Annotated in this window: 200 protein-coding genes, 3 tRNA genes and 5 pseudogenes; 81 read left to right on the plus strand and 127 right to left on the minus strand. The window is 72.7% G+C overall.

Annotated elements, in window-relative coordinates; translation table 11 throughout:
- A pseudogene (locus tag AC07FY_RS16690) lies at positions 1-1,177 on the minus strand (SUKH-4 family immunity protein); the annotation flags it as partial.
- A gap of 7 nt (positions 1,178-1,184) precedes the next feature.
- Positions 1,185-2,192, minus strand: a complete 1,008-nt coding sequence (locus tag AC07FY_RS16695; protein WP_479006564.1) for an SMI1/KNR4 family protein — start codon at positions 2,190-2,192, stop codon at positions 1,185-1,187.
- A gap of 446 nt (positions 2,193-2,638) precedes the next feature.
- On the opposite strand from AC07FY_RS16695, the gene AC07FY_RS16700 reads away from it, so the two are divergent.
- Positions 2,639-3,178, plus strand: a complete 540-nt coding sequence (locus tag AC07FY_RS16700; protein WP_479007073.1) for a YwqJ-related putative deaminase — start codon at positions 2,639-2,641, stop codon at positions 3,176-3,178.
- 2 nt (positions 3,179-3,180) lie between these two features.
- The gene (locus tag AC07FY_RS16705; protein ID WP_479006567.1) at positions 3,181-3,690 is read left to right on the plus strand and encodes an SUKH-3 domain-containing protein; all 510 of its coding nucleotides are present in this window, start codon (positions 3,181-3,183) and stop codon (positions 3,688-3,690) included.
- 169 nt (positions 3,691-3,859) lie between these two features.
- Here AC07FY_RS16705 and AC07FY_RS16710 read toward each other — a convergent pair whose 3' ends face one another.
- A complete protein-coding gene (locus AC07FY_RS16710; RefSeq protein ID WP_479006570.1) occupies positions 3,860-5,152 on the minus strand; it encodes a sensor histidine kinase in 1,293 nt (430 codons plus the stop codon).
- 131 nt (positions 5,153-5,283) lie between these two features.
- Here AC07FY_RS16710 and AC07FY_RS16715 point away from each other — a divergent pair, with 131 nt between their 5' ends.
- The 7 genes from AC07FY_RS16715 (at position 5,284) to AC07FY_RS16745 (ending at position 11,304) form a co-directional block, all read left to right on the plus strand.
- Positions 5,284-6,177 (plus strand): hypothetical protein, encoded by an 894-nt coding sequence (locus tag AC07FY_RS16715; protein WP_479006573.1) that lies wholly within the window; start codon positions 5,284-5,286, stop codon positions 6,175-6,177.
- Between the two features lie 15 nt (positions 6,178-6,192).
- A tRNA-Gln gene (locus tag AC07FY_RS16720) sits at positions 6,193-6,272 on the plus strand.
- 105 nt (positions 6,273-6,377) lie between these two features.
- On the plus strand, positions 6,378-7,823 hold the full coding sequence (gene glmU, locus AC07FY_RS16725) for a bifunctional UDP-N-acetylglucosamine diphosphorylase/glucosamine-1-phosphate N-acetyltransferase GlmU (RefSeq protein ID WP_479006576.1): 1,446 nt from the start codon (positions 6,378-6,380) through the stop codon (positions 7,821-7,823).
- Between the two features lie 134 nt (positions 7,824-7,957).
- A complete protein-coding gene (locus tag AC07FY_RS16730; protein WP_030716976.1) occupies positions 7,958-8,935 on the plus strand; it encodes a ribose-phosphate diphosphokinase in 978 nt (325 codons plus the stop codon).
- A 180-nt stretch (positions 8,936-9,115) separates the two neighbouring features.
- Positions 9,116-9,700, plus strand: coding sequence for a 50S ribosomal protein L25/general stress protein Ctc (locus AC07FY_RS16735; protein ID WP_479006579.1), 585 nt, complete (start codon positions 9,116-9,118; stop codon positions 9,698-9,700).
- A gap of 90 nt (positions 9,701-9,790) precedes the next feature.
- The gene (pth, locus tag AC07FY_RS16740) at positions 9,791-10,381 is read left to right on the plus strand and encodes an aminoacyl-tRNA hydrolase (RefSeq protein WP_479006582.1); all 591 of its coding nucleotides are present in this window, start codon (positions 9,791-9,793) and stop codon (positions 10,379-10,381) included.
- A gap of 209 nt (positions 10,382-10,590) precedes the next feature.
- Positions 10,591-11,304 (plus strand): LPXTG cell wall anchor domain-containing protein, encoded by a 714-nt coding sequence (locus AC07FY_RS16745; protein WP_479006585.1) that lies wholly within the window; start codon positions 10,591-10,593, stop codon positions 11,302-11,304.
- Between the two features lie 98 nt (positions 11,305-11,402).
- Here AC07FY_RS16745 and ppc read toward each other — a convergent pair whose 3' ends face one another.
- A complete protein-coding gene (gene ppc / locus AC07FY_RS16750; RefSeq protein WP_479006588.1) occupies positions 11,403-14,174 on the minus strand; it encodes a phosphoenolpyruvate carboxylase in 2,772 nt (923 codons plus the stop codon).
- 325 nt (positions 14,175-14,499) lie between these two features.
- Here ppc and AC07FY_RS16755 point away from each other — a divergent pair, with 325 nt between their 5' ends.
- Together AC07FY_RS16755 and AC07FY_RS16760 are read left to right on the plus strand one after the other, a co-directional pair.
- Positions 14,500-15,480, plus strand: a complete 981-nt coding sequence (locus AC07FY_RS16755) for an acyl-CoA desaturase (protein ID WP_479006591.1) — start codon at positions 14,500-14,502, stop codon at positions 15,478-15,480.
- Positions 15,477-16,151, plus strand: coding sequence for a TetR family transcriptional regulator (locus AC07FY_RS16760; protein WP_386186608.1), 675 nt, complete (start codon positions 15,477-15,479; stop codon positions 16,149-16,151). Before AC07FY_RS16755 ends, AC07FY_RS16760 begins: the two co-directional genes overlap by 4 nt.
- Positions 16,152-16,255: 104 nt before the next feature.
- Here the strand turns inward: AC07FY_RS16760 and AC07FY_RS16765 are convergent, their stop codons facing one another.
- Entirely contained in the window at positions 16,256-17,113 is an 858-nt protein-coding gene (locus AC07FY_RS16765; protein ID WP_479006594.1) for a trans-aconitate 2-methyltransferase, read from the minus strand.
- A gap of 161 nt (positions 17,114-17,274) precedes the next feature.
- Here AC07FY_RS16765 and AC07FY_RS16770 point away from each other — a divergent pair, with 161 nt between their 5' ends.
- Positions 17,275-17,772, plus strand: coding sequence for a MarR family winged helix-turn-helix transcriptional regulator (locus AC07FY_RS16770; protein ID WP_362398085.1), 498 nt, complete (start codon positions 17,275-17,277; stop codon positions 17,770-17,772).
- Here AC07FY_RS16770 and AC07FY_RS16775 read toward each other — a convergent pair.
- From AC07FY_RS16775 to rsmI, 12 genes are all read right to left on the minus strand, one after another.
- The gene (locus tag AC07FY_RS16775; protein WP_479006597.1) at positions 17,731-18,501 is read right to left on the minus strand and encodes a response regulator transcription factor; all 771 of its coding nucleotides are present in this window, start codon (positions 18,499-18,501) and stop codon (positions 17,731-17,733) included. The two genes, AC07FY_RS16770 and AC07FY_RS16775, sit on opposite strands and share 42 nt — an antisense overlap.
- 529 nt (positions 18,502-19,030) lie before the next feature.
- Positions 19,031-19,990, minus strand: coding sequence for a UDP-glucose 4-epimerase GalE (gene galE, locus AC07FY_RS16780; RefSeq protein WP_479007077.1), 960 nt, complete (start codon positions 19,988-19,990; stop codon positions 19,031-19,033).
- Between the two features lie 75 nt (positions 19,991-20,065).
- Positions 20,066-20,755 (minus strand): response regulator transcription factor, encoded by a 690-nt coding sequence (locus AC07FY_RS16785; RefSeq protein WP_479007080.1) that lies wholly within the window; start codon positions 20,753-20,755, stop codon positions 20,066-20,068.
- 124 nt (positions 20,756-20,879) lie between these two features.
- Complete coding sequence (locus tag AC07FY_RS16790) at positions 20,880-22,583, minus strand: outer membrane protein assembly factor BamB family protein (RefSeq protein WP_479006600.1); 1,704 nt, start codon at positions 22,581-22,583, stop codon at positions 20,880-20,882.
- A gap of 41 nt (positions 22,584-22,624) precedes the next feature.
- Positions 22,625-24,283 (minus strand): outer membrane protein assembly factor BamB family protein, encoded by a 1,659-nt coding sequence (locus tag AC07FY_RS16795; RefSeq protein ID WP_479006603.1) that lies wholly within the window; start codon positions 24,281-24,283, stop codon positions 22,625-22,627.
- Between the two features lie 154 nt (positions 24,284-24,437).
- Positions 24,438-26,246: an ABC-F family ATP-binding cassette domain-containing protein gene (locus AC07FY_RS16800; protein ID WP_479006606.1), complete on the minus strand. Its 1,809-nt coding sequence runs from the start codon at positions 26,244-26,246 to the stop codon at positions 24,438-24,440.
- An 89-nt stretch (positions 26,247-26,335) separates the two neighbouring features.
- On the minus strand, positions 26,336-27,232 hold the full coding sequence (locus AC07FY_RS16805; RefSeq protein WP_479006609.1) for a 4-(cytidine 5'-diphospho)-2-C-methyl-D-erythritol kinase: 897 nt from the start codon (positions 27,230-27,232) through the stop codon (positions 26,336-26,338).
- Complete coding sequence (gene rsmA / locus AC07FY_RS16810; RefSeq protein ID WP_479006612.1) at positions 27,229-28,131, minus strand: 16S rRNA (adenine(1518)-N(6)/adenine(1519)-N(6))-dimethyltransferase RsmA; 903 nt, start codon at positions 28,129-28,131, stop codon at positions 27,229-27,231. The genes AC07FY_RS16805 and rsmA overlap by 4 nt, the downstream gene beginning before the upstream one ends.
- Positions 28,128-29,729 (minus strand): ubiquitin-like domain-containing protein, encoded by a 1,602-nt coding sequence (locus AC07FY_RS16815; protein ID WP_479006615.1) that lies wholly within the window; start codon positions 29,727-29,729, stop codon positions 28,128-28,130. The genes rsmA and AC07FY_RS16815 overlap by 4 nt, the downstream gene beginning before the upstream one ends.
- Before the next feature lie 130 nt (positions 29,730-29,859).
- Entirely contained in the window at positions 29,860-30,756 is an 897-nt protein-coding gene (locus AC07FY_RS16820) for a TatD family hydrolase (RefSeq protein WP_479006618.1), read from the minus strand.
- A gap of 9 nt (positions 30,757-30,765) precedes the next feature.
- Positions 30,766-31,329 (minus strand): hypothetical protein, encoded by a 564-nt coding sequence (locus AC07FY_RS16825; protein ID WP_479006621.1) that lies wholly within the window; start codon positions 31,327-31,329, stop codon positions 30,766-30,768.
- Positions 31,330-31,468: 139 nt separating this feature from the next.
- Entirely contained in the window at positions 31,469-32,386 is a 918-nt protein-coding gene (rsmI, locus tag AC07FY_RS16830; protein ID WP_479006624.1) for a 16S rRNA (cytidine(1402)-2'-O)-methyltransferase, read from the minus strand.
- Between the two features lie 124 nt (positions 32,387-32,510).
- On the opposite strand from rsmI, the gene AC07FY_RS16835 reads away from it, so the two are divergent.
- On the plus strand, positions 32,511-34,283 hold the full coding sequence (locus AC07FY_RS16835; protein ID WP_479006627.1) for a dolichyl-phosphate-mannose--protein mannosyltransferase: 1,773 nt from the start codon (positions 32,511-32,513) through the stop codon (positions 34,281-34,283).
- Between the two features lie 45 nt (positions 34,284-34,328).
- On the opposite strand, the gene AC07FY_RS16840 is transcribed toward AC07FY_RS16835, so the two are convergent.
- A complete protein-coding gene (locus AC07FY_RS16840) occupies positions 34,329-34,709 on the minus strand; it encodes a hypothetical protein (protein ID WP_479006630.1) in 381 nt (126 codons plus the stop codon).
- 140 nt (positions 34,710-34,849) lie between these two features.
- On the opposite strand from AC07FY_RS16840, the gene AC07FY_RS16845 reads away from it, so the two are divergent.
- The gene (locus AC07FY_RS16845) at positions 34,850-36,499 is read left to right on the plus strand and encodes a penicillin-binding transpeptidase domain-containing protein (RefSeq protein ID WP_479006633.1); all 1,650 of its coding nucleotides are present in this window, start codon (positions 34,850-34,852) and stop codon (positions 36,497-36,499) included.
- Between the two features lie 130 nt (positions 36,500-36,629).
- Positions 36,630-37,112 (plus strand): YbaK/EbsC family protein, encoded by a 483-nt coding sequence (locus AC07FY_RS16850; RefSeq protein ID WP_479006636.1) that lies wholly within the window; start codon positions 36,630-36,632, stop codon positions 37,110-37,112.
- Positions 37,113-37,132: 20 nt separating this feature from the next.
- On the opposite strand, the gene AC07FY_RS16855 is transcribed toward AC07FY_RS16850, so the two are convergent.
- From AC07FY_RS16855 to AC07FY_RS16870, 4 genes are read right to left on the minus strand one after another with little or no spacing between them, the layout of a single operon-like run.
- A complete protein-coding gene (locus AC07FY_RS16855) occupies positions 37,133-38,311 on the minus strand; it encodes a serine hydrolase domain-containing protein (protein ID WP_479007083.1) in 1,179 nt (392 codons plus the stop codon).
- A gap of 22 nt (positions 38,312-38,333) precedes the next feature.
- Positions 38,334-39,122 (minus strand): energy-coupling factor ABC transporter ATP-binding protein, encoded by a 789-nt coding sequence (locus AC07FY_RS16860; protein ID WP_479006638.1) that lies wholly within the window; start codon positions 39,120-39,122, stop codon positions 38,334-38,336.
- A complete protein-coding gene (gene cbiQ / locus AC07FY_RS16865; protein ID WP_479006641.1) occupies positions 39,110-39,871 on the minus strand; it encodes a cobalt ECF transporter T component CbiQ in 762 nt (253 codons plus the stop codon). The genes AC07FY_RS16860 and cbiQ overlap by 13 nt, the downstream gene beginning before the upstream one ends.
- 1 nt (position 39,872) lies before the next feature.
- Complete coding sequence (locus AC07FY_RS16870; RefSeq protein ID WP_479006643.1) at positions 39,873-40,922, minus strand: energy-coupling factor ABC transporter permease; 1,050 nt, start codon at positions 40,920-40,922, stop codon at positions 39,873-39,875.
- Positions 40,923-41,087: 165 nt separating this feature from the next.
- Here AC07FY_RS16870 and AC07FY_RS16875 point away from each other — a divergent pair, with 165 nt between their 5' ends.
- Positions 41,088-41,543 (plus strand): SsgA family sporulation/cell division regulator, encoded by a 456-nt coding sequence (locus AC07FY_RS16875; protein ID WP_479006646.1) that lies wholly within the window; start codon positions 41,088-41,090, stop codon positions 41,541-41,543.
- 141 nt (positions 41,544-41,684) lie between these two features.
- On the opposite strand, the gene AC07FY_RS16880 is transcribed toward AC07FY_RS16875, so the two are convergent.
- Entirely contained in the window at positions 41,685-43,895 is a 2,211-nt protein-coding gene (locus AC07FY_RS16880) for an MMPL family transporter (protein WP_479006649.1), read from the minus strand.
- 126 nt (positions 43,896-44,021) lie between these two features.
- A complete protein-coding gene (locus tag AC07FY_RS16885; protein ID WP_384230164.1) occupies positions 44,022-44,612 on the minus strand; it encodes a TetR/AcrR family transcriptional regulator in 591 nt (196 codons plus the stop codon).
- Positions 44,613-44,780: 168 nt separating this feature from the next.
- Between AC07FY_RS16885 and AC07FY_RS16890 the strand changes: the two genes are divergently transcribed.
- Positions 44,781-48,071 carry a S41 family peptidase gene (locus tag AC07FY_RS16890; protein ID WP_479006653.1) on the plus strand — a complete coding sequence of 1,097 codons (3,291 nt, stop codon included), beginning with the start codon at positions 44,781-44,783 and terminating at the stop codon, positions 48,069-48,071.
- 159 nt (positions 48,072-48,230) lie between these two features.
- Here the strand turns inward: AC07FY_RS16890 and AC07FY_RS16895 are convergent, their stop codons facing one another.
- From AC07FY_RS16895 to AC07FY_RS16910, 4 genes are all read right to left on the minus strand, one after another.
- On the minus strand, positions 48,231-48,494 hold the full coding sequence (locus AC07FY_RS16895; RefSeq protein ID WP_479006656.1) for a hypothetical protein: 264 nt from the start codon (positions 48,492-48,494) through the stop codon (positions 48,231-48,233).
- 77 nt (positions 48,495-48,571) lie between these two features.
- A complete protein-coding gene (locus AC07FY_RS16900) occupies positions 48,572-49,456 on the minus strand; it encodes an SDR family oxidoreductase (protein ID WP_479006658.1) in 885 nt (294 codons plus the stop codon).
- Positions 49,453-50,373: an alpha/beta fold hydrolase gene (locus AC07FY_RS16905; protein WP_479006661.1), complete on the minus strand. Its 921-nt coding sequence runs from the start codon at positions 50,371-50,373 to the stop codon at positions 49,453-49,455. The genes AC07FY_RS16900 and AC07FY_RS16905 overlap by 4 nt, the downstream gene beginning before the upstream one ends.
- Positions 50,370-51,983, minus strand: coding sequence for a flavin-containing monooxygenase (locus AC07FY_RS16910; protein WP_479007086.1), 1,614 nt, complete (start codon positions 51,981-51,983; stop codon positions 50,370-50,372). Before AC07FY_RS16910 ends, AC07FY_RS16905 begins: the two co-directional genes overlap by 4 nt.
- Positions 51,984-52,136: 153 nt before the next feature.
- Between AC07FY_RS16910 and AC07FY_RS16915 the strand changes: the two genes are divergently transcribed.
- On the plus strand, positions 52,137-52,889 hold the full coding sequence (locus AC07FY_RS16915; protein WP_479006664.1) for a MerR family transcriptional regulator: 753 nt from the start codon (positions 52,137-52,139) through the stop codon (positions 52,887-52,889).
- Here AC07FY_RS16915 and AC07FY_RS16920 read toward each other — a convergent pair.
- On the minus strand, positions 52,871-53,674 hold the full coding sequence (locus tag AC07FY_RS16920) for an exodeoxyribonuclease III (RefSeq protein ID WP_479006667.1): 804 nt from the start codon (positions 53,672-53,674) through the stop codon (positions 52,871-52,873). The genes AC07FY_RS16915 and AC07FY_RS16920 overlap by 19 nt on opposite strands.
- A 38-nt stretch (positions 53,675-53,712) precedes the next feature.
- Between AC07FY_RS16920 and AC07FY_RS16925 the strand changes: the two genes are divergently transcribed.
- Positions 53,713-54,216 (plus strand): GNAT family N-acetyltransferase, encoded by a 504-nt coding sequence (locus AC07FY_RS16925; protein ID WP_479006670.1) that lies wholly within the window; start codon positions 53,713-53,715, stop codon positions 54,214-54,216.
- A gap of 15 nt (positions 54,217-54,231) precedes the next feature.
- Here the strand turns inward: AC07FY_RS16925 and AC07FY_RS16930 are convergent, their stop codons facing one another.
- The 8 genes from AC07FY_RS16930 to galU form a co-directional block, all read right to left on the minus strand.
- Positions 54,232-55,443 carry a CoA transferase gene (locus AC07FY_RS16930; protein ID WP_479006673.1) on the minus strand — a complete coding sequence of 404 codons (1,212 nt, stop codon included), beginning with the start codon at positions 55,441-55,443 and terminating at the stop codon, positions 54,232-54,234.
- Between the two features lie 361 nt (positions 55,444-55,804).
- A tRNA-Ala gene (locus AC07FY_RS16935) sits at positions 55,805-55,878 on the minus strand.
- Between the two features lie 76 nt (positions 55,879-55,954).
- Positions 55,955-56,989 carry a divisome protein SepX/GlpR gene (sepX, locus tag AC07FY_RS16940; protein ID WP_479006676.1) on the minus strand — a complete coding sequence of 345 codons (1,035 nt, stop codon included), beginning with the start codon at positions 56,987-56,989 and terminating at the stop codon, positions 55,955-55,957.
- 159 nt (positions 56,990-57,148) lie between these two features.
- On the minus strand, positions 57,149-57,781 hold the full coding sequence (locus tag AC07FY_RS16945; RefSeq protein ID WP_479007088.1) for a GNAT family N-acetyltransferase: 633 nt from the start codon (positions 57,779-57,781) through the stop codon (positions 57,149-57,151).
- Positions 57,778-58,293 carry a MogA/MoaB family molybdenum cofactor biosynthesis protein gene (locus AC07FY_RS16950; protein ID WP_479007091.1) on the minus strand — a complete coding sequence of 172 codons (516 nt, stop codon included), beginning with the start codon at positions 58,291-58,293 and terminating at the stop codon, positions 57,778-57,780. Before AC07FY_RS16950 ends, AC07FY_RS16945 begins: the two co-directional genes overlap by 4 nt.
- A gap of 110 nt (positions 58,294-58,403) precedes the next feature.
- Positions 58,404-58,883: a cyclic pyranopterin monophosphate synthase MoaC gene (moaC, locus tag AC07FY_RS16955; RefSeq protein ID WP_479006679.1), complete on the minus strand. Its 480-nt coding sequence runs from the start codon at positions 58,881-58,883 to the stop codon at positions 58,404-58,406.
- Positions 58,884-58,958: 75 nt separating this feature from the next.
- Entirely contained in the window at positions 58,959-60,296 is a 1,338-nt protein-coding gene (gene glp, locus AC07FY_RS16960; RefSeq protein ID WP_479006682.1) for a molybdotransferase-like divisome protein Glp, read from the minus strand.
- A gap of 4 nt (positions 60,297-60,300) precedes the next feature.
- Complete coding sequence (gene galU / locus AC07FY_RS16965) at positions 60,301-61,203, minus strand: UTP--glucose-1-phosphate uridylyltransferase GalU (protein WP_479006685.1); 903 nt, start codon at positions 61,201-61,203, stop codon at positions 60,301-60,303.
- Between the two features lie 95 nt (positions 61,204-61,298).
- On the opposite strand from galU, the gene AC07FY_RS16970 reads away from it, so the two are divergent.
- Positions 61,299-61,910 (plus strand): 5-formyltetrahydrofolate cyclo-ligase, encoded by a 612-nt coding sequence (locus AC07FY_RS16970; RefSeq protein WP_479006688.1) that lies wholly within the window; start codon positions 61,299-61,301, stop codon positions 61,908-61,910.
- A gap of 10 nt (positions 61,911-61,920) precedes the next feature.
- On the opposite strand, the gene AC07FY_RS16975 is transcribed toward AC07FY_RS16970, so the two are convergent.
- Positions 61,921-64,749, minus strand: coding sequence for a penicillin acylase family protein (locus AC07FY_RS16975; RefSeq protein ID WP_479006691.1), 2,829 nt, complete (start codon positions 64,747-64,749; stop codon positions 61,921-61,923).
- 284 nt (positions 64,750-65,033) lie between these two features.
- Between AC07FY_RS16975 and AC07FY_RS16980 the strand changes: the two genes are divergently transcribed.
- The 6 genes from AC07FY_RS16980 (at position 65,034) to mscL (ending at position 71,041) form a co-directional block, all read left to right on the plus strand.
- Complete coding sequence (locus tag AC07FY_RS16980) at positions 65,034-66,506, plus strand: potassium/proton antiporter (RefSeq protein WP_479007094.1); 1,473 nt, start codon at positions 65,034-65,036, stop codon at positions 66,504-66,506.
- Between the two features lie 393 nt (positions 66,507-66,899).
- Positions 66,900-68,252 (plus strand): MFS transporter, encoded by a 1,353-nt coding sequence (locus AC07FY_RS16985; protein ID WP_479006694.1) that lies wholly within the window; start codon positions 66,900-66,902, stop codon positions 68,250-68,252.
- Between the two features lie 67 nt (positions 68,253-68,319).
- Positions 68,320-68,628, plus strand: coding sequence for an FmdB family zinc ribbon protein (locus AC07FY_RS16990; RefSeq protein WP_479006697.1), 309 nt, complete (start codon positions 68,320-68,322; stop codon positions 68,626-68,628).
- A gap of 157 nt (positions 68,629-68,785) precedes the next feature.
- Positions 68,786-69,619 carry an S-methyl-5'-thioadenosine phosphorylase gene (locus AC07FY_RS16995; RefSeq protein WP_479006700.1) on the plus strand — a complete coding sequence of 278 codons (834 nt, stop codon included), beginning with the start codon at positions 68,786-68,788 and terminating at the stop codon, positions 69,617-69,619.
- 159 nt (positions 69,620-69,778) lie between these two features.
- Positions 69,779-70,417: a hypothetical protein gene (locus tag AC07FY_RS17000; protein WP_479007097.1), complete on the plus strand. Its 639-nt coding sequence runs from the start codon at positions 69,779-69,781 to the stop codon at positions 70,415-70,417.
- Positions 70,418-70,522: 105 nt separating this feature from the next.
- Positions 70,523-71,041 carry a large conductance mechanosensitive channel protein MscL gene (gene mscL / locus AC07FY_RS17005; protein WP_479006703.1) on the plus strand — a complete coding sequence of 173 codons (519 nt, stop codon included), beginning with the start codon at positions 70,523-70,525 and terminating at the stop codon, positions 71,039-71,041.
- A 40-nt stretch (positions 71,042-71,081) separates the two neighbouring features.
- Here the strand turns inward: mscL and AC07FY_RS17010 are convergent, their stop codons facing one another.
- Together AC07FY_RS17010 and AC07FY_RS17015 are read right to left on the minus strand one after the other, a co-directional pair.
- Positions 71,082-71,324, minus strand: a complete 243-nt coding sequence (locus tag AC07FY_RS17010; RefSeq protein ID WP_479006706.1) for a hypothetical protein — start codon at positions 71,322-71,324, stop codon at positions 71,082-71,084.
- A 37-nt stretch (positions 71,325-71,361) separates the two neighbouring features.
- Entirely contained in the window at positions 71,362-72,360 is a 999-nt protein-coding gene (locus tag AC07FY_RS17015; RefSeq protein WP_479006709.1) for an MFS transporter, read from the minus strand.
- Between AC07FY_RS17015 and AC07FY_RS17020 the strand changes: the two genes are divergently transcribed.
- Positions 72,350-73,498, plus strand: coding sequence for a low temperature requirement protein A (locus AC07FY_RS17020; protein WP_479006712.1), 1,149 nt, complete (start codon positions 72,350-72,352; stop codon positions 73,496-73,498). The genes AC07FY_RS17015 and AC07FY_RS17020 overlap by 11 nt on opposite strands.
- 138 nt (positions 73,499-73,636) lie before the next feature.
- Positions 73,637-74,884, plus strand: a complete 1,248-nt coding sequence (locus AC07FY_RS17025; RefSeq protein WP_479006715.1) for a cytochrome P450 — start codon at positions 73,637-73,639, stop codon at positions 74,882-74,884.
- 142 nt (positions 74,885-75,026) lie between these two features.
- On the opposite strand, the gene AC07FY_RS17030 is transcribed toward AC07FY_RS17025, so the two are convergent.
- Positions 75,027-75,521, minus strand: coding sequence for a DUF5949 family protein (locus AC07FY_RS17030; protein ID WP_384223545.1), 495 nt, complete (start codon positions 75,519-75,521; stop codon positions 75,027-75,029).
- Positions 75,522-75,803: 282 nt separating this feature from the next.
- Between AC07FY_RS17030 and AC07FY_RS17035 the strand changes: the two genes are divergently transcribed.
- Positions 75,804-76,250, plus strand: a complete 447-nt coding sequence (locus tag AC07FY_RS17035) for a DUF6299 family protein (protein WP_479006718.1) — start codon at positions 75,804-75,806, stop codon at positions 76,248-76,250.
- An 85-nt stretch (positions 76,251-76,335) separates the two neighbouring features.
- Here the strand turns inward: AC07FY_RS17035 and AC07FY_RS17040 are convergent, their stop codons facing one another.
- The 4 genes from AC07FY_RS17040 to AC07FY_RS17055 form a co-directional block, all read right to left on the minus strand.
- Positions 76,336-76,503, minus strand: a complete 168-nt coding sequence (locus AC07FY_RS17040) for a hypothetical protein (RefSeq protein WP_479006721.1) — start codon at positions 76,501-76,503, stop codon at positions 76,336-76,338.
- A 71-nt stretch (positions 76,504-76,574) separates the two neighbouring features.
- A complete protein-coding gene (locus AC07FY_RS17045) occupies positions 76,575-78,662 on the minus strand; it encodes a SpoIIE family protein phosphatase (protein WP_479006724.1) in 2,088 nt (695 codons plus the stop codon).
- A gap of 14 nt (positions 78,663-78,676) precedes the next feature.
- A complete protein-coding gene (locus AC07FY_RS17050; RefSeq protein ID WP_479006727.1) occupies positions 78,677-79,057 on the minus strand; it encodes a hypothetical protein in 381 nt (126 codons plus the stop codon).
- Between the two features lie 296 nt (positions 79,058-79,353).
- Positions 79,354-80,784 (minus strand): carboxylate--amine ligase, encoded by a 1,431-nt coding sequence (locus AC07FY_RS17055; protein ID WP_479006730.1) that lies wholly within the window; start codon positions 80,782-80,784, stop codon positions 79,354-79,356.
- Between the two features lie 150 nt (positions 80,785-80,934).
- On the opposite strand from AC07FY_RS17055, the gene AC07FY_RS17060 reads away from it, so the two are divergent.
- Entirely contained in the window at positions 80,935-82,617 is a 1,683-nt protein-coding gene (locus AC07FY_RS17060; RefSeq protein WP_479006732.1) for a glycoside hydrolase family 26 protein, read from the plus strand.
- 5 nt (positions 82,618-82,622) lie between these two features.
- Here AC07FY_RS17060 and AC07FY_RS17065 read toward each other — a convergent pair whose 3' ends face one another.
- The 8 genes from AC07FY_RS17065 to AC07FY_RS17100 form a co-directional block, all read right to left on the minus strand.
- On the minus strand, positions 82,623-83,765 hold the full coding sequence (locus tag AC07FY_RS17065) for a GNAT family N-acetyltransferase (RefSeq protein ID WP_479006735.1): 1,143 nt from the start codon (positions 83,763-83,765) through the stop codon (positions 82,623-82,625).
- Positions 83,762-84,541, minus strand: a complete 780-nt coding sequence (locus tag AC07FY_RS17070; RefSeq protein WP_479006738.1) for a YveK family protein — start codon at positions 84,539-84,541, stop codon at positions 83,762-83,764. Before AC07FY_RS17070 ends, AC07FY_RS17065 begins: the two co-directional genes overlap by 4 nt.
- 59 nt (positions 84,542-84,600) lie before the next feature.
- Positions 84,601-85,824 carry a glycosyltransferase gene (locus AC07FY_RS17075; RefSeq protein ID WP_479006741.1) on the minus strand — a complete coding sequence of 408 codons (1,224 nt, stop codon included), beginning with the start codon at positions 85,822-85,824 and terminating at the stop codon, positions 84,601-84,603.
- Positions 85,821-86,597: a polysaccharide deacetylase family protein gene (locus AC07FY_RS17080; protein WP_479006744.1), complete on the minus strand. Its 777-nt coding sequence runs from the start codon at positions 86,595-86,597 to the stop codon at positions 85,821-85,823. Before AC07FY_RS17080 ends, AC07FY_RS17075 begins: the two co-directional genes overlap by 4 nt.
- Positions 86,587-88,320: a murein biosynthesis integral membrane protein MurJ gene (murJ, locus tag AC07FY_RS17085; protein ID WP_479007100.1), complete on the minus strand. Its 1,734-nt coding sequence runs from the start codon at positions 88,318-88,320 to the stop codon at positions 86,587-86,589. The genes AC07FY_RS17080 and murJ overlap by 11 nt, the downstream gene beginning before the upstream one ends.
- 368 nt (positions 88,321-88,688) lie before the next feature.
- Positions 88,689-90,050 (minus strand): O-antigen ligase family protein, encoded by a 1,362-nt coding sequence (locus AC07FY_RS17090; RefSeq protein ID WP_479006747.1) that lies wholly within the window; start codon positions 90,048-90,050, stop codon positions 88,689-88,691.
- Entirely contained in the window at positions 90,050-91,591 is a 1,542-nt protein-coding gene (locus AC07FY_RS17095) for an exopolysaccharide biosynthesis polyprenyl glycosylphosphotransferase (RefSeq protein WP_479006750.1), read from the minus strand. Before AC07FY_RS17095 ends, AC07FY_RS17090 begins: the two co-directional genes overlap by 1 nt.
- Entirely contained in the window at positions 91,588-92,775 is a 1,188-nt protein-coding gene (locus AC07FY_RS17100) for a glycosyltransferase (RefSeq protein WP_479006753.1), read from the minus strand. The genes AC07FY_RS17095 and AC07FY_RS17100 overlap by 4 nt, the downstream gene beginning before the upstream one ends.
- 579 nt (positions 92,776-93,354) lie before the next feature.
- Here AC07FY_RS17100 and AC07FY_RS17105 point away from each other — a divergent pair.
- The 3 genes from AC07FY_RS17105 (at position 93,355) to AC07FY_RS17115 (ending at position 95,711) form a co-directional block, all read left to right on the plus strand.
- Complete coding sequence (locus tag AC07FY_RS17105) at positions 93,355-93,765, plus strand: rodlin (protein WP_479006756.1); 411 nt, start codon at positions 93,355-93,357, stop codon at positions 93,763-93,765.
- Between the two features lie 388 nt (positions 93,766-94,153).
- Positions 94,154-95,191, plus strand: coding sequence for a chaplin (locus tag AC07FY_RS17110; protein WP_479006758.1), 1,038 nt, complete (start codon positions 94,154-94,156; stop codon positions 95,189-95,191).
- Positions 95,192-95,366: 175 nt separating this feature from the next.
- Complete coding sequence (locus AC07FY_RS17115; protein WP_479006761.1) at positions 95,367-95,711, plus strand: hypothetical protein; 345 nt, start codon at positions 95,367-95,369, stop codon at positions 95,709-95,711.
- 68 nt (positions 95,712-95,779) lie between these two features.
- On the opposite strand, the gene AC07FY_RS17120 is transcribed toward AC07FY_RS17115, so the two are convergent.
- Both AC07FY_RS17120 and AC07FY_RS17125 read right to left on the minus strand, forming a co-directional pair.
- A complete protein-coding gene (locus AC07FY_RS17120; protein WP_479006764.1) occupies positions 95,780-96,019 on the minus strand; it encodes a chaplin in 240 nt (79 codons plus the stop codon).
- Between the two features lie 142 nt (positions 96,020-96,161).
- Positions 96,162-96,575, minus strand: coding sequence for a hypothetical protein (locus AC07FY_RS17125; RefSeq protein WP_479006767.1), 414 nt, complete (start codon positions 96,573-96,575; stop codon positions 96,162-96,164).
- Between the two features lie 268 nt (positions 96,576-96,843).
- Between AC07FY_RS17125 and AC07FY_RS17130 the strand changes: the two genes are divergently transcribed.
- Positions 96,844-97,254: a rodlin gene (locus AC07FY_RS17130; RefSeq protein WP_479006769.1), complete on the plus strand. Its 411-nt coding sequence runs from the start codon at positions 96,844-96,846 to the stop codon at positions 97,252-97,254.
- An 86-nt stretch (positions 97,255-97,340) separates the two neighbouring features.
- Here the strand turns inward: AC07FY_RS17130 and AC07FY_RS17135 are convergent, their stop codons facing one another.
- On the minus strand, positions 97,341-97,991 hold the full coding sequence (locus AC07FY_RS17135; RefSeq protein WP_479006772.1) for a vitamin K epoxide reductase family protein: 651 nt from the start codon (positions 97,989-97,991) through the stop codon (positions 97,341-97,343).
- 183 nt (positions 97,992-98,174) lie between these two features.
- On the opposite strand from AC07FY_RS17135, the gene AC07FY_RS17140 reads away from it, so the two are divergent.
- Positions 98,175-98,939, plus strand: a complete 765-nt coding sequence (locus AC07FY_RS17140; protein WP_479006775.1) for a DUF6227 family protein — start codon at positions 98,175-98,177, stop codon at positions 98,937-98,939.
- A 106-nt stretch (positions 98,940-99,045) separates the two neighbouring features.
- Here the strand turns inward: AC07FY_RS17140 and AC07FY_RS17145 are convergent, their stop codons facing one another.
- The 4 genes from AC07FY_RS17145 to AC07FY_RS17160 form a co-directional block, all read right to left on the minus strand.
- Positions 99,046-101,169, minus strand: a complete 2,124-nt coding sequence (locus AC07FY_RS17145) for a PTS fructose transporter subunit IIABC (RefSeq protein WP_479006777.1) — start codon at positions 101,167-101,169, stop codon at positions 99,046-99,048.
- Positions 101,170-101,189: 20 nt separating this feature from the next.
- Positions 101,190-102,140: a 1-phosphofructokinase gene (pfkB, locus tag AC07FY_RS17150; protein WP_479006779.1), complete on the minus strand. Its 951-nt coding sequence runs from the start codon at positions 102,138-102,140 to the stop codon at positions 101,190-101,192.
- A complete protein-coding gene (locus AC07FY_RS17155; RefSeq protein WP_479006781.1) occupies positions 102,137-102,898 on the minus strand; it encodes a DeoR/GlpR family DNA-binding transcription regulator in 762 nt (253 codons plus the stop codon). The genes pfkB and AC07FY_RS17155 overlap by 4 nt, the downstream gene beginning before the upstream one ends.
- Before the next feature lie 157 nt (positions 102,899-103,055).
- Positions 103,056-104,630 (minus strand): MFS transporter, encoded by a 1,575-nt coding sequence (locus AC07FY_RS17160; RefSeq protein ID WP_479006784.1) that lies wholly within the window; start codon positions 104,628-104,630, stop codon positions 103,056-103,058.
- A 61-nt stretch (positions 104,631-104,691) separates the two neighbouring features.
- On the opposite strand from AC07FY_RS17160, the gene AC07FY_RS17165 reads away from it, so the two are divergent.
- Positions 104,692-105,756 (plus strand): helix-turn-helix transcriptional regulator, encoded by a 1,065-nt coding sequence (locus tag AC07FY_RS17165; protein WP_479006787.1) that lies wholly within the window; start codon positions 104,692-104,694, stop codon positions 105,754-105,756.
- A gap of 177 nt (positions 105,757-105,933) precedes the next feature.
- Here the strand turns inward: AC07FY_RS17165 and AC07FY_RS17170 are convergent, their stop codons facing one another.
- The 4 genes from AC07FY_RS17170 to AC07FY_RS17185 all read right to left on the minus strand — a co-directional run bounded on the left by AC07FY_RS17170 (position 105,934) and on the right by AC07FY_RS17185 (position 110,644).
- Entirely contained in the window at positions 105,934-106,911 is a 978-nt protein-coding gene (locus tag AC07FY_RS17170; protein WP_479006790.1) for a sigma-70 family RNA polymerase sigma factor, read from the minus strand.
- A gap of 343 nt (positions 106,912-107,254) precedes the next feature.
- Positions 107,255-108,046, minus strand: a complete 792-nt coding sequence (locus AC07FY_RS17175) for a dioxygenase family protein (protein ID WP_479006793.1) — start codon at positions 108,044-108,046, stop codon at positions 107,255-107,257.
- Between the two features lie 213 nt (positions 108,047-108,259).
- Complete coding sequence (locus AC07FY_RS17180; RefSeq protein ID WP_479006796.1) at positions 108,260-109,804, minus strand: MFS transporter; 1,545 nt, start codon at positions 109,802-109,804, stop codon at positions 108,260-108,262.
- A gap of 75 nt (positions 109,805-109,879) precedes the next feature.
- Positions 109,880-110,644, minus strand: coding sequence for a TetR/AcrR family transcriptional regulator (locus AC07FY_RS17185; protein ID WP_479006799.1), 765 nt, complete (start codon positions 110,642-110,644; stop codon positions 109,880-109,882).
- Between the two features lie 246 nt (positions 110,645-110,890).
- Between AC07FY_RS17185 and AC07FY_RS17190 the strand changes: the two genes are divergently transcribed.
- The 3 genes from AC07FY_RS17190 to AC07FY_RS17200 all read left to right on the plus strand — a co-directional run bounded on the left by AC07FY_RS17190 (position 110,891) and on the right by AC07FY_RS17200 (position 112,819).
- Positions 110,891-112,168 carry a M6 family metalloprotease domain-containing protein gene (locus tag AC07FY_RS17190; protein ID WP_479006802.1) on the plus strand — a complete coding sequence of 426 codons (1,278 nt, stop codon included), beginning with the start codon at positions 110,891-110,893 and terminating at the stop codon, positions 112,166-112,168.
- 46 nt (positions 112,169-112,214) lie between these two features.
- Positions 112,215-112,610 (plus strand): TOBE domain-containing protein, encoded by a 396-nt coding sequence (locus tag AC07FY_RS17195; protein ID WP_479006804.1) that lies wholly within the window; start codon positions 112,215-112,217, stop codon positions 112,608-112,610.
- A 136-nt stretch (positions 112,611-112,746) separates the two neighbouring features.
- A tRNA-Arg gene (locus AC07FY_RS17200) sits at positions 112,747-112,819 on the plus strand.
- Between the two features lie 41 nt (positions 112,820-112,860).
- Here the strand turns inward: AC07FY_RS17200 and AC07FY_RS17205 are convergent.
- From AC07FY_RS17205 to AC07FY_RS17220, 4 genes are all read right to left on the minus strand, one after another.
- The gene (locus AC07FY_RS17205) at positions 112,861-114,165 is read right to left on the minus strand and encodes an ATP-binding protein (RefSeq protein ID WP_479006807.1); all 1,305 of its coding nucleotides are present in this window, start codon (positions 114,163-114,165) and stop codon (positions 112,861-112,863) included.
- A 217-nt stretch (positions 114,166-114,382) separates the two neighbouring features.
- Positions 114,383-114,583: a hypothetical protein gene (locus AC07FY_RS17210; protein WP_479006810.1), complete on the minus strand. Its 201-nt coding sequence runs from the start codon at positions 114,581-114,583 to the stop codon at positions 114,383-114,385.
- A gap of 96 nt (positions 114,584-114,679) precedes the next feature.
- Positions 114,680-116,572, minus strand: a complete 1,893-nt coding sequence (locus tag AC07FY_RS17215; RefSeq protein ID WP_479006812.1) for an MFS transporter — start codon at positions 116,570-116,572, stop codon at positions 114,680-114,682.
- A 163-nt stretch (positions 116,573-116,735) separates the two neighbouring features.
- Complete coding sequence (locus AC07FY_RS17220) at positions 116,736-119,324, minus strand: D-alanyl-D-alanine carboxypeptidase family protein (RefSeq protein ID WP_479007103.1); 2,589 nt, start codon at positions 119,322-119,324, stop codon at positions 116,736-116,738.
- A 172-nt stretch (positions 119,325-119,496) separates the two neighbouring features.
- Between AC07FY_RS17220 and AC07FY_RS17225 the strand changes: the two genes are divergently transcribed.
- The 3 genes from AC07FY_RS17225 to AC07FY_RS17235 all read left to right on the plus strand — a co-directional run bounded on the left by AC07FY_RS17225 (position 119,497) and on the right by AC07FY_RS17235 (position 121,817).
- Positions 119,497-120,234, plus strand: coding sequence for a GOLPH3/VPS74 family protein (locus tag AC07FY_RS17225; protein WP_479006815.1), 738 nt, complete (start codon positions 119,497-119,499; stop codon positions 120,232-120,234).
- A gap of 271 nt (positions 120,235-120,505) precedes the next feature.
- Positions 120,506-121,399, plus strand: coding sequence for a helix-turn-helix domain-containing protein (locus tag AC07FY_RS17230; protein ID WP_479006818.1), 894 nt, complete (start codon positions 120,506-120,508; stop codon positions 121,397-121,399).
- Positions 121,400-121,607: 208 nt separating this feature from the next.
- The gene (locus AC07FY_RS17235) at positions 121,608-121,817 is read left to right on the plus strand and encodes a DUF397 domain-containing protein (protein ID WP_446593084.1); all 210 of its coding nucleotides are present in this window, start codon (positions 121,608-121,610) and stop codon (positions 121,815-121,817) included.
- Between the two features lie 167 nt (positions 121,818-121,984).
- On the opposite strand, the gene AC07FY_RS17240 is transcribed toward AC07FY_RS17235, so the two are convergent.
- Complete coding sequence (locus AC07FY_RS17240) at positions 121,985-122,830, minus strand: hypothetical protein (protein WP_479006821.1); 846 nt, start codon at positions 122,828-122,830, stop codon at positions 121,985-121,987.
- Between the two features lie 262 nt (positions 122,831-123,092).
- On the opposite strand from AC07FY_RS17240, the gene AC07FY_RS17245 reads away from it, so the two are divergent.
- Positions 123,093-124,235: an aminotransferase-like domain-containing protein gene (locus AC07FY_RS17245; RefSeq protein ID WP_479007106.1), complete on the plus strand. Its 1,143-nt coding sequence runs from the start codon at positions 123,093-123,095 to the stop codon at positions 124,233-124,235.
- A 54-nt stretch (positions 124,236-124,289) separates the two neighbouring features.
- On the opposite strand, the gene AC07FY_RS17250 is transcribed toward AC07FY_RS17245, so the two are convergent.
- The gene (locus tag AC07FY_RS17250; protein ID WP_479006824.1) at positions 124,290-125,669 is read right to left on the minus strand and encodes a serine hydrolase domain-containing protein; all 1,380 of its coding nucleotides are present in this window, start codon (positions 125,667-125,669) and stop codon (positions 124,290-124,292) included.
- 279 nt (positions 125,670-125,948) lie between these two features.
- Here AC07FY_RS17250 and AC07FY_RS17255 point away from each other — a divergent pair, with 279 nt between their 5' ends.
- The 9 genes from AC07FY_RS17255 to AC07FY_RS17295 all read left to right on the plus strand — a co-directional run bounded on the left by AC07FY_RS17255 (position 125,949) and on the right by AC07FY_RS17295 (position 135,665).
- Positions 125,949-126,731 (plus strand): SDR family oxidoreductase, encoded by a 783-nt coding sequence (locus AC07FY_RS17255; protein ID WP_479006827.1) that lies wholly within the window; start codon positions 125,949-125,951, stop codon positions 126,729-126,731.
- A 51-nt stretch (positions 126,732-126,782) separates the two neighbouring features.
- Positions 126,783-129,374 carry a bifunctional FO biosynthesis protein CofGH gene (locus AC07FY_RS17260; RefSeq protein ID WP_479006830.1) on the plus strand — a complete coding sequence of 864 codons (2,592 nt, stop codon included), beginning with the start codon at positions 126,783-126,785 and terminating at the stop codon, positions 129,372-129,374.
- Positions 129,375-129,781: 407 nt separating this feature from the next.
- Complete coding sequence (locus AC07FY_RS17265) at positions 129,782-130,858, plus strand: ADP-ribosylglycohydrolase family protein (protein WP_479007109.1); 1,077 nt, start codon at positions 129,782-129,784, stop codon at positions 130,856-130,858.
- Positions 130,859-130,959: 101 nt separating this feature from the next.
- Positions 130,960-131,820, plus strand: coding sequence for a TIGR03619 family F420-dependent LLM class oxidoreductase (locus tag AC07FY_RS17270; protein WP_479006833.1), 861 nt, complete (start codon positions 130,960-130,962; stop codon positions 131,818-131,820).
- Positions 131,821-131,884: 64 nt separating this feature from the next.
- Positions 131,885-132,166, plus strand: coding sequence for a type II toxin-antitoxin system Phd/YefM family antitoxin (locus tag AC07FY_RS17275; RefSeq protein WP_479006836.1), 282 nt, complete (start codon positions 131,885-131,887; stop codon positions 132,164-132,166).
- 3 nt (positions 132,167-132,169) lie between these two features.
- Positions 132,170-132,448 carry a type II toxin-antitoxin system RelE family toxin gene (locus AC07FY_RS17280; RefSeq protein WP_479006838.1) on the plus strand — a complete coding sequence of 93 codons (279 nt, stop codon included), beginning with the start codon at positions 132,170-132,172 and terminating at the stop codon, positions 132,446-132,448.
- Positions 132,449-132,592: 144 nt separating this feature from the next.
- Entirely contained in the window at positions 132,593-133,027 is a 435-nt protein-coding gene (locus tag AC07FY_RS17285; RefSeq protein ID WP_479006841.1) for a hypothetical protein, read from the plus strand.
- Positions 133,028-133,065: 38 nt separating this feature from the next.
- Positions 133,066-135,135: a hypothetical protein gene (locus AC07FY_RS17290; protein ID WP_479006844.1), complete on the plus strand. Its 2,070-nt coding sequence runs from the start codon at positions 133,066-133,068 to the stop codon at positions 135,133-135,135.
- Positions 135,132-135,665, plus strand: coding sequence for a hypothetical protein (locus AC07FY_RS17295; protein ID WP_479006847.1), 534 nt, complete (start codon positions 135,132-135,134; stop codon positions 135,663-135,665). Before AC07FY_RS17290 ends, AC07FY_RS17295 begins: the two co-directional genes overlap by 4 nt.
- Here AC07FY_RS17295 and AC07FY_RS17300 read toward each other — a convergent pair.
- The gene (locus AC07FY_RS17300) at positions 135,652-136,095 is read right to left on the minus strand and encodes an ATP-binding protein (RefSeq protein ID WP_479006849.1); all 444 of its coding nucleotides are present in this window, start codon (positions 136,093-136,095) and stop codon (positions 135,652-135,654) included. The genes AC07FY_RS17295 and AC07FY_RS17300 overlap by 14 nt on opposite strands.
- Positions 136,096-136,222: 127 nt before the next feature.
- Here AC07FY_RS17300 and AC07FY_RS17305 point away from each other — a divergent pair, with 127 nt between their 5' ends.
- Together AC07FY_RS17305 and AC07FY_RS17310 are read left to right on the plus strand one after the other, a co-directional pair.
- A complete protein-coding gene (locus tag AC07FY_RS17305) occupies positions 136,223-137,059 on the plus strand; it encodes a helix-turn-helix domain-containing protein (protein WP_479006850.1) in 837 nt (278 codons plus the stop codon).
- Positions 137,056-137,304 (plus strand): DUF397 domain-containing protein, encoded by a 249-nt coding sequence (locus tag AC07FY_RS17310; protein WP_479006852.1) that lies wholly within the window; start codon positions 137,056-137,058, stop codon positions 137,302-137,304. The genes AC07FY_RS17305 and AC07FY_RS17310 overlap by 4 nt, the downstream gene beginning before the upstream one ends.
- A 1-nt stretch (position 137,305) precedes the next feature.
- On the opposite strand, the gene AC07FY_RS17315 is transcribed toward AC07FY_RS17310, so the two are convergent.
- The gene (locus tag AC07FY_RS17315; protein WP_479006855.1) at positions 137,306-137,908 is read right to left on the minus strand and encodes a flavodoxin family protein; all 603 of its coding nucleotides are present in this window, start codon (positions 137,906-137,908) and stop codon (positions 137,306-137,308) included.
- A 97-nt stretch (positions 137,909-138,005) separates the two neighbouring features.
- Here AC07FY_RS17315 and AC07FY_RS17320 point away from each other — a divergent pair, with 97 nt between their 5' ends.
- Positions 138,006-138,407: a VOC family protein gene (locus tag AC07FY_RS17320; protein ID WP_479006857.1), complete on the plus strand. Its 402-nt coding sequence runs from the start codon at positions 138,006-138,008 to the stop codon at positions 138,405-138,407.
- Here AC07FY_RS17320 and AC07FY_RS17325 read toward each other — a convergent pair.
- The 4 genes and pseudogenes from AC07FY_RS17325 to AC07FY_RS17340 form a co-directional block, all read right to left on the minus strand.
- Positions 138,371-138,667, minus strand: a complete 297-nt coding sequence (locus AC07FY_RS17325) for a bestrophin-like domain (RefSeq protein ID WP_479007112.1) — start codon at positions 138,665-138,667, stop codon at positions 138,371-138,373. The two genes, AC07FY_RS17320 and AC07FY_RS17325, sit on opposite strands and share 37 nt — an antisense overlap.
- 69 nt (positions 138,668-138,736) lie before the next feature.
- Positions 138,737-138,841: pseudogene (locus AC07FY_RS17330) on the minus strand (bestrophin-like domain); the annotation flags it as partial.
- Between the two features lie 218 nt (positions 138,842-139,059).
- Entirely contained in the window at positions 139,060-139,338 is a 279-nt protein-coding gene (locus AC07FY_RS17335) for a hypothetical protein (protein ID WP_479006859.1), read from the minus strand.
- Between the two features lie 175 nt (positions 139,339-139,513).
- On the minus strand, positions 139,514-141,079 hold the full coding sequence (locus AC07FY_RS17340; protein WP_479006862.1) for an APC family permease: 1,566 nt from the start codon (positions 141,077-141,079) through the stop codon (positions 139,514-139,516).
- A 318-nt stretch (positions 141,080-141,397) separates the two neighbouring features.
- Here AC07FY_RS17340 and AC07FY_RS17345 point away from each other — a divergent pair, with 318 nt between their 5' ends.
- Positions 141,398-142,513, plus strand: coding sequence for a DNA alkylation repair protein (locus AC07FY_RS17345; protein ID WP_479006865.1), 1,116 nt, complete (start codon positions 141,398-141,400; stop codon positions 142,511-142,513).
- On the opposite strand, the gene AC07FY_RS17350 is transcribed toward AC07FY_RS17345, so the two are convergent.
- The 6 genes from AC07FY_RS17350 to AC07FY_RS17375 form a co-directional block, all read right to left on the minus strand.
- A complete protein-coding gene (locus AC07FY_RS17350; protein ID WP_479006867.1) occupies positions 142,510-143,991 on the minus strand; it encodes an aldehyde dehydrogenase family protein in 1,482 nt (493 codons plus the stop codon). The two genes, AC07FY_RS17345 and AC07FY_RS17350, sit on opposite strands and share 4 nt — an antisense overlap.
- Entirely contained in the window at positions 143,988-145,727 is a 1,740-nt protein-coding gene (locus AC07FY_RS17355) for an N-acyl-D-amino-acid deacylase family protein (protein WP_479006870.1), read from the minus strand. Before AC07FY_RS17355 ends, AC07FY_RS17350 begins: the two co-directional genes overlap by 4 nt.
- A 186-nt stretch (positions 145,728-145,913) precedes the next feature.
- On the minus strand, positions 145,914-147,035 hold the full coding sequence (locus AC07FY_RS17360; protein WP_479006872.1) for an LLM class flavin-dependent oxidoreductase: 1,122 nt from the start codon (positions 147,033-147,035) through the stop codon (positions 145,914-145,916).
- 120 nt (positions 147,036-147,155) lie between these two features.
- Positions 147,156-147,941 (minus strand): SDR family NAD(P)-dependent oxidoreductase, encoded by a 786-nt coding sequence (locus AC07FY_RS17365; RefSeq protein ID WP_479006875.1) that lies wholly within the window; start codon positions 147,939-147,941, stop codon positions 147,156-147,158.
- An 8-nt stretch (positions 147,942-147,949) separates the two neighbouring features.
- Positions 147,950-148,894, minus strand: a complete 945-nt coding sequence (locus tag AC07FY_RS17370) for a TIGR03619 family F420-dependent LLM class oxidoreductase (protein ID WP_479006878.1) — start codon at positions 148,892-148,894, stop codon at positions 147,950-147,952.
- Between the two features lie 475 nt (positions 148,895-149,369).
- A complete protein-coding gene (locus AC07FY_RS17375; protein WP_479006880.1) occupies positions 149,370-150,245 on the minus strand; it encodes a L,D-transpeptidase family protein in 876 nt (291 codons plus the stop codon).
- Between the two features lie 423 nt (positions 150,246-150,668).
- Between AC07FY_RS17375 and AC07FY_RS17380 the strand changes: the two genes are divergently transcribed.
- Positions 150,669-151,109: an NUDIX hydrolase gene (locus AC07FY_RS17380; RefSeq protein WP_479006882.1), complete on the plus strand. Its 441-nt coding sequence runs from the start codon at positions 150,669-150,671 to the stop codon at positions 151,107-151,109.
- Between the two features lie 66 nt (positions 151,110-151,175).
- On the opposite strand, the gene AC07FY_RS17385 is transcribed toward AC07FY_RS17380, so the two are convergent.
- The 5 genes and pseudogenes from AC07FY_RS17385 to AC07FY_RS17405 form a co-directional block, all read right to left on the minus strand.
- Positions 151,176-152,027, minus strand: coding sequence for a trypsin-like serine peptidase (locus AC07FY_RS17385; RefSeq protein ID WP_479006885.1), 852 nt, complete (start codon positions 152,025-152,027; stop codon positions 151,176-151,178).
- 74 nt (positions 152,028-152,101) lie between these two features.
- Positions 152,102-152,731, minus strand: a complete 630-nt coding sequence (locus AC07FY_RS17390) for a hypothetical protein (RefSeq protein WP_479006888.1) — start codon at positions 152,729-152,731, stop codon at positions 152,102-152,104.
- A 50-nt stretch (positions 152,732-152,781) separates the two neighbouring features.
- Positions 152,782-154,158: an alpha/beta hydrolase gene (locus tag AC07FY_RS17395; RefSeq protein ID WP_479006890.1), complete on the minus strand. Its 1,377-nt coding sequence runs from the start codon at positions 154,156-154,158 to the stop codon at positions 152,782-152,784.
- A 383-nt stretch (positions 154,159-154,541) separates the two neighbouring features.
- Complete coding sequence (locus AC07FY_RS17400; RefSeq protein WP_479006893.1) at positions 154,542-156,428, minus strand: AMP-dependent synthetase/ligase; 1,887 nt, start codon at positions 156,426-156,428, stop codon at positions 154,542-154,544.
- Between the two features lie 165 nt (positions 156,429-156,593).
- Positions 156,594-156,967: pseudogene (locus AC07FY_RS17405) on the minus strand (ATP-binding protein); the annotation flags it as partial.
- A 42-nt stretch (positions 156,968-157,009) separates the two neighbouring features.
- On the opposite strand from AC07FY_RS17405, the pseudogene AC07FY_RS17410 reads away from it, so the two are divergent.
- Together AC07FY_RS17410 and AC07FY_RS17415 are read left to right on the plus strand one after the other, a co-directional pair.
- A pseudogene (locus AC07FY_RS17410) lies at positions 157,010-157,132 on the plus strand (transcriptional regulator); the annotation flags it as partial.
- Positions 157,129-157,311, plus strand: coding sequence for a DUF397 domain-containing protein (locus AC07FY_RS17415; RefSeq protein ID WP_479006895.1), 183 nt, complete (start codon positions 157,129-157,131; stop codon positions 157,309-157,311). The pseudogene AC07FY_RS17410 and the gene AC07FY_RS17415, both read left to right, overlap by 4 nt.
- A 74-nt stretch (positions 157,312-157,385) precedes the next feature.
- On the opposite strand, the gene AC07FY_RS17420 is transcribed toward AC07FY_RS17415, so the two are convergent.
- The 5 genes from AC07FY_RS17420 to AC07FY_RS17440 form a co-directional block, all read right to left on the minus strand.
- Entirely contained in the window at positions 157,386-158,723 is a 1,338-nt protein-coding gene (locus tag AC07FY_RS17420) for a dicarboxylate/amino acid:cation symporter (protein ID WP_479006898.1), read from the minus strand.
- 444 nt (positions 158,724-159,167) lie between these two features.
- A complete protein-coding gene (locus AC07FY_RS17425; protein WP_479006901.1) occupies positions 159,168-159,473 on the minus strand; it encodes a DUF4229 domain-containing protein in 306 nt (101 codons plus the stop codon).
- 260 nt (positions 159,474-159,733) lie between these two features.
- The gene (locus AC07FY_RS17430) at positions 159,734-160,258 is read right to left on the minus strand and encodes an N-acetyltransferase family protein (RefSeq protein ID WP_479006904.1); all 525 of its coding nucleotides are present in this window, start codon (positions 160,256-160,258) and stop codon (positions 159,734-159,736) included.
- A gap of 106 nt (positions 160,259-160,364) precedes the next feature.
- Positions 160,365-161,528, minus strand: coding sequence for an aminofutalosine synthase MqnE (gene mqnE, locus AC07FY_RS17435; protein WP_479006907.1), 1,164 nt, complete (start codon positions 161,526-161,528; stop codon positions 160,365-160,367).
- 52 nt (positions 161,529-161,580) lie between these two features.
- Positions 161,581-162,036 (minus strand): Lrp/AsnC family transcriptional regulator, encoded by a 456-nt coding sequence (locus AC07FY_RS17440; RefSeq protein WP_479006910.1) that lies wholly within the window; start codon positions 162,034-162,036, stop codon positions 161,581-161,583.
- Between the two features lie 121 nt (positions 162,037-162,157).
- On the opposite strand from AC07FY_RS17440, the gene AC07FY_RS17445 reads away from it, so the two are divergent.
- Positions 162,158-162,292: a hypothetical protein gene (locus AC07FY_RS17445; protein WP_479006913.1), complete on the plus strand. Its 135-nt coding sequence runs from the start codon at positions 162,158-162,160 to the stop codon at positions 162,290-162,292.
- Here the strand turns inward: AC07FY_RS17445 and AC07FY_RS17450 are convergent.
- The 4 genes from AC07FY_RS17450 to AC07FY_RS17465 all read right to left on the minus strand — a co-directional run bounded on the left by AC07FY_RS17450 (position 162,289) and on the right by AC07FY_RS17465 (position 165,963).
- Entirely contained in the window at positions 162,289-162,972 is a 684-nt protein-coding gene (locus tag AC07FY_RS17450; RefSeq protein WP_479006916.1) for a UbiX family flavin prenyltransferase, read from the minus strand. The genes AC07FY_RS17445 and AC07FY_RS17450 overlap by 4 nt on opposite strands.
- A 143-nt stretch (positions 162,973-163,115) precedes the next feature.
- On the minus strand, positions 163,116-164,039 hold the full coding sequence (gene mqnP / locus AC07FY_RS17455) for a menaquinone biosynthesis prenyltransferase MqnP (RefSeq protein ID WP_479006918.1): 924 nt from the start codon (positions 164,037-164,039) through the stop codon (positions 163,116-163,118).
- Complete coding sequence (locus AC07FY_RS17460) at positions 164,036-164,509, minus strand: hypothetical protein (RefSeq protein ID WP_479006921.1); 474 nt, start codon at positions 164,507-164,509, stop codon at positions 164,036-164,038. Before AC07FY_RS17460 ends, mqnP begins: the two co-directional genes overlap by 4 nt.
- Complete coding sequence (locus AC07FY_RS17465; protein WP_479006924.1) at positions 164,506-165,963, minus strand: menaquinone biosynthesis decarboxylase; 1,458 nt, start codon at positions 165,961-165,963, stop codon at positions 164,506-164,508. The genes AC07FY_RS17460 and AC07FY_RS17465 overlap by 4 nt, the downstream gene beginning before the upstream one ends.
- Positions 165,964-166,054: 91 nt before the next feature.
- On the opposite strand from AC07FY_RS17465, the gene AC07FY_RS17470 reads away from it, so the two are divergent.
- Positions 166,055-166,381 (plus strand): PLD nuclease N-terminal domain-containing protein, encoded by a 327-nt coding sequence (locus AC07FY_RS17470; protein WP_479006927.1) that lies wholly within the window; start codon positions 166,055-166,057, stop codon positions 166,379-166,381.
- Positions 166,382-166,391: 10 nt separating this feature from the next.
- Here the strand turns inward: AC07FY_RS17470 and AC07FY_RS17475 are convergent, their stop codons facing one another.
- The 8 genes and pseudogenes from AC07FY_RS17475 to hemL all read right to left on the minus strand — a co-directional run bounded on the left by AC07FY_RS17475 (position 166,392) and on the right by hemL (position 174,591).
- Positions 166,392-166,907 (minus strand): SRPBCC domain-containing protein, encoded by a 516-nt coding sequence (locus AC07FY_RS17475; RefSeq protein ID WP_479006930.1) that lies wholly within the window; start codon positions 166,905-166,907, stop codon positions 166,392-166,394.
- 25 nt (positions 166,908-166,932) lie between these two features.
- The gene (gene ccsB / locus AC07FY_RS17480; protein WP_479006933.1) at positions 166,933-168,012 is read right to left on the minus strand and encodes a c-type cytochrome biogenesis protein CcsB; all 1,080 of its coding nucleotides are present in this window, start codon (positions 168,010-168,012) and stop codon (positions 166,933-166,935) included.
- A complete protein-coding gene (gene resB, locus AC07FY_RS17485) occupies positions 168,009-169,703 on the minus strand; it encodes a cytochrome c biogenesis protein ResB (protein ID WP_479006935.1) in 1,695 nt (564 codons plus the stop codon). The genes ccsB and resB overlap by 4 nt, the downstream gene beginning before the upstream one ends.
- 13 nt (positions 169,704-169,716) lie before the next feature.
- Positions 169,717-170,490, minus strand: coding sequence for a cytochrome c biogenesis CcdA family protein (locus AC07FY_RS17490; protein ID WP_479006938.1), 774 nt, complete (start codon positions 170,488-170,490; stop codon positions 169,717-169,719).
- A gap of 4 nt (positions 170,491-170,494) precedes the next feature.
- On the minus strand, positions 170,495-171,127 hold the full coding sequence (locus AC07FY_RS17495) for a TlpA family protein disulfide reductase (protein WP_479006940.1): 633 nt from the start codon (positions 171,125-171,127) through the stop codon (positions 170,495-170,497).
- A gap of 67 nt (positions 171,128-171,194) precedes the next feature.
- A pseudogene (locus AC07FY_RS17500) lies at positions 171,195-172,408 on the minus strand (polysaccharide deacetylase family protein).
- A gap of 183 nt (positions 172,409-172,591) precedes the next feature.
- Positions 172,592-173,272 carry a histidine phosphatase family protein gene (locus AC07FY_RS17505; protein WP_479006943.1) on the minus strand — a complete coding sequence of 227 codons (681 nt, stop codon included), beginning with the start codon at positions 173,270-173,272 and terminating at the stop codon, positions 172,592-172,594.
- Entirely contained in the window at positions 173,269-174,591 is a 1,323-nt protein-coding gene (gene hemL / locus AC07FY_RS17510; RefSeq protein WP_479006945.1) for a glutamate-1-semialdehyde 2,1-aminomutase, read from the minus strand. The genes AC07FY_RS17505 and hemL overlap by 4 nt, the downstream gene beginning before the upstream one ends.
- 133 nt (positions 174,592-174,724) lie before the next feature.
- Between hemL and AC07FY_RS17515 the strand changes: the two genes are divergently transcribed.
- From AC07FY_RS17515 to AC07FY_RS17530, 4 genes are all read left to right on the plus strand, one after another.
- Positions 174,725-175,333, plus strand: coding sequence for a hypothetical protein (locus AC07FY_RS17515; RefSeq protein ID WP_479006948.1), 609 nt, complete (start codon positions 174,725-174,727; stop codon positions 175,331-175,333).
- An 80-nt stretch (positions 175,334-175,413) separates the two neighbouring features.
- Positions 175,414-175,953, plus strand: coding sequence for a GNAT family N-acetyltransferase (locus AC07FY_RS17520; RefSeq protein ID WP_479006950.1), 540 nt, complete (start codon positions 175,414-175,416; stop codon positions 175,951-175,953).
- Between the two features lie 59 nt (positions 175,954-176,012).
- On the plus strand, positions 176,013-176,756 hold the full coding sequence (locus tag AC07FY_RS17525) for a Mut7-C RNAse domain-containing protein (protein WP_479006953.1): 744 nt from the start codon (positions 176,013-176,015) through the stop codon (positions 176,754-176,756).
- Between the two features lie 57 nt (positions 176,757-176,813).
- Entirely contained in the window at positions 176,814-178,559 is a 1,746-nt protein-coding gene (locus AC07FY_RS17530) for an FAD-dependent oxidoreductase (RefSeq protein ID WP_479006955.1), read from the plus strand.
- On the opposite strand, the gene AC07FY_RS17535 is transcribed toward AC07FY_RS17530, so the two are convergent.
- Positions 178,547-179,068, minus strand: a complete 522-nt coding sequence (locus tag AC07FY_RS17535) for a hypothetical protein (protein ID WP_479006958.1) — start codon at positions 179,066-179,068, stop codon at positions 178,547-178,549. The two genes, AC07FY_RS17530 and AC07FY_RS17535, sit on opposite strands and share 13 nt — an antisense overlap.
- A gap of 126 nt (positions 179,069-179,194) precedes the next feature.
- Between AC07FY_RS17535 and AC07FY_RS17540 the strand changes: the two genes are divergently transcribed.
- From AC07FY_RS17540 to AC07FY_RS17550, 3 genes are all read left to right on the plus strand, one after another.
- Positions 179,195-179,530 carry a YnfA family protein gene (locus tag AC07FY_RS17540; RefSeq protein WP_479006961.1) on the plus strand — a complete coding sequence of 112 codons (336 nt, stop codon included), beginning with the start codon at positions 179,195-179,197 and terminating at the stop codon, positions 179,528-179,530.
- A 54-nt stretch (positions 179,531-179,584) separates the two neighbouring features.
- Positions 179,585-180,355, plus strand: a complete 771-nt coding sequence (locus tag AC07FY_RS17545) for an SDR family NAD(P)-dependent oxidoreductase (protein ID WP_479006964.1) — start codon at positions 179,585-179,587, stop codon at positions 180,353-180,355.
- A 196-nt stretch (positions 180,356-180,551) separates the two neighbouring features.
- Positions 180,552-181,217: a hypothetical protein gene (locus AC07FY_RS17550; RefSeq protein WP_479006967.1), complete on the plus strand. Its 666-nt coding sequence runs from the start codon at positions 180,552-180,554 to the stop codon at positions 181,215-181,217.
- A gap of 76 nt (positions 181,218-181,293) precedes the next feature.
- Here the strand turns inward: AC07FY_RS17550 and AC07FY_RS17555 are convergent, their stop codons facing one another.
- Positions 181,294-182,487 carry an RtcB family protein gene (locus AC07FY_RS17555; RefSeq protein ID WP_479006970.1) on the minus strand — a complete coding sequence of 398 codons (1,194 nt, stop codon included), beginning with the start codon at positions 182,485-182,487 and terminating at the stop codon, positions 181,294-181,296.
- A gap of 192 nt (positions 182,488-182,679) precedes the next feature.
- Between AC07FY_RS17555 and AC07FY_RS17560 the strand changes: the two genes are divergently transcribed.
- The 3 genes from AC07FY_RS17560 to AC07FY_RS17570 all read left to right on the plus strand — a co-directional run bounded on the left by AC07FY_RS17560 (position 182,680) and on the right by AC07FY_RS17570 (position 185,939).
- On the plus strand, positions 182,680-183,522 hold the full coding sequence (locus AC07FY_RS17560; protein WP_479006972.1) for a DUF3558 domain-containing protein: 843 nt from the start codon (positions 182,680-182,682) through the stop codon (positions 183,520-183,522).
- Between the two features lie 125 nt (positions 183,523-183,647).
- The gene (locus AC07FY_RS17565) at positions 183,648-184,409 is read left to right on the plus strand and encodes a DUF3558 family protein (protein ID WP_479006975.1); all 762 of its coding nucleotides are present in this window, start codon (positions 183,648-183,650) and stop codon (positions 184,407-184,409) included.
- A 114-nt stretch (positions 184,410-184,523) separates the two neighbouring features.
- The gene (locus tag AC07FY_RS17570; protein ID WP_479006978.1) at positions 184,524-185,939 is read left to right on the plus strand and encodes a DUF2637 domain-containing protein; all 1,416 of its coding nucleotides are present in this window, start codon (positions 184,524-184,526) and stop codon (positions 185,937-185,939) included.
- Positions 185,940-186,020: 81 nt separating this feature from the next.
- Here AC07FY_RS17570 and lysS read toward each other — a convergent pair whose 3' ends face one another.
- Complete coding sequence (lysS, locus tag AC07FY_RS17575; protein ID WP_479006980.1) at positions 186,021-187,760, minus strand: lysine--tRNA ligase; 1,740 nt, start codon at positions 187,758-187,760, stop codon at positions 186,021-186,023.
- Between the two features lie 219 nt (positions 187,761-187,979).
- On the opposite strand from lysS, the gene argS reads away from it, so the two are divergent.
- Entirely contained in the window at positions 187,980-189,740 is a 1,761-nt protein-coding gene (gene argS, locus AC07FY_RS17580; RefSeq protein WP_479006982.1) for an arginine--tRNA ligase, read from the plus strand.
- A gap of 61 nt (positions 189,741-189,801) precedes the next feature.
- On the opposite strand, the gene AC07FY_RS17585 is transcribed toward argS, so the two are convergent.
- A complete protein-coding gene (locus AC07FY_RS17585; protein WP_479006985.1) occupies positions 189,802-190,311 on the minus strand; it encodes a hypothetical protein in 510 nt (169 codons plus the stop codon).
- A gap of 2 nt (positions 190,312-190,313) precedes the next feature.
- Positions 190,314-191,150 carry a Crystal protein ET79 gene (locus AC07FY_RS17590; RefSeq protein WP_479006988.1) on the minus strand — a complete coding sequence of 279 codons (837 nt, stop codon included), beginning with the start codon at positions 191,148-191,150 and terminating at the stop codon, positions 190,314-190,316.
- Positions 191,151-191,381: 231 nt separating this feature from the next.
- Here AC07FY_RS17590 and AC07FY_RS17595 point away from each other — a divergent pair, with 231 nt between their 5' ends.
- Positions 191,382-194,150 carry an AfsR/SARP family transcriptional regulator gene (locus AC07FY_RS17595; protein ID WP_479006990.1) on the plus strand — a complete coding sequence of 923 codons (2,769 nt, stop codon included), beginning with the start codon at positions 191,382-191,384 and terminating at the stop codon, positions 194,148-194,150.
- A 30-nt stretch (positions 194,151-194,180) separates the two neighbouring features.
- On the opposite strand, the gene AC07FY_RS17600 is transcribed toward AC07FY_RS17595, so the two are convergent.
- Positions 194,181-194,702 (minus strand): hypothetical protein, encoded by a 522-nt coding sequence (locus AC07FY_RS17600; protein ID WP_479006993.1) that lies wholly within the window; start codon positions 194,700-194,702, stop codon positions 194,181-194,183.
- A 187-nt stretch (positions 194,703-194,889) separates the two neighbouring features.
- Here AC07FY_RS17600 and AC07FY_RS17605 point away from each other — a divergent pair, with 187 nt between their 5' ends.
- Positions 194,890-195,687 (plus strand): VOC family protein, encoded by a 798-nt coding sequence (locus tag AC07FY_RS17605; RefSeq protein ID WP_479007114.1) that lies wholly within the window; start codon positions 194,890-194,892, stop codon positions 195,685-195,687.
- A gap of 12 nt (positions 195,688-195,699) precedes the next feature.
- Here the strand turns inward: AC07FY_RS17605 and AC07FY_RS17610 are convergent, their stop codons facing one another.
- Complete coding sequence (locus tag AC07FY_RS17610) at positions 195,700-196,059, minus strand: ATP-binding protein (protein ID WP_479007117.1); 360 nt, start codon at positions 196,057-196,059, stop codon at positions 195,700-195,702.
- 177 nt (positions 196,060-196,236) lie between these two features.
- On the opposite strand from AC07FY_RS17610, the gene AC07FY_RS17615 reads away from it, so the two are divergent.
- A complete protein-coding gene (locus AC07FY_RS17615) occupies positions 196,237-197,022 on the plus strand; it encodes a helix-turn-helix domain-containing protein (RefSeq protein WP_479006996.1) in 786 nt (261 codons plus the stop codon).
- Positions 197,019-197,204 (plus strand): DUF397 domain-containing protein, encoded by a 186-nt coding sequence (locus AC07FY_RS17620; RefSeq protein WP_479006999.1) that lies wholly within the window; start codon positions 197,019-197,021, stop codon positions 197,202-197,204. The genes AC07FY_RS17615 and AC07FY_RS17620 overlap by 4 nt, the downstream gene beginning before the upstream one ends.
- Here AC07FY_RS17620 and AC07FY_RS17625 read toward each other — a convergent pair.
- Complete coding sequence (locus AC07FY_RS17625) at positions 197,176-197,958, minus strand: TetR/AcrR family transcriptional regulator (RefSeq protein ID WP_479007002.1); 783 nt, start codon at positions 197,956-197,958, stop codon at positions 197,176-197,178. The two genes, AC07FY_RS17620 and AC07FY_RS17625, sit on opposite strands and share 29 nt — an antisense overlap.
- Before the next feature lie 100 nt (positions 197,959-198,058).
- Here AC07FY_RS17625 and AC07FY_RS17630 point away from each other — a divergent pair, with 100 nt between their 5' ends.
- Both AC07FY_RS17630 and AC07FY_RS17635 read left to right on the plus strand, forming a co-directional pair.
- Positions 198,059-198,985 carry an ATP-binding cassette domain-containing protein gene (locus AC07FY_RS17630; RefSeq protein WP_479007005.1) on the plus strand — a complete coding sequence of 309 codons (927 nt, stop codon included), beginning with the start codon at positions 198,059-198,061 and terminating at the stop codon, positions 198,983-198,985.
- The gene (locus AC07FY_RS17635) at positions 198,982-199,728 is read left to right on the plus strand and encodes an ABC transporter permease (RefSeq protein ID WP_479007009.1); all 747 of its coding nucleotides are present in this window, start codon (positions 198,982-198,984) and stop codon (positions 199,726-199,728) included. The genes AC07FY_RS17630 and AC07FY_RS17635 overlap by 4 nt, the downstream gene beginning before the upstream one ends.
- Before the next feature lie 59 nt (positions 199,729-199,787).
- Here AC07FY_RS17635 and AC07FY_RS17640 read toward each other — a convergent pair whose 3' ends face one another.
- The 7 genes from AC07FY_RS17640 to AC07FY_RS17670 all read right to left on the minus strand — a co-directional run bounded on the left by AC07FY_RS17640 (position 199,788) and on the right by AC07FY_RS17670 (position 207,132).
- Positions 199,788-200,060: a DUF1876 domain-containing protein gene (locus AC07FY_RS17640; protein WP_479007012.1), complete on the minus strand. Its 273-nt coding sequence runs from the start codon at positions 200,058-200,060 to the stop codon at positions 199,788-199,790.
- A gap of 76 nt (positions 200,061-200,136) precedes the next feature.
- Positions 200,137-201,135 (minus strand): porphobilinogen synthase, encoded by a 999-nt coding sequence (gene hemB, locus AC07FY_RS17645; RefSeq protein WP_479007015.1) that lies wholly within the window; start codon positions 201,133-201,135, stop codon positions 200,137-200,139.
- A 223-nt stretch (positions 201,136-201,358) separates the two neighbouring features.
- Positions 201,359-203,026 (minus strand): bifunctional uroporphyrinogen-III C-methyltransferase/uroporphyrinogen-III synthase, encoded by a 1,668-nt coding sequence (locus AC07FY_RS17650; protein WP_479007018.1) that lies wholly within the window; start codon positions 203,024-203,026, stop codon positions 201,359-201,361.
- Positions 203,023-204,027, minus strand: a complete 1,005-nt coding sequence (gene hemC / locus AC07FY_RS17655) for a hydroxymethylbilane synthase (RefSeq protein ID WP_479007021.1) — start codon at positions 204,025-204,027, stop codon at positions 203,023-203,025. The genes AC07FY_RS17650 and hemC overlap by 4 nt, the downstream gene beginning before the upstream one ends.
- Positions 204,024-205,751 carry a glutamyl-tRNA reductase gene (locus AC07FY_RS17660; RefSeq protein WP_479007024.1) on the minus strand — a complete coding sequence of 576 codons (1,728 nt, stop codon included), beginning with the start codon at positions 205,749-205,751 and terminating at the stop codon, positions 204,024-204,026. Before AC07FY_RS17660 ends, hemC begins: the two co-directional genes overlap by 4 nt.
- Positions 205,748-206,557: a redox-sensing transcriptional repressor Rex gene (locus tag AC07FY_RS17665; protein ID WP_384228990.1), complete on the minus strand. Its 810-nt coding sequence runs from the start codon at positions 206,555-206,557 to the stop codon at positions 205,748-205,750. Before AC07FY_RS17665 ends, AC07FY_RS17660 begins: the two co-directional genes overlap by 4 nt.
- Before the next feature lie 296 nt (positions 206,558-206,853).
- Complete coding sequence (locus AC07FY_RS17670) at positions 206,854-207,132, minus strand: glutaredoxin family protein (RefSeq protein ID WP_479007028.1); 279 nt, start codon at positions 207,130-207,132, stop codon at positions 206,854-206,856.
- An 80-nt stretch (positions 207,133-207,212) separates the two neighbouring features.
- Between AC07FY_RS17670 and AC07FY_RS17675 the strand changes: the two genes are divergently transcribed.
- From AC07FY_RS17675 to AC07FY_RS17685, 3 genes are all read left to right on the plus strand, one after another.
- Positions 207,213-208,178, plus strand: coding sequence for an HAD family hydrolase (locus tag AC07FY_RS17675; protein ID WP_479007031.1), 966 nt, complete (start codon positions 207,213-207,215; stop codon positions 208,176-208,178).
- 361 nt (positions 208,179-208,539) lie between these two features.
- Positions 208,540-209,355, plus strand: coding sequence for an ECF subfamily RNA polymerase sigma factor, BldN family (locus AC07FY_RS17680; protein ID WP_479007034.1), 816 nt, complete (start codon positions 208,540-208,542; stop codon positions 209,353-209,355).
- A 236-nt stretch (positions 209,356-209,591) separates the two neighbouring features.
- Positions 209,592-210,803, plus strand: coding sequence for a DUF5667 domain-containing protein (locus tag AC07FY_RS17685; RefSeq protein WP_479007037.1), 1,212 nt, complete (start codon positions 209,592-209,594; stop codon positions 210,801-210,803).
- 55 nt (positions 210,804-210,858) lie between these two features.
- On the opposite strand, the gene AC07FY_RS17690 is transcribed toward AC07FY_RS17685, so the two are convergent.
- The 8 genes from AC07FY_RS17690 to AC07FY_RS17725 form a co-directional block, all read right to left on the minus strand.
- Complete coding sequence (locus tag AC07FY_RS17690; protein WP_479007040.1) at positions 210,859-211,875, minus strand: lysophospholipid acyltransferase family protein; 1,017 nt, start codon at positions 211,873-211,875, stop codon at positions 210,859-210,861.
- Complete coding sequence (locus AC07FY_RS17695) at positions 211,875-212,951, minus strand: NAD-dependent epimerase/dehydratase family protein (RefSeq protein ID WP_479007043.1); 1,077 nt, start codon at positions 212,949-212,951, stop codon at positions 211,875-211,877. The genes AC07FY_RS17690 and AC07FY_RS17695 overlap by 1 nt, the downstream gene beginning before the upstream one ends.
- Positions 212,952-213,046: 95 nt before the next feature.
- Complete coding sequence (locus tag AC07FY_RS17700; protein ID WP_003948845.1) at positions 213,047-213,145, minus strand: 30S ribosomal protein bS22; 99 nt, start codon at positions 213,143-213,145, stop codon at positions 213,047-213,049.
- A 121-nt stretch (positions 213,146-213,266) separates the two neighbouring features.
- The gene (locus AC07FY_RS17705) at positions 213,267-213,476 is read right to left on the minus strand and encodes a helix-turn-helix domain-containing protein (protein WP_008738568.1); all 210 of its coding nucleotides are present in this window, start codon (positions 213,474-213,476) and stop codon (positions 213,267-213,269) included.
- Between the two features lie 114 nt (positions 213,477-213,590).
- A complete protein-coding gene (locus AC07FY_RS17710; protein WP_479007046.1) occupies positions 213,591-214,421 on the minus strand; it encodes a phosphatase in 831 nt (276 codons plus the stop codon).
- Positions 214,422-214,499: 78 nt separating this feature from the next.
- Positions 214,500-215,669 (minus strand): acetoin utilization protein AcuC, encoded by a 1,170-nt coding sequence (locus AC07FY_RS17715; protein WP_479007048.1) that lies wholly within the window; start codon positions 215,667-215,669, stop codon positions 214,500-214,502.
- On the minus strand, positions 215,620-216,843 hold the full coding sequence (locus AC07FY_RS17720) for an MFS transporter (protein ID WP_479007051.1): 1,224 nt from the start codon (positions 216,841-216,843) through the stop codon (positions 215,620-215,622). The genes AC07FY_RS17715 and AC07FY_RS17720 overlap by 50 nt, the downstream gene beginning before the upstream one ends.
- Before the next feature lie 43 nt (positions 216,844-216,886).
- Positions 216,887-217,540, minus strand: coding sequence for an HAD family hydrolase (locus AC07FY_RS17725; protein WP_479007054.1), 654 nt, complete (start codon positions 217,538-217,540; stop codon positions 216,887-216,889).
- Positions 217,541-217,718 lie beyond the last annotated feature (178 nt).

Raw genomic sequence — 217,718 nt, forward strand, 5'->3', positions numbered from 1 at the left:
GCGGACCGGGAGGAGCCGGCGGCTGCCCCGTCACCGCAGGACCCGCCAACATCGTCGCCGCATGATCCAACCCACGCCCCAACGACCCCGGAGCACCCGGCGGACCGGGCGGGCCGGGAGGCTGCGGCACGCCAGCACCGGGCGCGCCCGGCGGACCGGGAGGAGCCGGCGGCTGCCCCGTCACCGCAGGACCCGCCAACATCGTCGCCGCATGATCCAACCCACGCCCCAACGACCCCGGAGCACTCGGCGGACCGGGCGGCGCGGGCTGCTCCTGCGGGGCCGACGGACGGTCCGCGCCCGGCGCGGGCTCGACGGGCCGGGAGACCCGGGCCTTGCTCGTGGGCGCGTCCGCGAGGGAGCCCGCGTCCGGCGACAGCGCCGGTACGACCGCGGTCCTCGGCAGCCGACTGCCGCCCGGCATCAGCGTCGTCTTGGCCTCGGGGGCCACCGCGGGCGGCGGCCCCTCCTCCAGGTCCGAGCCCGACAGCGGCGGGGCGAACACGGTCGCGGGCAGCGGTACGGAGACGTCGTCCGCACCGGGGTTCACATCCGTCCCGGCCCACGGCGTCGACCCGGCCGGCACCCCGTCGTTGGCGGTCGGCTCGTACGGGACCTCTCCACCGCGACGGAGCGGCGCCGCCTCGTCCGCCCCCGCGGAAGCGGAGGCGAAGGCGGGAGCGGAGGCGGAGGCGGAGGCGGAGCCGGCGGCGTCCACCGGCTCCGGCACGAACTCGGCGGGAGCCGGGGCCGCAGCGCGATCCGCGGCAGGAGCGGCCGGAGCCGAGGCCCCGGCCGGAGGGATGCCCGCCCGGTCCGCCGCCTCCTGCAGCCACTCCGGCGGACTCAACATGAACGACGTCTGCTCGGAGTCGATCCGAGGCGGCGGAACCGACGCCTCCGCAGCCGGCGCGGCAGCGGCCCCGTACTCCTCCTCGTACCGGCGGATCACCTCACCCACCGGCAGCCCCGGCCACAGCGTCACCTCGCCGCTGTCCCGCGCGATGACCAACCGCTGCCGGCCGCCACCCGAGACCGGGCCCGCCGCACGGTCCTCGGCCCACACCACGAACCCCAGACCGAACTCCCGTACCCGCACCTCCCGGTGCTGGTACGCCGGCACGTCACCGTTGATCCACTCCTCGGCGCGCTCCTGCGCCTGCGCGAAGGTCACCACCGCGCCATCACCCCTCATCCGAACCGGCACGGGGACCGGGCCCCGCCACGGGAACCGAGCGTGCGAATCCGCCGTCCACCATCAGACCGGCCACCGTCTCCAGTTCCGGCGGGTTCCCCGCCAACCGCTCCAGAAAGGCATCGAAATCACCACCGCACGGCAGCAACAGCCGCTCCACGCGCTCCTGCACGGACCAGCCGTCCCGGTCGCGCGCGTCGTCGTACGGGGAGAACCACACCGAACCGAGGCCCTCGCCCTTCACCTTCAGGGCCAGCAGCCCGCCCTGCACGAAGGCCACGCACAGGTAGTCCTTCGTCAGGTGGTCGCGCAGGCACTTGTTGACGTACACCAGGTCGTTGACCGCCGCCTCCTCACGCACCGTGAAGAACGGCTGGTCCACCAGCAGGCCGAGCTCCACGTCCAGCCCCGCGCCCACCGGCGCGCAGCCGCCCGCGGCCTTGAGGAACGAGCGGTACGCCTCCGGCAGCCGGTAGCCGAGGTCCTCCTCGACCCCCTCCACCTGCTCCTCCGAGACCGACACCACCGACTTCGGCAGCCCCAGGTGCGCCGGGCGGACCTCCTGCAGCGGCCGCGTCCCGCGCTTGTCGTGGTCCACCGGCGCCGTCGCCAGCCCCGCGTGGTGCCGCAGCAGCGCCTTCACCTCGACCGGCACCAGCTCCATGCGGCGCGAACCCGCGACGTGGTGCCAGGTCCAGCCGTGCGGGGTCGCCACGGGACCGACCGTGTCCCACAGCTCGTGCCCCGAGGCCCGCATCGCCGCGTTCGCCGAGACGTAGTCCGTCAGCCGCAGCTCGTCCACGCCGAAGCCCTCCGGCGGCTCGGCGATCTCCACCGCCGCGCGCGCGTACACGGAGAAGTCCGGATGCCCGTCGCCGTCCATCCGCACGCCGTGGGGATGCCGAGCGGCCCGGACCGGGTCCGGGAAATGCACGACCTGCCCCGAATAAGCGGCGTTGGGTGGCGCGGCCTGCTGCCCGAGCCGACCTGTCGTCATGGCGGTAGCCCCCTGCTGGATCTGGCTGGTTCACCACAGCCTATGCGCTGGGGCAAGGGGCTCGGCCGCCCGCGACCCGCACGCCCGGCAGCCGGCCGGGAACATCCGAATTGATACGAATATTCGACCCCGCTTCCGCAGGACAGGTGACGTTTGACAGGCTGTCCCCGCAGCACGGGGGCGTGCGCGACAGCGGCCACCACCGCCGCCACGGGAGGGAAAGCACGACCATGCACCACACGGCGACACGCACCACACCGGGCAACTCCACCCCGGCCGGCACGGGCCCGACCACCCCGGCCCTCCCGCTGGGACCAGCCGGCCCGGCCATCCCGGCCATCCCGGCAGGAACCGCAGGACCGGCCGGTCTGGCCATCCCGGTCCTCCCGGCAGGACCGGCCGGCCCGGGCATTCCTGCAGGAACGGGCATCCCGGCGGCACCGGCCATCCCGGCAGGACCGGCACCCTCCGCCCCACCGGGCACCGCCCTCGAACCGGGCGGCCCCGCGGGCGACCCCCGCCTGCGCTGGAGCAGCACCGACGGCCGCCCCGCCGTGCCCGTCCTGCGCTTCCGCCGCGACGGCATCCTGCCCACCATCGCCGCCGCCCTCTCCGTACGCGGCGAAACCCTCACCGGCACCGCCGGCAAGGCCGACCAGCCGCCTCCGCTCCACCCCCTCGTACAGGACTTCTTCGACACCCTCACCAGCGGCCAGCGCGAACGCTTCACCGGCCGCTGCCCCGAAGCGATCCTGCTCTCCCGCCACCTGACCGCCGTGGAAGGCGCCCGCTCCCGGCGCGCCTCCCGCAAGCCCCTCTCCCCGAGCGAAGCCCGCCGCTCCCTCAAACACGCGAAGATCACCGCCCGCCGCATCCGCGAGGACGGCGACCCCCTCCACGGGAGCTACGCACCCCCCTGCCGCTCCTGCGAGGCACTCCTCACCCACTTCGGCGTACGCTCCGTCGACCTCACCCCTGCCGAGTAGCCATGACCACCGCCTCAGCCTCCTACGACCGCTCCTCGGCCACCCGCTTCCCCCACGCCGTGGACACCGCCCTGCGCACCGCCGGCTGGGAACCCGGCCGCTGGGACATCAAGCAGGCCGAGTACTGGGCCGACGCACTGCGCGACCACACCACCCCCGCCGGACACCAGCACACCGTCTTCCCCGCCGCCGTCGAAGCCTGGGCCGAATTCGGCGGCCTCACCGTCGGCGCCCCCGGACCCGGCCGGCAGATAGCGCCCGTCACCCTCCGGATCGACCCGCTGACCGGTCTCCACCTGGCCCGCACCTTCGCCGACCTCGGCCGCGCCCTCTCCACCCAGATCTGCCCGCTCGGCACCGAAGCCGACGCGGGCTCCCACCTCGCCCTCGACCGCGAAGGCCGCGTCTACGCCATCGACCACACCGGCGACTGGTACCTCGGCGCCGGCATCGACGAGGCCCTCACCCTCCTGCTCACCGGCCTCCAGCCCACCCGCCTGACCACCGCCTGACCGCCCGGCGGACGAGGCACCGACCGGACGCCGGCAACCCGCCCCCGACCGGCCGACGGACCCGCCACCGACCCGCCGCCGGCAACCCGCCCCGACCGCCCGACGGGCGCGCCCCCCAACCGGCCGACGGGCGCGCCACCAGCCGGACGCCGGGTACCCGCCACCCCCGCTACCGCGCCGGAAGCACCGCCGACACCCGGAACCCGCCCTCGTCCGTCGGCCCCGACACGAACACCCCGCCCAGCCCCAGCACCCGCTCCCGCATCCCGACCAACCCGTTCCCCCCGCTCGGCAGACCCGGCTCGGCCGCCTTCCCGTCACACGGCCCGTTCTCCACCTGCATCGCCACCTCCCGCTCCCGATGCGCCAGCCGCACGGTCACCCGCGCCCCCGGAGCATGCTTGTGACAGTTGGTCAGCGCCTCCTGCACCACCCGGAACGCCGTCTGCTCCACATCCGCCGCATACACCGCCCCCTCCCCGTGCACCACCATCTCCACGACCATCCCGGCCGCCCGCGACTGCCCGACCAGCGCCTCCAGCTCGCCCAGCGACGGCCCGTCCTCGAAACTCCCCGCCAGCGCCACGGACACCGGCCGCGCCTGCGGCACCCGCGACACCTGCGGCACCAGCGGCACCTGAGGCGCCCGCCGCACCGGCTGGCCGGCCGCCCGCAGCACCCCCAGCATCTCCCGCAACTCCGTCAGCGCCTGCCGCCCCATGTCCCCCACCAGCGCGGCGTTCTTCGCCGCCCGCACCGGATCCTTCGCGGCAATCGCCTCCAACGCCGCCGCGTGCACCACCATCAACGACACCCGGTGCGCCACCACATCGTGCATCTCCCGCGCGATCCGGGTCCGCTCCTCCGTACGGGCCCATTCGGCCCGCTCCTCGGCCCGGTCCGCCAGCAGCGTCAGCTCCCGCTCCAGCGAGTCCGCCCGCTCCTGCAGGCTCTCCATCAGCCGCCGCCGGGCCCCCACGTACAGCCCGAACAGCACCGGCGGCACGGTCAGCGCCACCGCCACGAACCCGGACAGCGCGACCACCAGCAGCGGGTCGGCCTCGACATCGCCCCTGGTCCGCAGATACATCACCACGAAGGTCGCGGCCAGCGTCAGCGAGGCCAGGATGCCGATGATCCGCCGGGGCACCGCGGAGGAGGCCAGCGTGTACAGGCCCACCACCCCCAGCAGGAACCCCATCGCGGCCGGCGCCACCGCGATCCCCACCAGCACCACCGCGACCGGCCACCGCCGCCGCAGCACGAGCGTGGCCCCCACCAGCAACCCGAACAGCACGCCGACCGCCGTCGGCACCCCCGCCTCCCCCGCGAAGGTCACGCCCTCCCACGCGCACTCGACGGCGGACACCCCGCCGAGCACCACGTCCACCACGACATCCCGCCGCCGCACCCACCACACAGGCGGCCCAGCGCGGCCTTCCGCATCCCCCGTACTGGTCATGGCGCCCAGCCTACGCAGCGGCCCCAGCACACGGTCGAACGAAAATCCCGAGAACCGCCGGTAATCGCACATACGACGGAAACGTCCGCGCACCGAGACCTGAATCCCGCATTCCGGACGACATTGACCCCATGACCGACATCCGACGTCGCCCCGGCGACGGCACCGGCGGCCTCCGCACGGGCACCGCGACCTTCGACTCCCTCCGCGAGCAGGCGGTGGCCCTGCGCCGGGAGGGCCTCAGCCGCCGGGACATCCGCGCCCGCCTGGCCGTCCACAACAACGACCTCCTCAACCGCCTGCTGGAGGGCGAGCCGCCACCCGCGTGGACGAAGCGGCCCCGAGCGAAGGACGACCTCCGCGCCCGCGCCCGCGAACTCCGCCTCCAGGGCCTGACCTACGACCAGATCCAACTCGAGCTGGGCTGCTCGAAGAGCTCGATCTCCCTCTGGGTCCGCGACCTCCCGAAGCCGGAGCGGCGGCGCAGCACGGAGGAGGCCTCAGAGATGGCCCGTCGAGGCTGGGAGAGGACGCTGGAGAGGCGCGAGGAAGAGCGGCAGCAGACCAAGCAGAAGGCCGCCGAGGAACTGGGCGCCATGAGCGAACGTGAGCTGTTCCTCGTCGGCGTCGGGCTCTACTGGGCCGAGGGGTCGAAGAGCAAGTCGTACTCCCTGCGCGAGCGGGTGGTCTTCGTCAACAGCGACCCCGACATGATCTGCGTCTTCCGCGCATGGCTCGGCATCTTGGGCGTAGAGCCCGAACGCATCCGCTATCGGGTCATGATCCACGAATCCGCGGACATCGAAGGTGCCGAACAACACTGGGCCGACCTGGTCGAAGTGGACCGATCCCAACTCCAGCGAACCACGCTCAAGAAGCACAACCCGACCACTGTGCGTAAGAACGTGGGAGCCGACTATCACGGCTGCCTCGTCGTACTTGTCCACCAAAGCGCCGACCTCTACCGCCGAATCGAAGGGTGGTGGTCGCAGATGACAGTGGAGGCACGGCGCTTGACCGCGTAGGCTAACGCTTGGCAATCCCGGGTTGCTCTGTCGGCAGGGGCGACCAGACTTTGAATCTGGGTACGACGCAGGTTCGACTCCTGCCCCGGGAGCCAACGGGTTCGGGTCCTGACCTCCAAGGTCGGGACCCGACCTCGTTTCGGCTGCGGGCCGCCCCGGTATCCTTCACGGGTCCACCCCCGAAGCCGAAGGGCATCCCCGTGAGCGCCAACCGCCCGGCAGCCGTCGTCGTACTCGCAGCGGGTGAAGGCACCCGCATGAAGTCGGCCACTCCCAAGGTCCTGCACGAGATCTGCGGGCGCTCGCTCGTCGGTCACGTCGTCGCCGCCTCCCGCGAGCTGGACCCCGCCCACCTCGTCGTCGTCGTCGGGCACGCCCGCGAGCAGGTCACCGCCCACCTGGCCGGGATCGACGCCGGTGTGCGCACGGCCGTCCAGCACGAGCAGAACGGCACCGGGCACGCCGTCCGGATGGCCCTCGGCGAGCTCGGCGGGGTCGTCGACGGCACCGTGATCGTCGTGTGCGGCGACACCCCCCTGCTCACCGGCGACACCCTCCGGCAGCTCGCGGCGACCCACGAGGCCGACGGCAACGCCGTCACCGTGCTCACCGCCGAGGTGCCGGACTCCACCGGCTACGGCCGGATCGTGCGCGACGCCGGCGGCGCCGTCACGGCCATCGTGGAGCACAAGGACGCCACCGACTCCCAGCGCGCCATCCGCGAGATCAACTCGGGCGTCTTCGCCTTCGACGGCGCCCTGCTCGCCGACGCCCTCGGCAAGCTGCGCACGGACAACAGCCAGGGCGAGGAGTACCTCACCGACGTGCTGGGGATCCTGCGCGAGGCGGGCCACCGGGTGGGTGCGGCGGTCGGTTCGGACCACCGCCAGATCCTGGGCATCAACAACCGGGTGCAGCTGGCCGAGGCCCGTGCCCTGCTGAACGGGCGGCTGCTGGAGCAGGCCATGCTCGCGGGCGTCACGGTGGTCGACCCGGCCGGCACCTTCGTGGACGTCACGGTCACTTTCGGCCAGGACGCCGTGATCCACCCGGGGACGCAGCTGCTGGGCGCCACGCACGTCGCGGAGGGGGCCGAGGTCGGTCCGAACACCCGCCTCACGGACACCCGGGTGGGCCGGGAGGCCCGCGTGGACAACACGGTGGCCGACGGCGCGGTGATCGGTGACGCGGCCTCGGTCGGTCCGTTCGCGTACCTGCGTCCCGGCACGGTCCTCGGGGCGAAGGCCAAGGCGGGGACGTACGTCGAGATGAAGAACGCGACGATCGGCGAGGGCACGAAGGTGCCGCACCTGTCGTACGTGGGCGACGCGACGATCGGCGAGTACACGAACATCGGCGCGGCGAGCGTCTTCGTGAACTACGACGGTGAGCACAAGCACCACACGACCGTCGGCTCGCATTGCAAGACGGGCTCGGACAACATGTTTGTGGCGCCGGTCACCATCGGGGACGGTGCCTACACGGCCGCCGGTTCGGTGATCACGAAGGACGTGCCGGCGGGTGCGCTGGCCGTGGCCCGCGGCCAGCAGCGGAATATCGAGGGCTGGGTGGCCCGCAAGCGTCCGGGGAGCGCTGCCGCGACGGCGGCCCAGTCGGCGGTCCAGGTGGACTCCGGCGGCCGTTGAGGTGAACTGACCGGAAACGGGTGCGCTCTCGACGGCGTACCGTGATAGGTGCACGCAATTCGGCTGGCTCACCGTGTGCGGGACGGACGCGCACGGGGGCGAGCAGCTTTCAACACGTCTGAGGAGACAGTGCTGTGACCGGGATCAAGACGACCGGCGAGAAGAAGCTGATGCTCTTCTCCGGCCGCGCCCACCCCGAGCTGGCCGAGGAGGTCGCGCACCAGCTGGGAGTCGGCCTCGTGCCGACCAAGGCTTTCGACTTCGCGAACGGTGAGATCTACGTCCGCTTCCAGGAGTCGGCTCGTGGCGCGGACTGCTTCCTGATCCAGAGCCACACGGCTCCGATCAATAAGTGGATCATGGAGCAGTTGATCATGATCGACGCGCTGAAGCGCGCGTCGGCACGCTCCATCACCGTGATCGTCCCGTCGTACGGGTACGCCCGTCAGGACAAGAAGCACAAGGGCCGCGAGCCGATCTCGGCCCGTCTGGTCGCGGATCTGCTGAAGACGGCGGGCGCCGACCGCATTCTGACGGTGGACCTGCACACGGACCAGATCCAGGGCTTCTTCGACGGCCCGGTGGACCACCTGTCGGCGCTGAACGTGCTGGCGGACTACGTGGGCGCCAAGGTGGACCGCACGAAGCTGACGATCGTCTCCCCGGACGCCGGCCGGGTGCGGGTGGCCGACCGCTGGTGCGACCGTCTGGACGCGCCGCTGGCCATCGTGCACAAGCGCCGTGACAAGGACGTCGCCAACCAGGTGACCGTCCACGAGGTCGTGGGTGAGGTCAAGGGCCGCGTGTGCGTCCTGGTCGACGACATGATCGACACGGGCGGCACCATCTGCGCGGCGGCCGACGCGCTGTTCGCGCACGGGGCGGAGGACGTGATCGTGACGGCGACGCACGGCATCCTGTCGGGGCCGGCCGCGGACCGTCTGAAGAACTCGAAGGTGAGCGAGTTCGTGTTCACCAACACGCTGCCGGATCCCTCGGACCTGGAGCTCGACAAGATCACGGTGCTGTCGATCGCCCCGATGATCGCGCGCGCCGTCCGCGAGGTCTTCGAGGACGGTTCGGTGACGAGCCTCTTCGAGGAGCAGCAGTAACCGCTCGCCGGTAGATCCTTTTGGTGCGGCCTCCCCTGCCCGGGTACACTCCACGAGTTGCTCGGCGAGGGAGGCCGTACCCGTTGCGGTACGGATGCTCCGTTATCGACGCGCTCTTCGTAGCAGGCCGTTCCGGCCGGGTGACCGTCGTCCATTTCCGTCACCCCACGAGGAGTGAGCATGTCCGAGGTCAAGCTTTCCGCCAAGATCCGTGACACCTTCGGCAAGGGCTCTGCCCGTCAGGCCCGTCGCGACGCCCTGACCCCCGCCGTCATCTACGGCCACGGCACGGACCCGAAGCACGTCAACGTCGACGCGCACGCCCTGCAGCTGGCGCTGCGCACCCCGAACGTCCTGATCTCCCTGGAGCTGGACGGCTCCGCCACCGAGCTGGTCATCCCGAAGGCCGTGCAGAAGCACCCGCTGAAGCGCTCGATCTCGCACGTCGACTTCCTGATCGTCAAGAAGGGCGAGAAGGTCACCGTCGACGTCGCGATCGTCACCGAGGGCGAGCTGGCCGCCGGCGGCAACATGCTGGAGACCCTGCAGAACACGATCTCCGTCGAGGCCGAGGCCACGCACATCCCGACCGAGGTCACCGTCTCCATCGCGGGTCTCGAGGCCGGCGCGACCATCCACGCCAAGGACCTGGTCCTGCCGAAGGGCACCACCCTGGCCGTCGACGGTGACATCGCCGTCCTGCAGGTCGTCTCCCCGCAGGCCGAGGAGCCGGCCGCCGACGCCGCCGAGGACACCGAGGCCTGAGCCTCGTTCCGTCCCCTCAGCAGTTGCTGACCGACCGCCGTCCGGCTCCACTGGAGCGGGACGGCGGTCGTCTCGTTGAAGGAGCTTGTGATGTCGGACGATGCGGCGCCCTGGTTGATCGTCGGTCTGGGCAACCCGGGACCGGAGTACGCGGGCAACCGCCACAACATCGGGTTCATGGTGGCGGACCTGCTGGCGGACCGGATCCGGGGGAAGTTCAAGGCGCACAAGGCGCGGGCGCAGGTGGTGGAGGGCCGCATCGGTTCGCCCGGTCCGGCGAACCGGCGGGTGGTGCTGGCGAAGCCGATGACGTTCATGAACCTGTCCGGCGGTCCGGTGACGGCGTTGCGCGACTTCTACAAGGTGCCGCTGGAGCGGGTGGTGGCGGTCCATGACGAGCTGGACATCGACTATCCGACGCTGCGTCTGAAGCTGGGCGGCGGGGACAACGGCCACAACGGGCTGAAGTCGATGACGAAGGCGATGGGTGCGGATTACCACCGGGTGCGGTGCGGCATCGGCCGTCCGCCGGGCCGGATGCAGGTCGCGGACTTCGTGCTGAAGGACTTCTCCTCGACGGAGCGCAAGGAGTTGGAGTGGTTCGTGGACCGGGCCGCGGACGCGGTGGAGTGCCTGGTCCAGGAGGGTCTGGAGCGCGCGCAGTCGGCGTACAACTCCTGATCGGCCGGCGGCGGCGTCCTGCGGGGCGCCGCCGTGCGGGGATCGTTATGTGGGACAAAACGGTGGCTTCGCTCCCAACGCCCCGCGAACGGTGACGAGTACCCCTTGACCGCGGTGGCTCCGGGTCAGGAAGCTGGGCGCCGCCCCCCACGGCGCTCCCTCCTCTTCAGTGTCAGAGGTACTCCATGCACGTTCCCAGGATCCGCCGGGTGGCTCTCGCCGCCGCCGCGTCCTCGTTCCTCCTCGCCGCCGGTACGGCTCCCGCGTCCGCGGCCGACTCGTACACCGTTCCGCTGCACCAGCCCGTTCCGATCACGGCGGGTTCGTTCGGGAAGCCGGAGCCCGCGTGCGCCGACATACCGGCGACGCAGGACGGCTGGCACTTCATCGCGCCGGGCAGCCCGAACGAGATCTCGTTCGTGAAGCTGACGGTCACGTTCGAACCGGGCGGCCAGCAGGTCGTCACGGACTTCGGCCCGCCGAACGACAACCACGCCTACGTGGCCTCCGCGCCCGGTGCGAAGCTGACCTCGGCCGTCGCCGAGGTGAAGGGCGGCCGGTTGGAGTGGTTCAACCTGTCGCACACCTGCCCGGCGACCGCGACGCCGAGCACGTCGGCCAGTGCGTCGGCTTCCGTGTCGGCCACGCCGTCCCGGACGCCGTCGAGGAGTGCCTCGGGCACCCCGTCGGCGACGCCTTCCTCCTCCGCATCCACCTCCGCCTCCGCGTCGGTGACGCCGGGCCAGAGTTCCGGTGGCGGTCCGTCCGGTACGCCGAGCGCCTCGCAGAGCTCTGCCGCGCCGGTTCCCGGCGGTGACCTGGCGAAGACCGGCTCGGACCTGCCGGTGGCCCTGGTCTCGGCGCTGGCCGTGGCCCTGGTGGCCGCGGGTGGCGTCCTGGTGATGCGCCGCCGAGCGCGCTAGCTCCTGCGTGCGGCCGAGGTGAGGCCGAAGCCCCCGCGACGAATGCGTCGCGGGGGCTTCTTTTCGTGCCGGTGGGCCGGTGGCCTGGCGGTGGGCGGTCAGCCGGTGTTGCGCAGGCCCGCGGCCACGCCGTTGACGGTGAGCAGCAGGGCGCGGGCGAGCAGCGGGTCGGCTTCCTCCCCGCGGGCGGCGGCGGCGCGCTGGCGGGCGAGGAGGGAGACCTGGAGGTAGGAGATGGGGTCCAGGTAGGCGTCGCGGATGGCGAAGGTCTGCTGGAGCACGGGGTGGGAGTCCAGGAGCCGCTCGCCGCCGGTGATGCGCAGGACTTCGCGGACCGTCAGCTCGTGTTCGGCTTCGATGCGGGTGAAGACGTGCTTGAGGTGGTCGGGTACGAGGGTGTCGACGTAGTGGCGGGCGATCCGCAGGTCGGTCTTGGCCAGGGTCATCTCGACGTTGGACAGGAAGTTGCGGAAGAAGTGCCAGCGTTCGCCCATCTCGGTCAGGACGTCTTCCCGGCCGGCTTCGCGCAGGGCCTTGAGGCCGGAGCCGACGCCGTACCAGCCGGGGACGATCTGGCGGGACTGGGTCCAGCCGAAGACCCACGGGATGGCGCGCAGGCCGTCGAGTCCGGCTCCGGAGTCGGGGCGGCGCGAGGGCCGGGAGCCGAGGTGGAGGTCGGCGAGCTGGTCGACGGGGGTGGCGGCGAAGAAGTAGGCGGGGAGGTCGGGGTCCTCGACGAGGGCGCGGTAGGCGCTGTGGGCGGCGTCGGAGACGGTGTCCATGGCCGCGTCCCAGCGGGCGAGGGCTTCGTCGGACTGGCGGGGCGCGGTGTGCAGGGCGGAGGCCTGCAGGGTCGCGGCGACGGTCAGTTCGAGGTTCTCGCGGGCGAGTGAGGGGACGAGGTACTTGTCGGAGATGACCTCGCCCTGTTCGGTGACCTTGATCTCGCCCTCGAGGGTGCCCCAGGGCTGGGCGAGGATGGCGTCGTGGGAGGGGCCACCGCCGCGGCCGACGGTGCCGCCGCGGCCGTGGAAGAGGCGCAGGCGTACGCCGTAGCGGTGGGCCACGTCGCGCAGTCGGCGCTGGGCGCGGTGGATCTCCCACTGGGAGGTGGTGATGCCGCCGAACTTGGAGGAGTCGGAGTAGCCGAGCATGACCTCCTGGACGTCGCCGCGCAGGGAGACCAGGCGCCGGTAGGAGGGGTCGGCGAGCATCTGGTCGAGGATGACGTCGGCGGCGCGCAGTTCGTCGGTGGTCTCCAGGAGCGGGACGATGCCGATCTTGGCCCAGCCGCTGTGCAGGTCGATGAGTCCGGCTTCGCGGGCGAGGACGGCCGCGGCGAAGACGTCGTCGGCGCCCTGGCACATGGAGATGATGTAGGACTCGATGACTTCGGGGCCGAACTTCTCGAAGGCGTCCTTGATGGCGAAGAACACCCCGAGCGTCTTGCGTCCGGCGGCGTCGAGGGGGGCCGGGGTCGGCGCCAGGGGGCGGCGCGAGCGGAGTTCCTTGGCGAGCAGCTTGCCGCGGTAGTCGCGGGGCATGTCGGCGTAGCGCCAGGATTCCTCGCCGAGCCGGTCGAACAGCTGGCCGAGGGCGTGGTGGTGGGCGTCGGCGTGTTCGCGTACGTCCATCGTGGCGAGCTGGAGGCCGAAGGCGGCCAGGGTGCGGATGGTGCGGTCCATACGGCCGTCGGCGAAGAGGGCGCCGCGGTGTTCGCGCAGGGAGGTCTGGATCAGGGTGAGGTCGGTGAGCAGCTCGGCGGTGCCGAGGTAGTCGCGGCCTTCTTCGTGCGGGGTGCCCTTGGCGAGGCGCTCGCGGGTGTTGAGGAGCTTCTGCCGGATGCAGGTGGCCTTCAGGCGGTAGGGCTCCTCGGCGTTCAGCCGCTTGTAGCGGGGGCTGATCTCGGGGAGGCGTTCCAGGTCGGCCTGGAGGGAGCCGAGGAGTTCCTCGGTGGCGCCGGTGTAGCGGATGGAGTTGGAGAGCAGGCCGCGCAGGAAGTCGATGAGTTCGAGTGCGTCGGTGATGCCGTGCTCGTGCTGGAGGATCAGGACGTCGCGGGTGACGTCGGGGGTGACGTTGGGGTTGCCGTCGCGGTCGCCGCCGATCCAGGTGCCGAAGGTCAGGGGGCGGGTTCCGGCGGGCAGCTCGACGCCGACGCGCTGGAGTTCGGCGGCGAGGTCCTCGAGGACGTCGCCGACGGCGCCGGCGTGCAGTTCGTCGAGGTAGTAGATGGCGTTGCGGGCCTCGTCGGCGGGCTCGGGGCGCACGACGCGCAGTTCGTCGGTCTGCCAGACGAGGTCGATGTTCTCGGCGAGGCGCAGGTCGTGGCGGCGGCGGTCGCCCGCCCCGGTGACGGGCTCCTCCAGCAGGGCCGCGATGCGGCGCAGCTTGTTCAGGACGCTGCGGCGGGCGGCTTCGGTGGGGTGTGCGGTGAAGACGGGTCGGACGTTGAGGTTCTTGACCGTCTGGCGCAGGTGCTCGGGGTCGGCGTCCTTGAGCATGTCGGCGGTGCGGGCGAGGAGCCCGCCTTCGGCGGCGCGGTGGGCGCGCAGTTCCTTGCCTCGGTGGACCTGCTCGGTGACGTTGGCGAGGTGGAAGTAGGTGGAGAAGGCGCGCACCAGCTTGGCGGCGGTCTCCAGGTCGGTGTCCCCGAGCAGGGCGGCGGCGGCTTCGCCGTCGGTGCGCGTCAGTGCGCGCACGCGTTCGACGAGGTCGAGGAGGTGCCGGCCTTCCTGGCGTACGAGGGTCTCGCCGAGCAGGTCACCGAGGCGGCGGATGTCCGCGCGCAGCTCTGCGTTGGCGGTGGCGGCCGGGGAGAGGGGGGCGGCCGGCTGGGTGGCCAGGGGGGCCTGGTCAGCACTGCTCACAGGTGCGGCTCCTTGCAGTGTTCGAGCGCTACTGGGCGGTGGGCTCCCGACCGCGCACGGCGATGCCGGTCCTGATGCGCAGCTCGGGCTGCCCGTGCGGACCGCGCTGTCCGACGACAACAGGATAGGTGTCCGAGGCGCGTGCCTGGGCAGATGTCTCATCAGGCGGCCGGTGAACGGTCCGGTTCGCCCGCGTGACGGTCCCCGGCCGCGCTCCTGTTGCCGGGGGTCCCGGTTTTGCCATACTTACGATTCCGTAGGTTACGGGTCCGTAGGTCCGTAGCCAGGGAGCTTGCCGACACCTCTCACCCCCCAGGGGACCCCCATGGCCACCAGTCCCGATCTGATCGAGGGCGGCGACGCGCCCTCCGACACTTCCGAGCCGTCCGCGACACTGGGCGGCGAGAACAAGCGGTCCATCGAGCAGATCGCCCTTCTGCTGTTCATCACCGTTCCCTTCGTGGCGCTGCTCGCGGCGGTGCCGCTGGTCTGGGGCTGGGGGGTGAGCTGGCTGGACCTGGGCCTGATGGTGTTCATGTACTTCCTGGCCTGCCACGGGATCACCATCGGCTTCCACCGCTACTTCACGCACGGTTCCTTCAAGGCGAAGCGGCCGCTGCGGATCGTCCTCGCCGTGATGGGTTCGATGGCGGTGGAGGGTCCGCTGGTGCGCTGGGTGGCGGACCACCGCAAGCACCACAAGTATTCGGACCACGAGGGCGACCCGCATTCGCCGTGGCGGTTCGGCGAGACGGTGCCGGCCCTGATGAAGGGCCTGTGGTGGGCGCACATCGGCTGGCTCTTCGACGAGGAGCAGACCGATCAGCAGAAGTACGCTCCCGACCTGATCAAGGATCCGGCGATCCGGCGGATCTCGCGCGCCTTCCTGTTCTGGACGGTCGTCTCGCTGGCGATCCCGCCGGTGGTGGGCGGTCTGGTCACGATGTCGTGGTGGGGTGCGTTCACGGCGTTCTTCTGGGGTTCGCTGGTGCGCGTCGCGCTGCTGCACCACGTCACCTGGTCGATCAACTCGATCTGCCACGCGGTGGGCAAGCGCCCCTTCAAGTCGCGTGACCGCTCGGGCAACGTCTGGTGGCTGGCGGTGCTGTCCTGCGGGGAGTCCTGGCACAACCTGCACCACGCGGACCCGACGTCGGCCCGGCACGGGGTGCTGCGCGGCCAGGTCGACTCCAGCGCGCGGTTGATCCGCTGGTTCGAGCAGCTGGGCTGGGCCACGGACGTGCGCTGGCCCTCGGCCGACCGCATCGAAGCCCGGCGCAGGGAAACCCGCCCGAACCCGGCATGATGGGAGGCGTGGCGATCGACGGCGGTAATTCCAGCAGCGACAAGCCCCGGCGTGGCCGCCGGGTGCGGATGACGGGCGCGGAGCGGCGCCAGCAACTGCTGGACATCGGCCGGACCCTGTTCGCCGAGAAGGGCTTCGAGGGCACGTCGGTGGAGGAGATCGCGGCGAAGGCCGGGGTGTCCAAGCCGGTGGTGTACGAGCACTTCGGGGGCAAGGAGGGCTTGTACGCGGTCGTCGTGGACCGGGAGATGCGCCAGCTGCTGGACGGGGTGACGGGCGCGCTGACGGCCGGGCATCCGCGGGAGCTGCTGGAGCAGGCGGCGTTCGCCCTGCTGGACTACATCGAGTCCTACACGGACGGTTTCCGGATCCTGGTGCGGGATTCCCCGGTCGCCCAGTCCACCGGCACGTTCGCCTCGCTGATCAGTGACATCGCCACGCAGGTCGAGGACATCCTGGGGCTGGAGTTCAAGGCGCGCGGCTTCGATCCGAAGCTGGCCCCGCTCTACGCGCAGGCGCTGGTCGGGATGGTGGCGCTGACCGGCCAGTGGTGGCTGGACGTACGCCGTCCGAAGAAGGCGGAGGTGGCCGCGCACCTGGTGAACCTGGCCTGGCACGGGCTGGACGGCCTGGAGTCGAAGCCGCAGCTGGTGGGCCGCCGCAAGAGCTGAGGCCGCGTGCGGCGCGACGGCGCCCCGCCACCGGGTGGATCCGGTGGCGGGGCGCCGTCGTGCGGTTCGGGGCGGGGGGTGTCAGTCCGCCGAAGGGGGCACGCTCACGCCTCCTTGCGGGCGACGGCGAAGATCCTGCGGAAGGGGAAGACGGTGCCGCGCGGGCCGGGCGGGTAGGCCTCGCGCAGCTGGTCGCGGTATTCGGTGAGGAAGGCGTCCACGGCCTCGCGGTCGTCGCCCAGGGCGGTCAGGACGGGCCGCAGGGCGGTGCCCTTGACCCAGTCGAGCACCGGGTCCGGTCCGTGGAGCAGCTGGTGGTAGGTGGTGTTCCAGACCTCCACGGCGCAGCCGAGTTCGGTCAACCGGGCGAGGTATTCGGCGGGTTCGAGCAAGTGGATGTAGCGTGCACCGTGTCCGGCGAGCCGGCCCCGCCAGCGCGGGGCGTCGCAGAGTTCGGCGAGCAGGGCGTGGCTGGGGGCGGTGAAGTTGGCGGGGATCTGGAAGGCGAACGTGCCGCCGGGGCGCAAGCCGTTGACCCAGGCGCCGAAGGAGCCGGGGTGGCTGGGGACCCACTGCAGGGCGGCGTTGGAGACGATCAGGTCGTAGGGCTCCTCGGGCAGCCAGGTGCCGATGTCCGCGGGGCGGAATTCGAGGCGGCCGCCGCCGGCGGTGGGGCCGGCGTGCTCCTCGGTGGCGCGGTGGAGCATGTCGGTCGAGAGGTCGAAGCCGGTGATGCGGGCCTCGGGCCACCGGTCGGCGAGCATCGCGGTGACGTTGCCGGGGCCACAGCCGAGGTCGGCGATGCGGGCGGGGCGGGTGGGGAGTTCGGGTATGCGGGCAAGCAGGTCCAGGAAGGGGCGTGTGCGGTGGCCGGCATGCTTGAGGTACTGCTGGGGATCCCAGGTGGGTCCGGTGGGTGCGGTGGCCGTGGGGATCGCGGCCTGTGCGGTATCGGAATACATGTTCGAGCCTCCCTGCTGGCGGGGCGGTCGGAAGCGGAATCAGTTCCGGCCCCCTCCATGCCCCGCGGTCGCCGCATTTATATCTCGCCATCAAGATACTTGATATCAAGATGCATGGCATGAAGAGACTTCACATCGACAGACCCCTTACACTGATCGGCATGGAGGACGAGGTCGACCGACTGGTGGCGGCATGGCGGCGGGAGCGCCCTGACCTCGACGTGGAACCGCTCGAGGTGCTCAGCCGCGTCAGCAGGCTCGCCCGGCACCTCGACCGCGCCCGACGGCTCGCCTTCTCCGAGCACGGTCTGGAGCCGTGGGAGTTCGACGTCCTCACCTCCCTGCGCCGCGCCGGAGCGCCCTACCAGCTCTCGCCCGGCCAACTGCTGACCCAAACCCTGGTCACCTCCGGGACCATGACCAACCGGATCGACCGGCTGGCCAAGAAGGGCCTCGTGGAGCGGCTGCCCGACCCCAGCGACCGCCGGGGGGTCCTGGTGCGCCTGACGCCCGAGGGCCGCGACCGCGCCGACCAGGCCCTCGCCGGCCTGCTGGCCCAGGAGCGGGCGATCCTGGCCCAGCTCTCGCGCAACCAGCGCGGCGATCTCGCCGCGCTGCTACGCCAGTTGACCGCTCCGTTCGACAACATCCCCGGCTAGGTCGGCCGGCCGCACCCCGGCCCGCCGCGCCAGCGCCACCGCCGCGAGCGTGGAGTGCACCCCGAGCTTGCCCAGCACGTTCTGCATGTGCGTGCGGACGGTGTGCGGGGACAGGAACAGCCGCGCCGCCACGTCCTTGCGGCCCAGCCCCGCCACCATGCACCGCAGCACCTCGTGCTCGCGCGGGGTGAGCGACTCGACGAGCCGTTCGCTGTCCGTACGGTGCTTGCGGGCGGCGGTGAGCTCCCGGAGCACTCCGGTCAGCAGCGCGGGCGGCAGGTGCGTCTCCTCCCGCAGGACCCCCCGGATCACGGCCAGCAGCCGCGACAGCGAGCAGTCCTTCGCCACCCAGCCGGTGGCCCCCGCCTGCAGGGCGAGGGCCGCCCTGCGGGCGTCGTCCCGCTCGGCCAGTACGACGGTGCGCACCCCCGGGTGGGACACCCGTACGCCCGCGACCAGCGCGATCCCGTCCGAGGCGGGCGGTGGCCCGGAGGTGGAGCCCGGCTCCCGCCGGCCGGGGACGGTCCCGGCGACGGTGCCGAGGTCGGCGTCGACCAGCATGGCGTCGAAGCGGCGGCCCTCGGCCGCCGCCCGTTCGAGGCAGCGCAGCGCGGCGGGGCCGCTGCCCGCTGCGGAGACCTCCACGTCGGGCTCGGCCGCGAGCGCGGCGGCGAGCGATTCGGCGAAGATACGGTGGTCGTCGACCACGAGAACCCGGATACGAACCACAAAACCCCCAAGGGTCGGGGAACGGACGGCGGCGGGTACGGCGCCCGGAGCGGGTGGTCCGCAAGGCGCCGCGGCCGCCGCCGTGACACCTCTGCACTACCCCGGACCGGACGCCGTACCCGACGTGTCTCGACCCCTGAAACGACACCGGCCCCCACCGGCACCACGCATCAGCGTAGGGCGCGGCACGGCCGGCGGTTGGCCGAATAGCGGAAGTTTTCCCGGGGATTTTCCGGCGGTGCCGTCCTGAACGGCCTTCCGCGTGGCCTGATTTCGTCTGCCCGAAGATCCGGGCGAAGGCCGCCCGGGCGGGGTGTGCCACGGGCAGATGCGCGGGAGGCATTTCACCCGGCGTGTGCACGCCGAGCGCCCGCGCACAGCGCCCGCGCGCAGCGCGCCCCTTGTGTGCTCGCGCCCCCGGCGCAGCGAGCCCCCACGTGCGCGCGCCCCCCGCACCGGGACGGGTGCGGGGGGCGCGCGGGGAAGGCGTGTGCGGCGGGCGTGTGGCGTTTCAGCGGGGACGCACGGTTCAGGAGGCGCGCGTCCGCGCGAAGTCCCACGCGTCCTTGATGATGCCGGTGAGGTCCGAGCGGCTCGGGGTCCAGCCCAGCCGCTCGTGGGCCGTCCGGGCCGAGGCGACCAGCGTCGCCGGATCGCCCGCCCGGCGCGGGGCGAGGACTTCGGGGATCTCCCGCCCGGTCACCTTGCGGACCGTCTCGACGACCTCGCGGACCGAGAAACCGCTGCCGTTGCCCAGGTTGCAGATCAGGTGCTCGCCGTCGGCGGCCGCCTCCAGCGCGGCCAGGTGGGCCTCGGCCAGGTCCGCGACGTGGATGTAGTCGCGCACGCAGGTGCCGTCCGGGGTCGGGTAGTCCTCGCCGAACACCGAGATCGACTCGCGTTCGCCGAGCGCCACCTGCAGGACCAGCGGGATCAGGTGGGTCTCGGGGCTGTGCCGCTCGCCGAAGCGCCCGTAGGCGCCCGCCACGTTGAAGTAGCGCAGGGACACCGCGGCCAGGCCGTGCGCCACGCACTCCCCCGCGATCATGTGGTCGACGGCCAGCTTCGAGGCCCCGTACGGATTGGTCGGCGCGGTCACCGAGGTCTCCGTGAGCAGGCCCTCCGCGGGCTCCCCGTAGGTCGCGGCGGTGGAGGAGAAGACCAGCTTGCGCACGCCCGCCCCGCGCATCGCGGCCAGCAGGGCGAGGGTGCCGCCGACGTTGTTCTCCCAGTACTTGCCCGGGTTCACCACGGACTCGCCGACCTGCGAGGAGGCCGCGAAGTGGAGCACCGCGTCGAAGGAGGGGTCAAGGTACCGTGCGGCGTCCTGGATGCGGCCCTCGATGAAGGCGGCGCCCTCGGGCACCCCCTCGCGGAAGCCGGTGCTGAGGTCGTCGAGGACGGTGACCTCGTGGCCCGCCTCCAGCAGATGGGCCGCGACCACGCTGCCGACGTATCCGGCGCCGCCGGTCACCAGGTATTTGTGCATCGCCGTCTTGCTCACTCGCCTACTGCCTCTCGCGGGGGAGCACACGCGGCTGCGCGCGCGTGCTGGGTCGTGCCGTCAAACTACCGTCTGGCCGGACCCGCCCGGCGCCGCCCGGTCGAGCAGGCCGGTGCGCGCAGCCAGCGCGGCCGCCTCCAGCCGCGAGCCGACGCCCAGCTTCATCAGCACCCGCTGCACGTGCGTGCGGGCCGTGCTCGGCGCGATGGCCATGCCCGCGGCGATCAGCCGGGTGTCCTCGCCCTCCGCGACGCGCACCAGCACCTCGACCTCGCGCGGGGTCAGCAGCCGCAGCAGCCGGCTGCCCTCGTCGTCGGGCTGGGCGGCGGGGTCGAGCAGCTCCGCGAACGCACCCTGCAGCAACTGCGGGGCGATGGCGACCTCACCGGCCCGGGCCTTGGCCAGCGCCCGCTCCACGCCCTCGATCCGCTCGTCGTGGCGGACGTACCCCGAGGCGCCGGCGGCGAAGGCGGCCGCGATCCCGCGCGGACTGGGCACCGGCCCGAGCACCACCACGGCGATCTGCGGACGCTCCCGCTTGATCCGGACGACGGGTTCGAACACCCCGGGCTCGGCGGGGACCGCGGTGCCCAGCAGGCAGACCTCCGGGGCCCGGCCGATGACCAGCTCGGCGGCGCCCGCGGCCGGTGCGGCCGCGGCGAGCACCCGGTGACCGCGCAGTTTCAGGGCCGAGGCGAGCGCCTCGGCCAGCAGGCGGTGCTCGTCGACCACCACGACCCGTACGCCCATCGCGCAACCCACCCCCGACCCTTCTGACCCGGCAAGCTACACGCTTGTTCGACGGTGCGCGGGGCTAACCGCGCAGAAGCCCCCGGAAGGCGGACCTCGCGGGGGCTTCGTGGACGCGGACCGGTCAGCTCGCGGTGAACGAGGTGAAGATGTACTCCGGGTCCGAGGTGCTGGAGTACGGCTTCTTCACCGTCGTCCGGGCGAGGAACAGCTTGCCGTTGTGGTAGCGGTACTCGTGGTGGTCGGGCGAGTAGGCCGTCTCGATGCGCTGGGTCGTCTTGTCCGACGGGTTCTCCATCAGGACGGTCTCCTTCATCGTCTTGCCGTCGATGCTGACGACCTGGCCGCCCTTGTCGTAGGGGGGCTCCTTGTAGGCGATGATGTTCGACCCGTCCATGCGCAGCGGGAAGAGCTTGTAGCGCTCGCCCGCGGCGGCGGCCTCGTTGGTCTGCTTGCCGGTCTCCAGGTCGAAGGAGAGCAGCTCGTTGGTCTTGGCGTAGGGGTCCTGGCCCTGGTGCTCGTAGGAGGGCAGGTAGAGCTTGCCGTTGCCGACGACGAAGCCGAAGCACCGCTCGACCTCGGTCTTGCACTCGCCGCCGTAGTTGCCGGAGGACAGCGAGATGCGCGCCTTCAGCTGGCCCGCCGGGTCGACGACGAAGAGGTCGCTGACGCCGCTGGCGTTCTTGGCGGTCTTGCCGACGTCGGCGGCGACGATCAGGGGCTTGGTGGAGACGATGCTGGCGTAGTCGATGCCCGCGGAGAGCTTGTAGGAGGACTGCGGGGCGCCGGTCGCCGGGTCGAGGACCTGGGCGTACAGCGTGGGGGTGGAGCTCTGGCCGCACTTGCGGATGACCGCGAGGGCCTCGCCGCCCGCGTAGCCGGCGTCGCGGCAGCCTTCGCCGTCCGTCTTGGGCAGCCACAGCGACTTGCCGTCGGTGAGGTTCCAGGCGGCGCCGCCCGAGGAGCCGCCCGCGGCGACCGTCTGGCCGCTGAGGGTGACCTCGTAGTAGGAGACGGGCTTGTCGCCGCCGGTGGTGGCCTTGGCGTTGCCGGTCCACAGCAGCTTGCCGGCCTCCAGGTCGATCACGCCGACCTCGGTGCACGGCGGGTACTTGGCCTCCGGCGTGGGCTTGGCGGGCCGGAAGAGCACGGCCGACTTCTTGTCGGTGACGTGCGGGGTGGCGCCGCACAGTTCACCGGGGAGCGGCACCTCCCACTTCTTGCCGCCGTCGACGAGGTTGTAGCCGACGATCTTGTATACGTCGGACTTCACGTAGGTGGTGTCGGTCAGCCAGGAGCCCGGGACCTGGACCATCTCCTCCGGCGCGGGGCTCGGCTGGTTGAGCAGCACCTTCGACTTGACGTTCGCGGGCACCTTCTCGGTGCCGCCGGCGCCGGGCTGGGACTTGTCGTCGCCCGGCTTGGCAGGGCCGCTGTCGGCGACGTCGCCGGTTCCCTCGCCGTCACCGGAGACGTACCAGAAGCCGCCGCCGACGATGAGGACGATGGCCAGCAGGGCCGCGCCGACGATCATCAGCTGGGTGCGCACGTCGTTGCCGCCGCCGCCCGCGCCGCCGGCCGGGGGCTGGGCGGAGTGCATGGGCGTGGTGGGCGGCCCGAAGGGCGGGGGCGTACCCGGCTGCTGCGGGTGGCCGTAGCCCTGGGGCGGCTGCTGCGGGTAGCCGTACGACGGCTGCGTCGGCGGCTGCTGCGGTGCGGGCGGCTGCTGCGGGGGCGCGGACGGCAGGGGCGGCTGCGTGGGCGGCGGGTCCTGCGGCGCTCCGAAGCCGCCGGACGGCGGCTGGCTGGGGGGCGGCGGGGTACTCATGGGTTGCTACTGCCTCTCGCTGGGCGGCTCGGGGTACGCGTTCACTTGCCGAAGACCATCAGGAGCTTCTCGTCCTTGCCCTGGGCGAGCAGACGGATGGTGGAGATGAAGAACCGCCCGTCCACGTAGTCGACCTCGGGGGCGTAGAAGGTGCTCTCCACCTCCGCGGCCGGGCCGGACGGGTTGCGCAGCACCGCGGTGGGTGTGCCTCCGGCGGCCGGGATCGTGAGGATCTCGCCGCCCTTGTCGCTCTCCGCCACTCGGTAGGCGACCAGTTGGCCGCCGGCCGCCTTCAGCGGGACGATGGTGCGCTTGTCGCCGGCCGGGACGCGCCACTTGGCCTTGCCGGTGGCCAGGTCGAAGGCGACGATCTCGTTGGCGGTGCCGAGGCCGGGGGTCGTGGGCAGGTAGAGCGTGCCGGCGTCGACGACGGCGGTGGCGCAGCCCTGCAGGGAGTCGTCGTGGTTCATCCCGCACTGGGTCGAGAAGTTTCCCTCGCCGGTGACGGTGGCGCGCTGCTTGCCGTCGGGGCCGAGGACCACGATGGAGCGCTCCTTGGTGTCCCGCTTGCCGACGTCGAGGACGATCGGGTCGAGGGAGTAGACCCGGTTGACCCGCCAGCCCTTGGGGAGCCGGTAGGACCAGGTGCTCTTGCCGGTGACCGGGTCGGCGTCCTGGACCTCGACGGTGCTGTCGGCGTCGTGGCAGGTGGCGATGCCGATCACCTTGCCGCTGCCGGCGGGGTAGGCGCCGGGCATGCAGCCCTCGGCCGGGCTGGCGAAGAGCTTGTCGCCGGTGCCGGCCTTGAAGGCGGTGGCGCGGGTGAGGCGGCTGACGGTGACGATGTCCCCGGTGATGGCCAGACTCGGATCGACGAAGAGGTCGAACGCGCCTTCCTTGGGCACCGCTTTGGACCAGCCCTCCTTGCCCGCCTTGAGGTCGATCTGCCGCATCTGGTTGCAGTCGGCGGTGTCGGACTCACCGTCGCGGTGCAGGACGACCGTCTTGCCGTCGGCGGTGGTCTGGCGCGTGACGGCGCAGACCCGGGCGGGCAGGGTGAGCGTCCACTTCTGCTTGCCGTCGGTGACGGAGTAGCCGGTCACGGACTTGTCGACGGTCTTGATGACGGTGTCGCCCACCACCCACTGGCCCTCGGCGCTCACGCCGGCGCCGGGACCGTCGATCTTGCTGGTCTTGAGCCAGAGGACCTTGTCCTCTCCCTGCTTGCGGCCGGCGTTGAGGTCGGCCTCGGCGCCGCTGCCGTTGCCGCTGCCGTCCCCCTTGTCGACGGACGGGGAGCCGGAGGGCTTGGCGTCGGGGGTGGTCGGCCCCTGCGCGACGGGCGGCGCGGGGTCCTTGTCGTCGCCCCGGAAGAAGGCGAGGTACGTGCCGGCGCCCAGGACGAGGACGCCCGCGACCGCCGCGGCGATCAGCACGGTCGTCTTCTTCTTCGGCGAAGGCGACATCGGCGACGGCGGCGGTGTGCCGGGGGCGCCCATCGGCATCGCGGGAGCGCCCGGGGGCGGCGGCGGGTAGCCGTAGCCGGGGGCGATCGGCTGCTGGGGCGCGGTCGGCGGCTGCTGGGCGTACGGGTTCGCGCCCTGCGGGGGTTGGCCGTAACCCGACGGTGGCGGGCCGGGCAGGTGACCGTAACCGGAAGGCGTCTGCGGCTGGTTCGGCGGCTGGGGCGGCTCGGTCATCAGCGCGTACCTTCGAAGTCAGAGGTCGGGGAGGATGACCTTTCTATCACTCACGCAGGGCGTGCGCCGGGCCGGTGCGCCCCCTGTTCCCAAGGGCGGACCGGCTCGTGACGGCGTCGTTATCCGGCCGGGCGGCGGCGCGGACCAGCAGCGGCTACGCCTCCTCGGCCAGCTCCAGCCAGCGCATCTCCAACTCGTCCCGCTCGGTGAGCAGTTCCCGCAGCTCGGCGTCGAGCTTGGCCACCTTGTCGTAGTCGGTGGAGTTCTCGGCGATCCGCGCGTGCAGGTTGCTCTCCCGGTCGGAGAGCTTGTTCAGCTGCCGCTCGATCTTCTGGAGCTCCTTCTTCGCGGCGCGGGAGTCCCCGGAGGAGGTGGTGGACTTCGCGCCCGCCGCGGCGGCCGGGGCCGGCGCCGGGGCGGCCGCCTCGATCATCCGCTGACGGCGTTCGAGGTACTCGTCCAGCCCGCGCGGCAGCATCCGCAGGCTCGCGTCGCCGAGCAGCGCCATCACCGTGTCGGTGGTGCGCTCGATGAAGAACCGGTCGTGGGAGATGACGATCATCGAACCGGGCCAGCTGTCGAGGAGGTCCTCGAGCTGGGTCAGGGTCTCGATGTCCAGGTCGTTGGTGGGCTCGTCGAGGAAGAGGACGTTGGGCTCGTCCATCAGCAGGCGCAGGATCTGCAGCCGGCGGCGCTCGCCGCCGGAGAGGTCGCCGACCGGCGTCCACTGCTTCTCCTTGGTGAAGCCGAACTGCTCGCAGAGCTGGCCCGCCGTCATCTCGCGGCCCTTGCCGAGGTCGACGCGGTCGCGGACGCGCTGGACGGCTTCCAGGACGCGCAGCGACGGGTCGAGTTCGCCGACCTCCTGGGAGAGGTAGGCCAGCTTGACGGTCTTGCCGACCGTCACCTTGCCCGCGGCGGGCTGGGTTTCACCCTGGGTCCGGGCGGCGTCGGCGAGGGCGCGCAGCAGGGAGGTCTTGCCGGCGCCGTTGACCCCGACGAGGCCGATGCGGTCCCCGGGGCCCAGGTGCCAGGTGAGGTGCTTGAGGAGGGTCTTGGGGCCGGCCTGGACCGTCACGTCCTCCAGCTCGAACACGGTCTTGCCGAGGCGGGCGTTGGCGAAGCGCATCAGCTCGGAGCGGTCGCGCGGGGGCGGCACGTCGGCGATGAGCTCGTTGGCGGCCTCGATGCGGTAGCGGGGCTTGGAGGTGCGGGCGGGGGCGCCGCGGCGCAGCCAGGCCAGCTCCTTGCGCATCAGGTTCTGCCGCTTCTGCTCCTCGGTGGCGGCGATGCGTTCGCGCTCGGCGCGGGCGAAGACGTAGTCGCTGTAGCCGCCCTCGTACTCGTGCACGTCACCGCGCTGGACGTCCCACATGCGGGTGCAGACCTGGTCCAGGAACCACCGGTCGTGGGTGACGCAGACCAGGGCCGAGCGGCGTTCCTGGAGGTGGCGGGCCAGCCAGGAGATGCCCTCCACGTCGAGGTGGTTGGTGGGCTCGTCGAGGACGAGGAGGTCCTGGTCGGCGATGAGCAGCTGGGCGAGCGCGATGCGGCGGCGCTCGCCGCCGGAGAGCGGGCCGATGACGGTGTCGAGGCCCTGACCGAAGCCGGGCAGGTCGAGCCCGCCGAACAGGCCGGTCAGGACGTCGCGGATCTTGGCGTTGCCGGCCCACTCGTGGTCGGCCATGTCCCGGATGATCTCGTGCCGGATGGTGGCCGCCGGGTCCAGGGAGTCGTGCTGGGTGAGCACCCCCATGCGCAGGCCGCCGGACTGGGTGACCCGGCCGGCGTCGGGTTCCTCCAGCTTGGCGAGCATCCGGATGAGGGTGGTCTTGCCGTCGCCGTTGCGGCCGACGACACCGATCCGGTCTCCCTCGGACACGCCGAGGGAGATGCCGTCGAGCAGGGTACGTGTGCCGTACACCTTGCTGACTGCCTCGACATTGACCAGATTGACGGCCATCAGACGCGCTCCAGGGAAAGGGTGTGGATCAGCCCGGTCAGCCTAACCCTCCGGGCCGGGGCGGGCCGCGCCACGAGGCGGCGGCGCTTTCAGGTCCGCAGGACCGTGGCGCCCGGCGCGGGGCCGGCGGCGGTCCGGGTGGTGCGGCAGGTACCGGAGGCTTCCAGGGCGGCCGCGACCTTCCCGGCGGACTCCGCGTCCCGGCACAGGAAGGCCGTCGTGGGGCCGGAGCCCGAGACCAGCGCGGCCAGCGCGCCGCCGTCGGTGCCCGCCGCGAGGGTGTCGGCGAGCCGCGGCCGCAGCGAGAGGGCCGCCGGCTGGAGGTCGTTGGCCAGCGTGCCCGCCAGCGCCTCCGCGTCCCCCGAGGCGAGGGCCGCCAGGAGCGCCGGTGAGGCCTCGGGCGCGGGGATCCGGCTGCCGGCCGTGAGGCGGTCGAACTCACGGAACACCGCCGGGGTGGACAGCCCGCCGTCGGCCACCGCGAACACCCAGTGGAACGTGCCCGCTGCGACCGGGGTCAGCAGCTCACCGCGGCCGGTGCCGAGCGCGGCCCCGCCGAGCAGGCTGAAGGGGACGTCGCTGCCGAGCTCCGCGCACAGGTCGAGGAGTTCGGCGTGCGGGGTGTCCAGGCCCCACAGGGTGTCGCAGGCCAGCAGGGCCGCCGCGCCGTCGGCGCTGCCGCCCGCCATGCCGCCCGCCACCGGGATGTTCTTCTCGATGTGCAGGTGGACCGCGGGGGCGATGCCGGCGCGGGCCGCCAGGGCCTCGGCGGCGCGCGCCGCGAGGTTCGTGCGGTCCAGGGGCACCTGGTCGGCGTCCGGCCCCGTGCAGGTCACGCTCAGCGCGTCGGCGGCCGTCGCCGTGACCTCGTCGAACAGCGAGACGGCGAGGAAGACGTTCGCGAGGTCGTGGAAGCCGTCGGGGCGGGCCGCGCCCACCGCCAGCTGGACGTTGACCTTCGCGGGGGCCCGTACGGTCACGCTCACAGCGCCGGCCTCCGCGCCTCGGGCTTGTGCTCGGCGATCGCGGCGAACTCCTCGACCGTCAGCGCCTCTCCGCGCGCCTGCGGCGAGACCCCGGCGGCGACCAGCGCGGCCTCGGCCTCCGCCGGCGAGCCGGCCCAGCCGGCCAGCGCCGCGCGCAGCGTCTTGCGGCGCTGGGCGAAGGCGGCGTCCACCACCGCGAAGACCTCCGCCTTCGAGGCGGTCGTCTTGATCGGCTCCGCCCTCCGTACCAGCGAGACGAGCCCGGAGTCGACGTTCGGCGCCGGCCAGAAGACCTTGCGGCCGATGGCGCCGGCGCGCTTGACGTGCGCGTACCAGTTGGCCTTGACGGAGGGCACCCCGTAGACCTTGCTGCCCGGTTCGGCGGCGAGCCGGTCGGCGACCTCGGCCTGCACCATCACCAGGGTCCGCTCGATGGTCGGGAACCGGTCGAGCATGGTCAGCAGCACGGGCACGGCCACGTTGTACGGGAGATTGGCCACGAGCGCGGTCGGCGCCGGGCCGGGCAGCTCCGTCACCAGCATCGCGTCGGAGTGGACCAGCGCGAAGCGGTCCTTGCGCCCGGGCATCCGGGCCTCGATGGTGGCGGGCAGCGCCGCCGCCAGGATGTCGTCGATCTCGACGGCCGTCACCCGGTCGGCGGCCTCCAGCAGCGCGAGCGTCAGCGAGCCCAGTCCGGGGCCGACCTCGACGACCACGTCGTCCGGCCGCACCTCGGCGGTGCGCACGATCCGGCGCACCGTGTTGGCGTCGATGACGAAGTTCTGACCCTTCTGCTTGGTCGGGCGCACACCGAGTGCGGCCGCCAGCTCCCGGACGTCGGCCGGCCCGAGGAGGGCGTCGGAAGGGGTGTCGTTGGGCTGCTGCTCTGCGGTGCTCACCCGCTAAGCCTACGGCCGCAGTGCGGCCACGGACTCGCCCCCCGCTGCACGTAGAGCTTCTTGGCCCGGTAGGTCTGCTCCGCGGCCGGGGCGTCCTGCGGGCGGCCGCTGCCGCCGAGGCCCTGCCAGGTCCGTACGTCGAACTGATAGAGGCCGCCGTACGTCCCCGAGGGGTCGGTGGCCGAGGGACGGCCGCCCGACTCGCACTGGGCGAGGGCCGCCCAGTTCAGGCCGTCGGCGCCGGAGACGGAGGCGGGCAGCGGCTTCGTGCCGACCCTGACGCGCTGGGTGACGGGCTCGCGGACGGTCTCGTCGGCGATGCGGCGGGGCTTCTGGCGGACCCCGTTGACGGTGCGCAGGCTGTAGGTGACCCGGCGGGCTCCGGGCCGGCCGGCCCGTTCGACGACCTCGGTGCCGGTGAAGAGGGTGGCGTCCTCGACCCGCTCGGTGCCGTACGGGATGCGCTCCTCGCGGACCTCGCGAGTGCCGGAGATGCGCAGCACGGTGATGGTCTGGCCGTCGCGCGGGAAGGCGGTGGGCGGCACGGAGGTGGTGTCCTGGCCGCCCAGGGCGATGCCGGCCTGGTCGAGGGCCTCCTGGACACTGGCTGCGTTGGTGCGGATGGTGCGTTCGCGGCCGTCGGCCATGAAGGTGACGCTGCGTTCGGTGCGGACGCTGAGGGCGAGTCCGGCGCGCGGCACGGGGGCCGTGCGGGGCAAGGAGAGGAAGGCGCCCTCGGCGCGGATGCCGAACTGGCGCAGCGCGCCCTCGACGGTGCGGGCCGTGGTCCACACCTGGCTCTGCCGGCCGTCGACGGTGAGGCGCAGGGGTCGGCCGTAGCGGACGAGGACCTGTTCGCCGTCGTCGAGGCGGGCGCCGGGGGCGGGGGACACCAGGTCGTGCGGTCCGACGTCGAGGCCCTCGGAGGCCAGCAGTTCGTCGACGTCGTCGGCGAAGGTGTGCAGGGTGCGCGGGACGCCGTCGACGGTGAGCCGTACCGCCTTGTCGGCGGCGACGAAGGCGCTGGTGCCCCCGGCGAGGAAGGCGACGACCAGGGCCTGCGGCACCATCCGGCGCCAAGGGGCCGGCGGGGGGCCGGCCAGGGGTGCCGGGGGTCCGGCGGGGGCACCGCGGCGGCGTCTGCCGGTGCCGGGCCCGGGCGCCCTCCCCGGCGCGGGCGCGGACTCCGGCTCGGACCCCGGCGCGGGCACGGGCACGGGCCACGGCGCCGGCGCGGGCCCGGGCAGCAGGGCGGCGGGGGCCCGGCGCCGACCGGGACCGGGGCCGACCGCCACCGCGAGCTCGGCCGCGTCGGCCGCCCCGGCGGCGAACCCGTGGCCGGCGTGGCCCGGCAGCGTGGCGGCCACGGTCGGCGCCTCGGGGTCGACCCATCCGGCCGACTGCCCGCCCTGGCGGGCCCGGCGGCGACCGGCCCGGCGCGGGCCGGGGAATCCCGGATCGGCGCCCGGATCCGGCGCACCCGGATCGCCGTACGCACCCGGATTCCCGTACGCGCCCGCATCCCGGTACGCACCCGGAACCCCGTACGCACCCGGAACCGGACCGCCACGGCGGTGACTGCCCTGCGTATCGCTCACGACGCTCGCTCCACTGCTGTTCCGGCACCCGCTGGTTCGGGCACGGCACCTTAGCGGAGGACTCGTCACGCACCAAAGCCGTGCGGTCACACAGCGTGTCGACTGACGGGGCGGTCCGGCGGTCCGGCGGTCAGTAGGCGAACGCGCGGGCGGTGTTGGCGGCCAGCGCCGCGGCCATCGCGTCCTCGTGGATGCCGCGGACCGCGGCCATCGCGCGGACGGTCAGCGGAAGGAGGTACGGGGCGTTGGGCCGCCCGCGGTAGGGCGCCGGGGTGAGGTAGGGGGCGTCGGTCTCCACGAGCACGAGCTCCAGCGGGGCCACGGCCAGCGCCTCGCGCAGCGGGGCCGCGTTCTTGAAGGTGACCGTTCCGGCGAAGGACATGTAGTAGCCGGCGGCGGCGCACTCCCGCGCCATGTCGGCGTCCCCCGAGAAGCAGTGGAAGACGGTGCGCTCCGGAGCGCCCTCCTCCCGCAGGACGCGCAGCACGTCGGCGTGCGCGTCGCGGTCGTGGATGACGAGGGCCTTGCCCCGGCGCTTGGCGATCTCGATGTGGGCGCGGAAGGAACGCTCCTGCGCGGCCATCCCCTCCGGCCCGGTCCGGAAGTGGTCCAGCCCGGTCTCGCCGACCGCCTTGACGTGGTCGAGGGCGGCCAGGGCCTCGATCTCGGCCAGCGCCTCGTCGAGCGCGGCCTCGCCGCCGCCCGGCCGGGCTCCCTGCCGCGACCAGCCGTCAGGGTCGCCGTGGACGATCCGGGGCGCCTCGTTCGGGTGCAGGGCCACGGCCGCGTGGACGTTGTCGTACGCGGCGGCCGTCTCGGCGGCCCAGCGGGAGCCCTTCACGTCGCAGCCCACCTGCACGACCGCGACCACACCCACCGAGGCGGCCTTCGCGAGGCCCTCCTCGACGGTGCCGGACTGCATGTCGAGGTGGGTGTGCGAGTCCGCCACCGCCACCCGGAGCGGTTCGGGCAGCGGTGGAGGCGCGTCCTTGGAGGCCCTGGAGGCCGGGGCCGGCGAAGTGCTCATGGGCCGATCCTATGACCGGCGGAAGATCCCCAGCAGACGGGACAGCGGGCCCGGGTCCTTCTCGGACGGGTCGACGGCGACGGGCCCCGGGGCGTCGTGCGGACGGGCCGCTCCGCGCCGCCCGGCCTGGTGGCGGCCGGTCTCGTGCCGGCCGGTCTTCTCCCGCCCGGGCCGGTGCTGCCCCGCCTTGCCCTGCTTCGGCGGCCGGGGCAGGTCCGCGCCCGCCGGGACGGGCCCGGCGATGCCGGGGGCGACGGGGTGGTGGTAGAGCCGGTCGAGCGTGCTGAGCACCGAGGAGACCTGTCCCGCGCGCATGATCCGGACCACGTGCCCGCCGCAGTTGTGGCAGGTCGGGTCGGACAGCGGGGAGGGCACCCGCTCGCCGTCGGCCTTGTACACGATGAACGGCTCGCCCCTGCCGTCCACGTGGTGCTCTATGGCGTAGGTCTGCTCCCAGCCGTACCCGCACCTCATGCACGCGAAGGAGTAAGCCTCCCGCACGGTCTGCACGGCAGGGCCGACGGGCGCGCCGGGCGCTGTCACGGGTACCGGGGTCTCAGCGATCTCACTCATGCCAGCTCCTCTTGTTCCACTGGTGCCATGGCCAGTGGACGCCTCAACGGGCGGGAGCGCATCAGGCCCTGTCCAGTGTTGGACGGCATTTGGGCGACTCATGCCCAAAGCCCCCGGTGCGCGGTCTGGGCTTTGCCTTTCAGGTTAGCCCTTTACCGACTGCGGACACCTTTTGTGCCGCGTTCTTTGCCGCGACCACCGCGTCGAACACCTCGCGCTTGGGTACTCCGGCCTCGGCGGCGACCGCCGCGATGGCCTCCTTGCGCCGCTCCCCCGCCTCCTCACGCACCCGCACCCTGCGCACCAGTTCCTCGTCGTCCACATCGCCCGGGGCCTGGGCGGGGGCGCCCTCCACCACGACGGTGATCTCCCCGCGGACGCCCTCGGCGGCCCAGGCCGCCAGCTCGCCGAGCCCGCCGCGCTTGACCTCCTCGTACGTTTTGGTCAGCTCGCGGCACACGGCGGCGCGGCGCTCGGCGCCGAACACCTCGGCCATGGCCGCCAGGGTGTCGTCGAGCCGGTGCGGGGCCTCGAAGTAGACGAGCGTGCGGCGTTCGGCCGCCACCTCGCGGAGCCGGCCGAGGCGCTCGCCCGCCTTGCGCGGCAGGAAGCCCTCGAAGCAGAACCGGTCCACCGGCAGCCCCGACATGGCCAGTGCGGTGAGCACCGCGGACGGCCCGGGAACCGCGGTGACCTTGATGTCCTTCTCGACGGCGGCGGCCACCAGCCGGTAACCGGGATCGGACACCGAGGGCATCCCGGCGTCGGTCACGAGCAGCACGCGCGCCCCGCCGGACAGGGCCTCGACCAGCTCCGGGGTGCGCGCGGACTCGTTGCCCTCGAAGTAGGACAGGACCCGCCCGGTGGTGTGCACGCCGAGGCCCTGGGTGAGCCGGCGCAGCCGCCGGGTGTCCTCGGCCGCGATCACGTCGGCCCGCTCCAGCTCGGTCGCGAGCCGCGGCGGGGCGTCCGCGAGGTCGCCGATGGGGGTGCCGGCGAGCACGAGGACTCCGGCCGGGGAGGTGGGCTCGCTACCGCGGGGCTGGTCAGTCGTCACCAGCCCATCCTCTCAGCCCGGCTCCGTCCCCTCGCGCGGACGCCCCCTCGCGCGGACCGCCCCGGCCCCGCGCCCGGACCCCCGGTGCTGGGGTTCCCACAGATCCGTTCCCTACCATGACCCGGTGACCAAGACCGCGACGCCGCCGCCCAGCCCCGCGGGGGCCCCGCCCGTCCCGCCGGCGGGACGCGCAGACGAGCCGCCCACCTGGCTGCGCCGCCTGCGCGCCTTCGGCTACCTGCCGCGGGGCGGCGCCGGTGCGGGCCGCGACGACGTGCGCACCCGCCTGGTGCCCCCGTACGCCCAGCCGTCCCCGCAGCTGTGGATGACCTTCGGGCTGCCGCCGAAGGTGTGGGGGACCTGGCAACGGGTCCTGGCGTGGGCGGGGCCGCTGCTGGTGGCGCTCGTCGCCGGTGTGCTGCGGTTCGTGCACCTGGGCAGCCCGAAGGCGGTGATATTCGACGAGACCTACTACGCCAAGGACGCCTGGGCCACGATCAAGCAGGGCTACGAGGCGAGCTGGCCCAAGGACATCGACAAGTCGATCCTCGCCGACCCCGGCTCGGTCCCCCTCCCGCCGGACCCGGGCTACGTGGTGCACCCGCCCGTCGGCAAGTGGGTCATCGGGCTCGGCGAGTGGATGTGGGGCCTCACCCCCTTCGGCTGGCGGTTCATGACCGCCGTGCTCGGCACCCTCTCGGTGCTGATGCTGTGCCGGATCGGGCGGCGGCTGTTCCGCTCGACCTTCCTGGGGTGCCTGGCGGGGGCGCTGCTCGCGGTGGACGGCCTGCACCTGGTGATGAGCCGCACCGCGCTGCTCGACCTGGTGCTGATGTTCTTCGTGCTCGCCTCCTTCGGATCCCTGCTCATCGACCGGGACCGGACCCGGGCCCGGCTCGCGGACGCGCTCCCGGTGGACGACGAGGGCAGGACCCGGCCCGATGCGAAGACCGCCGAGACGCTGCGGCTGGGCTGGCGCCCGTACCGGATCCTGGCCGGCGTCTGCCTGGGCCTGGCCGCCGGCACGAAGTGGAACGGCTTCGTCGTCCTGGCCTTCTTCGGCATCCTGACCGTCCTGTGGGACGCCGCCGCACGGCGCACGGCGGGCGCGGGCGCCCCGTACACGGCGATGCTGCGCCGCGACGCGCTGCCCGCGTTCGTCTCGACGGTCCCCGTCGCGGTGGTGACGTACGTGGCGTCCTGGTCCGGCTGGATCTTCAGCCCGGACAACGGCAAGGGCGGATACCTGCGCGACTGGGCCGCGAAGAACGACCAGGACAGCGCGCTGTCGTTCCTGCCGGAGTGGCTGCGCAGCCTGTGGCACTACGAGACCGAGGTGTACTCGTTCCACGTCGGCCTGACCTCGGGGCACACCTACGAGTCGAACCCGTGGAGCTGGCTGGTCCTCGGCCGGCCCGTCTCGTACTTCTACGAGTCCCCGGAACCCGGCACCGACGGGTGCCCGGCGACGGCGGCCGGCAAGTGCGCCCGCGAGGTGCTGGCGCTGGGCACCCCGCTGCTGTGGTGGGCGGGCTGCTTCGCGCTGCTGTACGTGCTGTGGCGGTGGTTCTTCCGCCGCGACTGGCGGGCGGGTGCGGTCGCGTGCGCCCTGGGCGCGGGCCTGCTGCCCTGGTTCAACTACCAGGAGCGCACCATCTTCTTCTTCTACGCGGTGGTGTTCGTCCCGTACCTGTGCCTGGCGGTGGCGATGATGATCGGCGCCCTCCTGGGCCCGGCCGGCTCGACGGAACGCCGCCGGACGCTGGGCGCGGTCGGCGCGGGCGTCCTGGTCCTGCTGATCGTGTGGAACTTCATCTACTTCTGGCCCATCTACACGGGCGAGGCCCTGCCGATGGACTCCTGGCGGGCCCGGATGTGGCTGGACACCTGGGTCTAGCTCCGCCCGGGCGAGGCCGGCCGGTCGCGCGTCAGGTGTCGCGCGTCATGTGTCGTCGGCCAGCAGGTGCAGGATCCGGTCGGGGGTCCAGTGGCCGGCCGCGCCCGGGCACCCGGCGAGGTAGTCGGCGACGGACCGGCCGGTCCACGCGCCGGACTCCAGCAGGCCCGCCGCCAGGTGCCGCACGTACGCGGCGGACGGTGCGACCCAGTCCGCCTCGCGCAGGCGCCAGGGCGCGGTGAACGTCAGGACGGGGACGCCCTCCAGGGCGCCGGCGCAGACCAGCGTCTCGTAGCGGCCCGGACCCCGCTCGTCCCGGCCCGAACGCAGGACCTCGGCGAGGTCGAGGTCGAGGCCGGGCCCCGGCTCGCGGTACATCTCCTGGGCCGGGTGGACGGGGTTCATCGGGCGATCCAACCGGCTCACTGCCTTTCTCCGCTCCTTTTCGGCCATCGATGTTCCGGTCCGGTAACAAGAGCGAACGGGTTCGGCAACGCAGCGTAAGGTCTGCACCGAAGGTTCTTTGAACGTGTTCAGAGAACGGGGTTCCGGGGGAGGAGCGACAAGTGAACGGGGTAGCGAAGGGCGCCGTCATCGGCGGGGTGTTCCTCGCCCTGCTCGGCGGCACCGGCTACGGGGTGTACGCCCTGGTCGGGGACGCGGGCGACGACGGCAGGAGCAAGGACGCGGCCACGAACGGGACGGGCGTCCGGTCGGAGAAGGGCAGCGGCCCCGTCACCGAGAAGGAGGCCGCGGCGACCGCGAAGGCCTTCCTGGCCGCCTGGGCCGCCGGGGACGACCGCGGGGCGGCCGATCTGACCAACAACGCGCAGGCCGCGCAGACCGCCGTCGCCGACTACCGGTCCAAGGCGTACGTGTCCAAGGCGGTGATCACTCCGGGCACGCCGAACGGCACCACCGTGCCGTTCAAGGTCGAGGCGGAGGTCAGTTACGAGGGCACGACCAAGCCCCTCGCCTACGACTCCCAGCTGACCGTGGTGCGCGGCCTGACCAGCGGGAAGCCGCTGGTCGACTGGCAGCCTTCGGTGATCCACCCGGATGTGAAGAAGGACGAGAGGATGCGCGCGGGCACTCCCGCCAGCCCGCCGGTCAAGGCCGTGGACCGCAACGGCGAGGAGCTGACCGCCGAGAAGTTCCCCTCGCTGCGACCGGTCCTCGCCGAGTTGCGCGAGGCGTACGGGGCCAAGGCGGGCGGCGCGTCGGGCGTCGAGGTCTGGATCGAGCCGGCGGAGCAGAACGCGCCGAAGCGGACCCTGCTCACCCTGGTCGAGGGCAAGCCGAGCGTCCTGAAGACCTACCTGGACGCGAAGGTCCAGGCGGCGGCCGAGCAGGCGGTCGCCAGGTTCCCCGAATCCTCGGTCGTCGCGATCAAGCCCAGCAGCGGGCACATCCTCGCCGTCGCCAACCACCGCGCGGACGGCTACAACGCGGCGATGACCGGCAACCGGGCGCCCGGCTCGACGATGAAGATCGTGACGGGGGCGATGCTGCTGGACCGCGGCCTGGTGGCGGCCGACAAGCCGGCGGAGTGCCCGAAGGAGGTGTCCTGGGGCGGCCGGCCGTTCCACAACCTCAAGAACTTCGAGCTGCCGGCCGGCACCAGCTTCGCGACCTCCTTCGCCCGTTCCTGCAACACGGCCTTCATCAAGCAGATCAAGCCCGTGGACGACGACTCCGCGCTGCCGAAGGAGGCCGCGGAGGTCTTCGGCATCGGGCTGGACTGGAAGACGGGCGTGAAGTCCACCGACGGCAAGGTCCCCGCGGCGACGGGCGCGGCGGCGGCCGCCGAGTACATCGGGCAGGGCCAGATCACCATGAACCCGCTCAACGTCGCCTCGATCACGGCGACCGCCCGCACGGGCGTGTTCCGCCAGCCGCTCCTGGTCTCCCCGGAGCTCGACGGCCGCACGATCGCGACGGCGCAGCGGCGCATGAAGCCCTCGGTGCAGCAGCAGCTGGTCTCGATGATGAAGCTGACGGCGACGAGCGGCACCGGCCGCGAGGCGATGTCCTCGGTCACCGGCTCGGACAAGGGCGCGAAGACCGGCTCCGCGGAGGTCGACGGCGCGGGCAGCCCCGACAGCTGGTTCACCGGCTTCAGCGGGGACGTGGCGGCGGCGGCCATGGTCGAGGCCGGCGGCCACGGCGGCGACGCGGCGGGCCCGATCGTCGCAACGGTCCTGAACGCCCGCTGACGCCCCGGCGGACGGCCCCGGGCCTCGGGCCTCGGCTGCCTGTCGCGGCACCAGGCCGCGCGCCGGAGGGATCCTTCCCCGGGGTGAAACCGCCTCGCGTCCGGTCCCCCGGCGGCGCTAGCGTCCTTCCATGACGACCACCTCCACGCACCCCCGGTTCGCCGAGGCCCTCGCCGGGCTCGGGCTCGAGCTCGGCGTTCGGGCGTTTCCCGAAGGGACCCGTACCGCGGCCGACGCGGCCGCCGCGATCGGCTGCGAGCTCGGCCAGATCGTGAAGTCGCTGATCTTCGCCGCGGACGGGGTCCCGGTGCTGGTCCTGATGGACGGGGCCTCGCGGGTGGACGTGGAGGCGGTGCGCCGGGAGCTCGGCGCGCGGAAGGTCACCCGGGCGGATGCCGCACTGGTGCGCGAGGCGACGGGTTACGCCATCGGGGGCGTCCCGCCGTTCGGGCACCGCACCCGCACCCGGGTCCTCGCCGACCGGCGGCTGCTCGGCCACGATGTGGTCTGGGCCGCCGCCGGCACCCCGAACACCGTCTTCCCGATGGATCCGGAGCAACTCGTCGAACACGCCGGGGCCACCCTCGCCGACGTACGGGAAGCCGCAGGCTGACCGCAGGGCCGCGGGCCGCCTCAGGCGGTGAGCGCCGTCCGCAGGGCCCGTACCAGAGCCTGGGCGCGGGGGTCGGCCGTGACCGACTTGGCGTGGGCGTTGGTGACGTAGCCGAAGCCGATGCCCGCCTCCGGGTCCGCGAAGGCCAGCGAGCCGCCGCGGCCCGGGTGGCCGAAGGAGGTCGGCGAGAGCAGCGGCGAGGCCGGGCCGTGCAGCATGTAGCCGGGGCCGAAGCGGGTGTTCACCACCAGGACGCGGTCCGGGCCCGCCGAGAGCTCCTTGCCGGCCAGGGCGGTCGTGGCCGGGGTGAAGATCCGCGCGCCGTCCTCCACCACGTCGGTGGTCGCCGCGTAGAAGCGGGCCAGCGCGCGGGCCGTGCCGATGCCGTTCGAGGCGGGCAGCTCGGCCGCCCGGTAGGCGGGATCGTTCTCGTCGGGCAGCGGGTCGATGGCCGCGAAGGCGCGGCGGGTCAGGGAGTTTGGGTCGGCGTACGCCTCGGAAACGTTCCTCCTCGGCCGGGTCTTGAGCATGCCCGCGCTCTCCGGCGGATCGACCGGCGCCACCCGCCCCACCCGGTGGACCTCGCTCTCCGGCAGGCCGATCCAGAACTCCAGGCCCAGCGGCTCCGCGATCTCCTCGGCGAGGAGGCCGCCGACCGTGCGCCCGGTCGCCCGCAGCACCAGCTCCGACAGCAGCCAGCTGTAGGTCTGCGCGTGGTAGCCGTGCCCGGTGCCGGGCTCCCAGAACGGCCGCTGCTCCGCGAGCGCCAGCGGGCCGGAGATCCCGTCCGCCGCCTCGGCCGCGCTCAGCCCGCGGTCCAGCGCCGGCAGCCCCGCGCGGTGCGCGAGCAGGTCGCGGACGAGGGTCCGGTCCTTGCCGGCCGCCTTGAACTCCGGCCAGTACGCGCCCACCGGCGCGTCCAGGTCCAGCAGCCCCCGCTGGTGCAGCAGTAGCGGTACCGCGGCGGCGACCCCCTTGGTGGCGGAGCGGACGATCTGCGCGGTGTCCGCGGTCCACGGGGGCCGGGGCCCGCTGCCGTCCGCGTCCTTGGTGCCGCCCCACAGGTCGACGACCTTGCGGCCGTCCCGGTACACGGCGACGGCCGCGCCCCGGTCCCCGAGCACCTCGAAGTTGCGTACGAACGCGTCCCTGACGGGCTCGAAGCCCTCCGTCACCACACCCTGGATGTCCACGGGCAGTGCAACAACCCGGGACCGGTGCTTATGCCACCGATACCGAACGCGGGTCGAAGCCGAACGGCAGCTCCAGGCGGTGGGCCCGCATCAGGTCCTCGTCGCACAGCAGGTCCTGGGTCCGGCCGTCGGCGGCGATCACGCCCTCGCTGAGGATCACCGCGCGCGGACACAGCTCCAGCGCGTACGGCAGGTCGTGCGTCACCATCAGCACCGTCACGTCGAGCGAGCGCAGGATGTCCGCCAGCTCGCGGCGCGAGGCCGGATCCAGGTTGGAGGAGGGCTCGTCGAGGACGAGGATCTCGGGCCGCATGGCCAGGACGGTCGCCATCGCCACCCGCCGGCGCTGCCCGAAGGACAGGTGGTGCGGGGGCCGGTCGGCGAAGGCGGCCATGCCGACCTGCTCCAGCGCGTCCCGCACCCGCTCCTCCAGCTCGGCGCCGCGCATCCCGGCGGCGGCCGGGCCGAAGGCCACGTCCTCCCGGACGGTCGGCATGAAGAGCTGGTCGTCGGGGTCCTGGAAGACGATGCCGACGCGGCGCCGCACCTCGGCGAGGGTGCGCTTGCCCACCGGCGTCCCGGCGACGCGCACCGAGCCGACCCCGCCGGCCAGGATGCCGTTGAGGTGCAGGACGAGGGTGGTCTTGCCGGCGCCGTTCGGCCCGAGCAGGGCCACCCGCTCGCCGGATCCGACGGTCAGGTCGACCCCGAAGAGGGCCTGGTGGCCGTCGGGGTAGGCGTAGGCGAGGCCGGCCACCTCCAGGGAGGGCACGGCGGAGGACGACGGGGCGGGGCGGGGAGCGGTCACAGGTTCCATCCCATCAGACAGACGGCGAGGGCCGTCACGGGGAGGACGGCCGCGTAAGCCCACTGCGCGCGGGTGGCCACCGCCTCGTCGATCATCGGCATCGAGCCGGTGTAGCCCCGGCTGACCATCGCCAGGTAGACCCGCTCGCCGCGCTCGTAGGAGCGGATGAACAGCGCGCCGGCCGTCTTGGCCAGCACGCCCCAGTGCCGGATCCCGCGCGCCTCGAAGCCGCGCGAGCGCCGGGCGATGGACATCCGCCGCAGTTCGCCGGTGATCACGTCGCCGTACCGGATCATGAAGGAGGCGATCTGGACCAGCAGCGGTGGCAGCCTCAGCCGCTGGAGGCCGAGCAGCAGCGCCCGCAGCTCGGTCGTCGAGGCGAGGAGGACGGACGCGGCCACGCCGAGGGTGCCCTTGGCGAGCACGTTCCAGGCGCCCCAGAGTCCGGAGACGCTGAGCGACAGGCCGAGGACCTCGACCCGCTCCCCCTCGGCCACGAAGGGCATCAGCACCGCGAAGGCCACGAAGGGGACCTCGATCAGCAGCCGCCGCAGCAGGAAGCCGGCCGGCACCCGGGCGACGGCGGCGACGCCCGCGAGCAGGACGGCATAGGCCCCGAAGGCCCACACCGCCTCGCGCGGGGTCGAGACCACGACCACCACGAAGGCGAAGGTCGCCGCGAGCTTGCAGTGCGGCGGCAGGGCGTGCACCGGCGAGTGGCCGGCGCGGTAGAGCCGGTGGGCGTGGCCCGCGCCCATGTCAGCCCGCCGAGACCCGGGCGGCGGCCGGGCGCTCGTCGTTGCGGCGGCGGCGGACGGCCCAAAAGACGCCGGTGCCGACCGCGACGGTGGCCCCGACCCCGAGGGCCCCCGCGAGGCCGCCGGACAGGCGGGCGTCGGCGACGTCCTTGACGGAGTAGTCGGCGAGCGGGGAGCCGGCGGCCGCGTGCTCCCGGGCGGCGGCGTCGATGCCCTGGTCGGCGGCCACCTTCTCCAGGCCGTCGGGGCTGGCGGAGGCGTAGAAGGAGACGAACCCGGCGAGGACCAGGGCGGTGACCAGACCGGTGGCCCACACCTTCCGGGTGGAGCGGGCAGCGGCCGGGGCGGGAGCGGCGGCCGGGGCGTCGACCAGCTCGCCCCCGACGCGCAGCTTCAGCGGGGCGGCCAGTCCGCGCGCACCGTGCACCAGGTCGGGCCGTACGGCGATCACGGCGCCCACGGTGGCCGCGGTGATCGCGGCCTCGCCGATGCCGATGAGCACGTGCACGCCGACCATCGCGGTGAGCACCTTGCCGAGCGGGACGTCGGTGGTGCCCCCGGCGGCGTAGAGCGCGGTGAAGGCGGCGGCCGCGCCGGGCACCGAGATCAGGGCACCGGCGAAGGCGGCCGCGGTCACGGAGCGGCGGGTGGCGGGCAGCACCGCGAGGAGCCCGCGGAAGACGGCGTAGGAGAGGACGACGGTGACGACGCCCATGACGGTGATGTTGACGCCGAGGGCGGTCAGGCCGCCGTCGGCGAAGAGGATGCCCTGCATGAGCAGGACGACGGACACGCAGAGCACACCCGTGTAGGGGCCGACGAGTATCGCGGCGAGCGCCCCGCCGAGCAGGTGTCCGCTGGTGCCCGCGGCGACGGGGAAGTTGAGCATCTGCACGGCGAAGATGAATGCGGCGACCAGGCCGGCCAGGGGCGCGGTGCGCTCGTCGAGCTCGCGGCGGGCGCCGCGGAGGCTGACGGCGACGGCGGCGACGGCCGCCACTCCGGCGGCCACCGAGACGGGTGCGTTGATGAATCCGTCGGGCACATGCATGGAGTAGCTCCGCTTCTCACACAGTCTGGAACCGTTCAAGAATAGTGCTCAGTTGCAAACGATTGGCAAGAGCGTCCACATCCCGAAAGGGATCCGTGCGGATTCACGGCGATGTGCGAGGCTTGGGATAAACGGACGCATATGTTCCGAATAGAGGAGTCTGTCGTGCCTGCCTCCGCCGAGAATTTCCCCGCCGGCGCTTCGGCGACCGGCGCCGCGACGGCCACCGCGACGGCGACGGCCACCACGACCGCGACGGCCACCCCGGCTGCCGACGCCGTCGAGGAGCGCGTCACCGCGCGGGTGATCAGCGACGACCCGCTCTACCGGAAGGTCCCCGCGGCCCTGCGCTTCGCCGCGTCCGAACCGCTCGCCGTACGGATCGTGTTCCCCGCCGACCTCTCCCCCGAGGGCACCGACAACGAGTGGGTCTTCCCCCGCGCCCTCCTCGAGGCGGGCCTGCAGGCCCCGACCGGGACCGGGGACGTCCGCATCTGGCCCTGCGGCCGCGTCCAGGCGGTGGTGGAGTTCCACTCCCCCGAGGGGGTCGCCGTGGTCCAGTTCGACATCGCCGCCCTGCGCCGCTTCCTGCGCCGTACGTACGCCTCCGTCACCCGGTAGGGGCAGCGCCCGACCCGTCCGGCGCAACCGGCCCCTCCGGACGCCGCTCGACGACGGCACGACGCACCCCGGCCCCGTACCGCCTGGCGATCAGGCGGTACGGGGCCGGAGTGCGCGCCGTACGGGACGGCGGGAGGACGGTCAGGCGTTGACGAGCTCGCGGTCCTTGTCCGGGCCCTCCGAGGAGCCGGCGAGGTGCTTGCGCAGGCTCTCGCCCTCCACGTCGACGTTCGGCAGCAGCCGGTCCAGCCAGCGCGGCAGCCACCAGGCCTTGTGCCCGAGCAGGGCGAGCACCGCCGGGACGATGGCCATCCGGACCACGAAGGCGTCGAAGAAGACGGCGACGGCCAGGCCGAAGCCGATCATTTTGACCATCTGCTCACTGGCCCCGATGAAGCCCGCGAACACCGCGATCATGATGACGGCGGCGGCCACGACGACGCGGGCGCTGTACTGGAAGCCGGTCACGACGGCCTGGCCCGGGCGCTCGCCGTGCACGTACGCCTCGCGCATCCGGGTGACGAGGAAGACCTCGTAGTCCATGGCCAGACCGAAGACGACGCCCACCATGAAGATCGGCATCATCGACATGATCGGGCCGGTCTGCTCCACCCCGAAGACCGAGCCGAGCCAGCCCCACTGGAAGACCGCGACGACCGCGCCGAGGGCGGCGACGACCGAGAGCAGGAAGCCGAGGGCCGCCTTGAGCGGGACCAGGATGGAGCGGAACACCAGCATCAGCAGCAGGAAGGCGAGGCCGACCACCAGCGCCAGGTAGGGCAGCAGCGCGTCGTTCATCTTCTGCGAGAAGTCGATGTTCATCGCGGTGGCGCCGGTGACCATCACGTCGTCCCCGCTGCCCTCGCGGATCTCGTGGACCAGGTCCTCGGTCTGCGTGGAGGACGGGCGGTCCTTCGGGACGACGGTGATCATCGAGGCGTCGCCGGCCTCGTTCGCCTGGGGCGGGACGACCGCGGCCACGCCCTCCAGGCCCTTGATCCGCTCGGCGGTGGAGTCGGCGAGCGCCTTGTCACCGTCCACGACCACCAGCAGCGGGCCGTTGAAGCCAGGGCCGAAGCCGGCGGAGAGCAGGTCGTACGCCTTGCGCTGGGTGGTGGAGACCGGCTGGGCGCCGTCGTCCGGCAGGCCCATCTCCAGCTTGCTCGCCGGCACGGCGATGACGCCGAGGCCGATCACACCGGCCAGCAGGACCATGACGGGGCGGCGCAGGACGAAGCGCGCCCAGCGGGTGCCTCCGTTGGGCTTCTTCTCAGCGGGCGCCGAACCGTCCTTGACCTCGGTCTTGCCCTTGCCGAACAGCCTGCTCTTCTCGCCCGCCGGCAGGACCTTGCGGCCCGCGAAGCCGAGGATGGCCGGGACGAGCGTGAGGGCGACCAGCACCGCGATGACCACGGTTCCGGCGGCCGCGAAGCCCATCTTGGTGAGCATCGGGATGTTGACGACGGCCAGGCCCACCAGGGCGATGACCACGGTCAGACCGGCGAAGACGACGGCGGAGCCGGCGGTTCCGGCGGCCCGGCCGGCGGCCTCGTCGCGCTCGCGGCCCTCGGCGAGCTCCGCGCGGTAGCGGGAGACGATGAAGAGGGCGTAGTCGATGCCGACCGCGAGGCCGATCATCGTGGCGAGGGTGGCGGTGGTGTTGCCGAGGTCCAGCACGTTGGCGAGCGCGGTGATGGAGGAGACGCCGATGCCCACGCCGATGATCGCCGTCAGCAGCGGCAGACCGGCGGCGATCAGCGAACCGAACGTGATCACCAGGACGATCGCGGCGACCAGGATGCCGATGATCTCACCGGAGCCGGTCTCGGGGGCCGCCATCAGCGCGTCGCCGCCGATCTCGACGGTCAGGCCCCGGGCCTGGGCGTCCTTGCCGGACTCCGTCAGCGCCTCGCGGGCCGCGTCGGTCAGCTCCATGCCGCTGACCTTGTACTTGGCGCTGATGTAGGCGGTGGAGCCGTCCTGGCTCACGGCCTGGCTCTGGTACGGGTCGGCGACCGAGGAGATCTGGTCCTTGCCGGGACCGGACTTGAGGTCCTCGACGATCTTCTCGACCTGGGCCTTGGGCTCCGGGTCGGTGACCTTGGCGCCGGCCGGGGCCTTGACGACGATCCGGGCGGTGGCGCCGTCGGCGGCCGCCCCGGGGAACTTCCGGTCCAGCACGTCGAAGGCCCGCTGGGCCTCCGTGCCGGGTATGGAGAAGGAGCCTGAGGTGGGCGCGGAGGCCGATGCGGCGCCGAAACCGGCGGCGAACAGCAGCGCGACCCAGATGAGGGCGACAAGGCCGCGGCGCCGGAAGGCGCCCCGGCCGAGGCGGTAGAGGAAGGTGGCCACGTCGGTGGTTCTCCCGTTCGAGTCGTGGGATGGATCCGGTGCGGATCAGGGCATGGGGAGCCGGCCCGACGACGAGAGCGGCGTGTCAGGAACAGCGGGCGGTGCGCGGGGACGGGTGAGCGGGGTTCAGACGCCGAGGGCGGGGAAGACCACGGCATCAATGAAGTGGCCGAGGAAGTTCCGGTCCACCGGGCGGTCCTCGATCAGGGGGAGCGCGATGAACGCCCCGATGAGCATGTGCGGTACGAAGTCCAGCGCCGGGCAGTCCGGGCGGATCTCGCCCCGGTCCACCGCACGCTGGAGCATCGCCTGCAGGCCGTTGATCTCGGGATCGACCAGCAGGTCCCGCAGGGCCTTGTGCAGCTCCGGGCTCTCGTGCACGGCATGGGCCAGGCCCCGCATCAGCGCGGTGTCCTTGGCCATCTGCGCGTCGTCGGAGCATTCGACCATGCGCGCGAAGTCCGCGCGCAGGCTGCCCGTGTCGATCTCCCGCAGCGAGACGGGCTGCGTACATCGCAGGGCCTTGGCGACCAGCTCCGGCTTGCTCCCCCACTGGCGGTAGAGGGTGGCCTTGCTGGACTTGGTGCGGGCGGCGACCGCGTCCATGGTCAGCGCCTCGTACCCCACTTCGCGGAGCAGGTCCAGGACCGCTCCGTGGAGTTCGGCTTCCCGCTCGGGGGTGATCCGGCTGCGCCGGGCCGCCATCGCCTCGGTCATCTCCGTGCCTCCCGCCCGAACGGCCTCTTATCGAAACGAACGCGTTCCGTACCCTTCAGACGATACCCCGCCCCCCATCGAAACGAAACCGTTCCGTTTCGCTTCGGGGAGTGGCATGGATCACCTGTACGAGTTGCCGGGCCCCTCCTGCGCGGAAAGCATTGGGGGGTGAGTCACGACGTCGCGTACCTCCGCTTCCCGCACCTGCACGACGACCTGCTGTGCTTCGCCACCGAGGACGATCTTTGGCTGGCACCCTTGGTTCCCCCTGGAGCTCCGGTGGGCCGCGCCTGGCGGGTCACCGTCGACCGGACCCGGGTCAGCCACCCCCGCTTCTCCCCCGACGGCCGGCACCTCGCCTTCACCACCTGGCGCAGCCTCGACCCGGAGATCCACCTCGCCCCCGTCGAGGGCGGCCCCGCCCGCCAGCTCAGCTACTGGGGCTCCACCGACACCCGGGTCTGCGGCTGGGACCCGGACGGCAACGTCCTCGCGGTCTCCTCGCACGGCCAGCCGTTCTCGCACTTCGCCTGGGCGCACAAGGTGCCCACCGACGGCAGCCCCGGCCGGCGCCTCCCCTGGGGGCCGTGCTCCGACATCCAGGTCGCCGACATCGACGGAGAGCACCGCACCCTGCTGCTGACCGGCAAACCGCCGCACGAGCCCGCCGCCTGGAAGCGCTACCGCGGCGGCGCCACCGGCCGGTTGTGGCTGCACGGCAAGCAGCTGCTGGAGGACGTCGAGGGCCACCTCGACTCCCCGATGTTCGTCGGCGGCCGCGTCGCGTTCCTCTCCGACCACGAAGGCGTCGGCAACCTCTACTCCTGCCTGCCCGACGGCACCGACCTGCGCCGGCACACCGACCACGAGGAGTTCTACGCCCGGCACGCCTCCACCGACGGCACCCGGATCGTGTACCAGTGCGCCGGGGAGATCTGGCTCGTCGAGTCCCTGGCCCCGGACGCCCTGCCGCGCCGGCTCGACGTGCGGCTCGGCGGGCCGCGCGCGGGCCGCCGTCCGTACCAGGTGCCGGCCGCCCACCACGTCGACTCGCTGTCCGTGGACGCCACCGGCCGGGCCAGTGCGGTCGTCGTGCGCGGCAGCCTGTACTGGCTGACCCACCGCGACGGCCCGGCCCGGACCATCGCCGACACCCCGGGCGTACGGGTGCGGCTGCCCGAGATGCTCGGCAGCGGCGGGCAGGTCGCCTACGTGACCGACGCCGAGGGTGAGGACGCCGTCGAGATCGCCTACCTGCCGCGGGCCTCCGGGGAGCGCGAACCGCGCCGGCTGGCCTCGGGCAAGCTGGGACGGGTGACCGAACTGCTGTCGGACCCGGACGGGGAGCGGCTCGCCGTCGCCTCCAACGACGGGCGGCTGCTCCTGCTCACCGTGTCCGAGGAAGCGGACGCCGCCGCGGACACGGAGGAGTCCGGCGGCGAGGTCACGGAGCTCATCCGGTCCGACAACGGGCCCGTCACCGACCTGGCGTTCTCTCCCGACGGGTCCTGGCTGACCTGGTCCCACCCCGGCATCGGGCGGTCCCTGCGGCAGATCAAGATGGCCCGGATCTCCGGTCCGGGCGCCCGGACCGTCGTGGACGTCACCAACGGCCGCTTCGAGGACGAGAATCCGGTCTTCACCCGGGACGGCCGCTATCTGGCCTTCCTCTCGTGGCGCGGCTTCGACCCGGTGTACGACGTGCACACCGGCGACCTGTCCTTCCCGCTGGGCTGCCGCCCGTACCTGGTGCCGCTCTCCTCGGCGACCCCCTCCCCCTTCGCCCTGTCCGCCGAGGGCCGCCCGGCGGCGGGCGGCCTCGACCCCGGCGAGGGGGAGCCGGACAGCGGCGACGGCACGGTGACCGTGGAGGTGGAGGGCCTGGAGAGCAGGGTCACCCCGTTCCCGGTGACCGCCTCCAAGTACTCGGCGCTGTATCCGGTGCACGGCGGCGGGCTGGTGTGGCTGCGCTGGCCGATCTCCGGCGCGCTCGGCGAGACCTTCGCCAACCCGGCCGACATCAGCGGCAAGCCGACGCTGGAGCATTTCGACCTCACCAAGGCCCGCAAGACCGAACTGGCCTCGGGGCTGGACTGGTTCGCGGTCAGCGGCGACGGCACCCGGCTCGTGGTCAACGACGACGGCGACCTGCGGGCCGTCCCGGCGACCGAGTCGGGTGACAGCGACTCCACCGTCTACCTGGACCTGCGGCGCATCCTGCACGAGGTCGACCCGGCCGCCGAATGGCGCCAGGCGTTCGAAGAGGCGGGCCGGCTCATCAGCGCCTACTTCTGGGAGCCGAAGATGTGCGGCATCGACTGGGACGGGGTGCTGCGCCAGTACCGCCCCCTGGTCGAACGGGTCGCCTCGCCGGACGAGTTCGCCGACCTGCTGCGCGAAGTGCTCGGCGAACTCGGCACCTCCCACGCGTACGTGGCCTCCTCCCGCCGCAACGAGGGCCCCCCGCACTACCAGCGGGCGATCGGGCTGCTCGGCGCCAATCTCGTCCCGCGGGACGGGGCCTGGGTGGTCAGCCGGATCCTGCCGGGCGAGTCCTCCGACTCCAAGGCCCGCTCCCCGCTGGCCGGCACCGGCATCCGGGAGGGCGCCGTGCTCACCCATGTGGACGGCCGCCCGGTCGACCCGGTGACCGGTCCCTACCCGCTGCTGTCCGGGGCCGGCGGCACCACCGTGGAGCTCACCTTCCAGTCGGCGGAGGGCGAGGGCCGCGCCCGGAGGGTGGCCGTCGTCCCGCTGATCGACGAACGGCCGCTGCGCTACCAGGACTGGGTGTCCAAGCGGCGTACCGTGGTCCGCGAGCTGAGCGGCGGCCGGTGCGGCTACCTGCACATCCCCGACATGGGCGGCTCGGGCTGGGCCCAGTTCAACCGCGACCTGCGGATGGAGATGTCCCGGCCCGCGCTGATCGTGGACGTACGCGGCAACGCGGGCGGGCACATCAGCGAGCTGGTGGTGGAGAAGCTGACCCGGTCCATCCTCGGCTGGGACCTCACCCGGGGCGCCCAGCCCGTCAGTTACGCCTCCAACGCGCCGCGCGGCCCGATCGTGGCGCTCGCCGACGAGGCGACCTCCTCGGACGGGGACATGATCACCGCGGCCTTCAAACTGCTCGGGCTGGGCCCGGTGGTGGGCCAGCGCACCTGGGGCGGGGTGGTCGGCATGACCGGCCGGCACACCCTGGGCGACGGCACGGTGATCACGGTGCCGATGAACGCCGCCTGGTTCCCGGAGTACGGCTGGTCGGTGGAGAACCACGGGGTCGAGCCCGACCTCGCGGTCCTGCGCACCCCGCTCGACTGGGCGGAGGGGCGGCACGCGCAGCTGGACGACGCCGTGCACCTGGCCCTGGAACTCCTGGAGCAGGACCCGGCAGCGGTGCCCCCCGGCTACACGGACGTGCCGGACCTGCGGCGCCCGAAGCTGCCGCCGAGGCCCTAACGGACCCCCGGGGCCGTAGCGGAGAGGCCCCGGGATCACGGAGGACAACCGGCCCCCGGGGCCAGGCGGAGGGCTCCCGGGGCCAAGCCCGCAAGGCCGGCGCGGGGCATGCGGAAGGGGCGCGACCACCAGGTCGCGCCCCTTCCGTCCCGACAACCGTCAGGCGTCCCAGTTCTCCTCGGACCCCTCACGGGTCCGGGTGGCCTCGCGGGTCCGGGCGGCCTCGCGGGTCCGGTCGGCCTCGCGGGTCCGGTCGGCCTCGCGGGTCCGGTCGGCTTGCGGCCGCTCGCCGGCTGCCGGGGACTTCTTCTCCCTCAGCTGCCGGGAGCGCTCGGACGCCTGGTCCTGTGCGCCCTTCGCGGCCTGCGAGGCCCGGCCCTTGAGTTCCTGTGCCTTCTCGGTGAACTGGTCCTTGATGCCCATGCTTCTTTCCCTCCAAGAGGGGTGTCGGTTGGTTGGCTCGACCAGCCTGGCACGGGCCGACGAAAGCCGCATTTCGATCAGTTACTCTGCGTGCGCTCCCGCTCGTCCGCGGCCCCGCCGGCCCCGACGAGCCCCTTGGAGACACCGGCCAACCGCGGCTCGAACCGCCTCATCTCGCGCTGCCCGACCGCCGCGATGACGCCCGGCAGGTAGCCGCGCATCCCCTGCATGCCCCGCAGCCACCCCTGCGCGTACACGTGCGCCGAGCGCCGCTCTATGCCCGCGACGATCCGGTCGACGGCCGGGCCCAGCGGGTACGTGCGGTTCGAGGGCCACGGCAGCCGCCGGCGCAGCTCCCGCATGACCTCGTCCTGATCGGCCCCGCGCACCATGTCGGTGTCGGTCCACGACAGGTAGCCGACGCCGACCTTGACGCCCTTGTAGCCGACCTCGGCGCGCAGGCAGTGGGCGAATGCCTCGACTCCGGACTTGGAGGCGCAGTAGGCGGTCATCATCGGCGCCGGGGTGATCGCGGCGAGCGAGGCGATCTGGAGGAAGTAGCCGCGGCTCTCGGTCAGCACCGGCAGGAAGGCCCGGGCGGTGACGGCCCCGCCGATCAGGTTGACCTCGATCACCCGCCGCCAGGCGGCGGGGTCGGAGTCGGCGAACGGCCCGCCGGAGGCGACGCCCGCGTTGGCCACGACGATGTCGACCTTGCCGAAGCGCTGCTTGACCTCCTGCGCGACGTGGGCCATGGCCTCGTGGTCGGTGACGTCGGCGTACCAGTGGTCGCTGTCGCTGTGCAGCCGCTCGGACACCTCCTTGAGGGCGTCCGGCTCCAGGCCGACGAGGGCGACCTTCGCGCCGCGCGCGGAGAGTTTGCGGGCCAGCAGCTCGCCGACTCCACGGGCGGCGCCGGTGACGACGGCGACCTGGCCTTCCAGACTCCTGCGAGCGCTCACAGCGACTTCTCCTTCTCGTCGAGATACAGCGAGGTCAGCTCGCGCAGCGCGGTGCTGACGGCCTCCGGGGCCTCGATCGGGGTCATGTGCCCCATGCCGGTGAGCTCGGTGAGGCCCACGCAGTTCGGCAGTTCGGCCGCCAGGCGGCGGGCGTGCGCGACGGGCGTGAGCCGGTCCTCCGTACCGCAGACGACGGCGGCGGGCACGGTGAGCCGGGCCACGTCGGCGTCGAGGTCCAGCGCGGCGAGCACCTCGGACCAGGCGTGCCGGACCCGCGTGGGGCAGGCGTGCACGATACGGGCGCAGGCCTCGACCTTGTCGGGCGCGGAACCGGGGCCCATCGTCGCGTACTTGAGGATCTTCCGGGCGAGCGGTGTGACCGGGCCGAGCGGCGCACGGGCGCCGAGGACCGCGCCGGTCAGCAGGGTGCGCGCCCGTCCGGCGCGCAGCGGCAGGACCCGCGCCTCGGCGACCAGCCGGCCGCTGCCGGTGCTGCACAGCAGCGCGGCCGCGGCGTGTTCGGCGAACTCCGGCCGGGCGGCGGCCGCCATGATCGTCATGCTGCCCATGGAGTGCCCCGCGACGACCGCCCGCTCGCCGGGGGCGAGGACGGCCTTGAGCACGGCGACCAGGTCGTCGGCGAGGGCGGTGGTGCTGTGGATCCGGGCCGCGGGGCTGCGGCCGTGGCCGCGCTGGTCGTAGGCGATGATGCGGTGGTCGCCGGCGAGTTCGCGGATCTGCGCGGCCCAGAACGCGGTCGAGCAGGTCCATCCGTGCGCCAGCACCACGGTCGGCGCGCCTTCCTGGCCGTGCACCTCGACGTGCAGTCGGGCCCCGTCGGCGGATTCGGCGACGAGCTCGCGCCGCGCGGCCGGTGGCGCGTAGCGCCCGGCGGTGACGTGCGTCAGCCGGCTCACGCGGCACCCGCCGATCCGGCCGATCCGGCCCCGCCGGCGTTCGAGGCGCGGGGGTCCGGGGGCAGCGCCCCCGGCAACGGCGCCGCACCGGCGGCCCCGGAGCCCCCGCGGGAGCGCCCGGCCGGGACCGCCTCCCGCTCGCGGATCCGTACGACTTCGTACTCCGCCAGATCGACGCTCCGCGTCTCCCGGCGGAACTCGCCCGTCGTGCCCGGCCACACGGTGGTGTTGCGCCCCTGCGCGTCGAGGTACCAGCTGGTGCAGCCGCCGGTGTTCCACACCGTCCGCTCCATCCGGGCCTGCACCTGCCGGTTCCACCGGTGCACCGCGGAGGGCCGGGCGGCCAGCGCCACCCTGCCGCCCAGCACGTCCAGCTGACGCAGGTAGTCGGCCATGTAGGCGAGCTGCGACTCGATCATCAGGATCATCGAGCTGTTCCCCAGCCCGGTGTTGGGACCGATGATCGTCATCCAGTTGGGGAAGCCCGCCGCGGTCGCCCCGCGCAGGGACTGCATCCCGTCCTTCCACTCCTCCGCGAGGGTCCGGCCCTCCGCGCCCACCACCCGGTCGGCGATCGGCATGTCCGTGACGTGGAAGCCGGTGCCGAAGACGATCACGTCCGCCTCGGTCTCCGTCCCGTCGGCGGCGACCAGCACCGAGCCGCGGATCTCCTTGAGCCCGGAGGCGACCACGTCCACGTGGGGCTGCGCCAGCGCCGGGTAGTACTCGCTGGACAGCAGGATGCGCTTGCAGCCGATCCGGTAGGAGGGCGTGAGCGTGGCGCGCAGCGCCGGGTCCTTGATCGCACGCGCCATGTGCGCCTTGGCGAGCGATTCGATGAGCCCGAGCTGGTTCGGCCGCTTGGTGAAGGCACTGACCTGGAGTTCGCGGATGCCCCACAGCAGTCCGCGGCGGGCCGCCCGGGTGAAGGGCAGCTGGCGGTGCAGCCAGCGCTCCACGGCGGTGATGGCCCGGTCGGTGCGCGGCAGCACCCAGGGCGGGGTCCGCTGGAAGAGGGTCAGCCGCTCGACCTCGGGCGCGATGGCCGGCACGATCTGGATGGCGGAGGCGCCCGTACCGATCACGGCGACGCGCTGGCCGGCGAGGTCGTGGTCGTGGTCCCAGCGCGCGGAGTGGAACACCTTGCCCGGGAACCCGGCGAGCCCGGGCACCTCCGGCATCTTCGGGTCGGACAGCGGCCCCGTCGCCGAGACCACGACGTCGGCGGTGAGCGTGCCGGCCGAGGTCTCGATCTCCCAGCGCAGCTCGTCCGCGTCCCAGCGCATCAGCAGGACTTCGTGGCCGAGCCGGATGTGCCGGCGCAGCCCGAAGGTGTCGGCGACGTGCTCCAGGTACGCGCGGATGGCCGGCTGCCCGGAGAAGGTGCGCGGCCAGTCCGGGTTGGGAGCGAAGGAGAAGGAGTACAGGTGCGAGGGGACGTCGCACGCGCACCCCGGGTAGCTGTTGTCGCGCCAGGTCCCGCCGACCGAGTCGGCGCGCTCCAGTACGACGAAGTCAGTGATCCCCTCGCGCCGCAGCCGCACGGCCGCGCCGAGCCCGCCGAATCCGGACCCGATCACCGCCACGCGTACGTGTTCGCGTTTCGTGATGTCGCCGCCGCCCAAGCCGCCCATGCCCGCCGCCTTCCCCATCCGCAACACTGCCAGCAATCACTGGCACAATCGGGAGAGTAGAGCAGGCCCGTACTCATGGGTAGGGGGCCGGCCCGGAAAGTTACCGCCAGTACGCCATAGGCTTCGGGCGTGGTGGACAGGGAAGCGGGGACGGCAGTGCGCGAATACCGTACGGAGGAACTGGCCGAGGCGGCCGGCATCCCGGTCCGCACCCTGCGTTTCTACCGCGAGCGCAGACTGCTCCCGCCGCCGCGCCGCGAGGGCCGCATCGCCTGGTACGACGACCACCACCTGGCCCGGCTGCGCACCATCGCCGCCCTGCTGGAGCGCGGCCACACCCTGGGCGGCATCGCGGAGCTGACGGCCGCCTTCGAGAACGGCCGCGACGTCGGCCAGCTCGGCGAACTGCTCGGCATGGGCTGGTCGGAGGAGACCCCCGTACGGCTGACGCCCGAGGCGCTGGCCGACTACTTCGAGGGCGAGGTCACTCCCGAGAACCTGGCGGCCTCGCTGGACCTCGGCTACCTCGCCACCGACGGCGACGAGATCGTGCACGTCAGCCGCCGCCTGCTGGACGTCTCCTCGGCCCTGGTGCGCGAGGGGGTGCCGCTGTCCGCCGTCCTGGAGACGGGCCGGCGCGTCCGCGAGCACGCGGACGCGATGGCCGCCCTGTTCACCGAACTGATCTCGGCCCACCTCACGCCGGACGCCCTGCCGCGCATGCGCCCGCTGGCCAAGAGCGTCGTGGAGGCCGAGCTGACGATGGCGATGGACCGGCTGCTGGCGTCGGGGGCCGGTCCCGGTTCGACCTCGGGCCCCGCTCCGGCTCCGGACTCCGCTTCCGATTCCGCTTCTGCTTCCGGTCACGCACCCAGCTCGTAGACGACCGTCACCGGGGCGTGGTCGGACCACCGCTCCGGATGCGTCTCGGCCCGCTCCACGAACGCCTTCACGGCCCTCGCCGCCAGGCCCGGGGTGGCGACCTGGAGGTCGATCCGCCAGCCGGCGTCGTTGTCGAAGGCCCGCCCGCGGTAGGACCACCAGGAGTACGGGCCCTCGGTGTCCGGATGCAGCCGGCGCACCACGTCCACGTACCCGGCGCCGTCGTACACCGTGCCGAGCCACTCGCGCTCCTCGGGCAGGAAGCCGGCGTTCTTCCGGTTCGTCTTCCAGTTCTTGAGGTCGGCCTCGCGGTGGCAGATGTTCCAGTCCCCGCAGACCACGACCTCGCGCCCCTCCGCGGCGGCCCGGGTCCGCAGCGCCGTGAGGTAGGCGTGGAACTCCGTCATGAAACGGTACTTCTCCTCCTGCCGCTCCGTCCCGGCCTCACCGGAGGGCAGGTAGAGGCTGGCGACGGTCACGCCCGGCAGGTCCACCTCGAGGTAGCGCCCGCTGGTGTCGAATTCGTCACTCCCGAACCCGATCCGCACCCCCTCGGGGGCGCGCCGCGTGTAGACCGCGACCCCGGCCCGGCCCTTGGCCGCGGCCGGCGCGAACACGGTGTGCCAGCCCTCGGGACTGCGCACCTCCTGCGGGATCTGCCCTTCCTCGGCCCGCACCTCCTGCAGGCAGACGACGTCGGCGTCGGATCCCTCGAGCCACGCCCCGAAGCCCTTCTTGGCGGCGGCGCGGATCCCATTCACATTCACGGAGGTCACGGTGAGCATCCCCGCACCCTAGCCGCACGGTTCCGTACGATGTTCGGATGTCTCACGGGATCCAGCTCCAGCACGTGCCCTACGACCACCCGGACGCGGTCAAACTCAACGACGAGGTCCAGCTGGAGTACCGGGTCCGGTACAACGACGGCGAAGGTGACGCCACCTATCTCGACCCCGCCATGTTCGCGCCGCCGCGGGGCCTCTACCTGCTGGCGTACGACGCCCTGGGCGCGCCGGTCGCCAGCGGCGGGTGGCGCAGCCAGGATCGCAACGCCGAGGGCTACGCGGACGGCGACGCCGAGCTCAAGCGCATGTACGTCATACCCCGGGCCCGCGGGCTGGGCCTCGCACGCCGGATCCTGGCCGCCCTGGAGGACGACGCCCGAGCGGCGGGCCGCACCCGGATGGTCCTGGAGACGGGCGACCAGCAGCCGGAGGCCATCGCCCTGTACCTGTCCTCGGGCTACTCCATGGCCCCCAAGTTCGGCCACTACCGCTTCCACGACTCCAGCCGCTGCATGGCGAAGCCGCTGCGCCTCCCCGCCTGAGGGCTGGTCCGAGCCCTACCGCGGCAGCCAGGCGGCCCGGTCCGTGCCCCAGACCGACGGCCCCGCCGCCCACTCCCCGAGCGGACTGGCGGCGTGCCGCAGCGGCCCGTAGCCGGAATCCGACATCCGCAGCCACGCCTCCGCCGCAGCCCCCGGCCCCGGCCCCGGCCCCGGCCCGCCGAACCGGTCCGCCGGATCCCCGGGCGCGGCCGCGAGGGCGCCGGATCCGGCAGCCGGGTCACCGCACCCGCCGGCCGGAGCGTCCGACGCGTCCGCCGGGACCTCCCGGACCAGCCACGAGGCCGTACCCGCCAGGGAGAACCGCAGCGCCCGCCCGCCCCCCTGCGCCAGCGCCCGCAGCACCCCGGCGGCCATCAGGTAGCCCGTTCCGTGGTCCAGCGCCTGCGCCGGCAGCGCCCCCGGCACGCCGTCCGGACCGGCCAGCCGGGCGGCGATCCCGTACCCCGCCTGCACCAGCGAGTCGAAGCCCCGCCGCCCGGCCCACGGCCCCTGCCGGCCCCACGCGCACAGCTGCGCCACGACCAGGCCCGGCCTGCGCTCCAGCAGGTCCGCCGCGCCGAGCCCGTACCGCTCCAGCGCGCCCGGCCGGTAGCCGGTCACCACCACGTCCGCATCGGCCAACAGTCCCTCGAACACCGCCCGGTCCGCCGCGGCCGCCAGGTCCAGCAGCGCCGACCGCTTGCCGAAGCCGGTGTCCGCGTAGGTGTCGGCCGCCTCCGGCAGCCCCGGCGCGTCGATGCGGAGCACGTCCGCCCCCAGCACCCCGAGCGTGCGCGTCGCGACCGGCCCCGCGATCACCCGGGTCAGGTCCAGCACCCGCACCCCGGCCGCGGGCAGCCCGGCGGGCGCGGGCCCGAGGGTCCGCCCCGGCGCCCCGGAGACCCGTACGACCTCCACGAGCGGCTGCGGTTCCCCATACTCCCCGGCCACCGCGACCGCGAGCCCGCCCTCCCGGTACACCGCCTCCTGCACCTCGACGGCCTCCCGGCCCGCCACCGCGGCCCGCAACGCCTCGGGCGTCGCGGACGGCAGCCGCAACGCCCGCACCAGCGCGGCCTCGTGATGCGCATAGTTGGCATGCGTGCGCAGCCACCCGTCGGCGGCCCGCCAGAACCCGGACAGCGGCGCGAAGTTCACCGGCTCCCGCCCCCGCACCCGCACCTGCCGCTCACTGACGAACGCCGCGGCGACGGCCCCCTCGTCCACGACGACCGGCTCCCCGCCCGCGCCCCGGCCCCGCACGCCCCCCAACTCGGCGCCGGCCAACGCACACACCCCGACGGAAGCCCGCGCCAGCTCCCGCACCGGCAACGGCCCGCCCCCGAGCCCCGAACTCCCCCGGTACCGCACCCGCCCGGCACCCCCCGCGGCCCCACCCAACGCCGCCCACGCCTGCACCGTCGCACCATCCGCCCCACCCAGGATCACCATGGGCCCACTCAACCCACGCACCCCTCACCGGACAAGCCCGCGCGCACACCCCGCAAAACGCCGAGATCCCGCCCAGCCTTTCGGCTGAACGGGATCTCGTGACGATTTCCGAGAGCTACTCGGAAACTGTCGTCTGTGGACCTGTGGGGATTTGAACCCCAGACCCCCTCGATGCGAACGAGGTGCGCTACCAGACTGCGCCACAGGCCCTTGCGACGTGTGAAACATTAGCATCCCCGCGCGGGTGCTCCAAAACGCGTATCCGCGAGGGTCCGCGCAGGTCCGGTCACTCGTTCGCGGCGCGCGGGCGGTCCTCGCCCTCGTACTGGTCGAACAGTGGCGTGCGCCCCCCGTCGCGGCCGCGCGGGCGCGGGGTGGTCGGGGGCTTGGCCTCGGTTTTGGGGGCCGGGACCGCGGGCTGGGCCCGCAGGCGGGGCTCCGTCGGCTCGGCCGTGCTGGAGCGGGCCGGGCTCCAGGCGTCCGGGGTCGCGGGGCCGGTGGCGCGCGGGGCGACGGGGGCCGTCACGTACGTGGGCAGCGGGACGGGGACGGGCTCCCAGCTGTCACCGCGGGCCGGGCCGCGCTCGCGCTCGCGCTGCTGGTCCACCCACTCGGCGTGGTCGGTCTGCTCGACCAGGGCGCGCCGGCCCGCCTCCTGCGGGGAGACCGGTGGCGCCGGCTCCGGCTCGACTCCCGCACCTGCCTCCGGCTCACGGCGGCGCGAGCGGCTCTCCCGCAGCTGGCGGGCGGCCGCCTCGGCGCGCCGCCGGTCCATCGTGAACTCGTAGCGCCGGCGCTCCTGCACCCGCAGGTGCACGATGTACGCGCTCAGCAGCAGGGCGGGCACGGCCGGGGCCCACAGGAAGCGCAGACCGCCGACCGCGGCGACGACCGCGCCGAGGGTGAAGACGAGGAAGAGCAGCGCGGTGGTGCGCCGACGGCGGGCGAGGACCTGCAGGCGCTGCTCGCGCCGGGCCCGCTCCACCCGCTGCTCCCGCTCGGCGGCGGCCGGTCTCGACTCCGCCCTGGTCGGGGGCAGGCCGACGGCCCGGGCGTCGCCGTCCACGGATTGCACCGTTTCCGTCGCGGCGTCCGGGTCCGCGTGGGGCTGGGGCTCCGCCTGCTCGTCACCGCGCTCACGCAGTCCCTTGGCGTAACGGCGCTCCATTCCCGCCCGGCCGGAAAGCAGCCGAATGGCAGTGGAGAAGCGTTCCGTCGGACGGGCTTCGTTCAGCTCGTCCTGCCTCCGGAGCCACATGGGCACCAAGTAGGCGGCCCAGGCCCCGACAATGACTGCGTAGATGAGGCCGCTGCTGCTCACACCTCACACCGTAGAGGGGTGCGGGCGGGGGGATCGGCCAATTGGGCCGGTGTGTCGCACGATCTCGCTGATATCACGGACTTTTTTTGTGACTCTTCGGATCAGGTTATGGGCGAATCGGTTCCGCGAGGCTCTTAATTCGAACGGATATTCGTTTCTTCATTTCGGCGGCGGGGACTGCGCGTGCCGCGCCCGGTGCCAGCGCCGCAGCAGCCCCTCCGGCACCTCCTCGGCCGTGACCGCGTAGACGAGGTGGTCGCGCCAGGCGCCGTCGATGTGCAGGTAGCGCGGCCGCAGCCCCTCCTCGCGCAGGCCGAGCTTCTCCACCACCCGGCGGCTCGGGCCGTTCTCGGGGCGGATGCACACCTCGATCCGGTGCAACCCGACCTGGCGGAAGCAGTGGTCCACCGCGAGGGCGACCGCCGTCGGCATCACGCCGCGGCCCGCGACCTCGCGGTCCACCCAGTAACCGACGTGGCCCGCGCACATCGAGCCCCAGGTGATCCCGGCGACCGTCAGTTGCCCGACGAGCCGGCCCTGGTACTCGATGACGAACGGCAGCATGCGGCCCGCGTTCGCCTCCGCCCGCAGGTGGCGCACCATCTGACGGTACGTCGGCCGCTGGATCACCGGGCCCCACGGGGCCGGCGGCGGAATGGTGGCCTCCCACGGCCGGAGCCACTCGCGGTTGCGCCGGTTGACCTCGCGCCACGCCTTCTGGTCCCGCAGCTTTATCGGCCGGAGGGTGACATCGCCGTCCGTCAGGACGACCGGCCAGGAGGGGCCGTTCAGCTCGTGCTCCCGGAGGGCTCCGCGGGTCTGGGGTGGTCACCGCCGCGGAGCTGGTCCACGGCGTGCGGCAGGATGCGCGCGAGCACGGCGAGGCCGTCGCGCACCCCGCCCGTGGAACCGGGCAGGTTGACGATCAGCGTGCGTCCGGCCACGCCCGCCAGGCCCCGGGACAGGGCCGCGGTCGGCACCTTCGCCAGCCCTTCGGCACGGATGGCCTGCCCGATGCCCGGGATCTCGTAGTCGAGCACCCGCGCGGTGGCGTCCGGGGTGCGGTCGGTCGGGGAGATGCCGGTCCCGCCGGTGGTCAGGATGACGTCGTAGCCGGCGGCCACGCCCTCGCGCAGCGCCTGCTCGACGGGATCGCCGTCGGGGACGACCCGGGGGCCCTCCACCGCGAAGCCGAGCCCCCGCAGCGCCTCGGCCAGCAGCGGGCCGCCCTTGTCGGCGTACACGCCCTGCGAGGCCCGGTTGGAGGCCGTGACCACCAGCGCCCTGCCAATGGCGGCGGGCACGGCCTCGGCCGGTGCCGGTGCCGGCGACGAAGCGGAAGCGGAAGCGGAGGCGCTGGGGCTGTCGCCATCGCTGTGGCTGTGGCTGTGCACCTCGCCGCCGCGCGGGGCGTTCACGAGCGCGTCCAGTCGCCGGACTTGCCGCCGGTCTTCTCCTCCACCCGCACGTCCGTGATGACCGCGCCCTTGTCCACGGCCTTCACCATGTCGATCACGGTGAGCCCGGCGATCGCGACAGCCGTCAGGGCCTCCATCTCGACGCCCGTGCGGTCGGTCGTCTTCACGGTGGCGAGGATCTCGACGGCGTCGTCGGCGACCGACAGGTCGACCTTCACCCCGGAGACGGCCAGCGGGTGGCAGAGCGGGATCAGGTCGGGGGTCCTCTTCGCGCCCATGATCCCGGCGATCCGCGCGGTGGCGAGGGCGTCGCCCTTGGGCACGCCCTCCCCGCGCAGCAGCTCGATCACCCGGGGCGAGACGCGCACCCGCCCGCTGGCACGGGCCGTGCGGGTGGTGACGTCCTTCTCCGAGACGTCGACCATCCGGGCCGCGCCGGCCTCGTCGATGTGGGTGAGCCTGCTCTCGGTACTCATCGCTGCGCCGCTCCGCTCTGGGCCCCTGCACGGGGCCTGTGTGGTGCGACACACGCTACCCGCACCGGCCGGACTTCAGCCGAGCAGGACCACTTCCAGCTCGCTGCCGGGCTCCACCGAGGTGACGTCCTCCGGTACGACGATCAGCGAGTCGGCGTGCGCCAGCGCGGCGATGAGGTGCGAACCGGAACCCCCGACGGGGCTGACCGTCCCGCCCCGCTCGTCGTACGTGCCGCGCAGGAACTGGCGGCGGCCGGCCGGGGAACCGAGCGCCTTGTCCGCCTCGAGCACCGCCCGTACCGTCGGCCGGCTCACCTCGGATTCCGGCAGACCCATCAGGGTGCGGATCGCGGGGCGCACGAACAGCTCGAAGGAGACGTACGAGGACACCGGATTGCCGGGCAGTGCCAGCAGCGGGGTGTGGTCCGGGCCGATGGTGCCGAAGCCCTGCGGCTTGCCGGGCTGCATGGCCAGCTTGCGGAAGTCGATGCTGCCGCCGCTGACGTCGTCCTCGCCGCCCGCGACCGAGGTCAGTGCCTCCTTGACCACGTCGTACGCGCCGACGCTGACCCCGCCGGTGGTGACCAGCAGGTCGGCCCGGATCAGCTGGTCCTCGATGGTGGCGCGCAGGGTGTCGACGTCGTCCGCGACGGCCCCGACACGGTAGGCGATGGCCCCGGCGTCCCGCGCGGCCGCGGCCAGCGCGAAGCTGTTGGAGTCGTAGATCGTCCCGGAGGTCAGCGCCTCGCCCGGCTGGACCAGCTCGCTGCCGGTGGACAGCACCACCACGCGCGGGCGCGGCCGTACCCGTACGGTGCCCCGCCCGATCGCGGCCAGCAGGGCGATCTGCGGAGGGCCGAGGACGGTCCCGGCCGTCAGGGCGAGGTCCCCGGCCTGTACGTCGCTGCCGCGCGAGCGGACGTGTGCCCGCGCCCCGGCCGGGCGGTGCACCCGCACCTCGCCGCCCGCGCCCTCGGGGGCGGCGCTGGCCGGGGCCATCCCGGAGGCCGCGCCCCCGCCCGTGCCGCCGTCGGTCCACTCGACCGGGACGACGGCTTCCGCGCCGGGGGGCAGCGGGGCGCCGGTCATGATGCGGGCGGCCTCGCCGGGGCCCACGGTGGGCAGCTCACCGCTGCCCGCCGCGACGTCCCCGACGACCGTCAGCACCGCGGGGAACTCCTCGCTCGCGCCCTGGACGTCGGCCGTACGGACGGCGTAGCCGTCCATGGAGCTGTTGTCGAAGGGCGGGAGGGCGACGGGCACGGTGACGTCCTCGACCAGGACACAGCCCTGGGCGTCCAGCAGCTGGAGCTCGATCGGCTCCAGCGGCCGGACGGTGGCGAGGACGTCCGCGAGGTGCTCGTCCACGGACCACAGACGGTGGCCGGTGTCCTGCGGTGCGGAACTGCTCAAGGCCTTACATCTCCTCCGTGACGTAACGGTGAAGCCAGGTGCGGAACTCCGGGCCGAGGTCCTCGCGCTCGCAGGCGAGGCGGACGATGGCCCGCAGGTAGTCGCCGCGGTCGCCGGTGTCGTAGCGGCGGCCGCGGAAGACGACTCCGTGCACCGGACCGCCGATGGTCTCGTCGGCGGCCAGCTTCTGCAGGGCGTCGGTGAGCTGGATCTCCCCACCGCGGCCCGGCTCGGTCTCCCGCAGTATGTCGAAGATCGCGGGGTTGAGGACGTACCGTCCGATCACCGCGTAGTTGCTGGGGGCGTCCGCCGGGTCGGGCTTCTCGACGAGGCCGGTGATCCGGACCACGTCCTCCTCCTCGGTGGCCTCGACGGCGGCGCAGCCGTAGAGGTGCACGCTGGCCGGGTCCACCTCCATGAGGGCGATGACGGTGCCGCCGGTGCGGCCGTGGATCTCGGCCATCTGGCGCAGCAGCGGGTCGCGCGGGTCGATGAGGTCGTCACCGAGCAGGACGGCGAAGGGTTCGCGGCCGACGTGCGGCTCGGCGCACAGCACGGCGTGGCCCAGGCCCCGGGGGTCGCCCTGGCGGACGTAGTGCATGGTGGCCAGGTCGCTGGACTCCTGGACCTTCTTCAGCCGGTCGTCGTCGCCCTTGGCGATGAGGGCCGACTCCAACTCGTAGTTGCGGTCGAAGTGGTCTTCCAGAGCGCGCTTGTTACGCCCAGTGATCATCAGTACGTCGTCGAGCCCGGCCGCCACGGCCTCCTCGACCACGTACTGGATGGCCGGCTTGTCCACGACGGGGAGCATTTCCTTCGGGGTCGCCTTGGTCGCCGGAAGGAAGCGAGTGCCGAGGCCCGCGGCCGGAATCACGGCCTTTTTGATCACGGGGTGCAACATAGTCATGCCCCGAACGATAGTGGGTCCCGTCGAACGCTCGGCCAGATCGCAGTAGGTAGGTCCGCTTATGTGCCGTTTTCCCGAAGTTATTTGAATCCGCCGTGACAGAGAATCCCGATCCCGCCTCCGTCAAGGCACGACTGCGCGGGGAACTCCTCGCCGCCCGCCGCGCCTTGTCCCCCGACGCCTGCCGCGCGGCGGCCGACGCCCTCGCCGTCACCGCCCTCGGACTGCCCGAACTGGCCGGTGCGCACACGGTGGCGGCCTACGTCTCCGTCGGCACCGAGCCCGGCACCCGGGCCCTGCTCGACGCCCTGCGCGCGGCCGGCAAGCGGGTGCTGCTCCCCCTGCTGCTGCCCGACAACGACTTGGACTGGGCGGCGTACGAGGGCCCGCGGAGCCTCGCCGAGGCCGCGCACCCGGGGAAGATGCGGCTGCTGGAGCCCACGGGCCCGGCGCTCGGGTCGGACGCGGTGGCCGCGGCCGACGCGGTGCTGCTGCCCGGGCTCGCGGTGGACGGCCGCGGGATGCGGCTGGGGCGCGGCGGGGGCTCCTACGACCGGGTCCTGGAGCGGCTGGAGCGCGCCGGAGCCGATCCGGCGCTGGTGGTGCTCCTCTACGACGACGAGGTGGTCGCGCGGGTCCCGGAGGAACCGCACGACCACCCCGTGCGCGCGGTGGCCACCCCGTCCGGGGTCCTCCGCTTCGGCTGAGGCCCTGCCCCTAGGGCTTCAGGGTCAGGATGTCGACCGTCGCCTTGTCCACGGCGTCCTTGTTGAAGGGCCAGTCCAGCAGTTCGCCCTTGGCCCACATCGTCGTCTGGTCGGTGTAGTGCGTGTGGTAGGCGTGCCCGGAGGCGCCCGTCAGGTTGATCCAGCGCGACTTGTCGAGGTCGTTGAGGTTGACGACCATCCGCATCGACGGCACCCAGGTGACCCCGTAGCCGCTGGAGGCGTTCCAGCCGGTGGCGTTGACGGTGGCCTCGCCGCCGCCCAGGTTCCACGGGCCGCGGTTGAGGAGCCACCGCAGGAAGCCGGGGCCCTCGATGCCGATGGTCTGGTTCTTCAGCGTGAGCTGGTGCAGCCGGCCCCAGCTCCAGGTGGACTGGTCCTTGCCGAGCTTGGCGGTCAGCTCCCAGCGGGCGTCTTCCATGGCCCGGGCGAACAGCTCGTCACGGGTGGTGGTCGCGGGCTGGGCGAAGCCCTTGCCGGGGGCGCTCCACCACGGCGACTTCTCGTCCTTGACCAGGCGGCGCACCACCTCGAACCAGCGGTCGCCGCCGTCCGGCTGCGCCGAGTCGGGGCCGCGGGTCCCGCATTCGCGGACCACCTCGGCGAGTTCGTCGGCCGGGCCGCTGCTGTCGGCACGCACGTTCATGCAGCTGCCCTCGACCCGCAGCTCCTTGGGCATCTTGTCGCCGAAGGCCAGCTTGAGGATGTTGCGCCAGACCGCGTTGAAGTAGGCGGCGGCGGCCGAGTCGTTCTCCTGGGTGTAGTTCCAGCCCTCCAGGAGCTTCTGCGCGGAGCGGACGTTCGGGTCGGAGACCTCGATCTTGGCCAGCATCGGGGTCAGCAGCGCGGCGATCTCGCTGCTGTTGTCCACCTGCATGGCGCGCATGTCGTCGGTGGAGATCTTGCCGCTGTCCTTGATCTTCGCGTCGATCAGGTCGTTGATCCGCTGGCTGCGGGCGCCGTAGCCCCAGTCGGTGGTGAGCAGGTACGGGTACTTGCCCGCGCCGGTGCCGCTCTCCACGACCGCCTGGTTGGCGGTGACGATGTAGCCGCGCGAGGGGTTGTACTCGAAGGGCAGCTCGTTCTGCGGGATGGACTCGACGCTGCCGTCCTTGCCGGTCTTCCAGGCGTACTTGGAGTCCCAGCCCGGTGCGGGCATCCGGCCGTCGCCGGCGCCGCGCACCGGGATGCGGCCCGGGGCCTGGTAGCCGATGTTTCCGGACTGGCCCTTGCCGTCGGCGTAGATCAGGTTCTGGGAGGGCACCTCGAAGTCGGCGGCGGCCTTGCGGAACTCGTTGAAGTCCTTGGCCTTGTTCAGCTTGAAGACCGCGTCCATCGACTTGCCCGGCTCCAGGGCGGTCCAGCGCAGGGCGACGGCGTAGCCGTTGCCGCGGTCGGGCGCGGAACTGGCGACGGGGGCGCGGGAGCCGACCGTGCCGAGCTCGTCGCTGCGGTCGGAGACGAGCGGGCCGTTGTTGGTGATGCGGACGGTCATCTTCTTGCTGGCGCCGCCCGCGACCTTGATCACTTCGTCGCGGGTGGTGAAGGGGAGGACCCTGTTGTCGTAGACGTAGCCCTCGGGCTTGACCTGCTCCAGGTAGAGGTCGGTGACGTCCGCCCCCAGGTTGGTCATGCCCCACGCGATGTCGGCGTTGTGCCCGATGACCACGCCGGGCATGCCGGAGAAGGTGTAGCCGGACACGTCGTACTGGCACTGCGCGGAGGTCGTGCGGCAGTGCAGGCCCATCTGGTACCAGACCGAGGGCAGCTGCGGGGACAGGTGCGGGTCGTTCGCCAGCAGCGGCTTGCCGGTGGTCGTGTACTTGCCCGCGATCACCCAGGAGTTCGATCCGATGCCGCTGCCGTTGGGGCCGAGGATCGCGGGGATCTCGTCCAGGGTGTCGGCCAGGGACGCCAGCTGGGTACGCAGGCCCACGGTCGCGCCCTGGGCGGTGGCGTTGTCGGCGAGTCCGGTGCCGGTGGAGGCGGATGCCTGGGAGCCGGCGGCGGCGGAGCCGCCCGAGCCGGAGCCGGGGCCCGCGGCGGCGGAGCCGGAGCCCTGGGGTGTGTACTTGCCGCCCTCGACCTTGCCGCCGTCGACGATCGGCTTGTTCCGGTCGAAGGGGTAGGGCGGGTAGAGCTCGTCGATCTGCGCCTGGGTGAGCTTGCTCGACATCAGGGCGCGGTCGATCTCGTCCTGCATGTTGCCGCGCAGGTCCCAGGCCATCGCCTTGAGCCAGGCCACCGAGTCCACCGGCGACCACTGCTCGGGCCGGTAGTCGCCGCTGAGCCCGAGGGCGGCGTGCTCGACGGAGAGGTCCTTGCCGGACTTCCCCTTCAGGTACGCGTTGACCCCGTCGGCGTAGGACTGGAGGTTCTTCTTCGTCTCGTCCGAGAGCTTCTTGTCGTACTCGGCCTGCGCGACCTGGCGCCAGCCCAGCGTGCGCAGGAAGGCGTCGGTCTCGACCTGGCCGGCGCCGAACATCTCCGAGAGCCGCCCGGAGGTCATGTGGCGGCGTACGTCCATCTCCCAGAACCGGTCCTGCGCGTGGACGAAGCCCTGCGCGCGGAAGAGGTCGTCGTCGCTGTCGGCGTAGAGCTGGGGGATGCCGTGGGCATCGCGCTTGACCTCGACGGTCCCGGTGAGCCCGGGGACCTTCAGCGAGCCGGTCGTCTGGGGGAACGAGGCGCGCACGCCGTCCACACCCCAGTACGCCCCGTAGCCGAGGCCCGCGAAGAGCGCCAGGACCAGCACGAGCACGATCAGACGGGCACGTCGTCCCTTCTTCTTGACGGAAGGAGCGGTTTCGTTGGCGGGCATCGCTGTCCTTAGAGGGGCAGGGTGGTCCTGGGTGCTGGGAGCAACCATAGGCGCAGGACCGTACTCGTTGATCCGTCAGGGGTGGAGCTGGGAAGGACAGGGACGGACGGGCGTTTCACAATGTGGCTAGCGCGTAAAGGGAACGTCAAAGATTAGGTAAGGTAACGAAGTACTCACCGAACCTGCCACCGGAGGAACGGTCCACCGGATCCTTCGCGCGTTTGAGGAAGGGTCGCCCGCTGACTGTCCACACGCTCAATGAGCTTCTGCTGGTCTGCTCGCTCGTGCTGCTCGTCGCCGTCGCGGCGGTACGCATCTCCTCACGCAGCGGCCTCCCCAGCCTGCTCATCTACCTCGGCATAGGCATCGCGATTGGCCAGGACGGCATCGGCAACGTCGTATTCGACAACGCCGAGCTGACCCAGGTCATCGGTTATGCCGCGCTCGTCGTGATCCTCGCCGAGGGTGGTCTGGGCACCAAGTGGAAAGACATCAAACCGGCCCTGCCGGCAGCGATCATGCTGTCGCTCGTGGGCGTGGCGGTCAGCGTGGGCATCACGGCCGCGGGGGCGCACTACCTGGTCGGCCTGGAATGGCGCCAGGCCCTGCTGATTGGCGCGGTCGTCTCCTCGACCGACGCGGCGGCCGTCTTCTCGGTCTTGCGCAAGGTCCCGCTGCCTTCCCGGATCACGGGCGTCCTCGAGGCGGAGTCCGGCTTCAACGACGCACCCGTCGTCATCCTGGTCGTGGCCTTCTCCACCCTCGGCCCGATCGACGACTGGTACGTCCTGCTCGGCACGATCGCCCTGGAGCTCGCCATCGGCGCCGCGATCGGCCTGAGCGTGGGCTTCCTCGGCTCGTACGGACTGCGGCACATCGCGCTGCCCGCCTCCGGTCTCTACCCCATCGCCGTGATGGCCATCGCCGTGGCGGCGTACGCGGCCGGCGCGATGGCCCACGGCTCCGGCTTCCTCGCCGTGTACCTGGCGGCGATGGTGCTCGGCAACGCCAAGCTTCCGCACTGGCCGGCCACCCGCGGGTTCGCGGACGGACTCGGCTGGATCGCCCAGATCGGCATGTTCGTCCTGCTCGGCCTGCTGGTGACCCCGCACGAGCTGGTGCACGACTTCTGGCCCGCCGTGATCATCGGTCTGGTGCTGACGATGGTGGCGCGACCCCTGGAGGTCTTCGTCAGCCTGCTGCCCTTCCGCATCCCCTGGCGGGAGCAGGCCCTGATGTCCTGGGCGGGCCTGCGCGGGGCGGTGCCCATCATCCTGGCGACCATCCCGATGGTGTCCGGCATCGAGGGCAGCGACCGCGTCTTCAACATCGTCTTCGTGCTGGTCGTCGTCTACACGCTGGTGCAGGGGCCGACCCTGCCGTGGCTGGCGCGCACGCTGAAGCTGGGTTCCACCGACGAGAACGCCTCCGACCTCGGCATCGAATCGGCCCCGCTGGAGAAGCTGCGCGGGCACCTGCTGTCCTTCGCGATCCCGGCGGCCTCGCGGATGCACGGCGTGGAGGTGAGCGAGCTGCGGCTGCCGCCGGGTGCCTCGGTCACCCTGGTGGTCCGCGAGGGCAAGAGCTTCGTACCGCTGCCGTCGACCGTGCTGCGGCGCGGGGACGAGCTGCTGGTCGTGGCCACGGACCAGGTGCGGGACGCGGCTGAGCTGCGGCTGCGCGCGGTGGCCCGCGGCGGCAAGCTGGCCGGCTGGCTGGGGACGGGCCCGCACGGGCCCGCGGGCTCGCGCGGGTGAGGCGTACGGATCGAGTCCCGCTTTAGAGCGACGCTCTAATTCGGCCGATTTCCGTGATATATGCCCCAGTTTTACCTGGTTTAGAACCGTTGGAAACGGCAAAGCTTCCGTTAATCGCAGGTGAAGGCATACCTTGTCGCCGCAATCACAGGGCGTGGTAGGGCGTTTCCCTGTACGATGAAGGCACAACAGATCGAACCAACTCTGCCTGACGCAGAGCTGGCGCGACCGCAAAGCGGCCGTGGCTCCCCTCGCAGTGGGTGCCCAGGTATCACTCGGTTCTGCGCAAGAGGACAGCTCTCGGGGCTCCCACATGTACGGGTGCGGTCGCTCACAAGGCGACGCACCGTCCGCAGACGGGGACGCTCTACCAGGCAGCGGAAAGGCAAGGCCGTGACATCCGCGGTCACGACCGGAACATCCGCACCGTCCACCACGTCCGCCCGCCCCGGCTACGGGCAGCTCCTGCGCACCCCCGGTGCCCTGGGCTTCGTACTCCCCGGCTTCGCCGCCCGGCTCCCCTTCGGGATGCTCACCGTCAGCATCCTCCTGCTCGTCCAGCACACCACCGGCTCCTACGGCAGCGCCGGCATCGTGACCGCCGTGACCGGCGTGTCCATGGCCGTCTTCGCCCCGCTGATGGGCAAGTACACCGACCGGTTCGGCCAGAGCGCCGTCCTGGTCCCGGCCGCCCTGACGCACACCGCCTCGGTGGGCGCCCTCGCGGCCCTCGCACTCCTGGGCGCCCCGCTGTGGGCGCTGGTGCTGGCCGCCGTCCCGGCCGGCGCCTCCGTGCCGCAGGCCGGCCCGATGGTCCGGGCCCGCTGGGCCGCCAAGCTCGAAGGCTCCCCGCTGCTGCCCACCGCGGCCGCGTTCGAGTCGGTCACCGACGAGTTCACCTTCGTCGTCGGCCCGGTCCTCGCGACCTTCCTGTGCACCCAGGTCCACCCTTCGGCCGGCCTGATCACCGAGGCCACCCTGACGCTCGTCGGCGGGCTCGTTTTCGCCGCGCGGCGCGCCACGCAGCCCAAGCCGACCGGCCGGCCGGCCCACGGTGAGAAGCACGCCTCCGCCCTGTCCTTCCCGGGCCTGCGCGTCCTGATCGTCGCCTTCCTCGGGATCGGCGCCGTTTTCGGCGGCATGCAGGTCTCGCTCGCCGCGTTCTCCAACGAGATCGGCAACCCGGGCGCCAACGGCCTGCTCTACGGCGTCTTCGCCGCGGGCAACATGGTCGCCGGCATCGCCATGGGCGCCATCGCCTGGAAGATCGGCCCCCGCCGCCGCCTGATCCTGGGCTACGTCGGCCTCACCGCCGCCGCCTCGGTCCTGTGGGCCGCGAACTCGGTGATCCTGCTCGGCGCGGTCGGCCTGGTCGTCGGCCTGTGCATCGCACCGGCGCTGATCACCGGTTACACGATGATCGAGCAGCTGATCCCGGCCGCGTCGCGCACCGAGGCCTTCACCTGGCTGACCGGAGCGGTCGCCTTCGGGCAGGCCGTCGCCGTGACCCTGGCCGGCCGCCTGACCGACGCCCACGGATCCGCGTACGGCTTCCTGGTGCCGATGGCCGCCACCGCGCTGGCCCTGGTCACCCTGCTGGCCCTGCGTGCCAAGCTGGCGCCCGCAGCCCCGAGCCGGATCGTGAACTCCTCGGCTCCGGCGCCCGCGCCGGCCCCCTCGCGGGACTCCCGTAACCGGGTGAACGAGCGTGGGATGGGTCACCGCGTGCCGGTGACGGTGGACTGATCGGCCGGAATACGTCACCATGGAGCGTCGTTAGCACTCATTGAGTGAGAGTGCCAGGAGGAAATTCGTGCCGACCTACCAGTACCAGTGCACCGAGTGCGGTGAGGGCCTTGAGGCCGTGCAGAAGTTCACCGATGACGCGCTGACCGTGTGCCCGAACTGCGACGGACGCCTCAAGAAGGTGTTCTCCGCGGTCGGCATCGTCTTCAAGGGTTCCGGTTTCTACCGGAACGACAGCCGAGGCGCTTCGTCGAGCAGCACCCCTGCCACCAAGCCCGCGTCGGCCTCGTCGACGTCCACGGCCGCCGCAGCTCCCGCCGCCTCGTCCTCCTCGACGTCGTCGGGCACGGGCAGCAGCTCCACCTCGGCTGCCTGACCGCGTCCGCGTCTGCCTGACCAGCGCGCGTCCCCTTGATCCGGGACGCGTCTGCTCGCTCCGCGCGTCCGACTGACCCGCGCGTGCGTCCACACGTCGAAGGCCCCGCCGCCCACCGGGCAGTGGGGCCTTTTCCGTGCCCGGCTAGGGTGGCGGCATGGTGAACGCAGAGATCGGTGTCATCGGCGGTTCGGGGTTCTACTCCTTCCTGGAGGAGGTCACCGAGATCCGGGTGGAGACCCCGTACGGGCCTGCGAGCGACTCCCTGTACGTGGGTGAGCTGGCCGGCCGGCAGGTGGCCTTCCTCCCCCGGCACGGGCGCAGCCACACGGTCCCGCCGCACAGGATCAACTACCGGGCGAACCTGTGGGCGCTGCGGTCGGTCGGCGTCCGCCAGGTGCTGGGACCGTGCGCGGTCGGGGGTCTGCGGGCCGAGTTCGGTCCGGGCACCCTGCTCGTTCCCGACCAGCTGGTCGACCGTACGAAGTCCCGGGCACAGACCTTCTTCGACGGGGAGCCGCTGCCGGACGGCAGTGTGCCGAACGTCGTGCACACCACCTTCGCGGACCCGTACTGCCCGGTGGGGCGGTCCGTCGCCCTCGCGGCGGCCCGGGGGCGCGCCTGGGAGCCGGTGGACGGCGGCACCATGGTCGTCATCGAGGGGCCGAGGTTCTCCACCCGCGCCGAGTCGCGCTGGCATGCGGCGGCGGGCTGGTCGGTGGTCGGCATGACGGGCCACCCGGAGGCCGTGCTAGCCCGGGAGCTGGGGCTCTGCTACACGTCGTTGGCCCTGGTGACGGACCTGGACGCGGGCGCGGAGACCGGTGAGGGCGTCTCCCACACGGAGGTCCTGCGGGTGTTCGGCGAGAACGTCGGCCGACTGCGCGAGGTCCTCTTCGACGCGGTCGCGGCGCTGCCGGCGACGGAGAGCCGCGACTGCCTGTGCACGCACGCCCACGACGGCTGGGACCTGGGGATCGAGCTGCCGTAGCCGCTGCGCGCGGGGCGCGGTCGGACACGTTCGGGTGATGGGGTTGTCCACAGGCTGGGGACCGTCCACAGGGCGGAGCGGGATCCGGCGGGAGGCCGGATCGTGGGCTGTGTCCGGACGCCGGGTCCGGGCATGGTGACTCGACTGGTGGTGGCCCTCATGTCCCGTACGTCCGCACGGCCTTCGGCGCTCTCGGCGGCACGCTCTTCGGCACTTTCCCCGACGCCTTCCCCGGCGCCTTCCCCGGCGCCTTCCGCTGCCGTTCCGGCGGTGGTCGCGGCGCCCCCGTGCTCCTCTCCGTACCCTCCGGCGCGGCCCGTCCCCCTGTTCCCTCCGTTGCGGGTGGGGCGGGGCGGTGACCGGCTGCGCGGGCTGCTGCGGCGCAGGCGGCGGGCCGTCGCGGCCGGGCTGGCCGTCGCGGCGGCGGCGCTGGCCGTCGGGGGGACGGAAGCGCAGGCCTCGCGAGGGGAAGCGCCCCTCGAGCCACGGGCCTCCCGGACAGCCGCTCCGCCCGCGCCGGAACGGCTGGTGTCCGCCCCGGTGCGCATCGCCGACGCGGCGACGGTGCGGCTGTTGCGGCCCGGCGACCGGGTCGACGTGGTCGCCGCGGAGCGCGCCGGGCCGCCGCGGGTGGTGGCCGCGGGGGCGCGGGTCGCCGAGGTCCCCGCTGCGGAGGGGGAAGCGGACGCGGGGGTGGTGGACGCAGGCGCGCTGGTCGTCCTGTCCGTGCCCCGGGACACCGCGCGGGCCCTCGTGGGGGCGGGCGCGACCGCCCGGCTGGCGGTGACGCTGTGTTGATTCGCAGGGGGGGCCGGTCAAGTCACCCCGAGGCCGGGAGCGATTGGACACGTCACGGTCGGACTGCCGTATTTTTCGGAACCGTTGACTCCGTGTTCGGCAGATATGAAGAAAGGCTCAGTGGTGAGCGAGAAGAAGAAGGAGAGCGTCCTGGCGGGCTTCAAGGCCTTCCTGATGCGCGGCAACGTGGTCGACCTCGCGGTCGCCGTGGTCATCGGCGCGGCGTTCACGAACATCGTGAACGCCATCGTCAAGGGGATCATCAGTCCGCTGGTGGGAGCCATCGGGACGAAGAACCTCGACGTCTACAAGTCGTGCCTGAAGGCTCCCTGCGGCGTCGACGCGGGCGGTCAGCCCACCGGCGTGGAGATCCTCTGGGGCTCGGTGCTCAACGCCGCGCTCACCTTCCTGATCACCGCGGCCGTCGTGTACTTCCTCATGGTCCTGCCGATGGCGAAGTACCTCGCCAAGGTGGAGGCGCGCCGCAAGGCCAAGGAGGGCGTCAAGGAGACCATGGAGATCACGGAGCTGGAGGTCCTGAAGGAGATCCGGGACGCCCTGGTCGCGCAGCGGGGGACCAACGGGGGCGCGCCTGGAACACCAGGCTCGCGGGACGCCTTCTAGGCGCCCGGTCCGCCGGGGCCTCCGGGGCGGCTGCAGCGGCTCAGATGTGGTGCGGGGGCTTCTCGTCGAGGAAGCGGGCCAGGTCGGCCGCGCCGCCGCCGGCGGAAGGCTGCTCGCCCCAGCCCCGGTCGGTGTCGTCCGAGGACTGCTGGTCCAGCGGGTCGTCGAAGACCAGCCGGGGCTTGGCAGCCGGCTTGGACGCGGGCTTCGAAGCGGGCCTCGGCTCCGATGTCGGCGGCGCGGCGGGGCCGCTGTGCGGGTCGGGGGCGGCGGGGGTGCTCATGCCTCCAGGGTACGGCCGCCCTCGTCACCGTCCCCGCTCAGCTCGGGGCTTCGGCGCCCTGGCGGGCGTAGAACCACCAGCACACAGCGAGGCAGGGGGCGTAGAAGCCGATGAACAGCCACATCGCGTGCGTGAGCGGCATGGCGGCGAACATCGCCGGGATGAAGAAGAAACCGTAGGCGGCGATGGCGGAGGAGAAGCCGGTCACGGCGCCCGCCTCCATCTCGGACTGCTTCAGCGCGGCCCCCTGCGCCTCCGGCCCCTTGCCCGCCGCTTCCCGCATGTGCTGGTCCCGGAAGATCACCGGGATCTGGCGGAAGGTCGAGCCGTTGCCCAGGCCGGAGAAGGCGAAGGCCGCCATGAAGCCGAGGAAGAACGCCCAGAAGTGGCCCTGGTCGCCGCCGTGCGGAAACGCGAAGATCACCACGACCAGCGAGGCCGCCATGCCGACGAAGGACAGCAGGGTGACCCTGGCACCGCCCATCTTGTCGGAGAGCCACCCGCCGGCCCAGCGCATGAGCGCGCCGATGAAGGGGCCGAGCCAGGCATAGGTGGTGGCCTGGTAGCCCTGCGCCTCGAAGTTGTTTTTGATCAGCAGGGGCAGGCCCGCGGCGAAGCCGATGAACGACCCGAACGTGCCGACGTAGAGCCAGGTCATCAGCCAGTTGTGCTTGCGCTTGAAGATGATCTTCTGCTGGCTGAAGGGTGCGGCGGCGACCTTGAGGTCGTTCATCAGGAACCAGGCGAGCAGCGCCATGACGACCAGCAGCGGCACCCACAGGAAGGCGCCGTTCTGCAGCCAGATGTCGGTGTCCGCCTTGGCGTCGTGCTGGGGGCCGCCCGCGGGAGCACCGAGGACGGCGGCGGTCACCACCAGCGGGGCGACCAGCTGGACGACGCTGACGCCGACCCGCCCGCGCCCGGGCCGCGCCGGTGGAGCAGTGCGCGACCGCTCGGGGCACCCGCATGCCGAGGGCCGCGCGTCCGGCCTGCCGGAGCCGCGCGCGTCTGGTCTGCTGGCGGGTATGGCGTACACCCCCATGACCGCGCGCAGCCGCAACGAGCACCACCGCGCGGCGACTCCGCTGGAGCTGTTCTTCGACCTCTGCTTCGTCGTCGCCGTCGCCCAGGCCGGCGCCCGGCTGGTGCACGCGCTGGCGGAGGGCCATCCCGGTAGCGGGGTGATCGGCTACTTCTTCGTCTTCTTCGGGGTGTGGTGGGCGTGGATGAACTTCACGTGGTTCGCCTCGGCCTACGACGTCGACGACGTGCCGTACCGGATCGCGACGCTCGTCCAGATCACGGGCGTCCTCGTCTACGCGGCGGGCGTGAGCCGGGCGTTCGACGGGAACGACTGGACGGTGGCCGTCGTCGGCTACGTCATCATGCGCGTCGCGCTGACGGCCCAGTGGCTGCGGGCCGCCGCCGGGGAGAGCGGCACGGCCCGGACGACCGCCCTCACCTACGCGGCGGGCCTGGTGGTCTGCCAGGCGGGCTGGGTGGGCCTGCTGTTCGCACCGGCCGACTCCAGGCGCTGGCTGTTCCTGGTGCTGGTCGCCGCCGAACTGCTGGTCCCCGTGATCGCGGAACGCGGTCACCAGACGCCGTGGCACGCCCACCACATCGTCGAGCGGTACGGCCTGTTCACCATCATCGTGCTCGGCGAGACGATCGCGGCGAGCACGGTGGCGGTGAAGTCGGCGCTCGACGAGCAGGAGGCACTCGGCCAACTGCTGCCCATCGCGGGCGGCGGGCTGCTGATCGTCTTCGCCGCCTGGTGGATCTACTTCGCGGTGCCGATGCACCAGCACCTGACCTCCAACCGGGAGGCCATTCCGTGGGGTTACGGCCACCTGCTGGTCTTCGCCTCCGGTGCGGCGATCGGGGCGGGCATCGAGGTCGCCGTCGAACACGCGGTGGGCAAGGCGCACATCTCGCAGGTCGCCGCGAACGCGGCCGTTACCGTGCCGGCGGCGGCCTTCCTGCTGATGGTGTGGCTCCTGCACTCCCGGCACTTCAAGCGGGGCCTCGCGCAGCAGCTCGCCCTGCCGGTGTCGGCCGCCGCCGTCCTGGCCTGCACCTGGGCCGGTACGTACGCGGTGCTGTACGCGGGGCTGGTCGCGGCCGCGACGGTCGCCTTCGGCGTGACCCTCGATGCGCGCCGCCACCGCTGAGCCGCGTGCCCGCTGAACCGCGTGCCCCCCTGAGCCGCGCGGCGCCACCGGGCGCCGCCGCGCCGCCGCGCCGGGACCGTCCGCGAGCGGTGGCGGGCCCGGCCGTCACCCCCGTGCCCCCGCAGCCGTTTCCAGACCATGACACTCCCCGCACCGCGCCCGGGCCGGACCCCCGGCTCGGAACTGGCCGAGCCAGGGTTCTGGCAGGCTCCCCCCGCCCACCGCCTGGCGGTGTTCGCCCGGCTCCGGGCGCAGGAATCCCCCGTGTTCGTCCCCGAAGGGACCGGGCACTGGGCCCTCGTCCGCCACGCCCACGTGCAGGAGGCCAGCCGCCTGTCCAAGGTCTTCGCCAGTGCCCCCGGGGTGACGACCCCCGAACCGGCCCGCTGGGTCCGCGCCCTGTTCGGGGACTCCATGGTCAACCTGGACGGCCCCGACCACGCCCAGCTGCGCAGAATCGTGCAACGGGCCTTCACGCCCCGCCTGCTGGCCGCCGCCGAGGAGGACATCCACGCGGTCGCCGCCCGCATCGTGGACGACGTACTCGCCGAGGAACCCGACGAGTTCGTCTCGGCCGTGGCCTCCCGCCTGCCCCTGGAGGTCATCTGCAACATGATGGGCATCCCGGAGCGCTACCGCCGAGAGATCGCCGACCGGGTCAACCACGCCTCCGAGAACATCGGCGTCGAGCGCGGTCTCGGCGCGCGGCTGCGGATGCCCGGGCGCGGCCTGCGCGCGCTCGCCCGGATGCAGCGCATGGTGGCCGGCATCGGCCGCGAGCGCCGGCGCAACCCCGCCGACGACCTCATCTCGGCGCTGGTGTGCGCGAACGTGGACGGTCAGGCCCTCGGCGCCCGCCAGCTCGGTGCCTTCTTCTCGCTCCTGATGGTCGCCGGGGTGGAGACCACCCGCAACGCGATCACGCACGGGCTGACCCTGCTGACCGACCACCCGGACCAGCGCGAGCTGCTGTGCGCGGACTTCGAGACGCACGCCGACGGCGCGGTGGACGAGATGATCCGCCACTCGACGCCGATCATCCAGTTCCGCCGGACCGTGGTCGCCGAACACACCATGGGCGGGCACGCGTTCCGCCCGGGCGACAAGGTGGTCCTCTACTACGCCTCCGCCAACCGCGACGAGGCGGTCTTCCCGGACCCCGACGCCTTCGACATCACCCGCTCGCCCAATCCGCACCTCGGGTTCGGCGGCGGGGGACCGCACTTCTGCCTGGGCGCGCACCTGGCCCGGGTGGAGATGAAGGCGCTCTTCCGTGAACTGCTCACCCGGCCGGTCGGCCTGCGCGCGGTGGGGCTGCCGGATCTGGCCGGGTCGAACTTCGACAACCGGGTCCGCTCGCTCAAGTTCGCCTTCGACCGCCCCTGAGTCCGGGGCCCGCCGGACCGGAACCGGCCACCGGGCATGCTGGGAGCCCGGCGGCCGGAGCACCCTGGGGCGCCACGGCCCGGGGTGCGGCTGCTTTCCCGCAGGCGGACACCGTGCGACTGGCGCGGCAGGCGCCGTGCGGTTACTTCTGCAGGCGCCGCACGGTCAGGACGCAGTGCGCGCTGCCGGTGAGCACCGCCTCGTCGCCCGCGAACGCCTGGAGCGTCGGCGCGTCGACCGGCCGGCCGGGTACCGCCTCCGGCCAGGCGCGGGTCGCGAACAGGAAGTAGGCCTGGCCGCTCTCGTTCGCCGCCGCGACCCACTCGTCGGGGGCGGTGCACTGCGCGTTCATCCCCGGCAGGGTGAGCGCGATCTGGTTGCCCTCCAGCAGGATCTGCACGGGGAAGGCCGCCGGGTTGCGGGTGCCGTCCATGACGACGTCGCCGATCGGCAGGCCGATCTCCTCCAGCAGCCCGCGGGCCGCCGCCTCGCCCGCCTCCCGGCCACCCGGGCCGTCCCCGAGGGTGTAGGCGAGGAGGTACGGGATGTCGTGCGCCTCGGAGGGGTCGCCGATCCAGGCGAGCACCGAAAGGGTGCCGAGCTGGGACCGGTCGATTTCGGCTTGAGTAGAAGTCATGCGCCGCACCCTAGTGGTCTGCCGACCGCCCCTTTCACGGCCTGTCACCCGGGCGGGCTATGAGGCCCGGAATCCTCTCCGGAATGCGTCCGGGTGTTCGCATCCAGTCGACAGAGCCGCTTCTCCGGGCGTTTTCCGGAATATCGAAAATTCGTGCCCCGGGCGGGAATGCGCGGACACCGACACGAGGACGCCCGGCCGGGGGTGTACGGCGTTTCGCCCCCGCTGCCAGCACAATGCGTTCCGGCGGAATCCCGCCACCCCATCCACCCGGAGGAATTCATGCGCATGCACGGAGGCCGTACGGCCCTTGCCGCACTGTCGGCATTGGCCGCCACGGCGGTGTTCACCGCCCCCGCCGAGGCGACTTCTTTCGACCAGGGAATTTCGGTGCGGCCCTACGGTCACGTCTCGAAGGACGGCACCGTCACCCTTTCCGGCACCTACCACTGCACGAACCCTTCACCCGTGGGGGCGAAGCTGCAGATCGCGGCGGCCGTCGTCCAGGACGGCACGCGGCTCGCCTTCGGCGGCGGGGAGGCGCGGTGTGACGGACAGGAGCACGAGTGGGAGGCCACCGGCTCGCTGAAGTTCACCCCGGACGTCCACCCCGGCCCGGCGCGCGCCGAGGCCCGGCTCAACGAGATCCACTTCGCGGGCCTGATGCCGCGCTCCATCGACACGGTCGCGGAGGACCGCCAGGACCTCCTCCTGGTCGCCCGGCCCTGAAGCCCCCCCTGCGACGCCCGCACCGGCAACGGCTGGCCCGGGACGGGCCGCCGCGACCCGAGGCGTACGCGGCCGGTAGCCGCCGCTACCGGCACTCGGGCACGACGTCCGTCATCGACATGAAGGCCACCGACTGGCACCCGGGGTCCGCGTGCGGCCGCCCCGTCGTCCACTCCACAACCCTCGGCACCCCCGCAGCCAGCAGGAGCACGGCCAGGATGCCCGTCACGGCGCTCCGGTTCAGCCTGCGCACAGCACGTTCCGTTCCATACCGCGCATCATCGCTCCGGCCCGGATCGCCCACAACTCGGGGTGACCCATCGGTCACCCCGCGCTCCGGGAGCTGCCCGCCGCGTCGAACTCGCACCACACCGCCTTGCCGTCCCCCCGGGACTCCACGCCCCAGTGCACGGCGAGCGCGTCGACCAGGAGCAGCCCGCGCCCGGTGGTGGCCGCCTCGCCCGGAGTGCGCCGGCGCGGCCACACGCTGGAGCGGTCCTTGACCCACAGCCGGATCCGCCGGACCGGCTCGGGCAGCACCTCCATCGTCAGCACCGCTCCGCCGTCGGTGTGCAGCAGGGCGTTGACCAGCAGTTCGCCGGCCGCCAGTTCCACGTCGTCGGCGAGGTCCGGCATGCCCCAGTCGCGCAGCGCCTGGCGCAGGGCGTAGCGGGCCTCCGACAGGCCCTCGGGGTCGGCCTGGTGGACGTACTGGTGGATGCGCGGGGCCCGGTGGGTGCCCGGGTCGGGCTCCCGGCGCAGTACCAGCAGGGCCACGTCGTCGCCGGAGCCCCAGCGCTCCCAGAGCCGGTCGGAGAGGTGGTCGGCGAGCGCGCCCGCCTCCTGCGGGCCGCTGCCGACCGCGTGGGCCAGGGCCTCCATGCCCCGGGTGATGTCGGTGCCCGGCTCCTCCACCAGGCCGTCCGTGCACAGCACGAGCGTCTCCCCGGGGACCAGGTCGAGGCGGGTCTCGGGGAACTCCTCCTGGGCGAAGGCGGAGGCCAGCCCGAGCGGCAGGCCGCCCCGGACGTTGGGCCAGCCCGTGCGGCCGTCCGTGTGCCGGATCAGCGGGCCGAGGTGGCCCGCGCGCACGGCCCGTACGCCACCCGTCTCCAGGTCCACCTGGGCGTACATGCAGGTCGCGAAGCGCTCGGTGTCCAGTTCGGCGAGGAAGCGCGATGCGCGCGCCAGCACGGTGGACGGCGGATGGCCCTCGCCCGCGTACGCCCGCAGCGCGATCCGCAGCTGGCCCATGATGGCCGCAGCGTGTGTGTCGTGGCCCTGGACGTCGCCCACCACGATGCCGACCCGGTCGCGGGGCAGCGCGATCACGTCGTACCAGTCCCCGCCGACCTCCCGCCCGCTCCAGGCGGCGTGATAGCGGACCGCGATCTCGGCGCCGTTGATCTCCGGGATGCGGCGCGGCAGCATGGCGGCCTGCAGTCCCGTGGCGAACTCCCGCTCCTGGTCGAACAGCAGTGCCCGCTGGAGGGACTGGGCCACGATGCCCGCGAGGCCCAGGCACAGGTTGCGCTCCTCGGGGCTGAACTCGGTGCGCCGCCGGTAGAAGAGGACCAGCCCGCCGATGGCCTTGGCCTGGGCGATCAGCGGCAGGTAGGCGGCCGCGTCGTACCGGATCCGGCCGAGGTAGTCGCTGAGCAGCGGGAACTCCTCACCGAGCGCGGTGAGCGAAGTGACGAAACGTGCCTGCCTGCTGAGCACCGCCTGCGACAGCGGCAGCGCGCCGTCCAGCCGGGTGAACCGCCGCTCGCTGAGGATCTCCAGCGACTCGCCGCTCAGCGCGATGATCTTCATGGTGCCGCCCTCGACCAGCCCCAGGGCCAGCCCGTCCGCGCCGAGCCGTTCCAGCGCGCCCGCCCCGGTCAGCGCGGCCGTGACGTCTTCGACGGTCACCGCCCGGGACAGGGCCTCCGTGGTCCGCTGGACGATCGTCGTCTGCTGGGCGCGTGCCGTCTCCAGTCTGCGCAGCATCGTCGCCTGGGCGAGTTCGGCCGTCGCGTCCCGGACGATTCCCACGATCCGCCGGGGCCGCCCTTCCGCGTCCCGCAGCACCCGGCCCTGGGTGTGCGTCCACTGGTCGCGGCCGTCGCGTCGCTGCACCGTGAAGTAGGCCCCGTACGACTCGGCGCCGCCCTCCAGAGCACCCCGCACCGTCTCGGCCAGCCGGGCGCCGTCCTCCGGCGGGACCCGCAGCCCGAGCGCCTCCGGCGTGCCGTCGAACCGGGCCGGGTCGAGGTCGAAGACGGCCGTCCCGGCCTCGTCCAGGGCCATGGATCCGGTGGTCAGGTCCCACTCGAAACTGCCCATGCCGTTCAGCGCCAGCCGCTCCCCCGGCCCGGTCTCCGGAGACAGCCGGGTCTGCTCGGGACGGTCGCGCTCCGCCGCTGCCACGAGACACACACCACCTAACGGCCGGGCCAGCACGGCTGGGAGATGAGCCGCTCCCACTCCTCGTCAGGATGCCCCGGAAGGGTGCGCCCGGCCTCCCGCCAGCGGTCGACCAGGGAGAGGTAGATCGGGGGCTGGACGGCGGGGGGCGTTCTGCCATAGGCGCCGTGCTCATACGCATCACGGTCATACGGCCCTCGGTCGTACCCGTTCCGGTCGTACGGCCCGCGGTCGTACCCGTTCCGGTCGTACGGGCCGCGGTCGTACGCGTTCCGGTCGTACCCGTTCCGGTCGTACGCGTTCCGGTCGTACCCGTCGGACCGGCCCGCCGCGGGCTGTTCGGTACGACTGCCCGGGATCCGTACCCAGCCACGGCCCTGTGCTCGCTCCGCGCTCATCGCGGACCCCTCTCACCGCGCGTTGACTGCGATGGCACCGCAGATACGTCTAGGGATGCCCGGCCTCGGCCCGGAAACACCGGGCCCCGCCGGCGGAGCCCGGCAGCGGGCCCCGTGCGCCGAGCCGTGTGCGGACTCCTCGCACCAGTCTCCCCGCCGGGTGGCCCGCACCGCGCACGAATCGCGTGGAAGGGCCGAATGAGGGAGCCCGCGCAGCCGGGGCGCCCCCGCTCGAAGGTTCCCGCCCCGGCTCAGCTCAGCGCAGCTGACTCACGGCCGTCGCCGCCCTGTCGGGCTCACCGGGCCACCAGTTCGTCGGGCGCCGCCGGTGCCTCCGGCGGCGCCGGAGGCGTGCACGGGGGCGCCCCGGCCCGGTCGCATCCCCGCTGGTGGGGCGCCCGGTCCGCGGCGAGGGCGGTGCGCCGCCCCTGGGCGGGCACGCCCCGCAGCACCCGCACCCCTTTGCCGACACCGCGCCCGAGGAACGCGGCGACCATGGCCAGGAACGGCAGCGGGTCGTCGCCGGCGAACCAGGCCGCCTCCACCCGCCCCGGCCTCCGGCCCCCGCCCGCCGCCCGCCGCTCGGGCCGCCCCGGCGGGGCCGGGTCCGCGGCCCCCGCCGCCGCCCCCGCCGCTCCCGCGCCGCGGACCGGCAGGGAACGGCCGCGCACCGCCGCCAGCAGCGCGTAGTTCTCGGCGACGAACACCCGGCCCGGCCCGCCCGTGGGCTGCGGGACCGGCTGGCCGGTCAGGTCCAGGTACATCGCCTGGACGACGTCCAGCCCGGCGCGGTCCGTGAACAGCCGGAACTGCGCGCCGGGGCGGGGGTTGAAGTCCACCAGCCGGAAGGTCCCCCGCTCGTCCCGGCGGAAGTCCAGGTCCAGGATCCCCTGGTAGCCGAGGCGTTCGGCGAGCCGCAGCCCCGCCTCCTCCACCGCGGGGTCCGGCAGCCAGCGGCCCACCGCCGTCAGTCCCGTGCGCACCGGCCACGACAGCTCCTTGCGGCCCGACCCCGCCAGCAGCGGACGCCCGCCCCGGGCGAAGGCACCGTGGAAGAACCAGTCGGTGTCCGGCCCGGCCGGCAGGAACCGCTGGAGCAGCAGGCGGCTCCCGGCCTCGGCGGAGCGCTCGTACAGCCGCCGCGCCTCGGCGCCGGTGTGCACCAGCATGGTGCTGCGCAGCCCGTCGGCCCCGGTCGGCAGCAACCAGGGCCGGCTCCACTTGGCCACCACCGGCAGACCGAGCCGCCAGGCGGCCTCCGCCGCCTCACCGCCGCTCGCCGGGACGGCCGTCTCCGGGTGGGGGACGTCCCAGCGTGCGCAGAGCCCCGCCAGCTCGGCCTTGTCGGCCACCCGGGCGGGCAGGTTGTCCGGCTGATGGGGGATCCGGAAACGATCCGTCAGCGCCGGTGCGATGCGCGACACCGTGATCGCGCTCAGATCGTCCATGGCGATCAGCACCGCCGGCCGGCCGATCCGCTCCGACACCCCGGCCAGGCACGCGCGCAGGGTCTCGGGCTCCTCCGGGTCGACCCCGCCGGCCGGCCCGGCGTGCACGGCGCGCAGGTAGCGCGAACACCCCATGGGGCCTCCGCCGTCCTCGACGACCGCGTGCACCTCCACGCCCCGGCGGCCAAGGGATCTGACGGCGCCGAGGGTTCCGTGGTGGAACGGATTGCGGTCGAGCCTGAGCAGAACGACGGGCACATGGTTGAGATACGCGTGCATGACAGCGGTGTCTTTCACCTAGTCGGACCAAGCGGGGAGGGTGCGCGCCCGCGAATGGCCTAGGGGGGCGGCCCCGGACAGGCCATTCGTGGGATCTGATGCCTAACGTCTTCGACAAGCACACCGGTTCAGGAAAGCTCGGGAGATGCCATGCCCACACCACGCCGCCGACTGGCGAGCACCTGCATCGGTACGGTCACGGCCGGGCTGCTCGCCACCGGGGCCGCGCTCGCGGAACCCGACGAGGACCGGTACCCGGGCTCGGACGTCGCCATGGGCGCCTACCTCGACTACGGGCCGTCGGGCGTGGCGCGGATCGCGCGCCTGTCGAGGTGGCTGGGCGGCAAGGAGATCCGGGTCGGGCACACCTACCTGCCCGGTGACCAGTGGGCGGGCATCGAGGGCAACGTCGGCTTCCTCGAGGACTGGGCGCGGTGGCGCCGGGCCGATGACGACCGGTTGTTCGTCCTCAACGTCCCGATGCAGGAACGCAACGAGGAGCGGGTCCCCGACCGCGAGGTGGCCCGGCTGATCAGGGCGGGCGCGGACGGTGAGTTCGACGGGCACTTCCGCCGGCTCGCCGAGCGGCTGGTGCGGCTGGGCGTGCCGGACACGGTGATCGTGCTCGGCTGGGAGATGAACGGCATCACCTACACCCACCGGTGCGCACCGGACCCGGAGAACTGGAAGGTGTACTGGAAGCGCGCCGTCACGGCGATGCGCTCGGTGCCCGGTCAGGCGTTCCGGTTCGACTTCGCGCCGAACCGGGGCAAGGACGCGATCGGCTGGACCGCGTGCTACCCCGGCGACGACGTGGTCGACATCATCGGCATGGACTCCTACGACCAGGGGCCCGGACGCAACTTCGACGACCAGATCAGCCAGCCGTACGGCCTGCGGCAGCATGTCGACTTCGCGCGGGCGCACGGCAAGGCGATCTCCTACCCCGAGTGGGGGCTGTTCCGGCGCGGGGACAATCCGGAGTACGTACGGCGGATGCTGCGGTGGATCGAGCAGAACAAGCCGCTCTACCACACCATCACCGACTACTGCCCGCACGGTGTGTGGCAGTGCAAGCAGAACCCGGAGTCCACGAAGGTCTTCCGCGAGGCGCTGCGGCCCGAGCGGCCCGGACCGGTCGTCCCGACCCCGGTGGTGCCCACGCCCGTGGTCCCGACCCCGGTGTTCCCGACTCCGGTGGTCCCGTCGCCCGTCGTGCCCACACCGACCGTCCCGACGCCGCAGGTCCCGGCCCCGCAGGTCCCGACGCCCCAGTTCCCGACGCCGCAGATCCCGACCCCGCAGGTTCCCACGCCCCAGGTCCCGACGCCGGCCGTGCCGAGCCCCGAGGTCCCCGCGCCGTCCGAGGCTCCGACACCGCAGGTCCCGGCACCCACGCCGTCGCAGGCCCCGTCGCCCGAGGTGCCGCTGCCCTCGCCCGTGGCCCCGAGCCCGCTCGTCCCCACGCCCGTGGCCCCGAGCCCCGACCTCCCCAGCCCCGACCTCCCCAGCCCCGAGGTCCCCGAGCCCACACCCACGCCCACGCCCGTGCCCTCGCCGGCCGTCCCCGCGCCGCAGACCCCGGCGCCCTCCGTCACCCCGACCCCCGCCCCGACCCCGCAGGTCCCCACCCCGGCGCCCTCGCCGGAGCCCGTCCCCTCCCGGCCGCAGCCGCAGCCGCTGCCGCAGCCGCAGCCGCCCAAGCCGCCGGTCAACCCGAGGGAGTGGTGCGTCCCGCTCAACTTCGGCGAATGGCTCTCCAAGCTGGTCGGCAAGCAGTCGGTCTGCGTCAAGATCGATCTGGGCAGGAACTCCGGCTTCTGGCCCTTCTAGCCGGGTCATCGCACCCGCAGTTCGTTGAGCCGGGCCCGCCAGTCCCTGGCGGCCGGCAGCGCCTCCCGCAGTGCGTCCACCGCCCGCTCGCGCCCCGTGATCTGCGCTTCGTGCAGCCGCAGCAAGGGCGCGAGCGCGCTGGTCGCCAGCAGGAACCGCTGGTTGACCACGGTCTCGGGCCGCCAGTGGTTCTTGTACGGCTCGCTGCCGCGCAGGAAACTCACCACCGGCCGGCCCTCGGCGAGCGCCCGCCCCGCCTCGTGGCGCAGCAGCAGCGTCGCCACGTCCACCTTGCGCGCGCGCAGGTCGGGATCGGCGCCGTAGAGGTAGCCGCCGCTCAGCCGGGCCGACAGCAGCGTGACGTTGGCCGCCACGACCTCGCCGTCCAGCCGGAACTCCGTCAGCCGCCCCTCCCCCGTCCGCACCATCCGCCGGGTGGCCCGGGTCAGGTGTTCGGCGAAGCGGGGCCTGAGGTGCTCGGGGGTCACCCCGCGGCCGCGCCACTGCTTCTCGTGCAGCCGCAGCAGGGTCCGTACGGCCCGCGGTACCTCCTGCTCGCCGACCTCGTGCTCCTCGATCCCGGCCGCGTCGGTCTTGCGGAGCTTGGCCCGGACCCGCTGGGCCCCGGAGGCCGGCATCCGCTTGACCAGCTCCTCGAAGGGCAGGGCGGGCAGCTCCATGCAGGTGGAGTCGACCAGCCGGGCGCCGACCCCGGGCCAGTACTTGGGCAGCGCCTCTGCGGCGGCCCCGGGGCGGACCTCGCGCAGGTCGACGACGGCCCCGCGGGCGGCTCGGTGCAGTCCGCGGGCCAGCGCCGGGACCACCTGGTCGGTGTACTCGGCGGACACCAGCACGTCGAAGTAGTCGGTGATGGCGCCGCCCAGCGGCACCAGCAGCGGCAGCGGCCGGTGGACGAGCATCAGCGCGGCCGCGCCGACCAGCTCCTCCCCGCGCCGCACGAGGACGATCCGGAGCCGGCCGTCCTTCCCGTACGACAGCCACCAGGAGTGCAGCCAGGCGTGGCTCTGGAAGGGGGTCGCCGTGGGGCAGGCACGGACGAGCCGGTTCCACTGCTCCTCCAGCGCGGCGAACTGCCGGGAGTCGCGGCACAGGGTCACCGACAGGGCCGGGGCGGTGCCCGCGCTCATCGCACCGACTCCTTCTCCTTGGTCTCGGCGTGCTCACCCTGAGCGGGGAGGCAGGGGTACTCCTCACCGGCCGCCGGCCGCCCCGCCGCCCGCGCCCCCGGCCCCGTACGCCCGTGCCCCTGCTCCCTGCGCCGGGCCGGCCGGGCGAGCAGCCAGAGCCCGCCGAGCAGGCCGCCGGCGCACATCCCGACGGCTGCGCTGATCCCGGCGGAGGGGGAGGCGGGGTCGGTGGGGGCCACGGCCTGGTTGAACGGCAGCAGCTGCACGCCGGTGTTCTTGGCGGCCTGATTGCCGCTCAGGGACAGCGCGTCGGCGACGGCGTTGGCGATGTCGGCGGCTCCGGCGGGGCTCTTGGAGGTACCGGTGATGGCGATCATGGGCGACTCGGGCGAGGTCTCGGCCCGCACCTGGGTCCGCAGCCGGCGGGCGTCGACGCCCGCGCGGGGCTGGGCGTAGGCGAGGGTGGAGCTGCTGGTGGCGATGCGGCCGTAGGCCTGGGCGAAGCCGAGGGCGGTGGCCGGGTCGGTGGTGTCGTCGGGCACGGCCACGACATAGCTGGTGGCGGCGTACTCGGGCGCCTTGAGCACTCCGTACGCCCCACCCGCGGCCAGCCCCAGCAGGGCGCACGCGGGCAGCGGCCACCACGCCGGGGGCGGTGCCAGCCGGCGCCTCAGCCGGCGCCTCCCGGACCGGTGGTCGGCCCTCTTCTCTGCCGTGTGCACCGAGGTCTTCTCGGACGTCGTGTCGGACTGCTTCTCGTCGGCGCGGTCGGCCATGGGCGTGGTCACTTCCTGGGTGGAGGGGAGGGGTGTCGGCAGGGGATCGGCCGGCTTCGTCACCGCCGGGCGCGTCCGGCCCCGTCGGCCGCCCTGGACCTCGGCTCCGGGGGCAGCGCCCCGGGTGGGCGCGGCGCGCCCGTACGCGGCCTGGCCGGGCCCGGCGCGGCCGACAGCACGAGGTCGTAGACGTCCAGCAGCTGCCGTGCGCTGCGCGCGATGTCGTAGCGGCGGACCACGGGCGGCGGCGGCAGCCGGCGGGCCCCCGCCTCCAGGTGGCCGCGCAGGGCCGTGATCAGCTCGTCGGTGTCCGTGCCGATGCGGCGGGCGCCGGGTGCCTGCGCGGCGGGCAGGTCGTCGATGGCGGGGCAGGTGACGTGCAGCACCGGCAGCCCGGCGGCCAGCGCCTCGACCACGGCCAGCCCGAAGGCCTCCTCCCGCGAGGGCGAGACGAAGACGTCCATGGCGGCCAGCAGTGCCGGGATCCCCGGGGTGCGGCCGTCCGCGCTGTCACCCAGCGGGTCCCGCTCGCCCAGCAGGTGGATCCGGCTCTGCGCGCCCAGCTCCGCGGCCAGCAGCCGCAGCGCCGCGCGCTCAGGTCCGTCCCCGGCCAGCAGCAGGTGCGCGCCGGGCAGCGCGGCCACGGCCCGTACCAGGACGTCGAAGCGCTTGCCCGGCACCAGCCGGCCGACCCCGCCCACCACGAAGGCGCGTTCCGGCAGCCCGGTCCGGGCCCGGGTGGAGCGCCGGACGCCGTCCTCGAAGCGGAAGCGGGCCGATTCGATCCCGTTCGGTACGACGTGCACCCGCCCGGCCGGCACCCCCCACCCCTCGAGCCGGGCGGCGACGGTGTCCGAGACGGCCACCGTCGCGGCTCCGAGCCGCTCGCTCGCCAGGTACAGGGCGCGCACCCCGCCCGTCAGCGGCCGGCCCTCGATCTCGGCGTCCCCGAGGGAGTGTTCGGTGGCCACGACCGCCCCGGCGCCGGCGAGCCGGGCCGCCAGGCGTCCGTAGACGCAGGCCCGGTACAGGTGGGTGTGCACGAGGTCGTAGCGGCCCCGCCGGATGAACGTCACCAGTTTCGGCAGCGCCCCCAGGTCCCGGTTGCCCCGCATCCCCAGGTGCACGACCAGCACCCCGTCGGACCGCAGGCCCTCGGCGACCGGCCCGGGGTTGGTCAGCGTGACGACGTCGCTGCGCATCGGCATGTGCCGCAGCAGCAGTCTCAGCTGCTGCTCGGCGCCGCCGACGCCGAGTCCGGTGATGATGTGCAGCGCCTTCACGGCAGGACCACCCGCCGCAGCTCGCGCACCTGGTGGCGGACCTGCTTGACGCGCAGCCGCGTACCCCCGTCGGCCTGGCTGACATGGGTGCGGGGCAGGGCGTGCGGGCCCGTGAGCCGGCCGGGGTCGATGGCGCAGGCGTAGCCGTACCCGGCGGCCCGGGTGGCGGCCACCACCCGGGCGTCGAGGTGCCCGTACGGGTAGCAGAACCCCTCGGGCAGGGTTCCGGTGAGCTCGCGCAGCAGGTCGCGGCTGCCCCGCAGCTCCTGCTGGAGCACCTCGTCGGTGGCCGCGGTGAGGTCCTGGTGCAGCAGCCCGTGCGAGCCGATCTCCTGGCCGGACCGGGCGACTTCGCGGATGCCCTCGGCGGTGAGCAGTGACTTGCGCGGCCCGAGCGGGTCCCAGACGTTGTCCACGCCGAGCCGTCCGGGCAGGACGAAGAGGGTGGCGGTGCAGTCGTGGCGGCGCAGCAGGGGCAGCGCGTGGGTCAGGAAGTCGGTGTAGCCGTCGTCGAAGGTCAGACCGACGAGCCCGGCCCCGCCTCCGGCCGCCCGGGCCCGCAGCAGTTCCCCGACGGACACCCCGCGCAGCCCGCGGGAGCGCAACCACAGCAGTTGGGCCTCCAGGACGCGGGGGGTGACGGTGATCCCGTACGGGTCCTCCGCGGGGTCGGTGAACTCGGCGACGGAGTGGTACATCAGGACCCACGGCGATGCGGTCCGGCGGGTGGGGCCCACCACGGCGGCGGGCGCCGTGTCGGTGTCAGCGGACATTGCGGAACCTCTGCGTGAACTGGGAGGTGAACCGGTCGATCTGACCGGGCAGGGCGGTGACTTCGAGCGCGCGTATGGCGGTGCCGGCGGCCCCGAACATGACCGGGACGAGCAGGCAGCCGAGACCGGCGCTGAGCAGCGGGTCGGGGATCATGGGTCCGGCGATCCAGCCGGTGGCGCAGGCGGCGGCCGAGGACACCGCGAGCCGGCCGATGCTGACGGCGACCCGGCGGCCGTGGATGGGGACGATCCGTGAGCCGAGGCCGGTGAGCAGCAGGACGGCGGTGGTGGAGATGCCGAGGGCGTTGGCGGCAGCGATGCCGTAGGTGCCCCACCAGCCGACGGCGAAGGCTCCGGCCACGATGTTGACGAGCAGTCCGGCGCCCATCGCGAGCGCCGGGAACCAGGTGGGCCGGTCGGTCGAGAAGAAGGGCCGGGACAGGGCGCCGACGAGGCAGTGGCCGAGCAGTCCGAGTGCGTAGACCCGCATGACGGAGGCGGTGGCGAGGGTGTCCCGGTGGGTGAAGGCGCCGCGTTCGAAGAGGACCTCGATGATCTGCGGGGCGTAGCCGATGACGAGCGCGGTGCCCATCAGGACGGCGAGGCAGGCCAGTGCCAGGTCCTGTTCGACGCGCCGGCGGGCCTTCTCGCGCTCCCCGCCGGCCATCGCCTGGGCGACGACGGGGAAGGTGACGGTGCAGATCATCAGGGAGAGCACCATCGGCATCTGCGCGACCTTCTGCGCGTAGTTGAGGTGTGAGATCGCCCCCGGCGGGAGGGACGCGGCCAGGAACCGCTCGACGAGCACCTGCGACTGCCGGAACACCGCGAAGAAGATGACGGGCGCGATGACGGCGAACGCGATGAGGGTCGGGCGGTCGCGGTCGCGCTGGCAGCGGGGGGCGCGCTTGGCCCGGGGCTGGCCGAAGCCCACGTTGCGGATGAAGGCGGGCAGTTGGACGAGGACCATCAACAGGCCGCCGGCGGCGACCCCGGCGGCGGCGGCCCGCACCCCCCACAGGGCGTGCAGCGCGACCAGCGTGCCGATGATGCCGACGTTGTACGAGACGTAGATCGCGGCGGGCGGCAGGAAGGACCGGTGGGCCCTGAGCGCCGCGCTGAAGTATCCGGCGACGCCGAAGGAGACCACGGTCAGCGCCGTCAGCCGGGTGCACTGCACGGCGAGTTCCGGATCGGGCAGGCCGGGCGCGAGCACGGCGACCACGAGCGGCGCGGCCAGGATCAGCACCGAGGCCACCGCGGCCAGGAAGACGAGGAGCCGGGGCAGCGTCGCCCCGACGAGCAGGCGTACGGGGTCCTGCGCGCGGGCCTCCATCCGGGTGAGCCCGGCCCGGCCGGCCGAGCGCCGCGCCAGGGCGTGGCTGAAGGCGGGCACCATCAGCAGGGCCATGGCGTCCTCGATGAGGAGCGTCGAGGCCATCTCGGGCACGGTCCAGGCGATCAGGAACGCGTCGCTGGCGTGCCCGGCGCCGAAGAGGTGGGCGATGGTCTGGTCGCGCACCAGCCCGAACACGGCTCCGGCGGCGGTCAGTCCGGCGGTGACGGCGGCGGCCTTGGCCAGGAACCGGCCGAGCGGCGGCCCGCTCCCCCCGGGGGAGGCGGGCGCCGCGGGGCGGCCCGGGCCGGCATGGCGCGCCGCGGCACGACCGGCGGCACGACCGGCGGCAGGGCCGTCCGCGCCGGGCAGGCCCGCGCCGGGCAGCCCCGCATCGGTGGACCCGCCGGGCGAGCCGCTGCCGCCCGGCGCGGCGGGCGTCCCGCCGGATCCGCGCGGCGGTCCCCCGGTGGCGTACGCCGCCACCCGCACCCTTCCCCGCCCGGCGCCCCCGGGCACCGCCCCGGCGATGAACCCGGGATCCCGCACCGCCGGGCCCTCCGCACCGGTCCCCTGCTCCGCCGGGGGCGCGGGCCGGCCGGGCAGGGCCGGGCCCGGGAGGAGCGGTTCGGCAAACGCCGGGCGGACCGCGGCGGGGTCCGGCACGGGGCCGGGGGCGGCGGGGACGGCCGGGACATGGGCGGGGCCCGTCCCGGGCGGAGGGCCGGGGGCGGGCCGTCGTGGCGTCGAGTCGGTCACAGGCCGCTCGAACCGTCGGGTACCGGCCCGCCCCGCCGGGAGGCCGCGGCCGGCAGGGCCCACCAGGCGGCCAGGCCGATGATCACTCCGGTCAGCACGGTGGACGGGCCGCCGATGTCCGCGTACAGGAAGTCGGTCAGCTGCCACACGAGCAGCCCGGTCGCGATCAGCCCGCAGTCGCGGATCCGCCGGGCCTCGCCGCGAGCGAGCCGGCGCACCCCCGCGACCAGCAGCACGGCCCAGCCGCCCACCAGGGCGACCAGCCCGACCAGCCCCTGCTCGCTCAGGACGAGCAGGTACATGTTGTGCGGGGAGAGCAGCGGCTGGCGGACGTACCCCCGGCCCGCGCCGGCGGTGTCACTGCCCGAGGACAGGCCCAGCGTGGCGTGCCCATCCCGGTGGGCGGGGAAGCCCTTCAGCCCGACCCCCACCGCGGGCCGCTCCCGCCACATCGACTCGGCCGCCGCCCACATGGTGTAGCGGTCGGTCACCGACTGGTCGGGGGCGCTGGAGACCTGCGTGATGGAGGTCAACCGCTCCGCGACCATCTCCGAGCCGACCCCGAGGCCGCCCACCAGGACCACCCCGGCGGCGCCCAGCGCGAGCAGCGCCTTCAGCGCCCGGCGGATCCCGGCGAGCAGCATCACCAGCACCGTCGCGCCGAGCGTGGCGATCCACGAGCCCCGGCTGAAGGACAGCACCAGCGGCACCACCAGGGCGAGCGCGCAGCCCGCGGCGATCCGCCGGACCCGCCGCGGCAGCCCCGGCGCGAGCGCGGCGGCCGTCGCCACGACCAGCCCGTACGCCACCACCGTGGCCATGCCCATGACGTCACCGGGGCCGAAGGTGCCCACGGCCCGGATGTCCTCGCCCTGGTAGGAGGCCCCGGTGCGGGTCGCGTACTGCACGCCCCCCACCGCGCCCTGGACCAGCGCCAGCACCACGAAGCACCCGGCGGCGATCCGGAACTCCCCGGCGTCGCGGACCAGCAGCACCACGGCTGCCGGGACGAGCACGAAGACCTGGAGGTAGCGCACGAAGCCGGGCAGGGCGGCGTACGGGTCCCCGGCGGTCACCGTCGCGACCGCCAGCCCCACCGCGGGCGTCCCGAGCACGAGCACGCCCAGCGGCGGCAGCCCCCGCACCCGCCCGCGCAGCGCCTGCACGGCGCAGACGAGGACCAGCAGCAGCGAGGCCGCGTCGGCGGGGCCGACCTTCCCGGAGGCCGTCACGTCGCCGGCGGGGAGCGGGGCCAGCAGGAGGAGCACCGTCGCGGCGAGCGGCAGCAGCGGCCAGTGCCGCCGCAGCGGTTGCGGCACGGCGTACCGGAGACCGGCCGGGGACACCGCGAGGCTCATCAGCTGCCCCCCAGCCGGAAGCGGAAGAAGGAGGCGGCGGTGCGGGCCAGGATCCACAGGTCCTGCCACAGCGACCAGGTGTCGATGTAGTGGTTGTCGAAGCGGGCCCGGTCCTCGATGGAGGTGTCCCCGCGCAGTCCGTTGATCTGGGCCAGGCCGGTGATGCCGACGGGCATCCGGTGCCGGGCCTCGTAGCCGGGGTGGACGGTGGAGAACTTGGCGACGAAGAACGGCCGTTCGGGGCGCGGCCCGACCAGGCTCATGTCCCCCCGCACGACGTTCCACAGCTGCGGCAGCTCGTCCAGCGAGGACTTGCGCAGGAAGGAGCCGACCGGGCTCATCCGCCGGTCGCCCGCCACCGTCCAGCGGGTGGCGGACTCGTGCGCGTCGGCGCGCAGCGTCCGGAACTTCAGCAGGGTGAAGGGCCGCCCGTACAGGCCGACCCGCTCCTGCCGGAAGATCACCCCCGGCCCGTCGCAGATCCGTACGGCGAGCGCGCAGGCGGCCATCACGGGCGCGGCGGCCACCAGCGCCACCAGCGCGAGGAGGGCGTCGAGGCCCCGCTTGACCACGCGCTCCAGCGGCCGGGCGGGGCGGGGCAGCAGGGGCTGGACGGCGTACCCCCACAGCTGGTCGGCGGGGTGCGCCACCCGCATCCCGGTGACCTTGGCGGTACCGGCCGGGTCGGCGAGCCACAGCCGGCAGCCGTGGTCGTGGAAGAGCCGGACCAGGGAGGCGGTGCGTTCGTCGGCCTCCGGCGGGCGGGTGAAGACGGCGTGCAGCACGGAGTTCTGGATGACCGCGCGCCGGACGTCCTCGTGGGTGGTGAGCACCGGCAGGGTGCCGGTGTCCGCGTCGGCGGGGGTCCCGGTGTCGGCGAGCCCGACCGGGCGCAGCCCGTACTCGGGGCGGCCGTGCAGGGCCGCGGCGACCGCGCCCGCGCCGCCGCCGGGTCCGACCACGAGGGTGGAGGCGGGCCGCCGGACGCGGGTGCGGCGCCGGACGTGGTTGACGGACCCGCGTCCCGCGCACGCCAGTACGACCTGCAGGCACACGGCCGTCAGCAGGGCGCTCCAGCCCAGCGCCCGGCCGGGCTCCACCGCGGCGAAGACCGCGGCCGCGCCGCACCACAGGACCAGGGACCGGCCCGCCAGCGCGGGCAGTTCGAGGAGCGCGGACGGCGCGAGCCGCGGCCGGTAGAGCCCGGCCTGCGCGTGCAGCCCGGCGAGGAGGGCGGCGAGCGGCACGGCCGCACCGGCCGGCAGGGCCGCCGCGCCGGGCAGAGCGGCCCCGGACAGGGCCGCCACGGTGAGGACGGCGGCCAGCACGTCAACGGTGAGCAGCGGGAGGACCCCGTCCCGGCGGCGGACCCGCCGGAGCCGTACGGCGGGCCGGGCCTGGCCGGCCCTGGCCCCGCGCGGCGGGTGGATGGCGGTCGCGGTACGGCGTGCCGCGGTGCCCGCCGCGGGCGCCAAGGCACCGCCGGTCGGCCCCGTGCCGCCCTGCGCGGTGTGCCGGGCGGGTGCGCTGTCCATCGTCATCGGCTGATGCGCTCCTGGTTCGAGGGCCGGGGCCTGCCCAGCAGTTCGTGGTACAGGCCGGTGACCGCGTCCGTGGTCCGCCGTACGTCGAAGTCGGTCCGCACGTGCTGCCGGGCCTGCTCTCCGAGGTCGGCGAGCAGCCGCGGTTCGGCCAGCAGCCGTCCCAGGGCCTTGGCCAGCGCCGTCGGGTCCTGCGGCGGCACCAGGCAGAGCCGTCCCTGGCCGGGCGGCAGGCTCTCCCGGGCACCGCTGACGTCGGAGACCAGGACCGGGCGGCCGCAGGCCATGGCTTCGAGCGGGGCGAGCGCCATGCCTTCCCACCGCGACGGCAGTACAACGAGATCGGCGGCTCGAAGCCACGGTCGGATGTCCTGGGCGGCGCCCGCGAAGAGCACGCCGCGGGGGGCGGTGCGGCGCAGCCGTTCGGTGTCGGGGCCGTCGCCGACGAGGGCGAGGCGGGCTCCGGGGACGGTGCCGAGCAGTTCCGGCCAGGCCCGCAGCAGGATGTCCTGGCCCTTCTGGGGGCAGAGCCGGCCGACGCAGACGGCGAGCGGCCCGTCCCCCCGGAAGGCGGCGGGCAGCGGCAGGCCGGCGCGGGCCCGGGCCTTGTCCTGGTCGGGGTCCGGGTCGCCGGGCCGGAAGTGGTCGAGGTCCACGCCGTTGCGGATGACCGACCAGCGGGCGGTGATCCCCTCGGCCTCGCCCGCGCGGCGCTCGGCCTCGCTGACGCAGAGCACCCGCCCGGCCCACCGGGCGGCGTACCTCTCCCAGCGCAGCGCGAGTGCGCCGGTGGCCCCGCCGACGGCGTCGAAGGACCAGGCGTGCGGCTGGAAGACGGTGGGGACAGCGCCGCGGGCGGCGAGCCGGCCGGCCAGCCCTGCCTTGGCGCTGTGGGCGTGCAGGAGGTCGGGCCGGACGCGGCGCAGCAGCCGGCGGGCCCCGAGCACTTCGGCGGGGAGGCCCGGTCCGGGGGACCGTCCGGCGCGCCAGGTGAGGACCTCGGCGCCGGCTTCCCGGGCGGCGTCGGCGAGCGTTCCGCCGGGCGGGCAGCCGACGACGGCGCGCAGACCCGCGGCGCTCTGGGCGCGCACGAGATCGGTGACGACCCGTGCGACACCGCCGTCCACGGGCTGCGCGAGGTGGAGGACGGTCGTGGGCGGTGCCGCCCATGGCTGTGTGGGCACGTGGAGTGGTCTCCTGCGTTCAGCGGCGCGCGTCCGTCCGGACGAAGAGCACGCCGAGGAAATGACCCTGGCTTTCGCCCGTGGACCCGAAGCTCGGATGGCGGGCGCCGCCGGGCAGGGCGGGGCTCAGGTCGAAAAGGTCCGCATCATGGCCAGCCGAGATTCTTCATATCATCAGGCTGTCGTACGGACGTTTGCCGTCCGCATTTCTTGATCGTGGAATTCAAGGCCGGGCGGGACGCCGGACCGAGTGTGCCGAGGATTCTGCGGTAGGAACCCATGACCCCGTCTCCGATTTCGATCAAGGAAAGAAAACAGGAGTGCACTTTGTCAGAAATCGGGCTGGAAATCACGTCGGACTCGCTCGTACGGCCTTTTGGGCGATGCCACGCACCCCTACAGCGGGCGGGTCGTTATGGCTTGCACCATTGTTCGAACCGGAAAGGAGCGGGAACGCCTGAGCGTCAACCGCAAGGTCCGAAACGTCGGCATCCGGGTGAAGCTACGCAACCCCGGCCGGGACCGGGCCGTTGTTCCAGGTGCTCCAGTACCGGGCAATCCTGCAAAAAAGGGACGACAATGATCAAGAAGATGATGGCCACGGCAGCGGTTGCGGCCTCGGTCGTGGGCATGGGCGCCGCCATGGCGCCGCAGGCGATGGCCATCGGGAACGACAACGGCATCAACACCGTGAACGGCAACGGTGCCTCGCAGATCTACGGCAACCAGGCCACCTACGGCCACATGAGCCCGCAGATGGCGCTGATCCAGGGCTCCTTCAACAAGCCCTGCATCGCCCTGCCCGCCAAGGCCAACGTGCAGTCGGTGCTGGCGCTGGTCAACGTCGGCGTCCAGGACATCCCGATCCTGTCCAACCCGATGAACCAGCAGTGCACCGAGAACTCCACCCAGGCCAAGGGCGACGAGCCGCTCTCGCACATCCTGGACAACATCCCGGTCCTCTCCGGCAACGTCTCCAACGGCAGCTGACCGAAGGACCCCGCGAGGCCGTCGCACCTTCGGGTCGCGGCGGCCTCGCCGCGTGAATGCGCGAATGGCACGCCGATTTCCACGCTCCCGGAATTCACGGGACTGCTGGGGAATTCGGCGGGGTCACCGGCGGGGATGTCCGGTTTCTTTTGCCCCGGCCACTCGTTGGTAATTCCGCAGTGGACAGACCGCTGCGGGAGCGACCGGAAAAGCAGACGGCCGACCGCCGAACCCCGCGTTCGGTGATGTCCGGGGCGACAGCCGCCGGCGAAGCGGCCCCGCCCACAGGGGCAGACCTCCTCGGGGTGGCCTCGGAGTGCACGGCGGTGCACTCCGGGGCCACCTTCGATACAGCACCGGCGCCAGCGCCGGAGACAGGGAAGGACCCATGCGACAGGTACTGAGCCGACAGGTACTGGGCAAGGGCATGCTGACGGCGGCGGCGGCGTCGAGCCTGCTGTCCATCGCGACCGGTGCGGCCTACGCGCACCCGGGGGCGACGGCCGAGGCCTCGCACTCTCCGGGTGTGCTGGCCGGCAACAGCGTCTCGGTACCGGTCACCTTCGCGCCGAACGTGTGCGGCAACGGCGTGGACGCGGGCGCGGCCCTCAACCCCTCCATGGGGAACACCTGCGTCACCTCGACCGGCTCGCACACCGCCGACGGCCACGACCCCGCCCGCTACCTCAGTCCCGAGAACGCCGAGGCGTTCGAGCGCTACCTCGAGGAGCGCCCCGGACCGCGGCACGCGCTCCCGGAGCAGCTCCGGGAGCAGCCCCGATCCGCAGGGCCGCGGCACGCGAAGCCCCGCCAGGACGAGCCGCGGCCCGGGGGCGGTTACGGCGGTCCGGGCCGGGAGGAGGGCGAGGAGGAGTGCGACGACCACCCCGCGCCCGCTCCGCCGGCCCAGCACGGGCCGCCTGCGCCCGAGCAGCCGCACCCGATGCCCGAGCCGGTCGAGGAGCACCCGGCCCCGCTGCCCACCCCCGCGCCCGGGCCGGAGCCCCTCCCGGAGGAGGAGCCCGCGCCGCTTCCCGCCCCGGTCGGCGAGGCACCCGCGCCGCTCCCCGTCCCGGTCGAGGAGGCGCCCGTGACGCTTCCCGCACCGGCCCCCGTCGTGGAGGAGGAAGCGCCCCGGCCGCCGCACGGGAGCCAGCCCGTGGAACGGCCGGCACCGGAGGTCGTCCGGCCGGCCGACCAGCCCCCGGCCGCCCCCGCCGGCGACACGCCCGTCCACCTGCCCCCGGTCGAGGAGGCACCTGCGCCGCTCCCGGCCCCGGCTCCCGCTCCCCTCCCCGCGCCCGCACAGGTGACCGCGCCCGTGCTGGCCGAGACCGGGGCGGGTCAGCCGGCGGCCGCGGCGGCCCTCGCGTCCGCGCTCCTCCTGGGCGGCGCCATCCTGTACCGGCGGTCGCGCGCGGCCTGAGGACACCCCGATAAGGCGAAGAGATATCGGCCGGAGAATCCCTTGTCGGATTCTCCGGCCGCTGTCATGTACCCGCGCTTCGCGTTTCCCGAGCGGCGGGGGATCGTTACGCAGGGCGAAAGCGGCGCGATGCCGCCGCCGATGTCCGACTTACGAAAAGCAGAGGATTTCGATAATGAAGCTCACGAAGGTCGCCGCTGTCGTGGCCGGTTCCGTCGCCGCCCTCGGCGCCTCCGCCCCCGCCTTCGCCGCCGAGGCCCCTCCCACCGTGCCGACGAGCCTTACGAGCGGCACGGCCACGGTGACCGACGCCGTGAACCCGGTCTCGGAGCAGCTCCCGCAGATCGCCGGCGCCGGACTGGCCGAGCAGGGTGAGCACGTCGACACCGTCCTCGGCACCGTCCAGCGGGTCAACCAGGCCCGCAACAACGTGCCCGGGGAGGTGCTCGGCATCGCGAACGGCGTCACCCAGGCGTCGCCGCTCCTCGGCGGCGTCCAGCTCAACGGCGGCGGCCGCTGAGCGGTCCGGATGTGACAGTGGGCGCCACCGGCGAGGCCGGGGCGCCCACAGTCGTCGTACAGCCGACGTCAGTCGTTGACGCAGACGTTGCCGAACGCGGGGTTCAGGAGCGCGATCACGTTCACGGTGTTGCCGCACACGTTGACCGGCACGTGGACCGGGACCTGGACCAGGTTGCCCGAGAGGACACCGGGGGAACCCACGGCCGCGCCCTCGGCCGACGCGTCGGCGACGGCGGAGCCGGCGGCGCCGGCCGCAGCGAGACCAGCGGTGGCCAGGACCAGAGCGGCCTTCTTGGCAGAGTTCATGGGAAGTGCACCTTCTGTTCGACGTTCTGCCCCGATCCGGGGCTCACATCGAGCGAAACGGTCCATCTTCCCAGACGACACGGTTCCACCCGCGATCAGACCTGTTCAGCTCAATCGTCGTAACCGCGAGCGGCCTGGGACGTTACGGAAGGTCCGGGATTTCCGGGATCTCGATGCCGGGCAGTTCCGGCACGGTGTCCACCGGCGCCGCCGGGGCCGGCAGCGTGGGCGGCGTCAGCGCCGGCAGTTCCGGGAGCTCCACGCCGGGGATCTCCGGCAGCTTGATCTCGGGGAGTTTGATCTCCGGGATCTTGATGTCCGGCAGGGTGACGCCCGCGGGCAGCAGCGCCTTGATGGATTCGAGGAGGCCGTTGACGAGGTCGTCGATGGGGCCGGCCGCGGCGCGCTGCTGGGACTGGAGCTGCTGCCGGGCGGCCGCGCGGTCCCCTTCCACGGCGCTCGCGGGGGCCGCCGCGCCGGTCAGTATGACGACGGCCAGGGCCGACGGGACGAGGAGACGGGCGCGGCGGGCGCGGGACGGCTTCGTGGAGTGCATGGATGTTCCTTCTGTGGTCGCGCGGATGCGGACCGAACGATCCGCTCCCTCACCCACCGTGCGAACGCCTCGCACGGAGCGCAACCGGAGGCAGGCGGACTGCGCGCTGCGTACGGGCTTCGCGCACGCGTCCGGGGGTTCCTCACCCGGGCCGGGGAAAACCTCGCCCCGCACGGGCCGTTTGAGTGAAGCACCGGAACCAACCCCTCGGCGGGGCAGTTGACCAGGGCGCTCCATTAGCGGGCACTCGTGCGACAGAAGGATCAAGATGTTCAAGAAGTTCATGACCGCCGCCGCTGTCTCCGCCGTCGCCGTCGGCGCCGGCGCTGCCGCCGCCGCCCCGGCCATGGCCATCGGCAACGACAACGGCGTCAACACCGTGAACGGCAACGGCTCTTCGCAGGTCTACGGCAACCAGAGCACCGCCGGTGACATGAGCCCGCAGCTCAGCCTCGTCCAGGGCACCCTGAACAAGCCCTGTGTCGGCCTGCCGGTCAAGGTCAACGCCCAGTCGCTGGTCGCGCTCGTCAACGTCGGCGTCCAGGACATCAACGTCCTGTCCAACCCGATGAACCAGCAGTGCACCGAGAACAGCACCCAGGCGAAGGGCGACGAGTCGCTTTCCCACATCCTGGACAACATCCCGGTCCTCTCCGGCAACCTCTCCTCCGGCAGCTGACCGCCGGGCCCCATGCCCGTGGAGCGAAGTGACGAGGGCCCCGGCAGCCGCCAGCTGCCGGGGCCCTCTCGCGCGCGGCCGTTCCCTCAGCCGGTCCAGAAGTCCCACCACCGGGTGAGGACGAGCATGGCGATCACCCCGATGTGCAGCGCGGGCGGAGCCCAGCCGAACTCGGTGAGGAAGACGCGGACCGGACGGGGCGAAGGCAGCACCCCCGTACGGACGTTGTGCGCGGTGACCGCCCAGAACATCAGCAGGGTCGCCACCCAGGCGAGGCAGCACCACAGGCACAGGGCGTGGATCTCGTACAGCGACTGGACCATCAGCCAGGCGCAGAAGCCGACGCCGAAGAGGGTTCCGGCGTTCAGACCCAGCCAGAACCAGCCGCGGTAGCGGGCGCCCGCCAGCAGACCCGCACCGACGCAGACCACGACGGCGTAGGCGGCCAGTCCGAGCAGGGGGTTGGGGAAGCCGAAGGCCGCCGCCTGGTCGCTCTTCATCACGCTGCCGCAGGAGACCACGGGATTGAGGCTGCAGGCGGGTTTGAAGTCGGGGTCCTCCAGCAGGAGGAACTTGTCCAGGGTGATCACCCAGGAGGCCAGCACCCCCGCTGCCCCGGTGGCGACCAGCAGCCGGGCCAACCCCCTCGGTGCGGCGCCCGGCTCGCTCTCGGCCCGGGTGGGGGGCTGCCCCTGCTGGCGCGGTACGTCCAGTGTATTCGTTGCCATGCCGGCCATAGTCCCGCGCTTCCCCCCAGAGCCGCCCTAACCATGCCCATCTGTACGGAAGTTGACCTGAAGGTGTGGCGGGAACCCCCGTTGCTTCCCGGACGTTTTACCGAATCCCGGACGTGATGTCAGACCCGGGGGTTACGTTGAGCGTCCGTGAAGTGACGAGCTGCGACGGCCTGGAGACCCACCGTGAGCGATCCGTACGAGACAACCGAGGCACATCTCGGCCGGCTCCTCGGCCGCGCCCTGAACTCCTTCGACCTGCCCGACCGGCTGGTCGAGCGCCTCGGCACGGCACTGGCCCACAGTTCCTGCCTCTACACCACGCGCCACAGCCCGGCAACCGGTGTCTGGCGGGAGATGCACCAGCACACCTACCTCCTGGCGGACGGCGGCTCGGCCGCACTGTGGGAGTTGGTGTACCGGCAGGAGGGTGACCGGACGGTCCGCCACGAGCTCTTCGTGAGCAGGGCGGAGACCTGCCTGGCCGTCGCCCGGCTGTTCGGTGAGTCCGCGTCGGAGGCCGCCTCGGACCAGGTGCTCCTGTCCGGTGACGGGGAGACGGGTGGGGACGTGGCGGCGCTGACCGCCCTCTTCGCGGCCTCCGCCTCGCCGCGGCCGCACCGGGAGTACGCGGTGGAGCAGTCCGCCGACCACGCCCGGCGGGTACTGCGGCGCGCGGAGAACGCGGACCGGCCCGGTGAGGGAGTCGCGGCGCGGCTGCGGTCGGCGTACGCCCACCGGATCACGCAGTCCTTCGGCGGGCGGCCCTGCGCCGCGGGCGGGCGGGAGGCCGGCTTCAGCCTGTACGAGCACGCCTTCGTCCTGCTGGACGGCCAGGAGGTCAGCCTGTGGGAGGTCGAGCACACGGCGACGCCGGACGGGCGGCACATGTGCGAGGTGTATGAGAGCGAGGCGGCCGCGCGGGAGGCGATGGAGCTGCGGGTGCGGTGAGGTCGCGGCCCCCCGCCCGCCGGCGGCGGAGGGCGGGGCACGCAGCCGGATCCGGTTTCCGGGGGCGGGCCGTCACGGCCGCCCCCGGCGCCGGGGGCCGCCTCGCTCAGGCCGCGGCGGTGACCCCGGCCGGGTCCGTCGCCGGCTCGGTCGCCGTAGCCGGGGTCGGCGCCGGCTTGCGCAGGCCCTTGAGCAGGATGACCAGGCCGGCGGTGGTGACGGTGCCGGCGGCGATGGCGGTCAGGTAGAGCAGCGGGTTGCCGATCAGCGGGATCACGAAGACGCCGCCGTGCGGGGCCCGCAGGGTGCACTCGAAGGCCATCGACAGGGCGCCGGTGACCGCTCCGCCGGCCATCGCGGCGGGGATGACCCGCAGCGGGTCCGCCGCGGCGAAGGGGATGGCGCCCTCGCTGATGAAGGAGGCACCGAGGAACCAGGCGGCCTTCCCGTTCTCCCGCTCGGTCCTGGAGAAGAGCCGGCCGCGGACGGTCGTGGCCAGGGCCATCGCCAGCGGCGGGACCATGCCGGCGGCCATCACGGCGGCCATGACCTTCAGACTCCCCTCGTTGGGGGTGGCCAGGCCGCCGATGGCGAAGGCGTAGGCCACCTTGTTGAGCGGGCCGCCGAGGTCGAAGCACATCATCAGCCCGAGGACGACGCCCAGGATGACCGCGTTGGCACCGGAGAGACCGGACAGCCAGTCGGTGAGGGCCCGCTGCAGCGAGGCGACGGGCTTGCCGACGACCAGGAACATCAGGAACGCCGTGACGGCCGAGCCGATCAGCGGCAGGACGACGACGGGCATGATCCCGCGCAGCGGGGCCGGGATCCTCAGCCGCTGGACGGCGAGGACGGTGCCGCCGGCGAGGAGGCCCGCGATGAGACCACCGAGGAAGCCGGCGTCGATGGTGAGGGCGACGGCGCCGCCGACGAAACCGGGTACGAGGCCGGGGCGGTCGGCCATGCCGTAGGCGATGTATCCGGCGAGGACGGGCACGAGGAAGCCGAAGGCGAGGCCGCCGGTCTGGAAGAGGAGCGCCGCCCAGCTCGCCGACTCCGTCCAGACGAAGTGCTCGGCGACGGAGGGGGCGGTGTTGATCTCGTACCCGCCGATGGCGAAGGCCAGGGCGATGAGCAGGCCCCCGGCGGCGACGAACGGGACCATGTAGCTGACGCCGGACATCAGCCACGTGCGCAGCTTGGCCCCGTAGCCGTCGGCCTCCTCCCCCGCCCGCTCGACCGGGGTCGGCGCGTGGTCGTCCACTTCGCCGCGGGCGGCCTTGCCGCGGGCCTCGGCGAGGAGTTCGGCGGGGCGGTTGATGCCGGCCTTCACACCGGTGTCGACGGTGGGCTTGCCGGCGAAGCGGTCCCGGTCGCGGACGGGGACGTCGTGGGCGAAGACGACGGCGTCGGCCGCCGCGATGTCCTCGGCGGTCAGGCGGGTGAAGCCGGCGGACCCCTGGGTTTCGACGCGGAGGTCGATCCCGGCCTCGGCGGCGGCCCCTTGGAGTGCCTCGGCGGCCATGTAGGTGTGGGCGATGCCGGTGGGGCAGGAGGTGACGGCCACGACGCGGAAGGGCCGCCCCGCGCCGCTCTCCCCCGGCGCGTCCACCGCCGGAGGGGCTGGCAGGACAGCCCCGTCGGCGTCTGGGGTGGGGGGTTCGGCGCTGGTCCGGGCCCCGGTCCCGGCCCTGGTTTCGGTCCCGGTCCCGGTTTCGGGGAGGGGCGGGGCGGTGGATACGGCCGGTTCGGCGGTCCCGTTGGCGGGCCCGGCCGCGGGGGCGGGGGCCGGCTCGCCGGAAATCCGGGCGGCGGCTTCCGCCGGGTCGGCGGCTTCGCGGAGGGCCGCCACGAACTCCGGCCTCATCAGCCGGCGGGCGAGGGAGGACAGGATCGACAGGTGGGCGTCGTCCGCGCCGGCCGGGGCCGCTATCAGGAAGATCAGGTCCGCGGGGCCGTCGGGGGCGCCGAAGTCGATGCCGGACCGGGACCGGCCGAAGGCGAGGGTGGGCGCCGTGACGTGGGCGCTGCGGCAGTGCGGGATGCCGATGCCGCCCTCCAGGCCGGTCGGCATCTGGGCCTCGCGCGCGGAGACGTCCGCCAGGAAGCCGTCCAGGTCCGTGACCCGGCCGCCGTCCACCATGCGTTCGGCCAGGGCCCGCGCCGCCGCTTCCTTCGAGTCGGCGGACAGGTCGAGGTCGACCAGTTCGGGGGTGATCATCTCGCTCATCGCGGGTTCCTTCGCTCGCGTCAGGCCGTGGCGGGGTCGGACAGGGGGAGGTCCAGGGGAAGGTCCTGGGTGATCCGGACCGCGTCGGGGCGCAGGTCGGAGGGGGTCGGCATGGCGCTGCCGGGGAGCTGGACCGCGGCCGCTCCGTGGGCCAGGGCGGAGGCGACGGCCTCGGGGCCGGCGCCTCCCGCGATCAGGAACCCGGCCAGCGAGGCGTCGCCCGCACCGACGTTGCTGCGCACCGCCGGGACGTGCGCGGTGCCGTAGTGGCTGCCCTCTGCGCACACCAGCAGTTGGCCGTCGGCGCCGAGGGAGGCCAGGACGGCGCCCGCGCCCAGCGAGCGCAGTTCCTCGCCCGCCTTGACCACGTCGCCGAGGGTGGCGAGGGGGCGGCCGACGGCTTCGGCGAGCTCCTGCGCGTTGGGCTTGACCACATCGGGGCGGGCGGGCAGCGCCGCCAGCAGGGCCGGGCCCGAGGTGTCCAGGGCGATCCGGGCGCCCGCCTCGTGGGCGCGGATCACGAGGTCGGCGTACCACTGCGGGCCCAGCCCCCGCGGGAGGCTGCCGCAGCAGGCGATCCAGGAGGCGGCACCGGAGCAGGTGCGGACCGTGTCCAGGAGGAGGAGGGAATCGGCGGGGGTGAGCTCCGGGCCGGGCGCGTTGATCTTGGTGAGGGTGCCGTCCGGTTCGGCGAGCGAGATGTTCGCCCGGGTCTCGCCGGCGATCGTGACGACGGTGACGTCCACGCCCTGGGCGACGAGGAGTTCGGCGAGCAGGGTGCCCGGGGCGCCGCCGAGCGGGAGGACCGCCGTCGTGCGGACACCGGCGGCGGCCACCGCCCGGGAGACGTTGACGCCCTTGCCCCCGGGGTCGACCCGGTCCCCGGTGGCGCGCAGCACCTCGCCGCGCTCCAGCGAGGGGACTTCGTAGGTCCGGTCGAGGGAGGGGTTGGGGGTGACGGTGAGGATCATACGAGCACGACTTCCGTACCGGCGGACTCGATGGCCGCCTTGTCGGCGGGGTCCAGCCCCGCGTCGGTGATGAGCAGGTCGACGTCCGCGAAGGAACCGAAGCACGCGAAGTGCTCCTGTCCGGCCTTCGCCGAGTCGGCGAGGAGCACGACGCGCCGGGCGGCGGCCATCGCGGCCCGCTTCACGGCGGCCTCGGCGAGGTCGGGGGTGGTCAGGCCGCCGCGGGCGGTGAAGCCGTTGGTCGCCAGGAAGAGCACGTCGGCGCGGATCTCCGCGTAGGCGCGCAGGGCCCAGGCGTCGACGGCGGCGCGGGTGCGGTGGCGGACGCGGCCGCCGACGAGGTGGAGGTCGATGCCGGTGTGGTCGGCGAGCCGGGCGGCGACCGGCAGCGCGTGGGTGACCACGGTGAGCGCGATGTCGACGGGTACGGCCGCCGCGAGGCGGCCGACCGTACTGCCCGCGTCCAGGACGATGCTGCCGCCGTCGGGGAGTTCGGCGAGGGCGGCGGCCGCGATCCGGTCCTTCTCGTCGGCGGCGGTGGCCTCGCGCTCGCTGAGGTCCGGCTCGAAGTCGAGGCGGCCGGCCGGTATGGCCCCTCCGTGCACGCGGCGGACCAGGCCGGCCCGGTCCAGGGCCGTCAGGTCGCGGCGCACGGTCTCGGCGGTGACCTGGAACCGGTCGGCGAGGGAGAGCACATCGACCCGGCCCGCCTCACGGGCGAGGCGGAGGATCTCCTGCTGGCGCTCCGGTGCGTACATGTGGTTTTACGTCCGTTCCATGCCCGACTGTGTGGCTGTGGTCCACAGTACGCCTGACAGGCGGGTGAAACAAAGCGAAACGGACATGCCCGCCGTGGAGAGGCGGGCATGTCCGTGATGTCGGGCCGAAAGCCCTGGCGCCGTGGCCGGGGAAGTCCTAGCCGGCCGGGACCTTCTCCGGGTCGGTCACGGCGAGCGTGGCCGGGTGCTCCGAGCCGCCCTCGCGCTGCTCCATCGGGATCGGCTTCCGCGGAAGCATGAACATCACCGCGAAGATCAGGAGCATGACGCCGGCGACCCACCACAGCGCGCCGCGGAATGCCTCGACGTACGGCGGCCCGAAGTCCATGTCGTTCTCGATCAGCCCGAAGAAGACGACGGAGGTCAGGGCGAGGCCGAGCGCGTTGCCCATCTGGCCCGTGGTGTTGATCAGGCCGGAGGCCGAGCCTGCGTGCTCGCGCGGCACCTCGGACAGCGTCGTGTCGTTGAGCGGGGCCACGATCAGGCCCATGCCGATGCCCATGAGGACCAGCGGGGCGACCATCTGCCAGGAGGTGATGCCCATGCCGTAGTGCTCGGACTCCCAGATGTAGAGGAGCAGACCCGCGGCCATCACCAGCGCACCGGCCTGGAGCACCTTGCGGCCGAAGCGCGGCACGAGCTTCTGCACCGAGATGCCCGCGGCGCCCGAGACGGCGAGGGAGAAGGGGATGCCGGTGCAGCCGGCGCGCAGGGCGCTCCAGCCCAGGCCCATCTGCATGTACAGCGTCCAGACCAGGAAGAAGATGCCGGTCGCGATGCCGAAGGTGAGCTGGACGGCGATACCGCCGGCGAAGCTCTTGACCTGGAAGAGGGAGAGCTCCACGAGCGGGGAGCCGTCCTTCTTGATCTTGTACTTCTCGTAGCCGATGAACGCGGCGAAGACGAACGGCGCCGCGATCATGCAGAGGAACCCCCACAGCGGCCAACCGTGCTCGCGGCCCTGGGTGAGCGGGAAGATCAGCATGACCAGGGCGAGGGTCGCGAGGACGACGCCGACGAGGTCGAGGCGCAGGGCCTTCGGGGCCTTCGACTCGCTGATGAACATGCGGCCGAGGATCACGGCCGCGATGCCGACCGGAAGGTTGATCAGGAAGATCGGGCGCCATTCGAGGCCGAACAGGTTCCATTCGGTCAGCAGCGCGCCGAGCATCGGACCGGAGACCGCACCGAGGCCGACGACCGCGCCGAACATGCCGAAGACCTTGCCGCGCTCGTGCGGCGGGAAGCTGACGTGGATGATCGCCAGCACCTGCGGCACCATCATGGCGGCCATGGCGCCCTGCAGGAGGCGGGAGGCGACGAGCATCGAGGGGTTCTCGGCGATGCCGCAGAGCAGCGAGGCGACCGTGAAGCCGCTGATGCCGACCAGGAAGACGCGCTTGCGGCCGTAGATGTCACCGAGGCGGCCGCCGGTGATCAGGCCCGCGGCGAAGGCGAGGGCGTAGCCGGCGGTGATCCACTGGATCGCGCTGGTGGACGCGCCGAGGTTCTGGCGCATGCTGGGTATCGCGATGTTGACGATCGTGACGTCGACCAGGTCCATGAAGGTCGCGGTCATCACGATGGCGAGCGCCAGCCAGCGGCGGCGGTCAGCGGGCGAGGTGGACACGTCGTGGGGCGCTTCGTTCCGCTCTTCTCGCACGGGCCCGTTCTCTCTCTCGGGCGATGTCTTGGACGTCTCGGTGCTCATGGAAGAAACCTAGACGCCATGTAGGTCAGTTGGTGTCCTATATCGCTGGCAACCTGGGGGCATGACCGACACCCCGGCACGTCTGCTGTCCCTGCTGTCCCTCCTGCAGACCCCGCGCGAATGGCCCGGGAGCGAACTCGCGGACCGGCTGCGGGTGAGCCCCCGCACGATCCGGCGCGACATCGAGCGGCTGCGGGAGCTCGGCTACCCGGTCGAGGCCACCCTGGGGGCGGACGGCGGCTACCGGCTGGTGGCGGGGGCGGCGATGCCGCCGCTGCTCCTCGACGACGAGGAGGCGGTGGCGATCGCGGTCGGACTGCGGGCCGGCGCCGGGCACGCGATCGAGGGGGTGGAGGAGGCGTCGGTACGGGCCCTGGCCAAGCTGGAGCAGGTGCTGCCCTCCCGGCTGCGGCACCGGGTCGGCGCGCTGCAGTCCGCCACGGTCGCGCTGACCCGGGGCGACGGGCCGAGCGTGGCCCCGGGGACCCTGACGGCCATCGCCTCGGCGGTGGCGGGTCCGGAGCGGCTGCGGTTCGCGTACGAGGCGGGGGACGGCGCCCGGTCGCGGCGGCTGGTGGAGCCGTACCGGCTGGTGAGCGCGGGGAGCCGCTGGTACCTGGTCGCCTACGACCTGGAGCGCGAGGACTGGCGGACCTTCCGGGTGGACCGGGTGGACGACGCCTTCGCGACGGGCGCCCGGTTCACGCCGCGCGAACTGCCGGTGGATCCCCAGGAGTTCGTCCGCAGCGGGCTGCGGGGCCGGCAGACGTACGCCGTCGAGGTCGCCTTCGCGGCGGACCCGGAGCAGCTGCCGCAGTGGCTGCGGGAGGCCGCCGTCGCGGAGCCCGGTGGGGGCGACGGCACGGCGGGCACGGGAAGGGGACCGGGTGCGGATGCCGTGATGGGGGCGGGGACGGGTGCGGGTGCCGGGGCCGTTCCGGCTGCCGGGCCGGGTGCGTCCACGCGGGTGTGCTTCGACAGCGGGGACTCCCCGGAATGGCTGGTGGCGCGGCTCGCCCTGACGGGGCTGCCGTTCACCGTGCGGGGACCCGCGGCGCTGCGGGACGCGGCCGCAACGCTGGCCGCGCGGCTCGCCTCGGCGGCTGTCGCGCCCGGCTTGTCCTAGGCCCTGGCCTCGAAGTGGCGCCGGGCAGGCGGGACTTCGACGACAGGGCCTGGTGCCGGGTCGTGTCCTTCGGATCGGCCGGGCGGGCCCGTGCGAGCAGGGGCCGGGCGCGAGGGAGCCCCGGCACCTGGGGGGGGAGGTGCCGGGGCTCGTCCGGGGGGCTTCGTCGCGGGCCGCCTAGGCCACGGCGTCGAAGCCGGTGTCGCGGGCCATCTTCTTCAGTTCGAGCAGGGCGTGCTTCTCGATCTGGCGGATCCGCTCGCGGGTCAGGCCGTGCTGCTTGCCGACCTCGGTCAGGGTGCGCTCACGGCCGTCGTCGATGCCGTACCGCATCTTGATGATCGAAGCGGTTCGCTGGTCGAGCTTGCCGAGCAGGTCCTCCAACTCCTCGCTGCGCAGCAGCGAGAGGACGGACTGCTCCGGCGAGATGGCGGAGGTGTCCTCGAGGAGGTCGCCGAACTGGGTGTCGCCCTCGTCGTCCACGGACATGTTGAGGCTCACCGGGTCCCGCGCCCAGTCCAGTACGTCGCCCACGCGCTTCTCCGTCGAGTCCAGCTCGGCCGCGATCTCGGCGTGCTCCGGATCCCGGCCGTTCTCGCGGTTGAACTCCCGCTGGATGCGGCGGATCCGGCCGAGCTCCTCGACCAGGTGGACGGGGAGGCGGATGGTGCGGGACTGGTCGGCGATGGAGCGGGTGATGGCCTGGCGGATCCACCATGTGGCGTACGTGGAGAACTTGAAGCCCTTGGCGTAGTCGAACTTCTCGACCGCGCGGACCAGCCCGGCGTTGCCCTCCTGGATGAGGTCGAGGAGCGGCAGGCCGCTGCGCGGATAGCGGCGGGCCACGGCCACCACGAGGCGCAGGTTGGAGCGGATGAAGACCTCCTTGGCGCGCTCGCCCTCGGCGGCCAGCGCCTCCAGCTCCTCGCGGGAGGGCGTCTCGCCCTCGCGCTCTATGAGGCCGTCGAGGATCTGCTGGGCGTAGACGCCCGCCTCGATGATCTGGGACAGCTCCACTTCCTTGGCCGCGTCGAGCAACGGAGTGCGCGCGATCTCGTCCAGGTACATGCCGACCAGGTCGCGGTCTGCGATCTCCCCGCCCACGGAGCGGGCGCTGCTCGTGGACTGACGACGGGCGACGGCGCGGGTTGCCATGCGTGCTCCCTTGCGATGAGGTTCGGTCGCGGTGCGGCTGCCGGACGGCCGCCCTGGCGGGCGGTGCGTCCCCGGACACTCTCCCGAGTGCCCGCTTCCGAAGGAAACAACGACTGGAATCGGGACAGAATTCCCCCGCCGGTCCCTCTTTTTCGAGATCTTGCAGTATCCTGCCCCGCCCCACCGGGGGCCGAGCGACCGCAGGAACCCGCAGAAGTGCAGGTCAGAGCGCCGGCCAGCGGGCGACCCGGGCGGGCATCGCCACGCCGCACTCCGACCCTGTAGACGGCCCGCACCGACACCCGGTTGCCTGAAATGTGGTCGCCGGGCCGGTCACGGGGTCCTAGCCGAACTGGAGGGAGCGCTTCGACAGGCCCATCCAGAAGCCGTCCACCGCGTCGCGGCGCGCGGCGAGGTCGCCGGACGCCTCGGCCGCCCCGAGGGTGACGAAGAGCGGGGCGAAGTGTTCCGTACGGGGGTGCGCGAGGCGGCCGGAGGGCGACTTGGCCTCGAAGTCGAGCAGGGAGTCCAGGTCTCCGGCGGCGAGCGCCTCGCGGCCCCACGCGTCGAACTCGGCCGACCAGGACGGCACCCCGGGGCCCGTGTGGCGCAGGGCGGCGAGGTTGTGGGTGAAGAAGCCGCTGCCGACGATCAGCACCCCCTCGTCGCGCAGGGGCGCCAGGGTGCGGCCGATGTCCATCAGGCGGCGCGGGTCCAGTGTGGGCATGGAGATCTGCAGGACGGGGATGTCGGCGGCCGGGAACATCTCGACCAGTGGGACGTACGCGCCGTGGTCCAGCCCGCGGTCCGGTATGTCCTGGACCGGGGTGCCGGGGGCTCGGAGCAGTCCGCGGACGGACGCGGCGAGCCCCGGCGCGCCCGGGGCGCCGTAGCGGACCCGGTAGTAGTGCTCGGGGAATCCCCAGAAGTCGTGGACGAGCGGAACGGACCGGGTGGCGCCGAGGGCGAGCGGGGCTTCCTCCCAGTGCGCCGAGACCATCAGGATCGCGGTGGGGCGGGGCAGCCGCGCCGACCAGGCGGCCAGCTCGCCGGGCCAGACCGGGTCGTCCGCGAGCGGGGGCGCTCCGTGGCTGAGGTAGAGCGCCGGCATGCGGGTCGGGGCGGCGGCGGTCATGGGGCGCTCCTCACTCGTCGGCACGGGGTCGCCGGACCACGCGGTACGGGTCGTACCGGCCCTCCGGGTCGTTCCGGGCACCCTTGCCATCCGGCACCAGGCTTGCAGCCCGGTACAGGTCACCCGAAAAGACTAACCCCGCTTGGTTCAAATTTGAACCAAGCGGGGTCGTCAGTCATTCCCGGGCGGGTGCCCCCGCCCCCGTCGCGCCCGTCAGTGCGCGATCACCGGGATCTTGAACTCGCTGTCGTCCTCCGCCGCGCCGGAGCCCGCGGCCACCGGGCCACCCGCACCGGGACGGCCGGTGGTGATGAAGGTCAGCGCGATGACGGAGCTGGCGACCAGGATGCCGACCGCCCACCAGATCGCGGAGGAGTACCCCTCGACCATGGCCTGCGCCTGGACCATCCGCGCGGCCGCGCCACCCGCCGCGGCCTCGGCCGCGTGGTCGGTCAGGTAGGCGGTGGTCGCCGACGCGGCGATGGTGTTCAGCAGCGCGGTGCCGATGGCGCCGCCGACCTGCTGCGAGGTGTTCACCATGGCGGAGGCGACACCGGCGTCGGCCGGGTTCACCCCGTGCGTGGACAGGGACATGGCCGGCATGAACGCCGTACCCATGCCGAGGCCGAGCAGCAGCTGCGCCGGCAGGATGAGCGCCGGGTAGGAGGACCCGACCTCGATCTGGGTCAGCAGCAGCATGCCGGTGGCGGCGAGCAGGAAGCCCGGGGCCATCAGCAGGCGCGGCGCGACCCGGGTCATGAGCCGGGCGCCGATCTGCGTGGAGCCCGTGATCATGCCCGCGATCATCGGCAGGAAGGCGAAGCCGGTCATGACGGGCGAGTAGCCCTTCACGACCTGGAGGTAGTAGGTGAGGAAGAGGAACAGGCCGAACATCGAGATCACGGCGAGGCCCAGCGAGAGGTAGACGCCGCCGCGGTTGCGCTCCAGCAGGACGCGCAGCGGCAGCAACGGGGACTTCACCTTCGACTCGACGAAGACGAACGCCGCCAGCAGCGCGACCGAGGCGACGAACATGCCCACGGTCACGGTGTCCGACCAGCCGGCCGACTCGGCGCGGGTGAAGCCGTACACCAGCGAGACGAGACCGAGGGTGGACAGCACCACGCCGGGGATGTCGAGCGGTGCGGGGTTGCGCGAGCCGGCCGGCTCGCGGATGACCATCCAGGCGCCGACGGCCGCGACGACCGCGAAGGGGATGTTGACGAAGAAGGTCCAGCGCCAGTCGAGGTACTCGGTGAGGACGCCGCCGAGGATCAGGCCGACGGCGCCGCCGCCGCCCGCGATCGCGCCGTAGATGCCGAAGGCCTTCGCGCGCTCCTTGGCGTCGGTGAACATCACCGCGAGCAGGGAGAGGGCCGCCGGGGCGAGAAGCGCGCCGAAGGCGCCCTGGAGGGCGCGGGCGCCCAGCATCATCGCCTCGCCGTTCGCGGCGCCGCCGAGCGCGGAGGCCAGGGCGAAGCCCGCGAGGCCGACGATGAAGGCGTTCTTGCGGCCCCACTTGTCGGCGATGCGGCCGCCGAAGAGGAGCAGCCCGCCGAAGGCCAGCGCGTACGCGGTGATGACCCACTGGCGGTTGCCGTCGGAGATGCCGAGGTCGGTCTGGGCGGAGGGGAGGGCGATGTTCACGATCGTCGCGTCGAGGACGACCATCAGCTGCGCCAGGGCTATGAAGACGAGCGCCTTCCAGCGGCTGGGGTCTGCGGTCAGCTGCGGCGGTGTCGCGGCTGTTTTCGGCATGGGGTTACCCGATTTCACTGTGCTGTGCGGAATGACTGAATAGACCGGAAAAGTCTCATGAGGGCTCTGGATGTGTCACATGGTTTTCGCCCGCAGGTCTTCGAACGTGGCCGCGGATCCGGGCAGTTCGGAGCGGGCCGGAGCCTGCAACCCGTCGAGGAAGAGTTGGAGGTGGCGGTGGACGAAGCGGTCGGCGTCGAGGCAGGCGACCCCGGGGAGGGGGCGGCTGAGCTGGGAGAGGGCGACCATCAGATCGCCGACTCCGATGTCCGCGCGCACCAGCCCGACGTCCTGGCCGGCGGTCAGCAGGGCCACGACCCGGTCCTCCAACGCACTGCGCGCGGCGAGCAGTTCGGGGTGCTCGCGGTCGAAGTCGCCGCCGAGCATGGTGCACAGGGCCCCGATCCGCTCGTCGGCCGCGGTGTGCGTGAACCGCCGCAGCGCGGCGAAGGCGTCGGGCTCTTCGGCGAGCGCCGCCTCGGCCTCGGCGCCGACCCGGCCCATCACGTAGAGCACGACGTGGTGGACGAGGCTCGACCGGTCGGGGAAGTGCCGGTAGACCGTGGCGTTCCCGATGCCGGCCCGGCGGGCGACCTCGTCGAAGGCGGCCGTGGAGCCGAACTCGACGAACGCCTCGCGGGCCGCGGCCAGGATGCGCTCGCGGTTGCGCACGGCGTCGGCGCGCGGACGCGGGACGGGTCCCGCGGTCAGCGAGCCGGGGGCCGCGGGCTCGACGCCGGTACGCGAACAGGCATCGGTACGGGCCTTCGGTGCGGCCCGGTCCACGGCCGCTCCCGGGACGGGCGGGGCCGCCGGGGCGGTGGGGCTGGGGCGCTTCATTCCGGGCCTCCCTGGCGCGGTGACACGTACGGCGTCCACCCAAACGGGGAGCCGGTCCCCGCTTCGTGGGACTCACGTACAAACGGGGAACCGGTCCCCGGTTATTTCACCCCTCCGTGTGACCTGGGCCACAGGTCGGAGCACGTTCGGCCGCCTCCGGCGCGCGGGCGGGCCGCAGCCGTCGGAGGGTGACGAGCAGAGCGCAGTACGGACAGGGCCGGCTGCCGCGGACCGAAGGCGATCTCCATGCCCCAGACCCGCCGGCGGATACGCAGATCACGGCGCACCGGCGCATGCATCGGCTTGACCGCGCTGGCCCTCGGCGTCACGGCGACGGCGAGCACGGAGATGGCCGGCCACGGCCAGTCGGCGGCCGGACCCGTGGCCACGACCGCCGAATCGGCGCTCGCGCCCTGCCGGATCGCCGGCACGATGGGCGTGCAGATGTCCGAGGGCCTGCCGACCCCGCCCGGCTACGCGCGCTCGACCGGTGAGGTCAAGGCGCTCAACCTGATGATCGACTTCCCTGACGCCAAGGGCGAGGGCACGGCCCTGGACCGGATGGCGGAGTTCTTCCCGCAGACCTCCAACTGGTTCAGGACCAGCTCCTACGGCCGGCTCAGCTACCGGGCCGAGGCCCCGATAAGGACCTGGCTGCGGATGCCGATGCCCTTCGCGGCGTACGGGATCGAGCGCGGGTCCGCCTACGAACCGGGCTACCGCCAGCTCGTCGAGCACATCGCGAAGGCCGCCGACTCCGAGGTGGACTTCAGCGCGTACGACCTGGTGAACATCCTGGTCACGCCGAACGCCGGACCGTCCGCTCTGGACACCGTCCTGTCCGTGACCTTCTCGGGCAACGCCGAGGCGCCGATCGCCGACGGGGTGCCGCTCTCCAACACGTCCTTCGTCTACAGCCGCCAGGACGACGGCTCCGGCACCTACCGCGAGACCGGCTACCGGGTGCTGCCGCACGAGAACGGGCACGTCTTCGGACTGCCCGACCTGTACACCTCCGACGGCGGCGGCGCGGTCGGGCACTGGGACATCATGAGTGAGGACTGGGGCTCCAACAACGACCTGCTGGGCTGGCACAAGTGGAAGCTGGGCTGGCTGGACGGCAAGCAGGTCAGCTGCGCGGCGAAGTCCGGCACGAGCGACCACGTCCTGTCGCCCCTGGCGGCCGCCGGCGGCACGAAGCTGGCGTTCGTGCCGCTGTCCGAGAGCGTCGGGTACGCGGTGGAGGTCAGGACGCAGGCCGGGAACGACGAAGCCGTCTGCAAACCCGGCGTCCTCATCTACAAGGTGGACTCCGACGTGGACACCGGCCAGGGCCCGGTCACGGTGTCGGACAGCGCGGGCTCCAGCGGCGGCTGCACCCGGCGGCCCAACGTGCACGCGGAACTGTCGGACGCGCCCTTCCGGCCGGGCGAGACGTTCACCGACGAGAAGGCGGGCATCAGCATCTCGGTCGTCGGCGAACTGCGCAACGGCAGCTACCAGGTGCGGATCATCCGGCCCTGAAGCCCCACCCGGGCCGCGCAGCGACGCGCCGACCTAGGGTGGGGCCATGGAGTCCTACACCATCGGGCAGGCCGCGCGCCTGCTGGGCGTGAGCGTCGACACCGCGCGGCGGTGGGCGGACGCCGACCGCTTCCCCACCCGCCGGGACGGTAAGCGCCGCATCGTCGACGGGCCCGACCTCGCTGCGTTCTGCGTCGAGGCCGCGCAGGAGGCCCCCGGGGAGGACGCGGACGCCCCGCACACCTCCGCGCGCAACGCCTTTCCCGGGATCGTGACCGGCATCAAGCTCGGCGACGTCGCCGCCCAGGTCGAGATCCAGGCCGGACCGCACCGGGTGGTGTCCCTGCTGACCCGCGAGGCCGTCGAGGAGCTGGGCCTGGAGGTCGGCATGCGGGCCACCGCCCGGGTGAAGTCCACCAGCGTGCACGTCGACCGCGGCTGACCCGTCGTCACCGCGCCGCGGGCGGTCACCTCCTGCGGACGGGCCGGGCCGCCGCGGGGTATCGCAGATGCGGATCATGCGCCACCCGCTACACTGACCGCGGTGGCCCGGCCTCACGGCGGGGTCCGCACGCCCCGCCTTCGTAGCTCAGGGGATAGAGCACGGCTCTCCTAAAGCCGGTGTCGCAGGTTCGAATCCTGCCGAGGGCACGATCTCGAGGGCCCCCGGCCGTTACGGCCGGGGGCCCTCGTCATGCCCCGGGAGCCCGGGGTGCGGACCTGCAGCGCAGGGGTGCGGCCGGGGACGGGACCGCGGGAGGGGGCAGGGTGATCCGGGCCTCCGCGCCGCCCTCCGGTGGATTGCGGAAGGCGAGGGCGGCCCCGAGGGCGCGGGCCTGGCCCGCCGCGATGGTCAGGCCCAGGCCGTGCCCCTTGTTCATGCCCTCCGTGCGGAACCGCTGCGGGCCGGCGGTGAGCAGGTACCGCGGATAACCGGGGCCCGCGTCGGTGACCGTCAGGGTCCGGCCGTCCACCCGGACCGTGACCGGGGCCGCGCCGTGTTTGTGGGCGTTGGCCACGAGGTTGGCGAGGATCCGCTCCAGGCGCCGCCGGTCGGTCTCCACCCGCGCCGGGGCGACCACCTCCAGCCGGGTGTCGGTGCCGGAGGCGCGGATGGTCCGGGCGGCCAGATCGGCCAGGTCGCAGGAGTCCAGGTCCACGTGCTCGCGGCCGGTGTCCAGCCGGGAGATCTCCAGGAGGTCCTCGGTCAGCGCGCGCATGGCCTGGACGCGGTTGCGCACGAGTTCCGCCGGGCGGCCCGCCGGCAGGAGCTCGGCAGCCGCGTTCAGGCCGGTCAGCGGGGTGCGCAGCTCGTGGGCGACGTCCGCCGTGAACCGCTGCTCCGCCTCCAGCCTGCGCTGGAGCGAGGAGGCCATCGTGTCCAGGGCGCGGGAGACGGCCGCGACTTCGTCCTGGCGGCGCTCGCTGTCGTCGACCCGCGCGTCCAGGTCGCCCGCGCTGATCCGGCGGGCCACCTGGGCCGTCAGGTGCAGCCGCCGGGTGATCCGGGTGACCCCGACCGCGCCGACGAGCAGGGTGCCGCCGATGGCGAGCACCGAGGAGCCGAGGATCGCCCGGTCCAGCTCGGCGATGGTCCGCTCGGCGGCGGTGAAGTCCACGGACACGGCGATCGCGGTGTGCTGGGCGGCGGGGGCCGCCGCCCACATCGCGGAGCGGCCGCGGTGTTCGCCGATGGCCGTGGCGCGTCTGCCGGTCAGCGCCATCGCGCGCAGTTCGGCCGGCAGGCCGACGGGGTCGATGCCCTCGCCGCGTGCCATCCGCGCACCGGTCTCGTACGCCGCGATGATGCGGTCCAGCTTGGCGAGGGCCTTCTCGCGCGCCGTACCGACCGTCTGGTGGGTCATGGCGCTGTGGACGAGCCCGCCGAGCAGCGCCGCGAGCCCGCAGCACATGAGGGTGATGAAGACCGCGGCCTTCCAGGTCAGGGTCGAGGTCCAGGCGGGCAGCCGGAGACCTGGTGCGCTGGTCCCGTTCATGGTCCTGTGGGCCCGTCCGTCCTGGCTGGTGGTGGAGACACGGCTGGCGTACGGCCGCCCGGGGCCGCCAGGTCACCGTAATGCGCCCGCCCGGCCGCGCTCCCCGCGGGCCCCCACGGGGGCGGCGGGCCGCCCGCGCTGTCGGGGGGTCGTGGAAAAGCCCCTCCGGCCGGAGCCGGAAGGGCTTCCCTGAAAGGGTTCGATGGGTCGGGCCGGGTCAGCTCAGGCCCCTGCTGCGTTCGCCGATGCGGTCGCCCTGCGGGGTGCCGGCCCGCTTCAGGGCCGCCTTCGTGTGCACTCCGCCCTTGACCTTGCTCCGCAGTGCGCCGTCGTAGCCGTGGCCCGGCGGGCGCGGCGGCCGGTCCGGCTCCTGGGCCCGGTAGACATCGGGAAAGTCCCGCTTCTGCTCTTTGCTCATCCCGTCAACTCCCTCGGGAAGCACCCAATCGGATTACTGGGATCGTATGCAGATATACCGGCCGATGCACCCGGACCGGACGTAAAGGATTTCCGATCAAGGTGTCGTCCGGTCCGACCGCCCGAGCGTGCCGTGCACCAGCTCCTCCGGGCAGGGCGTGCCGCGCGGCAGCTGGTACTTCGCCGCCACCCGGTACTGCCCCGGGGCCGGCGCCAGCAGCTCCGTCCACACGTCGCCCGCCTGGTCCGGGGCGGCCTTGAACAGGCATCCGGCCGTGTTCGCGTACTCCTTCACGGCGCCCGCCCGCGCCTTCGACGCGAAGGTCTCCTCCGGCGGGGCGACCGGCTTGCCCGCGCCGTCCACCAGTCCCAGCCACGGCGAGTGCGGGATCCGTACGAGCACCCGTCCGGCCTGCCGCACGTCGATGACGAGCCGGTCGGCGCCCGCCCGCACCACCGTGGCCGGCCCGGACACCAGGTCCGTCGGCTGGTGGACCTTGAACAGCTGCCAGTTCGCGTCCCCCCAGACCTGCTGGAGGTACGGCAGCCCCTCGCGCACCAGCTTCGCCTCGTCCTCCCCGCCCGAGTCGGGTTTGTCGGCGGGCAGTACCACGTAGTGCACCGCCCAGCGCTCCAGCCAGGCGCGGTAGCTGTCGGCGGACAGGGTGTCGTCGTAGAAGAGCGGGTTCCGCTCCAGGTCCGCCTGCCGGTTCCAGCCGCGCGCGAGGTTCACGTACGACGGGAAGGCGGAGGATTCGCGGTGGCTGCTGGCCGGGACCACCTCGACCCGCCCCCGGTCGGCGCCCGCCTTCTGCAGCTGGTCGACCAGGGGCGCCAGCTCGCGGTTCCAGGCGGCCACCGGGGTGGTGCGGACGATGTCCGTGATGCTGTTGGTGGTGATCCAGACGGTCAGCCCGGCAAAGGCGGCCACCAGGGCGTACCAGTGCCGGGAGCGGGGGACCGCATACGGCAGCGCCGCCAGCAGCACCGCCCCGCCGAAGAGCATGATCAGCCGGGTGACGTTCGAACCGACCTGGGAGTCGATCGCCCAGGTCAGGAACACGCCGAAGGCGTAGACGGCCGCGGAGATCCGGACGGTCTTCCACCGTTCGGGTACGAGGAACAGGACGGCCAGCGCGAACACGAAGGGCAGCCAGGCCGAGCCGAACTTCATCGGCTGCGTTCCCGAGAAGGGGAACAGCCACGCCGACAGCCCGACCACGGCCACCGGCGCCAGGCCCAGCGCGTAGGCGCCCGGCCGCCGCCGGCTCAGGAACAGTGCGGCGGCGACCACACCGAGGAAGAGCCCGGCGACCGGGCTGGAAGCGGTCGCGAGCCCCGCCAGCGGGGCCGCCACGGCCGCCTTCGCCCACCGCCGCCCGGCCCACTTGCGCGGCCAGCAGAAGACGGCGGCGACCGCGCCGAGCGCGAACATCACGCCGAGGCCGAAGGTGACCCGGCCCGACAGGGCGTTGCACAGCAGCCCGTACACCCCGGCGAGGGCGGGCCACAGGGGCTCGCGCACCGCGCGGCGGCAGCGGGTCAGGACCAGGGCGAGCAGCCCGGCGGACACGGTCCCCGCGACCATCATCGTGGTCCGGACACCGAGCACGTGCATGAGGTACGGCGAGACCACGCTGTACGAGACGGGGTGCATGCCGCCGTACCAGGCGAGGTTGTAGGCCGAGTCGGGGTGGCGGCCGACGAACTCGGCCCAGGCGTCCTGCGCGGCGAGGTCGCCGCCGCTGTTGGCGAAGCTGAAGAACCAGACGACGTGCAGCACCCCGGCGAGCAGGGTCGACACGGCGATGGGGTGGCGGCGGACCAGGTCCAGCGCCCGCCCGCCCGCACCGCGGGAGGCGGGGCCGGGGCCGGTGGTGGTGCCGGTAGGGACCGAGGCGGACGCGGGTACGCCGGTGGCGCCGTCGCGGCCCTCGCCGCGCCGGCCGCCCTCCTGTTCTTGCCGCTGCTCAGCGGTGGTCACCGACATACTCCCCAACCCACGAGTCCACACCCGCACACGCCCGCACACGCCGCGACCCGGCGCGTGGGCGCGGCGCCCGGCCGCCCGGACGGTCCGGGCCCCGCGACCCAAGACGCGTTCCGGCGCCCCGGGGTTGCCCGGGGCGCCGGAACCACGCTCCCACCGGCTGTCAGCCGACGCGTGTCAGCTTGCTGCCGAAGCCGGGCGCGGCGAGCTCGCTCTGCAGCGCCACCGGCACCTTCACCTGGCTCGCGCCCTCGCCGACGGTGAGCAGGCCGACCTCGGTACCGGCCTTGGCGGTCTGCGGGACGGTGCCGCCGCCGGTCAGCTTCACGTCCACGGTGAGCGAGGCCCAGCCGATCGCCTGTACGTCGGCGGTGGCCACGACCGGGGTGTGACCGCCGAGCCCGTCGTCGACGTAGCCGACGACCTGGCCCTTCGTGACGACGGTCGCGCCTTCGAGGGCCTTCTGCGTGCCGGTCATCAGCTGCTTGCTCGCCGAGATGACGCTGTCGATGATCGGCGGCTTGTGCTGGCCGAGGACGGCTCCGACGATCAGCTGGTTGGTGTTGCCGATCTTCTTCTGGGCGGCGAACAGGAGGTTTCCGCCGGCCTTCGTCGTCGTACCGGTCTTGATGCCGAGCGAGTCGTTGTACGGGACCAAACGGTTCCAGTTGTCCCACTTCTTGCCCGACGGGTCCACCCAGCTCGGCTTCTTGGTGATGTCCAGCAGGGTCTCGATCTCGACGAGCTTGAGACCCAGCTTCACCTGGTCCTCGGCGGTGCTGACGGTGGTCGCGTCCAGGCCCGACGGGTCGGTGTAGGTGGTGTTGGTCATGCCGAGGTCCTTGGCGGTGTCGTTCATCTTCTTGACGAACGCCTCCTGGGACCCGGCGTCCCAGCGCGCGAGCAGCCGCGCGATGTTGTTGGCCGACGGGATCATGAGGGCGGCGATCGCGTCGTACTCCGAGATCTTGTCGCCCTCCTTGACGGTGTCGAGGGTGGACTCGTTGTTGACGGAGTCGTTCTTCTTGCCCTCGGTCTCGGCCGTCTTGTCGACGTCGATCATCGCGCCCTGCTCACCCTTCTTGATGGGGTGGTCGCGCAGGATGATGTACGCCGTCATGGACTTGGTCACGCTGGCGATCGGTACGGGCTTCTGCTCGCCGGACTGGCCGAGCGTGCCGAGGCCGGCGGCGGCCATGTACGCCTGGCCCTCGGCGGGCCAGGGCAGCTCGGGCTTGGTGCCCTCGAAGGTGTAGGAGGACTTCGCGGTCATCACGAGGCTGGGCTCCGGCAGGGGGCGCACCAGCTGCACGACGGCGAGGATGATCGCCAGGAGCACGACGAGCGGGAAGTAGATCTTGAACCGCCGCACGGCCGTGCGGAGCGGGCTCGGCGGCGGGGGCGGGTTGTTCGTGAGGTCCGCCAGCATGTCCAGCGGCGGCTTGGGCGGCAGGGGCTGCTGGGTGGTCCGCTCGCTGCGGTCCAGCGAGGCGGGGGCGGAAGCGGCGGAAGCGGCATCCGCCGGGGTGGCCGGGGGCGGGGTCGCGGGCTTCGGCTGCCGGCCGGGCTCGTCGGTCCGCAGCGGCACGAAGGTGCTGGCCTTGGGCGGCGCGGAGGCCGGCGAAGCCGGCGAAGCGGAATCGGCGGGGCGCTCGGTCGGCGCGTCCGGCCGCACGGCGCGGAACGTTGCGGTCCGCTCGCTGTCGCCGTCCTGCGCCGCCGGAATCCGGAACACTCCGGTCCGCTCCCGCGGGGCGGGCGCGTCCGCTGCGGCGTCGGGCTCCACGGCACGGAACGCGGCGGTCGCCTGGTCGGCTCCCGACCCACCGGCGGAACCGGAGCCGGCAGCCCGCTCGTCAGCGGCCGTCTTGCCCGTGCCGGACGCGGAGGCGCCCCGGTCGGCGACCGGCTCGTCCACGGAAGCGGAATCCCGGTCGGCCACCGGATCGGCCGCCGCGCGGCTCGGCGCGGCGTCCGTGCGGACGGCACGGAACACAGCCGTCCGCTCGCTCTCGGCCGGATCGGCCTCCGGCGACTTGTCGGCCGCCGGCTGCACGGCACGGAACGCGGTGGTCGCCTGGTCACCGGCGGCGGTCTTGCCCGCACCGGCATCGGCGGCGGCAGCGGCATCGGCAGGGCGCTCCTCGGCGGCCTGGCCCGTGCCGGACGCGGACGCGCCCCGGTCGGCGACCGGCTCGTCCACGGAAGCGGAACCCTGGGCGGGCGTCGGGCGACTCGGCGCGGCGTCCGTGCGGACGGCACGGAACACAGCCGTCCGCTCGCTCTCGGCCGGATCGGCCTCCGGCGAAACGTCGGCCGCGGGGGACGCGGTACCCGAACCGGTGGCGGCGGCCGAGTCGGCGTCGGGATCTGCGTCGGCGCCGGAGACGGGCTCGGCTCCGGACGGGCCCGGCTTCGCGTCGGACGGCTCGTCGGCCGTGGCCACCCAGGCCGCCACCGCGTCGCGCAGCGCATCCCGGCCGGCGGAACCATCCGCGCCCGGTTCCGCGTCCACGACTGCGTCCGCTCTGCCGCTCTCCTCGCCCCCGTCGGCCTCCTCGGCGCCCTCGGCGCCGTCGGCCCCGTCGCCCGCGGCAACCGCGGCGTCCGCGTCCGCCGAAACACCCTCAGGCTCCCGCTGCCGGAACACCGACAGCCTCGGATCACGCTCCGCGGAGGTCGACGCCGCCCCCGACGCTCCCTCATCTACCGACTTGTCGGGGGACTCGCCCGCCACCAGTTCCTCCTCCATCGCCACCACGTCCGGCTGTCCGAATGTCTAACAGTGTCCCGTCTAGGGGGCATCGCCCCCGTGCTAGACGAGAACGACATAGCTGCGGGTTCCCCCACAAAGCGGCCACGCGCTCTCGACAGATGAATGTGAGAGGCGTCACCCTGTCACTCATCCACGCGGGGAGGCATGGATGGGCAGGAGCCGCAGAACAATTCCGGAGGAGCTTCTGCTGCTCGCCTTGGACCCGGCTACGGGTACCACGGCGCAGCCGCAGTCGCTCGACCTCGGCCTGGCCGGGGCACAGCTAGTGGAGCTGGCTCTGGCAGGACGGATAGCCCCTGACGGGGATCGTATCGCCGTGGTGATGCCACGGCCGACAGGAGATCCGACACTGGACTCCGCACTGGAACTGCTGCGCAGGCGCGGCAGCCCGGTACGGGCCGTCCACTGGATCGGCGGACCCCGGCTGGGGCTCCGCCAGATTTACCTCGCCCACCTGGAGCGCTGCGGCATGGTCCACGCCGTCGCGGGCCAGATGTGCGGGGTGCTGCCGACGACTCGCTACCAGGCGACGGACACGGCGATCAGTCGGGAGATCCGTGCCCGGCTGGACACGGCGATCCGCACCGGCGTCCCGCCGGACCCGCGGACCGCGGCGCTCGCCGCACTGGCCCATGCGGTCGGACTCGGCAAGCACCTGTACCCCGGTAACGAAGGGCGGTCGTCCAGATCCCGGCTGCGGGACCTGATCCGGCACGACCCGATGGGCGGACTCGTGGCACACGCCGTGATGGACGTCCAGAACGGTGTGGCCGCACCGCCGCGCCGCGACCGCGCACCGGCACCGCCGGCCGCCCGGGCCACGGCCGGCAGCCTGCCGCTGCAGCCGCGCCGGACGGGCGCCATGGCCCGCGCGGCCGCGCACTGATCGACCCGCTCCACCTGTGAGACCGCTCCACCCGTAAGACCCGCTCCACCAGCGAGACCCGATCCACCCGCTCGACCCGCTCCACCGCAACGCCCACATCACGCCGGCGCGCGGGGTGACGGGGCCGGCCCACCGGTCCCGCCACCCCGCGCGTCTGCTTTTCCCGGCCGTTCCCCAGCGCCGCGGCACCCTTCGGTGGCAGTCTGCTCGACATCAGACACGCAGAGAGACAGACAGCTGCACTACAGAAGAAGGCGGAGGTGCCGTTCACGTGGCGTCCAATGTCAATCCCACCGTCCGACGCCGCCGACTGGGCATGGAGTTGCGCAAGCTCCGTGAGGACAAGGGCATGACGGCCGAACAGGTCGCCGAGCGCCTCCTCGTCTCCCAGTCCAAGATCAGCCGGCTGGAGAACGGCCGCCGGTCCATCAGCCAGCGCGATGTACGCGACCTGTGCGAGGTGTACGAGGTGGAGGACCCCAGGCTCGTGGACTCACTCATGCAGATGGCGAAGGACTCCCGCCAGCAGGGCTGGTGGCACGCCTTCGGCGACATCCCCTACAGCGTCTACATCGGCCTGGAGACCGACGCCGCGAGCCTGCGCACCTACGAGCCCCTGGTGATCCCGGGGCTGCTCCAGACCACGGAGTACGCCCACTCCCTGGTCCGCGGCGCGTGGCCGGAGACCGCTCCGGCCGATGTGGACAAGCGCGTCCAGGTCCGCATGCACCGCCAGAAGCGGCTCTCCGAGACGGACAACAACAATCCCGAGCTCGGCCCCTTGCGCCTGTGGGCGGTGATCGACGAAGCCGCCCTGCGCCGGTGCGTGGGCGATCCCGAACTGATGATCCGGCAGCTCGAGTTCCTGATAGAGCAGTCGGACCAGCCGCACGTCACGGTGCAGGTGATGCCGTTCGCGCTCGGCGCGCACCCCGGCGTGAACGGCCAGTACGCGATTTTGGAATTCCCGGACGCGTCCGACTCCACGGTGGTCTACATCGAGGGCGTGACGAGCGACCTGTACCTGGAGAAGGCCAACGACGTGCAGAAGTACAGCGTGATGTACGAGCACCTGCGCGCCCAGGCCCTGAATGTCGACCAGACCCGGCAGTTCATCTCCGACATCATCGGCGAATACGCGGTCAAGGTCGGCGAGTCGCGGTAAAGGCCCCGAAATTCTCCGGGGCCTTGGGGAGGGCCGGTACCGTACACCGTCACTCCCCGGCCGCATAAGACCTGAATGGAATATGCCACTCGGTCGGGTGAACGGTTCCTTCACCCGTCAGGAGCTGCGGGTAGCGTCGATCACGTCGACCGGAGAACGAGCCGGTCGGCGCGGCAATTCAGGACCACTCGCAGAACCGGAGAGAACCATGGCTATTCGTCAGGGCGCCACGCACAACTGGACCAAGTCCTCCTACTCCGCCAACGGCGCCTGCGTCGAGGTCAAGTCCCCCGTCACCGAGGCCATCGCGGTCCGCGACTCCAAGGTGCAGGACGGTCCGTCCCTCACCTTCGCGCCCGGCTCCTGGACCTCGTTCGTCGACGGTGTCAACGAGGGCCGGCTGGGGCGCCTCGCCTGAACATGACGGCATGCTCCCCGACCGACCCGCACGCGTTAACCGCAGTATCCGCACCACCCGTAGTACCCGTAGTACCCGCACCACCCGTAGTACCCGCACCACTGACTGGAGCCCTCTCGACCGGTCCGCCGTCCTGGCCGAGGGGGCTCGGCCATGTCCGCGTGCGGCTACCGCAGCAGGTCGACGTACCGGTCGGTCCCCGGCACCGTGGGGATGAACGGCGCCACCAGCTCCACCCGCCCCAGCCCCGCCTCAGCGACCTCCGCGTCCAGCCCCTGGAAGCGGTCCCAGCAGGTCCGCGGGTCCTGCTCCAGGAACCACAGGAGCGTCAGGCGGGTGTCGACCCCCTCGACCTGCTTGACGTACGTCATCCGGTCGCCGGGCAGCGGCGTCGGCCGGAAGACCGGCACCATCGCCACCGGGGAGCCGTGCAGCCGATTCGGCAGCGACCGTGAGCGCAGCCACTCCAGCAGCCCGGCCCGTTGCGCGGGCCCATCGGTGTCGACGACCTGGAGGACGAGGCCGGCGTACGGGTGGTCGAGGGCGTGGAAGTCCCGCGGCCCCGCCGCCCCGTCGCGGTAGACGGTGGCCTCGTGGTCCTGGAAGGCCGTGAACACGTGGGTGCGGTCCTGGTAGACCCGCCCGTCCCGGTTGAGCCGCTTGTTGATGCCGACCGTCCACTTCATGTGCTCGTCGTAGCGGCCCTCGGTGACCCAGTACGTCGAGAGGTAGCAGCCGGCGGTGACGGGTCGGGCGACCGCGGAGTCCTCCGGGTAGCGCAGCTCCTGGAGTTCGCGGGTGGCCACCCACCGGCGTCCCGCGTACATCCACGGCATGGCCATGGCACCGGCGTAGTAGTGGTCGTCCTCGTACCAGCGGTTGTAGGCGTACTCGTGGCCCGGATGCGGCTCCACCATGGTGATCAGCGCATGGCCGGGGCGGACTCCGTAGGGGCCGACGGCCGCGAGCTCTGCGTAGTCACCGGCGCGGGTGTCCCGCTCTTCTGTCGTCATGCGACGGGTGTAGCTGATGCATCGTCATATCGCGAGCCCTTGCGCGTCGTTCACCATGTGACACATAGGTGTTGTCTGCACCTTTACCTGGCTACGATGCCCGCACCCACTCCCGGAGGAGCCACCCGTGCCCGTTGCCGCCGTCTCCGCATCCGACCACGACCCCCACGCCGACTCCGGCCCCGGCTCCGGCCCCGCCGAGGCATCCGGCTCCCGATCCACCGCCGCCCCGCCGCCCCCGTTCGCCCCGCGCGCCGTCTCGGTGGGCGGCTCTCCCGTCCGCGAGATCCTCGCGCTCACCGAACGCCCCGGGGTCATCTCCTTCGCCGGCGGCCTGCCCGCGCCGGAACTCTTCGACGCCGAGGGCCTGCGGGCCGCGTACGACAGCGCCTTCTCGGTGTCGGCGCGCCGGGCGCTGCAGTACTCGACCACCGAGGGCGTGCCGGAGCTGCGCGAGGCGGTCGCACGGCGGGCCGCGGCGCGGGGCCTGGCGACCGGTGCGGACGACGTCCTGGTCACCTCGGGCTCCCAGCAGGCCCTCACCCTCCTCACCGGCGTGCTGGTCGAGCCGGGGGACGTGGTGCTGGTCGAGAACCCCACCTACCTGGCCGCCCTGCAGTGCTTCGGGATGGCCGGGGCCCGGGTGGTGGCGGTGCCCTGCGACGGGGAGGGGCTGGTTCCCGAGGCCCTGGAGGAGATCGTCGCGCGGGAGCGCCCCAAGCTGCTCTACACGATCCCGACCTTCCAGAACCCGACGGGGCGCACCCTGCCGGCGGCCCGGCGGGCGGCGGTGGCGGAGATCGCGGCGCGGCGGGGGCTGTGGCTGATCGAGGACGATCCGTACGGGGAGCTGCGCTACGAGGGAGCCGAGGTCCCGTGGCTGGCGGCGCACCCGGGCGCGGAGGACCGGACCGCCCTGCTCGGCAGCTTCTCGAAGATCATGGCGCCGGGGCTGCGGCTGGGCTGGCTGCGGGCGCCGGCGGCGCTGCGCAGGGCCGCGGTGGTCGCCAAGCAGGCGGCGGACCTGCACACCTCGACCGTGGACCAGCTGGCCGCCGCGCACTACCTGGCCGCGGTGGACCTGGACGCGCACGTGGCGGTGGTCCGGACGGCCTACCGGGCCCGCCGCGACGCCCTGCTGGCGGGCCTGGCCGAGGCGCTGCCGGCGGGCTCGGCCTGGAACCGTCCCGAGGGCGGGATGTTCGTCTGGGCCCGGCTCCCCGCCGGCCACGACGCGACGGCCCTGCTCAAGACGGCCCTCGCCCACGACGTGGCCTTCGTGCCGGGGGCGCCCTTCTTCACGGGCGCCCCGGACCCCCGCACCCTGCGCCTGTCGTTCACGACGCACACCCCGGGGGAGATCACGCAGGGCCTGGCCCGCCTGGGGCGGGCGGGCCGGGCCTGAGCCAGAGGCCAACGCCTGCGGCCTCGGGTGCCGGGGCACCGGCTCGGTGCGGGCTCAGGGAGCGGCGGGCGGCGTGGGCCGGGCCGGTGTCGGGCCGGTCGCGGTCGGCGCCGTCGGCGCGGAGCCGGTCGGTGTGGGTACGGCCGGTGTCGAGCCGGTGGGTGCGGGCGCGGCCGGTGTCGAGCCGGTGGGTGCGGGGCCGGCCGGCTTGTGGGCGACCGGCACGTGGCCCGGGTACACGTGGCCGGGCGTGACGATGCTGGTGATCGCCTCGCCGAAGAGCGTGCTGGGCTCCTGGCCCTTGTAGCCGATGTCGGTGTTGAGCAGGACGACCATGGTCGCCCGGGCCTCCGGCAGGTAGACGGTCAGGCTCTGGTACCCGGGCAGGGAGCCGTTGTGGCCGATCCACCCCTGGACGTTGAAGATGCCGAGCCCGTAGCGGGCGCCGGGGATGCCGTCGATCGAGGTGGTCTTCAGGCGCTCGGCCTGGGTCGCGGGCGTCAGCAGGGTGCCCGTGGCCAGGGTCCGCGCCCAGCTGCGCAGGTCCCTGAGGTCGGAGATCATCGCGCCGGCGGCCCAGGCCCACGACGGGTCCCAGTCGGTCGCGTTCACGACCTTGCCCGTCGTGTCGTTCGTGTAGCCCTGCGGGTGCGGGTCGGGGTAGTGGGCGTCGGTGGGGAAGACCGTCCTGCGCAGCCCGGCCGGCTCGAGCACCTCCTGCCGGATGAACTCCTGGATGGGCTTGCCGCCGACCTTCTCCACCACCAGACCCAGCAGGATCAGGTTGGTGTTGCTGTACTGCCACTGCGCGTTCGGCTCGAACTGCACCGGGTGCCTGAAGGAGTAGTCGAGCAGCTGCTGCGGTGTGAACGGCTTCGTCGGCCCGGCGGCGAGCGCCTTGTTGAAGTCCGCGTCCAGGCTGTAGTTGAACAGACCGCTGCGCATGCCCGCCAGTTCGCGCAGGGTGATGCGGTTCCCGTTGGGAACTCCGCTGATGTAGGTGCCGATGGTGTCGTCGAGCTTCAGCTTGCCCTGGTCGACGAGTTCGAGGAGCGCGGTGACCGTGAACGTCTTGGTCTCGCTGCCGATCCTCATGTTGAAGTCGGTCTTCATGGGCGCGCCGGTGGCCTTGTCGGCCACGCCGAAGGTCCGCACGTAGCTTCCCTTGCCGGGCGCCCACAGGCCCACGATCACGCCCGGCACCCGCGTCATGCGCAGGACCTTTTGGACGGCGGCGTCCAGCTCCGCCGTGACGGGCCCGGTGAGTTCGGGGAAGGTGGCCCAGGCGTCCGGGGACGGGGCGGTGGAGGCGGAGGCGGACGGGTCCGGCGTCGGGGCGCCGTACGCGGGCGCCGCGAGGGGCGGGGTGAGGAGCAGACCTGCTGCGGCGGCGGCCACGCAGGGGCGGACCAGGCGGGTGGGAAGGGGAGCCACGGCTTGCCTCCTGTCGCACGAGGGGGTGGTACGAACGCACGTACGAGTACGCGGACCCCGTACGCGGACCAAGGCAGCCACACCAGCGTAGGCCCGCGCCCGGCCGGTCGCGAGGCGAGCCGGCCCCTGCCCGCAGGCCCGGGCGCGAGGCGAGCCGGCCGGTGTGCGGCGTCGGTCGCCGCGGCCGGGGGCCCGCTCCCGCCCCGCCCCTTCCCATCCCGCTGCCGCGACCCTAGCCTGACGAGCCGTCAGATACGCTCCCGCCGCTGGAGGCCCGTCATGCTGCTGCAAGGGAAGACCGTCATCGTCTCCGGAGTCGGGGCCGGGCTCGGGCACCAGGTCGCCGCCACCGTGGTGCGCGACGGCGGGAACGCCGTCCTCGGGGCGCGGACCGAGGCGAATCTGGCCAAGACCGCCGCCGAGATCGACCCCGGCGGAGCGCACACCGCCCACCTGCCCACCGACATCGGCGACGAGCGCCAGTGCGAGGCCCTGGCCGCCCTCGCGCGGCAGCGGTTCGGCCGGATCGACGCCGTCGTGCACGTGGCCGCCTGGGACTCCTACTTCGGCGGCCTGGAGGACGCCGACTTCGGGACCTGGGCGCAGATCATCGACGTGAACCTGCTGGGGACGCTGCGGATGACCCGGGCCTGCCTGCCCGCCCTGAAGGAGAACGGCGGCTCGGTCGTCATCATCGGCACGCAGTCCGCCGTCGCCGCCCCGAGCGAGGTCCAGCAGGCCGCCTACGCCGCTTCCAAGGGCGCCCTGACCTCCGCCATGTACTCCATGGCCCGCGAGCTGGGCCCGCACCGGATCCGGGTGAACACGGTGCTCCCGGGCTGGATGTGGGGCCCGCCCGTGCAGGCGTTCGTCACCTTCACCGCGCACACCGAGAACGTCCCCGAGGCGGAGGTGCACGCCCGCCTCACCGCGCGCATGGCACTGCCCGACCTGGCCACCGACGGGGACGTCGCCGACGCCGCCGCCTTCCTCGCCTCCGACCGCGCACGGGCGATAACCGGCCAGTCGCTGCTGGTCAACGCCGGTGAGCTGATGCGATGAGCACGCCGAACGGCTCCCCCCGCCCCGACGACCGGATCGTATGCTCGGCCCATGACCACTCCGAGTGACGCTCCGACCGACAACGCGATGCGCCGCGCGCTCCGGCGGGCCCGCGACGGCGTCGCGCTCGACGCGACCGAGGCGGCCGTACTCCTCCAGGCGCGCGGGGAGGCCCTGGAGGACCTCACCGCCTCCGCCGCCCGCGTGCGGGACGCCGGGCTCGCCGCCGCCGGGCGGCCCGGTGTCATCACCTACTCGAAGAGCGTGTTCATCCCGCTGACCCGCCTGTGCCGCGACAAGTGCCACTACTGCACCTTCGCCACCGTGCCCGGCCGGCTCCGCCGCGCGGGCCACGGGATGTACATGTCCCCGGACGAGGTCCTCGACATCGCCCGGCGCGGGGCGGCGCTCGGCTGCAAGGAGGCCCTGATCACCCTCGGCGACAAGCCCGAGGACCGCTGGCCCGAGGCGCGCGCGTGGCTCGAGGCCGAGGGGTACGACGACACCATCTCCTACGTGCGGGCCATCTCCATCCGGATCCTGGAGGAGACCGGCCTGCTCCCCCACCTGAACCCGGGTGTGCTGTCCTGGGCCGACTTCCAGCGGCTCAAGCCCGTCGCCCCGTCCATGGGCATGATGCTGGAGACCACCGCCACCCGCCTGTGGTCCGAGCCGGGCGGGCCGCACCACGGCTCCCCCGACAAGGAGCCGGCGGTCCGGCTGCGCGTGCTGGAGGACGCCGGGCGGTCCTCGGTCCCCTTCACCAGCGGCCTGCTCATCGGCATCGGCGAGACGTTCGAGGAGCGAGCGGAGTCCCTCTTCGCTCTGCGCCGGGTCTCCCGCGCCTACCACGGCGTACAGGAACTGATCATCCAGAACTTCCGCGCCAAGCCGGACACGGCCATGCGCGGGATGCCGGACGCCGAGCTCGACGACCTCGTCGCGACGATCGCCGTGGCCCGGCACATCATGGGCCCGTCGGCCTGCCTTCAGGCGCCGCCGAACCTCGTCGACGGGGAGTACGCGCGCCTGATCGGCGCCGGCATCGACGACTGGGGCGGCGTCTCGCCGCTGACGCCCGACCACGTCAACCCCGAACGTCCGTGGCCGCAGATCGACCTGCTGGCCGGGCAGTCCGCGGCGGCCGGCTTCGAGCTGCGCGAACGCCTCTGCGTCTACCCGGAGTTCGTCCGGCGGGGCGAGCCCTGGCTGGACCCGCGGCTGCTGCCGCACGTGCGGGCCCTGGCCGATCCGCAGACCGGGCTGGCCGACGAGTCCGCCGAGGTGGTGGGCCGGCCCTGGCAGGAGCCGGACGAGAGCTTCGCCGCGTACGGCCGCACCGATCTGCACACCGCCGTCGACGGTGAGGGCCGCACCGGCGACCGCCGTACGGACTTCGACGACGTCTACGGCGACTGGGACGCGCTGCGCGAGGCGGCGGCGCCGGGGATGGTGCCCGAGCGCGTCGACACCGATGTACGGGCCGCGCTCGCGCAGGCCGCCGACGATCCGACCCGGCTCACCGACGCGCAGGCGCTCGCCCTGCTGCACGCCGACGGGCCGGCCCTGGACGCCCTCTGCCGGATCGCCGACGACCTGCGGGCCTCGGTGGTGGGTGACGAGGTCACCTACGTCGTCACGCGCAACATCAACTTCACAAACGTCTGCTACACCGGCTGCCGCTTCTGCGCCTTCGCGCAGCGCCGCACGGACGCCGACGCCTACACCCTCTCCCTGGAGCAGGTCGCCGACCGGGCCGCCCAGGCCTGGGACGTGGGCGCGGTGGAGGTGTGCATGCAGGGCGGCATCCACCCGGACCTGCCCGGGACGGCGTACTTCGACATCGCGCGGGCGGTGAAGCAGCGCGTCCCGGGCATGCACGTGCACGCCTTCTCGCCGATGGAGGTCGTCAACGGGGCCACGCGGACGGGCCTGTCCGTACGGGACTGGCTGACGGCCGCCAAGGAGGCCGGGCTGGACTCGATCCCCGGCACGGCGGCGGAGATCCTCGACGACGAGGTGCGGTGGGTCCTGACCAAGGGCAAGCTGCCGACGGCGGACTGGATCGAGGTCGTCACCACCGCGCACGAGCTCGGCATCCGGTCCTCCTCCACGATGATGTACGGGCACGTGGACCAGCCGCGGCACTGGCTGGGGCACCTGCGCACGCTGGCCCGGATCCAGCGGAGCGCGCTGGCCAAGGGGGTGGAGGGCTTCACGGAGTTCGTGACGCTGCCGTTCATCCACACCAACGCGCCCGTGTACCTGGCGGGCATCGCCCGGCCGGGCCCCACGGTCCGCGACAACCGGGCGGTGACGGCGATGGCGCGGCTGCTGCTCCACCCGTACATCCCCCACATCCAGACCAGCTGGGTGAAGCTGGGCGCGCAGGGCGCGGCCGAGATGCTGCGGTCGGGGGCGGACGACCTCGGCGGGACGCTGATGGAGGAGACGATCTCCCGGATGGCGGGGTCGAGTTACGGCTCGTACAAGTCGGTGCGGGACCTGGTCGCCGTCGCCGAGGCGGCGGGACGGCCCGCGAAGCCCCGTACGACGCTGTACGGGGAGGTCCCGGCGGAACGGCAGGAGGCGGCCCGAACCTCGGACGGGCACCTGCCGGAGCTGCTGCCGGTCCTGGACTAGACACCCGGTCTCCCCCGCACCGGGCCGGCGGCTGATGGCGGTCGGCCGGCGGCCGAAAGTGTTCGATTTCCGGCCGTTCTCCGCCTGCTACGGGCCGCGCGACGGGCCTCTTCCGGACTCGGCCGGGGCCGTCCACTACAGTGCCCGCCAGTGCTGCCGCGGCGGCGGCCGCAGGCACGGCCAGGGGGACGGTGAGGGCGATGGACGCGACAACGGGCGCGAGCACGGCGGCCATGCGGGGCACACCGGCCGCCCCACCCGCGGGCCCCCGCCCGGGCGGCCCGGCGTCGAACGGCCGGGGCATACCGACGGGCCCCGGCCACCATGCGTCCGACGGCCGGGGCCTCGCGCACGCCCCGGCGGAGGGGGCCGCTCCCGGAAGGCGGGCCGGGGCCCCCGTCATCGGGCTGTGGGGCCGGTTCGAGCAGCAGGACTTCCGCAGCCGGGTCCGCGGCACCCTCCTCGGCTCCGCCATCGGCGACGCCTTCGGGGCGGCCGTCGCCGGGCTCCCCCTCGACGCCATCCACGCGGCGCACGGCCCGCAGGGCCTGACCGCGCCCACCACCACCCCCGTCACCGCCGCCACCCAGCTCACCCTCTTCACCGCGGACGGCCTGATACGGGCCCACGTACGCCGGGACACCGGTGCCTGGCACCCGCCCACGGACGTCCACCGCGCCTACCGCCGCTGGGCCGCCACCCAGCACGACTGGGGCCCCGACGAGCGCCGCGCGGACAACGGCTGGCTCGCCGCACAGGAGTGGCTCTACGCCCGTCGCGGCCCCGACCGCGCCTGCCTGACCGGCTTCGCCGACGATGTCCTCGGCACCCTCGCGCAGCCCAAGAACCCCACCGCCCGCAACGCGGCGGCCACCACCCGCTCGGCCCCCTTCGGACTGCTCGTCGGCTGGGATCCGGCGCTGGTGCTCCAGCTCGCCGTGGAGTGCGCCGCGCAGAGCCACGGCCACCCCGCCGCGTACCTCTCCGCCGGCGCCTTCGCCCTCGTCGTCCACGGCCTGACCCGCGGCGAGTCCCTGGACTCCGCCGTCCAGCGCGCCCTGGGCCAGCTCGGCGCCCGGCCCGGGCACCAGCCCGTCACCGACGCGCTCCAGCGCGCCCTGGCGGCCGTCACCCAGGGCGCCCCGGGACCCGCCGCCGTCGAAACCCTCGCCGACGGCGACGCCGAGGCCGCGCTCGCCGCCGCCGTCTACTGCGCCCTGGTCGCCGAAGACGTCCCGCACGGCCTGCGCCTCGCCGTCAACCACGGCGGGGACTCGGCCGCCACCGGGGCCCTGTGCGGAGCCCTCCTCGGCGCCCTGCACGGCGAGACCGCCCTCCCGGGGGCCTGGCTCGCCGAGCTCGAAGGCCGCGCCACGCTGCTGGAGCTCGCCGACGACTTCGCCCTGGAGATGACCCAGGGCCCGGCCCTCCACGGCCCCGCGGCCTCCTCCCCGGGCTGGCTGGCCCGCTACCCCCGAGGCTGACCGGTCCGCACCGCCCCGCCGCACCGCCCTGACACCCCCTCAACAATCGGTCCGCCAGCCCGTACCGTTGCGGTTCCCACGTCTCGGAGGTGTCCCAAGCCATGCGCATCGCCACGACCGTCTTCCTCACCGACCGCACCGTCTCGCCGGTGCGCCTCGCGCGGAGCCTGGAGGAGCGGGGCTTCGCCGGCCTCTACCTCCCGGAGCACACCCACATCCCGGTGAGCCGCGACACCGCCGCCCCGATGGGCGGCGAGCTCCCCGAGATGTACGGGCGCACCCTCGACCCGTTCGTGGCCCTCGGCCAGGCCGCCGCCGTGACCGAGCGGCTGCACCTCGGCACCGGCATCACGCTCGTGGCGCAGCACGACCCGATCGACCTCGCCAAGCAGATCGCCACCCTCGACCACCTGTCCGGCGGCCGCTTCACCCTCGGCATCGGCTACGGCTGGAACGTGGAGGAGGCCGCCGACCACGGAGTCGCATGGGGGACGCGCCGCGAACTGGTCCGCGACCGGATGGCCCTGATGCGCGCGCTGTGGGCGCCGCAACCCACGGCCTACGTGGGCGAGTTCTCCTCCGTCCGGGCCAGCTCCGCGCACCCCAAGCCGGTCCAGGCCCCGCGCGAGCTCGGCCCCGGCGTCCCCCTGTACGGCCCCCGCACCCTGATCGGCGGCCAGGCCGGTCCGAAGCTGTTCACCGCCATCGCCGACCACGCGGACGGCTGGCTGCCGATCGGCGGTGGCGGCCTCACCGAGTCCCTGCCGGTGCTGCGCCGGTTCTGGGAGACGGCCGGCCGCGACCCGAAGGCCCTCCAGGTGGTCCCGTACGCCGTCCAGCCCACCCCCGGCAAGATGGGCCACTACGCCGACCTCGGCATCGAGGAGGTCGTCCTCCAACTCCCCTCGGCGGCAGAACCGGAGATCCTGCGCACCCTGGACGAGTTCGCCCGCTACCTCTGAGCCCGGCGCAGGCCGGCCTTGTGCCCGCCTCTACCATTTCATGTACATCTGGTACATTACAGCCATGAGCGAGCCTGTGATCGAGTCGATGGCAGAGGTCCGGAGCCATCTCGCGGACGCAATAGACCGCGCCCGTCGCGAAGGGGTGCCCACGATCATCACGCGCCGCGGCAAGCACGAGGCCGTCGTGATCGACATCGATGAGTACCAGCGGCTGCGCCGCCTCGCCGACGAAGCCGAAGAGGCCTGGCTGAACACCCTGGCCGACGACTCCGAGAGCGAGGGCCTGGAGGGATCCGTTTCCCTCGAGGAGATGGCCGCGCTCCTCCGGGAACAGCAGGCCTGACGGATGGGCTACGTCACCCGGTTCACCCCGCACGCGCAACGCGACATGCTCAAGGTCCCCCGCCCTGATGCCGTGCGAATCCTGCACCGGCTCACCGAGCTCCAAAAGGCCCTCACGGCGGGGGACACGACAGCGTTCGACATCAAGGCCTTCCAGGGGCATGCGTCGCGCTGGCGCCTCCGCATCGGCGACTACCGAGTGGTCTACACCGTGGAGGACAACCGGCTCATCATCTGGGTACTGGCAGCGGCCCACCGCCGCGAGGTGTACCGGGCCCGCTGAGGCCCGGTACCGGCGAAGCGTCGGCCGACACACCACCGCCGGGGCCGTGCCGGCCATCCGTCAGCGCGTTCGGGCGGCGGCCCGGCCTGTAGCGTCGAAGAGATGCTCTGGTGACGGACGGTAGGCGGCGGGGGAGGCACCACCATGGGGTTCGAGCAGGACTGGGGTCAGGCGCGGTCGGCCGCGGCGGACCAGGCGGCCATGCGGCTGAACTCGGGGCCCACGCCCGGCCCGCTCCTCCCCGGCACCGGGGACTTCGGCTCCTCACCCGCGGAGAAGAAGGCCGCGGCGAACACCATCGAGAACGACCTGGAGCCGAGCACCAAGAAGGCCGCGGACCATGCGGACGAGGCTTCGAACGGCGCGGTGAAGGCCCTCGACGGCTGGAGCACGGCAGCCGGGCTGAAGAAGGTGCAGGAGACCTGGGACCGGCAGGTGACCGGATTGATGGGTCGGCTGGCCTCGGAGAAGACCGCGCTGCGTGGGACCTCGAACCTGTTCCTGCGCAACGACATCACGACGGGCGACGGCTTCGGCATCCTGAAGCCCTCCCCCGATTCGAAACTGAACGGGCTGTAGGGCGGCGGACGAGCACCATGCTGACGTACCACGAGGTCATGACGACCGACTTCGGACAGCTGACCACCGCGGCCGCCAAGTGGGACGAGATGGCCGGGGAGTTCAAGAAGGTCGAGGACCGCTACCGGGACAGCGTCCAGAAGATCACCCTGGGCGGTCAGCCCTGGACGGGAGTGAGCCTGGGCGCGGCCCGGACCAACTTCGACGGCACCCGCTACGAGTACTCCGCCGCACAGATCCAGGCGAAGGCGATCGCCGGCCTGCTGCGTGATGCCCACGAGCAGTTCACCGACCTGAAGAAGAAGGTCGAATCGGCCCGCGACGACGCGGTGAAGGCCGGCATGAAGGTCTCCGACCAGGGCCGCTGCACCTTCGACTTCTCCAGGGCGGACGCGGGCACGGCCAACGCCGCCCGGCACGACCCGGACCTGAAGAACGTCGAGAACTCCTGGTCGCAGCACATCGAAAGCGCGGTCAAGGCCCTCGACGACGCCGACCAGGGTGTGAAGATCGCACTGGAGGCGGCCTGCGCGGACGGCTACGGCGAGAAGAACGACACCACCTTCGGCACCGGGTTCAACGGCACGGCGCAGGGCGACGTCGAGGTGTACGAGGCGCGGAACGCGGAGGGCATCGCGACCCGCCTGGCGGGGGGTGAGAAGATCCCGGCGGCCGAGATGGCGGAGCTGCAGCGGTCCTTCCGCGACAACTCCGGCAAGCCCGAGTTCAGCCAGGTGTTCATCAACGGGCTGGGCGCGAAGGGCACGATCGAGCTGACGAACCGGCTGGGCGACCAGATCCACGTCAAGGACCCGTCGAACAAAGCCGACTACACGGCCCTGCAGAAGGGCCTGGGGGCCACGCTCGCCTCGGCGACGCAGGACCCGAAGTCGGAGGTCTACAAGAAGTTCCGGGCCGACATGCAGAAGGAGGGCCTCGAGCGCCGCAACACCTCCTTCACGGATCTGCGGCTGGAGAAGGCGTACGGCTACCAGTCGCTGGTCACGCTGATGAGCCAAGGCGGCGGGGACTACTCGAAGCAGTTCCTGCACGACATGGGCGACGACATCATGAAGGCGGAGAAGGGCCGGGACGACATCTGGGTCATGAAGGGCGGCGAGTACAGCGGGGAGCGGACCGGCTGGTTCGCCAACGACCCGATGGACGGCCTGCTCGGCGTGATGAGCCACGACCCGGCGGCCGCGGCGTCCTACCTCAAGGACGAGGACCGGATGAAGCACCTCATGGAGCGCAACTGGGAGGTGGTGCTGGAGGCGCACGAGCACGGCAACTCCACCCACTACTCCGCCGGCCTCGACAAGGACGACCGGGCGGGCTTCGCCGCCGCGCTGCAGGCCGGCGCCACGGGCATCGACCCGTCGGCGGAGAACCCGAAGTTCGTCGAGCACACCGCCGACAACAAGGCCGTCTTCAAGAACTCCATCGACCAGTTCGCGAAGGCCGGCGACGACCTTCCCGAATCGCTGCGCGAGCCGATGGCGAACGTCCTGGTCAACCACGCCGACACGGTGCACGAGGTCACCAGCAGCGTGGACATGCGCTCGCTGCCCGTGCCGCAGAACGACATGTACGAGGTCATCAAACAGGTCTCCAAGGACCAGGAGGCCTACGGAAACCTCAACTACGGCATCAACCAGGCCATGGTCGCCGAGATCCACGAGGCGGGCCAGAAGCACCCGGAGGAGTCGCTGCTGCGGGCCGGGCGCACGGTGGGCTTCCTGGAGGAGGCCCGCACCGCGGCGGTCGGCCCGGCCGAGACGGCCGCCTGGGACGAGAAGTGGATGTTCGACACGGCGATCGGCTACCTGCCCGCCTATGACGCGGAGGTCCAGGCCGGCTTCGACTACGTGGTCGACAAGTGGCTGGCGGACGAGCAGAAGCACATCGATCAGGAGTACGCGGACAAGGACTATGAGGCGTTCCAAAAGCGGAACGGCCAGCTGATGGCGCTCACTGACGAGTGGATGAAGCAGCACGACAAGGACACCGCCCCGCTCGTGCACCAGTCCAAGATGGACGAGGCCGCGGGCGCCGGTGCGGACCGCGCCAAGGGTGTCGCAGCGCCGGAAAGCGGAGCGGCCGGATGAAGCGGTCCCTCACCGCGGTAGCCGTGGTCGCCGTCCTCGCGCTGCCCCTGGCCGCGTGCACCGCCTCCGACGAGGCCCCGCCGTACACGATCTGCGGCACGCCCATCTCCCCGGACTTGTCCGGTCCCCTGCTGGAGCCGCACGGGAGCTTCAGGGAGACCAGCAAGGTGGACCGGAACGAACCGCAAGTGTCAGCGCCCTGCGTGATCGTCGTGGACGATGAACGTGCTCTCAGTTTCCGATTCAGCTGGCACAAGGGCGCCCCGGGAGACCTGCTGGCCCTCTCCCGCGAGAACCAGGTCTACGGCCTGGTGAAGCCTGCCGTGGCCGATCTCGGCTTCGAGCAGGCCGTGCTCGGCAACGACGGTGCCACGGCCACGGCTCCGTGCAAGACGGCGGGCGGCGACCACTTCACCCTCACCGTGCAGGCGAAGCGGGCCTACAAGAAGAATCCGGACCTGCGGCCCCACGTCGAGGCGTTCATGCGCACCTACATGGCGGAGACTCTGAAGACCCTCAACTGCGGCTGACGGCACCGCCCACGGCACACTCCGCCCACACCGTCTTGCCGATCACCCGGTCCAGGACGCCCCAGTCGGTGGCGAGGGCGTCGACGATGCGCAGGCCGTAGCCGCCTTCCGCCTGGTAGGTGTGCGGCTGGACGGCGGGGCGGCGGTCGCGGCGCGGGTCGGAAACCTCCAGGCGCAGGACAGCCCCCAGCAGGATCATGCGGAGCTCGAAGTCCCGTCCGAGGACGCGCCCGTGGGTGACGGCGTTGGAGGCGAGCTCGGCCAGGATGAGCCCGGCGTCGGCGGAGAGGGCGGTGGATTCGGGAACGCCCCACGCGTCCAGCTCCAGGAGCGCGAGCCGGCGGGCGAGGCGGGCCCCGCGCGGGGTGCAGCTGAAACGCTGAGTGAACGTGCGTACGAGGGCCTGGGGGTGGCCGGAAGGTGCGGTCATGGACCGACCGTCCCGCGTAGCCAGGGAAGTTCCCAGCAGGCCGACTACTACTTTTCAACTGTAGTAGTCCACTCTCTGGACAGTGGCAGTCACTGTGCGTGAGCCTGGTCCCGGGGAGGTGACCGCTGTGACGAGTGTCGACGAGAGCGGCGACGCCGAGGTCGAGCCGGACGACGACCTGCGGAACTTCGGCGAGACGATCAAGGCGTTCCGGAAACGGGCCGGCCTGACGCAGGAGCAGCTCCGGCCGCTGCTCGGGTACTCGGTGCAGTACCTGGCGTCGGTCGAGCAGGGCCGCCGCCACCCGTCCACGAAGTTCGTGGACAAGGCGGAGGAGGTGCTGGACGGCTTCGGCGTCATCCGCATCGCGGCGAAGAAGCTGTCGCGGCGGCGGGGGCTGGCGAGGTGGTTCCGGCGGTGGGCGGAGCTGGAGGAGGACGCGATCGCCCTCAACACGTACGAGTGCCGCTCGATACCGGGGCTGTTGCAGACGGAGGCGTACGCGCGGGCCCAGATCCGGGACGTGCCGCCGGTGGCGACGCCGGAGGAGGGGGAGGCCCGCATCACGTTCCGGATGGCCCGGCAGGCGCTGCTCCTGAGGACGCCTTACGTCGCGTTCAGCTTCATCATCGAGCAGGCGGTGATCGAACGGCAGACGGGCGGTCCGGAAGTGACGCGCGAGCTGATCGACCACCTGCTGGAGGCGGGAGAGCTGCCCAATGTGGACCTCCAGGTCATGCCGACGATCAGCCCGGAGCACGCGGGCACCGATGGCCCCTTCCGGCTCCTCGAAACCCTGGAACATGAGTGGGTGGGCTACACCGAGGGGCAGCAGTCAGGCCAGGTCTTCTCCGACCCCAAAGACATGAGCCTCCTCCACCAGCGGTATGCCAAACTTCGCATCCAGGCCCTCAATCCCGCCGACAGCGCGGGCCTGTTGATGCGATTGCGAGGATCCCTGTGAACAGCTCCCGGCTTGGGTGGTTCAAGAGCAGCTACAGCGGCAGCGAGGGCGACAACTGCGTCGAGGTCGCCCTCTCCTGGCACAAGTCCACGTACAGCGGCAGCCAGGGCGACGACTGCGTCGAGGTCGCCGCCTGTGCGGACGCCGTCCACATCCGGGACTCCAAGGTGGCGGCCGGTCCCGAGCTGGCCGTCGCCCCCGCCGCCTGGGGCGCCTTCCTCGGCGGGGTCACGGCCGGCCGTTGAGCTACGCCTCGTAGGGGAACCGGGCGGGCGGGGTCTCGCCCTGGAAGAAGGTTTTGGCGCGGGCCATCGCGCGCTCGTCGTTCCGGACCTGGCCGGGGCGCGAGCCGTTGCCGAGGAGTACCCCGCCGAAGCGCATCCGCAGGTACGCGGCCGTGTGGTTGAGGGTGGTCACCAGCCCGTCGGCGACCGCCTCCTCCTCGTGGGCCAGGGCGGTGACCCCCCACAGCGTCCGGCCCGCCATCCGCTCCTTGAAGTCGAGGCCGGGCACCCCGAGCCAGCCCGACCAGTAGTCGAGGTAGCGCTTGGTGTGCGCGGAGAGGGAGTACCAGTACAGGGGTGAGGCGATGACGATGTCGGTCGCCTCCAGCGTGACCCGCCGCAGTTCCTCCTCGGCCTCCCCGACCGGCCAGCTCCCGCTCTCGTGGCGGCCGTCCTGGAAGTCGGGCAGCGGCAGCTTCGCCAGGTCCACCCAGCGCTGCGGGGTCCCGGCGGGCAACTGCTCGGCGGCGGCGCGGGCCAGGATCTCGGTGTTGCCGTCGGGCCGGGAGCTGCCGAGGACGAAGAGGAACGAGCGGTCCGTTACAGCGGCTGGTTCGGTCGTCATGGTCTGCTCCGGTCTCGGTCGGCGGTTACCTCGCGTGCAACTCCCTTATCCCGGGCCCTATTCCGGACCGTCCGCGCTCCGTCCTAGGCTGCCCGGCATGATCGATTCACGTACCCACATCCGCGTCGCCCGGCCCTCCCTGGACCTGGCGGCCGCCGAGCGGTTCTACGTCGAGGGGCTCGGGCTCGACGTCCAATGGCGCAGCATCGGGGAGGGCGTGCCCGGCGAGCACGATCTGCTGATGGTCGGGCCCGCCGGGGGCGGCTGGCACTTCGAGCTGACGCATGACGCCGCGAACCCGGTCGCGCCCTCCCCCACCGTCGACGACCTCTTCGTCGTCTACCTGGGCGAGGCACCCGACGAGGGCCTCGTCGAGCGGCTCGTCGCGCACGGCGGGACCCGGGTTCCGGCCCGCAATCCGTATTGGGACGAGTGGGGCGTCACCGTCGCCGACCCCGACGGCTACCGCCTCGTGCTCTGCTCCCGCACCTGGGGCTGATCCCCTTCCCCGGCCGGCCAGAACCGGGCCAGGGCCGCCTCCTTGTAGGGCGCCGGGCTCACGCTCAGGTCTCCCGCCAAGGGGCGGTCCAGCGCCACCACCAGCAGCAGGCTGAAGCCGATCAGTCCGGCCACCGCGGAGACGAACAGCAGCTGCATCTTCAGGCTGCGCAGACCGAACAGGAACGTGAGCGGGACGATCACGAAGGCGCCGCCGTACACCAGCACTTGCAGCAGGACCGGCAGTGAGGTCTCGGCCATCGAGACGCGGGCCGGCGGGAAGGCGTCGGCGCTGCGCACGACCAGGGCCAGGTCGGTGGCCTCGGTGGCGACGATGTTCCGGGTGTTCTCGAGCTGCGTCCAGGGGGTGACGACGACGAAGGCCAGGATGATGCCGTAGATCGCGCCGAACATGCCGAGCGCGACCTTCGACCATCTCGTTGTGCTCGCCCTTCGCGAGGTGCGGGAAGCGCCGGCGGGCGGCCAGGCTGCCGGCCACGGCGAAGCCGGTGAGGCCGCCGACGAGGAGGACGGCGATGACGAGAGTGCCGAGGTGGTTGAGCAGCCAGAGGATCATGTGCTGGTCAACGAGCGTCGCCCCGGAAGGCCGCGCCCCCCGGGGTCCCGGGAGGCGTCGTTCCCGTCGGCCGGGGTCAGCGGACCTTCGGGGCGTCGGGCAGGCCGCCGGTCAGGGCGGTGCCCGTGCCCGAGAGGGAGGCGTCGGTGGCCTTGGTCGCGGAGCCGGCCGCCGCGGCGGTCACGCCGAGCGCGGTCTTGGTGTCCTGGACGGTCTGCCCGGGGTGGTCGACGATCTCGATGATCCGCCCCGCGACCGGCGGAGCCTCGGCCGGCGCGTCGGCGTGGGCGGCGACGGGGGTGAGTGCGAGGGCGGCGCCGCCGGAGAGGGCCAGGGCGGAGAGGGTGCGCTTCATGGCATTCATGCCGGGCCCAACGACCCCGCCACCGCCCGGGTCACCGCCCGCCGCCCCCGTTCCGCGCATCGGATGACGTCGGCGCCGCCCGTGCCGCGACACACCGCGGCCCCGGATCGGGGGATCGATCCGGGGCCGCGGTGCTGACTCGGCGGGTGGTGCGGGAGGGGGTGGGTCAGTCCTGGACCACCAGGGAGGGGGTGGAGGTGGTCAGGACCTCGCCGCGGAAGAAGGCCGGGCTGCGGCGCTCGGTGATGAACATGATCACCAGGCCGAGGGCCAGCAGGCCGACGCCGATGACGAAGACGTTGCCGACGCCCACACCGGGGAGGGTGGAACCGGAGCCGTAGGCCGGGTCCCAGGCGTCGTACAGGGTCTTGAAGAACACCGCGGCCAGCAGCAGGCCGCCCAGGGCCGGGAAGACGCCCTTGAAGAACAGCTCGCGCGCGGAGCGGCGCAGGTCGCCGCGGAAGTACCAGACGCAGGCGAAGGCCGTCAGCGAGTAGTAGAAGCAGATCATCAGGCCGAGCGCGAAGATGGTGTCGGTGAGGACGTTCTCGCTGACCAGGGTCATCACGGTGTAGAAGGCGCCGGTGGCGACTCCGGCCACGACCGTGGCACGGCCCGGGGTCTTGAAGCGCTCGTGGACCTTGGCGTAGGAGGGCGGCAGCGCCTCGTAGGTCGACATGGCGAGGACGGTGCGGGCGACCGGGATGAACGTGGTCTGCAGCGAGGCGGCGGCCGAGGCCAGGACCGCGACGAAGAGCAGGATGCCGAGCGCCGGGCCCATCACGGGGCCGGCGAGGGCGGCGAAGACGTTGCCGGAGGTCTCCTCGTTGCCGAGGCCGAGGCCCTCGCCGCCGGAGCCGACGGCCATCTGGGCGGCGACGCCGGTGGCCAGGTAGGAGCCGACCAGCACGACCATGGCGATGAGGGAGGCGCGGCCCGGGGTCTTCGTGGAGCCGGTGGTCTCCTCGTTGGTGGCCAGGCAGGCGTCCCAGCCCCAGTACATGAAGATCGAGAGCGAGAGTCCGGCGGTGAAGGCCGCCATGGAGCCGACCTCGAAGGGGTTCAGCCAGGACCAGGAGAAGGCCAGTCCGGTGTCGAAGGTGCCGGCGGAAGCCTTCTGGAAGGCCATCGCGACGAACACGGCGAGGACGACGAGCTGGAGGCCGACCAGGGCGTACTGGACGCCCTTGGTGGCCGTCATGCCGCGGTAGCTGATGGCGGTCGCGATGGCGATCAGGGTCAGGCAGGTGGCGATGTGGACGAGCTTGTTCTCGTCCAGGGCGGCGATCGACGGATTGCCCGTGATCTCGCCGGCCAGCAGCCAGAAGTAGGAGGTGGCGACGCCCGCGAGGTTGGAGAGCACGATGATCGTGGCGATCACCAGGCCCCAGCCGCACATCCAGCCGATCCGCGGGCCGAAGGCCTTGACGGTCCAGGTGAAGGAGGTGCCGCAGTCCGGCATGGCCTTGTTGAGCTCGCGGTAGGCGAAGGCCACCAGGAGCATCGGGAGGAATCCGGCGATGAAGATCGCCGGCATCTGCACGCCGACCTCACCGGCCGTGGAGCCGAGGGTCGAGGTGAGGCAGTAGACGGGGGCGACGGTGGAGATGCCGATGACGGCGCTTCCCACCAGGCCGACGGACCCCTTGCCGAGGCCCTTACCGCGCACATCGCCCTCGGCGACGCCGTTTACCGTGTCTCCGGCCTGAGGCCGAACGTCCAGCTGAGTCATGGGTCAGGACGTTAGATGCTGCGCATTCCACATCCGGAGGACGGAAGTCCGGTGTGAAAGCCCGCCGAAATCCTTTGAATCCAGAGACGTGCCCCGTTCACGAGAACGCAATGCAAGGTTCACATCGAAATTCATCCATGGTTCAACAGGCTCTCGCCGGACTGTTTCGCCATACGGAAACCGCAGCCATGTCCGTTTTGGGCGTTTCTAAAGTTTCCCACGTGACTTTCTGGTGACCACCGGTAACCCGGCAGGAGGGCCGTACCGGCCGGGGTGACGTGCGGGCGCCGGCCGCTCCGGGTGCGCGAGACTGGCCCCATGCCCACAGCCGACGAGCTCCTCAGCGCGGACACCGTCACCGACCTCGCCCGGCGCCTGGCCCGCGCGGCGGGCCGCCGGACCTCGCCCGCCGTGCACGCCCGCGCCCTGGCCCTCGACGGCCTGACGTACAGCGCCCGGGTCGCAGCCGTGCGCGACGCCGTCCTCGCCGACCTCCCCGGCGACTGGCCCGCCTTCGAGGCCGTCGTCCGCACCGCCCTCGCCGATCCCGGCTTCACGGGCTGGATGACCTTCCCCGTCAACGAGGCGGTGGCCGTGCGCGGATTGGAGGCGTTCGAGCCCGGTCTCGCGCTGCTGCGCGACCTCACCGCGCGGCTCACCGCCGAATCCGCCGTACGTCCCTTCCTGCGCGCCGACCCGGCCCGCGCGCTCGCCGTCGTACGGGACTGGACCGCCGACCCCGACCCGCACGTACGCCGCCTCGCCAGCGAGGGGACCCGGCCGCGGCTGCCGTGGGCGCCGCAGCTGCCCGCGTTCGTCGCCGACCCGCGTCCGGCGCTGCCGCTGCTCGACGCCCTGTACCGCGACGATTCCCCTTACGTGCGCCGGTCCGTCGCCAACCACCTCAACGACATCAGCCGGGACCACCCCGGGCTCGCGGTGGAGGCCGCCGCCCGCTGGCTGGGCGGGGGCGCGGCCGCCCCGACGACGGATCGCGTCGTACGGCACGGCCTGCGCACCCTGATCAAGGCCGGGCGGCCCGAGGCACTGACCCTGCTCGGGCACTCCCCCGACGCCCCGGTCACGGTGACCGGGCCGGTGGTCAGGACGCCGGGGGTGGCGGTGGGCGAGTACCTCGTCTTCGACTACGCCGTCACCCACACCGGCCCCGGCCCGGGCCCCGTCGAGCTGGTGGTGGACTACGTCGTCCACCACACGAAGGCGAACGGCGGCCGCACGCCGAAGGTCTTCAAGCTCACCACCCGCACCCTCGCCCCCGGCGAAACCCTCACCGGCACCCGGCGGCACTCCTTCAAGCCGCTCACCACCCGCCGCTACCACTCCGGCGAGCACCTGGTGCAGCTGCAGGTCAACGGCCGGGTGCGCGGTGAGGCCGTCTTCTCACTGGACGCCGGGGGCACCAAGCCCTACTAGGTGGTCCAGACGATCGACTGGATCTCGCTGTAGGCGTGCAGGGCGTAGGAGCCGACGTCGCGCCCCACACCGGAGCGTTTGAAGCCCCCGAACGGCGCCTCCATGTTCCGGCCGACGGTGTTCACGCCCACCCCGCCCGAGCGCAGCCGCCGGGCCACGCGGAAGGCCCGTGCCGCGTTCTGCGACCAGACGTAGCTGATCAGGCCGAAGTCGGAGTCGTTGGCCATGGCCACCGCCTCCTCCTCCGTGTCGAAGGGGACCACCACGACCACGGGGCCGAAGATCTCCTCGCGGACCACCCGCATCCGAGGGGTGCAGTCCACCAGCAGGGTCGGGGCCACGTAGAAGCCCTTGCCGTCCGCGCGGACCGCCGGCCGGTCACCGCCCACCGCGATCCGGGCGCCCTCCTTGCGGCCCAGCTCGACGTAGGACTCCACCCGGTCGCGGTGGGCCGCCGAGATGACCGGCCCGACCACCGTGCCCCGCGCCGCCGGTTCGCCGACCTTCATGAAGGCCAGGTAGCCCGTGAGCTTCTCCACCAGCGCGTCGTGGACGGACCGGTGCACGAGCACCCTGGTCGGGGCGGTGCAGATCTGGCCGGAGTAGAAGGAGAACGTGGTGCCGATGCCCAGCGTCGCGGCGTCCAGGTCGGCGTCCTCGAAGACGACGGCCGCCCCCTTCCCGCCCAGCTCCATCAGCTGCCGCTTCATGGACCGCCCGCACACCTCGGCGATGCGCTGCCCGACCGCCGTGGAACCGGTGAAGGACACCATGTCCACGTCCGGACTCTCCACGGCGGCCTCGCCCACCGCCACGGACCTGCCGCCCACGACGTTGACCACACCGGCCGGCACGCCGGCCTCCGCGAGCGCCTGCGCCATCTTGAACACCGACAGCGGGTCCTGCGGGGCGGGTTTGACCACCACCGTGTTGCCCATGGCCAGCGCCGGGGCGACCTTGCCCGCCGGGTTGGCCCACGGGTTGTTGTACGAGGTGACGCAGGCGACCACGCCGACCGGCTGGCGCACCTCCAGCGCGCCGAGGACGCCCCCCTTCCCCATCGGCCCGGCCTCCGTCACCTGCGGGGGAAGGCCCCTCTCCACGGGCTCCAGGGCTCCCCGGGCGTACCGCCGGAACCGGGCCACGCCCACCCCGACCTGCATGCCCCGGGCGACGGCCGTCGGCGCGCCGCTCTCCGCCCGGGCGAGCGCGGCCCACGGCTCGTACTCGCGCTGGATGATGTCGGCGGCCCGGTCCAGGATCGCGGCCCGCTCCTCCGGCCGCGTACGGGACCACGCGCCGAACGCCTCGGCCGCGGCCCGCGCCGCCTGCGCGACCTGCGCCGGTGACGCCTCGGGCGCGAGCCCGACGACCGACTCGTCCGCCGGGTCGACCACCTCGTAGTGCCCGCCCGCCGGCTCCACCCACTCGCCGCCGATGAAAAGCTTGCCGTCCGCCTGCCCGCCCGCTCCGCTCACCGCGTGCTCACCGTCCTCGTGTCCCTGCCCGACCGCAGCACGGTGCCCGGGATCGCGCCCGTCACCTCGTCGTCGCGGACGGTCTCCACGCCGTTGACCCGTACCGAGACGATGCCGACGGCCCGCGCGTCCAGCCGCGGGCTGTCCCCGGGCAGGTCGTGCACCAGGGTGGCCGGGCGGGCGTCGATGCGCTCCGGGTCGAAGAGCACCAGGTCCGCGTGGTAGCCCTCGGCGATCCGGCCGCGTTCGCGCAGGCCGAACAGCCGGGCGGGGTCGTCGGTGAGCATCCGCACCGCCTGCTCCAGCGGGACCAGCCTGCGGCCGCGCAGGCAGTCGCCGAGGAAGCGGGTGGTGTACGGCGCCCCGCACATCCGGTCGAGGTGCGCGCCGGCGTCGGAACCGCCCAGCATGACGTCCTCGTGCTGCCAGGTCTCGGCGCGCAGGGCCCAGCTCGCCGGGTCGTTGTCGGTGGGCATCGGCCAGAGCACGGTACGCAGCTCGTCGTGGGCGCAGATCTCCACCAGGCACTGGAAGGCGTCCTGGCCTCGCTCGGCCGCGATGTCGTTCACGACCCGGCCGGAGAGGCCCTCGTTCTCCTTGCTGTAGGTGTCGCCGATGACGTAGCGGCCGAAGTTCGCGAGGCGGCGGAAGACGCCGGCCTCCTTGGAGTCGGCCCGCTCCAGCATCCGGGCGCGTACGGCCGGGTCACGCAGCTGCGCGATCCGCTCGGGGACGGGCAGGCCGAGGACCTCGCCCCAGCCGGGGATGAGGTTGAGCGCGCAGAAGGTGCCCAGCGACATGTTCATGGGGGTGAGGATCGGCATGGTCAGGGCGACGATCCGGCCGCCGGCCACGCGGGCGCGCTCGCTCGGGACGAGCTGGCGCGGGACCCGCTCCGGGACGGAGGCGTCGATGGTGAGGACGTTCCAGTTCAGGGGCCGGCCGGCGGCGGCGCTCATCTCGACGAACAGGTCGATCTCCGCGTCGGAGAACTGGTCGAGGCAGCCCGCGACGATGGCTTCGAGCTGCGTTCCCTCGTGCTCGGCGACCGCTCTGGAGAGGGCGAGGAGCTCGGCGGGCTTTGCGTGGCGGGAGGCGACGGGGGCGCCGTCGCCGTCGGAGTGGGTGGAGGACTGGGTGGTGGACAGGCCCCAGGCGCCGGCGTCCATGGCGTCGTGGAAGAGGTCGAGCATCTGCTGCATCTGCTCGGGCGTGGGCTGCCCGCCGACCGCGTCCTCGCCCATCACGTGCCGGCGCAGGGCGCAGTGGCCGACCATGAACCCGGCGTTGACGGCGATCCGGCCCTCGAGGGCGTCGAGGTACTCGCCGAAGCCGGACCAGGTCCAGTCGACGCCCTCCTCCAGGGCCCTGAGGGACATGCCCTCGACCTTGCTCATCATGCGGCGGGTGTAGTCGGCGTCCTCGGGGCGGTCCGGGTGCAGCGGGGCCAGGGTGAAGCCGCAGTTGCCGCCGGCGACGGTGGTGACGCCGTGGTTCATGGAGGGGGTGGCGTACGGGTCCCAGAAGAGCTGGGCGTCGTAGTGCGTGTGGGGGTCGACGAAGCCGGGGGTGAGGACCAGCCCGGTGGCGTCCTCGGTGGTACGGGCCGCCTCCGTGACCGTGCCGGGGTCGCCGAGGGCGACGATCCGGCCGTCGCGCAGGCCGACGTCCGCCGGGCGGGCGGGGGCGCCGGTGCCGTCGACGACGGTGGCGCCCTTGATCAGGTGGTCGAGCATGACGTCCCTTCTGCCGGTGCCGGAAGATCCAGCCCCTCCGGCGTTTGAGGAGCGGGGGTACGGGGGCGGAGCCCCCGCAACGGCGCCGCACCCGCGGGCGGACGATGGGCCCCGGCCGGTGGCCGCCCGGCCGGGGCCGGTGGGGGACGGCGGTCCGGGAAGACGCCGCCCCGACCCCCCGCCGGGTCAGACGGCCTGGCGGAAGCGGGTGGTGCGGTGGACCGGGTCGGTGTCGATCTCCGGGATGACGTGCTCGCCGATGAGCTTGATCGTGGTCATGGTGTCCTCGTACGACACCCCGGTCGGCAGCCCGAAGGACAGCTGGTCCGCGCCCGCCTGCTCCCAGCGCTTGCACTGCGCGCGGACCTCCGAGGGGTCGCCGCAGATCATCAGCTCCTCGGCGATCAGCAGCTCGATGATCTCCGCGTTGTACTCGGGCAGCAGCTCGGGCCACTGCGGGATCGCCTCCGGCCGGGGGAAGGTGTCGTGGTAGCGGAAGACCAGCGACTGGAAGCGGTTCATGTGCGCGTTGACCGCTATCTCGACGGCCTTGTCGTGGGTCTCGGCGCAGATCGCCGTCGAGGTGACCATGACGTTGTCGTTGACGAAGGCGCCGATCGCCTTGGCCTCCTGGATGGCCGTCTTGTACTGCTCGAGGACCCATTCCATGTCGGAGACCTTCTGCACGCTGAAGCCGAGGACGCCCAGGCCCTTCTTCGCCGCCATCGCGTACGAGGAGGGCGAGCCGGCGGCGTACCACATGGCGGGGTGCGCCTTGCCGTACGGCTTGGGGAAGATCTTGCGCGGCGGCAGCGACCAGTGCTTGCCCTGGAAGCCCTCGTACTCCTCCTGGAGGAACATCTTGGGGAACTCCGCGATGGTCTCCTCCCAGATCTCCTTCGTGCCGTTCATGTCCTCGATGCCGGGCAGGAAGCCGAGGATCTCGTGGCTGCCCGCGCCGCGGCCGGTGCCGAACTCGAAGCGGCCCTTGGAGAGGTGGTCGAGCATGGCGACCTTCTCCGCCACCTTGACCGGGTGGTTCACCGGGGCGAGCGGGTTGAAGATGCCGGAGCCGAGGTGGATCCGCTCGGTCGCGTGCGCGAGGTAGCCGAGGAAGACCTCGTTCGCCGAGAGGTGGGAGTACTCCTCCAGGAAGTGGTGCTCGGAGGCCCAGGCGTACTTGAAGCCCGACTTGTCGGCCTGGATGACGTACTCGGTCTCCTCGATCAGCGCCTTGTGCTCCGCCTCGGGGTCGACCTTGGACCGTGACTCGGCCACGTATCCCTGCACGAAGAGCCCGAATTCCAAGGGAGTTCACCGTCCTTTAATTTCTGACGCTGCGTCAGATTCGATGCCCCGACTGTTCCACCGCCGGGGCGGGAGCGTCAATACCTGACGCTCCATCAGATGAGGCGCCGGGTGGCGCCGTTAGAGGATGCTCACGCCCGCCATCCAGCCGCCGTCGATCACGAACGGCTGGCCGGTGATGTACGAGGAGTCCCCGCTGGTCAGGAAGAGGGCCAGCTGCGCGATCTCCTCCGGCCGCCCGACCCGCCCCATCGGCACGACCCGCCGGTAGAGCTCCGCCATCGCCTCGCGCGCCTCGTCCGTCACTCCCGCCGGGTCCAGCAGGCCCGGGTTGGCCATCGGGGTGTCCACGGCCCCCGGGCACATCGCGTTGACCCGGATCCCCTTGCCGGCCAGCTCCAGCGCGGCCACCCGGGTCAGGCCGAGGACGGCGGCCTTGGTGGCGGCGTACGTGCCCACGTACGCCATGCCCGTCAGGCCGGTGTAGGAGGAGGTGTTGACGATCGTGCCGCCGCCCGCCGCCTCGATCTCGGGGGCCACCGACTTGATGCCGAGGAAGGCGCCCACCTGGTTGACCTGGACCACCTGCTGGAACTCCTCCAGCGGGGTCGCGGTCAGCTCGTTGAAGCGCAGGATGCCCGCGTTGTTGACCAGGCCGTCCACGGGGCCGAAGGCGTCCTTCGCGGCGGCCACCGCCGCCGCCCAGTCCTCCTCGCGGCTCACGTCGAGGCGGACGTAGCGGGCCCGGTCCTTCCCGATGTCCTCGGCCACGGCCGCGCCCTGCTCGTCCAGCACGTCACCGAGGAGCACCCGGGCCCCCTCGGCGGCGAAGAGGCGGGCCTCCTGCTCGCCCTGCCCGCGTGCGGCCCCGGTGATGATCACGACGCGCCCGTCCAGCCTGCCCATGGCGTCTCCTAGCTCAAGTGCGGGGCGACCTCGGCCCCGAAGGCGGTGATCTGGTCCACGAGCTCGGCCCGGTCGCGGCTGCGGAAGCGGACCTGGACCTGGTCCACCCCCAGCTCCCGGTACTCCCGCAGGGACTCGGCGAGCGCCTCCGCCTTGCCGGTCAGGGTGCGGCGGCCGGTGTCCCAGCCGGGTTCGCCGACGTACAGCGGCTCGGTGATCGCGCCGAACTCGACGGGGCCCTCCACCCCGGCCTCGGCGCGCAGCTCCTTGATCCGGGCGATCTGCGCCGGGAGCTTCTCGCGCGGGTCGCCCTGCGGGAGCCAGCCGTCGCCGCGCAGGGCGGCCCGGCGGACGGCGGCGGGCGAGGATCCACCGACCCATACGGGGATCCGCTCCTGGGCGGGGCGGGGCAGCTGGCCCAGGTCCTGGAAGGAGAACAGCTCGCCCTCGAACCGCGGGTACTCCTCGGGACCGAGCGCGGCCCGCAGCGCGTCGAGGGTCTCGTCGAGGACGGCTCCCCGGCGGGCGAAGTCCACGCCCAGGACCTCGAACTCCTCCCGGACGTGCCCGGCGCCGACGCCGAGGATCAGCCGGCCGCCGGAGAGGTGGTCGAGGGTGGCGTACTGCTTGGCGCTGACGAGCGGGTGGCGCAGACCGAGGATCGCGACGTGGCTGAGCAGCCGTACGTGCTCGGTGATCCCCGCGAGGAAGGACAAGGTGGCCACCGGGTCGTACCAGACGGTGCTCATCGCTCCCGCGAGCCGGCGCGGGACGGCCACGTGGTCGCAGGTGGCGAGGTACCCGAAGCCGGCCCGTTCGGCGGCCCGCGCCACCGCGGCGAGGTCTTCGGCGGTGGCCGACGCCTCCCAGGGCTCGGCGTAGATGGTGCTCTGCGACTGGATCGGGAGCTGCATCCCGTAGACCAGCCGACCTTCCGGAAACACGCGCGCCATGCCGGACCCGCCTCGCCTTCGTCTGCCGATGCGTCACATCGGTGGGCGGGGCCATCGTCGTACCTGACACACCGTCAGGCAAGGGCTCGGACGCGATCCGGTCACCCACGACCCGGCCACCGGGCGGCGGGCGGGACCGGTTCCCGGGCCGGGAGCCCGGGCTGTCACGGCTCTGTGCCCCGGCCCCCGCCCCCGGGCCACTTCCGGACGTGCACGCGGCCTACGCGGGGGACGGGGTGGCCCGGGAGGTCATGGCCCGGGGCGCGGGACGGGCGGGGCGGGAGGCGGTGACGGAGGCGCGCGCCTCGCGTCGAAGGGGTGGCGATGGCCGTCGCGCGCCGGGGCGGCCTCCCCGCGCACGCGAGGCCGACGCGCGCGACCCGGGACGGCGCCGGCCCGGCCGGAGGCCGACGCGCACGCCGAGGCCGGTCGGGCGGGATCCGGTACGGCGCCGGCCACGGCCACCGCGGCGGGGTCAGAAGCCCTGCGGGCCCATCACGATGATCGGCTTCGCCGCCGGGTCGAGGGCCTGCAGGACCTTCCGCATCGCGTCCTTCGGAATGCCGACGCAGCCCTGCGAGGGGCCGTCGTGGTCCACGTGCAGCCAGATGTTGCCGCCCTTGTCCTCGCCCTCCGGCTTCACCGGGTCCAGCGGCGACTTCCCCGGCCTGCGGTTGAAGTCGATGGCGACCACGTAGTCGAAGGACCCGGCCAGCGACTCCCCGTTCACCCCGCGCCCCGTGGCGACGAACGCGCGGTCCTTGTCGTAGGGGAGCCGGGTGCCGGGCGGCGGCGGCAGCAGCCCGCCCGCGTCGGTGAGCGCGAAGACGCCCTGCGGTGAGGTCAGGTCCCCGTAGGTGCGCTCGGTGGACCAGCCCTTCGCCCCGTTGCGGGCCGGCCAGCTCTCGCCGCGCACCCAGTCGGCACCGGCCGAGGGGCGGGTGTAGAACGCGGCGGTCGACTCCGAGGAGTCCACCGCCTTGCCGGTGACCAGGACGAGCTGGCGGGAGTCGGCCGGGATCTTCGCCAGCGTCTGCTCGCTGATGCCGGTCAGCCCCTGGAGGGGGGCCCGCGGAGCCGCCTTCGGGGCGGCCTCCTGCGCGGCGGTGCGCCGCGCGTCGCGCGCCGCGCGGTCCCCGGCCGGGGGCCGGGAATCGGCGCCCGCCCGCGCCGAGGTGCCCACGGCCTCCTGGTCGAAGGCGTACACCCAGCCCGCCGCGAAGGTCAGCAGGCCGGCGGTGGCGGCGAGCGCCACGCGACGGGACGTGGGCGAGGACGTCACGGTGCGCACCTGACGAGGCGTACGGGAGGTACGCAGCGTGCGGGAGCCGGCTCGGCGGTGCTTGCTCATTGAACCGACCGTACAGCAGCAGCCCTTCGGTGCGGCTGAACGCTGCCCTGCCGCCGGGGCCTGCCGTCACCGAAGCGCACCGCCCGGCCGATCCGCCGTCAGGCTCCGCACGGGCGCGGGCCGTCCGGTCGGCTCCGGCGCGCCCGCGCGGATGGACCGCACCCCCACCTGCGGCGCGGCGCCTTCCGCCCGCCGCCTAAAAGGGGCCCGGAGCCTCGCCGCGGCGGCCGGACCGGTCGCCGGGCACGGACGGTCGCGAGCCGAGCCGGCTGCGCGCGCCGCACCGCGCGTCGTGACGTACGGCACCTGCCGGCAGGTCGCGGGCCGGATGCCCGGCAGCGCCCGATCACCCGTCACGGGTCCGGGCCGCACGGCCCGTTCCACCGCCGGGCCCGGCCGCGATCACCGGCGTAGGCTGGTTCGATGCGAACTCCACGTCATGCCGCGCGCGTTGTCATCCTGTCCCCCGCCGGGTCGGTGTTCCTCTTCCGCGAGAACAACGTGGAGGTCGGCATACACTGGCTGCCGCCCGGCGGCGGCATCGACCCGGGCGAGAGCCCCGAGGAGTGCGTGCGGCGGGAGCTGCGCGAGGAGACCGGTTGGACCGACGTGGAACCGGGTCGGCTGCTGTGCACCTGGGAGCACGACTTCACCCACCAGGGCATCCCGGTCCGCCAGCACGAGCACATCTACCTCACCACGGGACCGCACCGCGAACCGGTGCTCGAGCACCCGGGCATCCACTGGCAGTGGCTCTCCCCCCAGCGCCTGGCCACCCTCGGCGAACCCCTGTGGCCGCCGCGCCTGGCGGACCTCCTGGCCGACGCACCGGCCGAGCCGGTGCACTTGGGTCTGCTGGCCTGAACGCAAGCGGCCCGACCGACCTGGCCCGGCCCGACCGCCCGGCCCGACCGACCCGGCCCACTCCGCCTAACCGGTGCGCCCGCCCGTGGCCCTGGCGTAGAGCGAGGCGGCGTAGTCGCCCAGGACGGTGCTGGTCGACACGTCGTCCGTGTCGCCGCCCGTCAGAATGCCGATGATCTTCCCGTCGCGGGCGATCCAGGCGCTGCCACTGGTGCCGCCGGGGAAGTCGGCGCAGTCGAAGCGCTGTCCGGTCTCGCTTTCGCGGACGGCGACGGAAGTGCAGGTGCGGGGCACCTTGCGGTCGGCGGGATACCCGGTGACGGTGACCTCCTCGCCCGAGCGGCCGCCGGTGTCCAGCACGGCCGCCCCCGTCACGTCCTCGATGGCCCGGCCCGCGGCGTCGGGGGCCAGGCGGGCGAAGGCCAGGTCGTAGGCGTCGTCCGTGTCCTCGGCCCAGCGGTCGTCCTCGAAGACCTCCTCGAGCTTCCACGTGCCGTACGGGGCGACACCGCCCGCGTAGGCCGGCACGAAGACGGCCGTGCCGCCGCGCTGGTCCCCGGCGAGCAGGCAGTGCCCGGCGGTGACGATCAGGTTCCGGCCCGGGCTGTGCACCACGGTGGCGGTACAGAAGTGGTCGCTGTCCAGGCCGTTGGTGAACAGGGCCCCGGTGAAGGCCGCGGGCCCGCCCGGCTGGGGGGTGACGGCGGGCGGCCACGTGCTCCCGGGCGGGGTGGACAGCTGCGGCTTCGCCGCCTGGGAACGCGACGGGCTCGCCGTCGGGCTGCCGGCGGCGGCCTTGGCGCGCGCGGGCGCGCCCGGCCCGGGCGGCGGCGCCAGCTCGGCCACGGCGGCGGACGCTCCCAGGGCCGCGAGGGCGCACAGCACCACGGTCACGACGGTCCGCTTGTCCACCGGCATGATGATCCTTCCGCTCCACCCCGGCGAAGCATGCCCCGCAGGCGCCGCCGGGTGCAACACGCCCCGGCCCGCCCTCAGCCCCCGTACAGCCGCTCGATCTCCGCCGCGTACCGTTCGGCCACCGCCCCGCGCCGGAGTTTCAGCGTCGGGGTCAAGGTCCCGGCCGCGACCGTGAAGTCCTCCGGGAGGACGTGGAACGCGCGGACGCGGGCGGGCCGGGACAGCGAGGCGTTGGCCTCGGCCACCGCCGTCCCGATCAGCTCGCGGACCGCCGGATGGGCGCAGGGCGCCTCGCCCAGGTCGTGGCCCTCGCGGGCGGCCCAGGCGGTGACCTCCTCCGCGTCCGGGGCGATCAGGGCCACCGGGTACGGCCGCCGGTCGCCGATCATCACCGCCCGTGAGACGTAGCGCGAACGCTGCAGGGCGAACTCGACCTCGGTCGGGTTCAGGTTCTTGCCCGCGGAGGTGATGACGATCTCCTTCTTCCGGCCGGTGATCCGCAGGTACCCGTCGGCGTCGAGTTCGCCCAGGTCGCCGGTGTGCAGCCAGCCCTCCGCGTCCAGCGCCCGCGCGGAAGCCCTCGCGTTCGCGTGGTAGCCGGGGAACACCATCGGCCCGCGCGCCAGCACCTCCCCGTCCTCGGCGATCCGCACCTCACGCGCGGTCGGCCAGTGGCTCGCGGACCGCTTCGCGGGACGCCCCACGCGACCCAACTGCTGACGCCCCGGGGCCGGGCCCCCGCCCCGCCGCCCGCTCACCCTCCCCCGGCCGCCGCCGGGGGAACCGCCTCGGCGGGGCAGGACCGCGTCCCGGACGGCAGCCGCCCGGAGAGCAGGAAGCGGTCCACGTACTCCCGGACGCAGGGCGAGGACCCGTAGCCGGTGTGCCCCTCCCCCTTGTAGTCCAGCACCACCGCGGAGCCGAGCCGCTTCGCCGTCTCCTCCGTCCACTCGTACGGGGTCGCCGGGTCCCCGCGGGTGCCGACCAGCAGCATCCGCGGGGCACCCGGGCGGTCGATCCGCCGGATGGCGTCCGTCCCGGCGGGCCGCCCGTAGCAGGAGAGCACCGTCATCAGCTGGGCCGGACCGAAGATCTTCGACGCCTCCAGGAACTTGCCCTCGAGGGCGGCCAGCTCCTTCTCGACGGCCGCCGCACCGGCCGTCTCGTCCGACCGGTCCGGGTCGTCCGCGCAGCTCACGGCGGTGAGTGCGGCGTCGGCGTTGTCGGCGGGCACCGTGCCGGGGCCGCCGCCGCCCTCCGGCGCCTCGCCGGACGGGACGGCCGGTCCGCCGAGCTGGAGCAGCGCGGCCGGGTCGCCGCCGCGTTCGGCCGTGGCCAGTGCGTCGGCGAGTGCGGGCCAGGTGAGGGGCGAGTAGAGGGCGTCGCCGATCGTGGTGACGAGATCCTGCCCGGTCACGTAGGAGCCGTCGTGGCCGGTCAGCGGCTGCGCGTCCAACCGGGCCACCAGGGCCTCGGCCTTCTGCCGGGCGGTGCGGGTGTTGGTCCCGAAGACGCACCTCTCCTGGTGGGCGCACCACGACAGGAAGCGTTCCAGGGCCCGCTGCCGGCCGCGCGCCGAGACCAGGGCCTGTTCCGCCAGCGGCTCGGTGAGGGTGTCGACGCCGTCGAGGACCATGCGGCCGGTGGTGCCGGGGAACTGCGCCGCGTAGACGGCCCCGAGCCGGCTGCCGTAGGAGAAGCCCAGGTAGTGCAGCTTGTCGTCGCCCAGCGCCCGGCGGATCAGGTCCATGTCGCGGGCGACGTGCACCGTCCCGACGTACGGCAGGACCGGGCCGGAGGCCAGCTCGCAGCGTCTGGCCACGGACCGCAGGGCGGCCAGCAGCGCGGCGGCGTCCGCCGCCTCCTCCGCCACGGCGGGCTGCCGGGAGCCGGCGCAGGACACGGGCTGGCTGTGGCCGACCCCGCGCGGGTCGAAGGCGACGAGGTCGTAGCGCTCGCCGAGGTCGGCGAAGGCGTCGGGGTCGGCCGCCAGGCCGGCGACGCCCGGGCTGCCGGGGCCTCCGTAGTTCAGCACGAGGGAGCCGAGGCGCTTGCCGGGCCCGGTGGCCGCCATCCGCGCCAGGGCGATGTCGACCGTGCCCTTGCCGGGGGCCGCGTGGTCGAGGGGCACCGTGAGCGTGCCGCACCGCATCCCGGCGGGCACCGGCCGCTCGGGGCAGTCCCCCCATCGGACGGCGGGGCCGCGCGGCGGGGAACTCGGCCCGGCTTCGGGGCCCGCTCCCGCCTCCGTCCGAAGTCCTGGAGCCGCCCCGAGCCAGGCCAGGGCCAGCGCACAGGCCGCGGCGACCCAGACGGGTCCCCGGGAACGCGATGGGGAACGCAATCGGGAACGGGACGGGGCAGGGCGTCGGGAACGGTGCACGGCGCCCTCCTCGGGCATCCCCCCGGACCGTCGGAGCGTTCCGCCCACCATAAGCGCGCCCGCCCGGCCCCGCCCCTCGGCCGGTCCCGGCGCCCGGCGCGCGGCTCGGCCCCGGAGCCGTCGCGCGCGGCTCAGCCCCCTGGGCCCTCGCGGGGCCCCCGGTACAGCTCCTCGATCTCCCGCGCGTAATCGCGGGCGACCGCGCCCCGCCTCAGCTTCAGTGACGGGGTCAGATGGCCGCGCGCCTCGGTGAAGTCACCCGGCAGGACGGCGAAGCGGCGGATCGACTCCGCACGCGACACCAGCCGGTTCGCCTCGTCGACCGCACGCTGCAGGTCCGCCCGCAGCTCCTCGTCCCGCACCAGCTCGTAGAGCGGCACGCCCTGCTTCTTGTGCATCTGGCGCCAGTGCAGCAGGCCGTCCGGCTCCAGGGTGATCAGGGCGGTGACGTACGGCCGGTTGTCGCCCACCACCATGCACTGGCCGACCAGCGGATGCGCCCGCAGCCAGTCCTCCAGCGGCGCCGGGGCCACGTTCTTCCCGCCGGAGGTGATGATCATGTCCTTCTTGCGGCCGGTGATGGTGAGGTAGCCGTCGGCGTCCAGCTCTCCGATGTCACCGGTCGGCAGCCAGCTGCCCGGCGGGACCCCCTGGCCGCTGTTCCAGTAGCCGGCGAAGACGTGCCGCCCGGCCAGCAGCACCTCGCCGTCGTCGGCGATCCGGACGGCCGTCCCCGGCAGCGGCCAGCCGACCGTGCCGAGCCGGGGCCGCTGCGGCGGGGTCACCGTGGAGGCCCCGGTCGTCTCCGTGAGCCCGTAGCCCTCGAAGACCTCGATGCCGGCGCCGGTGTAGAACGCGGCGAGCCGGCTGCCGAGCGGGGATCCGCCGCTGAGGACGTAGCGGACGCGGCCGCCGAGCGCCGCCCGGATCCGCCGGTAGACGAGCGGGTCGTACAACGCCCGCGCGGCGCGCAGCCCCGGCCCGGGCGCCCGGCCCGCGGCGGCCTTCTCGCCCAGCCGCCGCGCGATGCGGGCCGCCCGGTCGAAGGAGGCGGCCCGGCCCGTCCTCTCGGCGGTGGCCCGGGCGGTGTTGTAGACCTTCTCCAGGACGTAGGGGATGGCGAGCAGGAAGGTCGGCCGGAAACCGGCCAGGTCCGCCAGGAGGTCCTCGGTGGCGATGCTCGGCGCGTGCCCGAGCTTCACCCGGGCCCGCAGGCAGCCGACCGCGACCATCCGCCCGAAGACGTGCGAGAGCGGCAGGAACAGCAGGGTGGAGGCGGGGTCCTGGCTGACGGACTTGAAGACGGGGTGCAGCAGCTCGACCGCGTTGTCCACCTCGGCGAAGAAGTTGCCGTGCGTGATCACGCAGCCCTTGGGCCGGCCGGTCGTGCCCGAGGTGTAGAGCAGGGTGGCGACGGCGTCCGGGGTACGGGCGGCCCGCCGCGCGTGCACCACCGCGTCGGGCAGGTGCTCGCCGGCCTTGACGAGCCGCGCCAAGGCCCCGGTGTCGAACTCCCACAGATGGGCGAGCCGGGGCAGGTTGGCCCGCTCGGCGCTGATGATCCGCGCCTGCGCGGTGTCCTCGACCGCGCAGGCGACGGCGCCGGAGTCCTGGATGATCCAGCGCGCCTGGAGGGCGGAGGAGGTGGGGTAGATCGGTACGGTGACCAGCCCCGCGGCCCATCCGGCGAAGTCGAGCAGGGTCCACTCGTAGGTCGTACGGGCCATGATGGCGAGCCGGTCCCCCTCCCGCAGCCCCTCCGCGATCAGCCCCTTCGCGACGGCGAGCACCTCGGCGGCGAACCGGGCGGCGGTCACGTCCCGCCAGTTCCCGTCCCGGCCCTTGACGGCCAGGACCGCCTCGTCGGGCGCCTGCCGGGCGTTGTCGAAGGGGATGTCCCCGAGCGACCCGCGCTCGGGCATGCCCACCAGCGCGGGCATCCGCACTTCGCGCACCACGCCGTCGACCGTGGTCCTGACGGGCTCGACGGGCCTGGCCGGTCTCAGCTCGGCTTCCACGGTTGCTCTCCTCGGGTGGGCATCGAGTTACCGCCGGTAATGTACGGACCGGTAACCCCGTCCGACCACCCCTCGACCCCCTTCTTCACGGACGCTCCACGCTTCCCCCGCCGGCCCCGGGCCTGATGCGCCTCTCCCCCCGGCGCCCCGCGACCCGGTCCTCCACTCCACCTCGGCCCACACCGCTTTGCGGGGGACCGGCCCTTCCCGGACGCCCCAACGGTCCGCGAACGCCTCGACCAGCAGGAGCCCGCGCCCCCATCGCGCTTCTCCGGGATCCGGTCGCCCCGGGCGTCCGTCACCTCGATGCGCAACAGGCCCGGGGTGGCGGTGAGGACCATCCGGAAGTCCCGCCCGGGAGCCCGCCCGTGGGTCACGGCGTTCGCCGCGAGCTCGGCGACGATGTGTGCGGGCCCCTCCAACGGCAGGCCCCAGCCGCGCAGTCGTACGACGGCGAGCAGGCGTGCGAGGCGGGCGCCGCGGGACGTCGCGGAGAGCTGGACGTGGAAGTCCACGAGTTGAGGGATCACGTCACTCAGCGTGTCTGTCCGTGCGTACCGTGAGAAGCGGTACCGCCCGTACGTCCCGTGTCCGATCCGAAGCTGCTCCGGGTCCTTGAGCTGCGCTATGGCATGATCCGGGCCCAAGCACTCATACCCCTGGCGTCACGGGGCTTCATCGAGGAACTGCTGGGAGACACATGATGGATTACCCCGAGCTGCACTGGTACAAGAGCAGCTACAGCGACGGCAGCGAAGGCGACTCCTGCGTCGAGGTGGCCGCCACCCCCCGCCTGGTCCTGGTCCGCGACTCCAAGGACACCGCACGCTCCCCCCTCTCCTTCACCCCCCACGCCTGGGCCGGTTTCGTCGCCCGCGCCTGACCCCTCGGCGCCCGACACGCCGCAGCCCCCGCCCGGACGGGGGCGGGGGCTGCGGCGAGTGTGCGGGCGGGCCGTCAGGCGGGGACCGCCACCGGCTCCGGCTTCGCGGGCTCGGCCGGTGCCGGGGCGGGCTCGTCCAGCGGGGAGGCCGAGGCGGAGGCGTACGCCTCCTTGTCCAGGATGCCCTCGCGCGCCGAGACGATGACCGGGACCAGGGCCTGCCCGGCCACGTTGGTGGCGGTGCGCATCATGTCGAGGATCGGGTCGATCGCCATGAGCAGGCCGACACCCGCCAGCGGCAGGCCCAGCGTGGACAGGGTCAGCGTCAGCATGACCGTGGCGCCGGTCAGACCGGCCGTCGCGGCCGAGCCGATGACGGAGACGAACGCGATGAGCAGGTACTCCTTGATGCCCAGCTGCACGTCGAAGATCTGCGCGATGAAGATCGCGGCGAGCGCCGGGTAGATCGCGGCGCAGCCGTCCATCTTCGTGGTGGCGCCGAACGGGACGGCGAAGGAGGCGTACTCCTTCGGGACGCCGAGGCGCTCGGTGACCTTCTGGGTGACCGGCATGGTGCCGACCGAGGAGCGGGAGACGAAGGCCAGCTGGATGGCGGGCCAGGCGCCCTTGAAGAACTGCAGCGGGCTGACCTTGGCGACGGTGGCGAGCAGCAGCGGGTAGACGCCGAACATCACCAGGGCGCAGCCGATGTAGACGTCGGCCGTGAAGGTCGCGTACTTGCCGATGAGGTCCCAGCCGTACGTGGCGATGGCCGTGCCGATCAGGCCGATGGTGCCGATCGGGGCGAGGCGGATGACCCACCACAGGGCCTTCTGCAGCAGTTCGAGCACGGACTCGGCGAGGTCCAGGACGGGCTTGGCCTTGGCGCCGAGCTGGAGGGCGGCGACACCGGCGACGACGGCCAGGAAGACGATCTGGAGGACCTTCAGCTCGGTGAACGGCGTGACGATGTCCGTCGGCACGATCCCGGTCAGGAAGTCGATCCAGGAGCCGGTCCGCTTCGGCTCCTTGCCGTCGGCGGCGGTGAGCCCGGTGCCCGCGCCCGGGTCGGTGAGCAGGCCGATGGCGATGCCTATGCCGACCGCGATCAGCGAGGTGATCATGAACCAGAGCAGGGTGCGCGAGGCGAGCCGCGCGGCGTTGTTGACCTTCCGCAGGTTGGTGATGGACACCAGGATCGCGAAGAACACGAGCGGGGCGATGGCCAGCTTCAGCAGCTGGATGAAGATGTCGCCGGTCTTCTCCAGGGTGGTGCCGAGCCAGCTGACGTCCTGGCTGCGGGCGATCCAGCCGAACAGGACGCCCAGGACCAGACCGGCGATGATCTGGGCCCAGAACGGGAACTTGAACGAGCCCTTGGCGGGAGCCTGGGCCTGGGGGGACGCGGACACGAAGACGCTCCTGGGGTGACGCACGAAGACAAGGGGAAGTTCTGCGGGAGGCGTGGTGCGGTGCGGCAGCGGGCTGGTGCGCCTTCCGGGCGGACGTGGCGGGAAGGGCGGCCGGCCGGGACCGCTGTTGCCGTATCGATTCAGCGCACGGCGCCGGTCGGGGACCGGTGTTGGCGGGTCAGCGCGTCAACGGCAACAGGCCGCGGTCGCGCGGCGGCAGAGGTCGACGTCCAGGCGCGCCACGAGCGGGACGCTCACGGTCATCGGGTGCGCGGCTGTGGTCAACATGTTGAACACGCTAACACTTACCCTTTGGGAATCTCAAAGCAGTTCTTTGAGACGGGAAAACGCGGCCGCCCCAGCGCTGCGGGGGTCAACCCGGCTCTGGGGCGGTTCGGTGTGTTCGGTGTGAGGAAGGCAACAGGGGCGGACCGCCCCCGGATGTCAGGCGCGCGCCGCGTCGTCGGCTTCGTCCTCCTGGGTGCGGTTCGCGGCGAGCTTCTGCTTCGCCCCCGCGACCCGGCCGGAGATCTGCGCGGACATCTCGTCACGCTGCTTGCGCAGCAGCACGAAGGAGAGCGGAGCCGACAGCACGAGCGCCAGCAGCACGACCCAGGCGACGTTGGCGTCCCCCAGCCCGGCGGGCACCCAGCCGAGGTTGACCAGGAGGGCGACGGCGACGAGGCATCCGACGAAGATGCCCAGGCGCATCGCGGTGTAGCGGATCGTCGCGCTCGGCTTGAGGGACACGGTGACCCCTTCTCTCTCGTCTTCGTACGGCGGCAGGTGCCCGTCCAGTGAAGCACGACCCGGCCGCGCTCCGGGCCGCCGGGGGCGCCCGCGGCACTAGGCCCTGTCGTCGAAGTCGCGCCTGGCCCGCGACGCCCGGCACCGCACCTCGCCGCGTTGTCGGGGCGCCCGAGTACGTCCAGTACACGGCCGCCCCTCCGCCTTGCGATGCACGGCACCGGACGCCGCGGGCCCGACCGGCGCCACTTTGACGACAGGACCTAATGCAGGGGCAGCAGCATCGTGATGTCGTCGCGGTCGTCCCCGGGGGCCACGCGGATGGCGTCGGGGACGCGGCCGACCTCCTTGTAGCCGCAGGACGCGTAGAAGCGCTCCAGGCCGTGGCCGCCGCGGCAGCCCAGCCGGATCGCGTCGATGCCCTCGATGGAGCGGGCCGCGTCCGCCGCCGCGGCCATCAGGTCGCGTCCGTAGCCCTTGCCCTGGTGGCGCGGGTGGACCATCACCGTGTACGCCCACATCCAGTGCAGTTGCAGCCGGTGCGTGTTGTGGGTCAGGAACGCGGTCGCGGCGACCTCGCCCGCCGCGTCCCGCCCGACCAGCAGCCGCGTGCCCCCGTCGGCGACCGCGGCGAGCTGCTTGATCAGGGCGGGGCGGATGTCGTCGGCGGTGACCGGGGGGACGAAGCCCACGGCGCCGCCGGCGTTGGAGACGTCGACCCACAGCGACAGCAGGCCCTGGTGCAGGGCGGAGTCGATGACCGGATCCAGGGTGAAAGTAAGGGCCATAGCCGCAGATTATCTATTACCGACCGCAGCGGCAACGAAAAATCCCCGGTCCGCACGGGCGGACCGGGGTTCTCGGGCGAACCGGGCTCTGGGGCCGGACGGGGCGTCAGAGCCGCATGGCCTGCGGCGTCTCGCGCAGGTCGGCGTCCGGACCGGGGTACTCGCGGATGATCTCGTAGCGCGTGTTGCGCTCGACCGGGCGGAAGCCCGCCTCGCGGATCAGCTCCAGCAGGTCCTCGCGGCCCAGCTTGTTCGGGGTGCCGTAGTTGTCCGCGTCATGCGTGATCTTGTACTCGACGACCGAGCCGTCCATGTCGTCCGCCCCGTGCTGGAGCGCGAGCTGGGCGGTCTGCACGCCGTGCATCACCCAGAACACCTTCACGTGCGGCACGTTGTCGAAGAGCAGACGGGAGACCGCGAAGGTCTTCAGCGCCTCGGCGCCCGTCGCCATCGTCGTCCGCGCCTGGAGCTTGTTGCGGACCTTGCCGTCCTGCATGTCGACGAAGTCGTGCTGGTAGCGCAGCGGGATGAAGACCTGGAAGCCGCCGGTCTCGTCCTGGAGCTCGCGCAGCCGCAGCACGTGGTCCACGCGGTGGCGCGGCTCCTCGATGTGCCCGTAGAGCATCGTCGCGGGGGTCTTCAGGCCCTTGGAGTGCGCCAGCCGGTGGATGCGCGACCAGTCCTCCCAGTGGGTCCGGTGGTCCACGATGTGCTGGCGGACCTCCCAGTCGAAGATCTCCGCGCCGCCGCCGGTGAGCGACTCCAGGCCCGCCTCGATCAGCTCGTCCAGGATGTCCGAGGCGGACAGGCCGGAGATCGTCTCGAAGTGGTGGATCTCCGTCGCCGTGAACGCCTTCAGCGAGACGTTCGGCAGCGCCTTCTTCAGCTCCGACAGCGAGCGCGGGTAGTAGCGCCACGGCAGGTTCGGGTGCAGGCCGTTGACGATGTGCAGCTCGGTGAGGTTGTCGTTCTCCATGGCCTTGGCCAGGCGCACGGCCTCCTCGATGCGCATCGTGTAGGCGTCCTTCTCGCCCGGCTTGCGCTGGAACGAGCAGTACGCGCACGACGCGGTGCACACGTTCGTCATGTTGAGGTGGCGGTTGACGTTGAAGTGCACGACGTCGCCGTTCTTGCGCGTGCGCACCTCGTGGGCGAGACCCCCGAGCCAGGCCAGGTCGTCCGACTCGTAGAGGGCGATGCCGTCCTCCCGGGTCAGCCGCTCGCCGGAACGGACCTTCTCCTCCAGCTCGCGCTTGAGCCCAGCGTCCATCAGGCGGTCGCCTCCTCTAGATGCCTGTCCTGCAACCCGTCCCACCGTACTCTCAGCCTTCCTCGGGCAGTTCCCCGACCCGGTTCTCCCACTTCGTGGAGAGCACGATGGTGGTGCGGGTACGGGAGACGCCCTTGGTGCCCGAGAGCTTGCGGATGATCTTCTCCAGGCCGTCCACGTCGTTGGCGCGCACCTTCAGCATGAAGGAGTCGTCACCGGCGATGAACCAGCAGTCCTCGATCTCGGCGAGGTCGCGCAGCCGCCGGGCGACGTCCTCGTGGTCCGCGGCGTCGGACATGGAGAGCCCGATCAACGCGGTGACCCCGAGGCCGAGCGAGGCCGCGTTCACGGTGGCGCGGTAGCCGGTGATGACACCGGCCGACTCCAGCCGGTTGATGCGGTCGGTGACGCTGGGGCCGGAGAGGCCCACGAGACGGCCCAGCTCCGCGTACGAGGCACGACCGTTCTCGCGTAGTGCCTGGATGAGCTGCCTGTCCACCGTGTCCATTACGTGGAGCCTTCCATTATTCGGCGATCCTGCAAGTTTAGGTATAGAATCAAAGGTGCACAGGGTCAACACCCTGTGAATCTTTCAACAGATCAATGACGATCTTCAGGAGTGGTTCACCGTGTACACGATCGAGATGGCCTACGCGCACATGCGACAGCTCCAGGAGCTGGCCAACCGATCCCGCACCGACCAGCCGTCCGCCGCCCACCGCGTGGACCGGACCCGCAAGCCGGGCCGCGCCAAGAAGCGCTAGCCACCGCTCTCCCCGGGAGGCCGGGAGCCGCCCAGCTCCCCCTCCCACCGGCGGTACAGCCGGTGCGGCACCCCTGCCGCGTCCAGCACCCGCCCCGCGACGAAGTCCACCAGGTCCTGGATGTGCGTCGCGCCCGCGTAGAACGCCGGAGAGGCGGGCAGCACGACCGCGCCCGCCTCGTCCAGCGCCACCAGGTGCTTCAGCGTCTGCCCGTTCAGCGGGGTCTCCCGCACGCACACCAACAGCCGGCGCCGCTCCTTGAGCGTCACGCTCGCCACGCGCTGGAGCAGGTCCTTCGACAGCCCGAGCGCCACCCCCGCCACGCACGCCGTGGAGGCGGGGACGACGAGCATCCCCTTGACCGGGTAGGAGCCCGAACTCGGTCCGGCCGCCAGGTCCCCCGCGGCCCAGTACCGGACGTCGGCCAGGTCCGGGCGCGGATGAGCGGCGGGCTTGCCGTCCGCCCCGCGCTCCAGCCACTCCCCCAGGTCCTCCCGCCAGTGCGCGTCCCGGAAGGCGATCCCGGTCTCGTCCAGCAGGGTGAGCCGCGAGGCCCGGCTGACCACCAAATCGACGCTCTCCCCCGCCGCGAGCAGCCCGCGGAGCACCGCCGCCGCGTACGGGGTGCCGGAAGCCCCGGAAACCCCCACCACCCACGGGGTGCGCTTGCGCTCAGTCATACCTCCGAGACTATCCGGCCACCACGGGCGGGCACTCGCCAAGGCGGCCGGACGTCCAGGGGATGGGACGCACACACAGGGGGACGACGGTGAGCACGGCTCAGGGCGCCCCGCACCCCGCCCTCAGCCGGCGCCCGGGAGGCTTACAGGGTCAGGCCCCGCACCGCGAGGTCCAGTACGGCGCACACGAACAGGGCGATCCCGATGAACCCGTTGACCGTGAAGAACGCCCGGTTCAGGCGGGACAGGTCGTGCGGGGTCACGATGCTGTGCTCGTAGAAGAAGGCGCAGACCACGATCAGCAGGCCCGCCCAGAAGAAGATGCCCGCGTCCGTGGCCAGCGCGTACCAGGCCAGCAGGGCCGTCGTCACGACGTGCGCGCCGCGGGCCCCCCACAGGGCGGCCGGGACGCCGAAGCGGGCCGGGACGGACTTGACGCCCTCCGCCCGGTCGGCGGCGACGTCCTGGGAGGCGAAGATCAGGTCGAAGCCGCCGATCCACACGCCCACCGCGAGCCCCAGGACCGCCGCGTCCCACGACCACGCGCCGGTGACCGCCAGCCAGGCGCCCACCGGACCGATGGCCTGGGCCAGGCCCAGGATGGCGTGCGGGAAGTTCGTGAACCGCTTGCCGTACGGGTAGACCACCATCGGCACCACCGCGACGGGCGCCAGCACCAGGCAGAGCGGATTCAGCAGCGCCGCCGCACCCAGGAACACCACGAGCGCGATGCCCGCCCCGGTCCACGCGGACCGCACCGACACCGCCCCGGTGACCAGCTCCCGTCCGGCCGTCCGCGGATTGCGGGCGTCGATCTCGCGGTCGATGATCCGGTTGGCGGCCATCGCGAAGGTGCGCAGACCCACCATGCAGAAGGTGACGAGCACCAGCGTGCCCCAGTGCACCGTGCGGTCGAGCCGGAACATGGCGGTGAGCGCGGCGATGTAGGCGAAGGGCAGCGCGAAGACCGAGTGCTCGATCATCACGAGCCGCAGGAACGCCCTGACCCGGTTTCCGGCCTCGGGCGCGGGGCCCGGTCCGACCACCCCGTCGGCGGTGGTCATCATGCGAGGCTCCCGCGGAAGTCGTCGAGGTCGGCCAGTAGCGTGTCCAGGGGCACCGGGTCCGTCTCCAGGATCAGGAAGGCATCGGCGTCACCGTCGGGCGGGGTGATCCGGGCGGTGAACGCGTAGTCCCCGCCGACCGGGCGGCCGTCGAGCCGCAGGACGGCCCCCGCCTCCACGGTGAACCGCCCGCCGGCCACGAGCGCGTCCCGCAGCCGCTCGGCGAAGTCCTCCGCCTCGATGTCGCGCAGGCCCGGCAGCTCGAACCCGGCACCCTCGCCGCGCTCGTCGTCGGCCCAGTCCAGCATCAGCGCCCAGACGTCGCCGGGGCCGGCGAACTCCTCCGGGGAGACGCCCGCATCCTCGGCGGCCCGCCGCACGCCCGGGTCGGCCGGGTCGAGCCGCGGGCGCACGAGCGCCACGTACGTCTCGCCGCCGAGGAACAGGGCCGGGCCGCCCACCGCGGGGCTCACAGGCCGTACTCCTTCCAGCGGCGGTCCACGAGCGCGGCGGTCGCCGGGTCGGACTCGACCATCTCCGGCCAGCCGCCGTCGCGCGTGTAGCCCTCCTCGGGCAGCTTCCGCGTGGCGTCGATCCCCGCCTTGCCGCCCCAGAACTGCTGGTAGGAGGCGTGGTCCAGGTGGTCCACCGGCCCCTCGACCACGGTCAGGTCGCGGGCGTAGTCGGTGTTGCCGAGGGCCCGCCAGGACACCTCGTGCAGGTCGTGGACGTCGCAGTCGGCGTCCACCACGACGATCAGCTTGGTCAGCGACATCATGTGCGCGCCCCAGATGGCGTGCATGACCTTCTGCGCGTGCTTGGGGTACTTCTTGTCGATCGAGACGATCGCGCAGTTGTGGAAGCCGCCCGACTCGGGCAGGTGGTAGTCCACGATGTCCGGCACGATGATCTTGAGCAGGGGGAGGAAGAAGCGTTCCGTCGCACGGCCCAGGGGGCCGTCCTCGGTCGGCGGCCGGCCCACCACGATCGACTGGAGCAGCGGACGCCTGCGCATCGTGACGCAGTCGATCGTCAGGGCGGGGAAGGGCTCCTGAGGGGTGTAGAAGCCGGTGTGGTCGCCGAACGGGCCCTCGGGAAGGGTCTCCCCCGGCTCCAGCCACCCCTCGATGACGACCTCCGCCTGCGCGGGGACCTGCAGCGGCACGGTCTTGCAGTCGACCATCTCGATGCGCTTGCCGGCGACGAAGCCCGCGAAGAGGTACTCGTCGATGTCGCCGGGCAGCGGGGCGGTGGACGCGTACGTCACCGCGGGCGGGCAGCCGAAGGCGATGGCCACGGGCAGCCGCTCACCGCGCTTGGCAGCCACGGCGTAGTGGTTGCGGCTGTCCTTGTGGATCTGCCAGTGCATGCCGATCGTGCGCTTGTCGTGGCGCTGGAGGCGGTAGAGGCCCAGGTTGCGTACGCCGGTTTCGGGGTGCTTGGTGTGGGTGAGGCCGAGGTTGAAGAACGAGCCGCCGTCCTTGGGCCAGGTGAAGAGGGCCGGCAACTGGTCCAGGTCGACGTCGTCGCCGGTGAGGACGACCTCCTGGACGGGCGCGGCGTCGCCCTTCACCTTCTTCGGCGGCACGTGCACCATCGAGCCGAGCTTGCCGAAGGCCTCGCGGACGCCGATGAAGCCCTGCGGCAGCTCCGGCTTGAGCAGGCCGCCGATCTTCTCGCTGATCTCGCCGTACGACTTCAGGCCCAGCGCCTTCAGCAGCCGGCGGTCGGTGCCGAAGACGTTCATGGCCAGCGGCATCGCCGAGCCCTTGACGTTCTCGAACAGCAGGGCCGGGCCGCCCGCCTTGTTCACCCTGTCGACGATCTCGCCGATTTCCAGATGCGGATCGACTTCGGCCTTGATGCGCTTGAGGTCGCCCTCCCGCTCCAGAGCCCGGAGCAGCGAGCGGAGATCGTCGTAAGCCATAGGGGCAAGTATCCGTCACCAACTACCCTGGGAGGGTCACCGGGTCCCTGAAGCGGGCCCGCCGCCACTGCCTGGGAGTCGGTCCCACACCGTGCTGCGCTATCTGCCGTTCCTGCTGATCATCGCGCTGACCATCTACGCCTTCATCGACTGCCTGAACACGCCCGAGGAGGAGGTCAAGCACCTCCCCAAGGTGGTCTGGGTGATCATCATCCTGCTCTTCTCCATCGTCGGGCCGGTGGTGTGGCTGTTCGCGGGCAGGCAGCGCGCGGCGGCCGGCGGCGGCCGGGCCCGGCGGACCCGGTGGGTGGCGCCGGACGACAATCCGGAGTTCCTCAAGTACCTGCGCGACGAGCAGGACAAGGGCCGGGACGGCGACAAGAACGACCAGAACGACAAGAACAAGGACAAGGACTGACGGGGCGCGGCTACGCGCTGATCAGGGCGGCGTAGTCCGCGCGCAGCGCCGCCCAGCGGGCCTCGGTCCGGGCGGACCAGTCCGCCGGCTGCCCGGCCGTCGCGGACTCCAGCAGCTCGAAGCGCACGTGCCAGTCGGCCAGCCGGTCCAGCCGCTCGCTCTGCGGGCCGCCGCGCTCGTTCAGGAAGCGGATGACGGTGGAATCGGTTCCCACCGGCTCCAGGTGGAAGCGGATCCGCTCGTGCCCGGTCACGGTGTATTCGACGACCCGCTCCACGTCCCAGGCCGTCACGTGCCCGTCGGCGACGGTTCCCGTGCGGGGCATGCGCAGGGTGACCGCCCCGCCGAGCCGGCGCTCCAGCACCGGCGCCTCGGCGAACCAGCCGCGCAGCCCCTCGGGCGTGGTCAGGGCGGGCCACAGCGCCGTGTAGGCGCGGGGGAGGTGCGGCTCGAAGCGGATCCGCCAGCGGTCCTGCCCCTCGCCCGGCCCGCCGTGCTCGCTGGTGCCATGACTCACAGGAGGCATGACACCAGCGTCCCACTCCCGCCGGTCAGACGCCCGCGTAGGAGTGCTTGCCGCTGAGCAGGATGTTCACGCCGTAGTAGTTCCAGATCCAGCAGGCGAAGGCGAAGAGCGCCAGGTAGGCGGCCTTGCGGCCCTTCCAGCCGGCCGTGGCTCGCGCGTGCAGGTAGCAGGCGTACGCCACCCAGGTCACGAACGACCAGACCTCCTTGGGGTCCCAGCCCCAGTAGCGGCCCCAGGCGTCGCCCGCCCAGATCGCGCCCGCGATGATCGTGAACGTCCACAGCGGGAAGACGGCCGCGTTGACGCGGTAGGAGAACTTGTCGAGCGAGGCGGCGGAGGGCATCCGCTCCAGCACGGAGGAGGCGAACCTGCCCGGCTTGCCGCCGCCCGCGAGCTTCGACTCGTAGGAGTCGCGGAACAGGTAGAGGACCGTTCCGGCCGCGCCGAGGTAGAAGACGGCGCCGCAGAAGATCGCGGTGGAGACGTGGATCCACAGCCAGTACGAGTGCAGGGCCGGGACCAGCTGGTCGCTTTCGGTGTAGAGCCAGGTGACCGCGATGCCGAGGTCCAGCAGGACGGTGGTGACCAGGATCAGGCCGAGCCAGCGGACGTTCTTCTTCAGCGCGAGCAGCACCAGGTACGCGCCGACGGCCACCGTGGAGAAGGTGATCGAGAACTCGTACATGTTGCCCCAGGGGGCCCGCTGCACCGACATCGCGCGGGACACGACGCCGGCCGCCTCGATGAGGAAGGCGAGCGCGGTCAGCGAGACCGCGATCCGCCCGTACAGGTCGCCCTGCTCGGTGCCGCCCGCGGCGCCGGGGCCGTCCGGGACGTCGCGGGTGCCCGCGGCGGAGCGGGTGACGACCTTCGGCTTGTCGAGGACGGCCGTGCCGCCCTTGCCCCGCACCTGCACGGCCGGGGCGGCGGCGCCCTTGGCGGGGGTCAGCGCGGCGGCCGTACGGGCCACCTTGCTGCGGCTGCCGAAGGTCCACTCCGCGATGTGCGCGAAGAAGGCGAGCGTGTAGACCGCCATCGACGAATAGACCAGGTAGTTGCTGATCTGGGCCAGGTTCTCGTTGGCTGCGGCAGCGAGCGGCGTCATCCGCGCTCTCCTTCGGGGGTTTCTTCTACGGGTTCGGCGGGCGTCGCGGTCGGCGCCCGCTCGTGCAGCGTGGCGGCGAGTTCCGCCAGCTCCTCCGGGAGCCTGGCGGACTCGCTGCGGCCGAGGCCCGCCATCTCGACGACGGTGACGCCGTCCTCGCCGGTCACCGCGCGCACCCAGATCCGGCGGCGCTGGATGAACAGCGAACCGGCCAGGCCGGCGATGGCGGCGGCCGCGCCCGCGAGGGCGAGGGCGCTGCCGGGCTGGTGGGTCACGGAGAAGGTGGCCCAGCGCTCGATGCTCTCGAACTTCACTGTGCCCGCGCCGTCGGGCAGCTCCATCGACTCGCCGGGGAGCAGCATCTTGGCGAGGGGGTCGCCGTTCTCCTTCTTGAACTGCTGCATCTTGGACGTGTCCAGCTGGTACACGTTCTGCGGCAGGCCCGAGTCCACGCCGAGGCTGCCGTGGAAGGCGTTCAGGGCGATCACCGGGAACTTCGCGTCGGGGAACTGGGAGAGCATCGTGCCCTGGCCCTTGCCCGCGAAGGTCGGCACGAACTGGGCGGAGAAGCCGAGCTGCTCCTTCTGCCCGTCCTTGTTGCGGTAGCCGTCGGTGACCTTGATGGCGCCCGCGGAGGTGAGGTTCGCGTCCTGCGGCAGCATGGGCACGGCGTCCCGGAAGACGACCTTGCCGGTGGGGTCGGTCACCGACATGACCGGCGCGTAGCCGTGGCCGAGCAGGTAGACCTTCGAGCCGTCGATCTCGAGCGGCTTGTTGACCTCGATCTCGGCCTTGGTGGGCTTGCCGTGGGCGCCCTCGCTGTAGGTGATGTACGCCTTGAAGTCGCGGGGGGTGCCCTTCTGCGGGCCGCTCTCCTCGAAGGTGGCGTCGAACTTGTCGAGGGTGAAGCTGAAGGGCGGCAGGTCGTCGGGATCGAACATGCTGCCGGACTTGAAGTCGTCGTACTGGGTGAGCGTGTTCGAGAAGCCGCCGCCGCGCAGGACGAGCTTGCCGCCCTCGGACATGAAGAGCTTGCCCCAGGCGAACGCCACGAGCATCACGATGAGGGCGATGTGGAAGATCAGGTTCCCGGCCTCGCGCAGGTAGCCCTTCTCCGCGGCGACGTGGCCGTCGCCGGCCTCGGTGCGGAAGCGGCGCCGGCGGAGCAGCGTCCCGGCGTGCGCGAGGACCTCCTCCGCGGACGACCCGGTGCGCCACGTGGTGGAGGCGGGGAGCCGGTCGAGCCGCCGGGGGGCGGCCGGCGGGCGGCCGCGGAGCTGGCCGACGAACTGCCAGGTGCGCGGCAGGATGCAGCCGATGAGCGAGACGAAGAGCAGGAGGTAGATCGCGGAGAACCAGAAGGACGTGTAGACGTCGAACAGCTGGAGCTTCTCGGCGGCCCCCACCCAGGCCGGGTTCTGCCGCTTCCACTCGGCGACCTTCATCAGGTCGACGGAGTTCTGCGGGATGAGGGAGCCGGGGATCGCGCCGAGGGACAGCAGGAACAGCAGGATCAGCGCCACCCGCATGGAGGTGAGCTGCCGCCAGACCCAGCGGGCCCAGCCGATCACCCCGATGCCCACGGGACCGCTGTCCTCGACGGGGGCGGTGGAGAGCTGGGATCCGGCCGCGCCGAGCGCCGTGTCGGAATCGTGCGACGCCTCGGGGGGCGCGTTGTCTGTCGTACTCATGTCCCTGTCGTCCTCAGATCCCCACCGTGAAGCCCTGGGTCCAGCCCTGCATGTCGCTGACGATGCTGTCCCACATTCCTGTGACGAGCAGCAGGCCGGTCAGGATGAGCATGCCGCCGCCGATGCGCATCACCCACGCGTAGTGCTTCTTCACCCAGCCGAAGGCGCCCAGCGCCTTGCGGAAGGCGATCGCGGCGAGGATGAAGGGCAGGCCGAGGCCCAGGCAGTAGACCACGGTCAGCAGGGCCCCGCGGCCCGCGCTCGCCTGGTCGAGGGAGAGGGTGTTGACGGCGGCCAGGGTCGGGCCCATGCACGGGGTCCAGCCGACGCCGAAGAGCACGCCGAGGACGGGCGCGCCGAGCAACCCCGCCGTCGGCTTCTTGTGGAAGCGGAACTCCCGCATCGTCAGGCCCGGGATCGCCCCCATGAAGAAGAGGCCGAGGAGGATCACCAGCCCGCCGAGGACCTGGGAGATGATCTCCTTGTTCTCCTGCAGGCTCTCGCCGAAGTAGCCGAAGAGCGCGCCCGTGGAGACGAAGACGGCGGTGAAGCCGGCGATGAACAGGCTCGCGCCCGCCAGCATCCGGCCACGGCGCGCCTCGGCGAGGTCGGCGCCGCTGACGCCGGTCACGTAGGAGAGGTAGCCGGGGACGAGCGGCAGCACGCAGGGCGAGAAGAAGGACACCAGTCCCGCGAGCAGCGCGATCGGCAGGGCGAGCAGCAGGGCGCCGCTGAGGACCGTCTCGTTCACCCCGGTGACCTCGGCGGCCAGGGCGTAGTCGACCACGGGGTCACTGCTCCGCGAGGAGCGGGTCGATCATGGAACGCAGCTGGGTGTCGTTGATCGCGACCAGGGTGCGGGCGGCGATCCGGCCCTCCTTGTCGAGGACGATCGTGGAGGGGATGGCCTGCGGGTTGAGCGTGCCCTTGGGGAAGCGCAGCATCAGCTTCCCGTCGGGGTCGTAGAGGCTCGGGTAGCCGATCCCGTAGTCGTGCTCGAAATTGAGGGCGTTCTGCGTGCTGCTGTCGCGGGTGTTGATCCCGACGAAGGCGACGTCCTTGCCCGCGTCGGCCATCTCCTTGGAGACCTGCGCGAAGTACTTGGCCTCGTTGCGGCACGGCGGGCACCAGGAGCCCCACACGTTGAGGACGACGACCTTGCCCTTGAGCGCGGTGGTGTCCAGGGTCTTGCCGTCGACGGTCGGGCCGTCGAGCTTGGGCGCCTCGGTCCGCTCGCCCCGGGCGACGGTGGAGATCCCGCCCGTGCCCACCACGTAGTTCCCGCCGGCGCTGCCGGAGGGCTTGCCGCCGTCCCCGTCGCCGCAGGCCGTCAGGGTCATGAGGCCCGCGACGGTGGCCGCGGTCAGCAGGAGGGCGCGGCGGCCGCTGGTCGAGCGGCGACGGGGGGCGCGGCTAAGGCTCATGTGAAAAGTTTCGCATGGGCGGTTTGCGGATCTATCGCACCCCCCGGGGGGCCCGGGAAGGCGCAGGTCACGCCGTGGTCAGGTACGCAGCCCAACCCACCCCGGGCGAGTGGCCGGGGCCGAGGGCGCGGAGCTTGTCGAGCACCACGGGGTCCTGGACGTCCAGCCAGTCGGCGAACTGGCGGAACGATACGAGCCGTACATCCCTTTTGTCCGCCATGCCCTTGAGAGCCTCCTCCACGGCGTCCATGTAGATGCCGCCGTTCCACTCCTCGAAGTGGTTGCCGATGAACAGCGGCGCGCGGTTGGTCTCGTAGGCCCGCCTGAAGCCCCCGAGGTAGGTGGCGGTGGCCTGGGCACGCCAGCCCGGATAGTGGGCGGGGACGCCCCGGGTGGTGCTCTTCGACTGGTTGGCGAGGATGTTGTAGTCCATCGACAGCACCTCGAAGGAGTGCCCGGGGAAGGGCAGGGACTGCAGCGGCAGGTCCCACACCCCGCCTTCTTCACCGGCCAGACCTGCAGGCCGCCGGGCGAGCTGGAGTCGTAGCGCCAGCCCAGATCGCGGGCGGTCGGCAGCAGGTTCTCCTGGCCGAGCAGGCACGGGGTGCGGGCGCCCGCGAGTTCCTTGCGGTAGTCGAAGGGCAGCGGGTCGAGGTCGGCGAAGCCGGTGTTGGTGCGCCAGTTGGTGACGAAGGACACGGCCTGGTCGATCTCGCTCCGCCAGTCCTGCGGCGTCCACCGGCCGACGGAGCCCGATCCGCCGCAGAAGTGGCCGTTGAAGTGGGTGCCTATCTCGTGCCCGTCGAGCCACGCCTCGCGGACGTACTTCAGGGTGGCGCGGACGTTCTCGTCCTTGAGGTATCCGATGTCCGAGGCACCGACCGGATTGTTCGGCGGCTGGTAGAGCCCCTTGCGCGACTCGGGCAGCAGGTAGATGCCCGAGAGGAAGAAGGTCATCGCCGCGCCGTGGTCCTTGGCGAGCTTGAGGAAGCGCGGGAAGAGGCCGTTGCCGATCTCGCCCGCGCCGTCCCAGCTGAACACGACGAACTGCGGCGGCGTCTCGCCCGGCTCGAGGGGGACCGGCTTGTCCGGCTGGTTCGGCTGCGGGCCGGTGTCGGCGGTGGAGCCGTCACCGATCGGCCCGGCCGGGGGCGGACCGGAGCCCTCGCGGGGCAGCGGGCCCGGTGCGCCCGGGCCGGACCCTCCGCCGCAACCCGCGATGCCCGCGGCCGCGGCGCCCAGGCCGAGCCCGAGCACTCCTCTTCGACTGAAGTCGCGCATGTCACCGTCCCGTCGTCAGTCCCCAAGCACCCTGTTCCGTCATATAAACGGACAATTAGCCTGAGTGTGTGCGCTGACACGGTGATTCCCGCGCGTCTTGTTCCTCAAGGGGCAAAGCTGTAACGGATCGTCACAACGTCAGGGGCGAGGAACCAGAGGGCCCGGGCGGGGGCCCCGGTGCCCTCAGGCGCCGAACGCCTTGGACTTCCCCTTCACCGGCTTGGCCCCGGCCAGCAGGTGGGCGGGCACCAGATCCCGGGCCGGCTCGCTGTAGCCCACCGACACCAGCTCGTCGCCCTGGTAGGTGAAGGACGTCATCGAGGCCAGCGTGCACTGGCGGCGGCGCGGGTCGTGCCACAGCCGGCGCTTCTCCGCGAAGCTGCGCACGATCCAGATCGGCAGCTGGTGGCTGACCGCCACCGCCTCGTGGCCGCGGGCCGCGTCGCGGGCCGCCTCCAGCGCGCTCGTCATCCGGACCACCTGCTCCACGTACGGCTCTCCCCAGGAAGGCCGGAACGGGTTCGTCAGGTGCTTCCAGTTGCCGGGCCTGCGCAGCGCACCGTCGCCGACGCCGAAGGTCTTGCCCTCGAAGACGTTCTCCGCCTCGAGCAGCCGCCGGTCCGTCGCCAGGTCCAGGCCGTGGCTCTTGGCGATCGGCGCCGCCGTCTCCTGCGCCCGCTCCAGCGGGGAGGACACCACGTAGGCGATGTCCCGCCCCTGGAGGTGCTCGACGACCCGGTCCGCCATCCGGCGGCCCAGCTCGGACAGGTGGTAGCCGTCCCGGCGCCCGTACAGGACCCCGTCCGGGTTGTGCACCTCACCGTGGCGCACCAGGTGGACGACGGTGATCTCGCTGCTGCTCATGCGGTGGCCTCCGCGGCGGCCCGGGCCGCGGCCGGCAGGGCCGCCGCGATCCGCTCGACCGCCCGCTCGTCGTGGGCGGTGGACACGAACCAGGACTCGAAGGCGGACGGCGGCAGGTAGACGCCCTGCGCCAGCATCGAGTGGAAGAAGCCGTTGAAGCGGAAGGACTCCTGCTTCCTGGCGTCGTCGTAGTTGCGCACCTCGTCCTCGGTGAAGAAGACGGAGAACATGTTGGAGGCGGTCTGCAGCCGGTGCGCCACGCCCTCCTTGGCCAGCGCCGCGGTCACCAGCCCCTGGATCTCCTTCGAGACGGCGTTCACCTTCTCGTACGCGGCGTCGTCCAGCAGGCGCAGCTGCGCGAGACCGGCGGCGGTGGCGACGGGGTTCCCGGAGAGCGTGCCCGCCTGGTAGACCGGGCCGGCCGGTGCCAGGTGGCCCATCACGTCGGCGCGGCCGCCGAAGGCCGCGGCCGGGAAGCCGCCGCCCATCACCTTGCCGAAGGTCATCAGGTCGGGCGCGACCCCGTCCACGCCGTACCAGCCGGCGCGGGAGGTCCTGAAACCGGTCATGACCTCGTCGGAGATGTACAGGGCGCCGTTCTCGCGGCACAGGTCCGCGAGCCCCTGGTTGAAGCCCTCGGCCGGGGTCACCACGCCCATGTTGCCGGGCGCGGCCTCGGTGATCACACAGGCGATCTCGCCGGGGTGGGCGGCGAAGGCCGCCCGGACCGCCCCGAGGTCGTTGTAGGGCAGCACGATCGTGTCGCCGGCCTGCGCGCCCGTGACCCCGGGGGTGTCCGGGAGGGCGAAGGTCGCGAGCCCGGATCCGGCGGCGGCCAGCAGGGCGTCCACGTGGCCGTGGTAGCAGCCGGCGAACTTCACGACCTTGGCCCGGCCGGTGAACCCGCGCGCCAGCCGGATCGCCGACATCGTGGCCTCCGTACCGGAGGAGACGAGCCTCACCTGCTCGACGGGGGCGACGCGGGCGACGATCTCCTCGCCGAGCGCGACCTCGCCCTCGCCGGGCGTGCCGAAGGAGGTGCCGCGGGCGACGGCCGCCTGGACCGCCTCGATCACTTCGGGGTGGGCGTGGCCGAGAATCATCGGTCCCCACGAGCACACGAGGTCGACGTACTCACGGCCGTCGGCATCGGTGAGGTACGGACCGGTGCCGGACACCATGAACCGGGGCGTACCGCCCACGGCGCGGAAGGCGCGCACCGGAGAGTTCACGCCGCCGGGGGTCACGAGGGAGGCGCGCTCGAAGAGCGTCTGCGAAACTGGGGCTTCATACGGGTACGGGTAGCTCACACCAGCCATGGTCTCAGAGGCCGCGACAGTCTTGCGGGCGGGCGTTTCACCGCGCCGCCGCGGGGGAGGTCACTGCCATGATGATCAGGCTGCGTGGCGGGGGCCGCGGGGCCGGGGCAGGCAAGACCAGTCGGGTGGAGATATGCAACGCGGTGGTGGACCGGGCGAGGGTACGGACGGCCTCGACCCGCAGCGCGCCCGCGAGGCCCGCGAAGCCCGCCGCCGCGGCAGGCACCGCCGCCGCGCCACCGAGGCGGCCGACGCCGTCCCGGGTCCGGCGGAAGCGCCGGACGACCTTCCCAGGGGTCGCGGTATGGGTGTGACGTACAAGTACTTCGGGGCGCCCGACGGCGCCACGGCGGCCCGCGTCCCCGTGACGATGCGCCCCGAGGAACTCGGCGGCGACGAGCTCGGCATGGGCGGCCTGTTCACCAAGATCAAGCCGGAGACGGTGGCCGCGATGGTCCTGACCGGCATCGAGGGCATACCCCTGCACAAGGTGCCCCCGCTGGAGCTGGTCGTCCTGCACCCCGACTACGCGGTGGTCAAGCTCCCCATGACCGTGGTGGACCCGCTGCGCGGGATCGGCGAGGAATCGGTGGGCGCGGCCGCGTTCATCTGGTCCACCGTCCCCGACCGCGGCGGCCCACGCGACGCGTTCGACGTCTACCAGCTGCTGCACGAGTGGCAGGACTTCTCCCACCGCCTCCACGAGGCCGGCCACCAGCCGTACTGCCTCGTCTGGCCCTGACCCGGCGCGCAGGCGTCCGCGCGTCCACGCGTCGGCCGCCGGCAAGCCCGCCGGCCGTCGGGATCTGGCAGCCTGGCCGTATGGAATCCGTACTGCTGAACCCCTGGGGCCCGGGGGACTTCTGGCTGCTGGAGCGCAAGAACGAACCCGCCATGACCCGGTACCTGGGCGGGCCGGAACCGGCGCAGAAACTGCTCGACCGGCAGGAGCGGTACGAGGCCATGAGCGTGCGGGAGCCCTCCGCCGGGCGGATGTTCCGCGTGGCGCTGGCGGCCACCGGGGAGAGCGTCGGCAGCGTCGGCTTCTGGGAGCGGGAATGGCGGGGCGAGGCGGTCTACGAGTGCGGCTGGGGCGTGCTGCCCGAGTTCCAGGGCCGGGGCCTGGCCGTGGCCGCGGTGACGGAGCTCCTGGCCTACGCCCGGACCCACGGCACCCGCGACACCGTCCACGCCTTCCCCGGCACCGACCACGCGGCCTCCAACGCGGTCTGCCGCCGGGCGGGCTTCGCCTGCCTGGGCGAGGTCGCCTTCGAATACCCGGCCGGAGTCCCCCACCCCGGCAACGACTGGTGCTACCACCTCAGGCCCCCCACCCCCCCACCCCTGACCCCTGACCCCTGACCCATCCGACCACCCGTAATTCGGCGCGGCCACCGCCGGTGCGGTGGCATGCTGACAGGGTGAACGGACCCGGCATTCAGCTCACCCTCGCCCCCGAACTGCGCCTGTTCGCCGCGCCCAGCCGGCGCGCCGAGCGGGTGCCGACCACCACCGACGGCGCCTCCAGCCTCGGCCACGTCGTCGAATCGGCCGGCGTCCCGCTCACCGAAGTCGGCCGCCTCCTCGTCGACGGCCGGGAGGTGCCCGTCTCCTACGTGCCCCAAGAGGGCCAGTCGGTCGAGGTGTTCGGCGTCGAGCGCCCGCAGCGGGTGTCCGGCGCACCGCTCCGCTTCCTGCTCGATGTCCACCTCGGCACGCTCGCCCGCCGCCTGCGCCTGCTCGGTGTCGACGCCGCCTACGAGAACGAGGACATCGGCGACCCCGCCCTCGCCACCCGCTCCGCCGCCGAGCGGCGCGTGCTGCTCTCCCGCGACCGCGGACTGCTGCGCCGCCGCGAGATCTTCGCCGGGGCGTACGTCTACAGCGACAACCCGGACGAGCAACTGCGCGACGTCCTCAGCCGGTTCGCTCCGATCCTCGCGCCGTGGACCCGCTGCACCGCCTGCAACGGCCCGCTGCGCGAAGCCGACAAGGAGAGCGTCGGCGACCGCCTGGAACACGGCACGCACCGCTCCTACGACGTCTTCGCCCAGTGCACCGACTGCGAGCGCGTCTACTGGCGCGGCGCCCACCACGCCCGCCTGGAGCGGATCGTGGACGAGGCGCTCCTGGAGTTCGGCACCGCCGGCTCGGGAACCGTCTGACGACAGGCGGCGCGACACCCGTGCCCCGGCGGCCCCCGGCTGGCAGACTGCCGAGGCATGACCGCCGCACCGGGCGCGGATGACGCCCAGAACACCGAGGGCAAGGCCGAGGACGAGGCCGAGGGCACCGCGGACTTCCGCGGAGGCCCCGCCGCGGACGGCAGACCAGACGGCAGCGGAGGCGGCACCGCACGCGGCGCGACGGGCGGCACCGCGGCCGGCGCCGCCGATGACACCGCCGAGGACGCCATCGATGTCGTCGTCATCGGCGCCGGGCCCACCGGGCTGCTCCTCGCCGGTGACCTGGCCGCCGCCGGACTCTCCGTCACCCTCGTCGAGCGCCGGCCCCGCACCGCCGCCAACCTGACCCGCGCCTTCGCCGTGCATGCCCGCACGCTCGAACTGCTCGACGCGCGCGGCCTCGCCGACGCGCTCGTCTCCACCGGCCGGCGGATCGACCGCCTGCGCCCCTTCGGAGGCATGGCCCTCTCCCTTCAACGGCTGCGCAGCCGCTACCCGTTCGTACTCATCACCCCTCAATATGAGACAGAGAAACTCCTCGAGCGCCGCGCTCTGTCCACAGGCACGGACATCCGATATGACAGTGAGCTCATCGGACTGCGCCAGGACCACGACACCGTCACCCTGGACCTGCGCCGCACCACCGACGGCGCCCGCAGCACGCTCCACGCCCGGCACGCCGTCGGCGCCGACGGTGTGCGCTCCACCGTCCGCACCGCCCTCGGCCTGCCCTTCCCCGGCCGGGCCGTCGTCCGCTCCATGATCCTCGCCGACGTCCGGCTGACCGACCCGCCGGAGGACCTCCTCGCCGTCGACGGCGACGCCGGTGCGTTCGGCTTCCTCGTCCCCTTCGGCGACGGCTGGTACCGGGCCATCGGCTGGCACCGCGACGGCCGCGCCCGCGACGGCGACCCCGTCGGCCTCGACGAGCTGCGCACCATCCTGCGCACCGCGCTGGGCACCGACCACGGCATGCACGACCCCCGGTGGATGTCCCGCTTCCACAGCGACGAACGCCAGGTCCCGCACTACCGCTCCGGCCGCGTCTTCCTCGCCGGCGACGCCGCGCACGTCCACTCCCCCGCCGGCGGCCTCGGCATGAACACCGGCCTCCAGGACGCCGCCAACCTCTCCTGGAAGCTCGCCGCCGTCCTGCACGGCCAGACGCCCGACCCCGAGGCGCTCCTCGACAGCTACCACCGCGAGCGGCACCCCGTCGGCCGCCTCGTCCTGCGCATCAGCGGCGCCCTGGTCCGCGCGGTCATGGCCACCGGACCCGTCCGCCGCACCGCCCGCGGCCTCGGCGCGGCCCTCCTGCCCCGTATCGGCCCCGCCCGGGACCGCGCCCTCGGCCTGGTCTCGGGCATCGGGATCGCCTACCCGCCGCCGCCCGGCGGTCGCCGCCCCGCCGGCCGCCGCGCCCCGGACCTCGCCCTGGAACCCGGCCCCCACGGGCAGCGGCTCTACGAGGTCCTGCGCACCGGCGGCTTCGTCCTGATCACCCCGCCCGGCCGGCCCACCCCGCCCGGAGCCCCCCTCACCCACGTCCACTGGCGCACGGACCGGCGCGCCCCCGACCCCGCGGCCACCCCCACCACCCCCACCACCCGCCGCCCCACCCCGCGCACCGCCTGCGTCCTGGTGCGCCCCGACGGATACGTCGCCTGGAGCGCGCCCCGGCCCACCAACGCCGGCCTCGCGGCGGCCGTGGCGGCCCACCTCCTGCCCACGGCCACCCCCACCGCCTCCGGCGCCCCGGCCGGCCCCGCTCAGAAGGCGTAGGCGTCCCCGGTGTCCAGCGCGAGCACCGCGCACTCGTCGTTCGTGCGGTTGCGGTCCGTCACGCCGCCGTTCCACCAGGTGTCGACCCGCACCACCACCTCCGGCGGGCGCTCGCGCAGCTCCAGGACCAGGCCGATGTGGCGCCCGCGCCCGCGGGAGGGCAGCGGCCCGGTCTCGCACAGCACCTCGCGCGGCCCGACCCGCGCACAGCCCTCCGACAGCTTCTGGCGGTCCGCGAGGTCGGCCGACAGCCGCAGCCGCAGCGCCGCGTTGGGCACCGTCTGCGGCCCTTCGTTCTGCGGGACCAACCAGATACGCAGGTGACCGCGGGCCAGGGACACCCGCCCGTGGTACGCCACGTCGGCCTCGGCCCCCGCGGGCAGCGGAGCCCCCGCGAACGCCAGGGCCGGCGCCCCCGCAACCGCAGGAGCCGCGCCCGCGGGCACCGCCCCACCGAACGCCAGCAACCCCGCCAGCACCACACTCCGTACGGCAACACGGTTCGGCACCGCCACCACCTCCACGCGCGGACGCTAGCCACCACCCCGCCCCGCCGGTCGGACCATCACACGAAGGAGGGCGGGCCGAGCCGCCATTCGCCCGCCCCGGCCGGCCGCCGCCGTAGGCTTCAGGCCATGCTCATCGCCCGCTCCGCAGCCCTCTTCGCCCTCGCCGCGCTCCTGGAGATCGGCGGGGCCTGGCTCGTCTGGCAGGGCGTCCGCGAGCACAAGGGCTGGGCCTGGATCGGCGTCGGGGTGATCGCCCTCGGCCTCTACGGATTCGTCGCGACCCTCCAGCCCCAGGGCGACTTCGCGCGCGTCCTGGCCGCCTACGGCGGGGTCTTCGTCGCCGGCTCCCTGCTGTGGGGCGTCGTCGCCGACGGCTACCGCCCCGACCGCTGGGACGTCGTCGGCGCGCTCGTCTGCCTCACCGGCATGGCCGTGATCATGTACGCCCCGCGGGGCCGCTGACCCCACCTATGCTGGCTGGTGATCGACCGTACGAACGAACGAGGAGCCCCGCACATGAGCACGGCCACCCGAACCGCCGTCGTCACCGGAGCGAGCAGCGGCATCGGTGCCGCCACCGCCCGGCAGCTCGCCGCGGCCGGCTACCACGTCGTCCTCACCGCCCGCCGCAAGGACCGCATCGAGGCCCTCGCCGCCGAGCTCACCTCGGCCGGCCACGAGGCCACCGCCCACGCCCTCGACGTCACCGACCGGCCCGCCGTGGACGCCTTCGCCGCCTCCCTCGCGGACCTCCCGACCCTCGCCGTGCTCGTCAACAACGCGGGCGGCGCCCTCGGCGCCGAGCCCGTCGCCACCGCGGACCCCGCCGACTGGCGCACGATGTACGAGGTCAACGTCATCGGCACGCTCCACATGACCCAGGCCCTGCTCCCCGCGCTCACCGCCTCCGGCGACGGCACCGTGGTCGTGCTGTCCTCCACCGCCGGCCACTCCACGTACGAGGGCGGCGCCGGCTACGTCGCCGCCAAGAACGGCGCCCGCGTCCTCGCCGAGACCCTCCGCCTGGAGATCGTGGGCCGGCCCGTGCGCGTCATCGAGGTCGCCCCCGGCATGGTCAAGACCGAGGAGTTCGCGACCACGCGCTTCCGCGGCGACACCGAGAAGGCGGCCCAGGTGTACGCGGGCGTCGCCGAGCCGCTGTCCGCGGACGACGTGGCCGACACCATCACCTGGGCCGTGACCCGCCCCAGCCACGTCAACATCGACCTCCTGGTGGTCCGCCCCCGCGCCCAGGCCTCGAACACGAAGGTCCACCGCGAGCTGTAGCCCCGCGGCCCGCGGGCGCCGCAGCCCCTCCCGGCGCGGACGGGCCGCTCACCCATGCATCCGATCAGCTCCATTTGTGCCCCTATGTGATGATCACACCTCGCGCCTCGCGCCCTTCCGCGCCGGCCCGCCCGAGGATCCGTGTCGAGGCCCTTCGCGCCTCACCAACCAACCGGTTCCACGAGGAGCAACACACATGAGTCCTGAGCAAAGGACGCCGTTCCGTATGGGTCCGCTTCCCCGGCAGAGCAAGGTGCTCGCCGCCGGCGCGGTGGCATCGATGGCAATCGCGGTGCTCGGCTTCGCCACCCCCGCGCAGGCAGCCGCCGCGAACCCGCAGCCGGCCGCAGCGGCGTCGGCAGACGCACGGGTCGGCGATGAGTGCGAGGACGACTACGTCGACGAGGGTCCCGACGCCAAGGTCCGCGGCACCGGCGACGAGTGCGGCCGGGACGGCCGCGACGGTCGGGACGGCCGCGACGGCCGCGACGCCCGGTGCGGGAACGACATCGACTCGGTCCGCCCGAACGCCAACGAGGAGATCAGCATCCTCCTGGTGGACGGGACCGCCTTCGGCGGCCACCGCGTCGGCGCCCCGCTCGCCACCGCGCCGTTCAACCGCCAGAACCTCACCACCACCGCGAACCCCGGCTACCCCACCGACCGGAGCACGGTCTGCTCCGCCTCGGTGACCTCGCTGGGGAACGAGACGAGGTTCAAGGTGCAGACCAGGGACGGGATCGTCTACGAGCTCGTGTGCGCCTCCAACGGCACGACCGTGAACTGCGTCGGTGCCTCCTGGACCGCCATCGGCTTCACCCCGGTCGCCACCGGCCCGTTCGCCAAGGCCCAGCGCCCCTGACCCGCCCGGGATCCCGCTGAACGACGTGTGCCGCGCCCGGCACCTCCCGGGCACGGCACACGTGCGTCGGCCCGCGTCAGCCCTTCACGCAGATGACCTGCTTGATCTTGGCCACGACCGCGACCAGGTCCGTCTGCTGGTCGATGACCTGCTCGATCGACTTGTACGCGCCCGGGATCTCGTCCACGACCCCCGAGTCCTTGCGGCACTCGACGCCCTTGGTCTGCTCGGCCAGGTCCCGCGCGGAGAACTTCTTCTTCGCCGCCGTCCGGCTCATCTTGCGGCCCGCCCCGTGCGAGGCCGAGTTGAAGGACTTCTCGTTGCCGAGCCCCTTCACGATGTACGAGCCGGTCCCCATGGAGCCCGGGATGATCCCGTAGTCACCGCTGCCCGCGCGGATCGCGCCCTTGCGGGTGACCAGCAGGTCCATGCCGTCGTACCGCTCCTCCGCCACGTAGTTGTGGTGGCAGCTGATCTCCCGCTCGAAGGAGACCTTCGCCTTGCGGAACTCCTTGCGGACGACCTCCTTGAACAGGCTCATCATGGCCGCGCGGTTGTACTTCGCGTACTCCTGGGCCCAGAAGAGGTCGCTGCGGTACGCCTCCATCTCGGGAGTCGCCGCGAGGAAGACCGCCAGGTCGCGGTCGACCAGGCCCTGGTTGTGCGACAGGGCGCGCGCCACGTTGATGTGGAAGTCGGCGAGCTCGTTGCCGATGTTCCGGGAGCCGGAGTGCAGCATCAGCCAGACCGAGCCCGACTCGTCGAGGCAGAACTCGATGAAGTGGTTGCCCCCGCCGAGCGTCCCGATCTGCTTCGCGGCGCGTTCCCGGCGGTGCTTGACCGCGTCGGTGAGGTGGTCGAAGCGCTTCCAGAGGTCGTCGAACCCGTCCACCGAGAAGCCGTACAGGCGGGACGGATCCACCACCTCCTTGTGCAGCCCCGTACCCACGGGAATCGCCTGCTCGATCCGCGACCGCAGCTTCGACAGGTCCCCCGGCAGGTCGTTCGCCGTCAGGGAGGTCTTCACCGCCGACATCCCGCAGCCGATGTCCACCCCCACCGCCGCCGGGCAGACCGCGTCCTTCATCGCGATCACCGAGCCGACCGTGGCGCCCTTGCCGTAGTGGACGTCCGGCATGACGGCCAGGCCCTTGATCCACGGGAGGGTGGCCACGTTGCGCAGCTGCTGCATGGCGTGGTCCTCGACCGACGCGGGATCGGTCCACATCCTGATCGGGACCTTCGCCCCGGGCACTTCTACATACGACATATGGATTCAATCCCCCGAAAACCGCAGAAAACTCGGAATACGCAAAAAGCCTCGCTCTTGATCCCAAATACGACAGGGGACCGGCGCCAGCACCAGCGTGTGCGATAGACATTGTGTCCATCCGCGCCCGAGCCGCGGCAACGCATTTTCCTGACCGCCGGGTGGCCGGCCGGTCGAAGGGAGCCATACGACGTGCAGCGCAAGGCGGTACGGCGAGCCCTGCCGGGCATCGCGATGCTCACCGCGCTCGGGGCCGGCGCGGCCGGTCTGACCGGGTGCACCGGCGGGGGCGGCACCGGCGGCACCAGCGACTCGAAGGCCGGCGGCAGCCAGGCGGCGCCCGCCCAGCCGGGGAGGTACCGCATCCTGCCCGCCCCCTGCAAGGCCGGTGTCGACAGCAAGCGCCTCAAGACCATGCTGCCGGCCGCGCCATCGCTCACCCCGGAGCAGCGCGACCAGCTCTACGCCGGCACCGCCGACGCCTCCTACGACGGCGACCGGCGCGTCGGCTGCCGCTGGACCGCGCAGACCCCGGAGGAGACCCGGCTGCTGTCGGTCGGCTTCGAGCGCGTGGTCTCCTACGACCGGGCGACCGCCGGCGACGAGGACAAGGCGCACCAGGTGTACGTGCGCCAGCTGACCGACGCCAAGCTGCCCTTCCCGGGCCCGACGGCGAGCCCCACCCCCTCGTCCGCCGCCGCCCCCACGCCCACGCCCACCGTCCCGGCCGCGCCGCAGCCCGGCGGGACCACCCCGCCCTCGCCCTCCGCCAGCCCGTCGGTCCCGGTCGAGCTCGGCTCGCGCGTGCTGGAGGGCCTCGGGAGCGAGGCGTTCATCGAGGACAAGCTGAGCCCCGCGGGAGCCGCCGCGGCGCAGTCGCGCACCGTGCGCATCGTGTTCCGCACCTCGAACGTCATCGTCACGCTGGAGTACAGCGTGCAGCCCGCGCTGCCCGGGACCGTCCCCTCCAGCGTCGAAACCCAGGACAGGACACGGCAGTTGGCGCAGTCCCTGGTCGAGCGCCTGGGCGAGTGAGGGGGCCGCGGCACCGCCCGGGGTGACGGCGCGCACAGCACGCCGCCACCCGATCGGGCTACCGTTGCCCGGGCCCCCCGCCCGGCCCGTGTCCGAAGAAGCACCACCAACGCACTGAAGGAACCATGCACCGATCAGCCTCGCGCCTCACCCGCGTTCTCGCCTGCGCAGCCGTCCCGGTGATCCTCACCGTCGCCGGGTGCTCGTCCGATTCGGGCAAGGGCTCCGGCTCCGACGGCGGCAAGAAGTCCGAATCCTCCGCGTCCGGCCAGCCGAGCGCGAAGCCCTCCCCGACCCTGGAGAAGGCGGCGTACGCCACGCTCCCGGACCCGTGCAAGGCCGTCCCGACCGCGACGGTCGACACGCTCGTGCCGGAGGCGAAGGAGAAGAACGGCACGGCGACCAAGTCCAACGACCTGGCCAGCCGCGCCAGCTGCTCCTGGAACGGCCTGGACGAGGACGGCCTGAAGGGCTCGCAGTACCGCTGGCTCTCGATCTCCTTCTTCCGCTACGACTCGCAGGCATCCCTCGGCAGTGCCAACAAGCGCGCGGAGGAGCAGTACACCAAGCAGGTCGAGGCGTCGAAGGCGTCCGAGGGCGCGCAGAACCTGAAGACCGAGGAGGCCGGCGGGATCGGCGACCAGGGCACCTCGGTCGTGTACAGCGTGAAGAAGGACGTCGACTTCTTCAACACCACGATCGTGGCCCGCACGCAGAACGTGGTCGTCACGCTCGACTACAACGGCGCCGCCTACGAGGGCGCCGGTGCGCCGGACCAGGCGAAGCTGCTCCAGGACGCCATCGCGGCGGCGAAGGAGGCCGTGGCCTCGGTCGACGCGGCGAACAAGCAGCCCGAGCAGCCCCAGTCCCCGCCGGCCGCGCAGTAGGGCGGGCCCGACTGGAGCGGTGACACCGGGTCACCCGTACGCTGTGCCTGCCGCAGCGTGGTAAAGGCTCGGTAAGTGTGCTCGACCAAGGGGAGGGGATCGCGGGTGGCGGCGATGCAGCTGACTCGTACGCACCGGATACTCATCGGCGTCGTGGTCGCCGGAGCCGTCGTCATCGCGGGCATCGGCTTCGCGGGCTCGTACTCCGCGGTGCGCGCCCTCGCCCTGCAGAAAGGCTTCGGCAGCTTCTCCCTGGTCTTCCCGATCGGCATCGACGCGGGCATCTGCGTCCTGCTCGCGCTGGACCTGCTGCTGACCTGGATCCGGATCCCCTTCCCGCTGCTGCGCCAGACGGCGTGGCTGCTCACCGCGGCGACGATCGCCTTCAACGGCGCCGCGGCCTGGCCGGACCCGCTGGGCGTCGGCATGCACGCCGTGATCCCGATCCTGTTCGTGGTGACCGTCGAGGCCGCCCGGCACGCGGTGGGCCGGATCGCGGACATCACCGCGGACCGGCACATGGAGGGCGTGCGCCTGACCCGCTGGCTGCTCTCCCCGGTGCCCACCTTCAAGCTGTGGCGCCGGATGAAGCTGTGGGAGCTGCGCTCCTACGAGCAGGCGGTCGGCATGGAGCAGGACCGGCTGATCTACCAGGCCCGCCTCCAGGCGCGGTACGGGCGTGCCTGGCGGCGCAAGGCCCCGGTGGAGGCGCTGATGCCCCTGAAGCTGGCCCGGATCGGTGTCCCGCTGGCGCAGACGGCCCCGGAGGGGCTGGCGGCGGCGGGCATCGACCCGGCGCTGCTGCCCCCGGCGGCGCCCGCTCCGGCGGCCGCTGCGGCTCCCGCGCCCGCCCTGGAGGCGGCGACCGCGTCCGCCGGGCCCGGACAGGAGGCGGCATCTCAGGCCCCCGCGCAGGCCCACGCCCCGTCGCTGCCCGCCGCCCAGGACCAGGCGTACGCCGAGGGCCGGTCCCCCGCCCCCTCACCGGCCGAACACCAGGTCCCCGTCGCGGCCGCCGCCCCGCCGCCGTTCGCGGTGGATCCGACCGCCATGCCCGCGGCCCACAACAGCGCCTGGTTCGCGGCGCCGCTGGCTCCGCAGGCGGCGTACGAAGGCGGTTACAACCCCCAGTACGTCGAGGGTCTGGAGCCGACGCCGGTCATGCGCCCGGCCGGCCCGGAGGAACCGCAGCCGGGGCAGCCGGGGCAGCCGCACGCCCAGGAGCAGTTGCCGCCCCCGCGCCACGAGGACGCCCCGGGCGCCGTGGGCACCGCGGTCGCTCCCGGCGCCCCGGCCGGCGTGGACGAAGCCGACGGGCCGGACGAGACCGAGTTCGCGGACGTCGCGTACAAGGTGTTCCGCGCCCTGGTGGACGAGCAGAACGACTTCCCGACGGCGGAGGCGCTCGACATACACCTGTCGGACGGCTACGGCGTCACCCACCCGCGCAGCGGCTCCCTGCTGCGCCGCATGATCCCGGCGTTCAAGCAGCGCTACCAGAAGGACCTGGAGAACGAGCACATCGCCTGACCGGCGAAGGCCAGGCATGCGGAAGGGCCCGCACCCCCCGGCGGTTTCCGGGGGTGCGGGCCCTTGCGCATACGGGCCAGATCAGGGCGCGAGCAGCTTGCGCACCCGGTCCGCGCCCACCGCCAGCAGCAGCGTGGGCAGCCGCGGCCCGGTCTCCCGGGTCACCAGGAGCCGGTACAGCAGCGCGAAGAACGTCCGCTGCGCGACCTTGAGCTCCGGCGTCGGCTTGGCGTCCGGCTCGAGCCCGGCCATCACCTTCGGCACGCCGTAGACCAGCGTGGTCAGCCCGTCCAGGGACCAGTGCGAGTCCAGCCCCTCCACCAGCAGCCGCAGCGACTCGCGCCCCTCGTCGTCCAGGGACGACAGCAGCTCGGTGTCGGGCTCCTCGCGTACGAGGGTCCGCTGGTCGGCGGGGACCTGCGTGGTGATCCAGTTCTCGGCGCGGTCCAGGCGCGGGCGTACCTCGTCGAGCGAGGTGAGCGGCTTCTGCGGGTCCAGGTCGCTCAGGATGCGCAGGGTCTGCTCGTCGTGGCCGGCGGTGACGTCGACGACCGAGGCGAGCGTCCGGTAGGGCATCGGGCGCGGGGTGCGGGGCAGCTCGTGCGAGGCGACCCGGACGGCGCGGCTGTGCGCGGCCGCGTCGGCGGGCAGCACGGAGCCGTCCGCCACCTTGGACTCCAGCTTGTCCCACTCGTCGTAGAGCCGCTGGATCTCCTGGTCGAAGGCGATCTTGAAGGACTGGTTCGGGCGGCGGCGCGCGTACAGCCAGCGCAGCAGCTGCGGCTCCATGATCTTCAGGGCGTCGCCCGGGGTCGGCACCCCGCCCTTGCTGGAGGACATCTTCGCCATGCCGCTGATGCCCACGAACGCGTACATCGGGCCGATCGGCTGCTCGCCGCCGAAGATGTGCACGATCTGGCCGCCGACCTGGAACGACGAGCCGGGCGAGGAGTGGTCGACGCCGGAGGGCTCGAAGACGACGCCCTCGTAGGCCCAGCGCATCGGCCAGTCGACCTTCCAGACCAGCTTGCCGCGGTTGAACTCGCTGAGCCTGACCGTCTCGGTGAACTCGTCCTCGGTGCAGACGTAGGTCATCTCGGTGGTCTCGTCGTCGTACGAGGTGACCTTGGTGAAGTCCTTGCCGCACGCGCCGCAGTACGGCTTGTACGGGTAGTACCCGCCCTCGCCGGTGCTGCCGTCGTCCTCGGCGGCCGCGCCGGAGCCCTCGGCGGCCTCCAGCTCGGCCTCGTCCACCTGCTTCTGCTGGGGCTTCTTGCCGCCCGGCTTCTGCTTGGTGCGGTACTGGTCGAGGACCGCGTCGATGTCACCGCGGTGCTTCATCGCGTGCAGCACCTGCTCGCGGTAGACGCCGGAGGTGTACTGCTCGGTCTGGCTGATCGGGTCGTACTCGACGCCCAGGTCGTCCAGCGCCTCGACCATGGCGGCCTTGAAGTGCTCGGCCCAGTTCGGGTGGGGCGAGCCCTCGGGCGCGGGCACGGCGGTCAGCGGACGGCCGATGTGCTGCGCGTGCGACTCCTCGGTGACGCCGGGGATGCCCTTGGGGACCTTGCGGTAGCGGTCGTAGTCGTCCCACGAGATGAGGTGGCGGACCTGGTGGCCGCGGCGGCGGATCTCGTCGGCGACCAGGTGCGGGGTCATGACCTCGCGCAGGTTGCCCAGGTGGATCGGGCCGGAGGGGGAGAGTCCGGACGCGACGACGACAACCGGGGATTTGCCGCCGGGTGCTCGGCGCTCCGCCTCGGCGATGACCTCGTCCGCGAAACGGGAGACCCAGTCGGTCTCGGTGCTGCTCTGCGCCACGACACGTCCTTCTATCTCGAATGATGGCTGCGGCCATTCTCCCAGACGCCGGCGGCCGCTCGGCGGTTGTTTTCCCCGCCGTCCCCGCCGCCCCTGCCGACCGCCCTTTCCCGCCGCCGGTTTTCTCCCGCGAAACGGGTGGCCCTCACGTGGGATACTCGGCCCTTGTCGGAACAACCAAGTGCACCCACCGGCACGACCTCACAGGAACGGCAGCTCATGGCCTCGGTCCCTTCCCTCGCTTCTTCCGTCAACCAGCGCGTCGCGGACGCCCTCGCCTCGGCTCTGCCGCAGGCCGGTGGCGCCGACCCGCTGCTGCGACGAAGCGACCGGGCCGACTTCCAGGCCAACGGCATCCTGGCGCTGGCGAAGAAGGCCGGGGCCAACCCGCGCGAGCTGGCGGCGACCGTCGTCGAGGGCATCGACACCGGTGACCTGTTCCAGGAGATCGAGGTCTCGGGCCCCGGCTTCCTCAACATCACCCTCACCGACCGGGCGATCGTCGAGACGCTCGCGGCGCGGTCCCTCGACGACCGGCTCGGCGTACCGCTCGCGGCGAACGCCGGCACCACGGTGATCGACTACGCGCAGCCGAACGTGGCGAAGGAGATGCACGTCGGCCACCTGCGGTCCGCCGTGATCGGCGCGGCGATGGTGGAGATCCTGGAGTTCACGGGTGAGAAGGTGGTCCGCCGCCACCACATCGGCGACTGGGGCACCCAGTTCGGGATGCTCATCCAGTACCTGCTGGAGCACCCGCACGAGCTGGACCACAAGTCGGAGCGGGAGGTCTCCGGCGAGGAGGCCATGTCGAACCTGAACCGGCTCTACAAGGCCTCGCGCGCGCTCTTCGACTCCGACGAGGAGTTCAAGACCCGCGCCCGGGCCCGGGTCGTGGACCTCCAGGCCGGCGACCCGCAGACCCTGGCGCTGTGGCAGCGGTTCGTGGACGAGTCGAAGATCTACTTCTACTCCGTCTTCGACAAGCTGGACATGGACATCCGGGACCCCGACGTGGTCGGCGAGTCCGGCTACAACGACATGCTGGTCGAGACGTGCAAGCTGCTGGAGGAGTCGGGCGTCGCCGTCCGCTCCAACGGCGCGCTGTGCGTGTTCTTCGACGACGTCAAGGGCCCGGACGGCAACCCGACCCCGCTGATCGTGCAGAAGTCGGACGGCGGCTTCGGCTACGCCGCGACCGACCTCTCGGCGATCCGCAACCGCGTCTCCGAGCTGTCGGCCACCACCCTGATCTACGTGGTCGACGCCCGCCAGTCCCTGCACTTCAAGATGGTCTTCGAGACCGCCCGCCGGGCGGGCTGGCTGACCGACGGGGTCAAGGCCGTCCAGCTGGCGTTCGGCACGGTCCTGGGCAAGGACGGCAAGCCGTTCAAGACCCGCGAGGGCGAGACGGTCCGGCTGGTGGACCTGCTGGACGAGGCCATCGACCGCGCGGCGGCCGTCGTCCGGGAGAAGGCGCAGGACCTGTCCGAGGCCGAGATCGGCGAACGGGCGGTCCAGGTCGGCATCGGTGCGGTGAAGTACGCGGACCTGTCGACCTCCGCCGCGCGCGACTACAAGTTCGACCTGGACCAGATGGTCTCGCTGACGGGTGACACGTCCGTCTACCTCCAGTACGCGTACGCCCGCATCCAGTCCATCCTGCGCAAGGCCGGGGACGCCAGGCCGGCCGCCCACCCGGAGCTGGCCCTCGCCCCGGCCGAGCGCGCGCTGGGCCTGCACCTGGACCACTTCGGCGAGCTGATCGCCGAGGCGGCGTCGGAGTACGCGCCGCACAAGCTGGCGGCGTACCTCTACCAGCTGGCCTCGCTCTACACGACCTTCTACGCGGAGTGCCCGGTCCTCAAGGCGGAGACCCCGGAACAGGTCGAGAACCGCCTGTTCCTCTGCGACCTGACGGCCCGCACCCTCTCGAAGGGCATGTCCCTCCTCGGCATCCGGACCCCCGAGAAGCTCTGACGCGGGGCGGCTCGACACGGTGGCCCCGCCTCCCTTCCGGGGAGGCGGGGCCACCGTCGTGTCAGGGGCGTTGGTTGACCATGTACCAGTGGAAGGCCTGGGCGGCTCCCACCACCCCGGCGGCGGCGAGGGTCAGGAACTGGCGCGTCCGCTTGTTCTGCAGTGCGACCGTCCCGCCGGGACCGGCCGTCACGTACCAGTGGAACTGGTCGCCCTGGCCCTCGCCGACGTGGATCGCGGAGCCCGAGGAGGCCAGGCTCTGCCGGTTCTGCTCCGCGTCCATGTTCACGAGCGAGATGGTGCCGTCGTTGTTCCCGGTCACCTGCCATACGGCGTTGTCGTGCCGCGAGCCGTACCAGAGCCGGCTGGCCTGGCACACGACGGAACCGAAGTAGTCGTTGTCGCCGATCCACTGGTCGGGCGCGTTCTGGGGCGCGATCACGTACGTCTGTCCCGGCGTCGGCCCGGCGGTCACGCCGACGGAGGCGGGGGCCGGGGCGGCCGAGGCGGCCGAGGCGGCGGTCACGGTCAGCGCGGCGGCGCACGCCACCGCTGCGATGCGTCGGTTCATCGTCAGCCCTTCGTCACGGTGAACGTCACGGCGGCGTTGTCGCCGCTGCCGTCGTACTGCCTGCAGCTGAAGCCCTCCGGAACGGTGCAGTAGTAGCTGTTGCTGCCCGAGAAGGGGTTGTTCCAGCCGATGCTGACGTTGCCGACGTTGAGCATGCTGTACACCGCCGCCCCTTCCGTCCCGGTCATGAAGCCGTTCGACTCCGACCGCCAGGTGCCGTCACCGAACGGGTACACCCGGTCCGGCGGGATCATGTTCTCGCTCCACGTGCCGTGCGACAGGCTCGACGAGGTGCGGTCCATCGTGTTGGGGGTGCGGTTCTGCAGCTTGACCTGCGTGCTGCGGGCCGCCATCGCGGAGAACGACCCGTCCCGCGCACCGGCGGGTGCGGCCGCCGTCCTCGCGCCGTCGCGGCCGATGGTGAAGGTCACGGTCGCGTTGTCGCCGCCGCCGCCCGTGCGCGCACAGGTGTAGCCGACGGGCACGAAGCAGCTGTAGTGGTTGCTGCCCACGTACGGGTTGTCCCAGTGGATGGCGGCCTCGCCACCGGTCCCGAGGGCGTACCAGGCGTCGCCTTCCGTCCCCGTCATCATCCCCGAGGAGTGCGAACCCCAGGTAGCGGACTTGTAGCCCTCGATCGTCTCGGGCGGAGTCGCGTCGTCCCAGACCCCGTGCGAGAGCGACGTGTAGTTGCGGTACATCGTCGTCGAGGTCTCGTTGACGACGGTCACCTTGGTGCTGCGCGCCGACTGCGCCACCACCGAGGTCTGCTGTGAGGTGTCGTTCCCGGTCGCCGCGACGGCCGTGACGGCCGGGGCGAGCGCCATGGCAGCAGCCATGACCGCCACCGCGGTTCGCCGTGCTCCTCTGTGGAATCGCGAGTTGGTCAACATGCCCGTCTCCTGTTCCTCGTTCCGGCTTTCGCAGCGATGAGCTTGCCGACGCGGCCTAACGGCGATCTAACGCGGATTCCGGCTGAGTTGATGTGCTTGGTGAATCACTTCGCGCCTTTATCCCTCTTCGCCCGCGAGTGGGCCCGTATGGGCTCGTAAGGTGCGGCAAGGAACGACGTGGGGCAGGTGGGGCGCGTGATGGACTTCCGGTTGCTCGGGCCGGTGTCGGCCTTCTCGGCGCGGGCCGAGATACCGCTCGGGCCGCCCAAGCGCAGAGCCCTGCTGGCCCTGCTCGTCCTGGCGGACGGCGCTCCCGTGGGTGCCGAGCGGATCACCGAGGCCCTGTGGGACGACCGGCCGCCGACGCACGCCCGGACCGTCGTGTACGGCCATGTGTCCGCCCTGCGTGGCCTGTTGCGCGCCGAGCGGGACACCGACGTCGTCACCCGGGACAGCGGGTACGCCCTGCGCGCCGCACCGGGGTCGGCCGACCTATGGCGCTTCCGCGAGCTGGTGCGCCGGTCCGCGGCGCCGTCCCCGGGGGAACAGCCGGCGGAGCTGCTGCGGGAGGCCCTCGGGCTGTGGCGCGGTCCGGTGCTCGGCGGGGTGGGCGACACCCCGCTGATCACCGCGGCGGCCGACCGGCTGGTGGAGGAACACCTGGCGGCGCTGGAGCAGTTCGCCTCCGCCCTGCACGCAGGTGGCCGGGGCGCGGAGGCCCTCGCCCTGCTGTGGCCGGCCGCCGAGCTGCACCCGCTGCGCGAATCGCTGATCGCGGCGCTCGTCCGCGCGCTGCACCACGCGGACCGCCAGGCCGACGCCGTCGCGCTCTACCGGCGTACGCAGCGCCGGCTCGCCCGGGAACTGGGCGTCGACCCGGGCGCCGCGCTGTCGGAGGCGTACCTCGCCCTGCTGCGCGGCAGGCCGCCGCAGCCCCCACCGCCGGCCCCGCGGGCCTCTCAGGGCTCGCAGTACCGGCAATCCCCGCAGACCCCGCCGTCCCCGCAGACCCCGCCGTCCCCGCAGACCCCGCAGACCCCGCAGACCCCGCAGTCCCCGCCGTCCCCGCAGCGGGCGGCCGCCGCGGCGCGCACCCCGGCGGCCCGGACGCGGAAGGCCCCGGCGTCCCCGGCCCCCGCGCCGCCGTTCCTGTTGCCCCGCGCTCCGGCCGGCTTCGTCAGCCGTACGGACGACCTCGCGCGGCTCACCGGGACCGCCCGCACGGACCGGGCGCCGCTCAGCGTGATCACCGGCCCGGCCGGGGTCGGCAAGACCTCGCTCGCCGTGCACTGGGCTTACGCGCACGCCGCCGACTTCCCCGACGGCGTCCTCTACGCCGACCTGCGCGCCGGGGAACCGGACGGCACCGGCCCCCGGACGACCGGTGTCCTGCACGACTTCCTGCTGGCCCTCGGCATCCCGGAGGAGGACCTGCCCGCGGAGGCGCGAGCCGCGGAGAACCTGTACCGCGCGACGCTCGCCGGCCGCCGCGCCCTCGTCCTGCTCGACAACGCCCGCGACTCGGTCCAGGTCCGCCCCCTGCTGCCCGGGACCCCCGGCTGCACCGTGCTGGTCACCAGCCGCAACCGGCTGGAAGGGCTGGTGGCCACCGATTGCGCGCGGCTGCTGCCGCTGCGGCGGCTGGCGCCCGCCGACGGGGTGCGGGTCCTGCGCACCGTCATCGGCGACGGGCGGGTGGAGGCGGAGCCCGCCGCCGCGGAGGAGCTGTCCGTCCTGTGCGACGGCCTTCCGCTGGCCCTGCGGCTGGCCGCCGCCCGGCTCGCCGCACGACCCCTGCTCCCGCTGCGCGCCATGGCCGACGGTCTGGTCGACGAACACCAGCGGCTCTCCCTGCTGCGCGGCGAGGACCTCGGTGTCGGGGCGACGCTGCGGATGAGCGTGCAGCAGCTGCCGGCGGACGCCGCGCTGCTCTTCCGCCAGCTCGCCCTGCACGTGGGCTCCGAACTGGACGCCGGCGCCGCGGCCGCCCTCAGCGGCCTGCCGCCCCTGGCGGCCCGCGGAGCCCTGGAGGACCTGGCCACAGCCCACCTCGTCGAGGAGCGGACCAGCGACCGGTACCTGATGCACGACCTGACCCGCCTGTACGCCCGTTCGTGCGCCGACCGGGCCGACGCCGGGGGACTGCACCGGCTGCTGGTGCACTACCTGTCCGCCGCCCGGGCCGCCGTGGCAGCGGCCGAACCCGGCAGCCAGCCCTGCTGCACCCTGCCCGCCGGTGTGCTCGCGCCCGTTCCGCCGCCCGTCTTCGCCGACCGCGCCGAGGCGATGGCCTGGCTGGTCACCGAGCGGGCCAACCTCACCGCGGCCGTCGCGGCCGCGGCCGGCGCCGGGCACCCCGAGCTGGCCTGGCGCATCGCCGTCCAGCTGTGGCCGCTGATCGTGCGCCAAGTACACGACGGCTGGGAGCCGGTCCTGCAGCACGCCCTCACCGCCGCCACCGGCCTCGACGACCCGGACGCGCAGTCGCGCCTGCGCTCGCTGCTCGGCTGGGTCCTCACCGAGAACGGACAGCTCCCCGCGGCACTGGAGCACCTGAGCCGGGCACCGGACCTGGCCTTACGGGCGGCGGACCCGCCCGGCCAGGTCATCGCCCTGGTCAACTGGGCCATCGCGCTGGAGCGCGCGGGCGACACGGCGGGCGCCGGGGTCCGGCGCGAACAGGCCGCGCGCATGGCCCAGGGCCTCGATCACCCCCACACCGAGGCCCTGGCCCTCTACCACCTCGCCGCCCACTGCCTCGCCACCGGACGCCCGGACGAGGCGCTGGCCCATGGCCGGCGGGGCCTGGAGCTGGCCTGCGGCGAGCAGTCGGAGGAGCGCCAGGCGCTGCTCCTGGAGACCTGCGGCGAGGCGCTGCGTGCCCTCGGCCGCGGCGAGGAGGCCCGCCGCTTCCGGAGGCGGGCGGCGGCCCTCACCGGGCGGTGAGACGCCCGCGCCGGCCCGCGGGCACCGGCGTCAGACCAACCGCACCTCGAAGGTCACCGAGGCATTGTTGCCGGAGCCCCCGGTCCGCTCGCACGAATAGCCGGACGGCACCCGGCAGCTGTAGGTGTTGCTGCCGACGAACGGATTGCTCCAGTGCACCTCCACGGGACCGTGCTCCGTCGCGTAGACCGCCCGGCCCTCGGTGCCGGTCATGGCCCCGTTCGACTCCGACTGCCAGCGGCCCGCGGCGTACGGGTCTATCCATCGGGGCAGGCTGGAGCTCCACATCCCCGAGCGCAGCGACGCCTCCCCGAACGTCCAGTGCCGGTCGGTCAGGTTCACCAGCGTCACGTGGGTGCTGCGTGCCGCCAGGATCCCCGGGACGGGCTGCCGCTCCCCGGCCGTCACCACCGGCTGCGACACCGCGTGTGCGGGTCCGGCCACCACACCGGCCAGGACCGCCGCGGCCCCCACTGTCGCCACGCGCCGCGCGATCCGCCCCCGGAACGTGCCCCGTCCCCCGTACTGCTTCACCGTTGCTTCCACAGCCATCTCCCCATCTCCCGTTCTCCGATGTCGCGGGCCCGGCCCGGCGCCCGGACGGAACGCTGCCCGAGGGTTCTAACGGCCGACGTGACGCGGACCTAACGTCACCCGGACGGCCCGGTTCGCTGCGTGCCGCCCGGGTAGGGGACGGCCCGTCCGTCCCCCGCCCCCACCGGAGGCCCCCGTGCCCGACATGAACGGCCCCTACAAGCCCGGCACCCCGTGCTGGATCGACCTGATGGTCCCCGACCAGCAGGCGGCCCTCGACTTCTACTGCGGCCTCTTCGGCTGGCAGGGCGAGGTCGGCCCGCCCGAGCAGGGCGGCTACTCCGTCTGCACCCTCAAGGGCAAGCCCGTCGCCGGGATCATGAAGGCGATGAACCCGGACGGCAGCATCCCCGACCCGATGCCGCCGACCGTGTGGACGACGTACCTGTCCACGGACAGCCTCGACTCGACCGTCAAGTCCCTGACCGACGCCCGCGGCCAGGTCGTCATGGGACCGATGGACGTCATGGACCTCGGCAGGATGGCCGTGGCCGCCGACCCGACCGGCGCCGTCTTCGGCCTGTGGGAGCCCGGCACCTTCGACGGGGCCGGCATCGTCAACGAGCACGGCGCGCTGATCTGGAGCGAGCTGAGCACCGGCGACACGGATGCCGCCGCCGCGTTCTACTCCGCCGTCCTGCCGGTCACCACGGCCCCGAGCGAGATGGAAGGCGGCCCGGCCTACACGGAGTTCAAGGTCGCGGGCCGCTCCGTGGCCGGGATGATGAGCCTCGACAACCTGCCGCCCGGGACGCCGCCGAACTGGCTGCCGTACTTCCACGCGGACGACGTGGACGCCATCCAGTCCGCGGCCGCCGAAGCCGGCGCCACCGTCGTGATGCCCGCCTTCGACATGGCGGCGGGCCGCATGGCCGTCCTGGCGGATCCGCAGGGCGCGGTGTTCGCGGTGATCACGGCGAAGGCGCCGGAACAGCCCGCCTGATCCCCTCGCGGGTCAGCGGAACTCGCACCACACGACCTTGCCCGGCGCCCGGGGCACCACACCCCAGGCGTCGGCGAGGGCCGCGACGAGCGTGAGCCCCCACCCGGGCGGCCGCTCCACCATCCGCGACAGCCCGGGCCCGCTGTCGTGCGCCTCGACCCGGACGGTCCCGTCCTCGAAGACGAGCAGCCGCAGCCGGTATCCCCGACCGGGCGGAACCCCGTGCCGCACCGCGTTCGTCGCGAGTTCGCTCACGCAGAGCAACATGTCGTCCATGCGGGATGTCACACCCCACGCGTCAAACGTCTCCGCCGCGAAGTGCCTGGCAGCGGGCACGGTTTGGCGTGCCCGCGGGTAGAAACGGTCGCGCATCAGGGCGGGTTGAGTATTCACGTTCACGAGATGATCGTCGCGTTCCGTGACTAACGTGCATCAGTGAACCAACCCGTACCCGCTATCAGTACGGGTTGGTACGGGTACTTGGCAGGCGCAGGTGGGGAGTTCACGTTCATGCCACCAAGGAAGCGGGCACGGCCCAACGCGACAGCGATGAAGATGGTCGGGGAGCAGTTGGCTGTCTGCCGCGTCGCAACAGGAATGACCCAGAAGGAGCTCGGCAAGCGCGTCGGCCTTCAGGAGGAGAGCATCGCCTCCATCGAGCAGGGCAGACGGCCCTTGATGCCGGACGTGGCGGAATTGATGGACCAGATCCTGGGACTGCCCGGCGTTCTCACCGTTGCCGCGCACAAGATGCCGCAGATCGACGTGATCCCCGCCTGGGCAGAACCGCTGATCAATCTGGAGCAGAAGGCCGCTGCCTTGTCCTCGTACGAAAACCAGGTCATCCCGGGCCTGCTCCAGACCAAGGCGTACGCCGAGGCCGTCTTCCACAGCCGCGTCCCGCTGTACGCCGACAGCGAGGTCGCGGATCAGACGGCCGCACGCATGGACCGCCAGTCCACGTTGCGGCGCGAGAAGCCGATGCTGGCCAGCTTCGTGATCTGGGAGCCCGTGCTCACCTGCCCGCTCGGAGGCCGGGAAGTTCTCGACGAGCAGCTCCGGTACCTGCTGTCCTGCTCCGAACTGACGGGCGTGTCGATCCAAGTTCTACCGTTGAACCGGGTCCGCCATCCGGCCTTGGACGGCCCGTTCGTCCTGCTGGAGACCCCGGACCATCAGCACATCGCGTACCTGGAAACGCACCGCGGCAGCCTGGTCGTCTCCGACCTCGACGAGGTCAGCATCCTCTCGCAGAAGTATGCAATGCTGCGAACACAGGCCCTCAACCCCGAGGAAACCAGGGACCTGTTGAAACGGCTGCTAGGAGATCCATGAGCACCGAACTCACGTGGTTCAAGTCCAGCTACAGCGGCAGCGAGGGCGGCAACTGCCTGGAGGTCGCCACCGGGACGGACACGGTGCACGTCCGTGACTCCAAGGTCACGGACGGCCCGACCCTGGCCCTGGCCCCCGCCGCCTGGGCCGACCTCACGGCTTGGGCCGGCCCCGCGAGCTGATCAGCTCGGCCAGACCATCCAGCACGCGGCCCAATCCGAACGCGAACTGGAAGTCCGGCTCGCCGGACCCCGTGAACGCGTCGGACTCCAGCAGCCGCGTCACCGCCGGGTGCGTGTCCGGGCCGGTCATCAGCCGTAGCGTGCGCACGTACTGGGCCATCACCTGGTCCGGCGCCACGCCGGACTTCAAAATCGCGTCCATCATGTCCGCCGCCATGACGGCCTCGTTCCGCACGAGCCCGCCGATCAGGATGATCGCCGAGATCTTCTCGCCCTCCTCCAGCCCGGTGTCGGCCAGCGCCGCGAGCCCCCGTTCCATCCAGGCGAGCTGGTTCGGGCTGACCGGCGCCGCGGTGATCGGGATGCGCAGGATCCAGGTGTTGGCCATCAGGACGGCCCGCTGCGCGTACGCCCACTCCGAGACCAGCTCCCGCCACCCCCGCGGCTCCCCACCGGGCGGCGTCGGCATCGGCGCCGGCGGCAGACCCACGCCCGCGTCCGCCATCAGGATGTAGAGCTCCTCCTTCGCGGTGACGTACCGGTAGAGGGACATGGTGGAGACGCCCAGCTCCTTGGCCACCCGGCCCATGGAGACGGCCTCGATGCCCTCGGCCGCGGCCAGCGCCATCGCCGCGTCCACGATCCGCGGGAGCGTGAGCGTGGGGCGCGGGCCCTTGCCGGGGCGTTCGCGCAGGCCCCAGGCCATTTCCAGGCTCGCCGGCAGCCCGGTCCCGCCCGCCGGTTCCTTCGCCATCGCCGCCTGCTCCCTCGAACGCCGTTGACCCACATCCTAGTTCTGTGTATTACTTACACAGAAGAGCGTAAGCCATACGCAGAAGGGAGCGTGGTCCCGGATGACCACGTACGACCTCGGTATCCATGCCACCGGCCTCACCAAGTCCTACGGCGACCTCCGCGTCCTCGACGGCATCGACCTGGCCGTTCCGCGCGGCAGCGTCCTCGCCCTCCTCGGGCCCAACGGCGCCGGCAAGACCACCACCGTCCGCCTGCTCGCCACCCTCACCGCCCCGGACTCCGGCAGCGCCCGCGTCGCCGGGTACGACATCGCCTCCGCACGCTCCCGCGTACGCGAGCGCATCAGCCTCACCGGCCAGTTCGCGGCCGTCGACGACCTCCAGACCGGCGCCGAGACGCTCCGCATGATGGGCCGCCTGGCCGGGCTCTCGGCGCGCGACTCCCGTACCCGCGCCGGCGAACTGCTGGAGCGGTTCGGGCTCGCCGAGGCCGCCGGGCGCACGGCGAAGACCTACTCGGGCGGCATGCGGCGGCGCCTCGACCTCGCCGCCGGCCTCGTCTCCCGGCCGGAGGTGCTCTTCCTGGACGAGCCGACCACCGGCCTGGACCCGCGCAGCCGCCAAAACCTGTGGGAGCTCGTGAGGGAACTGCGCACCGACGGCACGACCGTGCTGCTGACCACCCAGTATCTGGAGGAGGCCGACCGGCTCGCCGACCGCGTCGCCGTCCTGTCGGAGGGCAGGATCGCCGCCGAGGGCACCCCCGCCACGCTCAAGGCGCGCGTCGCGGGCCACCGGCTCGACCTGACGCTGACGACAGCGGCCGCCTACCGGGCGCTCGTCCCTCGGGCCGTCCACCTCGCCCCGGAGGACCTCACCCTCGGGCTGCCCACCGACGGCAGCGCCGCCCACGTCCGGGCGCTGCTCGACGAAGTCGACCCCGACCGCACCGGCGTGGACCGCTTCACGGTCCGCACGGCCACCCTGGACGACGTGTTCCTCACCCTGACGGGAGCCGCCCCATGACCTCCTCCGCCCTCACCCTGGCCGGCCGCGGCGTGCGCATCAGCAGCCGCAGGCCGGACGCACTGATCACCGCCCTGATGCTGCCGGTCGTCCTGATGCTGATCTTCGTCTACTTCTTCGGCGGGGCCATCGACACCGGGACGCGGTACGTGACGTACGTGGTCCCCGGAGCCATGCTGCTCTGCGCGGGCTTCGGCGCGGCGAGCACCGCCGTCAGCGTGGCCGAGGACATGAAGAACGGCGTGATCGACCGCTTCCGCTCCCGGGACGTGGGGGGCATCGCGATCCTCGCCGGCCACGTCACCGCCTCGGTCCTGCGCAACCTGGTCTCCACCGGCCTGGTCCTGGTCGTCGCCCTCGCCATCGGCTTCCGGCCGCAGGGCTCGGCCTCCGCCTACCTGGCCGCGGCCGCGCTCCTCGTCCTGTACATCACGGCGATCTCCTGGCTGGCGGCGACGCTCGGCCTGCTCGCCGCGTCGCCGGAAGCGGCGGGCGGGTTCACCTTCCTGATGATGTTCCTGCCCTACCCGTCCAGCGCCTTCGTCCCCATCGGCACCATGCCGGACTGGCTCCACGGCTTCGCCGACCACCAGCCGCTCACCCCGGTGATCGAGTCGCTGCGCGCACTGCTGCTGGACCAGCCCGCGGGCAACGCCCCCTGGCTGGCCGTGACCTGGTGCACCGCGATCACAGCCGTCGCCGTTGCGCTGGCGTCCGCCCTGTTCGACCGCCGGACCCGCTGACGGGCCGCGGCCGGAGAGCCGACGCGGACGACGGCTCAACGGCCCAGCGGTTCAGCGGTTCAGCGGTTCAGCGGATAGGAATGCCGGCCCGTGGCCTCGTCGATCTCGGAGTGCGCCTTCTGCAGCATCTGCGACGCGAGGTCCATGAGCGCACGAGCACCCGCGATCTCCTCCCCGACCCTCAGCTGCTCGGGGTCGGAAGGATGGCGCAGGGCATAGCCGCGCGCCCTCATCTCGGAGCCGTCCCCGAGCCTGACCAGGGCCGCCGCACTCGTGCGGTGGCCCTCCTCGGTGAATTCGAGCTCCACGTGCCACCCGACGAGCGTGGACACGATCCATCACCTCCAGGGGTCGCCCTCCCTCCAGAGTGCGCCCCCGGTCCCCTCGACGCGCGGTGAACGGCCCGTCTCAGGCGTTGCGCAGCCAGCCCGCGACCTCTGTGGCCCAGTAGGTCAGGATCGTGTCGGCGCCGGCCCGCTTGATGCCCAGCAGCGTTTCCACAATGGCGCGGTCGCGCTCGATCCAGCCCTTCTCCGCCGCCGCCTCGATCATCGCGAACTCGCCGCTGATCTGGTAGGCCGCCACCGGCACGTCGACCGACTGCGCCACCCGGTACAGGATGTCCAGGTAGGGGCCCGCCGGCTTGACCATGACCATGTCGGCGCCCTCCTCCAGGTCCAGCGCCAGCTCCCGCAGGGACTCCCGCGCGTTCGCCGGGTCCTGCTGGTAGGTCTTGCGGTCGCCCTGGAGGGAGGAGGCGACGGCCTCGCGGAAGGGGCCGTAGAAGGCGGAGGAGTACTTCGCCGTGTAGGCCAGGATCGAGACGTCCTCGTGGCCGGTCTCGTCCAGCGCGTCGCGGACCACCCCGACCTGGCCGTCCATCATCCCGCTCGGGCCCACCACGTGGACGCCCGCGTCGGCCTGGACCTGCGCCATCTCGGCGTACCGCTCCAGCGTCGCGTCGTTGTCGACCCGGCCCCGCGCGTCCAGGACCCCGCAGTGGCCGTGGTCGGTGTACTCGTCCAGGCACAGGTCCGACATGATCACCAGGTCGTCGCCGACCTCCGCCTTCACGTCGCGGATCGCGAGCTGCAGGATCCCGTCGGGCTCGGTGCCCGCCGTGCCCCGCGCGTCCTTGTTCTCGTCCGCGGGGACCCCGAACAGCATGATCCCCGCGACACCCGCCTCCACCGCCTCCACCGCGGCCTTGCGCAGCGTGTCCCGCGTGTGCTGGACCACGCCCGGCATCGCCGAGATGGCCAGGGGTTCGCTGATGCCCTCGCGCACGAACGCCGGGAGGATCAGGTCGGAGGGGTGCAGCCGGTTCTCCGCGACCATCCGCCGCATCGCCGGGGTGGTGCGCAGCCGCCGGGGCCGCGAGCCGGGGAAGGATCCGTACGAGCTCATCTTGTCGTCGCCTCTTCGAGCATCGAGAACAGTCCCGACAAGCGTAGGGGCCCGCGACCCCGACCCGGCCCCGGGCCCGCCCCCGCGGGGCCCACGGCGGCCCGACGGGGGGCGGGGCCCGGCGCGTCCAGCCGCCGGGCCCCGCCCCCGTGTCCTGCTCAGCCCACCGCCGGGCCCTGTCGTCCTAGGCCCGCCTGGCCCGGCGCCACTTCGACGACAGGACCTAGGTGGTCCGCCGCCGGCGTGCCCCCGGCCGCCGCTCGCTCGGCCGGAACACCGTCTCGCCGGCCTCCTTGGCCGCCTCGCGGCGCGCCGCGCCGTACTCGGCCAGCGCCTCCGCCAGCTTCGACACCGACGGCTCCGGGGAGAGGACGTCGACGCGCAGGCCGTGCTCCTCCGCGGTCTTGGCCGTCGCCGGCCCGATACACGCGATGACGGTCACGTTGTGCGGCTTGCCCGCGATCCCGACCAGGTTGCGGACCGTGGAGGAGGACGTGAAGAGCACGGCGTCGAAGCCGCCGCCCTTGATCGCCTCACGCGTGTCCGCCGGCGGCGGCGACGCGCGCACCGTCCGGTAGGCGGTGACGTCGTCGACCTCCCAGCCGAGCTCGATCAGCCCGGCGACCAGCGTCTCGGTCGCGATGTCGGCCCGCGGCAGGAACACCCGGTCGATCGGGTCGAAGACCGGGTCGTAGGGCGGCCAGTCCTCCAGCAGCCCGGCCGCGGACTGCTCCCCGCTGGGCACCAGGTCCGGCTTCACGCCGAACTCCACCAGCGAGGCCGCGGTCTGCTCGCCCACCGCGGCGACCTTGATGCCCGCGAAGGCCCGCGCGTCGAGCCCGTACTCCTCGAACTTCTCGCGCACCGCCTTCACGGCGTTGACGGAGGTGAAGGCGATCCACTCGTAGCGGCCCGTCACCAGGCCCTTCACGGCCCGCTCCATCTGCTGCGGGGTCCGCGGCGGCTCCACGGCGATCGTCGGCACCTCGTGCGGCACCGCACCGTACGAACGCAGCTGGTCGGAGAGCGAGGCGGCCTGCTCCTTCGTGCGCGGTACGAGCACCCGCCAGCCGAACAGCGGCTTCGACTCGAACCAGGCCAGCTCCTCGCGCCGCGCGGCGGCGCTGTGCTCACCGACCACGGCTATGACCGGCCGGGCGCCCTCGGGCGAGGGGAGCACCTTGCCCTGCTTGAACACCTGGGCGATCGTGCCCAGCGTCGCGGACCAGGTCCGCTGGCGCGTCGTCGTACCGGCGACGGTCACCGTCAGCGGGGTGTCGGACTTGCGCCCGGCGCCCACAAGCTCGGCGGCGGCGCTCGCCACGGTCTCCAGCGTCGCGGAGACGACGAGGATCCCGTCGCTCGCCCCCACCTCGCTCCAGCAGCGCGCCGAGGCGTTCTTCGCGTCCACGAAGCGCACGTCCGCGCCCTGCTTGTCGCTCAGCGGCACACCGGCGTACGCGGGCACGCCGACGGCGGTCGCGACGCCCGGCACCACCTCGAAGGGGATGCCGGCGGTGGCGCAGACGAGCATCTCCTCGGCCGCGTTCCCGTCGAGGCCGGGGTCGCCGGTCACGGCACGCACGACCCGCCTGCCGGACCGCGCGGCCTCCATGACAAGATTGGCGGCGTCGCGGATCACCGGGACACCGGCGGCTGCTGACACTTCGTCAGCGATCGTCAGCTGCGGCGTGTCGACACCCGCGCGGGCATGCGTCCGCACGACGTCGAGCACCTCGGGCTCCGCGATCAGCACGTCCGCGGCGGCCAGTGCCTCGACGGCGCGCAGCGTCAGCAGACCCGGGTCGCCGGGGCCGGCACCGAGGAAGGTGACGTGCCCGTGGGCGGCGAATGCCGGGAAGGCGGAGGTGGTCGGAATTGAGGGGTTCAAAGCGATCGCTCCCCCATCAGACCGGCCGCGCCCTTGGCCAGCATCTCGTCCGCGAGTTCGCGACCGAGAGACATGGCCTCGTCATACGACTGGGGCACGGGACCGGTGGTGGACAGCTGCACCAGCGTCGAGCCGTCGAGGGTTCCGACGACTCCGCGCAGGCGCATCTCATTGACAATCTGGGCGCCGGCGCGGGGGTCCTCCCGCTCGAGCGGAGCCGAGAGCGGGTGAAGGTCGGCGAGCGCGCCCACGGGTGCGCTGCAGCCGGCCTCCAGGGCGGCGAGCAGGGAACGCTCCGCGGTCACGGCGGCCCGGGTGAGCGGGTCGTCGAGCTCGCCGAGCGCGGCGATGAGGGCGGTGTCGGACGCGAGGCACTCCACGGCCAGGGCCCCCTGGCCGGGAGCGGGCAGCACGTGGTCGACCGACAGCAGGTCGGTGGCCTCGTCACTGCGCCCGATCCGGTTCAGACCGGCGGCGGCGAGCACGACCGCGTCCAGCTCCCCGTCGCGGACGAATCCGATGCGGGTGTCGACGTTGCCGCGGATCGGCACGGTCTCGATCCGCTTGCCGAGCGAGCGGGCGTAGTGGTTCAGCTGGGCCGTCCGCCGCGGCGAACCGGTACCGATCCGGGCCCCGTCGGGCAGCTGCTCGAAGGTCAGGCCGTCCCGCGCGACGAGCGCGTCCCGCACGTCCTCGCGCCGCGGCATGGCCGCGATCACGAGGTCGCCGGGCTGCCCGGTCGGCAGGTCCTTCAGCGAGTGCACGGCGAAGTCGACCTCCCGGCGCAGCAGCGCGTCGCGCAGCGCCGTGACGAACACGCCCGTCCCGCCGATCTGCGCGAGGTGCTCGCGCGAGACGTCGCCGTACGTCGTGATCTCCACGAGCTCGACGGGTCGGCCGGTGACCGCCCGCACCGCCTCGGCGACGTGGCCCGACTGGGACATGGCCAGCTTGCTCCGCCGCGTACCGAGCCGCAGCGGCTGGTCGGGACGTGTGTTCATGATGCCCGTCCTGGGTCGTCGTCGTTCATCGGATCGGCCGCGTCTGCCCGGCTGACGGAAGCCACCGTCTGAGGGTCGAGGTCGAAGAGTTCGCGCAGCGCCTCCGCGTACCCGGCGCCGCCGGGCTCGCTCGCGAGCTGCTTGACGCGCACGGTCGGCGCGTGGAGGAGCTTGTCGACGACGCGGCGCACGGTCTGGGTGACCTCGGCCCGCTGCCGTTCGTCGAGATCGGGCACCCGCCCGTCGAGCCGCGCCACTTCCATGGCCACCACCTCGGCGGCCATGGCGCGCAGGGCGACGACGGTGGGCGTGATGTGCGCGGCCCGCTGGGCCGCGCCGAAGGCCGCCACCTCCCCGGCGACTATCGCGCGCACGGCGTCGACGTCGGCGGCCATGGGGGCGTCCGCGGACGCCTCGGCGAGGCTCTCGATGTCGACCAGCCGCACCCCGGGGATCCGGTGCACGGCGGCGTCGATGTCCCGGGGCATGGCCAGGTCCAGCAGGGCGAGCCGCGCCCCGCCCGCGCCGTCGGAGGGCGTACGGGTGCCACGCCGGGGCTGCCGCTGGGCGGCGGCCTCGCCCTGGTCGGCCCAGGTCCCGTGCAGCTCCAGGGAGCTGGAGTCGACCCCGGTCAGCGCCGAGCGCCCGTCGGGCCCCACGGGGCACCCGTCGGCCTCGGCGGGCGCGGCGATGGTCCGCGCGGCCCCGGCGTCGGCCAGCCGGCCGCCGCCCTGAGCGGCAGCGGCGAGCCGCGCCACGACCGCGGGGTCCAGCCCCGCCGGGGAATGAGGCGCGGAGTCCGGGGCGGAGCCCCGGTCGGTGACCCGCATCGCACCGGGGGCGTCAGCCGCGCCCACCGCGGTCGGCGCGAGCCCGTCGGCGGAGCCCCGGGACACGGCGGCGAGCACGTCCTCCAGACTCAGTACCAGTCCGGTGGCACCCGTGCACGAGACGACCACGTCGACTCGTGTCAACTCATCCGCCACCGAGTCCATCGGCACCGCGGCGGCCTTCACCCCGGTGCCCGAGGCAACCAGAATCTCCGCCAGCCGCTCCGCCCGCTCCGCGGTCCGGTTCGCCACCACGATCTCGGCGACGCCGACCCGCGCCAGCGTGGCCGCAGCCAGCGAGGACATCGACCCGGCCCCGATCACCAGCGCCCGCTTGCCGGCGGCCCACCGGTCCACCGGCACCCGCGCGCCGGCGAGCTGCTCGAGCCCGAAGGTGACCAGCGACTGCCCGGCCCGGTCGATCCCGGTCTCGGAGTGCGCCCGCTTGCCGACCCGCAGCGCCTGCTGGAACAGGTCGTTGATCAGCCGCCCGGCGGTGTGCAGCTCCTGGCCCAGGGCCAGCGCGTCCTTGATCTGGCCGAGGATCTGCCCCTCGCCCACCACCATCGAGTCCAGGCCGCACGCCACCGAGAACAGGTGGTGCACCGCCCTGTCCTCGTAGTGCACGTAGAGATAGGGAGTGAGCTCTTCCAGAGCCACCCCGCTGTGCTGCGCCAGCAGCGTGGACAGCTCGGCGACACCGGCGTGGAACTTGTCCACGTCGGCGTACAGCTCGATCCGGTTGCACGTGGCGAGCACCGCAGCCTCCGTCGCCGGCTCGGCGGCGAGGGTGTCGTGCAGCAGCTTGGCCTTGGCGTCCGCGGACAGCGAGGCGCGCTCCAGCACGCTCACCGGGGCGCTGCGGTGACTCAGCCCAACGACGAGCAGACTCATGCCGGCATCACCGCCGGCACGTCTCCCTCGGGACCGCCCTTGCGGGCCTCGGCGGCGGCCCGCCCGGCCGGCGGGACCACGGCCGCGGCGGGGGCCGCGCCGCCCACGGACGAGCCGCCCTCGGCAGCCGCGGCGGCGGCTTCCTCGCCGGCCTTGCGCTGCTCGTGGAACGCCAGGATCTGGAGCTCGATCGACAGGTCGACCTTGCGCACGTCCACGCCGTCGGGCACGGAGAGCACGGTCGGGGCGAAGTTCAGGATGGAGGTGACACCGGCGGCGATCAGCCGCTCGCTGACCTGCTGCGCGGCCCCGGCCGGAGTCGCGATGACGCCGATCGAGACCCCGTTCTCCTCGATGATCTTCTCCAGTTCATCGGTGTGCTGCACGGGGATCCCGGCCACCGGCTTGCCGGCCATCGCCGGGTCGGCGTCGATCAGCGCCGCGACGCGGAAACCGCGCGAGGCGAAGCCGCCGTAGTTGGCGAGGGCCGCGCCGAGGTTGCCGATGCCGACGATGACGACGGGCCAGTCCTGGGTGAGGCCGAGTTCGCGGGAGATCTGGTAGACGAGGTACTCCACGTCGTAGCCCACGCCGCGGGTGCCGTAGGAGCCCAGGTAGGAGAAGTCCTTGCGCAGCTTCGCGGAGTTGACTCCGGCGGCGGCCGCGAGCTCCTCGGAGGACACCGTGGGCACCGATCGCTCGGAGAGCGCGGTGAGGGCGCGCAAGTACAGCGGAAGCCGGGCGACAGTGGCCTCGGGAATACCTCGGCTGCGGGTCGCCGGTCGGTGAGTTCGGCCAGTTGCCACGATGCTCCTGCGGGATGAGCGGGGCTGCAGGCGGCCACTTGTCCCAGGACCGCCCCGTCGACAGCAGGCTATGCCTTTGTGAACGCGTGCACAAAGATTGTGTCCATTTTGTCCGACCAAAGTGACCGGGGTCACGCGACCCCGCCACGCCGGAGCGGAACCGACGGCACGCCGAACCCGTTCAAATCCCAAGGGGGGCAAAACTGTACACACTCCTCACAGATACGCCCCCGAGCCCCCACAAATCGCCCATGATGGTAACCGGGGCGGGGGTCAGCCCTCCAGCGCGGCGGGGGTCAGCCCTCCAGTGCCCGCCGCAGCCGGTCCGGGTTCACCCGCCAGAAGGTGTGCTGCTCGCCGTCCACCAGCACCACCGGAATCTGCTCCCAGTACAGCCGGTGGAGCTCCTCGTCCTGCGTGATGTCCTTCTTCTCCCACTGCGCCCCGGTCTCCGCGCAGACCCGCTCGACGACCTCCTGCGCGTCGTCGCACAGGTGGCACCCGGGCTTCCCGACGAGCGTCACCATCCGGTCGGCGGGACGCTTCTTTTCCTTGCGTCGCAACAAAGGGCTCATGGCCCCATTCTCCCGAAGTGTTCACACCTCCGTTTCCCACCGGTTCGAGAACTCCCGAACACAGTGGCTATGCTCGCCGCATGGCCCCTCTCGGATGGCTCACCCCCCGGAGGCGCTCCGCGAGCGCGCGGAGCGTGCTGGCCGGCGAGGCCTCGGCCGAAGCCGCCCGCAAGACCGCGCTGACCGGGGTGCCGCACCGCACGGAACCCGATCTCGACACCGACCTCGACGCCCTCGCGGCCGCGGTGGGAGAACCGGTCTTCCCCGTCGCGGGCGACGACCTCGCCGCCGCCTTCTTCGACCTCGACAACACCGTGATGCAGGGCGCCGCGATCTTCCACTTCGGCCGCGGCCTCTACAAGCGCGAGTTCTTCCGCCGCCGCGAGCTCGCCCGCTTCGCCTGGCAGCAGGCCTGGTTCCGGCTGGCCGGCGTCGAGGATCCCGAGCACATGCAGGACGCCCGCGAGAGCGCCCTGTCCATCGTCAAGGGCCACAAGGTCTCGGAACTGACGGCCATCGGCGAGGAGATCTACGACGAGTACATGGCCGAGCGGATCTGGCCGGGCACCCGCGCGCTGGCCCAGGCCCACCTCGACGCCGGCCAGAAGGTGTGGCTGGTCACCGCCGCCCCCGTCGAGACCGCCACGATCATCGCCCGCCGGCTCGGGCTGACCGGCGCCCTCGGCACCGTCGCCGAGTCCGTCGACGGGATCTACACCGGGCGCCTGGTCGGCGAACCGCTGCACGGCCCCGCCAAGGCGGAGGCGGTCCGCGCCCTGGCCGCCGCCGAGGGCCTGGACCTCGAACGCTGCGCCGCCTACAGCGATTCGCACAACGACATCCCCATGCTGTCACTGGTCGGGCATCCGTACGCGATCAATCCCGACACAAAACTGCGCAAGCACGCCCGCACCCACGACTGGCGGCTGCGCGACTATCGCACCGGCCGCAAGGCCGTGAAGGTCGGCGTCCCGGCCGCCGCCGGAGTCGGCGCGATCGCGGGCGGCGCGGCCGCCGCCCTGGCTCTGCACCGCCGCCGGAAGTGACCCGGCCGGGCCCCGGACGGGCCCGGACCCGCGACCGCGCCACCCCCGGTCGGAGCACCCGCATTCGCACACCTCTACCCGCGCTCCCGGCGCGGCACTCCGGCCTGCCCCACTCGGTCGCGAGCCCCCATGGAAGCGTCCATTCCGCGCACTGAAGTGATCAGCAAACGATCACCAATCGCGACTGAATATGCCCTCGACAGGCAACGGAAACGTCGGAACCGGTGATTTGTGCAACTGGGTGTAGCGCTGCCTGTACGAAGCGTTATTCTCCTCAAACGCATGCCACCGGCCATCTGTCGCCACGACGGGTGAACGGTCCCGCACTGCACGTGATGGAAGCTCTGCCTCTGGGAGTCCCGTGTACCCACCTGTCGGGGTTGACGCCTCGGGCCTGGCTACGCTGCGCGCAACGGTCCTCGACCACCTGCGCGGCTTCGTCCCCACCGCGTACGCCGTCCCCGCCTTCGCCACCGCGGTCCCCGCCGGACTCGGCCCGGCCGGTCCTTGCTATGCCCTGACCGACGGCGGAGCGACGGTGGGCAGACGAGGTCGCGCGTCCGGAGGCTCGAACGGAGCCGCCGGCACGAGCACCCAGGCCACCCCACGCCGCCCCACCGCGGACAGCGACCAGGCCCGCATGATGGACCTGGTCGAACGCGCCCAGGCCGGCGAGGCCGACGCCTTCGGCCGCCTCTACGACCAGTACAGCGACACGGTCTACCGCTACATCTACTACCGCGTCGGCGGCAAGGCCACGGCGGAGGATCTCACCAGCGAGACCTTCCTGCGCGCCCTGCGCCGCATCTCCACCTTCACCTGGCAGGGCCGCGACTTCGGCGCCTGGCTGGTGACGATCGCCCGCAACCTGGTGGCCGACCACTTCAAGTCCAGCCGCTTCCGGCTGGAGGTCACCACCGGCGAGATGCTCGACGCCAACGAGGTCGAGCGCAGCCCCGAGGACTCCGTCCTGGAGTCCCTGTCCAACGCGGCCCTGCTGGAAGCCGTGCGCAAACTCAACCCGCAACAGCAGGAGTGCGTGACCCTGCGCTTCCTGCAAGGCCTGTCCGTCGCGGAGACGGCCCGGGTCATGGGGAAGAACGAGGGAGCCATCAAGACGCTCCAGTACCGGGCGGTGCGGACACTGGCCCGCCTCCTCCCGGACGACGCCCGCTGACCCCCTTCACCTGTCAACGCGAACTCACATACATCCGGTGACCCCTCGATGACGCTGTGGTCCGATCATCCTTCGTCCGTAACCCAAGTGCCGCGACGCTCGTTGTGCGGAATGCAGACCCCCTGTGGACAAGCCCTACCCGAAGCCGCTCACCCGAACGTGTGGATGTGCTCAAGGAAGGCAACCTTCCGGACACCCTGGGGAGTCGATCGTCATGACGAGAGGAGGTGCCGCCAGTGATCGCGAACGTGACTCCGCACCGGCGGGCGAACGCCTTCGCCCAGGCCCTGGAGGATCGGACCCCGTCCGACCTTTCGGAACCGGACCCGGCGGCAGAGCAGTCCGAGGCACCTGCCGAACCTGCCGACCACAACCGGCTGTTGGCCCTGGCGAGCGTGCTCGGCGAACGTATGCCGCGCCCAGTGCTGGACCCAGAGGTCAAAGTGGTGCAGCGAGCCCAGCTCGTTGCCGCCATGGAGGCCATGGTGCTGGAGGAGAGGGCCGGGGGCGGTGCCGCCTCGGACCCTCAGGTGCCCGAACAGCGGACCGGCCGCGGCGCCCACCGGGCGACCTCGCTCCGGAAGATGCGGCCCCGCTCCCGCTGGTCCAAGGGCATCGCAGCGGGCGGCCTCACCGTAGGTGTGGCCGCGGGGGCCTTCAGCGGAGTGGCAGCTGCCAGTTCCGACGCCCTGCCCGGTGACCACCTCTACCCCGTGAAACGGGGCATGGAGGACCTGAAGCTCGGGATGGCCGACGGCGATTCGGACCGGGGCGAGCTCTATCTCGACCAGGCCTCGAACCGCCTCTCGGAAGCCCGCAGGCTGATGGAGCGCGGCAGGGGCGGCAGCGTGCTGGACCACGAGGTCCTGGGCGAGATCCGCAGAGCCCTGGCGGGGGTGAAGCACGACGCGGAAGAGGGCCACCGGCTCCTCCAAGCGGCGTACGAACGCAACGGCGAGCTCGGCCCCATCCAGGCGCTGTCCTCGTTCTCCCGCTCCCACCGCGACGCGTGGGGCAAGCTCAAGGAGAGGCTCCCCGCGCAGCTCACGGACGTGGGCGGCGAGGTGGAGTCGGTCTTCCAGGCCATAGACGAAGACGTGGCACCGTTGCAGGGCCTGCTTCCCAAACCACCCGAGCAGAACCGCGGATCCGGCTCGTCCGGAACCCCGGCCAAGCCGGGTACCCCGAGCGGGAAGCAGACTTCCGCACCGGCCGCCGACGCCCCGCCGGCCAGCCCCGCGCAGCCGTCCCCCTCCGGCAGCAGCAGCCGGACCCCCACCCCGGGCGGCCTCCTGGGCGGTACGGGCGACCTGCTGAACCCGCCCACGGGCCAACCCGCCGCGCCCTCCCCGGGCGCCCCGGAACAGCCCAGGCCCGACATCACCCTCCCGCCGCTGCTCCCCGGCCTCCTGCCGGGCCTGGGCATCGACGCGGAGGACACGGAGTAGCAGACGCAGAAGGCCGGCGGGGCTGTGGGCAGCCCCGCCGGCCTTCTGCGCCGCGTCAGAAGAACACGGACCTGCGCTGCACCAGCAGCTTGTACAGCGTGTGCTGGATCTGCTCCCGCACCTGGTCCGTCAGGTTGAACATCAGCATGGGGTCCTCCGCCGCCTCCGCCGCGTAGCCCGAGGTGGCGATCGGCTCCCCGAACTGGATCGTCCACTTCGTCGGCAGCGGCACCGCCCCGAGCGGCCCCAGCCACGGGAACGTCGGCGTGATCGGGAAGTACGGGATCCCCAGCAGCCGCGCCAGCGTCTTGGCGTTGCCGATCATCGGGTAGATCTCCTCCGCCCCCACGATCGAGCACGGCACGATCGGCGTCCCCGCACGCAGCGCCGTCGACACGAACCCGCCCCGCCCGAAGCGCTGCAGCTTGTACCGGTCCCCGAACGGCTTCCCTATCCCCTTGAAGCCCTCGGGCATCACCCCGACCAGCTCCCCGGCCTCCAGCAGCCGTTGGGCGTCCTCCGCGCAGGCCAGGGTGTGGCCCGCCTTCCTGGCCAGCTCGTTCACCACCGGCAGCATGAACACCAGATCCGCCGCGAGCAGCCGCAGGTGCCGCTGCGCCGGGTGCCGGTCGTGCACGGCCACCTGCAGCATCAGCCCGTCCAGCGGCAGCGTCCCCGAGTGGTTCGCCACGATCAGCGCACCGCCCTGCTCCGGGATGTTCTCGATGCCCTTGACCTCGACCCGGAAGTACTTGTCGAACAGCGGCCGCATCAGGGACATCAGGACCTGGTCCGTCAGCTCCTTGTCGTAGCCGAACTCGTCGACGTCGTACTCGCCGGTGACCCGGCGCCTCAGGAAGGCCAGCCCGCCCGCGATCCGCCGCTCCAGGCCGCCGCGACCCGCGGACTCCACCTCCGGCCCGGCCGCGTCCGCGGGCGCGTCCGGGGCCGCACCGGCGGTCGGAGCCGTCGGCTCCGACTGCGGATCGGAAGCGGACACCGCCCGCATCCTGCGGGGCGCCCGCCGGCGCGGCCGGTCCTCGTCGAAGGGAATCACCTTGGCGTCCGCCACTATTTCCTCGCTCCTTCCACCGCGTCCACACCGACATCCGGCCCGTCCACCTTCAGCACGGCCGCCACCCGGTCCACGGCCCGCGCCGCCCGTTCCGGAGGCAGCAGGCCGCCCCCGCGGCTCCGGGCGAAGTCCGCGAAGGCCTCGGCGGTCGTGTACACCGGCTCAAAGCCGAGCACGTCCCGCATCTGCGTGGTCTCCACGACCCGGCCGTGCGTGAGGAGCCTTATCTGCTCCGGGGAGAAGTCGGTGATCCCGACCGCCCGCAGCGCCGACCCCATCCAGGTCACGGCCGGCAGCAGCAGCGGAAGCGTGGGCCGCCCCAGCCGCCGCGAGCACTGCGACAGCAGCAGGACTCCGTCACCCGCGATGTTGAAGGTCCCGCTGTTCAGCGTCCCGCGCCGCGGCTCCTTCGCCGCCAGCCGCAACACGTCCAGCACGTCGTCCTCGTGGACGAACTGCAACCGCGGGTCGTAGCCCAGCACGGTCGGCATCACGGGGATCGAGAAGTACTCGGCGAGCGCGGAATCGGCGAAGGGGCCCAGGATGTTCGCGAACCGCAGCACACACACCGCGACGTCCGGCCGCCTGCGCGCGAAGCCGCGCACATAGCCCTCGACCTCGGCGGCGTCCTTGGCGAACCCGCCGGCCGGCAGCGACTTGGGCTGCGTGGTCTCGGTGAAGACGGCCGGATCCCGCGAGGTGCCCCCGTACACACTGGTACTGGACTTCACCACGAGCCGGCGGATCGTCGGCGACTTCTGGCAGGCCCCGAGGAGCTGCATCGTCCCGATGACGTTCGTCTCCTTGACGGTGCTGTGCGCCCCGCCGGTCCCCACACTGCCGCCGGTGACCGCCAGATGGACCACCGTGTCCACCGCGTGCTCGGCCAGCACGCGGGCGATCGCCGACTGCCTGATGTCCGTCCGCACGAACTCGGCCGATCCGAGCCGGTGCGGCGGGGTCACCGCGTCGACCGCGATCACCCGCTCGACATCCGGATCGCGCTGGATGCGGCGCACGAAGCGGCCGCCCAGCTGCCGGGCAGCCCCGGTGACGAGTACGACCTTCCCCACGAGCTCAGCGCCTCCCTAGAAGAAGTCCCCCGGCTGCACCACAGCCCCCCCACCAGGATGGTGGAGGGGCTGCGGAAAACACGTACAGCTGCCGTCTACTTCTTGTTACGGCGCTGGACGCGGGTGCGCTTGAGCAGCTTGCGGTGCTTCTTCTTAGCCATCCGCTTGCGCCGCTTCTTGATAACAGAGCCCACGACTACCCTCGCTCACTTCTCTTCATTCGGTGCGGGGCGTCGGGGCCCACACGACCTACGTCGGCCTAGCCTACCGTCCCGAGCTCCGAGCTTGTAATCCGAGGGCGTGCCGAGGTCAGTCTCAGGCCGACTCCACCCCCACATAGGACTCTCGGAGGTACTCGTGAACCGCGTTCTCGGGGACCCGGAAGGACCGGCCCACCCGGATTGCGGGCAGATGACCGTTGTGCACCAGCCGGTACACGGTCATCTTCGACACTCGCATCACCGAGGCGACCTCCGCCACGGTCAGGAACTGAACCTCACTGAGAGGCCTCTCGCCAGCAGCCATGACACACCTTGACCTTCCGCGCATGACGGGCACCGGCTTCCCCTCCGGTTACTCCTCGTCGTCGCACGCTCACTCCCCAGAGTAGGGGCGCGTGATACGAGTGGGGAAGAGGAGCTACGGCCACTCCTGACGCCCCGACAGACTGGCCCGATCGAGCACATAGCGAGTAAGGGGCCGGTAGTGGTCCGCCCGTACCGCGTCATCGATCGGGACGGCCACCGCCACCCTCCCCTCGGCTTCGCCGACGAACAGCGCGGGATCGTCCGTGTCCGCCAGCCCGATCGCCTCCACACCCAGCTGACCAGCACCGCAGACCCATCCGTGATCCCCCACCACCAACTCCGGCAACGGCCCGCCGGCCTCCGCCAGGGCCCCCAGCGCGAGCCGCACCGGCAGCGGCGAATGGGAGTGCGCGCCGGTGGCATTCCCCGCCGACCGCACGCCGGGCTCCCGCACCAGTGCGACCCCCCGTACGTAATCGATGCGGTGCGTGCGTACGCCGAACCGGGTCGCCATGTCGACACTCACCCCCTGCGCCGGGGTGAGGACAACACAGCCCACCGCCGACATCGCCTCGGCCAACCCGGCGTAGAAACCCAGGAGGCGGTGCGGATGCCCCGTCCCGAACAACACCGGCGAACGCGCCCCGGCCGCCTCCCCGAGCCGCCCCGCGAAGGCGTCCAGCGCGGCCATCGTCCGTTCCGGATCGATCACGTCCGGCCCGCTGACGTGCGCCGGATCCGCCGAGACCCCGCACTTGTCCGCCATCAGCCTCAGCAGATCACCCTCGCCCCACGCCCGCTCCGGATCCAGTCCCAGCAACACCCGCGGATCACCCGCCGCGAACAGCCGGTAACTGCGCAGGCTCACCTCCCGGGACGTCGCGACGGGCCCGGCCAACCGGGCGGCCAGCAGATGCGCACGCAGCGCGCCGGAGCTCAACACCCTCCGATGCTCCACCACCGCCCCTGGCGGATCATCAATTCAGCCGAACAGCCCCACAGTTGGCGTAACGATGCATCATCAGGCCAACATCCCCCGCAGCGGGAACACCGCGCGCCGCGTCGCGAGCACGGCCTGGTCCGTGCGGTCCGCCGGGTCGTAGCCCGCCTCCCACTCCCGCCACCGCACGTCACGCCCGTCCGTCATCCGCGCCGGCGCCAACTGCCGCGTCCGCGCGTACACCTCGTCCCGCCACGAAGCCGGGACCGCCGCCGCCGGATCCACCGGCCGGTGCGCCGCGATCGCCACCAGGTGCGTCCACGACCGCGGTACGACGTCCACCACCGCGTACCCCCCGCCGCCCAGCGCCAGCCACCGCCCGTCCGCGTACTCGTGCGCCAGCCGGTGGCAGGACTCCTGCACGGCCCGCTGCGCGTCCAGGGACACCGCCAGGTGCGCGAGCGGGTCCTCGAAGTGCGTGTCCGCCCCGTGCTGGGTCACCAGCACCTGCGGCCGGAAATCGGCCAGCAGCTCCGGCACGACGCCGTGGAAGGCCCGCACCCACCCCTCGTCCCCCGTCCCGGCCGGCAGCGCGACGTTCACCGCCGAGCCCTCGGCCGCCGCACCACCCGTCTCCTGCGGCCAGCCCGTCTGCGGGAACAGCGTCCGCGGGTGCTCGTGCAGGGAGACCGTCAGCACCCGCGGGTCGTCCCAGAACGCCGCCTGCACCCCGTCCCCGTGGTGGACGTCCACGTCCACGTAGGCGACCCGCTCCGCCCCGAGCTCCAGCAGCCGCGCGATGGCCAGCGCCGCGTCGTTGTACACGCAGAAACCGGCCGCTCCGCCCGGCATGGCGTGGTGCAGCCCGCCCGCGAAGTTCACCGCGTGCCCCGCCTCGCCCCGCCAGAGGGCCTCCGCGCCCGCCACCGACTGCCCGGCGATCAGCGCCGACGCCTCGTGCATCCCCCGGAACGCCGGATCGTCCATGGTGCCCAGCCCGTACGAGCCGTCGGCGAGCCCCGGATCGGCCGACACCGCGCGCACCGCGGCGACGTAGTCCTCCCGGTGCACGAGCCTCAGCGTCGACTCCCCCGCCGCCGAGGCCGCCCGCACCTCCATGGCCCGGTCCAGCCCGAAGGCGCGCACCAGGCCCATGGTCAGTGCCAGACGCACCGGATCCATCGGATGGTCGGGCCCGAAGTCATACCCGGTCACCGCCTCGTCCCACATCAACAACCCGCGGCCGCTCATGCCCGACACCGTATCGGGCGTCCCGCACGCCGAACGAGCGGGCGTGGAACAGCGTGACCAGCACGAGCACCATCGGCACGAGCATCGCACCCCGATAGCTCCACGCGTCCCCGATGCCGCCCACGAGCGGCGAGCCGATCAGGAACCCGACGTAGTTGAAGATGTTCAACCGGGCGATCGCGGTGTCCGAGCCGCCCGGGAACAACCTCCCGGCGGCCGCGAAGGTCTGCGGCACGATCACGCACAGCCCGAGGCCCAGCAGGGTGAACCCCAGCATCCCCACCCACGCGCCCGGCGCCACCGCCACGACCGCGAACCCGCCGGCCGCGACCACCGTCCCGCCCCGCACCACGGCCGCCGCCCCAAACCGCCGCACACCCAGGTCCCCGACGGCCCGCCCGATCAGGGTCGTGACCATGTAGACGTTGTACGGCACGGTCGCCAGCTGCTCGGAGCCGCCCAGCACGTCCTGCAGGTACTTGGCACTCCAGTTCGCCACCGTCGAGTCCCCGATGTACGCACACGCCATCACCAGGCACAGCGGCAGCAGCAGCTTGCCTCCTCCGGCCCCGAGCCCCTTCTCCCCGGCTCGCCCGCCGCCCTTCGTGACGGGCGCGTCGACATAGGCGCGGCTGCCCAGCAGGACCAGCGGCACCAGCACCGCCACGGCCGGCAGGTAGCCCAGCAGCAGGTCCAGACGCCAATGCGCCCCCGCCCAGGCGGCCGAGGCACCGACGATCCCCCCGAGGCTGTAGACGGCGTGGAAGCCGAGCATGATGCTGCGCCCGTACTCCCGCTGGAGCCTCACCCCCAGCATGTTCATCGAGGCGTCCAGCGCCCCCACCGACAGCCCGAACACCCCCAGGGCCACCGCCAGGTGCCACATCCGGTCGCCCGCTCCGACGCCGAGCAGCGCCAGCAGCACCACGGGCTGCGACCACCGGAGTACCGCACTGGGAGGGACCCGCTTCACCAGGTGCTCGGTGGCCACGCTCGCGACGCCCGCGAGCACCGGCACGGCGGCGAGGAAGGCGGGCAGCAGGCCGTCGGATATCCCGTACCGGTCCTGGATCGCCGGGATCCGGGTCACGAGCAGCGCGAAGGCGACACCTTGCGCGAAGAAGCCGAGCCCGAGGGCACCGCGGCCGCGCCGCAGCCGCACATCAACCGTCATGGCGGGCCAGCGTAGGCCCGGTGACTACCGGTGGGTAGAGCGATCACACGGGCAGTTGCAAGAGCCCCGGGAGCTGCTTCATGTCCCCGAAGTAGGCGGTGGCACCAGGCAGCCGGTCCGCCGGCAGCATCGCCGTGAAGGCGAACACGTCCATCCCCGCGGCGACGGCGGCCTGGATGCCGAGCGGGCTGTCCTCGACCACCACGCAGCGCGCGGGTTCCACGTCCATGGACCGGGCCGCGTGCAGGAAGAGGTCGGGCGCCGGCTTCCCCTGGCCGACGTCCTGGGAGCTGAAGATCCACTCCTCTTCGAACCACCCGTCGAGCCCGGCCACCCGATGCCCGACGCGGATCCGCTCGTGGCTTCCGGAGGAGGCCAGGCAGTACCCGATCCCATGGGCGGTCAATTCTCCGAGGACCTCCTCCACTCCGGGCACCGGCCGCAGTTCCCGCTCGAAGCCGGCGACCGTCCGCGCGTGCAGCGTGGTGTCGAAGTCGTCGGGCAGCCGCTGCCCGGTCCGCTCGAGGACGAGATCGTGCACGCGGTGCACCGCGGAACCCATGTAGTCGCGGAGGGACTCCTCGTACGAGGTGGGGTGCCCGAGCTCGCTCAGGTACCCGGCGAGGATCGTGTTGGCGAGCGGCTCACTATCCACCAGCACGCCGTCGTTGTCGAAGATGACGAGGTCGTAGCCCATCTCCCAACCCTACGAGCCGTCAACCCGGAACCAGCCGGACCCCATGCCGGGCATCCGGCGGATTCTGGCCCGCTCCCGGGTTTCCGAGGCTGAACGCAGAAAAGCCCCGCACCGGACCTGTGAGGGTCTGGTGCGGGGCTTCCCGCAATGATTGTTCGGCGGCGTCCTACTCTCCCAC

The sequence above is a fragment of the Streptomyces sp. NPDC045967 genome, from assembly GCF_056430495.1.

Coding starts and splice junctions, on each gene's coding strand:
- AC07FY_RS16695 (WP_479006564.1), bottom strand. CDS start 2,192: ATGACGACAGGTCGGCTCGGGCAGCAGGCCGCGCCACCCAACGCCGCT.
- AC07FY_RS16705 (WP_479006567.1), top strand. CDS start 3,181: ATGACCACCGCCTCAGCCTCCTACGACCGCTCCTCGGCCACCCGCTTC.
- AC07FY_RS16710 (WP_479006570.1), bottom strand. CDS start 5,152: ATGACCAGTACGGGGGATGCGGAAGGCCGCGCTGGGCCGCCTGTGTGG.
- AC07FY_RS16715 (WP_479006573.1), top strand. CDS start 5,284: ATGACCGACATCCGACGTCGCCCCGGCGACGGCACCGGCGGCCTCCGC.
- AC07FY_RS16735 (WP_479006579.1), top strand. CDS start 9,116: ATGTCCGAGGTCAAGCTTTCCGCCAAGATCCGTGACACCTTCGGCAAG.
- pth (WP_479006582.1), top strand. CDS start 9,791: ATGTCGGACGATGCGGCGCCCTGGTTGATCGTCGGTCTGGGCAACCCG.
- AC07FY_RS16755 (WP_479006591.1), top strand. CDS start 14,500: ATGGCCACCAGTCCCGATCTGATCGAGGGCGGCGACGCGCCCTCCGAC.
- AC07FY_RS16760 (WP_386186608.1), top strand. CDS start 15,477: ATGATGGGAGGCGTGGCGATCGACGGCGGTAATTCCAGCAGCGACAAG.
- AC07FY_RS16765 (WP_479006594.1), bottom strand. CDS start 17,113: ATGTATTCCGATACCGCACAGGCCGCGATCCCCACGGCCACCGCACCC.
- AC07FY_RS16770 (WP_362398085.1), top strand. CDS start 17,275: ATGGAGGACGAGGTCGACCGACTGGTGGCGGCATGGCGGCGGGAGCGC.
- galE (WP_479007077.1), bottom strand. CDS start 19,990: ATGCACAAATACCTGGTGACCGGCGGCGCCGGATACGTCGGCAGCGTG.
- AC07FY_RS16785 (WP_479007080.1), bottom strand. CDS start 20,755: ATGGGCGTACGGGTCGTGGTGGTCGACGAGCACCGCCTGCTGGCCGAG.
- AC07FY_RS16790 (WP_479006600.1), bottom strand. CDS start 22,583: ATGAGTACCCCGCCGCCCCCCAGCCAGCCGCCGTCCGGCGGCTTCGGA.
- AC07FY_RS16795 (WP_479006603.1), bottom strand. CDS start 24,283: ATGACCGAGCCGCCCCAGCCGCCGAACCAGCCGCAGACGCCTTCCGGT.
- AC07FY_RS16800 (WP_479006606.1), bottom strand. CDS start 26,246: ATGGCCGTCAATCTGGTCAATGTCGAGGCAGTCAGCAAGGTGTACGGC.
- AC07FY_RS16820 (WP_479006618.1), bottom strand. CDS start 30,756: ATGAGCACTTCGCCGGCCCCGGCCTCCAGGGCCTCCAAGGACGCGCCT.
- AC07FY_RS16825 (WP_479006621.1), bottom strand. CDS start 31,329: ATGAGTGAGATCGCTGAGACCCCGGTACCCGTGACAGCGCCCGGCGCG.
- AC07FY_RS16850 (WP_479006636.1), top strand. CDS start 36,630: ATGACGACCACCTCCACGCACCCCCGGTTCGCCGAGGCCCTCGCCGGG.
- AC07FY_RS16860 (WP_479006638.1), bottom strand. CDS start 39,122: ATGGAACCTGTGACCGCTCCCCGCCCCGCCCCGTCGTCCTCCGCCGTG.
- cbiQ (WP_479006641.1), bottom strand. CDS start 39,871: ATGGGCGCGGGCCACGCCCACCGGCTCTACCGCGCCGGCCACTCGCCG.
- AC07FY_RS16870 (WP_479006643.1), bottom strand. CDS start 40,922: ATGCATGTGCCCGACGGATTCATCAACGCACCCGTCTCGGTGGCCGCC.
- AC07FY_RS16885 (WP_384230164.1), bottom strand. CDS start 44,612: ATGACCGAGGCGATGGCGGCCCGGCGCAGCCGGATCACCCCCGAGCGG.
- AC07FY_RS16895 (WP_479006656.1), bottom strand. CDS start 48,494: ATGGGCATCAAGGACCAGTTCACCGAGAAGGCACAGGAACTCAAGGGC.
- AC07FY_RS16920 (WP_479006667.1), bottom strand. CDS start 53,674: ATGCTCACCGTGACCTCCGTGAATGTGAATGGGATCCGCGCCGCCGCC.
- AC07FY_RS16925 (WP_479006670.1), top strand. CDS start 53,713: ATGTCTCACGGGATCCAGCTCCAGCACGTGCCCTACGACCACCCGGAC.
- moaC (WP_479006679.1), bottom strand. CDS start 58,883: ATGAGTACCGAGAGCAGGCTCACCCACATCGACGAGGCCGGCGCGGCC.
- galU (WP_479006685.1), bottom strand. CDS start 61,203: ATGACTATGTTGCACCCCGTGATCAAAAAGGCCGTGATTCCGGCCGCG.
- AC07FY_RS16975 (WP_479006691.1), bottom strand. CDS start 64,749: ATGCCCGCCAACGAAACCGCTCCTTCCGTCAAGAAGAAGGGACGACGT.
- AC07FY_RS16995 (WP_479006700.1), top strand. CDS start 68,786: ATGGTGAACGCAGAGATCGGTGTCATCGGCGGTTCGGGGTTCTACTCC.
- AC07FY_RS17000 (WP_479007097.1), top strand. CDS start 69,779: ATGTCCCGTACGTCCGCACGGCCTTCGGCGCTCTCGGCGGCACGCTCT.
- mscL (WP_479006703.1), top strand. CDS start 70,523: ATGAAGAAAGGCTCAGTGGTGAGCGAGAAGAAGAAGGAGAGCGTCCTG.
- AC07FY_RS17010 (WP_479006706.1), bottom strand. CDS start 71,324: ATGAGCACCCCCGCCGCCCCCGACCCGCACAGCGGCCCCGCCGCGCCG.
- AC07FY_RS17020 (WP_479006712.1), top strand. CDS start 72,350: ATGGCGTACACCCCCATGACCGCGCGCAGCCGCAACGAGCACCACCGC.
- AC07FY_RS17025 (WP_479006715.1), top strand. CDS start 73,637: ATGACACTCCCCGCACCGCGCCCGGGCCGGACCCCCGGCTCGGAACTG.
- AC07FY_RS17030 (WP_384223545.1), bottom strand. CDS start 75,521: ATGACTTCTACTCAAGCCGAAATCGACCGGTCCCAGCTCGGCACCCTT.
- AC07FY_RS17035 (WP_479006718.1), top strand. CDS start 75,804: ATGCGCATGCACGGAGGCCGTACGGCCCTTGCCGCACTGTCGGCATTG.
- AC07FY_RS17050 (WP_479006727.1), bottom strand. CDS start 79,057: ATGAGCGCGGAGCGAGCACAGGGCCGTGGCTGGGTACGGATCCCGGGC.
- AC07FY_RS17055 (WP_479006730.1), bottom strand. CDS start 80,784: ATGCACGCGTATCTCAACCATGTGCCCGTCGTTCTGCTCAGGCTCGAC.
- AC07FY_RS17060 (WP_479006732.1), top strand. CDS start 80,935: ATGCCCACACCACGCCGCCGACTGGCGAGCACCTGCATCGGTACGGTC.
- AC07FY_RS17065 (WP_479006735.1), bottom strand. CDS start 83,765: ATGAGCGCGGGCACCGCCCCGGCCCTGTCGGTGACCCTGTGCCGCGAC.
- AC07FY_RS17070 (WP_479006738.1), bottom strand. CDS start 84,541: ATGGCCGACCGCGCCGACGAGAAGCAGTCCGACACGACGTCCGAGAAG.
- AC07FY_RS17080 (WP_479006744.1), bottom strand. CDS start 86,597: ATGTCCGCTGACACCGACACGGCGCCCGCCGCCGTGGTGGGCCCCACC.
- AC07FY_RS17090 (WP_479006747.1), bottom strand. CDS start 90,050: ATGAGCCTCGCGGTGTCCCCGGCCGGTCTCCGGTACGCCGTGCCGCAA.
- AC07FY_RS17095 (WP_479006750.1), bottom strand. CDS start 91,591: ATGACGATGGACAGCGCACCCGCCCGGCACACCGCGCAGGGCGGCACG.
- AC07FY_RS17105 (WP_479006756.1), top strand. CDS start 93,355: ATGATCAAGAAGATGATGGCCACGGCAGCGGTTGCGGCCTCGGTCGTG.
- AC07FY_RS17110 (WP_479006758.1), top strand. CDS start 94,154: ATGCGACAGGTACTGAGCCGACAGGTACTGGGCAAGGGCATGCTGACG.
- AC07FY_RS17115 (WP_479006761.1), top strand. CDS start 95,367: ATGAAGCTCACGAAGGTCGCCGCTGTCGTGGCCGGTTCCGTCGCCGCC.
- AC07FY_RS17120 (WP_479006764.1), bottom strand. CDS start 96,019: ATGAACTCTGCCAAGAAGGCCGCTCTGGTCCTGGCCACCGCTGGTCTC.
- AC07FY_RS17125 (WP_479006767.1), bottom strand. CDS start 96,575: ATGCACTCCACGAAGCCGTCCCGCGCCCGCCGCGCCCGTCTCCTCGTC.
- AC07FY_RS17130 (WP_479006769.1), top strand. CDS start 96,844: ATGTTCAAGAAGTTCATGACCGCCGCCGCTGTCTCCGCCGTCGCCGTC.
- AC07FY_RS17135 (WP_479006772.1), bottom strand. CDS start 97,991: ATGGCCGGCATGGCAACGAATACACTGGACGTACCGCGCCAGCAGGGG.
- AC07FY_RS17145 (WP_479006777.1), bottom strand. CDS start 101,169: ATGAGCGAGATGATCACCCCCGAACTGGTCGACCTCGACCTGTCCGCC.
- pfkB (WP_479006779.1), bottom strand. CDS start 102,140: ATGATCCTCACCGTCACCCCCAACCCCTCCCTCGACCGGACCTACGAA.
- AC07FY_RS17155 (WP_479006781.1), bottom strand. CDS start 102,898: ATGTACGCACCGGAGCGCCAGCAGGAGATCCTCCGCCTCGCCCGTGAG.
- AC07FY_RS17160 (WP_479006784.1), bottom strand. CDS start 104,630: ATGAGCACCGAGACGTCCAAGACATCGCCCGAGAGAGAGAACGGGCCC.
- AC07FY_RS17165 (WP_479006787.1), top strand. CDS start 104,692: ATGACCGACACCCCGGCACGTCTGCTGTCCCTGCTGTCCCTCCTGCAG.
- AC07FY_RS17170 (WP_479006790.1), bottom strand. CDS start 106,911: ATGGCAACCCGCGCCGTCGCCCGTCGTCAGTCCACGAGCAGCGCCCGC.
- AC07FY_RS17175 (WP_479006793.1), bottom strand. CDS start 108,046: ATGACCGCCGCCGCCCCGACCCGCATGCCGGCGCTCTACCTCAGCCAC.
- AC07FY_RS17180 (WP_479006796.1), bottom strand. CDS start 109,804: ATGCCGAAAACAGCCGCGACACCGCCGCAGCTGACCGCAGACCCCAGC.
- AC07FY_RS17185 (WP_479006799.1), bottom strand. CDS start 110,644: ATGAAGCGCCCCAGCCCCACCGCCCCGGCGGCCCCGCCCGTCCCGGGA.
- AC07FY_RS17190 (WP_479006802.1), top strand. CDS start 110,891: ATGCCCCAGACCCGCCGGCGGATACGCAGATCACGGCGCACCGGCGCA.
- AC07FY_RS17195 (WP_479006804.1), top strand. CDS start 112,215: ATGGAGTCCTACACCATCGGGCAGGCCGCGCGCCTGCTGGGCGTGAGC.
- AC07FY_RS17205 (WP_479006807.1), bottom strand. CDS start 114,165: ATGAACGGGACCAGCGCACCAGGTCTCCGGCTGCCCGCCTGGACCTCG.
- AC07FY_RS17210 (WP_479006810.1), bottom strand. CDS start 114,583: ATGAGCAAAGAGCAGAAGCGGGACTTTCCCGATGTCTACCGGGCCCAG.
- AC07FY_RS17215 (WP_479006812.1), bottom strand. CDS start 116,572: ATGTCGGTGACCACCGCTGAGCAGCGGCAAGAACAGGAGGGCGGCCGG.
- AC07FY_RS17220 (WP_479007103.1), bottom strand. CDS start 119,324: ATGGAGGAGGAACTGGTGGCGGGCGAGTCCCCCGACAAGTCGGTAGAT.
- AC07FY_RS17225 (WP_479006815.1), top strand. CDS start 119,497: ATGGGCAGGAGCCGCAGAACAATTCCGGAGGAGCTTCTGCTGCTCGCC.
- AC07FY_RS17235 (WP_446593084.1), top strand. CDS start 121,608: ATGGCTATTCGTCAGGGCGCCACGCACAACTGGACCAAGTCCTCCTAC.
- AC07FY_RS17240 (WP_479006821.1), bottom strand. CDS start 122,830: ATGACGACAGAAGAGCGGGACACCCGCGCCGGTGACTACGCAGAGCTC.
- AC07FY_RS17255 (WP_479006827.1), top strand. CDS start 125,949: ATGCTGCTGCAAGGGAAGACCGTCATCGTCTCCGGAGTCGGGGCCGGG.
- AC07FY_RS17260 (WP_479006830.1), top strand. CDS start 126,783: ATGACCACTCCGAGTGACGCTCCGACCGACAACGCGATGCGCCGCGCG.
- AC07FY_RS17270 (WP_479006833.1), top strand. CDS start 130,960: ATGCGCATCGCCACGACCGTCTTCCTCACCGACCGCACCGTCTCGCCG.
- AC07FY_RS17275 (WP_479006836.1), top strand. CDS start 131,885: ATGAGCGAGCCTGTGATCGAGTCGATGGCAGAGGTCCGGAGCCATCTC.
- AC07FY_RS17280 (WP_479006838.1), top strand. CDS start 132,170: ATGGGCTACGTCACCCGGTTCACCCCGCACGCGCAACGCGACATGCTC.
- AC07FY_RS17285 (WP_479006841.1), top strand. CDS start 132,593: ATGGGGTTCGAGCAGGACTGGGGTCAGGCGCGGTCGGCCGCGGCGGAC.
- AC07FY_RS17290 (WP_479006844.1), top strand. CDS start 133,066: ATGACGACCGACTTCGGACAGCTGACCACCGCGGCCGCCAAGTGGGAC.
- AC07FY_RS17295 (WP_479006847.1), top strand. CDS start 135,132: ATGAAGCGGTCCCTCACCGCGGTAGCCGTGGTCGCCGTCCTCGCGCTG.
- AC07FY_RS17300 (WP_479006849.1), bottom strand. CDS start 136,095: ATGACCGCACCTTCCGGCCACCCCCAGGCCCTCGTACGCACGTTCACT.
- AC07FY_RS17315 (WP_479006855.1), bottom strand. CDS start 137,908: ATGACGACCGAACCAGCCGCTGTAACGGACCGCTCGTTCCTCTTCGTC.
- AC07FY_RS17320 (WP_479006857.1), top strand. CDS start 138,006: ATGATCGATTCACGTACCCACATCCGCGTCGCCCGGCCCTCCCTGGAC.
- AC07FY_RS17325 (WP_479007112.1), bottom strand. CDS start 138,667: ATGGCCGAGACCTCACTGCCGGTCCTGCTGCAAGTGCTGGTGTACGGC.
- AC07FY_RS17335 (WP_479006859.1), bottom strand. CDS start 139,338: ATGAAGCGCACCCTCTCCGCCCTGGCCCTCTCCGGCGGCGCCGCCCTC.
- AC07FY_RS17340 (WP_479006862.1), bottom strand. CDS start 141,079: ATGACTCAGCTGGACGTTCGGCCTCAGGCCGGAGACACGGTAAACGGC.
- AC07FY_RS17345 (WP_479006865.1), top strand. CDS start 141,398: ATGCCCACAGCCGACGAGCTCCTCAGCGCGGACACCGTCACCGACCTC.
- AC07FY_RS17355 (WP_479006870.1), bottom strand. CDS start 145,727: ATGCTCGACCACCTGATCAAGGGCGCCACCGTCGTCGACGGCACCGGC.
- AC07FY_RS17365 (WP_479006875.1), bottom strand. CDS start 147,941: ATGGGCAGGCTGGACGGGCGCGTCGTGATCATCACCGGGGCCGCACGC.
- AC07FY_RS17370 (WP_479006878.1), bottom strand. CDS start 148,894: ATGGCGCGCGTGTTTCCGGAAGGTCGGCTGGTCTACGGGATGCAGCTC.
- AC07FY_RS17375 (WP_479006880.1), bottom strand. CDS start 150,245: ATGAGCAAGCACCGCCGAGCCGGCTCCCGCACGCTGCGTACCTCCCGT.
- AC07FY_RS17380 (WP_479006882.1), top strand. CDS start 150,669: ATGCGAACTCCACGTCATGCCGCGCGCGTTGTCATCCTGTCCCCCGCC.
- AC07FY_RS17385 (WP_479006885.1), bottom strand. CDS start 152,027: ATGCCGGTGGACAAGCGGACCGTCGTGACCGTGGTGCTGTGCGCCCTC.
- AC07FY_RS17415 (WP_479006895.1), top strand. CDS start 157,129: ATGATGGATTACCCCGAGCTGCACTGGTACAAGAGCAGCTACAGCGAC.
- AC07FY_RS17430 (WP_479006904.1), bottom strand. CDS start 160,258: ATGGCCCTTACTTTCACCCTGGATCCGGTCATCGACTCCGCCCTGCAC.
- mqnE (WP_479006907.1), bottom strand. CDS start 161,528: ATGGACGCTGGGCTCAAGCGCGAGCTGGAGGAGAAGGTCCGTTCCGGC.
- AC07FY_RS17440 (WP_479006910.1), bottom strand. CDS start 162,036: ATGGACACGGTGGACAGGCAGCTCATCCAGGCACTACGCGAGAACGGT.
- AC07FY_RS17450 (WP_479006916.1), bottom strand. CDS start 162,972: ATGACTGAGCGCAAGCGCACCCCGTGGGTGGTGGGGGTTTCCGGGGCT.
- mqnP (WP_479006918.1), bottom strand. CDS start 164,039: ATGATGACCACCGCCGACGGGGTGGTCGGACCGGGCCCCGCGCCCGAG.
- AC07FY_RS17465 (WP_479006924.1), bottom strand. CDS start 165,963: ATGGCTTACGACGATCTCCGCTCGCTGCTCCGGGCTCTGGAGCGGGAG.
- AC07FY_RS17475 (WP_479006930.1), bottom strand. CDS start 166,907: ATGCCTCCTGTGAGTCATGGCACCAGCGAGCACGGCGGGCCGGGCGAG.
- ccsB (WP_479006933.1), bottom strand. CDS start 168,012: ATGACGCCGCTCGCTGCCGCAGCCAACGAGAACCTGGCCCAGATCAGC.
- resB (WP_479006935.1), bottom strand. CDS start 169,703: ATGAGTACGACAGACAACGCGCCCCCCGAGGCGTCGCACGATTCCGAC.
- AC07FY_RS17495 (WP_479006940.1), bottom strand. CDS start 171,127: ATGAGCCTTAGCCGCGCCCCCCGTCGCCGCTCGACCAGCGGCCGCCGC.
- AC07FY_RS17505 (WP_479006943.1), bottom strand. CDS start 173,272: ATGAGCAGCAGCGAGATCACCGTCGTCCACCTGGTGCGCCACGGTGAG.
- hemL (WP_479006945.1), bottom strand. CDS start 174,591: ATGGCTGGTGTGAGCTACCCGTACCCGTATGAAGCCCCAGTTTCGCAG.
- AC07FY_RS17515 (WP_479006948.1), top strand. CDS start 174,725: ATGCAACGCGGTGGTGGACCGGGCGAGGGTACGGACGGCCTCGACCCG.
- AC07FY_RS17520 (WP_479006950.1), top strand. CDS start 175,414: ATGGAATCCGTACTGCTGAACCCCTGGGGCCCGGGGGACTTCTGGCTG.
- AC07FY_RS17530 (WP_479006955.1), top strand. CDS start 176,814: ATGACCGCCGCACCGGGCGCGGATGACGCCCAGAACACCGAGGGCAAG.
- AC07FY_RS17540 (WP_479006961.1), top strand. CDS start 179,195: ATGCTCATCGCCCGCTCCGCAGCCCTCTTCGCCCTCGCCGCGCTCCTG.
- AC07FY_RS17545 (WP_479006964.1), top strand. CDS start 179,585: ATGAGCACGGCCACCCGAACCGCCGTCGTCACCGGAGCGAGCAGCGGC.
- AC07FY_RS17550 (WP_479006967.1), top strand. CDS start 180,552: ATGAGTCCTGAGCAAAGGACGCCGTTCCGTATGGGTCCGCTTCCCCGG.
- AC07FY_RS17555 (WP_479006970.1), bottom strand. CDS start 182,487: ATGTCGTATGTAGAAGTGCCCGGGGCGAAGGTCCCGATCAGGATGTGG.
- AC07FY_RS17565 (WP_479006975.1), top strand. CDS start 183,648: ATGCACCGATCAGCCTCGCGCCTCACCCGCGTTCTCGCCTGCGCAGCC.
- AC07FY_RS17570 (WP_479006978.1), top strand. CDS start 184,524: ATGCAGCTGACTCGTACGCACCGGATACTCATCGGCGTCGTGGTCGCC.
- argS (WP_479006982.1), top strand. CDS start 187,980: ATGGCCTCGGTCCCTTCCCTCGCTTCTTCCGTCAACCAGCGCGTCGCG.
- AC07FY_RS17585 (WP_479006985.1), bottom strand. CDS start 190,311: ATGAACCGACGCATCGCAGCGGTGGCGTGCGCCGCCGCGCTGACCGTG.
- AC07FY_RS17590 (WP_479006988.1), bottom strand. CDS start 191,150: ATGGCTGCTGCCATGGCGCTCGCCCCGGCCGTCACGGCCGTCGCGGCG.
- AC07FY_RS17600 (WP_479006993.1), bottom strand. CDS start 194,702: ATGGCTGTGGAAGCAACGGTGAAGCAGTACGGGGGACGGGGCACGTTC.
- AC07FY_RS17605 (WP_479007114.1), top strand. CDS start 194,890: ATGAACGGCCCCTACAAGCCCGGCACCCCGTGCTGGATCGACCTGATG.
- AC07FY_RS17610 (WP_479007117.1), bottom strand. CDS start 196,059: ATGCGCGACCGTTTCTACCCGCGGGCACGCCAAACCGTGCCCGCTGCC.
- AC07FY_RS17615 (WP_479006996.1), top strand. CDS start 196,237: ATGAAGATGGTCGGGGAGCAGTTGGCTGTCTGCCGCGTCGCAACAGGA.
- AC07FY_RS17620 (WP_479006999.1), top strand. CDS start 197,019: ATGAGCACCGAACTCACGTGGTTCAAGTCCAGCTACAGCGGCAGCGAG.
- AC07FY_RS17625 (WP_479007002.1), bottom strand. CDS start 197,958: ATGGCGAAGGAACCGGCGGGCGGGACCGGGCTGCCGGCGAGCCTGGAA.
- AC07FY_RS17630 (WP_479007005.1), top strand. CDS start 198,059: ATGACCACGTACGACCTCGGTATCCATGCCACCGGCCTCACCAAGTCC.
- AC07FY_RS17635 (WP_479007009.1), top strand. CDS start 198,982: ATGACCTCCTCCGCCCTCACCCTGGCCGGCCGCGGCGTGCGCATCAGC.
- hemB (WP_479007015.1), bottom strand. CDS start 201,135: ATGAGCTCGTACGGATCCTTCCCCGGCTCGCGGCCCCGGCGGCTGCGC.
- hemC (WP_479007021.1), bottom strand. CDS start 204,027: ATGAACACACGTCCCGACCAGCCGCTGCGGCTCGGTACGCGGCGGAGC.
- AC07FY_RS17660 (WP_479007024.1), bottom strand. CDS start 205,751: ATGAGTCTGCTCGTCGTTGGGCTGAGTCACCGCAGCGCCCCGGTGAGC.
- AC07FY_RS17670 (WP_479007028.1), bottom strand. CDS start 207,132: ATGAGCCCTTTGTTGCGACGCAAGGAAAAGAAGCGTCCCGCCGACCGG.
- AC07FY_RS17675 (WP_479007031.1), top strand. CDS start 207,213: ATGGCCCCTCTCGGATGGCTCACCCCCCGGAGGCGCTCCGCGAGCGCG.
- AC07FY_RS17705 (WP_008738568.1), bottom strand. CDS start 213,476: ATGGCTGCTGGCGAGAGGCCTCTCAGTGAGGTTCAGTTCCTGACCGTG.
- AC07FY_RS17715 (WP_479007048.1), bottom strand. CDS start 215,669: ATGAGCGGCCGCGGGTTGTTGATGTGGGACGAGGCGGTGACCGGGTAT.
- AC07FY_RS17720 (WP_479007051.1), bottom strand. CDS start 216,843: ATGACGGTTGATGTGCGGCTGCGGCGCGGCCGCGGTGCCCTCGGGCTC.
- AC07FY_RS17725 (WP_479007054.1), bottom strand. CDS start 217,540: ATGGGCTACGACCTCGTCATCTTCGACAACGACGGCGTGCTGGTGGAT.